Raw genomic sequence first — 230,686 nt, 5'->3', positions numbered from 1 at the left:
TAATGTGTCAGGCGCAGCCCCTCGTCCAGAAAGGCCTGCACATAGTCGCGCGGCGGGCGGTGCCAGTTCTGGATGCGAATGCCACGCCACTCGGTCCAGTAGACCTCTTCTTTCAGATAGCCGGTGATATGGACCTGCGCCCCCGTTTCGGCACGGGCCCATCCATCATGCCGGGCGGCGGTGAGGAAAGCTGCGAGATTGGCGACCAGAATGCGCCCGCCGGGCTTTAGAACGCGGGTGGCCTCGCGGATGGCTGCGCGGATATCGGGAATGTCGATCAGGCTCAGGTAGAAAACGGCGAGGTCAAAGCTGGCGTCGGCAAAGGGCAGGTCTTCGGCCCTGGCCTCAACATACCGCCCCTTTGGGTCGCAGGTGCGGGCATGCGAGATGAGTTCGGGCGTTGGGTCAATGCCTGTGGGTGGCACGCCCAAAGCGGCTATCATCCGGCAAAACCGGCCTTCGCCGCAGCCAATATCCACCATGTCCCGCGGGGTGGCCTGTTTCACCCGAGCCAGCATTGGCTTATCCAGCACATGCCCCCGTCCGTGATCGCCCTGATTGCCCATATCAGCAATCCAGGCTTTGGCGGAACTGACCCAGCCATTATCGTTTTGTCCGGTCATGCGCTCTATCTATGAGAGAACAGGGGCAGGGGCAACGCAAAAGGCCCCCCGAATGGGAGGCCTTTTGTTATCCGTCTGGGGCAATGCTTAGTTGACGATGGTCGCCTGCGTGGCGGCGCGCAGCTCGTCCTCAGACACGCCTTCGGCGGTTTCGACGATCTTCAACCCGCCCTCAACCACATCCAGCACACCCAAGTTGGTGATGATGCGGTCGACCACTTTCTGACCAGTCAGGGGCAGGGTGCATTCCTTGAGAACTTTGCTGTCGCCGTGTTTGTTGGTGTGATCCATCACCACCACCACGCGGCCAACGCCGGCGACCAGATCCATCGCGCCGCCCATGCCCTTGACCAGCTTGCCCGGGATCATCCAGTTGGCGAGGTCGCCGTTTTCCGCCACTTCCATCGCGCCAAGGATCGCCATGGCGATCTTGCCGCCGCGGATCATGCCAAACGACATCGAGCTGTCGAAATAGGCGGTTTGCGGCAGTTCGGTGATGGTCTGCTTGCCCGCATTGATCAGGTCGGCGTCAATCTCGTCTTCGGTCGGGAAGGGGCCCATGCCCAGCATGCCGTTTTCCGACTGCAGCGTCACCGTGACGCCTTCGGGAATATAGTTGGACACCAGCGTCGGGATGCCGATGCCGAGGTTCACATACCACCCGTCCTGCAGTTCCTGCGCGGCACGTGCGGCCATTTGATTGCGGTCCCAAGCCATGTTGTTTCCTTCCTTCGTTATCCGTTGCTCGTCCTGACCGGCAGGCCGAGCTGTTTGTTTGCAAATTCTGTCAATATCTCCAGCCCGAAGGCTGCGTTCATATGCCGGTGATCCACCGAAATCTCGTCCCCTGCCGCATCCGCAGCCCCGCGGCAGAAGCGGGCATCGGTGGCAAAAGGGGCGGCCCGGGTCTGCAGCGGTTGCTGCACAAGGCCAAAACCGTGGTCTGAGAGTTTTGCCGCCAGTTTCTGGTCGTAAATTGTCATCAGATCACCCAGGAAGGGGATCGCCTGAAACTGGGCAAATTGCTGTGCTTCGCGGCGGGTCTCCCCCTCGTCCAGCATGGACAGAGAGCGGTAAGGCGCGTCGGTGAAAGAGAACCCTTTCTGCGTGCCAAACAGCCGTGCCATCCGTTTCACCCAGGGATCTAGGATGTGATCCAGCCAGTCCTCGACCAACTCGCGCGACAGGAAATGCGGCGCCTCGATATCGAGATCCAACACCCCGAAACCACCCTCTTGACCGGCCAGGCCACAAAGGCCGAACAGATCCGGGCGGTGTCCGACCGCAAGGATGTGGTCATACCCGTTCAGGCTGATCTTGTCGCACCCGTTGATGGCCACAACCGTTGCGGCGTCGTCGTCGCCAAACAGCTTGGGAACGAAATTGTTCTCCTTGTCCGGTCGACCGCGTTTGAAACTGGTGCCGGGGGAGGCGAAGAAACTCAGCGAGACTTCGGGGTAGAGCGTTTCGAACTCCTCTTTCGCGCTGCGAAGCGCACCGGCATGGGAGTTTCCGATGATCAGCACCCTGTGCTGCGCGGTCTCTTGTGGCAGGGCAGAGGTCATTTGTTGAACGCCTCCAGCAATTCATCCTCACATACCACGTCGGCCTGCGATTTCTCCTGATCCCCTTTGCGGCGGGCGCGGCGGGCCTTGCGCAGGGCACGGACGCGGTCGCGTTTCTGGGCGTCATCGCCACCGTCTTCATCACTGTCAGCCGAGGCGACGCCGTGGCTCGCCAAAAACAGCTTCATCACACGCCCCACACCTTCGGGGGTGACCGAACGCAGGTTGTCTTCAAAGAAACTTTTGGGGGCAGGGTGGGAGGATATGATTTCAAATGACGGGAAATAGTCCACATCGTCGAAATCCATCGCAAGTTCCCCTGCCACGCTGCGCAGAACCGATTTGGAATAGACGGTTGCGGGCAGCACATGCTGGTCGCTGGCCGTGGCGGTCAGCGGCACCGGGGAAACGGTCAGCAGAAATTTCAGCCCCGGATTGATGGCCTTCAACGCATCGCGCAGGGCCTCAAAATCCGCCCGCACCTCATGGGCGCGGAAGTTTTTGAACCGGTAGAGCTCAGGGTCGAAATCACCCGCGATCGTGCCGGGGGCCGTGGGATAGATCGTGCCGGTTTCGATATGCTCCCAGGCTTCGGTCAGACCCAGGGTGAAGACCATGAGGTCCGCTGTCGCGAGCATGTTCAGAACGATATGAAGGTGTTGGTCGCGCGCCTTTTCCACTAGCTCTGGCGAGGCCAGCCCGCGTGGATCAACATTCGGGCGCTGGGCATCATAAAAGCGTCCGGCTTTTTCCCAAACCGGGGTCGCCGGGATGAATTCGCCCTGCGCTTCGGCCAGAAGCTGTCGCATCTGGCGCACGGTATAGACATTGCCATAGCGGCCCGAATAGATCCGGTAGCCATGTTTTTGCGCAAGCTCCAGCGGCATCCCTTCCGGGGCGGGTTCCCCATCAAGCACGTTGAAGCCGTTTTCGCGCAGAACCCGGCCCACATGCTGGGCAAAGCAACTCCCGGCGGTGAAGATTTTCATCTCGCGATCCACCGGGAATTTCGGCTCAAACAGGTCAGAAGGAGGATAGGCCCCGGCCTTCACCACCCCGCCACGCCAGAAGCTGCGCGATGGGCGTCCTTGGTAAGGAGAGTTTTGGGGGGTGTCGGCCATGGGATCCTCCGGTTACGACAATTGCCGTTAGGCCGCGCGCGTGGTGCGCTGTTCGATGCGCTTTTCATGCTCGCCCTGAATGATGCGATGCACGTAGATGCCGGGCAGGTGGATCGCGTCGGGATCCAGCGATCCGGTCGGCACGATCTCTTCGACTTCGACCACGCAGATCTTGCCGCACATGGCGGCGGGCGGGTTGAAGTTGCGGGCGGTTTTGCGGAACACGAGGTTGCCGGTTTCATCCGCTTTCCAGGCTTTCACGATGGAGAGATCGGCAAAAATGCCTTCTTCCATGATATAGGTCTCCATCTCGCCATTGGGGCCAGTGGGGAAATCCTTGTGTTCCTTGCCCTCGGCAATCACGGTGCCCACGCCGGTTTTGGTGTAGAAGCCGGGAATGCCGTGACCGGCGGCGCGCATCCGTTCGGCCAGGGTGCCCTGCGGGTTGAATTCCAGCTCCAGCTCACCCGACAGGTATTGGCGCATGAATTCCGCGTTTTCGCCCACATAGGACGAGATCATCTTTTTCACCTGTTTGGTCTGCAACAGGATGCCAATGCCGAAATCATCGACGCCAGCGTTGTTGGACGCAAAGGACAGATCCTTGACGCCGCTCTCTTTGATTGCTTCCAGCAGCAGTTCCGGGATGCCGCACAGGCCAAAGCCGCCAGCGGCAATCAGCATTCCGTCAGACAGAAGCCCGTCAAGAGCTTCGGACGCCGAGCCGTATACCTTTTTCATGAAAGTGTCCTCTCGTCAGTTCTGAGAAATGTTCTGGCGCGACGAGGGGGCACTGTCAACGAAGCTGGGGCGAAAATGATGGTTTCGCGTATTTCTACCCTGTCGAATTCGCAGTGTTTTACGCAATTTTATTGCGTCTGGCCGTTTTCTGCTCACAATTAGAAAACCACAATTGACGGAGGGGCAATGGAGCAACTGGTATTCACATTCGAGATGGGCGTGGTCTGCGCGATGTTGGGCTTCACCGTGTTTCTGTTTGTCTCAGAGGTTGTCCGGATTGATCTGGCGGCCATCCTCGTTCTCGTTATCCTGGGCATCCTCAGCTATCACCCGGCTCTTGCCGATCTGGCTGACGTCAATCAGCTGTTCAACGGGTTTGCCTCAAACGCCGTGATCTCGATCATCGCGGTGATGATCGTGGGGGCGGGGCTGGACAAGACCGGGATCATGAACAAGGTGGCGGCCACGATCATGCAACGCGGCGGGGCGTCAGAGACACGGATCCAGCCGATTGTCGCGGGCACCGTCGGGGTGATTTCCAGTTTCATGCAGAACGTGGGGGCGGCGGCGCTGTTTCTGCCGGTGATCAGCCGGATTTCGACCCGGTCGGGGATACCGATCAATCGGCTGGCGATGCCGATGGGATTTTGCGCGATCCTTGGCGGCACCATGACCATGGTTGGGTCGTCCCCGCTGATCTTGCTCAATGATTTGCTGCAAACCGCCAATGAGAGCCTGCCCGAGGGCCAGAAGATGGAGCTTTTCGGCCTGTTTTCCGTGGCCCCGGTGGGGGTGGTGCTGGTGCTCAGCGGGATCTTCTATTTCCTGATCCTGGGGCGCTGGGTGCTGCCGGAAAGCGGTGCGGTCAGTGACAGCTCGGTCGGGCAGGGCACCTCGGATTACCTCAAACGTGTCTATGGTCTGACCGCGTCGGTCTATGAGGTGGAAGTGCCGGGGGACAGCCCGCTGGTGGGGCAGATCCTGGCGGATGTGAATATGGAAAACCACCTTTACATCATCTCGACCTTCTATCGCGGCAAGACCTCGATGGTGCAGGTTCTGACCGCAGAGATTGCGGCGCCCTGTCGGTTGGCCATTATCGGCAAAAAGGAGGAGGTGGACTGCTTTGCCGAGAAATACGGGCTGACCGTGTGTCCGCAGCTGGATGTGTTCACCGAAGAATTTGCCGCCACCAATGCAGGCATCGCCGAACTGGTGATCCCGCCGGAAAGCGACCTGATCGGCAAATCCCCGCGCGAGTTGCTGCTGCGCAAAACCTATGGTCTGTCGCTGCTGGCGATCCACCGGCGCGAGGAAACGCTGAGCCATGTGGAAACCGATGATCATGCACCGACCCAGATCGGTCTTGAGAAGTTTGAACTGGGCGACATGCTGGTGGCGCACACCCGCTGGGACAACCTGACCCGGCTGCAGGGCAATCAGAACTTTGTCATCATGACCTCGGATTTCCCGCAAGAAGAGCTGCGCCCGCATAAGGTGGGCTGGGCGATGCTGTTCTTTGCCCTCTCGCTGTCGCTGATCCTGTTTACCGATGTGCGCCTGTCGCTGTGCCTGCTGACCGGGGCGGTGGGGATGCTGCTGTCGCGTGTCCTGTCGATTGACGAGGCTTACAACGCGGTGGGCTGGAATACGGTGTTCCTGCTTGCGTGCCTGATCCCGCTGGGGCAGGCGGTGCAGAATACGGGCACGGCGGAATGGATTGCGCAACAGATCCTGACCGCGCTGGACGGGTGGCCGATCTGGTCGCTTCAGGCGGGGATTGCGGTGCTGGCCACCGGGTTTTCTCTGGTGATGTCCAATGTGGGGGCCACGGTTTTGCTGGTGCCCCTGGCGGTGTCGATTGCGGTGGCGGCCGGGGCCAGCCCCGCGCTTTTTGCGCTGACCGTGGCAATCTCGACCTCGAACTCCTTCATCATCCCCACCCATCAGGTCAATGCGCTGATCATGGGGCCGGCCGGCTACAAGGTGAAAGACTTCGTCAAGGCCGGGGGGATCATGACGGTGCTGTTTTTGGTGATTTCACTGATCATGTTGAACGTCGTGTTCTGAACAGCCAGAGGGACCAGAGGGTCAAGACAAAAGCAAAAGCCCCGCCGAAAGATCGGCGGGGCTTTTTCGTTCATACGAACGGGATCACTTCTTGGCAGCGGCTTTTTTCTTTGGTGCAGCCTTTTTTGCGGCAGCCTTTTTCCTGGCAGGCTTCTTTTTCGCCGATTTCTCGGCAATCAGCGCCACGGCCATCTCCATTGTCACGTCTTCGGGTTTCACATCGTTTGGAATGGTCGCATTGACCTTTTCCCATTTCACGTAAGGCCCATAGCGCCCATCAAGGATGTTCACAGCCCCCCCGTCTTCCGGGTGCTCTCCCAGTTCCTTGAGCGGCTTGGCGGCTGCTCGTCCGCGGCCACGGCCCGGATTGGCGCGTTTTTCCGCGAGCATTTCGACCGCGCGGTTCATGCCGATTTCAAACACGTCCAGTGTTTCCTTGAGGTTCACGTAAACCGGTTTTTCCTCGTCGGGCAACTGGTGCGCAATGTAAGGCCCGAACCGGCCAAGGTTCGATTGGATCGCGCCCCCGTCCGGGTGCTGGCCAATGGTGCGCGGCAGGGTCAGAAGGGTCACGGCCTGTTCCAGCGTCAGCTCATTCGGACCCCAGCCGGGCAGGAATTCCTTGCCTTGTTTCGGCAGCGAGGAGCGTGGCGGTTTCTTGTTCTCGGGCGTGGCTTCGCCGCGTTGAACATAGGGACCGAAACGACCGGATTTCAGGTGGATCTCATCGCCATTATCTTCGCCCAGAACCCGTTCATACCCTTCTGCCCCTTCACCGGAAATCGGGCGGGTATAGTTGCATTCAGGGTAGTTCCCGCAGCCGACAAACCCGCCGGTGCGTGAGGTTTTCAGGTGCAGTTGACCAGTGCCGCATTTGGGGCAGCTGCGCGGGTCGGTGCCGTCTTCTCGCGGCGGGTAAAGCTGCGGGGCAAGGGCCGCGTCCAGTTTGTCGAGCACTTCGGAAATGCGCAGCTCGGATGTCTCTCCGATCGCGGCCGAGAAATCGCGCCAGAACCGGGTCAGCACATCCTTGTAATTGGCCTCACCCGCCGAGATTTCATCCAGCTCTTCTTCCAGGTTCGCGGTAAATTCATAGCCCACATATTTGCGGAAGAAATTGACCAGGAAGATGGTCACGATCCGGCCCTTGTCCTCGGGGAACAGGCGGTTCTTGTCCTTGCGCACATATTCGCGGTCCTGGATCGTGGTGATCACAGAGGCATAGGTGGACGGGCGGCCGATACCCAGCTCTTCCATCCGTTTGACCAGTGTCGCCTCGGTATAACGGGGCGGGGGCTGAGTGAAGTGCTGCTCAGGCGTGATCGTGCGTTTCGCAGCCGGTTCGCCCTGCATGATCTGCGGCAGGCGCTTGTCATCCTCATCGACAACAGCGTCGTCGCGGCCTTCTTCGTAGACCTTCAGGAAACCTTCAAAGACAACCACTTGCCCGGTGGCGCGCAGGCCAACCTGCCCATCGTCTGATCCGATCTCAACCGTGGTGCGTTCAAACCGGGCGCTTTCCATCTGGCTGGCGAGCGTGCGTTTCCAGATCAGGTCATAAAGCTTGCGCTGATCGGGTTCCAGCCGACCCAGATCCTCGGCCGAGACGTTCATATCGGTCGGGCGGATACATTCGTGCGCTTCCTGCGCATTCTTGGCCTTGTTCTTGTAAACGCGGGGTTTTTCCGGGGTGAATTCCTTGCCAAACCGCGCGGCAATTGCGTCACGCGCCGCAGCGACCGCTTCGGGTGCCATGTCGATCCCGTCGGTCCGCATATAGGTGATGTAACCCGCTTCATAAAGCCGCTGCGCGGTCGACATGGTCTGTCGCGCACCAAAGCCGAACTTGCGGCTGGCTTCCTGTTGCAGGGTTGAGGTCATGAAGGGCGGTGACGGGTTGCGATTGGCGGGTTTGGCTTCCACCGAGCGCACGGTCAGATCGCGCGAGGAAATTGCCTGAACGGCCATTTCAGCTGCGGTTTCATTCGCAAGACTGTGTTTGTCGAGCTTGTCGCCGCCCAGAACCGTCAGCTTGGCTTCAAATTCCTGACCGCGCGGGGTGGCGAGCGCGGCCTTGACCGACCAGTATTCGCGGGCGTTAAACGCTTCGATTTCCTGTTCGCGCTCGACGATCAGGCGCAGGCAGACCGATTGCACCCGACCAGCAGACCGCGCGCCCGGCAGTTTGCGCCACAGGACCGGCGACAGGTTGAAGCCCACAAGGTAATCCAGCGCCCGGCGGGCCAGATAGGCCTCGACCAGATCACTGTCCACCTGGCGCGGATTGGCCATCGCATCCAGCACCGCATCCTTGGTGATCGCGTTGAAGGTCACGCGGCTGACCGGCGTGTCTTTCTTGATCGAACGGCGCTTGCGCAGCGCTTCTTCCAGATGCCACGAAATCGCTTCCCCTTCGCGATCAGGGTCGGTTGCGAGGATCAGGGCGTTGTCTTCTTTCAGCGCATCGGCAATCGCGCGCACATGTTTTTTCGAGTCGTTCCCGACCTCCCACACCATGTCGAATCCATGGTCCGGGTCCACCGAGCCATTTTTGGCCGGCAGGTCACGCACATGGCCATAAGAGGCCAGCACCGTGTAATCCTTGCCGAGATATTTATTGATGGTTTTGGCCTTGGCCGGGCTTTCGACAACAACGACGGGCATGCAATCCTCATGTAAACAAATCACACCGCTTTCGGGATGCAAGCGGGTTGGTATCTGGGGACGCTAGATGTGGCCGGAAGGGGGGCGTTGTCAATGGCACTTCTCTCTATAATAAGGTCAGCGATGTCGCGCCCCCTTAAGGGGGCGGAAAAATACGTGGATTTCGAGATGGGGACAAAACCGGTTTTGCAGGGCTGGAACATTTGTGGAACGCCCCCTTTCCCTGCTGCGGCCAGATTGCTAAAGAGACGGTATGAGCGATATTGATGACGACGATCTGTTCGAAGAGTTCGAAGCGGGGGAACCCGCCCCGATGGCGCCTGCTGCGCCGAAAATCCCGCTGTCGCAGCGGGTGATGGGGATGGGTGCGTCATATCCGACCCCCTATCTTGACGGACTGAACCCGGCTCAGCGCGAAGCGGTTGAGGCATTGGACGGTCCGGTCCTGATGCTGGCAGGCGCGGGCACCGGCAAGACCAAGGCGCTGACCACGCGGATTGCGCATCTGCTGCACACCCGCACTGCCCAGCCCAATCAAATCCTCTCTGTGACCTTCACCAACAAGGCCGCGCGCGAGATGAAAAATCGGGTCGCCGCGCTGTTGGGACAGACCGTCGAAGGCATGCCCTGGATGGGCACGTTCCACTCGATCTGTGTGAAGCTCCTGCGCCGTCACGCTGAGCTGGTTGGGCTGAAATCGAACTTCACTATCCTCGATACAGATGACCAGAACCGCCTGCTGAAACAGTTGATCGTCGCGGCGGATATCGATGAAAAGCGTTGGCCCGCGCGGCTGTTGTCCGGGGTGATCGACAATTGGAAGAACCGGGCATGGACCCCTGCACAAGTTCCGACGGGGGATGCTTCGGCCTTTAACGGCAAAGGCGTGGATCTGTATTATCAGTATCAAGAACGGCTGAAGGCGCTCAATGCCTGCGATTTTGGTGATCTGTTGTTGCACATGGTCACGATCTTTCAGACTCACGAGGATATCCTCGCGCAGTATCAACGCTGGTTCAGATATATCCTCGTCGACGAGTATCAGGACACCAACGTCGCCCAATACCTGTGGCTGCGGTTGCTCGCACAGGGGCATAAGAACATCTGCTGCGTGGGCGATGATGACCAGTCGATCTATGGCTGGCGCGGGGCTGAGGTGGGCAATATCCTGCGGTTCGAGGCTGATTTCCCCGGCGCGAAAGTGGTGAAGCTGGAACAGAATTACCGCTCTACCGCGCATATTCTGGGGGCGGCGGCCGGGATCATTCGTGGCAATGAAAACCGGCTGGGCAAAGAGCTGTGGACCGAGGCCGAGGGCGGCGACAAGGTGCGCCTCATAGGCCATTGGGACGGCGACGAAGAGGCCCGTTGGGTCGGAGAAGAGATCGAGGCGATGCAGTCCGGCACACGGGGCCAGGATCCGCGCTCGCTTGACGATATCGCCATCCTCGTGCGCGCCTCGCACCAGATGCGCGCCTTTGAAGACCGGTTTCTGACCATCGGTCTGCCCTATCGCGTTGTTGGTGGCCCGCGCTTTTACGAACGGCTGGAGATCCGCGATGCCATGGCCTATTTCCGGCTGGCGGTCAGTCAGGACGATGATCTGGCGTTTGAGCGGATTGTGAACACGCCCCGGCGCGGATTGGGCGACAAGGCGGTGCAGACGATCCAGATCATGGCGCGCACAAATGGCGTGTCGCTGGTCGAGGGGGCGCGGCTTGCGGTGGAGCAGGGCGCGATCAAGGGCAAGGGGGCCAAGGGGCTCCGGGAACTGGTCGACGGGCTGGATCGCTGGCATGCCATTTTGCGGGTGCAGGGGCTGCCTCTTTCCGATGACGATGCGCTGATCGAACAGCCGGGGGAATTGGCGCTGGATCTGAGTGCGCTGCCCAAGGACCTTCCCAAGACGCATATCGAGCTGGCTGAAATGATCCTCGACGAATCCGGCTATACCGGCCATTGGCAGAATGACAAAACGCCTGAGGCACCGGGGCGGCTTGAAAACCTCAAGGAACTGGTGAAGGCGCTGGAAGCGTTTGAAAACCTGCAAGGCTTCCTCGAACATGTCAGCCTGATCATGGACAATGACAGTGACGACGCCGAGGAAAAGGTCACGATCATGACGCTGCATGCGGCGAAGGGGTTGGAATATCCCGCCGTGTTTTTGCCGGGCTGGGAAGACGGGCTGTTCCCGTCGCAACGGTCAATGGATGAAAGCGGCCTCAAGGGGCTCGAAGAAGAACGCCGCCTCGCCTATGTGGGCATCACCCGCGCGGAGGAGATCTGCACGATTTCCTTTGCCTCGAATCGTCGGGTCTATGGCCAGTGGCAATCGCAATTGCCGTCGCGTTTCGTTGATGAACTGCCCGAAGAGCATGTCGATGTGCTGACCCCGCCCGGCCTTTACGGGGGCGGGTATGGGGCTGCGGCGGGCGGTTTTGATATGGGGGTCGGGTCGCAGATCGAACAGCGCGCCAGACATGCTGATGCCTATAACTCGCCGGGATGGAAGCGGATGCAGGCCAATACCGGCGGGCGTTTGCGCGCCAAGTCCAGCCCGAATGAGGCAAAAGGGCTGGTGATCGATCTGGCGGCGGTCAGCTCCTTCACGCAGGGCAACCGCGTTTTCCATCAGAAATTCGGCTATGGCACGGTGATGGGGGTTGAGGGCGACAAGCTCGATATCGAATTTGACCGGGCGGGCGCCAAGAAGGTACTGGGCAAGTTTCTGGTTCCGGCGGAACAGGCTGGCGACGTGCCGTTCTGAGGGGGATCTGTCTGAAAAATGCAAAAGGCGTCCGAAGGGGCGCCTTTTTTGTTTTGCCCGGTTTGTTTTGCCCGGTTTGTTCTGACTGGGTCGCAAGTTCAAAAAAAACGGCGATGCCAGGGAGGAGGGGCATCGCCGTTCTTTCTGTGGCGCGGCTCTCAGGGAGGAGGAGAGAGCCGGCTCAGCTGCATCCGGGTCAGGGAGGAGGAGCGACCCGTCTGCAATTTTGGATGCCAAGGGAGGAGAGGCATCCGAAACTTTGGAGCGGCAGCCTCCAGGGAGGAGGAGGGGAGGCTGCCGCATCCCGGGGCCTGCATAAGGGAGGAGGCGCAGGCCCGGAAAAAGGATCGACTGGCGGGGGCAGGGAGGAGGAAGCCCCCGCCGTCAATCAAGGTGCTGCAGGGAGGAGGAGCAGCACCTAATGAAACATCATGCGCCGTAGGCGGCTTTGTGGGCGATCGCGTGGATCTCACCACGACCGATGCCAAGATCGTTCAGCTCGGCATTGGTCAGCTTGCTCAGCTCACGCACGGTTTCACGAAACAGCGCGTGGTTTGCATAGGCTTCTTTCCAGCCTTCCAGCATGGAAAAGAAACGATCAACGATGCCGGCGTGGGCGTTCAGAATTTCGGTGGCATGTGCCATGGTGCGTCTCGCTTTGCGTATGTCGGGTGCGGCGCCTTCGGGATGCCCGGGCAGTCGCGGAAATGTCGTTGGCGCCGTGCTGGCGTCGTTGGAGGGGTATTTGGCGATTGTGCTGCGAATGCACAATCCCCGACCGTCACAATGCCGCTATGCAGAAAATGCATACGTATCGCTGACCTAATTTCACGAAACCGTTACCAAAACCTGCTGTCCACCGCCCACGTGGCGGCGTGCCGCAGGGCGGATTGAGGGCTGATTGCCTGAGGCCCCTTGTATCTCGCCCGTGAAGCGGCCAAATGTGGGGCGCAGCTTTAGCAGGAGGTGGCCGTGGCCCAATCGCGCGATAAAATCATGTCTGTTCTCTCATCCATTGCCCTGCCCGATGGCGGGGACCTGGCGTCACGCGACATGGTGCGTGCGCTGAATGTTGACGGGGGCACGGTCAGCTTTGTGATCGAGGCGGCCACCCCAGAGCAGGCCGCCGGAATGGAGCCGCAGCGCCACGCGGCCGAAGCGGCCATTGCCGCATTGGATGGGGTCGAGAAAGTCACCGCCATTCTGACCGCCCATGGGGCCGCCCCCGCGAAACCCGCCCAGGCGCCGAACCTCAAGATCGGGGGGCATCCGAAGCCGCAGGCCGGACCGATGGCCGTGCCGGGGGTGAGAAACATCATCGCGATTGCGTCTGGCAAGGGCGGTGTCGGCAAATCCACCGTCAGCTCCAACCTCGCCGTGGCGCTGGCCAAACAAGGGCGCAAAGTGGGGCTTTTGGATGCGGACATCCTGGGGCCGTCGCAACCTCGCATGATGGGCACCAACGCGCGGCCCTCATCGCCCGATGGTGAAAAACTGGTGCCGGTCGAGGCGCATGGGGTCAAGCTCATGTCGATTGGGCTGATGCTGAAGTCGGACCGGGAATCGGTGGTCTGGCGTGGGCCGATGCTGATGGGCGCGCTGCAGCAGATGTTGTTTCAGGTCGACTGGGCACCGCTTGACGTGCTGATCATCGACCTGCCGCCGGGCACCGGGGATGTGCAGCTTACACTGGCACAGAAATCACAGCTTTCGGGCGCGGTGATCGTGTCGACGCCGCAGGATGTGGCGCTTCTGGATGCCCGCAAGGCAATTGACATGTTCGGCAAGGTGAACATCCCGATCCTTGGTCTGATTGAGAACATGTCATCTTACACCTGCCCGAATTGTGGGCATGAGGCGCATCTGTTTGGCCATGGCGGTGTGAAGGCCGAAGCCGAAGAGCTGGGGGCCCCTTTCCTGGGGGAGCTGCCCCTGTCACTGGATGTGCGCCTGGCGGGGGATGCCGGGTCCCCTGCGGTTCTGGAAGGGGGCTCGGTGGCGGAGGCCTATGCCCGCGTGGCGCAGAACCTCGTGGAACGTGGCCTGGCCTGACCCTCTCAAAATATCCCTCCAGCCAAACGCCCGCCGCAGAGCGGGCGTTTTCTTTTGGCGTAGGGGCAAGGGTCTGTCAGGGCGATTTTTCAGGGTCTGGGAAAAGATGGGACACAGGTTGAGGCGACGTGTGGGAAATCATGGGCGGCGTGGGAAAACATGGTTGGGAATGTCCGGACCCCATGGGAAACTCATCTGAACATGCGAGAATTTCTGGGATTTTGGGAAATTTTGCGGTGAAATTGGCCTCATGTGAAAAAAATACGGGAATTATTGGGAAAAAATACACGCAAATTTTTGCGCTATATATTGTGTTTGCTTTGGCCGCTTCCGCTAGGTTTGTGGAAAAAGCTTAGAATTTCCTTGAGTTTTTCACTTTGTTGGCGAGGAGTTGCGGTGCTCGGGGTGCAAAAATCCCATCATGGGGTATTGCATCCCATGAATTCCCAAGCTAATACTTGTATCCATGATGAGGACGGGACTAACGAGGCGCTAAGACCTCAGTGACACTCCCAAGTCAGGTTTCATACAGGCACCCGCTTCATCAGGTAAAGAGATCCGGCGCGTACGCGAGCAGACATCCCCCCAGGTGGCGCGCGCGACTGGACACCCGGAAACGGGCATGGCGGCGGATTGATCAGTGGCAGCTAGATCAATTCGCCGTTTTTCATTCAGGGCCCCCACGCAGATCACGTGGGCCCCGCGAGAGGACAGGAAAGGGACCGTAGCGTGGCACGCAGGTTCAGAGGTGAAAGCCACCACAAGGTGGATGCAAAGGGCAGGGTCTCGATCCCGGCCCTGTTTCGCCGTGTTCTTGAGGCGGGCGACCCGGACCACCGCGAGGGCGACAACCCCAATCTGGTCATTGTCTACGGCGATCACCGCCGCAACTATCTGGAATGCTATACCATCGAGGCGATTGACGAGGTGGACGAGCAGATCGCCAAACTTCCGCGTGGCTCCATCGAACGCCGGATGCTGGAGCGCCTGTTCAACGGGCAATCCTTCCCGACTTCGGTTGATGAAACAGGTCGCCTGGTGCTGCCTGCCAAGCTGCGCCAGAAGATCGACCTCGACAAAGAAGCGTTTTTCATTGCCACGGGGGATACGTTCCAGATCTGGAAGCCCGAGACCTTTGAAGAGGTTGAGATGGCCAGGACCGAAGCCTGGCTGGATGAGCAACCTGATGATTTCGATCCGCTGACATTGCTTGGCGGGGCAGGAGAGTAAGATGACACCGGCTGCCACCCCTGATCGTCCCCACATCCCCGTTCTGCTGAGGCCGCTCCTTGAGGCGGTCTCTTCTGACTCTGGCACCCTGTCCGGGGATTGGGCTGATGGCACCTTTGGGGCCGGGGGATATACCCGTGGCCTGCTGGAGGCGGGCGCCAATTGGGTGGCGGGCATTGACCGCGATCCCATGGTATTTGAAATGGCGCAGGGCTGGGCCGGGCAATATGGTGATCGCCTTGCGCTGTGCGAAGGCACGTTTTCCGAACTCGACACGCTGGCCGGGCGACCGCTTGATGGGGTTGTGCTGGATCTGGGCGTCAGCTCGATGCAGCTGGACATGGCGGAGCGCGGCTTTTCCTTCATGCGCGATGGGCCGCTTGATATGCGGATGAGCCAGTCCGGGCCGTCGGCTGCGGATTTTGTCAATGAGGCGGATGAGGCCGATATCGCTGATGTACTTTATCAATACGGCGAAGAACGGGCTTCGCGTCGGATTGCCAAGGCAATTGTAAAGGCGCGCACGGATCAGCCGTTTGAAACCACCTTGCAATTGGTAGACGTGATCGAGAAATGCCTGCCGCGCGCCAAGCCCGGTCAGAGCCACCCGGCCACGCGCAGTTTTCAGGCGATCCGCATCGCGGTGAATGATGAATTTGGTCAGTTGATCGAAGGGCTTGAAGCGGCAGAACGGGCGCTTAAGCCCGGTGGAAAGCTGGCGGTGGTGACCTTCCATTCGATGGAAGATCGGGTGGTGAAGCGGTATCTGCAGGCGCGCGCCTCGGTCGGTGGTGGCGGGTCGCGTTATGCACCCGAACGGGCCGAAGAGGTGCCGACCTTTCAGCTTACCCCCAAAAAGGCAATTGGGCCGGATGCCGAGGAGCTTGAGGAAAATCCCCGCGCCCGGTCTGCACGCCTTCGGGTGGCCACCCGCACCGATGCGCCCGCGGGTCCCGTGGACCGCTCAAAACTCGGTCTTCCGAAACTTGTTCTTAAAGGGTCTTGAGAATGCGTTCCTTTCTTTATCTCTGCTCGGCACTTGTGGTGATGGGACTGGCCTATTGGGCCTATTCAGAGAACTACAAGACCCAGGCGGCGCTGGATAAGGTCGAAGGATTGCAGCATGATATCGGCCGGATGCAGGAAGAGCTTGCGGTGCTGCGTGCCGAATGGGCCTATCTCAATCGCCCGGAACGGCTGCGGGATCTCGCGGAACTCAACTATGCCCGTCTGGGCCTGTTGCCGCTCGCACCGGAGCAGTTCAGCCGTGTGGACCAGATTGCCTATCCGTCAGAGGAGCCGCTTGCGGTGACGGAAACCATCGAGGTCCGTGGCGAGATTTCCGATCAGGAGGACCGCCCATGAGCCGGATCCCACTGCGCCCGCTGGCCCGTATTCTCGACGCCCGCGCGAAAGGTGAAAACCCCGATCAGATCGAACGTGAAAACCTGAATGACCGCCATGAGGTGATCCGCGACAGGGTGCGGCTGCGCACCGAAGGCCGGCTTCTGGTGCTGGCAGGTGTGTTCCTCAGTGCATTTGTCGTTGTGGGCGCGCGCATGTCGATCCTGTCCGCGTCCGAGCCGCAGGAGCCACGCGGACAGGTTGCCGGATCCGCGATTGCCACGGCGCGGGCCGATATTCTGGACCGCAATGGGCGGATCCTTGCCACCAATCTTGTGACCCATGCGCTTTACGCTCAGACCCGCGACATGGTGGACCCGCCACGCGCCGCGGCAGAGCTGGCCAAGATCTTTCCGGATCTTGATGAAAAAGAGCTGCTGGAGGATTTCACCGGCAAGCGCAAGTTCCTGTGGATCAAGAAAAAAATCAGTCCCGAACAGAAACAGGCCGTGTTTGATATCGGTGAGCCGGGCCTTCTGTTTGGACCCCGTGAAATGCGTCTTTTCCCAAATGGTCGACTGGCGGCCCATGTGCTGGGCGGGGCAAGTTTCGGCAAGGAAGGTGTGTCGGCTGCCGAGGTGATCGGTGTTGCCGGGGTTGAAAAGCAGTTTGATGAGTTTCTGCGTGACCCGGCAAATGGCGGGGCTCCGCTGGAACTGTCGCTGGATCTGACCGTGCAGACGGCCATCGAGCAGGTGCTGTATGGCGGTATGAAGCTGATGAACGCCAAGGGGGCGGCGTCGGTGCTGATGGATGTGCATACCGGCGAGGTGATCTCAGTGGTATCGCTGCCGGATTTCGATCCGAACAACCGCCCGCGCCCGCTGACCGTGGCAGATCGTGGCAAGGATCAGTCCGACAGCCCGCTGTTCAATCGCGCCGTGCAGGGGGTTTATGAACTGGGCTCGACCTTCAAGATCTTTACCGCCATTCAGGCGATGGATCTTGGTCTGGTCAATCCGAACACCGTGATCGACACGGGTGTGCCGATGAAAATCGGCAAATTCCGGATCAAGGAATTCAAAAACAAGAATTATGGCGAGCTATCCGTCAGCGACATCATTGTCAAATCCTCGAACCGGGGCACCGGGCGTATGGCGCTGGAAATCGGGCCGGAGCGTCAGCAGGAGTTCTTGAAATCACTGGGCTTTTTTGAACGCACCCCGTTTGAGATTGTCGAGGCGCAGGGCTCGACCCCGCTGCTTCCGCCAAAATGGGGCAAGCTGTCAACCGTGACCATTTCCTATGGCCACGGGCTGTCTTCCACCCCGATGCATCTGGCCTCGGCCTATGCGGCCATTGCCAATGGCGGCTATGCGGTGACGCCGACGGTGCTCAAGCAAACTCAGGCCAAACGTGGTCCACGGGTGATGAGCGAAGCTTCGGCTGTGGCCGCGCGTCAGATGTTGCGCAAAGTGGTGACCGAGGGCACCGCCTCTTTTGGTGAGGTTGAGGGCTATCAGGTGGCAGGCAAAACCGGCACCGCAGACAAACCCAAACCCGGTGGCGGCTATTACGACGATAAGGTGATCAACACTTTTGCCAGCATGTTCCCGGCAGACAATCCGCGATATGTGCTGATCGTGACACTGGATGAGCCGGTGGAAACCTCCGGCCCGAAACCGCGCCGCACCGCTGGCTGGACCGCGGTTCCCGTTGCGGCCGAGATCGTGCGCCGGGTTGCCCCGCTTTTGGGGATGAAGCCAAAGATTGAACCTTTGGACCCAACTGGGCTAACACTCACCTCAAACTGAATGTGCGAGGGGCGGCCCGGTCGGCTGTCCCCCAAGACTGAGGGGGCCCCATGGCCGACAAGACACTCACAAAAACGCTGGCGGATCTTGGTTTGACTGCCAATGGCAATGGCGGGGGCGATGTAAAGATCACCGGCCTGTCGGTGGACAGCCGTCAGGTCAGGCCCGGCCACCTGTTTGCAGCCCTCCCCGGTGCGCGTGTGCATGGGGGGGAGTTCATTCAATATGCGCTGCGTATGAAGGCAGGGGCCATTCTGACCGACCCGGAAGGCGCGCGCATTGCCGCCGCTGAGCTGGCATCGGCAGATGCAGCCCTTGTCGTGGTTGAGGATCCGCGCATGACGCTGGCCTATGCGGCGGCGCTCTGGTCCGGTGCCCAGCCCGAAAACATGGTTGCGGTTACCGGCACCAATGGCAAGACGTCCGTTGCCAGTTTTACCCGCCAGATCTGGGAACATATGGGGCTTCAGGCGGCCAATCTCGGCACCGCCGGGGTTGAGGGGGCCTTTACAGCCCCGATGACCCACACCACCCCGGAACCGATCACACTTCATGCCCTGCTGGCAGAGATGGCCGGGGCGGGGATCACCCATGCCTCGATGGAAGCGTCTTCGCACGGGCTTGCGCAGCGGCGCCTTGACGGGGTTCGCCTGACCGCCGCAGGGTTTACCAATTTCACCCAGGACCACCTCGATTATCACGAAACCTTCGAGGAGTATTTCCACGCCAAGTCCGGGCTGTTTCGCCGGGTCCTTCCCGATGAGGCCACCGCTGTCATCAATATGGATGACCCGAAAGGGCAGGAGATGTTTGATATCGCGCTTGGGCGCGGGCAGAACGTGATCCGGGTTGGCAGCCATGCCGATTGTGACCTGCGGCTCACCGCGCGGCGGTTTGATGCCACCGGGCAGGATCTGCGCTTTGACTGGCTGGGAGAGCCGCATATGGCGCGGCTCGACCTGATCGGCGGGTTCCAGGCGGAAAACGTGCTGCTTGCGGCCGGTCTGGCGATTGCCTGCGGGGCGGAACCGTCCGAGGTGTTCGCCACGTTCAAACATCTTGAAACCGTGCGGGGCCGGATGCAGCTTGCAGCGACCCGGGACAATGGGGCGTCGGTTTTTGTCGATTATGCCCATACGCCGGATGCGCTGAAAACCGCGCTCAGGGCCATCCGCCCCCATGTGCTGGGCAGGCTTGTGGTGGTGTTCGGCGCGGGCGGGGACCGCGATACCTCGAAACGCAAACTGATGGGCGAAGCTGCTGCGGCCAATGCCGACGTGGTCTTTGTCACCGATGACAATCCCCGCACCGAAGACCCCGATCTGATCCGTGCCATGGTGATGCAGGGCTGCCCGAATGCCAATAATGTGGGCGACCGGGCCGAGGCGATTTTGCGCGGCGTCGATGCGTTGGGGCCGGGGGATACGCTTTTGATCGCGGGCAAGGGGCATGAGACCGGGCAGACCATTGGCAATGATGTGTTCCCGTTTGATGATGTGGAGCAGGCCTCGGTTGCGGTCGCGGCACTGGATGGGAAACTGACATGAGCTTGTGGACAGCGCATGAGGCCGCAAAGGCCACCGGGGGCAAGGTTCTGGGCGGGGACTGGAGTGTCGAGGGGGTGTCGATTGACACCCGCACGATCCAGCCCGGCGATCTGTTCGTGGCGCTGAAAGCGGCGCGGGACGGGCATGATTTTGTGGCGCAGGCGCTTGCCGCCGGGGCCGGTGCGGCGCTGGTCAGTCACCTGCCTGAGGGGGTGGACAAAGAGGCGCCGCTTCTTCTTGTCGATGACGTGTTGGGTGCCCTTGAGGATCTGGGCCGGGCGGCGCGTGCGCGCACGCGCGCGCGTGTGGTGGCGGTGACGGGGTCCGTCGGCAAAACCTCAACCAAGGAGATGCTGCGCGCGGTGCTGAGCCCTCAGGGCAGGACCCATGCGGCTGAGGCCAGCTACAACAACCATTGGGGCGTGCCGCTGACCCTCGCTCGGATGCCTGCAGATACGGACTATGCCGTGATCGAGATCGGCATGAACCACCCCGGTGAAATTGCGCCGCTTTCGAAAATGGCCCGCCCGCATGTGGCCATGGTCACCACCGTGGCGGCGGCCCATCTCGAGGCGTTTGAGGATATCTCGGGCATTGCGCGCGAAAAAGGGGCGATCTTTCAGGGGTTGGAGCCGGGCGGCGTGGCGGTTGTGAATGGCGATCTGCCGACCACGGACATCTTGCTGGCAGTCGCGAAAGGCGCCCGGACTGAGACCTTTGGGGCAAAGGCCGGGAATTCCAACCGCCTGACCCATGTGTCGCTCACGGAAGAGGCGACGATTTGCAAAGGGATCGTGGCGGAGCAGGAATATTTATTTAAAATTGCAACTCCCGGCAGGCATTTTGCAAGCAATGCATTGGCCGTGCTGGTTGCGGCCCGCGCCCTTGGGGCAGAGGCCATGCTGGCGGCGCAGGATATGCCGCTTTGGCAACCGCCAGCCGGGCGGGGCACCCGTGAGGATGTGGTGCTGGATGTGCCAGAGGGGCTATCACTCACCCTGATCGACGATGCCTTCAACGCCAACCCGACCTCACTGGCGGCGGCGCTTGAGGTGCTGTCGATCATGCAGCCTGTGGACGGGGTGGGCGAGCTTCAGAAAGGCCGCCGGATTGCAATTCTGGGGGATATGCTGGAGCTGGGCCCTGAAGAGCAGAGCTTGCATGAGGCGATTGCGGATCTGCCCTATCTTGCGGATCTGGATGTGGTTCACTGTGTCGGACCCCGTATGAAGGCGCTCTGGGCGCGCCTGGCTGGGGAAAGGCAGGGGGTCTGGGTGGAAAGCGCGCCTGAAATCCTCTCGCAGCTTTCCGGTCTGGTGGATGCCGGCGATATTGTGCTGGTCAAGGGGTCCAAAGGGTCCAAGGTCAGCCTTGCAGTTGACGCACTGCGCAAATTGGGCCATCCGAAACGCTGATCAGTATGACGCGCTTTTCCCCGTGAAACGGGGCGGGTGGCAGGTAAAAGACGACAGGCGGCCCGGTTCGGCGGTCGCGTAATGAAGGGATGGTCCTGATGCTTTATTGGCTCACCGAGTTTTCGGATGGTGGCGACGTGTTCAACCTGTTTCGCTACATCACCTTTCGCTCGGGCGGGGCGTTCTTCACCGCACTTTTGTTTGGTTTCCTGTTCGGAAAGCCGCTGATCAATATCCTGCGTCGCAAACAGGGCAAGGGGCAGCCAATCCGCGATGATGGGCCGCAGAGCCATCTGGAAAAACAGGGGACGCCAACCATGGGGGGGCTTTTGATCCTCTCGGCGCTTCTGGTGGCGACGTTGCTCTGGGCGCGGCTGGACAATGCGTTTATCTGGATCACGCTGTTTGTCACCTACGGGTTCGGGCTGATCGGATTTGCGGATGATTATGCGAAAGTGTCCAAGAACAACACGGCCGGCGTGTCGGGCAAGATCCGGCTGGCACTGGGGCTGACCATTGCCGCCATTGCCGCCATCTGGGCCTCGGCTTACCACCCGGAGGCTTTGCAGTATCAGCTGGCATTCCCGTTCCTGAAGGATGCGCTGCTCAATATGAGTTTCCTGTTTGTCCCTTTCGTGATGATCGTGATCGTGGGGTCCGCCAATGCGGTGAACCTGACGGATGGTCTGGACGGGCTTGCGGTGATGCCGGTGATGATTGCGGCCGCCACGCTGGGCATCATTGCCTATGCGGTGGGGCGGGTCGACTTTACCGAATATCTCGAGGTGCATTATGTGCCGGGCACGGGCGAGCTTCTGATCTTCACCTCGGCCCTGATCGGCGGCGGTTTGGGCTTCTTGTGGTATAATGCCCCCCCGGCGGCGGTGTTCATGGGGGATACCGGGTCGCTGGCGCTTGGCGGGGCTTTGGGTGCCATCGCAGTTGCGACCAAACACGAGCTGGTTCTGGCCATTGTCGGGGGGCTTTTTGTGGTCGAGGCCCTCTCGGTCATCATTCAGGTTCTTTACTATAAGCGCACCGGAAAACGCGTCTTCCTGATGGCGCCGATCCATCACCATTTTGAGCACAAAGGCTGGAAAGAGCCGCAGATTGTGATCCGGTTCTGGATCATCTCTCTGATCCTTGCGCTGATTGGTCTGGCAACATTGAAGATCCGGTGATCGCAGAACATAAGCGCTGTGCTCCTGTCCCCGTCGGAGGCCTCCGACGGGGATATTTTTTGCAAGAGGAAAAGGGCGGGGCTTTTGTTTCGGTCGTTGCCGATTTAAAGCGTTTCGACGTTTCAGTTGGAATATGACAAAAGTCGAACCGCCTGGACGAAATGGGTTGTGAACATTTCCAAATGCAGTTTTGATCCACCCCAGTGTGGAAATGCTTTAGCGAAGAGACACAATGATGGAGGCAGGCGCATGATCCCGGTCAAAGGTTATGAAGGTCAGAAGGTTGCGGTCCTGGGGCTGGGACGTTCAGGTCTTGCGACGGCCCATGCGCTGGAAGCGGGTGGTGCGGTTGCGCTGTGCTGGGATGATGGGCAGGAGGCGCGCGACCGGGCCGAAGCGCAGGGGCTGAGCCTGCATGATCTTCACAAGGGCAATGCGTGGGAAGATGTTTCTGCGCTGATCGTCAGCCCCGGCATACCGCATCTCTATCCCGATCCCAACAAACTGATCGCGCGGGCGATGGAGGAGGGCGTGCCGGTGGACAATGACATCGGGCTTTTCTTCCGCAGTTTTGCCACTCAGGAGTGGGATAACTTTGAAAAGCTGCCAAAGGTGGTGGCGGTGACCGGGTCCAATGGCAAATCGACCACGTCGGCGCTGATCCATCATATGATCGAAGCGGCGGGTCGACCGGCGCAACTTGCGGGAAATATTGGTCGGGGGGTTCTTGATATTGATCCGGCTCATGATGGTGAGGTGGTGGTGCTGGAACTGTCGAGTTATCAGACAGATCTTGCGCGGGCGCTGACACCGGATGTGGCAGTGTTTACCAATCTGTCGCCTGACCATCTGGATCGCCATGGCGGGATGGGCGGGTATTTTGCCGCGAAACGGCGTCTGTTTGCCGAAGGGGGACCAGATCGTGCGGTGATCGGAGTGGATGAGAAAGAAGGTGTGTTCCTTGCTGGACAATTGTCCGAAGGGGCCGCGGATGACAGGGTGATCCGGGTGTCCGTGGCGCGCAAACTGTCTGGTCCCGGGTGGCAGGTCTTTGCCCGCAAGGGGTTCTTGTCTGAGTATCGCAAAGGCCGACAGGTGGCATCGATCGACCTGCGGGCGATCAAGGGGCTGCCGGGCAGTCACAACCACCAGAACGCCTGCTGTGCTTATGCGGTGGGGCGTGCATTGGGGCTGGCTCCGCGACAGATCGAAGCGGGGTTTGCCAGTTTTGCCGGCCTGCCACATCGCTCGCAATTGGTGGGCGAAAAAGATGGCGTGGCGTTTGTGAACGATTCGAAAGCCACCAATGTGGACAGCGCCCGCGCGGCCCTCGCGGCCTTCAAAAATATCCGTTGGATTGCGGGGGGGCTGGGCAAGGATGGCGGCATCGAAAGTCTGAAAGATCAGTTGGGCAATGTGACAAAAGCCTATCTGATCGGACATTCGGGGCGTGAATTTGCTTTGCAAATCGGGGATTTGCCCCATGAAATCTGCGACACGATGGAGGTCGCCGTGAGGGCTGCGGCCCGGGATGCGCAAGACGGTGATACCGTGCTTCTTGCCCCTGCTGCGGCATCTTTCGATCAGTATCCGGATTTTGAGAAGCGGGGGGAAGATTTCACCCGTCTTGTTCGGGCGCTGCTCTGACATTCCGCTTCGAGGTGGAGATGGGGAAAGGCTTTCCACGTTTGCGATAACGGTATTCAGAAGTATGCAAATCTCCAAAAAAATAACATGTTTATAAACACTTGCAATGTGTGCCGGCTCTGTTAACGCTTCGGTTCAGGAGGTTGCCCTGATGCGGATGTAACGACATCGCCGGGGCAGAAGGAGAAGCGTGCGATGTTTCCATTAGCAGATCACCCGGACCGCTATGGTCTGGCCAATGAACTACATGCCCGGCCTTTCCCGCCGGTTCAGGCCCCTGCCGTTGCGGCCTATCTTGCGGTGAAACCCGGTTCGGATGCGGCCAGCCGCGACCGGGATGCGGATCGTGCGCATCTGATCGAGCTTTTGGATCGCCACGGCGCCCCGCATCCGCAGCCCAATGCCAGCCATTATTACGGGCAGATTGGCCGTCATCACCTGAAATGGGAAAGCCATACCGAGTTCGTGACCTACACGGTTTTCATGGACGGGCTGGCAGATCGGCCCTTTGATCCCTCGAAATTTGACGTGTTTCCAGATGATTGGGTGGCGCGCGCGCCGGGTGTCCGGGTTACGTCTGCCCTGATCCAGATCCAGGAACAGCCTCCGAAGGAAGAGATGTGCAAGGCGATCTCCGAATGGTTTGTTGCGGAAAGCGTGGCGGTCAGCTGGGTGCTCGACCGGGCGGCGATCCTGATGGGGGATTTTCGCATCGACCCGGCGGGTCATATGCGGTTTTCCGTGTTTACGGCCCCCGGAACAGGACGTCGGCGCATCGGCCGTATCGTGCAGCGGATTTGCGAGATTGAGACCTATAAGTCGATGTCCATGTTTGGTCTGACGCGCGCGCGCAACCTGCATTCCCGCCTCGGCGCGCTGGATGGAGAGCTGTCCCGGCTGGTGCAGAAAATGGGTCAGGGGGGTGATGCGGCCTCGACCCTGGATGAGCTTTTGTCGATCTCGGCGGAGCTGGAAGATCTGATGGCCAGAACGTCGTTCCGGTTCGGTGCCACCCAGGCCTATCGCGCCATTGTTGATCAACGTATCGAAGTGTTGCGCGAAGAACGGTTTGAGGGGCGCCAGACCTGGCAGGAATTCATGATGCGCCGCTATGATCCTGCGATGCGCACGGTGGAAAGTGCGGAACGCCAGCTGACCGCCATGGCGCAGCGGGCCAAGCGGGCGGGGGACCTGTTGCGTACCCGTGTTGATGTCGAACGCTCTGCGCAGAACCAGGCGTTGCTGGAAAGCATGGACAAGCGGGCGCAATTGCAGCTGCGGCTGCAAGAAACGGTCGAGGGGCTGTCGGTGGTGGCGATCAGCTATTACGCGGTTTCGCTGGCCAGCTATTTTGCTTATCCGCTTGCCAGTTGGTTGGGGATTTCCAAGGGGATGCTGACCGCGGGGCTTACGCTGCCGGTTGTGGCGCTGGTTTGGGTGATGGTGCGCCGGATCCGCCACTCGATCGAGCATTGACGGCGCGCAGGACCACACGGTCCATGATCAGCGCGCCGGTGATGATCGCCGCCAAAGCGAACAGGGCCGTGGTCGACAGGATCGCGAGGCCCGACAGGCCTGCCCCCACGGTGCAGCCGCCTGCCAGCACGCCGCCAAACCCCATCAACGCCCCGCCAACCAGATACCGCCCCATCTGGGCGGGGTGTTCAAACCCCTGCCATTGAAAACGGCGGGTGATCAGCGACAGGACAAGCCCGCCAAGAATGACACCGCCAATCAGGCCGGTGCCAAACCCAGCAGTGATCGACGATGAGGCGACGGACCAGAACAGGCTGTCGGCCCAGGGACCGGTGAAAGACAGGCTATCGACGGCAATCGGGTCAAACTCGTCCTGAAGCAAAAGCCCCGTGCCGAGCCAGCCGAGCGGAACCAGCACACCAAGCAGGGCCGAAAGGACAAGTTGCGAGGCCGAAAGCCGGGTTCGGATAAGCAGGAAAAGCGTGATCAGCAGGGGCAGAAAGGTGAAAAGCTGCGGCAGGCGTGACACCTCGATCTCATATCCGGCCAGGGCCATTCGCAGCGGGGCAAGCACACCTTTCTGGGTCGCAAGTGCCACAAGGGCCGCCACGCCAAGCACCGTCAACGCCCGCAGATTGCCGCTGCCGGACAGCACCGTCAGCCGCGACAGGCACCCCCGCGTCAAAACCATCCCCGCGCCAAACAGCGCCCCCCCCAGCCCGGTTTGCAACAGGGGCAGCTGGGCCGAGAGCAGCCGATGTTTGGTGACCTCGATCACGCCGATCCAGCCAAGTGCCTGCGTGCCAATAAGGGCGATTGACAGGACCCAAAGCCATGTGGTCATCGCCGAGAGGCGCTCGGATGGGGCGCCCACCAGCCCGCGACGCAGGCAAAACCCGGTCGCAAAAGCAAGGGTGCCAAAGCCGACCCCGAGGGCCAGCCCAAACCAGACAGAAGCCGTGCGCGGGCTCAGCTCTTCAAGACCCAGCCCCTCAATGACAAGGGTTTCGAACATCTTCACATCTCCGCTTATTGGAATGTGTTTCCAATGAGGGGTTGGTTGACCCGGTGCAAGAAGAGATTGTTTTCGAACAGGTGCGGTTTGGGGGAAAATATTCTGCAAATGGGATTGGTTGAAGATTGCCCTCTCGCGACAGCCGCCGTCACATGGGCCGCTGTTTGGGAACCTGCCAATGTGTCGGTCAGATCTCCCTTTTTTGCATCCGGTTTGGTCGCTGCAACAAGCAGGATAGGGTGTCCCGGTAGTTCAGTTCTTTTCAGGACCGGATGTCGCGGTAAGAAATCTCAATGTTGTGAGTGTTTCGGAACAATCAGGTGTTTCAAGTTTATCCCGAAACGCTTTAGCGTGCCGATACAGGAACTCCGTTTGGCCAAAGTGATCAGAGAAGGGATGTTACATGAAGCCGTTCCCGATCGCCGACATCTCTCCTGTCGTGCATGAGAACCCGTTGCCGAAAGCCGCCGATCTGGTGGTCATCGGCGGCGGCGTGATCGGTATCACAACCGCGCTTTTTGCCGCCCGTGACGGGCTCAAGGTTGTTGTGCTTGAGAAAGGTCGTGTCGCGGGGGAACAAAGCGGGCGCAACTGGGGCTGGATCCGGGTTCAGGGCCGTGATCACGCCGAAGTTCCGATTGCCTGCCATGCGCAACAGCTCTGGCAGGAACTGGCCGCTCAGCTGGACACGGATATTGGCCTCAGGCAGTCCGGCGTGGCCTATCTTGCAGCCAATCCGCAGGAGGAGCAGGAGTTCCTGCCGTTTCTGGCCGTTGCAAAAGAACATGGCCTGTCCACGCGCCTTTTGAATGGGGATGCCACGGCTGACCTGATGCGAGGGGCCCGGACACGGTTTCATTCGGCCCTGTGGACCGAGACCGACATGCGCGCTGAACCTTTTCTCGCGGTGCCTGCTCTGGCGCGACTGGCAGCGCGGGAAGGGGTTTGTATCGTTGAGAATTGCGCGGTGCGCGGGCTTGATCGGTCAGGCGGAAAGGTCACGGGTGTCCTGACGGAACGGGGGCACATCATAAAGTCACGTCAGGTGGTGCTGGCGGCCGGGGCATGGTCCTCGTTGTTTCTGCGTCGCCATGGGGTGACGATCCCGCAACTGGCCGTGCGCGCAACTGTGGCCCAGACCAAACCCTTACCAGAGGTTGCCAGTTTTGCCGCCACGGGGGGCGGTCCGGTGTCGTTTCGCAGGCGTGCCGATGGGGGCTATACGCTTGCGCCGGGTGGGTTTCACGAATTCATGATTGGTCCTGATGCGGTCCGGGCCTGTCGCGCCTTCTGGCCCCTGGTAAAACAGGATCCCTTTGGCACCCGCTATCTGCCCGCAGCGCCAAACGGATACCCGGATGCCTGGACCACACCGCGGCGCTGGCGTGACGATGAGGTCAGTCCTTTTGAACGGGTGCGGGTTCTGAACCCCCGCCCACATCTTGGCAAGGTGGAGGCGCTGGCCCGTGGGTTTGCCACCCTGTTCCCGGATCTGGGAGAGGTCGGGCTGGAACGCGCCTGGGCGGGGATGATTGACGCCATGCCGGATGTGGTGCCGATCGTGGATGCGGTGCAGGATCTTCCGGGGGTGATCCTGGCCACAGGCATGAGTGGCCACGGGTTTGGCATCGGTCCCGGCTTTGGTCGGATCGTGGCGGATCTTGTGCAGGGGCGCGCGCCGGGGCATGATATCTCACGCTTCCGCTTTTCGCGGTTCTCGGAAGGGGCACCGTTAGAGCTTGGCCCCGCGTTATAATCAGTTTGCGCCCTGAGCGGGCCGGAAAGGACGGCGATATGCCCATCAAGAACAGATTTGCCGAGCTGCAGGGTGAAATCACCGCCTGGCGACGTGATTTTCACGCCCATCCCGAGATCCTGTTCGACACCCATCGCACGGCGCAGATCGTGGCGGATAAGCTGGCGGAGTTCGGCTGCGATGAAGTGGTCACGGGCATTGGGCGCACCGGTGTGGTCGGGGTCATCAAGGGGCGCAAGACAGCCTCCGGCAAGGTGATTGGTCTGCGCGCCGATATGGATGCGCTGCCCATTCACGAAGAGACCGGGCTGGATTATGCCTCGAAAACCCCCGGTGCAATGCATGCCTGCGGCCATGACGGCCATACGGCGATGCTGCTGGGGGCGGCGAAATACCTGGCGGAGACCCGGAACTTTGACGGGACGCTGGTGGTGATCTTTCAGCCCGCCGAAGAAGGCGGCGGTGGGGGCAAGGAAATGTGTGATGACGGGATGATGGCGCGTTTCGGCATTCAGGAAGTCTATGGCATGCATAATTGGCCCGGTGTGCCCACGGGCAGTTTCGCGATCCGCCCGGGGCCGTTTTTTGCGGCAACCGATGTGTGGAAAGTGACGTTCGAGGGCAAGGGCGGGCATGCTGCCAAGCCGCATACCACGGTGGATCCGACCGTGATGGCGGCGCAGGCTGTGGTGGCGCTGCAGACCATTGCGGCGCGCAATGCCAATCCTGTCGATCAGCTTGTGGTCTCTGTCACCTCGTTCGAGACGTCGTCGACCGCCTTCAATGTCATCCCGCAACAGGTTGTGATCAAGGGCACAACCCGGACCCTGTCAGAGGAGGTCCGGGATCTGGCGCAGGACCGGATCACAGCCATCTGCGAAGGAATAGCCACCACGTTCGGGGGATGTGCCCGGGTGGAATACGATCGCAATTACCCGGTGATGGTGAACCATGAAGCGCAGACTGAGTTTGCCGCAGACGTGGCCCGCAGCGTGTCGGGGAGCTGTGATGAGGCGCCGCTGGTCATGGGAGGAGAAGATTTCGCCTTCATGCTGGAAGAGCGCCCGGGCGCCTATATCCTTGTGGGCAATGGAGACACGGCCGCCGTGCACCATCCCGCCTATAATTTCAACGACGAGGTGATCCCGGCCGGGTGCAGCTGGTGGGCGGAGATAGCTGAGCAGCGCATGCCGATTGGGTGATGTCAGGGCAAAGGGCGCCCAAGTTTGCGCTTTGGACGCGCTGTTGGTGGCTCACGTTGTGAGCCTGTTTGGGGGCGTTGCCCCCGCCTTCGGCTCCCCCAGGATATTTGAAGCAAGGGGAAGGGGGCGGGCATCGGGCAACTGGCCGGGGAGGAACGTGTTCCTGGAGGGATCTGAGGGACGTATTTCTTTTGTCAGCCCCACGAGATTGAGGTCTTTTGCGGGGTTTCGGTTTTCCTCGTCCCCGGTTGTAAGCAAAGACGTTTTAGCCGCCGGTATGGCTCATGTGTCGCTGGGTCTGGCCGCTGACTTTCTGGCGTGAATAGTCGAAATCATGGCCTTTGGGTTTGCGGGCGATGGCAGCGTGGATCGCCTCGATCAGATGGGCGTCATCATTGTTTTCGCGTAGCGGGGCGCGCAGGTCGGTCATGCCGTCATGGCCAAGGCAGGTATAAAGCTGCCCGGTGCAGCTCATCCTGACCCGGTTGCAGCTTTCGCAGAAATTATGGCTGAGCGGTTGGATCAGGCCGATTTTCTGCCCGGTTTCTTCGACCCGCATATAGCGCGCCGGGCCGCCGGTGTTGTCACCCAGATCGGTGAGTGTGTAGCGGGTGGCCAATTCGTTGCGCAGATCGGTGAGGGACCAGAACTGGCCGAGGCGGGCGACCTCGTCCATGTCCCCCATTGGCATCACTTCAATAAAGGTCAGGTCCATATCGCGTTCGGCGCAGAAGCGGGTCAGGTCGAACAGTTCTTCCTGGTTGAAATCTTTCACTGCCACGGCGTTGATTTTCACGCGCAGCCCAGCCTTCTGGGCCGCTTCAATGCCGCGCAAGACCTGTGGCAGCCGACCCCACCGGGTGATTTTGGCGAATTTGTCTTCGTCCAGCGTATCGAGAGAAACATTCACGCGGCGCACACCGCAGGCGTAAAGCTCGTCCGCGAAACGGTGTAGTTGGGATCCGTTGGTGGTAAGGGTGAGTTCCTTCAGGGCGCCGCTGTCCAGGTGGCGTGACATGGCGCGGAAAAATTCCATGATGCCCCGGCGCACCAGGGGTTCGCCCCCGGTGATGCGCAGTTTTGTCACCCCCAGCCCGATGAAAGCGGTGCAGATCCGGTCCAGCTCTTCCAGGGTCAGCAGGTCCTTTTTCGGCAGGAACGTCATGTGTTCAGACATGCAGTAGGTGCAGCGGAAATCACAACGGTCGGTCACGGACAGGCGCAGATAGGTGACCGGTCGCTGAAAGGGATCAACCAGGCGCGGCGCATTGGCGGAAGACGAAGTGGTCATGTCGTTCGGCGTTTTCATGGCGTGACCCTATGCTTCGACCTTGGGGGATGCAAGGGTTGGACAGGCAAATCCCCATTGATCCACGATCAATTTTGCGTCACGCTTCGCAGTATGAAACAATTGATTTCCATACCCGCTTTTGTGTTGATTTTATCTGGTTGTGCTGAGTTTGAGGTGAAGAAAAACCCGCCCGCGCCCCCGGTTTCGGATGCAAATTCATCCGAGTCTGGTGCTGTTACGGATTTGCCGCCTCCACCTCAAGGGGCTGTGACTGTTGAACAATTTGACACGGCCAGCAATGAGGCCCGGCAAGAAGCCGTGGCCGCCGCCCCCGTGTCCAATGCCCGGTTGGGCAGCACAATCGCCACGCTGGGGGATGTTGCTCAGCCGGGTTTCTGGCTGGAAACCCCGCTGGTGAAATCGGTGCAGGAGGGGCGGGTGACGTCCAAGCAGACCGGGCGCACGGTCAAGGTGGAGTTGCGCCCGATCCCCGGGCCTGCGGGAGGCGGCAGTCGGCTTTCCCTGTCGGCGCTGCGCCTGCTGGACCTTCCTCTTGCGGGGCTACATGAGGTTGAGGTGTCAGACCTGTGATGGATCAGACGTGGCTGGCCGAAGGGCGGGCGCGGAAAACCGTGACCGGCTGGGGCCAATGGGACGAGATGCGTGCAGCGTTTCGCTGGGACATTCCCGACTATTTCAACATTGCCGAACGCTGTTGCGACAGTTGGGCGGACATTGATCCCAGCCGCGTGGCGCTGACCCATGTGGCACAGGATGGGCAGGTGGAGGACTGGACCTATGGCCAGTTGAGCGCGCTTTCTGATCGTTTCGCCAATGTGCTCAGGGCGTCCGGCGTGCAGAAAGGAGATCGGGTTGCGGTGCTTTTGGGGCAGGGGCCTGATGTGCTGATCAGCCATTTTGCCGCCTATAAAATCGGCGCGGTGATCTTGCCACTCTTTACGCTGTTCGGTGCGGATGCGCTGGCCTATCGCCTGTCGGATAGCGGTGCAAAGGTGGTGGTGACGGACCGTGCAAACCTTGCGAAAATCACGGAGATCCGCGCCGGGTTGCCGGGGTTGGAGCAGGTGTTCTTGGTGGATGGCGCGGGCGGTGACGTGCTGGATTTCCATGCTGAGATCACCAAGGCGTCCCCCTTGACGGAGCGGGAGCACACGCTGGCAGAAGATCCTGCGCTGATGATCTACACCTCGGGTACCACCGGCCCCCCCAAAGGGGTGCTGCATGCGCATCGCTTTTTGCTGGGGCATCTGCCCTGCGTCGAGACGTTCAATCCCGATTTCCCGCAACCGGGCGACAAGGGCTGGACCCCGGCCGACTGGGCCTGGATCGGTGGGCTGATGGATCTGGCCATTCCGTTTCTTTATTTCGGCGTGCCGATTGTCAGTCACAGGATGCGTAAATTCGATGCGGGTGTGGCCTATCGGATGATCGCTGATCATAAGATCCGCAACCTGTTCCTGCCGCCAACAGCATTGAAACTGATGCGCCAGTCCGAGGCCCCGCCTGACGGGGTGCATATCCGCTCGATCGGAACAGGAGGGGAGAGCCTCGGGGCGGAACTGCTTGGCTGGGCGCGTGATGTGCTGGGGGTCGAACTGAACGAGTTTTACGGCCAGACCGAATGCAACCTTGTGATTTCCTCCGTCGCGGGGGCGATGCAGGTCAAGCCGGGGGCGATGGGGCAGGCCATTCCGGGGCATGAGGTGACGGTTCTGGATGCCAGCGGGCGCGAATGTGCGCCGGGGGAAATGGGCGAAATTGCCGTGCGCGCACCGGACCCGGTCATGTTCCTGCGCTATTGGAACCTGCCGGAGAAGACGAAACAGAAATTCACCGGGGCCTGGATGCGCACGGGGGATCTGGCGACCCGGGATGGCGAGGGCTACTTCACCTTTGCCTCGCGCGATGATGACGTGATCACCTCGGCAGGCTATCGGATTGGCCCGTCCGAGATCGAAAACTGTCTGATGGCACATCCTGACGTGGTGATGGCGGCTGTGGTTGGGGTGCCGGATCCGCTGCGCACGGAGGTGGTCAAGGCGGTGGTTGTATTGCGTGACGGGGTGGACCCGGCTGGTAAGGATGACGAGCTGGTGGAACTGGTCAAGGCACGGATCAGCCCGCATGTGGCGCCGCGGCTGGTGGAATTTGTCACAAACCTGCCCATGACTGCCACCGGGAAGATCATGCGCCGAGAGCTGCGGTGAGAACCGCGCCGAGAACTGAATTGAGAACTGCGATGAAGGCCGGGGAACATTCCCCGGCTGTCCTTATTTTTTCACAGGGCTTTATTCCTGCGCGGGGCTTTCGTCTGAAAGGTCCGGCGTAATGGCGGGTTCCGGGGCAGGTTCCGGCAGGTCCGCAACCGTAAAGCCGATATGGCGCCCGGCTTCTTTCACCGCAAAGGGTTTCATGATCGGCCCGTGATCCATCAAAAACGTGCGCACGCGGGCGGCGTCATGTTTCGACAGGTCGCGCAGCCACCAGGCCACCGCCTTTTGCATGGCCCCGTGTTTCAGCGTGGCACATTCTGCGACCCATCCCAGGATGCGCTCACGGGCAGCCTCTTCTTCGGGTTTGGGGTGGTTCTGTTTGGTCCAGGGCAAGGTGATCACGAGGGCAGCACGCCGGATCCAGAGCGTATCGGGCCAAGGGGCTGCGCGCACCCACTCCTCGACCTCGTTCAGGCGGGACGGGTCCGCCACCAGGCGTTTTTGCCCCGCCATGCAGGCGTGATCGGCAATGGCCCAGCTGTCAAACTGTGGCACCCAGCTCTGGATCAGGTCCCATACGGCCTGATCAGGGCGGATACGCGCCTGTGTCAGCAGCTTGGCAGCAGCAATCCGGGCTTCGAAAATATTGCTGTTCCACAATGCGCCTGCAAGCGTCACGCGCTCCTCTACGCTCAGCGCCTGACGCCAGGTTTTGGTCAGATCGTTCAGCACAGGATTTGAAACACCCAGCACCTCGCGGGTCTGCTTGTGATAGGCCGCGCTTTCGACCGCCCGTTGCGGGTCGGCATGGGCGCGCATGGCATTCAGGGCATCCTCAAGGATCATTTGTCATCTCCCAGAATACCGGTGGGCATTCCGTCAATTGTGGTGGTGTTCTTCTCGGACCAATAGGGGGTCAGATCCTCCCCTTTGGCGTGAAGCGCGGTGATAAGCGTGTCGCGCTGGCGGGTCAACTCCATCTCGGGCACCGCATAGCCGCAGGAGGTCTGCACCATTTCGACATGCATGTCATAAATCTGGCGTGCGCCAAACGGGGTCCCAAACAGGGCCGCCTGCTCTGCCCAATCCGTGTCGCGCGGGTGGATGGCCCGCGCCGTGCCATAGGCGCGCAGGATCAGCGGGCGCGCTGCAAAACTGCACCACATCACGGTCATCCGGTTTGCGGCGCGCAGATGTCCGGCAGTTTCATTTCCCGACCCGGTGTAATTCAGCCAGAGGATCCGGTTTGGTCCCAGAACGCGCAGGCTGTCCATCCCCTTGGGCGAGACATTGACCCGCCCGTCCGGCGCGGCTGTGCCTGTGAAAAACATCGGCTGCGCTTCGATGAAGCTGCGGTGGCTGTCGTCGATCCGGTCAAACTGCTTGGCCATGGGGATCCTTTCGGGATTGATCGGCGGCGTTACTCCACCGTTACGGATTTGGCAAGATTGCGCGGCTGATCCACATCGGTGCCTTTGGCAATAGCGGTGTGATAGGCCAGCAGCTGCGCGGGGATCGCATAAAGGATCGGTTGCAGAAGTTCGGGCGCTTCGGGCATGGTGATTGCGTTCCAGACGCCATCGCCCGAGCTTTGGGCCGCGCGCGCGTCTGAGACCAGAAGCACCCGGCCACCACGGGCCATCACCTCTTGCATGTTCGACACGGTCTTGTCGAAAAGGCCGTCATGGGGGGCCATCACCACGATCGGCGTGTGCTGATCCACAAGCGCAATCGGGCCGTGTTTCAGCTCACCCGAGGCATAGCCTTCTGCGTGGATATAGCTGATTTCCTTGAGTTTCAGCGCGCCTTCCAGAGCCAGGGGGAACATCTGGCCGCGCCCCAGAAACAGCACGTCCCGCGCTTCGGCCAGTTTGGAGGAGATCCTGCGGGTCTCTTCATCAATCGACAGGGCGGCGGACATGAGGCCGGGCAATTGGCGCAGCTCGGCCAGCTTGGCGGAAAGCCCGTCCGCGCTCAGATGTCCACGCGCATGGGCCGCTTTCAGGGCCATCAGGGCAAAGCAGGTCAGCTGTGCGGTGAAGGCTTTTGTCGAGGCGACTGAGACTTCGACACCGGCATGGATTTCCACCGCCACGTCACTTTCGCGCGCAATCGAGCTTTCGGGCATATTGATCAGGCTGAGGATATGATCGGCCTTGCCCTTGGCATAGCGCAGGGCCGCCAGCGTATCGGCGGTTTCACCGGACTGGCTGACAAACAGCGCTGCCGTGCGTGGGCTGAACGGGGCTTCGCGGTAACGGAACTCGGACGCCACGTCGATGTCCACGGGCAGGCGGGCATAGTGCTCGAACCAGTATTTTGCGGTCAGACCAGCATAATAGGCCGTGCCGCAGGCGACAATTGACAGCCGGTCGATGGCGGCGAAATCCACCCCCTCAAGCTCCATGGTGATCTGGCCATTTTTCGCATAGGCCGAAATGACCTCACCAACCACGGTGGGCTGTTGGGCGATTTCCTTGGCCATATAGTGTTTGTAGCCGCCTTTTTCGGCCATGGTTGCATCCATCCGGACCTGTTTCATCGGGCGGTTGGTCTGGCGGTTTTCCGCGTCGAAGATCTCGGCGCCTGCGCGGGTGATCACGGCCCAGTCGCCTTCTTCCAGATAGGTGACCCGGTCGGTCATCGGGGCCAGCGCAATGGCATCTGATCCCACAAACATCTCGCCATCCCCATGGCCAATGGCCAGCGGGCTGCCCTTGCGCGCGGCGATCATCAGGTTGTCATGGCCCTCAAACAGGAAGCAGAGGGCAAAAGCGCCCTCCAGCCGGGCCAGCGTGGCGCGCACGGCGTCAACCGGGCTGGCCCCTTTGTCGATCCGGCTTTGGGTCATCAGGGCGACAGTTTCGGTGTCGGTCTCCGTGCAGAAATGGATCCCTTCAGCGGCGAGTTCCGCGCGCAGTTCGCGGAAGTTCTCGATGATCCCGTTATGGACCACCGCCACGGTGCCCGCGCGATGGGGGTGGGCATTGTCGGTGGTCGGGGCGCCATGGGTGGCCCAGCGGGTGTGGCCAATGCCGGATTTACCGGCCAGTGGATGATGCACCAGATGGTCCGACAGGTTCACCAGTTTGCCCACGGTGCGGCGACGGGCCAGAGCCCCCTCGTCGTTTACCGTTGCAATGCCCGCACTGTCATAGCCGCGATATTCCAGCCGCTTCAGCGCTTCGACCAGGATCGGGGCGGCTTCGTGATTGCCAAGAACTCCTACAATTCCGCACATGTCACTTGCCTTCCTGTTTGCGCGCCTTGAGCGCCTTGAGTTTCTTGAACAGTTTCACCGCAAGGCCCGGTTTGATCTGCTGATCCGCCCGCGCAATCGCCAGCGCCCCGTCGGGCACGTCCCGGGTGATGATCGAACCTGACGCTGTCATCGCCTCATCCCCCACACGAACCGGGGCCACCAGCATCGTGTCCGAGCCGATAAAGGCGCGTTTGCCGATATGGGTGTGGTGTTTCATCACGCCATCATAGTTGCAGGTGACGGTGCCCGCACCCAGGTTTGCCTCGTCCCCGACGGATGCGTCCCCCACGTAAGACAGGTGATTGACCTTGGCCCCTTCGCCGATCTGCGCATTCTTGATTTCCACGAAATTGCCGATCTTGGCGCCATTGGCAAGCTCGGCCCCCGGGCGCAGCCGCGCATAGGGTCCGACGATGGCGCCGGTGGAGACGTGGCAGCCTTCGAAATGGCTGAAGGCCCGCAGCCGTGCACCGCTTTCCACCGTCACCTCCGGGCCGAAATAGACATTCGGTTCGATGAAGGCATCGCGCCCCACCACGGTGTCGAGTGAGAAGAACACGGTTTCCGGGGCCTGAAGTGTCACCCCGTCCTCCAGCAGCTCTGCGCGGCGGCGGGTCTGAAACAGCTCTTCGGCGGCAGCCAGTTCCGCGCGGGAGTTGATGCCGAGCGTTTCCGCCTCGTCACAGGTGACGGCCACGGCCCGCAATCCCCGACTATTGGCGATTTCCACAATATCCGTCAGGTAATACTCGCCCGACGCATTGTCGTTGCCCACGCCGTCAATCAGCGAAAACAGGGTCTGGGCGTCCGCTGCAACCACACCGCTGTTGCAAAGCGTAATGGCGCGTTCCGCGTCATTGGCATCTTTGAATTCGACAATGCGGGTCAAGGTTTTGTTTTCCACAACCAGACGCCCATAGCGACCGGGATCAGCCGCCTCAAAGCCAAGCACCACCACATCCGCGCCGTTCTGGCGTGCGTCGGCCATGGCCTGAAGCGTCTCCGGGCGAATGAAAGGCGTATCACCATAGAGGACAATCGCGTCACCTTCAAAGCCAGCCAGTGCTTCGCGGGCCTGCAACACGGCATGGCCGGTGCCAAGCTGGTCTTCCTGAACGGCCAGCGTGATGTCGGGGTCGATCTCATGGGCGGCTTTCCTGACCAGATCGGCCCCATGGCCCACCACCATCACCGTGCGCTCTGCCGCCAGATCACGGCCCGAGGCCAGCGCATGGGCAAATAGCGGCGCATTGCCCACCTCGTGCAACACTTTGGGAAGGTCCGATTTCATCCGTGTGCCGCGTCCTGCGGCCAGCAGGATCAGGGCGGTGGGCAAGGGTGTGGTCATGGTGATCTGCTCTTTTAAATCCGTTGGTCCCGTTTTACCTCTTGGGTAAGCGCCCGCAAGAGGGCTAGGTTCACTTAACTTTACCATGGATTACACATCGGGCCATATCGACGCCGCAACTGGCGTGTTTTTGCCGAAACCCGATCACCGCAGAAAAGAGGGGCAGATGCAGACTGTTATCTTCGATCTTGATGGGACGCTGGCGGACACATCCGGCGATCTGATCGCCGCTGCCAATGCCTGCTTTCAGGCGCTGGGGCAGGGGCAGCCGCTTGATCCGGTGGCGGATGCCCTGACCGCCTTTCACGGAGGGCGCGCCATGCTGCATCTGGGCTTCGAGCGGTTGGGGCATGGGGATGTTTCGCAGCGCGACCCCCATGTGGAGCGCGAGTTTCCCAACCTGCTGGACCATTACCGTATCGGGATCGACCGGCATACCCGACTTTACCCCGGTGCGGTGGCGGCGGTGAAACGGTTGCGCGCGCAGGGCTATGCGGTGGGGATCTGCACCAACAAGCCTGAGGGGCTGGCCGATCTTCTGCTGGCGCGACTGGGGATCCGGGACCTGTTCACGTCGCTGATCGGTGCAGACACTCTGCCCACCCGCAAACCGGACCCCGCACCCTATGTGGCATCGGTCGAACAGGCTGGTGGCCGCGTTGAGGCGTCGCTGATCATCGGGGACACCATGACCGACCGGGAAACGGCGCGCGCAGCCGGCGTGCCCTGCATCCTGGTGGGGTTCGGTCCGGAGGGGCAGGGCGTGTCGCGGCTTGCCCCCGAAGCGATGCTGGACCATTTCGATCATCTGGACGACATTGTCGCCCGGCTGATTGGCCTGCCGGTCACGGTGTGACGGTAAGGGCCGGGTGGTTTGGGGAAAGGCACGCATATGACTGAACAAGAGATCTTTTCCGGAAATTTCACCCAGCAGGAACCGATCCCCGACGACGCGGTTGCCGCCGCGCTTGAGGTGCTGCGCCATGGGCGCCTGCATCGCTATAACGTCGCCGAGGGGGAATTGTCGCAAACCGCGCTTCTGGAGCAGGAATTTGCCGCCGCAATGGGCGCGAAATATGCGCTGGCCGTGTCGTCCGGCGGCTATGCCATCGCGACCGCTCTGCGCGCCGTGGGGGTGCAACCGGGGGAGGCGGTGCTGACCAACGCCTTTACCCTGGCTCCGGTCCCTGGGGCCATCGCGTCACTGGGGGCACGGCCCGTTTTTGTCGAGGTCACCGAGGCGCTGACGATTGATCTGGAGGATCTGGAGGCAAAATTGCCTCAGGCCAAAGTTCTGTTGCTCAGCCATATGCGCGGGCATATCTGCGACATGGACCGGCTGATGGCGCTTTGCAATGCGGCCGGGGTGGTGGTGATCGAGGATTGCGCCCACACGATGGGCGCGCGCTGGAACGGGGGGCCGTCCGGGCGGCATGGGGCGATGGCCGCCTATTCGACCCAGACCTACAAGCATCTGAATTCCGGGGAAGGCGGGCTGTTGATTTCGGATGATCCTGACCTGATGGCACGGGCCACGATCCTGTCGGGATCTTACATGCTTTATGAACGTCATCTGGCTGCCCCACCGCCCGAGGCCTTTGCCGAAATCAAATACCTCACCCCGAATATCTCCGGTCGGATGGATAATCTGCGCGCGGCGATCCTGCGGCCTCAGCTCGCTAGGCTGGAGGGCCAATGTGCAGGGTGGAATGCCCGGTATCGTGCGGTGGAGGCGGGGCTGGCGGACACGCCCGGACTGACGCTGATTGAACGCCCTGACGCGGAAGACTATGTCATGTCGTCCTTCCAGTTCCTGCTGTTGGATTGGGCGGCAGAAAAGGTGGAGGGCGTGGTAATGCGCTGTGCGGCGCGCGGTGTTGAACTGAAATGGTTCGGCGGCGAAGAGCCTACGGGCTTCACCAGCCGATATGACAGCTGGCGATATGCAGATCCGCCCCGCCTGCCGCGGACGGACCGGATCCTGAAGGCGGTCTTGGATCTGCGCCTGCCGCTGACTTTCAGCCTTGATGATTGCGCTCAGATCGTGCGGATCATCCGCGACGAAGTGGCCGCTGCGTCTCAGAACCGGGCGCCATAACCTCCTCTGTTGCCGATTGACGGCAGACCCGCCCAGCGTCTGGGGGCGCGTCGTTTCACCTTCTGATCTGCCTTGGCATGGGGATTTGCGACGCTGCGTCCCCATTGACCCGAATCTGCCTCCCGGTCTAGGAAATGAACAAGCGTTCAATAATGGGCGACACTTAATTCCGGCCGTCGCAACCGGCCCATCCCGGAGGACCACATTATGTTCACAAATTCCATGAATTTCGACCTCGGAGAAGACGTCAACGCCGTGCGTGAAATGGTGCACGCCTTTGCGCAGGAGCGGATTAAACCGCTGGCCGAGCAGGCGGACAAGACCAACGAGTTTCCGAACGAGCTGTGGACCGAATTTGGTGAGCTGGGCCTTTTGGGGGTCACGACGCCCGAGGAATTTGGCGGCTCGGACATGTCTTATCTGGCGCATGTGGTGATCGTCGAAGAGATCGCCCGTGCCTCGGCCTCGATTTCACTGTCCTACGGGGCGCATTCGAACCTCTGCGTCAACCAGATCCGCCGCAATGCGACCGATGAGCAAAAGGCGAAATACCTGCCGAAGCTGTGTTCGGGCGAACATGTGGGGGCGCTGGCCATGTCCGAAGCCGGGGCAGGCTCTGACGTGGTGGGCATGAAGCTGCGCGCCGAAAAGCGCAATGGCTATTACGTGCTGAACGGCACCAAGTTCTGGATCACCAATGGTCCGGACGCCGATACTCTGGTGGTTTACGCCAAGACCGACCCCGATGCGGGCCCCAAAGGCATCACCACCTTCCTGATTGAAAAAGATATGAAAGGCTTCTCGACCTCGCCGCATTTCGACAAGCTGGGGATGCGTGGCTCAAACACTGCTGAGCTGATCTTTGAAGACGTGGAAGTGCCGTTTGAAAACGTGCTGGGAGAAGAGGGCAAAGGCGTGAAGGTGCTCATGTCCGGGCTGGATTACGAACGTGTGGTCCTGTCGGGGATTGGCACCGGCATCATGGCCGCCTGCATGGATGAAATCATGCCCTATCTGAAAGAACGCAAACAGTTCGGCAAGCCAATCGGTGAGTTCCAGCTGATGCAGGCCAAGGTGGCGGATATGTACACTGCGATGAACTCGGCCCGCGCCTATATCTACGAAGTGGCCAAGGCCTGTGACCGTGGTCAGGTGACCCGTCAGGACGCCGCCGCCTGTGTGCTTTACGCCTCGGAACAGGCGATGGTGCAGGCGCACCAGGCCGTGCAGGCGATGGGGGGCACCGGTTTCATGAATGAAAGCACCGTCAGCCGCCTGTTCCGGGATGCCAAACTGATGGAAATCGGCGCCGGCACTTCGGAGATCCGCCGGATGCTGATCGGCCGTGAGCTGATGGCGAACCAGTAATGAAGCGCTGGGCGATCATATGCGCCTTGACCTGCGTGGGGGCTCCGGCCTTGGCGCAGGACATCACCTATTCTTTCGATGCCACGCTGAATTGTCTGGCGGAAAAAGGGGGGGAAGGCGAGGCGCATCAGTGTTTCGGGGCCTCGGCCAGCGCCTGTATGGAAAGCACTGAATACGGATGGAGCACCGCAAGTATGGTGCAATGCCTTGATGCAGAAGCGCATGATTGGGACCGCCGGTTGAACGCGGCGTATGGATTGCTGATGAAGCAAAGCAAAATCGTGGATGCCGAGATGGCAGAGCTGGGATCAAGTGTGCCCAGCCAGGCCGAGGCGCTGCGTGCGATGCAACGTGCTTGGATCCCCTTTCGTGATGCGTCTTGTGAATATGAACGCTCGACCTGGGGGGGTGGCACGGGCGGCGGTCCCGCCAGCCTGTCCTGCTATCTTGATTTGACTGCGCGGCAAGCCTGGTCTCTGGAACAAAACCTTGCGGCGGATCAGGCCGCGAACTGCAACCATGAAGGATGCACAGAATGAAACTGAACTCACAAGCAATGCCGGGATCAGAAGCCTACAAGGCCAATCGTGACGGCCATCTGGACGCGCTGAATGTGGTGGCGGAGGCCGCTGAAAAGGCGATGCAGGGCGGGGGCGAACGCTCGCGTGACCGTCACCTGTCGCGTGGCAAGATGCTGCCGCGTGACCGGGTGTCGAACCTGCTGGACCCGGGCAGCCCCTTCCTTGAAATCGGCGCCACCGCTGCCCATGGCATGTATGACGATGCGGCCCCTGCCGCAGGCGTGATTGCCGGGATCGGTCAGGTGCATGGCCAAGAGGTCATGATCGTCTGCAATGATGCCACCGTGAAAGGCGGCACCTACTACCCGATGACGGTGAAAAAACACCTGCGCGCGCAAGAGATTGCAGAGGAATGCAACCTGCCCTGCATTTACCTTGTGGACAGCGGCGGGGCCAACCTGCCCAACCAGGACGAAGTGTTCCCGGATCGCGACCATTTTGGCCGCATCTTCTACAATCAGGCGCGCATGTCCGCCAAAGGCATCCCGCAGATCGCCGTTGTGATGGGGTCCTGCACCGCAGGCGGCGCCTATGTGCCGGCCATGTCGGACGTGACCATCATTGTGAAAGAACAGGGCACCATCTTCTTGGCAGGCCCCCCGCTGGTAAAGGCCGCAACCGGCGAAGTTGTCTCGGCAGAGGACCTTGGCGGTGGCGACGTGCACACCCGCCTCTCTGGCGTGGCCGACTACCTGGCCGAAGATGATGCCCATGCGCTGGCACTGGCGCGCCGCGCCGTGGAAAGCCTGAACCGTGAAAAACCCTTCACCGTGAAATGGCAGGAACCGGAAGAGCCGCTTTATGACGCCGAGGAACTGCTGGGCGTGGTGCCCGCCGACCTCAAGACCCCCTATGACATCCGCGAAGTGATCGCGCGCATTGTCGACGGGTCGCGTTTTGACGAGTTCAAACCCCGTTTCGGCGAAACCATCGTGACTGGCTTTGCCCATCTGATGGGCTGCCCGATTGGCATCATCGCCAACAACGGTGTGATCTTCTCCGAGGCCGCCCAAAAGGCCGCGCATTTTGTCGAGCTTTGCTCGCAGCGGAAAATCCCGCTGGTGTTTTTGCAAAATATCACCGGCTTCATGGTCGGTCGCAAATATGAAAACGAAGGCATCGCGCGTCATGGCGCGAAAATGGTGACCGCGGTCGCCACCACCAATGTGCCGAAAGTGACCATGGTTGTGGGCGGCTCTTATGGCGCGGGCAACTATGGCATGGCCGGCCGCGCCTATCAGCCGCGCTTCATGTGGACCTGGCCCAATTCGCGCATCTCTGTGATGGGCGGGGAACAGGCCGCAGGCGTGCTCGCCACCGTGAAACGCGACGGGATTGAACGAAAAGGTGGGACCTGGTCGGCGGAAGAAGAAGCCGCCTTCAAACAGCCCACCATCGACATGTTCGAGGAACAGTCCCACCCGCTTTATGCCTCGGCACGGCTCTGGGATGACGGGGTGATCGACCCGCGTAAATCACGCGAAGTCCTCTACCTGTCGCTCCTGGCCGCCCTCAATGCCCCGATCGAAGACACCAAGTTCGGCGTTTTCAGAATGTAACGGTTTCGCCTTTCTTCTTGGCGAAAATACTCTCGGGGGTTTGGGGGCGGACAGCCCCCAATGCCTCCGCCCGATAAAAGGAACAATAAGATGTTCAAGAAAATTCTGATTGCCAACCGGGGCGAAATTGCCTGCCGGGTCATGGAAACCGCCCGTAAACTGGGGGTTGCCACCGTGGCTGTCTATTCGGATGCAGATGCCGGAGCGCGCCATGTGATGATGGCGGATGAGGCCGTGCATATCGGTCCGCCGCAACCGGCGGAAAGCTATCTTCTGGGTGATCGCATTATCCAGGCGGCCCTTGAAACCGGCGCCCAGGGGATCCACCCGGGATACGGCTTCCTGTCGGAAAACCCCGACTTCGTGGATGCGGTTGAGAAGGCAGGCCTGACCTTTATCGGCCCCTCGGCGGATGCGATCCGCAAGATGGGGCTGAAGGACGCCGCGAAAAAGCTGATGGTCGAGGCGGGTGTGCCCGTCGTGCCCGGCTATCATGGCGAAAACCAGGATCCCGCTTTCCTGGCCTCCGAAGCTGAGAAAATGGGCTATCCGGTGCTGATCAAGGCCGTGGCCGGCGGTGGCGGCAAAGGGATGCGCCGTGTGGATGATCCCAAGGATTTCGCCGATGCGCTGGCCTCGGCCCAGGGCGAGGCGCAGACCGCCTTTGGCAATCCTGATGTGCTGGTTGAGAAATACATCCTCTCCCCGCGCCATATCGAAGTGCAGGTCTTTGGCGATGGCACGTCAGCGGTGCACCTGTTTGAACGCGACTGCTCGCTGCAGCGCCGCCACCAGAAGGTGATCGAAGAAGCCCCCGCGCCGGGCATGACCGACGAGGTCCGCGAGGCGATGGGGATGGCCGGTGTGCGGGCTGCCGAGGCGATCGGCTATAAAGGCGCGGGCACGGTCGAGTTCATTGTGGATGGCTCAAACGGTCTGCGCACCGATGGGTTCTGGTTCATGGAGATGAACACCCGCCTGCAGGTGGAACATCCCGTGACCGAAGAAATCACCGGTGTTGACCTGGTGGAATGGCAGCTTCGCGTGGCGTCGGGGGAAGGATTGCCGAAGCAGCAGGAAGAGCTGTCGATCAACGGTCACGCCTTCGAGGCGCGCCTTTATGCAGAAGATGTGCCAAAGGGCTTCCTGCCCGCCACCGGCACGCTGACCCATCTGAAATTCCCCGCAGGGGCGCGATCGGATACCGGGGTCAGGGCGGGGGATACGATCAGCCCGTTTTACGACCCGATGATTGCCAAGATCACGGTGCATGCCGCGACCCGTGCAGCGGCTTTGCAAAAGATGAATGCGGCCCTGACCCAGACCGAAGTGGCCGGGTCGGTGACCAACCTCGCATTCCTCGGGGCACTGACACGGCATGACGGCTTTGCCGTCGGTGATGTGGATACCGGCCTGATTGACCGGGATCTTGAGGCACTGATTGCCGAACCCGGCCCGCGCCCGAGCGACATCGCCGCCGCCGCGCTTTCGGCGCTGGACCTGCTCAAGCCAAAAGGCACCGGATTCACCCTCTGGGGCGGTCTCAACCACTTTGTCACCCTGACCTATGCAGGTGAGGAATTTGCAGTTGTGGTGTGTTCTCACGGGGCGGATCATCACGTGGTCACCGTGGGGGAAGAGAAGGTTGTGGCCCGTCGTATCAACGGCCAGTGGGAACTGGGTGGTGATCATGGACCGCGCGTGGCCAAAGCGGGCAATGTGGTGACGGTCTTTGCCCAGTCCGGGCTGGAGTTCCACGTGGCGGATCCGCTGGATCGCGATGCTGGCGCGGGGGCCGGGGCAGGGGTCATCGAAGCCCCGATGCCGGGGCTTGTGAAGGCGGTCTTTGCTGAGGCGGGCCAGGACGTGAAGCAGGGCGATCGCCTTGCCATCCTCGAAGCGATGAAGATGGAACACTCGCTGGAAGCGGCGCGCGATGGCGTGGTGGCCGAGGTGCTGTGCGCCGCCGGTGATCAGGTCGAAGCGGGGGCGCCATTGGTGCGACTGGAGGAGGACGAGGATGAGTGATCATCCTTTCCGCCTGCACCATGTGCAATATGGCCGCTCGTTCCGGGTGCTGTGGCTGATCGAAGAGATCGGGCTTGCGGATCGGATCGGGCAGCCATGTGAGGTGGTGGCGTATCAGATCGGCTCGAAGGAAATGTTCCAGGGGGGGCTCAACGCCGTGTCCCCCGCCACCCGCATTCCCGCGCTTGAAATTGATGGCATCACGATGAGTGAAAGCGGGGCGATCACCGAATACCTGGTGGAACGCTATGCGCCGGAACTTGGGGTGGCACCGGGCGAGGCCGAGCGGCCGGATTACCTGCAATGGATCCATTATTCGGAAACCATGGCCAGCCTGATTGAGCAGTTGAACCTGCAGATGGTGTTTCTGCGCCCGCCCGCCAAGGCCAGCCCCGTTGTGCTGAAGCTGAACGTGGCACGGTTGCGCCACACGCTTGCCGGGCTTGACGCGCGGCTTGAGGGGCGGGAATGGCTGCTTGACCGTGGATTTTCAGCGGCGGACATCATGTTCGGCTTCAACCTGTTTGCCGCGCCTTACTACGTGAAACTGGACGCGTTCCCCAATATTCAGGCCTATCATGCGCGCATGCAGGCAATGCCCTCGCACCAGCGCACGGTGGCCCGCGAAGGGGAACAGAGATTTTATGCGCAGGATTTCTATCCTGTCCCGGAAATGTGAGAACAGCCATGTCGGATTATGTAGAAATCTTCGAAGTGGGCCCGCGCGACGGGTTGCAGAACGAGAAACGCCAGATTCCAACGGCGGAGAAAATTGCCCTGGTCGATCTGCTGTCGGGGGCGGGGTTCAAACGCATCGAGGTGGCCAGTTTCGTCAGTCCGAAATGGGTGCCGCAAATGGCGGATTCAGCGGATGTTTTGGCGGGCATCACCCGCGCTCCGGGGATCTCTTATGCGGCGCTGACGCCGAATATGCGCGGGTTCGAAGGGGCAATGGCGGCCAAGGCCGATGAAATTGCCATTTTCGGCTCTGCCTCGGAAGGGTTTTCAAAGGCCAATATCAATTGTTCGATTGAGGAAAGCCTTGAGCGATTTCTGCCGGTAGCTGAAGCCGCAAAAGCGGCAAATGTGAAAATGCGCGGCTATATTTCCTGCGTGACAGACTGTCCGTTCGACGGGCCGACGCCCGCCAGCAAGGTTGCCTGGGTGGCTGAAAAGCTGATCGAGATGGGCTGTTACGAAATCAGCCTGGGCGACACGATTGGACAGGCCACACCCGAAAGCATCTCGACCATGCTGGACGCGGTGCTGGATGTGGCCGGGCCAGAGATGTTTGCCGGTCACTATCACGACACGTCCGGCCGGGCCTGTGACAATATCGAGGCCTCGATTGCCAAAGGGCTGCGGGTCTTCGACGCGGCTGTGGGCGGGCTGGGCGGCTGTCCTTATGCGCCGGGTGCGCAGGGCAATGTCGCCAGCGAGGCGGTGCATGATCGCGTGGTCTCGCTGGGCATGACCACCGGGCTGGACCGCAACATTCTGGACAAGGCCGCAGATATGGCGCGGCAAATGCGCATCGAGGGGTAAAAGATGAGCTATCAGACAATTTCGATTTCGACGGATGAGCGTGGCGTGGCCAACCTGTTGCTGGATCGCGCGGACAAGCACAATGCCATGTCCGCGCAGATGATCGAGGAACTGACCGATGCGGCGCAGAAACTTGGCGCAGATGATCATGTGCGCGTGGTGATCCTGACAGGCGACGGCAAAAGCTTTTGTGCCGGGGGCGATCTGCGCTGGATGCAGGATCAGATGGCGGCTGATCCGGTCACGCGCGGGGTTGAGGCCAAGAAGCTGGCCATGATGCTCAACGCATTGAATATCATGCCAAAACCCCTCATTGCAAAGGTGCAGGGGCAGGCGTTCGGGGGCGGTGTCGGCATGGCGTCGGTCAGCGATATTTCGATTGGAATCAAAGGTGCCAAGTTCGGTCTGACCGAGACCCGGCTGGGTCTGATTCCGGCCACGATCGGGCCCTATGTGCTTGCCCGTCTGGGGGAAGCAATGGCGCGGCGCGTGTTCATGTCCGCGCGGATTTTCGACGCGGATGAGGCGGTGACACTTGGGCTGTTGGCCAAAGCGGTTGCCCCGGAAGATCTGGATGCGGCGGTTGAGGCAGAGGTCGCTCCTTACCTCAACTGTGCCCCTGGCGCGGTGGCGGATGCCAAGGCGCTGGCCCGTCGTCTGGGGCCGCCGATCACCGAGGAGATCATTGACGAGACCATTGCGGGGCTTGTCTCTCGTTGGGAAAGCGCCGAGGCACAGGAAGGTATTGCTGCCTTCTTTGCCAAGGAAAAGCCCAGCTGGCAGTCGTAATCTGCACGAGGGATGTCGTAAATCCGAGTATTTTTCCCCGTTTTGGGCTCGGGGGGATCGAAATCTAGGATTGGTGAGTCTCTTTTCAAGCCCCCAAATATCATGTTGTTGAAAAAAGGAGGTGTCTCGGGTGAGACATCTCCTAAAATTTTGGTTAACAGGTGATGAAATTCGCCCTGTTGTTTTATGGGGTTTTCAGTGGAAACCCCTTATAAACAACGAGATATTTCACAAGTGAGGCAAGCTCTTGCGGTAACATTCACAGACCCGAATATTTACCCCGCTTGGTTGACCCGACACCGGTGCGGCGGTAAACCGCACATAGCTAGCAGAATGCGGATTTGCCCGGAACAGGGCCGCATAAAAGGAGCCACACGTGGAAGACCTTCTCAGGGAATATCTCCCGATCATCATTTTCCTCGGACTTGCCATTGTCATCGGTCTTGTGCTGATCATCGCCGCCGTCGTCTTGGCTGTTCGCAATCCTGATCCCGAAAAACTCAGCGCCTACGAATGCGGTTTCAACGCATTTGATGACGCACGGATGAAGTTCGACGTCCGGTTCTACCTGGTGTCGATCCTGTTCATCATTTTCGACCTGGAAATTGCTTTCCTGTTCCCCTGGGCTGTGGCCTTCAAAGGGGTGGGGCTGGTTGGCTTCTGGTCGATGATGGTGTTCCTCGCCGTGCTGACCATCGGCTTTGCATATGAGTGGAAGAAAGGGGCGCTCGAATGGGAGTGATGACCGGAGCAAACACGGCGCAGGGCGACCGTGAACACGCCACCCGCCTGCTGAATGATCAGCTGGCTGACAAGGGCTTTTTGCTGACCACCACTGATGACATCATCAACTGGGCCCGCACCGGGTCGCTGCACTGGATGACCTTTGGTCTGGCCTGTTGCGCCGTGGAAATGATGCACGCCTCGATGCCGCGCTATGACCTTGAACGGTATGGCATCGCGCCGCGCGCCTCTCCGCGTCAGTCGGATGTCATGATCGTGGCAGGGACGCTCACCAACAAAATGGCCCCCGCGCTGCGCAAGGTTTACGACCAGATGCCCGATCCGCGTTACGTGATCTCGATGGGGTCCTGCGCAAATGGTGGCGGGTATTACCACTATTCCTATTCGGTTGTGCGCGGCTGTGACCGCATTGTGCCGGTTGACGTCTATGTGCCCGGCTGTCCGCCGACCGCTGAGGCGCTGGTTTACGGCATCCTGCAGCTGCAACGCAAAATCCGCCGCACCGGCACGATTGTGAGGTAAGCGATGAGTGAAGCCCCGAACACCGCCAACCTGAAAGAGCTTGGCGCAATGCTGGAAGCGAAGCGCCCGGATTGCGTACTGAGCTGGGAGGTTGCCTTTGGCGAGCTGAACGTCACCGTTCCGCTGTCGGCCATCCCCTCGTTCATCGAGTTCCTGAAGGCCGACAAGACCTGCAAATTCTCGACGCTCGTGGACCTGACAGCGGTGGATTACCCGTCGCGTGAGGAACGCTTCGACGTGGTTTACCACTTCCTGTCGATGTACACCAACCAGCGCATCCGCGTGAAAGTGGCCGTGCGGGAAGAGGAAATGGTGCCGTCGATCACCGAGGTGCACCCCTCGGCCGGCTGGTTCGAACGCGAAGTGTTCGACATGTTCGGTATCCTGTTCTCGGGTCACCCGGACCTGCGTCGCCTGCTGACGGATTACGGTTTCCGCGGCCATCCGCTGCGCAAGGATTTCCCGACCACCGGCTATACCGAAGTGCGCTATGACGAGGTTGAAAAACGCGTGGTTTATGAACCCGTGTCGCTGACCCAGGATTACCGCCAGTTCGATTTCATGTCGCCATGGGAAGGGGCCAACTATGTCCTGCCCGGTGATGAGAAATCTGACGAGGCCGGAAAGTAATCGGGCAGGATCAGGGCATGAGCGCGCAAAACATTCTTTACTGTGTGGGGGCACCGAAATCCGGCACCAGCTGGCTTTTCGACTATTTCTATTACCACCCCACAGCAAAGACGCGCGCGCTGAAGGAAGTGCATTACTGGGACAGTCTTGAAGGCGGTCGTGGCGGGTTCTGGCTGGACCAGCACCGCGCCCGACGTGCGGATCTGGCCCAGGCCAACAAAACCGAGAAGAAGGCAGAGGCCAAGGCGTTCCAGGACGCGGCCATCGCGGCCATTGATAACTGGGTCACTTGCTTTGATGGCCAGACCCGTGACGATGCGGCATATCTGGATTTCATCTCGGATCATGGCAAAGCCGGGCTGGCGGTGGATTTCACCCCGTCTTACGGATCTCTTTCGGCACAAAGCTTTCAAAAGATGGCGGATCTGTCCGAAAATGCCCGTTTCCTGTTTCTGATGCGCGACCCGGTGGAGCGGATCCTGTCGCATCTGCGCATGGACAGCCATGGGGATCTGGACAAGCTCAATCGCAAGATTGAAAAATTCCTCTCAGAGGAAGACAGCGATCTGCACATCCTGCGTTCGAATTACCGCCGCACGATCAACAACCTGCTGAAGGTTGTCCCGCGTGAGCGTGTGCATTTCGAATATTACGAGACCCTGTTCTCGGAGAATGCCATTCAACGCCTGTGCGCTTTTGCAGGCCTTGAACCGGCCAAGGCCCTTTTTGAGAAACGCGTCCATAAAGGGCTGCGTTACCCGAATTTCGCGGCGCCCGTCGAAAAACTGCGACAGGCCCTGAACCCGCAATACAATTTCGTCGAAAAGTTCATGGGTGAACTGCCGGCGGAATGGACCCAGAAGATGGTGAACGTATGATGGACGGAACCAAAGGCTTCAATGACGCCGAAACCGGCGAACAGAAGATCCGCAATTTCAATATTAACTTCGGCCCGCAACACCCGGCCGCGCACGGCGTGCTGCGGATGGTGCTGGAGCTGGATGGCGAGATCGTGGAACGCGCTGACCCGCATATCGGCCTGCTTCACCGCGGCACCGAAAAGCTGATGGAAAGCCGCACCTATCTGCAGAACCTCCCCTATTTTGACCGGCTCGACTATGTGGCGCCGATGAACCAGGAACATGCCTGGTGTCTGGCGATCGAAAAGCTCGCCGGGGTCGAAGTGCCGCGTCGCGGGCAGTTGATCCGGGTGCTGTATTCGGAAATCGGCCGGATCCTGAACCACCTGCTGAACATCACCACGCAGGCCATGGACGTGGGCGCGCTGACGCCGCCGCTCTGGGGCTTTGAAGAGCGTGAAAAGCTGATGATCTTTTACGAGCGCGCCTGCGGGGCCCGCCTGCACGCCAACTATTTCCGTCCCGGTGGTGTGCATCAGGACCTGCCGCCGGAACTGATTGATGATATCGAAACCTGGGCCAATGAGTTCCCGGAAAAGATCGACGATATCGACGGGCTGCTGACCGAAAACCGCATCTTCAAACAGCGTAACGCCGATATTGGCGTCGTGAATGAAGAGGACATTCTGAACTGGGGCTATTCGGGCGTGATGGTGCGCGGCTCGGGCCTCGCTTGGGATCTGCGTCGTGCGCAGCCCTATGAATGCTATGACGAGTTCGATTTCCAGATCCCGGTCGGCAAGAACGGCGACTGCTATGACCGTTACCTGGTCCGCATGGAAGAGATGCGCCAGTCGCTCAGCATCATGCATCAGGCGATTGCCAAACTGCGCGCACCCGATGGGCAGGGCGACGTTCTGGCCCGTGGCAAGCTGACCCCGCCGAAACGCGGCGACATGAAGCGCGACATGGAAAGCCTGATCCACCACTTCAAGCTCTACACCGAAGGGTTCAAGGTTCCGGCAGGCGAAGTGTACGCCGCCGTGGAAGCCCCGAAAGGTGAGTTTGGCGTCTACCTCGTCTCTGACGGGTCCAACAAACCCTACCGCGCCAAGATCCGCGCGCCGGGGTATCTGCACCTTCAGTCGATGGATTACGTGGCCGGTGGCCACCAGCTCGCCGACGTCGCCGCCATTATCGGCACCATGGATATCGTGTTTGGGGAGATCGACCGCTAATGCTCCGCCGTTTGCATCATGAACAGCCCGAAAGCTTTGCTTTCACACCCGCCAACCTTGCTTGGGCGGAAGGGCAGATTACGAAATATCCCGAAGGGCGTCAGGCCTCGGCGGTGATCCCGCTTCTGTGGCGTGCCCAGGAACAGGAAGGCTGGCTCTCCAAGCCCGCGATAGAAGCCGTGGCCGACATGCTCGGCATGGCCCATATCCGCGTGCTGGAAGTGGCGTCCTTCTACTTCATGTTCCAACTGCAACCGGTTGGATCCGTGGCGCATATCCAGATCTGCGGCACCACGTCCTGCATGATTTGTGGCGCGGAAGACCTGATTGCCGTGTGTCGTGAGAAGATTGCGGACAAGCCGCATACCCTGTCGGCGGATGGCAAGTTCAGCTGGGAAGAGGTCGAGTGCCTTGGCTCCTGCACCAACGCGCCGATGGCGCAGATCGGCAAAGATTACTTCGAGGATCTGACCGCCGAAGGTTTTGCCAAGATGATCGATGAGATGGCCGCGGGCACCGTGCCGGTGCCCGGTCCGCAAAACGGTCGTTACGGGTCGGAACCGCTGGCCGGTCTGACCTCGCTCACCGAATTTGAAAGCGGCAAGGCGCAGTATAACGCCTCGGTGCAGCTGGCAACGGATATTGGCGACAGCATCAAGCGGATCGACGGCACCGAAGTGCCGCTCTCGACCCCGTGGCTGGGCAAGAATGCCACCGGCGCCAAGACGGCCCCGCCGAAAGCGGCGGAGGCAGGCAAGCCTGCCAATCAGCAGAAGAAAGCAGCCAAACCTGCGGCAGCGACGGCTGAGAAAGCTGCGCCTGCCAAGAAAGCCAAAGCTGACAAGGCAGAGGCCCCTGCTGCCACCACTGGTGAGGCCAGGAAGCCGCGCGTCATGAAAGCGCCGCGCAAGGCCGGCGCCGATGATCTCAAACAGCTCAAAGGTGTTGGTCCCAAGCTGGAGCAGACCCTGAACGAACTGGGGTTCTGGCATTTCGACCAGATCGCAAAATGGACCGCGGACGAGATTGCCTGGGTGGATGACAATCTGAAATTCAAAGGCCGGATCGAACGGGATGGTTGGGTCGAACAGGCCAAGATCCTTGCCGAGGGCGGAGAGACCGCGTTTTCGAACAAGGTGAAAAAGGGCGACGTCTATTAAGGGCGGAATGAAAGTATGACGATGGCACAGGACCCATTGAACAGTATTGGCCGGGACGGGCGCGTGGCGGGGATCGTCATTGCCTTGACCGGTGCGCTGTGGGTCGGTGCTGCCTGGGTCGGGAAAAGCCTCGAATGGTCTAATCGGACCATGGCGCTGGTGGATCTGATGGCCCTGGCCGGGTTTGTGTTTGGCCTGGTCTTAACGTATCGGATCTGGCGCAAGAGCCGCCGGAATGATGAAGGATAAGAGCGAATGCTGCAGGATAAAGACCGGATCTTTACCAACCTTTATGGCATGCACGAGCGCACCCTTGCGGGCGCCAAGGCACGTGGCCACTGGGACGGCACAGCCGGGATCATCAAGAAGGGTCGCGACTGGATCATCGAACAGATGAAGGCCTCAGGGCTGCGCGGGCGCGGGGGCGCGGGCTTCCCGACCGGTCTGAAATGGTCGTTTATGCCCAAGGAAAGCGACGGTCGCCCGGCCTATCTGGTGATCAATGCGGATGAGTCCGAACCCGGCACCTGTAAAGACCGAGAAATCATGCGCCACGATCCGCACACGCTGATCGAAGGCGCGCTGATTGCGTCTTTTGCGATGAACGCCAACACGGCCTACATCTATATCCGCGGCGAATTCATCCGCGAGCGTGAGGCGCTGCAGGCCGCGATTGATGAAGCCTATGATGCGGGCATGATCGGCAAGAACGCCGCAGGGTCGGGCTGGGATTTTGACCTGTTCCTGCATCACGGCGCCGGCGCCTATATCTGCGGTGAGGAAACCGCGCTGATCGAAAGCCTTGAAGGCAAAAAAGGCATGCCGCGCATGAAGCCGCCCTTCCCGGCGGGGGCTGGCCTGTATGGCTGCCCGACCACGGTGAACAACGTGGAATCGATTGCCGTTGTGCCGACCATCCTGCGGCGCGGCCCGGAATGGTTTACCTCGTTTGGGCGTCCGAACAATGCGGGCACCAAGCTTTTCGGCATTTCGGGACATGTGAACAATCCCTGTGTGGTCGAAGAAGCGATGTCGATCTCGTTCGAAGAGCTGATCGAAAAGCATTGCGGCGGTATTCGCGGCGGTTGGGACAACCTCAAGGCGGTGATCCCCGGCGGTTCTTCGGTGCCCTGTGTGCGTGGCGAAAACATGCGCGACGCGATCATGGATTTCGACTATCTGCGCAATGATCTCGGTTCGGGCCTCGGCACTGCTGCCGTGATCGTGATGGATCAGCAGACCGACATCATCAAGGCCATCTGGCGCCTGTCGAAATTCTATAAACACGAAAGCTGTGGCCAGTGTACGCCGTGCCGCGAAGGCACCGGTTGGATGATGCGGGTGATGGATCGCCTGATGCGGGGCGAAGCGGATGTGGAAGAGATCGACATGCTGTGGGATGTCACCAAGCAGGTGGAAGGTCACACGATCTGCGCCCTTGGTGATGCAGCTGCCTGGCCGATCCAGGGTCTGATCCGCAATTTCCGCGACGAGATCGAAGATCGCATCCGGGTCAACAAACAGGGCAAAGCCAGCATCGCGGCTGAATAAGAGCAGGAAGAAACAAGGTCATGAAAACGTGCCCCCCCATGCGTAACATCTTGGAAGCAGGCGTTAATTTGCCTGCTGACGGGCGTTGTTATTGCATGTCACGGGGACGGGTTTCCACCTTTTGCACAGCAAAAGGAGTGATTTCATGACCAAGTTCAAAACCGTTCTCGCCAGTGTTCTTGCCGCAACTATCGCCACGTCCGCATTTGCGGTGGATTACGCGGTGATGCGCAAAGATACGCGGGTGCATAACGAACTGCTTTGGGCGGCGCTTGCCCATTTGATCGACGAAAACTGCGACACGCTGAGCCTGCGCAAGTTTCGACTGTTCAACAAGGCGATGGCCCTTCAGGCCTATGCGCATTCTCTGGGCTACTCGATCCGTGAGACCGTGGCCTATGTGGACAGCAAGGAAGAGCAGGAACGGTTTCGGGCCATTGCCGAACCGATGCTTGCGGATATGGGCGCCCGAAAGGGCGACGAGGAAAGTTACTGTGCGGTGGGCCGCGCAGAAATGGATAAAGGAACTTTTACGGGCAAGCTTCTGTCGGAATGACGGCAGGGCCTGCGGGTAAAGGCAAGGAAAGGGCAGGGGGCATGGGCCTCTTGCAGGATGAAAAGGGACCGTGATGAGCGACCTGAAAAAGATCGTCATTGACGATATGGAAGTCGAAGTGGATGGCGCGATGACGCTGATCCAGGCTTGTGAGGTAGCAGGCGTGGAAGTGCCGCGTTTCTGTTATCACGAGCGTCTGTCGATTGCCGGCAACTGCCGCATGTGCCTTGTCGAAGTTGTGGGCGGCCCGCCCAAACCCGCAGCCTCCTGCGCGATGCAGGTGCGTGATCTGCGCCCGGGGCCGGAAGGCCAGCCGCCGGTGGTGAAAACCAACTCGCCGATGGTCAAGAAGGCCCGCGAAGGTGTGATGGAATTTATGCTGATCAACCACCCGCTGGATTGCCCGATCTGCGATCAGGGTGGCGAATGTGACCTGCAGGACCAGGCGGTTGCCTATGGCCTGTCCGGCTCGCGGTTCAAGGAACAGAAACGTGCCGTGGACGATCTGGATCTTGGTCCGCTTGTGTCGACCACGATGACCCGCTGCATTTCCTGCACCCGCTGCGTGCGCTTCACGACCGAGGTCGCGGGCATCACCCAGATGGGGCAGACCGGTCGCGGTGAAGACGCGGAAATCACCAGCTATCTGAATCAGACTTTGGACAGCAACCTGCAGGGCAATATCATTGACCTCTGCCCGGTTGGCGCGCTGACCTCAAAACCTTATGCGTTCACCGCCCGTCCGTGGGAACTGACCAAGACCGAAACCATTGATGTGATGGACGCTCTGGGCTCGAACATTCGCGTCGACACCAAGGGCCGCGAAGTGAAACGGATCCTGCCGCGCAACCATGATGGCGTGAACGAGGAATGGATTTCCGACAAGACCCGCTTCATCTGGGACGGTCTGCGCCGTCAGCGCCTGGACACGCCTTATATCCGTGAAAATGGCAAGCTGCGCAAAGCAGGTTGGGGCGAAGCCCTGACCGCAGCGGCTGAGGCGATGAAGGGCAAGAAGGTTGCAGGTCTCATTGGGGATCTGGCCAATGTCGAAATGGCGTTCTCGCTCAAGACTCTGATCGAAGGGCTGGGCGGCAAGGTGGAATGCCGTGTCGATAACGCGCGCCTGCCCACCGACAACCGTTCGGGCTACGTGGGCACCGCGTCGATCGAAGACATCGACAATGCAAAGTTCATTCAGCTCATTGGCACCAACCCGCGTGTCGAAGCGCCGGTTCTGAACGCGCGGATCCGCAAGGCCTGGCTGAAAGGTGCCAATGTCGGTCTGGTGGGGGACGCCGTTGATCTGACTTATGAATATGCGCATGTTGGCAATGACCGCGCAGCGCTGGAAAGCCTGCTGAACAAAGACTACGGCGCCGTGAAAGACGCGCCTTCTGTTGTGATTGTCGGCATGGGCGCTCTGCGCGAAGCTGACGGTCTGGCGGTTCTGGCCGCGGCGATGAAACTGGCTGAAGATACCGGTTCCAAACTGATGGTTCTGCACACGGCCGCCGGTCGTGTGGGCGCGCTGGATGTGGGTGCGGTGACCGAAGGCGGCATCGAGGCGGCCACCCATGATGCAGAGGTGATCTTCAACATGGGCGCGGACGAGATCGACATCGATGCGGGCCCCACCGTGATTTACATGGGCAGCCACGGGGATCGCGGTGCCATGCGCGCCGATATCATCCTGCCGGGGGCGGCTTATACGGAAGAGGCTGGTCTTTTCGTCAACACCGAAGGCCGTCCGCAGCTTGCGCAACGCGCCGCTTTCCCGGTGGGTGAGGCCAAGGAAAACTGGGCCATTCTGCGCGCCCTGTCGGCCGAACTGGGTCAGACCCTTCCGTGGGACAGCCTCGCGGGTCTGCGTCAGGCAATGGTTGACGCGGTGCCGCATCTGGCTGCCATCGACCAGGTTGTTGAAAACAGCTGGCAACCGCTCACCACCGGGTCGCTTGGCAAAGCGAGCTTCCGCTATGTGATCGGCGATTTCTATCTGACCAACCCGATTGCGCGCGCCTCTGAGGTGATGGCAGAGCTGTCTGCCCAGGCACGGGCGCGTCAGTCTGAAAAGCTGGCAGCAGAGTAACACGAACAGGACGGGATCCGGACAATGCGTAAGATGGGAACACAGGCAATGATGACGGGGGGCGCTCTGGCCGCTCTCCTGTCTGCCTGTGTGCCGTCTGAGCCGCAGAAAACCGAGGAGCCGCAGCCCTTTAGCCCAGAATACCTTGGGGTGAAGACGCAGCTTCTGGATGGGGATCTGGTCAATTTTCACGTCACCATGTCTGGTGCGCGTGGCAACGAAGATGTGGCGGCCTATGCGGAATGCGCGGCCGCGCAATATGCGCTTATTCGCGGGTACGGATTTGCCCGCCATGTGCGCACAACAGTGAATGACAGGGGCAATACCTGGACAGGCAATGCGGCTTACGTGATTTCGGCCGCGCTTCCAAAGGGTCTGAAAACGATCGATGCGGAAGTGACTGTGCAGAATTGTCTTGAAAACGGAATACCGACGGTCTGAGGGCATGAAGAGATATGTATGAATTCTTCACGACAACCAACCTGGGCATCGCGCTTTTGATCATTGGTCAGTGTTTGCTGATCGTGGTCCCACTTCTGGTGGCGCTGGCCTTTCTGCTCTATTTTGACCGCAAGGTCTGGGCAGCTGTTCAAATGCGCAAAGGTCCCAACGTGGTGGGTGCCTTCGGGGTGCTGCAATCCTTTGCGGACTTCCTGAAATATGTGCTGAAGGAAATCGTGGTGCCCGCAGGGGCCGACCGTTTTGTCTTCTTCCTCGCCCCGATGATGAGCTTCGTGCTTGCCATGGTGGCCTGGGCGGTGATCCCGTTCAACGACGGCTGGGTGCTGGCGGATGTGAATGTGGCGATCCTGTTTGTCTTCGCGGTCTCCTCGCTTGAGGTTTACGGCGTGATCATGGGCGGCTGGGCGTCGAACTCGAAATACCCGTTCTTGGGCTCGCTGCGCTCGGCGGCACAGATGATTTCTTACGAAGTCTCGATCGGTCTGATCATCATCGGTGTGATCATCACCACCGGGTCGATGAACTTTGGTGACATCGTGCGCGCGCAGGACGGTGCTGGCCTCTTCAGCTGGTACTGGCTGCCGCATTTCCCGATGGTGTTCCTGTTCCTGATCTCGGCGCTCGCGGAAACCAACCGCCCGCCGTTCGACCTGCCAGAGGCGGAATCGGAACTGGTGGCTGGCTATCAGGTGGAATATTCCTCGACCCCGTTCCTTCTGTTCATGATCGGTGAATATGTAGCCATCGTGCTGATGTGTACGCTGATTTCGATCCTGTTCTTCGGTGGCTGGCTGTCGCCGGTTGAGGCACTGCCGGACGGGTTCTTCTGGCTGGCGATCAAGATCTTCTTCTTCTTCTTCGTCTTCTCGATGGTGAAGGCCATCACGCCGCGCTACCGCTATGACCAGCTGATGCGCATTGGTTGGAAAGTATTCCTGCCACTGTCGCTGGCCTGGGTTGTTCTGGTCGCATTCTTCGCCCAATACGGGGCATTCTGGGGCACGTATGCCCGCTGGGCAGTGGGGGGCTGATAGATGGCTTTTGATTACGCACGCGCAACAAAATACTTCCTGCTGGCGGATTTTGTGAAAGGGTTTCAGCTTGGCCTGAAATACTTCTTCGCACCGAAGGCAACGCTGAACTATCCGCATGAGAAGGGACCTCTGTCGCCCCGTTTCCGCGGTGAACACGCGCTGCGCCGCTATCCCAACGGGGAAGAGCGTTGCATTGCCTGTAAACTCTGCGAAGCGATTTGCCCGGCGCAGGCGATCACCATCGACGCGGAACCGCGCGAAGATGGCTCGCGCCGCACCACGCGCTATGACCTCGACATGACCAAATGCATCTATTGCGGTTTCTGCCAGGAAGCCTGCCCGGTGGATGCAATTGTTGAGGGGCCGAATTTTGAGTTTGCTACTGAGACCCGCGAGGAGCTGTTCTACGACAAGGAAAAACTGCTGGAGAACGGCGAACGTTGGGAAGCCGAAATCGCCCGCAATATCGAGCTGGACGCGCCGTATCGCTAAAGGGTGAGAAAGAACATGAACGACTTTTCCAAGAAATACGCCGAGATGCTGGAGCAGGGCACGCATATGCTGCGCGCCTTCAATCCGGCGTTGGAGAAGTTCGTGCCCGAAGGTCTTGATAAGCTGATGCCCACCATGCCGAAAGACATGATGGACCTGATGTTTGGCAATGCTTTCAACAAAGATGGTCTGGACACCAAGACGCGGATGCTGGTTGCACTCGCCGGTCTGGTGGCCGCGGGGGCGCAAGCTGGCCCGCAGATCAAAATCACCGTGCGCCACGCTCTTGAAGCGGGGGCATCCGAAAAAGAGATTGCGGAAGTGATCTATCAAATGTCCATGTTGGGCGGCCTGCCGGCGATGAACCGGGCGCTGGAAGAAGCGCAAGCTGTCTTTGACGAAAACGAGGAGGGGGACGCATGAGCGTTGCCGACTACGCTTTTTACCTCTTTGCCCTGACCACGGTCACGGGTGGATTTTTCACTGTTATGGCACGCAACCCCGTGCATTCGGTGCTTTGGCTGATCACCGCCTTTGTGGGCGCAACCGGTCTGTTTGTTCTGCTGGGGGCCGAGTTCGTGGCGATGCTCCTGATGATCGTCTATGTGGGCGCCGTCGCAGTGCTGTTCCTCTTCGTGGTGATGATGCTGGATGTGGATTTCGCCGAGTTGAAGGCCGAGATCGCCCAATCGCTGCCCTTGGCACTGTTGATCGGTGTGATCCTGCTGATGGAACTGGGCACCATCTTCGGCACCTGGCATTTCGCTGACGGGGCCGAGGCTGCACGCCAGTCGATCACCCCGGCGATCGCAGAGATCCACAACACCGAGGCGCTGGGTCTGGTGCTTTACACCGACTATATCCTCCTCTTCCAACTGGCGGGGCTGATCCTGCTGGTCGCGATGATCGGAGCGATTGTGCTGACGCTGCGCCACCGCACCCATGTGAAACGCCAAAACGTGATGGCACAGATGCACCGCGACCCGGCCAAGGCGATGGAAATCATCGACGTGAAACCGGGCCAGGGGTTGTGAGTGGGCTGACATCATGATCCGGACAGAAACATACGAAAAGAAGCGGGCCGCGATCTGCGTGGTCCAAGAAGGGAACAGGACATAATGGTAGGACTTGAGCATTATTTGGGCGTCGCGGCGGCTTTGTTCGTCATCGGCATTTTCGGGCTGTTCCTGAACCGCAAGAACGTGATCATCCTGCTGATGAGCATCGAATTGATGCTTCTGGCGGTGAACATCAACCTTGTGGCCTTCTCCAGCTATCTGGGGGATCTGACCGGTCAGGTCTTTACCCTCTTCGTGCTGACGGTTGCTGCGGCCGAGGCCGCAATTGGCCTGGCCATCCTCGTCAGCTTCTTCCGTAACCGCGGCTCGATTGCCGTGGAAGATGTCAACGTGATGAAAGGCTGAGGCAATGGCAGCTACGATCGTACTCTTTGCGCCGCTCATCGGCGCGCTGATCGCGGGCTTCGGCCATCGCGTGATCGGGGACAAGGGGGCGCAGGTTCTGACCACCGCGCTTCTGTTCCTCTCCGCCGCTCTGTCCTGGAGCATCTTTTTCGGGCTTGGGTCGGACACCCAGACCGTTCACCTGATGGACTGGGTGTCGTCGGGTTCGCTGAGCGTGGACTGGTCGATCCGTCTGGATCGTCTGACCGCGATCATGCTGATCGTCGTTACCTCGGTCTCGTCGCTGGTGCATCTCTATTCGATGGGCTACATGGCGCATGACGATCACTTTGGTGATGCCAGCTATCGTCCGCGTTTCTTTGCCTACCTGTCCTTCTTTACCTTCACCATGCTGATGCTGGTCACTTCTGACAACCTGCTGCAGATGTTCTTTGGCTGGGAAGGTGTGGGGGTGGCGTCCTACCTGCTGATCGGGTTCTATTACAAAAAACCCTCCGCAAACGCTGCGGCCATCAAGGCTTTTGTGGTGAACCGCGTGGGGGATTTCGGCTTCGCTCTGGGGATCTTCGGTCTGTTCTACCTGACGGACAGCATCCGTTTTGACGACGTGTTTGCCGCGGCACCACAACTGGCAGAAACGCAGATCCATTTCCTCTGGACCGAGTGGAACGCGGCCAACCTGCTGGCCTTCCTGCTGTTTGTCGGTGCAATGGGCAAATCGGCTCAGCTGATCCTGCACACCTGGCTGCCCGATGCGATGGAAGGCCCGACCCCGGTGTCGGCCCTGATCCACGCAGCCACCATGGTGACCGCGGGTGTGTTCCTGGTCTGCCGTATGTCGCCTTTGATGGAATACGCCCCGGCGGCCACAGATTTCATCGTTGTGCTGGGTGCCACCACCGCATTCTTCGCGGCCACCGTGGGTCTTGTGCAAAACGACATCAAACGCGTGATTGCCTATTCGACCTGTTCCCAGCTGGGCTACATGTTCGTGGCCGCAGGTGTCGGCGTCTATTCGGTTGCCATGTTCCACCTGTTCACCCACGCCTTCTTCAAGGCAATGCTGTTCCTTGGGGCCGGTTCGGTGATCCACGGGATGCATCACGAGCAGGACATGCGCAACTATGGCAACCTTCGTAAGAAGATGCCGATGACATTCTGGGCGATGATGATCGGGACGCTGGCCATCACGGGTGTTGGCATTCCGCTGACCCATATCGGCTTTGCGGGCTTCCTGTCGAAAGATGCGGTGATTGAAAGCGCCTATGCAGGCACCCAGGGGGGCTATGCCTTCTGGATGTTGGTCATCGCCGCGCTCTTCACCAGCTTTTATTCATGGCGCCTGATGTTCCTGACCTTCTTTGGCAAGGCGCGTGGCGACAAGCACACCCATGATCATGCTCATGAAAGCCCGATGGTGATGCTGGTGCCGCTTGGGGTTCTGGCCCTTGGCGCGATCTTCTCGGGGATGATCTGGTACGGGTCGTTCTTTGGCGATCATAACAAGGTCAACCAGTTCTTCGGCATCGAAGCCCATGCGACCGCTGATGCGGGGGATCATGGCGCTGCGGCGACGGATGATCATGCCCCGGCTGCGGACGCGGCTCATGGCGACGATCACGAGGCGACGGGCATGGCACACGGCGCACCTGTGGGCGCCATCTTCATGGCACCGGACAATCATGTGATGGATGAGGCGCACCATGCCCCGACCTGGGTCAAAGTCTCGCCCTTCATCGCCATGGCTCTGGGGTTTGTGGTTGCGTTCTGGTTCTACATCGTGAACCCGTCCTTGCCGAAACGCCTGGCCAACACTTTCCCGGCGATTTACCAGTTCCTGCTGAACAAATGGTATTTCGACGAACTTTACGATGCGATTTTCGTCAAGCCCGCCTTTGCCATCGGTCGTTTCCTGTGGAAACGCGGTGACGGGAATACCATCGACGGCTTCCTGAACGGTGTGGCCATGGGCTTTGTGCCCTGGGTCACCAAACAGGCCGGCCGGGCCCAGTCCGGTTATGTCTTCACCTATGCCTTTGCGATGATCCTCGGCATCGTTGCTCTGGTTTCGCTTATGCTTATCAACGGTGGGTCGCACTAATGAATAACCTGCTTTCCATCATTACCTTCCTGCCGCTGGTTGCGGCGGTCATCCTTGCGCTCTTTCTGCGCGGAGATGACAAGGCGGCTGCACGCAATGCCAAATGGCTGGCGCTGGCAGCAACCATTGCCACCTTCCTGTTCTCGCTTCTGGTTCTGACCGGATTTGATGCCGAGAACACCGGGTATCAGTTTGTCGAAGAGGCAAACTGGATCATGGGCCTGAAATACAAGATGGGTGTCGACGGGATTTCGGTCCTGTTTGTCATGCTGACCACGTTCATGATGCCGCTGACCATCTGGGCCAGCTGGGGTGTCGAAAAGCGTGTGAAGGAATACATGATTGCCTTCCTGCTTTTGGAAACCCTGATGCTGGGCGTGTTCATGGCGCTGGACCTGGTTCTGTTCTACCTGTTCTTCGAAGCAGGCCTGATCCCGATGTTCCTGATCATTGGGATCTGGGGGGGCGCGAACCGGATCTATGCCGCGTTCAAGTTCTTCCTCTACACGTTCATCGGTTCGGTCCTGATGCTGGTTGCCATGGTCTATATGGCGCTGGAAGTGGGCACGGATTTCGAGGTGCTGGCCGGTCACAAGTTTGACAGTGAGACCATCACCTTCATGGGGATTCATATCGTCGGCGGGATCCAGACCCTGCTGTTCCTGGCCTTCTTTGCCTCTTTCGCGGTGAAAATGCCGATGTGGCCGGTGCATACCTGGTTGCCGGATGCTCACGTGCAGGCGCCGACCGCCGGTTCGGTGGTTCTGGCTGCGATCCTTCTGAAGATGGGCGGCTATGGCTTCCTGCGGTTCTCATTGCCGATGTTCCCGGTCGGGGCAGACACGATGGCATGTTTCATCTTGTGGATCTCGGCCATCGCTATTGTCTACACCTCGCTTGTGGCGATGGTGCAGGAGGATATGAAAAAGCTGATCGCCTATTCGTCTGTTGCCCACATGGGGTATGTGACCGCCGGTATCTTTGCTGCGAACCAGCAAGGTGTGGATGGGGCGATTTTCCAGATGATCAGCCACGGCTTCATCTCGGGCGCACTCTTCCTGTGTGTCGGCGTGATCTATGACCGGATGCATACCCGTGACATCAGCGCCTATGGCGGGCTGGTGAACCGGATGCCGTCCTATGCGTTGATCTTCATGTTCTTCACCATGGCCAATGTCGGGCTTCCGGGCACCTCGGGCTTTGTGGGTGAATTCCTGACGCTGGTGGGGATGTTCCAGGCCAACACCTGGGTGGCCCTGGTGGCAACCTCCGGTGTGATCTTCTCGGCAGCTTACGCGCTTTACCTTTACCGTCGGGTGGTCTTTGGCGACCTGATCAAGGAAAGCCTGAAGGCGATCACCGACATGGACAAACGGGAAAAGATGATCTTTGCCCCGCTGGTTGCCATGACCCTGATCCTGGGTGTCTATCCGTCGCTGGTGACCGATATCATCGGACCGTCGGTTGAGGCGCTTCTCAACAACTACCACGCTGCACTCCCGGCCGACACGGCCGAGGTGATGCAAGCGGCAACCTCGCACTAAAGGGGGCGGATTATGAGCTCTGTCGACATTCAAACGGTTCTTCCCGAGATCCTGCTGTCGGTCTATGCCATGGCCGCCCTTCTGGGCGCGGTCTATACCGGCAAAGATACGATGGCCAAGCTGCTGACCTGGGTCACCGCTGGCGTCATGGTTGCCCTCGCGGTGATCATTGCAGGCGGTGAGGGGGCCAGTTCGGCCTTCAACGGCATGTTCATCGACGATGCCTATGCACGGTTTGGCAAAATTGCGATCCTGCTTGCTGCGGCAGCTGTTTTGGTGGTGGGCGAAGCGACCATGTCGCGCCGTGGATTGCTGAAATTCGAATACCCCATTCTGGTTGCCCTTTCGACCGTCGGCATGATGATGATGGTGTCAGCCGGCAACCTCATGTCGCTTTACATGGGGCTGGAGCTGCAATCGCTTGCCCTCTATGTGGTGGCCTCGCTGAACCGCGACAGCGCCAAATCGACCGAAGCCGGTATGAAGTATTTCGTGCTGGGTGCCCTGTCGTCTGGCCTGCTGCTTTACGGTTCCTCGCTGGCTTATGGCTATGCTGGCACCACTGATTTTGCGGGCATCATTACCGCCGCAAATGACGGTCATGTGGGGCTTGGCCTGCTGGTGGGCCTCGTGTTCATCGCAACCGGCCTTGCGTTCAAAGTCTCGGCAGTTCCGTTCCATATGTGGACCCCGGATGTTTACGAAGGGGCGCCGACACCTGTCACCGCCTTCTTTGCAACCGCACCGAAATTCGCCGCCATGGGCCTGTTTGCCCGCGTGATGTTCGACGCGTTCGGGTCGGCGATTGGCGATTGGCAGCAGATCATTGCCCTTCTGGCCGTGCTCTCCATGTTCCTCGGTGCCTTTGCCGCAATCGGGCAGCGCAATATCAAGCGCCTGATGGCCTATTCGTCGATCGCTCATATGGGGTTTGCCCTGTTGGGTCTGGCCTCGGGGAGCGAGTACGGGGTGCAGATGATGCTGCAATATATGGCCGTTTACGTGGCCATGAATGTCGGCACCTTCGCCTTCATCATGTCGATGGAGCGGGACGGTCAGCCGGTCACTGACATTGCCGCGCTGCACCAGTTCGCATCGGTCGACAAAGCCAAGGCGCTGGCCATGCTGATCCTGATGTTCAGCCTTGCAGGTGTGCCGCCGATGCTCGGCTTCTTTGCCAAGCTGGGTGTGCTGATTGCAGCGGTGAATGCAGGGATGACCTGGCTTGCCGTGGCTGCGGTGATCGCCTCTGTTATTGGTGCCTTCTATTACCTGCGGATCGTCTACTTCATGTATTTTGGCGATGAAAACGAAGGCGTGGAAGTGAACATGTCGCCCGCCGCCTGGACGGCCCTGATGGCCTCGGCTGTGATCGTGCTGGTGGGTTTTGTGAACTTCTTCGGCATCGAAGGGGCGGCACAGGCTGCCGCGGCGGCTCTTGTCAAATAAGTGGCCCGACGGCTTTGGTCGGCGGGTTCTGACCTCGGTCGACAGCACAAATGAAGAGGCCCGGCGCATTGCGCCGGGTCTTCTTGGTCCGACATGGATCCTTGCACTTGAACAGACCAAAGGCCGGGGCCGCCGTGGCCGGGCCTGGGTGGCGCCAAAGGGGCATTTTGCCGCTACGCTGGTGATGTGCCCTAACGAGCCCCCCAATCTGGTGGCACTGCGCAGTTTTGTGGCCTCGCTTGCGCTTTACGATGCGTTTGCACAGGCCACTGGGCGCACCTCCGGTCTGACGCTCAAATGGCCAAATGACGTGCTGCTGAATGGTGGCAAGGTGGCCGGGATCCTGCTGGAAAGCGGTGGCTATGGCACCGGGCAGGCTCATCTGGCCATCGGGATCGGTGTCAACCTGATCGACGCGCCGGGCAGTGCGATGGTCGAACCCGGCGCCGTTGCACCGGTCAGCCTTGCGGGGGAAACCGGTGTTCAACTTGATCCAGAGGCGTTCTTGGACCTTCTGGCACCCTCCTATGCCCATTACGAAACCCAGTTCAGCACCTACGGTTTTGAACCGATCCGCGAAGCCTGGCTGGCGCGGGCGGCCAAACTGGGGGAGGTGATCACCGCGCGCACGATGCAGCATGAATACCAGGGGCGATTTGACACGGTGGACGGAGAGGGCAACCTTGTTCTATCTACCGCGACAGGGCGCGAGGTGATCCCCGCAGCCGAGATTTTCTTTTGAGGGGGACAGAACATGCTTCTGGCCATTGATACCGGCAATACGAATACGGTGTTCTCGATTTGGGACGGCGAACAGTTTCTGTGCACGCTCAGGACCTCGACCCATCATTCGCGCACGGCGGATGCCTATTTTACCTGGTTTTCCACACTGATGAGCCATTACGGCATCAAGCCGGACATCACCGGGGTGGTGATCAGCTCAACCGTGCCGCGGGTTGTGTGGAACCTGCGTGTCTTTGCGGACCGTTTTTTCGGTTGCCGCCCGCTTGTGGTGGGCAAACCCGATTGCCTGCTTCCGATCCCGCCTCGGGTGGACGAAGGCGCGGTGCCCGGCCCGGATCGGCTCGCAAATGCCGTGGCTGCGTTTGACCGTCATGGTGGCAACTGCATGGTGGTGGATTTTGGCACCGCCACCAATATTGATGTGGTGGCCGAGGATGGGGCCTATATTGGCGGGGTGATTGCGCCGGGGGTGAACCTGTCACTTGAGGCCCTGCACCAGGGGGCGGCGGCACTTCCTCATGTGGATGTAACCCAGCCCGACAAGGTGATCGGCACCAATACGGTCGGCTGCATTCAGTCCGGGATCTTCTGGGGCTATGTGGGGCTTGTGCAGGGGTTGATCGGCCGGGTGAAAGTGGAATATGGCAAACCGATGAAGGTGATTGGCACCGGTGGGCTGTCGTCCCTCTTTGCCCAAGGGGCTGAGCTTTACGACTTTATCGAACATGACCTGACCCTGCACGGGTTGGTTAAAATCTATGACTACAACAAGGAACAGGGCAATATATGACCAGTGATCGCCTGATCTATCTCCCGCTCGGAGGCGCCGGCGAGATCGGCATGAATGCCTATGTCTATGGCTATGGCAAACCCGGTAAGGAACGTCTGATCCTTGTCGATCTGGGGGTGACCTTCCCGGATATGGACAGCACGCCGGGGGTGAACCTGATCATGCCGGATGTGAGCTGGCTTGAGGCCAATGCCGATCGGCTGGACGCGATTTTCATCACCCATGCCCATGAGGACCACGTGGGTGCGGTTGGGCGGCTCTACTCAAAACTCAAGGCGCCCATCCATGCCCGCCCCTTCACCCGTCATCACGCTCAGCGCAAGCTGGAAGAAGCGGGGCAGGTGCCAGAAGTGGTGATCGCGGCGGGTGTCTATCCGCAGGTGATCGAGGCCGGGCCGTTCAAAGTGTCGTTCCTGCCGCTTTCGCACTCGATCCCGGAAAGCTCGGGCCTGGTGATTGATACGCCTGCTGGCCGTGTCGTGCATACGGGGGATTTCAAACTGGATCCGACCCCGGTGCTGGGGGATCCGTTTGACGAAGAGCTGTGGCGCGAAGTTGCAAAGCCCGGCGTCAAGGCGCTTGTATGTGACTCCACCAATGTGTTTTCGCACCACGAAGGCCGCACCGAAGCCTCGGTCGGCGCGCCGTTGCGTGACCTCGTCAAAGACGCGCCGCATATGGTTGTGGCCACGACCTTCGCCTCAAATGTCGCGCGTGTGAAACAGCTGGCCGAAGCGGGCGCGGCCGCAGGTCGCTCGGTCTGCCTGCTTGGTCGTGCGATGCGCCGGATGATCCAGGCCGGGGTCGAAACCGGTGTGCTTGGCGATTTCCCGAAAACCGTGACCGCCGAGGATGCCCGCGATATCCCGCGTGAAAACCTGATGTTGATTGTCACCGGCAGTCAGGGCGAGCGCCGTGCGGCCTCGGCCCAGCTTTCACGGGGCAAATATCTGGGCATGTTGCTGAAGGAAGGGGACATGTTCCTGTTCTCTTCCAAGACCATTCCGGGCAATGAACGCGGCGTGGGTCGGATCATGAACGCCTTTTCGGAAATGGCCGTGGACGTGATCGCCGAAAGCGATCTCTATCACGTCTCGGGCCATGCCAACCGTCCGGACCTGCTGCGCACCCATGAGATTTTTGACCCGCAGATGGTGATCCCGATGCATGGCGAGCACCGTCATCTGCGCGAACATGCCAAGCTGGCGCAGGAAAATGGGCGTAGCGCGATGGTTGTCGTGAATGGCGCCGTTTGTGATCTGACCGGCGACGCGCCCCATGTGGTGGAACATGTCGAAGCAGATCGGATCTATCTGGATGGGGATATCCTGATCGGCGCGCTGGATGGGGTCGTCCGTGATCGGATCCGGCTTGCGCTGAATGGCCATGTGATCGTGAATGTGATTGTCGAGAATGATGAACCGCTGGGGGAACCCTGGGTTGAGATCATGGGCCTGCCCGAACTGGGCCATTCCCGCGCGCCACTGGTGGATGTTCTGGAAGAAGACCTTGGCCAGTTCCTGATGCGGGCTGGGGACAAGACCCTGCGCGATGACGACAAGCTGGGTGAAGAGCTCAAACGCATCGCCCGCAAAACCACCAATGATGAAATCGGCCGCAAGCCAGAGGTTACCGTTGTGGTCAGTCGTCTCGAAGGATAAGGCACGGCGTCAGAACGAAAAAAGGCGAGCCACCAGGCTCGCCTTTTTTGTTTTGTTCAGAGGGCTTTATCCTTCACGCCGCTCATCAAAGCTCTTGGCGATGAAGTCGGGGGTATGATCCCCCATTCCCATGATCCTGCCATTGTCACGACGGCTGGAATTGCTGCGCCCGCGCGAAGAGCTGCGGCTCTCACTTTGGTAACGCTCGCTTTGCTTGGGGGCAGGAGCCGACGGGGCGGTCGAAGCAGGGCTGTCTTTGCTGCTGCGTGCGGAGCTGCTGGCGGAAGGTTTTGATGATTTGCTTTCGCTTTTCGACGCGCTGTCCGTTTTCTTATCCGTGGCCTTGCGTGAGCGCGATTTACGCTCTTCCGGCGGCACCGGGTTCTCGATCCGTGGTATTTCCTTTTCGATCAGACGTTCCACCGCATCGAGGTTCTTTTCATCGCGGGGTTCGCAGATCATGATTGCCTTGCCGCTACGTCCGGCACGTCCGGTGCGCCCAATTCGGTGGACATAGTCCTCTGCATGGCCCGGTACGTCGTAATTGAACACATGGCTGACATTGGGAATGTCCAGCCCACGTGCCGCCACATCAGAGGCACAGAGGAAATTCAATGTGCCAGCGCGGAACCCGTCCAGAACTTCCATCCGTTTGGATTGTTCCAGATCCCCATGGATTGGAGCGGCGTTGTAGCCGTATTTCTTCAGCGACTTCGCGCAGATATCCACATCGGTCTTGCGGTTGCAGAAGATGATCGCGTTGGTGCAGGCCTCGCCCTCGCGATCAATCAGCGCCCGCAGCAGTTTGCGTTTCTGAGAGGCGGCGCGATCCTTGCGGGTCGCTTTGAACATGCAAAGCTCCTGCGTGATCGTTTCCGACGTGGTGGCCTGACGGGCCACTTCGATCCGCTCGGGATTTGACAGGAACGTATTGGTGATCCGCTCGATCTCAGGCGCCATTGTGGCCGAGAAGAACAGGGTCTGGCGGGTGAATGGGGTGAGGCCGAAGATGCGTTCGATATCGGGAATGAACCCCATGTCGAGCATCCGGTCGGCTTCGTCCACCACCATGATCTGCACGCCAGTGAGCAGCAGCTTGCCGCGTTCGAAATGGTCAAGCAGGCGGCCGGGCGTGGCAATCAGCACATCAACACCCCGGTCGATCAGGGCATCTTGTTCCTTGAAACTGACGCCGCCGATCAAAAGCGCCTTGGTCAGTTTCACGTTCTTGGCGTAAATGTCAAAGTTCTCCGCCACCTGTGCTGCCAGTTCGCGCGTGGGGCAAAGCACCAGCGAACGGGGCATCCTTGCCCGGGCCCGGCCACGCGCAAGGGCGGTGATCATGGGCAGGGTGAAGGAAGCGGTCTTGCCGGTGCCGGTCTGGGCAATGCCCAGCACATCGCGCCCTTCAAGAGCAGGGGGAATCGCGCCAGCCTGAATAGGGGTCGGGGTTTCATACCCAGCTTCATCAATGGCTTTCAAAACCTTGGGGCTGAGTTTCAGATCAGAAAATTTGGTCATATATGTCCATATTTCACGGACACTTCTGGCCCGTGCATCTAGGAAAGGAGGCCCGGATGGCCGTGACGCGCCTGGCATTTTTCAGCGCGCCCTCTCGGATGAGGAAGGGGTAAAGAAAAATCCGTCCATGGTCAACGCGTTCCCCGGAAATATGGACGATTCCCGCAATATCTTGCGATTGTTGCTACATTTCTAAGCCAAATGGCCGCTTTCATGTCGTTTCGGAGCATAGCCCAGGGCGAGGATCTGCAAGCTGGGGCGCGGTGTCAGCACCTGAACTTGGTGGTTGGGGCGGGGAACAGGTGGTCCGTATCCCGAAGGAGAGAAGGGAAGCAGCCATTTCCCGGACAGGAGGTGGGGCTGATCTCCAAATCTGACAAATGCGCCATCTGGCAGGTGGGAGAGGGAGGCCTCATGCCGGACCTGTTGCCGCCGGCGGGTGACACGCGCTGCGTGCAATGCCTTGTCTATCTTTGTGTGCGATGCGGTCCCAAATGCCGATTGCCAAAGGGATTTATACCGGCGATAGGCGGCCGGGCGGCAATAGGCACAAGGGCGATGCCCGGCAGACAATGCGACCGCCTCATCCAGGAAAAACAGCGGCGTCCATGCGTGGTCGGGCTGGGGGCCGTGATATTTTCCCCTGGGATGGGTCAGAGTGCAGATGATCCAATGGGGATGTTTCCAGCGCGAGGTGCCAAGTCGCCCCTTGTCAAACGGCAAAATACCCCGGTTACCGGTAAACATCCCACGGGCAGGATGAGCGACAATCTCTCCTGTGGGCAGGACACGGTTCTGCATGGGGGATGGGGGGAGGGGCGGACGGTTTTGCACCATCACAGCCCCCCGGTCAAAGCTTGACGATGCGCGCCCCGGTCAATTTGGCGGCTTGCCAGGTGTCGCTGTCTTCCACGCGGCTCAGCGTGCCTGAGACGGTGATCCGGGCCCCGTCATCAAATCCCATCAACGGAGTGTCCAGCGTCACCTGCAGCGTGGCATTGTGGCCAAATCCACCGCAAAGCGGGCAGTTTCCGGTGTCGGACGTCAGGATCAGATCATGAATTTCTCCACCCGGCAGCATGGCCACGGCGTAACCTGTGATTTCAACCCCTTCCAGATCCGCGTCCATGTCCTTCGGGAAGGTCTTGCGTACTTCATAGCTGGTTTCAGAAACGATTTCCTCAATCTGGATTTCTGACAAGACGCGCCAGATATCCAGATCCACCGATGTCTCTGCCTGAACAAAACCCGGTGCAACGGTGCCGAAAACAGCGGCAAAGGCGAGGGGACTGGTTTTCATAGGATACTCCCTTATCAGACACGAGAATTGCGTGCAGATTATCCCGGCGTCTCTTGCTTGTCACATACTCTTTTTGTCGTGGCGGATTGATGTCATTTCAACTTTTAATTGTGAGTAAAATCTCTTATTCGGAGGGCATCTCTGAATAAAGTAAATGTGAAAAATGTTCCTGTCCCGATCAAAGCAAATCCTTGTCTTTCTTATTGTTCTTTTGATCTGGGGCGCCGCTCCGATTGTTGTTTGGGTGGTTCATGGAGATTGGCCCGCGAGTGCGGGTGAATATGGTGACCTGTTCGGCGGAGTCGGTGCGTTGTTCTCTGGCCTGGCCTTTGCTGGGTTGATTGGCACCCTAGTAATGCAGCGTGAGGCGCTGGCCAAGCAGAGCGAGGAATTGGTCCTGACACGCGATAGTGTTGAGCAGCAGACCAAAGAGCTGTCCCTGTCCTCCGAGGCGCTTCAGCTTCAGGTCAATGAGATGATGGCTCAGCGGGCAGAGATGGAGGCCAGCCGGGAAACATTGGAGCAGCAACAAGCGGTGATGGCGAAGCAGGCCTTTGAGGGCACGTTTTTCCAGATGTTGAAGCTGTGGAATGATCGTGTGGGGGAGATTGCGTCTCAACTTCCTACGTCGATTGGTCGGCAAGGGCGAGCCAACTTTCATGAATTTCATGATGCAATTGGGGAATGGGGCCAACAATCGAATGGAAGTAGTGTGAGGATCGTCGCGCCCGACGCGGCGGAAGTGTATAATCGTTTCCCCGTAGAACTCCAAACCTACTTCATGCTGCTCTACAACCTGATTGCCTTTGTCGACAACGCCAACCTCGCTGACGCGGACAAGAAATCCTATGTCCGCCTGATCCGTGCTCATCTTGTGGACGATGAAATGGTGGTGCTGCTTTACAATTGCGTTGGTGCAAAAGGGAGAGGGCTGGGCATGTTGGCCTATAAATATCACCTCTTCCGCTATCTCTTGCCCGAAACGAAAAAGACCCACGTCAAGGCGTGGGATCTTTTCCGGTCTGAGTTCGGAAAGAAAGCAGTCTAAACCATCATTTCCTTGGTGGCGGTCAGTTTCACGCCTTCAAAATCACGTTCAACACGGTCGATATCCCATTGAAGACGTGTCAGAAAAACGGGATCTCCGTCATGATCATGCGCGATATGTTGCTTGTTGGTGTTGATCAGTCGCTCCACCACATCCTTCGCCCCAGACACCCAGCGGGCCGAGGTGAATTGCGATGGTTCAAAGCGCACCGGCAGCCCGTATTCCATCTCGATCCGCGAGGCGAGCACTTCGAATTGCAGCGCCCCCACAACACCCACGATAAAGCCCGAACCGATATGCGGTTTGAACACCTTGGCTGCGCCCTCTTCGGCGAATTGCATCAGGGCTTTTTCAAGGTGCTTGGCCTTCATCGGATCACCCGCGCGCACGCCTTGCAAAAGTTCCGGCGCAAAGCTTGGGATGCCGGTGGCGCGCAGCATTTCCCCTTCGGTCAGCGTGTCGCCAATGCGCAGCTGTCCGTGGTTGGGAATGCCGATGATATCCCCCGCCCAGGCCTCTTCCGCAAGCTCACGGTCCGAGGCCAGAAATAGCACCGGGTTCGAAATGGCCATCGGCTTTTTCGACCGCACATGGGTAAGCTTCATACCCCGTTTGAAATGCCCCGAGGCGAGCCGGACAAAGGCCACACGGTCGCGGTGTTTCGGGTCCATATTTGCCTGCACTTTGAAGACAAAGCCCGCGACTTTTTTCTCATCAGGGCAAATCTGGCGCGGTTCGGCCTGTTGCGGCTGCGGCTCGGGGCCGAAATCGGCAATGCCGTTCATCAGTTCCTGCACGCCGAAAGAGTTGATCGCGGAACCAAACCAAATCGGCGTCATATGCCCTTCCAGAACCGATTGCGGATCCAGCGCAGGCAAAAGCTCCTTCGCCATTTCCACCTCTTCAAGGAACTGTTCCAAAAGATGGGCTGGCACATGTTCCGCGAGCTTCGGATCGTCCAGACCTGAGATCTGGATCGTTTCCGCCACCACGTTTCGGTCGGCCCGGTCCATCAGTTCCAGCCGGTCATTCAGCAGATCGTAACAGCCCATGAAGTCACGGCCCATGCCGATCGGCCAGGAGGCAGGGGTGACGTCGATCGCCAGCATTTCCTGAATTTCGTCGATGATCTCAAACGTGTCGCGGCTTTCGCGGTCCATCTTGTTACAGAAGGTCAGGATCGGCAGGTCCCGCAGGCGGCAGACCTCAAACAGTTTCTGGGTCTGGCTTTCCACACCTTTCGCGCCATCGATCACCATGACGGCCGCATCCACCGCGGTCAGCGTGCGATAGGTATCTTCCGAGAAATCGGAGTGACCGGGCGTGTCCACCAGATTGAAACGGAAGTTTCTGAAATCAAAGGACATTGCCGAGGCCGAGACCGAGATGCCCCGGTCTTTTTCCATCTGCATGAAGTCTGAGCGCGTGCGCCGCGCTTCCCCCTTGGCGCGCACCTGCCCAGCCATCTGAATGGCGCCACCATAAAGGAGGAACTTTTCCGTCAGCGTGGTTTTGCCCGCATCCGGGTGCGAAATGATCGCAAAGGTCCGGCGGCGCGCAATTTCGGGCGGCAATTCGGGGCGGTTTGTGTGCGTATCCAACATGATGTCGCTATAGCCGTGCAAGGTCACGGGTGCAATGGGGCGCGCAACCTGTCATGGCGGGTGTCATGATCTGATTTGCCCAAACGGCAGGGGAAACCGGATCCCGTCAAAGCCTGCGGGGACCTGCGCCCTTGACCGCTCGTAATGTGCCAAGTGCGTTGTCAGGTTTTGCACATTGCACCAGCGCATCCTTACCCAGCTCTCGGGCATGGGTTCCCTGGGCGTGAGGGGCAAGACCCTCGGGCAGGGCCAGGCTGTTGATCTGGTCGACAAACAGGCTTTCGGCGGGGATCCCTTCGGCATAGATGATTTCGTGCTTATCGAAGAGCAGTTGGAAATAATCGACAAAGCCGCCTTCGCTGCGGGTCACATCCGGGCCGCCCACCAGATCACGCGCGCGCACCAGCACCTCTTTCTGTCCCGCTTTCAGGGCGTCAACGCGTTGGTAGATGAATAATCGGTGGCTCGGGCTGAGGGTCAGCTCTGCTTCGTTGTTCAACGCCCCTGCCGCGATGGTGATCGGTGCAAAGGCCCCGGTGGCGCGCACCGTCTGCTGACCGATCCAGCGAATGGGTTGCGGGCCACTGTCACGGGTAAGGATCCGGTCGCCAGGGGCGAGAGTTTCGATCGGTGCCTGCCGCCCGTCCGCCAGCGTGATCCGTGTGCCACGGGTGAACGAAACAGAAGCGGTCTGTGCCAGTCGGGCGCGGGGATTTTCGGTGTTGATCGTCACCAGCGTATATTGAACCCCGGAGCGCATTGGTGTCAGCGGGTAGAGATAAATGGCGGCGATGCGGGTCCTGTCCGGCGTGGTTTCGACCAGAACAATCGCTTCCAGGGTCTCTCCATGGGGGGGCATGAAGGTCAGCACGCAGTCCAGAAATACGGGCGCCCCCGGCGTGCCGATTTCTGATCCTTCAGCGATACATAGCGGCCCGTCATGGTCGGGAATGGTCATGGACAGAAGCGAGGTGCGAGGGGTGATCAGCGCATAATCATCTTCCAAGAGCAGCTCTGACGCATCGCCCAGAGCGTCCCCTTCATTCACCCCCTGCACGACACGAAAATCACCTGCGTCATGCACAGGGAGTGTCAATGACGGCAAGTCTGCGTGTTCGAGGGCGGCAAAGCTGGACATGTTTCAACCTGAAATAAATTCTGTAAGTCCCTGTCGCGGTTGTGTTGTTGCGGTTGGGTCGATCTGAAATTCTAGAATGAATGCAGGATTGGGTCAATTCTGTCCGGGCCCGGAATTGGGGCTAATTGGTCAACAAACTGTAAACACTCTGGCCGCGTCCTCTCTTTCCCAGATCGAACCGGAGTGTTAGGGCTGGGGCAAATAGGGAGAATTGATATGGATCTGGGAATTTCTGGCAAGAAAGCCCTCGTATGTGCCTCCTCCAAGGGATTGGGGTTCGGGTGCGCGCAGGCGCTGGCGCGCGAAGGCGTTGATGTGGTGATGAATGCGCGCTCATCCGAAGTGCTGGAAGCGGCCGCTGAGGCGCTGCGTGTCGAGACCGGCGTGACGATCACCACGGTTGCTGCTGATGTCACCACCGAAGAGGGGCGGGCGGCCGTTTTGGAGGCCGCGGATGCGGTCGACATTCTTGTTACCAATGCGGGGGGGCCGCCGCCGGGGATGTGGCAGGATTGGGGGCGGGAGGATTTTATCGCCGCCATTGATGCCAATATGCTCACCCCCGTGGCCCTGATGCAGGCGTTGGTTCCGGGCATGATGGAGCGGGGCTGGGGCCGGGTGGTGAACATCACGTCGCAATCGGTGAAGGCGCCGATCCCGGTGCTTGGTCTGTCCAATACCGCGCGCACCGGGTTGACCGGTTTTGTTGCGGGCACCGCCAGGCAGGTGGCGGCAAGTGGGGTGACGATCAACAATCTGCTTCCCGGCATTCATGATACCGACCGGGCGGTGGCGCTGGACGGTGGCGTCGTGGCCCAACAGGGGATCACGATGGAGGAAGCCCGCACCGCGCGTATGGCCACGATCCCCGCCAACCGCTATGGAACGGTTGAGGAATTTGGCGCGACCTGTGCCTTTCTCTGTTCTCAGCACGCAGGTTTCATCGTGGGGCAAAATGTGCTGCTGGATGGCGGCGGTGTGAATGCCACGATCTGACCCGAAAAGACAGCGCAACAGGAGAGAATTGTCATGAAGATGAACAGCCTTGCACGGGGCGCGTTGGAGGTCAGCACGCTCTGCCTCGGGTCAATGACATGGGGCAGCACCAATACAGAAGCTGAGGGGCATGACCAGATTGACATGTTCCTCGATCATGGTGGCAACTTCATCGATACGGCTGAAATGTATCCGGTAAACCCGATCCGGGCCGAAAACTGCGGCAAATCCGAGAGGGTGATCGGGTCCTGGCTGGCGCGGTCGAAGCGGCGTGAGCAGGTGGTGATTGCCACCAAAGTGTCCGGGGTAAACGGGGGCTTTATCCGCGAAGGGCGCGGATTTGACGGCGCGATCATTCCCGGCGCAATTGATGACAGCCTACGCAAGCTGGGCACGGATTATATCGACATCTACCAGTTGCACTGGCCGGACCGGGGCAGCTATGCGTTTCGCCAGAACTGGACCTATGATCCCACCGGACAGGATCCGGTTGCAACCGAGGCGCATATGCGCGAGGTGCTTGTGGCGATGACGGCGGCGGTCAAGGCTGGCAAGGTGCGCCATTTCGCCCTGTCGAATGAAAGCGCCTGGGGCACAATGCAATGGCTACGACTGGCGCGTGAGATGGGGGCGCCCGAGGTGGTGTCGATCCAGAACGAATACAGCCTGATGTATCGTCAGGCCGACACGGACCTTGCGGAACTGTGCCATAATGAAGACGTGCGGATCCTGTCCTATTCCCCCCTCGCCACCGGGCTGTTGACCGGGAAATACCAGCATGGCGCCATCCCGGAAGGGTCGCGTATGCAGGTCTATCCGGAACTGGGCGGGCGCAAGACCGCGCGCGCGTTCGAAGCAGTGGAGGCCTATCAGGCGGTGGCCAAAAAGCACGGGCTTGACGTTGTGCAGATGTCGCTGGCTTTTGTCATGTCACGCCCCTTCATCGGCTCCACCATCTTTGGCGCGTCGAACACGGATCAGCTGTCACGCATTCTGGCGGGCAAGGATCTGGTGCTGTCGGAGGAGGTGATGGCAGATATTGATCTGGCCCACCGGGCGCATCCGTTCCCGTTTTAATTCACGCTTCGCATGTGGCTGCGTCGGAGGCCTCCGGCGGGGATATTTTTAACAAGAAAAAGTCATCTGCGGCCCCGCAGGTGGCTTACGCTTTGGCCATGGGCCAATTTGAAGGCGCGTGCAAAACTGGCGGATGATCCGAACCCGGTTCGCAACGCAATCTCATTTACCGGCAGCGCCGTGTCGGTTGCCAGCCGGCGCGCTTCATCCAGGCGCAGGGTCAGGAAGTAAGCGCCGGGAGAGGTGCCAAGGGCAGATTTGAAACGGGTTTCCAAACTGCGGGGGCTGAGCCCAAGTTGACGTGCAAGCGCCCGTATCGGCAGAGGATCCTCCAGATGCTCCTCCATCAAACGGATCGCCTGCGCCACTTTCGGGGCCCGCGCGCTGAGACGCGCAGGGGAGGTGACGCTCTGTGGACGCGTATCTGAAGAGGCGGGTTCGTAGATCAACGCCCCTGCAACCCGCATGGCCAGGGCATCCCCGTGCCGGATGCGGATCAGGTGGAGCATCAGGTCAAGGGCTGCCCCGGCCCCGCCGGTTGTCAGGCGATCTCCGTCCACCACAAACCTGTCTTTTGCGACATCAATTTCGGGGAACTGCACTGTGAACTTTTCCAGATCTTCCCAATGAGTTGTGGCGCGATAGCTGTCAAGCAAACCGGCGCGCGCCAGGATCCATGGCCCGCCGTCCACCCCCCCCAATGTCATTCCTTTGCGGGCGAGTCCGCGTAGGGTGCGGCTGAGATGCGGGGTGGCTTGCTGCTCAAGCTCAAACCCGGCGATCACAAAGAGCGCATCCATCTCGATCTCTTGCGACAGCGGGGCACCGGGGACCGCGAGGCCGGATGTCAGTGTGGCGGCCTGTCCATCGACCGTAAACCAACCCCATTGAAAAAGCTCCCGTCCGGCACGCCTGTTCGCCGCACGCAGGGGATCAACAACGGCGGCCAGGGATAAGGTGTTCGCGGCATTGAGAATGAGCAGTCCGATGCGAAGGGGGGCGGCCGTAGTCTGGAAGATTTTTGCGCTTTTCATCATGTTTCCATCGTTAAATGTAAACTCGCTTCGGTCAAGCATCGCAATATGAAGGAAATGAACAGGGAGGCCCAAATGCCGCTTCAAATGAACCGTGAAGTTTTCATCACCGCTGCTGTGACCGGATCAGGCGGCACGCAGGACCGCAGCCCGCATGTTCCGCGCAGCCCTGCGCAGATTGCGGCGTCTGCAATTGATGCGGCAAAGGCCGGGGCGGCGATTGTGCATTGCCATGTGCGTGACCCGGACACGGGCGCCCCGTCGCGCGACCTCGCGCTTTACCGCGAAGTGACCGACCGCATTCGTGGCGCCGAGGTGGATGTGGTTCTGAACCTGACCGCCGGGATGGGGGGCGACATCGTGTTCGGCAATCCCGAAAGTCCGTTTCCGGTCAATCCCGAGGCCACCGACATGATCGGTGCCACCGAACGCATGGCCCATGTTGCCGAATGCCTGCCCGAGATCTGCACCCTTGATTGTGGCACAATGAATTTTGCCGAGGCCGATTACGTGATGACCAACACGCCCGGCATGTTGGAAGCCATGGGGCGGATGATGACCGATCTGGGGGTGAAACCCGAGATCGAAGCCTTTGATACTGGTCATCTGTGGCATGCAAAAACTCTTGTAGAACAAGGGGTTCTGGACAGTCCGGCACTGGTGCAGCTGTGCATGGGGGTGCCGTGGGGCGCGCCCAATGACATGAACACCTTCCTCGCGATGGTCAACAATGTTCCCTCTGACTGGACCTGGTCGGCCTTCTCGCTGGGGCGTGATCAGATGGCCTATGCGGCGGCGGCCACGCTGGCCGGGGGCAATGTGCGCGTCGGGCTCGAAGACAACCTCTGGCTGGAAAAAGGCGTGCTGGCCACCAATGCCCAACTGGTCGATCGCGCCGCCACCATCATCACCAACATGGGCGCCCGCGTCATCGGCCCTGAAGAGGTGCGCAAAAAGCTGGGGCTTGTGAAACGTCCCCCGGTTGCCGCATGAAGAAGCTGAACCACCGGGTGGTCCGGGGGATAGGCTATGACGAGGGTATAATGGTGGGAACGGTTGGACGGCTCCTTTTTTCTGTGTTGGCGATGGTAGGACTGTCCGCCTGTCTGGACAGTGTCGCGGTGGAATTCCACCGCGACACCAAAACCAGGATCAGCTCGACAACCCGTTTCGATGCAGAGCGTTTTGCCGGGAAGTGGCAGTTCCGCGGAGAATTCGTCCACCCGGGTGAAATGCCGGAAAACGGCGTGGTCGAATTTCGCGTGCATGCGGGGGAAGTCCGCCAGATCGCGCTTTACAACGCGCGAGGCCGGGTAAGTGACATTTATGATGTGGACCAGCCCCAGGCGGGGCGGTTCACGCTGGGCGAAAAGCCTTACCAGACCGAATATTGGGTGCTGTGGGTCGACGAAGGGTATCGCACCGCTGCAATCGGCACCCCTTCGGGCAGTTTTGGCTGGATCCTTGATCGTGCCCGGTCCGGGGGTGAGGATCGGGTCAAGGCTGCCCGAGAAGTATTTGATTTCAATGGCTACAATCTGGCGCGGCTCAAAATGAACTGATCCGGCCAGCAGGGAGAGAACATGACCAAAACAGCAGCGATCATTGGCGGGGGCGTGATAGGTGGCGGATGGGCCGCCCGGTTCCTTTTGATGGGATGGGATGTGCGGGTGTTTGACCCCGATCCCGAGGCCGAGCGCAAGATTGGCGAGGTGTTGGACAATGCCCGCCGCGCGCTGCCGGGCCTGTCTGATGTGATGATGCCCGACGAAGGGACGCTCAGCTTTCACGAGCATTTGGCAGATGCGGTGGATGGCGCGATTTGGGTTCAGGAAAGTGTGCCAGAGCAGCTTGAGTTGAAACAGAAGGTTTATGGCGCGTTGATGGATGCGATCGGTGAGGACACCATCGTAGGGTCGTCGACATCGGGTTTCAAGCCGTCGGAGCTGCAAGAGGGGCTTGCGCGCTCCGGGCAGGTTCTGGTCGCCCATCCGTTCAACCCGGTTTACCTTTTGCCGGTGGTGGAACTGGTGCCGACGGATGCGAACCCTCCTGAAGTCCGGGAAAGGGCAATGGGTATCCTGACCGAAATCGGTATGAAACCGGTTGAAATCAAAAAAGAAATCGACGCGCATGTTGCGGATCGTCTGCTTGAAGCGGTCTGGCGAGAGGCACTTTGGCTGGTGTCCGATGGCATCGCAACCACCGAAGAGATCGACGATATCATGCGGTTCGGCTTCGGTCTGCGCTGGGCGCAGATGGGGTTGTTTGAAACCTACCGTGTTGCCGGTGGCGAAGCGGGTATGAAGCATTTCATGGCGCAGTTCGGCCCGGCGCTGAAATGGCCCTGGACCAAGCTGATGGATGTGCCGGAATTCACCGACGAACTGGTGAACCTGATTGCGGACCAGTCAGATGCGCAATCCGGCCATATGTCGATCCGCGAGCTGGAACGCAGCCGTGACGACAACCTGGTGGCCATGATGCGGGCCCTCAAAGGGCGCGATTGGGGGGCAGGGCGCCTTCTGAATGACGTCGACAAATGTCTGGGACATGCTGAGGTCGACATATCCCGACCGATCACCACACTGGCCACCGCGATCCCCGTGGACTGGCTGGACTATAACGGCCACATGACCGAAAGCCGCTATCTGGATGCCTTTGCGCGTGGCACCGACCGGTTCATGGAAATTATCGGCTGTGATGCGGATTATATCGCCACCGGTGGCAGCTATTTCACCGCCGAAACCCATATCCGACATCTTGATGAGGCCCATCTGGGGCAACGCATCCGTGTGGAAACCCGGTGCCTCTATGGCAAAGGCAAAAAGATGCACCTGTTCCACAGCATGTATGAAGGTGAGCGCCTGCTTGCGACCGGGGAACATGTGCTCCTGCATGTCAGTCTCGATACCCGCCGTCCTGCGCCACCGGCAGACCATATCGAAGCGCGGCTGGTGGAAATCGCGATGGCCCATGCCAAGCTGCCCGCACCGGACGGGGTGGGGCGGTCCATCAAGGTAGGCTAGCTTTTTAAAGGCACCCATGGCAGATGGGGATCATGCAAGCCTGGATCCCCATCACCATTGCCGCAGCTTTCAGTCAGAATTTGCGCTTCATGCTGCAAAAGCGGCTGAAAGACACAAGGCTTTCCACCAAGGGGGCCACCTTTGCCCGCTTCGTCTATTCGGCGCCTTTGGTGGCGGGGCTGCTCTGGGCGTATCTTGCCGTTGTGGATATCCCGCTCCCGCCGCCGAATGCCCGGTTTTTCACCTTTGCCGCCGCAGGGGGGCTCGCCCAGATCCTCGCCACAATGTGTGTGGTTGCGTTATTTGCCGAACGCAATTTCGCGGTCGGGATTACGTTCAAGAAAACCGAAGTGGTGCTGACCGCCCTGGTTGGTCTGGTCGTGTTGGGCGAAGGGGTCGGTTTATGGGGCGTGTTTGCCATTGCGATCGGATTTGCAGGGCTGATTGCCCTATCCGACCCACCGGAAGGTGGCGTGGGCTGGAAGCGGTTTTTCAATAGGGCCGCGGGTCTGGGTCTGCTCTCTGGTCTGCTTTTTGCCGTCTCGGCAACCGGTTACCGGGGGGCGTCGCTTTCGCTCGGGATCGAGAATGTGATTGTGCGGGCCGGTTTCACACTCGCCTGCGTGACCGCATATCAATCCGTCATCATGGCCATCTGGATGCGCTTTTCCGAACCGGGAGAAATCTTGCGCGTGCTACACGCCTGGCGCGTTGGGGTGCTGGTGGGGCTCAGCTCAATGATCGGCAGTTTCTGCTGGTTCACCGCCTTTACCCTGCAAAATGCCGCGCTTGTGAAAGCGCTGGGGCAGGTGGAACTCCTGTTCAGCTATGCCGCTGCGATTTTTGTCTTCCGTGAAACCGTCACCAGACGAGAGATCACCGGCACGGCGCTGATCCTCTTGTCCGTGCTGGTGTTGGTGCTGTTTCTCTGATTTTTCTTGCCGAAAATACCTCGGGGGAGGCGCAGCCGGGGGCAGCGCCCCCTTCCGAGCACAGCGAGGTCAACAAACGCATTGCGCCCATTGCACCTCATCCCTGTGCGGAGAGTGGCCCCACCCCGCCCAGACGCTCAAACAGGCTTTCTTCATCAGTGTTGTTGAAAAATGGCACCTGTTCCGGCGCTCCGAGATTGGGAAGGTTCCCGGCAATCTCAGCCAGAACGACCTCCGTGATGAAAGGAAGGTCAAAGCGGCGCACCTTGTCCATCGGGATCCATTGCAGATGGCTCAGCTCATCTGAAGCGCGGGAAAAATCATCCGGATCCGTTTTCAGTTTCGACGCGTCTGCCACGAAAAACCTTGCATCAAATCGGCGCGGTCGTCCCTTGGGGGTGATCGCCCGAAACGCAAAGGCCAACCCATCGGCAGAGGGAACATACCCGGCCTCGGAAAAGCTCTTCCAGTCTGCGGGCACATCGCCGGGCCATGTCCCCGGTGCGCCAAGGATTTGACCGGTCTCTTCCCAAAGCTCACGAATGGCCGCCACCAGCAGGGCCTGGGCCAGGTTGGGGTCCGCGTCCTCTCCCAGCCGGGTCAGACAGGGTTCCGCCCCCCCTTGAGCAAGAGGCACCGCGCCGTCAGCGGTATCCACGGCGCCGCCGGGAAAAACAAACTTGTTTGGCATGAAGGCCGCTTTTGCCCCGCGCTGCCCCATCAGAACCTGGGGGGCCGTTTCCGCGTCGCGGATCAGGATCACCGTTGCGGCGTTGCGAATGATCTTGGATTTGTCCATTTCAGGCCCCTTATCGTCACTGCCCTGTCGTCATTTCCCTAACCCATGGTCAATTCAGCCAAAGGGTCAAGCGTAACCCTGCGTAGCTTCTCTGGTTGGTTTCCCATGCGCGGCCCCCATTTCGGGCAGGCACATTCAGGTGAGCGTAGAAAAGTGCGACGGAAACCCCGGGACCACACGTTCAATGCATATGACGCCGGACAAAAAGGCTCCGGCAGGGACAGGCCAACAGCATGGGTCGGACAAGGCGACCCGGAACAGATTGACCACTGGAGTATGACATGAAACGTGCAACAAAAATCGCGGCAATTGCCCTTCTGGCCGGATCGGCCGTGACCCTGACCTCGCTTGCGGCCAGCGCCCATGGGGGGAAAGCTGGTTTTGCTGGCAAGATGGGGGGAATGCGTTCGGTTCTGCAGGTGGAGTTTGCCGATCTCGACCTGGACAAAAATGGCCAGATCACCGTGGATGACCTGAAAGCTCAGGCTGAGGCGCGTTTTGCCGCGGCGGATAAAAACGGTGACGGGCAGTTGGATCTGGATGAAATCAAAGCGCAGGCTGAGGCCCGGATGGCTGACCGGATGGCGGATGGCAATGCCAAGCGTCAGGGTGGCCGGAACGGGCAGGACGGGCGAGGGTGGATGCCCAGCCCGGAGCAGCGCATGGCCTGGTTTGCCGAAAAGATGATCGACCGGCAGGACGCCGATAAAAGCGGCACTCTCTCTGCTGCAGAAATGATGCCCGATCAGGCCCGGCTGGAGCGGATGATCGACCGGTTTGACACCGATGATGACAATGCCCTCTCCGCCGCCGAATTTGACCAGGCGCAGAAAGAAATCTGGACCCGGACAAAAGGTCGGAAAAACCACGGGGGCAAATGGGAAGAGCATGGCAAAGGACGGGGCGGCTGTTAACAAGGTCCGGAAAGGTCGCGCCCCGTATGGGGCGTGATCCCCGCGAAACCGTTGTTTTGGAATTGGGACCGGGTTAGTCACACAATATGAATATGGCGCTTGACGCATATACTGACGGTTCGGATGAGGTCCTGTTGATCCTTTATGGCAACGGCGACCCGACGGCTGCGCAGGTCCTGACCGCACGCCTTGCCCCCCGGGTGATGGGCTATGCCGCGCGCCTGTTGGGGGGGGACCGGGCCGAGGCAGAGGATGTCACGCAAGAGGCCATGCTCCGGCTGTGGAAACAGGCCCCAAACTGGCGCCAAGGCGAAGCGAAAGTCACGACCTGGCTTTACAGGGTGGTGTCCAATCTTTGCACGGACCGGCTGCGCAAGCGGCGTTCGGTTGATATTGACGCCATCGAAGAACCAGCTGACGACATGCCCAGTGCGGTCGAAAGCATGATGGAGCAGGACCGGGCAAATGCTTTGCAGGCTGCCCTGATGGCCCTGCCGGAACGGCAACGTATCGCGGTGTCCCTGCGGCATCTCGAAGGGGCGTCCAACCCCGAGATTGCCGAAATATTGGAAATCAGCGTCGAAGCGGTGGAAAGTCTGACCGCTCGGGGCAAACGGGCGTTGGCGGCTGCATTGGCCGGGCGACGCGAGGAGTTGGGATATGGCGAAGATGGATAAAGACCCCGTTGATGATCTCGAATTGGAGACGTTCTTTCAGGCTGGCCGTGCGGCGACAATCGCGCCGTCTGACAGGTTGGTGGCTGCGATCTTGCAGGATGCACAGACCCATCAGCCCTCCTCCCCTGTTCTCACCCCGGCATCGCGGCCGAAGTCGTTCTGGCAGGAACTGCTTTCACAGATCGGGGGCTGGCCTGCCCTTGCCGGAATGGCAACCGCCACGGTGGCCGGGCTTTGGATCGGGTTTGCGGCCCCTGATGAGCTTGAAATGCTTTCCGGTGGGCTGGTGCTGGCAGGGGATTACACGACCACCGAAATTCTGTATGCCCCCGAAGACCTGAGCCCGAGCTATTTCTCCGAAGACCTGATGCTGGCAGAGGAAGGATGAGTATGACTGATCATCAAACGCCCCCACAGTCTGAACAGATCCCTGTGCGCAAGAGGCGCAAATGGGTGCGGGCGCTTTTTGTTGCCTCCCTGACCCTCAATCTTTTGGTGATTGGTCTGGTGGTCGGGGCCAAGATCTCCGACAAGGGGGGGCACGGATTTGATCCGCGGGGACCCGAGCGGGGGTTGATCCGCGATCTCGGGCTGGGGCCGATTGCGTCGTCTTTGTCGCGCGAAGATCGCCGGGCCATTGGTCGGGCGCTGAGAGAGCAGCAGGGCAGTTTCCGTGAAAAACGCACGGCCCTCAAACGCGACTTTGATCGCATGTTGGAGCTCTTGCGAGCCGATCCTTACGACCGTGAACAGCTTGAGAGCATCATGACAGCGCAACGAAATCGCGTGTTGGAATTTGGGGATGTGGCGCGTGGGCTGGTCCTGGATCGGATTGAGCAGATGAGCCATGAGGAACGGCAGGAGCTTGCAGAGGCGCTGTCGCAAAATGTGCGTTTTGATCGCCGGAAACATCCAATCAGAAATGACTATGATTGTGAAAAACGCTGATCCGTTCAGACCGGATCAAGCGAGCAGCAGCGTGTTCCAGCCTGTTGGGTGATTGATAGGGGGATCTGTAGGCTGCTTGTCTAAGTGCTTTTGATAAAAAGAAAATTTGCGCAACACCAAGGAGGTTTTGTTTTCTTTTTGTTCTTCCGTCTAGGCTGCGCTTTGGATAAAGGTCACCTGATTTCGACCTTCGGATTTTGCGGCATACAAAGCGCGATCAGCGCTTTGAAGCAGCCGTTGAACCTCACCGGGTGCAACCTTCCCGGCATGTGCCACCGCAACGCCGATTGACATGGTGACGGGCACATTGGCCCCGGAGCTGGCGGACAGGACGGGCTGATTGCCGACGATCGCCCGCAAACGCTCAGCCATCGCCATCGCCCCCTCAAACTCGGTATCTGGCATTGCGATCAGGAACTCTTCGCCACCGTAACGCGCCAGAAGATCCATATCCCTGATCCCGTCCCGGAGGCGCGCTGAAACCTCTACCAGAACGTCGTCACCAACAATGTGACCGTGGCGATCATTGATGGATTTGAACCTGTCCAGATCCATCAGCATCACCGCAAAACCTTTGCCGCTTTGTTGCGACTGGATTTCCAGCCGTTCAAGATAGCTGCTGGCATAGCGGCGGTTATAAAGCCCGGTCAACGGGTCCGTGACCGCCATGGACAGTCGCTGGTCAACAGTGTTGCGCAGCCGGTCAGAAATGAACTTTGCCGGGATAAGAAGCTCCAGCCTCGCGGCGATCTCTTCTGCATCGAAATGTCCTGGCATCACCGCATTTGCCCCAAGATCCAGAGCCATGGCCGCGGCAGGGCCGTTGCGGATTTCGTCAATGAAAATGATGACGGAGTGGCGGGTGGACAGGCGTGAACGCAGTTCGGACACCAGCCGCAGCCCATCGCCCTGTTCTGTCAGATTAGACGCAATAACAAACACATCCGGGACGGAATTCCCCTGTGCGCTGTCTTCAAGCGCCTTGCCTTTGCTGATGACATCAACCTTCTGGCCCAGCTCCTGCGTCAGGGCTTTGCGCCACATCAGGCCGGTTTCCACGGCCGGGGCCAGCAGGGCAATCCGGGCAAGGCGCTGGAAAGAGGAGGACGGTTCGGAAAAGCCCATTTCTTCGGCCAGTTTCTGACGCCGCTGCATCTCTTGTCGCGCGGCATGGGCACGCATGAGGTTGCGCACGATGGCCAGAAGGGTGGTTTCGTCGAGCGGTTTGCTCAGGAAATCTTCTGCCCCGGCACGAAGGGCCTCAAGCCGTGCGTTCCGGTCTGTTGTTGGAGAGATGATCACCACCGGAATGGCGCTCAGGTCCTTGATGGCTTTCAGGCGACGACAGGCCTCAATCCCGCCGCCCCCTTCGAGGGTCTGACCAAGAAGGATCAGATCCGGGCGCCGCTGGGAAGCCATCGCAATGACATCTGACACGTTCGCGGCCTGGGCGACATCGTAGCAGGCTGAGGTGAGTTTCACCTTCAGCACAATACGGTTTGTAGCCACGTCGTCCGCGATGAGGATGCGTCCTGACATTTTAGGTCCTTGCATGTCTGAGTTTTGCGTATGTTCAGCTTGCGGGAATTTGGTTAAGAAAACCTTTCCAAAGGAAGGAAAGATGAATGAAACCTGAAGATGCAGAGGTCATTGGGTTAACGGCTTTGACCTGGCTGGTGGGCAATGAGGAGCTGCTGCCGGTGTTCCTGGGCGCAAGCGGGGCGGGAATTGATGACTTGAAACAGGGGGCTGGCACCCCCGAATTTCTGGCTGCGGTCCTTGATTTCCTTATGATGGATGATGACTGGGTGGTCGAGTTCTGTCGTGCAAATACGCTGCCGTTTGATGCGCCAATGCGGGCCCGACATGCACTGCCCGGTGGGGGACAAATGAATTGGACTTGACCTGCACTGATTTCCAAGTTGTTGATTGCGGGCATGCGGTTAGGGAGGAAGCCAAATGACTGTGAAAGCCTTGCTGTTCGACAAGGACGGGACCCTGTTTCAATTCGCGGCGACCTGGGAAAGCTGGGCGCGCGCCGTTTTGAAACGCCTGACGGGTGAGGATATTGACCGTGCGCGCGAGGTTGGGAATGCTATCGGTTTCGACTATGATGCAGGGCAGTTTGAACGCGACAGTATCGTGATCGCGGGCACCCCGGAGGAAGTGGTTAACGCATTGTCTGGTTTTTTTGATCATTCCCCTGACGAGTTGGAAACCATCCTTAACGAGGAAGCTGCCACGGCCCCTCAGGCGCAGGCCGTCAACCTGCGGGATGTGCTTGGGCATTTGCGGTCCCTCGGACTTGGTCTGGGGGTGGCCACAAATGATGCAGAAATGCCTGCGCGGGCGCATCTGGAGGGGGCAGGGATCACTGATCTTTTCGATTTCGTGGTTGGCTATGACAGCGGATTTGGTGGAAAGCCTGCACCGGGGCAATGCCTTGCATTCGCCAAGCAACTGGGGGTGGCCCCGGAAGATGTGGTCATGGTGGGTGACAGCCTGCATGACCTTCATGCCGGGCGGGCCGCTGGGATGAAAACCGTTGGGGTGCTGACGGGTCTTGCCAGTGAAGAGGAACTGGCCCCATTTGCTGACGCGGTGATGCCGGATATCGGTCATCTGCCCAGTTGGTTGGCACGACTTTGATACATATTTGATGCACAGATCTGATCAAATATTTGTGTAATCGTTGAAAACAATGGGGAAAGAGGGAAACTTTCCCTCCTTCCCAAAGTCGCATTTCCTTTTTTTTAACTCCCCTCGTCTACGTTTTTTGTATGTTTGATGAGGATCAGAAGGCAATGCATGGTCTGATTAACCGATCATTTGAAGTTTTTTTGCGTGGGACCTACGGCAATGAGTTCTGGCGTGAAATTGTGGGGGAACTCGGGCTTGGATTTGAAAGCTTCGAGCCAATGTTTCATTACGAAACAAGCATGTCGCTGGAGATGGTGGAAACGGCGGCGCGAAAGCTGGGCAAGTCACATGAAACCCTGCTTGAAGATTACGGGACCTTCCTGATTGTCGATCCACGCTCCTCCCGCGTGCGCCGTTTGCTGCGCTTTGGTGGGGTGAATTATACCGAATTTCTCAATTCTCTTGAGGATCTGCCCGGGCGCGCACGCCTTGCTGTTGCCGAGCTTGATATGCCGGAAGTCGAGGTGGATGAGCTTTCGGAAGGATCTTATCAGGTGATGATCCGCCATCCTGTACCCGGGTTCGGACATGTCATTCTGGGGGCATTGCGCGCACTTGCTGATGATTATGGGGCCCTGGCCTTGCTGGATCACAATGGGCGCACAGGCGATACGGAGGAATTGATGGTCTATTTGCTTGATGTTGCCCATGCAGAGGGGCGCAAATTCGACTTGGCGGCAGGTGCGGAATGACAGTGCATCTGCCATTGACGGTTAGTTTCGAAGCCATCGACCACATGATGCCGATGGGGGTTGTGCTCAATTCAAAAGGCGGGGTGGTTCACGCTGGCCCGACACTGAAGAAGGTGTTTCCCGACAAGAAAATTCATGGCATGAGCATCTTTCGGCTGGTTGAGCTGCGCCGCCCGAAACGCATAAGCAACATGGAGCAGATCCGTCAATTCGATGGTGTAAAGCTTTACATGCGCATCCGCGACCAGTTCGGATTGCCGCTGATAGGGAATCTTACGTGCCTGCCAGGATCAGAGTTGATCTTGCTGAACCTGTCTTTTGGAATTGGCGTGGTGGATGCTGTCCGGGTCTATGATCTTGCGGGGTCCGATTTTGCTCCAACGGATCTGACCGTTGAACTCCTCTACCTGGTTGAGGCAAATTCCGCGGCGATGGAACTTTCGAACAAAATGGCGCTCCGGTTATATGGCGAAAAGAACGAAGCCGAAGCTGAGGCCCTGTCCGACGAACTAACCGGCCTTCACAACCGCCGCTCCTTTGAATCGGTTGTGAAGCGGTTGCTGGAACGTCAGGAAAGTTTCGCATTGATGCATCTGGATCTCGACTTTTTCAAAGCGGTCAACGACACCAAAGGTCATGCGGCCGGTGACTGTGTTTTGCAAAAGGTGGCCTCTGTTTTGACCGAGGAGACGCGGGAAGGGGATACTGTCGCCCGTGTGGGTGGTGATGAATTTGTCATTGTGCTTCCCAAATTGACAGATGATCGCAGGCTGTCCTCCATTGCGCAGAGGATGATCCAAAAGCTTGAAGAACCGATATCTTTTCGCGGAGACAGTTGCATGATTTCTGCCAGTGTCGGGATCGTTAAAAGCACTGATTATGAACAACCAGACGCGGCCCAGATGGTCGATGATGCGGATGTGGCGCTATATGCGTCCAAAAAGGCGGGGCGCGCGCAATATACGATCTACTCCAAGGTGCTCAGGGCGGATTGAACCAGATGTGGTTTCGCTGCCCGGCGCTTGACACATCTGCTGGGTTTGCGTACCGCTCTCTCTGGTGACAAAGGGTAGGGTTACGTTGGTGTTTTCATGATGAAAAACGTGCTTGCAGCAGGCGTGTTGGTTCTATTGTTGGGAAGTGCGGTCTGGGCCGAGTTTGCTGCATTCGACAGCGGGCAGACGGTTCAATCTATTCTCGGGCGAAAGCTTGAGAACGAACATGTGAAAAATGCCCATATCTACGCGGACGGCACCTTTGATGGGATTTACAACGGTATTTCCTACGCGGGTGACTGGAGCCTGGAGGATGGTAAATTCTGCCGCGAAATCAAACGGGGGCTGGACAGCGCAAGGGCGTGCCTCACTCTGGTTCCGGTTTTCGGGGAAGCTGGTGAGATCATTGCCGTCGACTTTCTTTCCTCAGGCTCTGCGACACGGTTTCATCTGCGCTGACGCCCTTTGAAAATGACGGATGATATCCCAAGTTACCTTTCTTCGCGATGGAAACAGCATCCCGGGCAAAGAGGTGCAGACAGGATTGTGCTTCGCAAAAAAAAAGGCCCGCAACGACATCAATCTATGCCGATTTGGCTGCATTATAGATTTCATGGAAGAAATGGCAGCCCGTAGGGGAATCGAACCCCTCTTTCCAGGTTGAAAACCTGGCGTCCTAACCGATAGACGAACGGGCCGCGCTTGGCGTGAGAAGGCTTTTAGGGGAAGCGCGGCGGGGACGCAACCCCTGTTTTTTGCAATATTGGAAGATTTCAAACACCGTTGCCGCGCCCGCTTGGTCAGGCCTGATCCGGGCGTGCATCCACCGCTCCGCTGATCAGGTTTTCACGATGCAACCGCTGTGCCAGCGTCCCTCTGGAGATGCTGATTTTTTCGAGATACTTCGCGGCAGTGGAGGCCTTTTCTCGTACGATTTCAACTGCCTCTTGGGCCGTAACTTGTTCAAAGTGCAGCCTGTCACCGGCGCGCAGCTGGGCCACATGATCCAGATCGGCTGATATGATCGTGGCAATTTTGGGATATCCGCCCGTTGTCTGGTGATCTGCCAGTAGAATTGTTGGCGTGCCATCCCCAGCGACCTGAATGGATCCGCGCGCAACCGGTTCGGACGGGATGGACAACGCATCCTTGGGTGACAGGGGAGGGCCGGAAAGGCGCACCCCCATTCGATCAAAGCTCGTCGTCAGAGCAAAGCTTTCCGTGGTAAAGGCATCAAGAGAGACCTGAGGGAAAAACCGGTCCTGCGGTCCCATTACGACACGGGCAACCCCCTGATTTTCCTTATAATCGGGGCGGGGAACGGGGCCGAGCCGGTCTTCGCGCAGCTCCGCCGACTGAACCGTGATGATGTGTCCCGTGTGAATGGCCCCGCCACCCAAATTTGAAATGGAGTGCGTGGCGCTGGCGCCAAGCCAGTTTGAAACCTGAAGGTCGCCGGAAAAGGCCAGATAGGCCCAGCTGCCAGAAGGGCCAGCCCGCAAGCTCAGAGTTTCGCGTGCAAAAAGGGAGAGAACCTGCCAATCCAGGCTTTTCCCGCGCGGATGATCGCAGAGAAATTCACCACCGGTCACCGCGAGAGTGACCGCCCCTTCCAGGCACTCAAGCACCAGCCCCCCCATCGACACTTCGATGCCCGTGGAATTCAGGTTGTTACCCAATGCGGCATTGGCCGCGTTGAAGGACAGTCGATCCATCGGACCCGAACGGGGCACCCCAAACCGCATATGTCCGGGGCGTCCCCCGTCTTGAAAGCTGACAAGGGGGCCTGCAAAGCGGACGGACAGTTTTGCGTCACCCATGTGAGGCCTCTCCTCGAAGGTGGGCTTCATATGTCGCGCGGTCGATGCGATTGAAGCGCACGTGATCCCCAACGTTGAACAGAAACGGGTGATCTTCCGAGTGGCGCAAAATCTGGGTGGGGGAGCGGCCGAGGATTGACCAGCCGGTGGGCATGGTCAGGGTGGTGACCAGGCATTGCGGCCCGGCAATGATCACGCTACCGGCAGGAACATCGCGCAGGGCGGTTGATTTGCGCGGCAGGTTGAGCATCGGATCCAGTCCGGTCAGATAGGCATATCCGGGCGCAAACCCATACATGCCAACACGAAATTTCGACCCAAGATGGGCATTGATCACCGTGTCGATACTGACATCTAAGGTCGACGCCACCGCGTTCAGGTCTGGTGAGAGGTCGCTATCATAACAGATATCGACCTGATGCGTGGTCACGGGAATGCGAATGTTGGCCACGGTTTGCAACAAGTCAACGAGGCTCGCTTGCAGCGCGTCATGATCGGTTACAAGCGGGTCAAATTCCACCAGAAGATTGACAAGAGCCGGGACCACTTCCTGCACCCCGAGGGGCGGGGTGGCCGCAATGGCGTGATCCAGTGCCAGCACCTGCTGGGACAGGCGCTCTGAAACCTCTTCCCCCAGTTCCACCAACAAGGCGTGGTCTGCGACCGGTACAAAATGTGGAAACCGGGGCGTCATCTGGTTGCAAAACCCGCAAGTGTAATGCCGGCACTTTCCAGGCGGCTACGGATTTCGCGCGCCATGGATACGGCTTCGGGGCCGTCCCCGTGCACGCAGATGGAATGGGCATCCAGCTTGATCGGGTCGCCATCAATCACTGGCATTAGACCGGTCTGAAGCATGGAAATCAGGCGGTCTGCTGCAACTTTGGCATCGTGGATCATCGCTTTGGGGTGTCCGCGAGGCACCAGATGACCCGTTGAAAGATAGCCGCGATCAGCAAAGATCTCGGAATATGTGTCCAATCCCACTGCCTTTGCGGCGTCTTCAAACGCGGTGCCTGAAATGGCCAGAACGGCCAGACCGGGGTCGATTTTGCGAATGGCTTTGGCGATGGCCGTGGCGACGCGATCGTCCGCTGCGGCCAGATTGGCCAGCGCCCCATGCGGTTTGACATAGGACACTTTGACTGGGACCAAAGCAGCCACCCCGATCAGCGCGCCAATCTGGGCTGCAACCATATGGGCGATTTCTTCGGGCGTCATGGGGATCACACGGCGGCCAAACCCTTCGCGATCATTATAACCGGGATGCGCCCCCACTATCACACCATGCTTTGCTGCCAGAGCGAGGGTTTTGAACATGGTGTCCGGATCGCTGGCATGTCCACCGCAGGCAATATTGGCGCTGGTGACAATCGACAGCATGGTGGCGTCATCTCCCATGGGCCAGGGGCCAAACCCTTCCCCCAGATCAGAATTCAGGTCGATTTTCACGCGTCCCTCCCTGGGTCATTTCGGGTGCTATGCCTGCCGCTTTACACCGACAATACGCACAGAGCAGTGGTGTGTGAATGCGGAAATCGGGGAAATTACACGGGCATCGCGCGGAAATGACATCACCGCTGTGGTCATCGGAAGACCGAAGTCAGGAGGATCTGTGCTGATTGTCGCTGAAAAGGGAGAAGTGGCAGCCCGTAGGGGAATCGAACCCCTCTTTCCAGGTTGAAAACCTGGCGTCCTAACCGATAGACGAACGGGCCACTCTGTCGTGTGAGGCGGGTTTTAGGGGAAGCGGACTGGGCGCGCAAGGGGGAAAATCGGCTTTTTGTAAAAAACTTGAAAACTGTTTAGGATCAGGCAGTTGAGGCGTCATCAAGGCGCAGCTGCGGGCTTGATCTGCCCTGCCAGTGATTCACCTCCAGCTTGCCGGCCAGATGAAAGCGGCGACCGGCATGGTTTTCCAGAAGAGGGCCGAGTGGCCCATCAAAAGCCCCAAAAGAAATGGCATCAATCCGCGTGCCCATCCCGTCGCCGAAGCTGAGTTTCAGATGGTTTTGCCCAACCCGTTTTGCGAACAGGATTTGCACATCCGGAAAGGCAAAGCGCGGGGCAGGGGCAGAGGCCCCAAACGGTCCGGCCTGCTCCAGTTCTTCGATCAGGTCCACGGTAACGGCTGAGGGCATCAGCACTCCGTCAAGGCGCAGGTCCGCGGCCCCCTGCAATCCGGCCCCCTGTTTTGCCAGAAGGTCGCTCAGGCGGTTCATGGCCGGTTCCAGCTGGTCACGCGACAGGCTCAGCCCTGCGGCCATCTTGTGCCCGCCACCTTTCTGGATGACACCGTCCGAGGCCAGTCGCTGAATGGATGCCCCAAGATCGACCCCCGCAATTGAGCGCCCCGATCCTTTGCCGTCATCGCCATCAAACCCGATCACCACGGCTGGGCGGTTGGTGGCCTCTTTCAGGCGGGAGGCCACGATGCCAACCACACCGGGATGCCAGCCCTCACCTGCGGCCCAGACCAGAGGGGCGTCCAGTCCGCGGGCTTCGGCCTGTTCCAGCGCAAGCGCCTGCACATTGGCTTCGATTTCGCGCCGCTCTGCATTCAGGTCATTCAGCCGTGCCGCAATGGCCTGCGCCTCGTGCATATCGGTGGTCGACAGCAGGCGCGCGCCGAGATCGGCCCGGCCAACACGCCCCCCGGCATTCACCCGTGGCCCCATCATATAGCCAAGGTGATAGGCGCGGGGCGCTTCGTTCATGCCGGATACATCCGCCAGCGCCACCATGCCGGGGCGGGCGCGGCGGGCCATGATCTTCAGGCCCTGACGCACCAATGCCCGGTTCGCCTCAATCAGTGGTGCCACATCCGCAACCGTTCCAAGGGCCACAAGGTCGAGCATGGAAATCAGGTCAGGTCCGGTGCGCCCTGCTTCGCGCAACATCCGGCCCAGCTCGACCAGCATCAGAAACACCACTCCCGCCGCGCAGAGATAGCCCGGCGCGTCCAGTTCATCCTGACGGTTCGGGTTCACCACCGCCACGGCAGGCGGCAGGGTTTCGCCACCCAGGTGGTGATCGACCACCACCACATCCGCACCTTTGGCTCTGGCCGCCGCAATCGGCTCATGGCTCAGTGTGCCGCAGTCAACGCAGATGATCAGGCTATGATCCGCTGCCAGCAGCTCCATCGCGGGGACATTGGGGCCATAGCCTTCGTCGATCCGGTCAGGGATATAAAGCGTGACATCGCGCCCCATCTGGCGAAACCAGTCGATAAGCAGCGCGGCCGAGGTTGCCCCATCCACGTCGTAATCGGCAAATATGGCGACTTTTTCCCGCTGATCAAAGGCCTGCAAGGTGCGGGATGCGGCGATCTCCATATCCTTCAAACCACGCGGATCAGGCAGCAGCGCCTTGAGTGTGGGATCGAGGAATTCCGCAGCCCCCTCGGCACCTATGCCGCGCTGCGCAAGGATTTTGCACAGGGGCAGGGGCAATTGGGTCAGTTGGTGCAGGTGTTCGCCCTGGCGTTCTGCTTCGATCCCCGGTCCGACCCAGCGTCGGCCCGTGGCAGAGCTGTCTACCCCGAGAAAGCTCATTCCCGGTGCTGTCATGCCAGCACCTCGGCCACAGATTTAACAGTGACAAATTCACCTGAAATATGGTCGATTGCGCTTTGATGGATCTGTTCAGGATCCACCGGGCCGCCTTCGCGCCAGGCCGTATTGGCCCCTTCTGCAAAGGCCGCGGTCGCGTCATGCACCAGCGTCACGTTGAAGCCGAGATTGGCCGCCATACGGCAGGTGGTGGATACGCAATGCGGTGTGGTGATCCCCGCGACAACCAGATCTGTAGTGCCGAAGGTGCGCAGGCGCTCTTCCAGATTGGTGCCGATAAAGGCGGAATTGGCGGATTTCTGAATGACCGCCTCGCCCTTGGGGGCAATCGCCGGGTGGAGCTCGACGCCGGGTTTTCCGGGGAAAAGCGTGCTGTCGGGATTGGTTGACAGGTGCTGTATCAGAAAAACGGGCCAGCCCTGTGCGCGCCAATGCGCCAGAAGCTGACCCGCTTTTTGTTCCGCATCTGGATTGTTGCGCGCGCCCCAATAGGGATCGTCAAACCCCTGCTGAATATCCACCAGGATCAGCGCACACACCATCCGGTTCAGCCTGCCTTGATCGGATTGCGATAGATCATGCGACGGACCGAGCCGGTTTTCGACCGCATCAGCAGGGTTTCAGTGGTCAGGAAGCCGGGTTCACGCTTGATGCCCGACACGATTGACCCATCGGTCACACCGGTGGCCGCAAAGATCACGTCAGCGGTGACCATCTCGTCGCGGGTGTAGATTCGATCAAGATCGGTGATGCCTGCCTTTGCGGCGCGGCCACGTTCGTCATCATTGCGGAAGGTCAGCTGACCCCACATCTGCCCGCCCATACATTTCAGCGCAGAGGCTGCCAGCACCCCTTCGGGAGCGCCGCCACGACCCATATACATGTCGATACCGGTGATGTCTGCCTCGGCACAATGGATCACGCCGGCCACATCGCCATCGGTGATCAGGCGGATTGCGGCGCCGGTCGAACGGATGCCCTCGATCATCTCTTCGTGGCGCGGACGTTCCAAGACACAGACGGTGATGTCCGAGGTAGCGCAACCTTTGGCTGCGGCCAAGGCCTTTACGCGCTCAGCCGGGCTCATTTCAAGGCTGACAACATCGGTTGGATACCCCGGCCCAATCGCCAGTTTCTCCATGTATACATCCGGCGCGTGCAAAAGCGTGCCGCGCGGAGCCATGGCAATCACAGTCAGTGCATTGGGCATGTCTTTCGCGGTCAGGGTGGTGCCTTCCAGCGGGTCCAGCGCGATGTCCACGGCAGGGCCTTCGCCGGTGCCGACCTCCTCACCGATGTAAAGCATCGGGGCTTCGTCGCGCTCGCCTTCGCCAATCACAACTGTGCCGGCAATTTCCAGCAGGTTCAGCTGATCCCGCATCGCATTCACGGCGGCCTGGTCGGCCGCCTTCTCGTCACCGCGCCCCACCAGCGTGGCGGATGCCATCGCGGCAGCTTCGGAAACACGGGCGAGACCCAGCGACAACATACGGTCAGCGAAAACGACTTTATCAGCCATGAGAGCAATCCTCGAATAATCCAGTTGGCACGGGTTTAGTGATGGGGCGCTATCGGGGCAAGGGGAATGGCCCCTTTTCGCGCCATCAATCCCGGAATAAGCCGCCTGCACCCCGTTTTCCTTGTTTCAAATATCCCGGGGTGAGGGCAAAGCCCGAGGGGCAGCGCCCCTCGCAGGGGGGGCAAAGACAAAAGGCGCCCCGGTCAGGGCGCCTTTTTCTGAGATCATCAGGTGATTCACTCCCGGCCATCACACCTTTTCGATGCGGATCGCAACCGGCTCTCCATCCACCACGCCGGTTTTGGCAAGACCCGACAGGGCCGTGTCCAGCGCGTCACGGGTGCATTTATGTGTCACGATCAACACCGGGGCGCGCTCTTTTTCATGGCTGATCTGCCGCATCCGGTCGATTGAAACGGCCGCATCGCCGAGCACAGCCGCCACCTTGGCCAAAGCGCCGGGTTTGTCGAGCAGCGTCAGCCGGATGTAATACGGGGCAGGCTTGGCGGCCTTGGCGCCATTCACAGGGCGCAGGGTGCGGGCGGGCTGGCCAAATGTGGGCAGGGAAAATCCGCGCGCAATATCCATGACATCGCCCATCACCGCGCTGGCGGTCGGGCCTTCACCGGCGCCGGGGCCACGCAGTACGACCTGCTCAATCGCGTCCCCTTCGATCACCACCATATTGGTGCCACCTTCCAGTTGCCCCAGAGGAGAGGCTTCGGGCACGAGGCAGGGGGACATGCGCTGCTCCAGTCCCCGACCAGTCATCTGCGCAACCCCGAGAAGCTTGATGCGGAAACCCATTTCCGCTGCGTGTTCAATATCTTCCAGTTGGATACGCTGGATGCCTTCCAGTTCAACCGCATCAAAGTTGACCTGGGTGCCAAAAGCAATCGACGACAGGATCGCCAGTTTGTGACCGGCGTCAATGCCGCCCACGTCAAGGTTCGGATCCGCTTCCAGATACCCCAGCTCGGCACATTCCTCAAACAGGGCATTATATCCGCGCCCGGTGGCCTGCATCTGGGTCAGGATATAGTTGCAGGTGCCGTTCATCACCCCCATGACGCGGATGATGTCATTCCCGGCAAGCCCTTCGGTCAGGGCTTTGATCACGGGAATACCCCCTGCGACCGCCGCCTCATAGCGCAGTCGAACACCAGCTTCTTCCGCTGCCAGGGCGAGCTCCTGTCCGTGATGGGCCAAAAGCGCTTTGTTGGCCGTCACAATGTCCTTACCCGCTGCAATTGCGGCCTCGACCGAAGCTTTGGCGGGGCCATCATGGCCCCCCATCAATTCGATAAAAACGTCCACATCGTCCCGTTTTGCGAGATCAACGGCGTCGTCTTCCCAGGCATAACCCGACAGGTCGATCCCGCGATCCTTGTCTTTGGACCGGGCGGAAACAGCGGTAATTACCACGGGGCGACCGGCCCGCGCTTCCAAAAGCTGTGCCTGACGACGGATAATTTTCACCACACCAATGCCAACAGTGCCAAGCCCTGCAATGCCTAGACGAAGCGGCGCGCCGGAGGCGGATTTGTCACTCATGTTGTTCTCCATCAGATGCGGTGATGTTTTGCGTCCCGCGAGGTCTAGCGAATGGCGGTCAAGGACGCAATGCGATCGTTGGAGGAATGCGGTCAGACTGGAAAGAATTCCTCAACAGGACGCCAGCAGACGGTATGCGCCCGCGTCAGTGCCGACGCAAGGCGCCCATCATGCGCGCCCGTGTGGCCTGATCCACAATTGGCCCCCGCAGCCGGGCCGCACGGGCCCGCAGCGCACTGGCCCGGCTGGCCAGGGGGGCGGCAAAGTCGGTGGCGGTGCGAACATCCGTGCGCTGGGCCAGCAGCAGGTCAAGAGATTGGATGCGCGGATAATCTGCGCGCTGTGCCGCTGGTGACATGGGGATGTCGATCCCTGAGGGAGCGGAGCAACCGATCAGGGCCGCCACAATCAGGATCACAGCTGGAAATTGGAAAAAGGAAGGCATCTGACTCGCAAACTGAAGGTGGCGAAAGGGCGTGGGGCAAACCATAGCTCTGCCCTGATCAGGGGGCAAGTGGAAGGGTTCAGGCAGGTGTGGGGGAGGTGGCAGGTTGGGCTTTTATTTGAACGACTGTTCAGTTACCATGTTCCCATGGCACGTAAAACCGGATCCCACAGTGATATCACAGGCCCCAGGGTGCGAGAGGCAGCGCTTCGCCTCTTTGCGCGCCACGGATACGCCGCTGTCTCCATGCGCCAGATTGCGCGTGAGGTCGGGGTGCAGGCCGGGGCGCTATACCTCTATACCAAGGATAAGCAAAGCCTGTTGTTTGACCTGATGCGCGCCCATATGGACGAATTGCTGGCCGCTTGGGAAGAGGTGCCAAAGGGGACCACTCCGCTTGAGCAGTTGGAAGTTTTCTCGCGTTTTCACATCCATTTCCACCTGGAACGTCCCGATGCGGTGTTCATCGCTTATATGGAGCTGCGCAATCTGAGCGAGGAAAATTTCGCCACGCTCGAAGCGTTGCGGCGTCAGTATGAACGCGGGTTGGAGCGTATTCTGGATGCGGGGCGTGAGGCTGGCGTGATCAATGTGCCTGACACGCGGCTTGCCACCATGGCGGTGATCGCGATGCTGACAGGGGTCAATACCTGGTATCGTGAGGGTGGACGCCTGAGCCAGGAAGCCGTGGCCGATATCTATTGGGATATGGTGCGCGGCGCGGTTGGGGCCTGACTACCCGCTGGACTCGGTTCGCAATTCGGCGGATAAAGAACCATGTCTCTGCCACCCGGTTTCCTTGATGAATTGCGCACGCGCCTGACCCTCTCGGATGTGGTCGGTCGCAAGGTCATGTGGGATAAGCGAAAATCGCAACCCGGCAAGGGCGACATGTGGGCGCCATGCCCGTTCCACCACGAAAAAACCGCGTCTTTTCATGTGGATGACCGAAAAGGCTTTTACTACTGCTTTGGCTGTCATGCCAAGGGGGACGCGATTTCCTTCGTGAAGGACACGGAGAATGTCGGCTTCATGGAAGCGGTGGAAATCCTGGCCGGAGAGGCCGGGTTGCAGATGCCCGCCCGTGATCCGCGCGCGCAGGAAAAGGCCGACCGCCGCACCCAGCTGGCCGAGGTGATGGAGATGGCAGTGGCCCATTTCCGCCTGATGCTGAAGACAGCCGCCGGGGCGGCTGCGCGTGATTATCTGGCCGGGCGGGGACTTGATGACGCCGCGCAGGAGCGTTGGGGGATCGGCTTTGCCCCGGATCTGTGGCAAGGGCTGTGGGATCACCTGAAGGGCAAGGGGGTTGCGGATGACCTGATCCTTGGCGCCGGGCTGGCCAAACCCAGCCAGAAGGGCGGCAATCCCTATGACACATTTCGGGGCCGGATCATGTTCCCGATCCGCGACGCGCGCGGGCGCTGCATTGCCTTTGGTGGGCGCGCAATGGACCCGAATGACAATGCGAAATATCTGAACAGCCCGGAAACCGAGCTTTTTGACAAGGGGCGCAACCTTTACAATGTCGGCCCTGCGCGGGCAGCGTCAGGCAAAGGCCAGCCGCTGATCGTGGCCGAAGGCTATATGGATGTGATTGCCCTGTCCGAGGCCGGGTTTGCCTCAACGGTCGCCCCGCTGGGCACTGCGATCACGGAACAGCAGCTGCATCTGATGTGGCGGATCCACCCGGAACCGGTGATTGCGCTGGACGGAGATACGGCCGGGCTGCGTGCTGCGATGCGGGTGATTGATCTGGCGCTGCCGCTTCTGGAGGCGGGCAAGGGGCTGCGTTTTGCCATCATGCCAGAGGGGCAGGACCCCGATGACCTGATCAAGGCACAGGGGCCGCAGGCCATGCAGGCGGCGCTGAATGTGGCCGTGCCCATGGTCGATCTTCTGTGGCGACGAGAGACCGAAGGCCGGGTTTTCGACAGCCCGGAACGCAAGGCCGCTCTGGACAAGGATCTGCGCGAGGTGATCTCCCGCATTTCCGACCCTTCGATCCGCGCACATTATGCGCAGGCCATCAAGGATAGGCGGTGGGATCTGTTTCGGGCCCGTCCGAAATCCGGGAAAACCGATTGGAACAACAAAGGCGACTGGAAGGCCCGTCGCGGTTCGGGAAAGGCCCAGAACCCGGTTTTGCCCACGACAAAAAGCTCTTTGCTGGCCGGGGGAAGCAAAGAGGCGGAGCTTTTGTTGAGCGAGGCGGTTGTTCTTGCGGTTTTGGTGCTGCGTCCAGACCTGCTGGAAGGTGTGGAAAGCCGGCTTGAGCGCATTGAGATGCGGGATCGGGAACATGCAGAGATCCAGCGTATCCTTCTGAGCCATGCCTTGGACGGCGAGCAGATCCTTCGGGATGAAATATGCAACCGTCTTGGGGCGGCCTGCCTTGAAAAACTGTTTGCGCTCAACCATGTAAAAATATCGGCAGGCGTTCGTCAGCCGGAAGATACGGAAATTGCCGAAGCAACGGTCATGTCCGCTCTGCGACGTCTTGAGGCGCTGCCGAGTGTTCAAAGCGAGGTGGGGGATGCTGCGCGGGATCTGGATGGGGTTGCGGATGAGGGGGTGACCTGGCGTCTTGCGCAGGCCGCTGAGGCGCGCAACCGGGCGACCGTCAACCAGACGGAAGACAAGACAACGTTTGAACGGGCGGCAAATGGTTTGCTGATCAGCCGTGAGGAGAAGGATGTATTTGACCGGATGCTCGCCGGGCTGTCCCTGACCAAGGGGAAAGACGGCGGCAGCTAGGGAAAATCGGGAAGCCCTTTGGAGGTTTCCGCGTGAATCACACGCAAAAACACATTACATGGGTTGGCGAATCAACGATTCGAATGTTTTGATTCGACAACCCGAATCAATCGCCTCCGATTCGCCCCTTGCCGGATGGGACCCGGCAGAGGCCAACAGATCGGACCGCAGTGCAAGGAGTGCCCATGGCCGCCAAAGACACCGCATCGGACCGCAAGGACGATCAGGACGCCGAACCGATCGGCGATATGAGCCAAGCCGCCGTCAAGAAGATGATCGCGGAAGCTCGGGAAAAAGGCTACATCACCTACGATCAGCTCAACCAGGTTCTGCCGCCCGATCAGGTCAGCTCGGAACAGATCGAGGACGTGATGTCGATGCTGTCCGAGATGGGCATCAACATCATCGAAGATGAAGAGGCGGAAGAAGAAGAGAAAAACGCCGGCGAACTGGTCGTGAAAAACGCGGGCGGCGAGGTGGCAGTGGCCACCGCCGAGACCGAAAAGCTCGACCGCACCGACGATCCTGTGCGCATGTATCTGCGTGAAATGGGCTCGGTTGAGCTGTTGTCGCGTGAAGGCGAGATCGCGATTGCCAAGCGGATCGAAGCAGGGCGCAACACGATGATCGCGGGGCTTTGCGAAAGCCCGCTGACCTTCCAGGCGATCACGATCTGGCGCGACGAACTTCTGTCCGAAGACATTCTTCTGCGCGATGTGATCGACCTTGATGCCACCTTTGGCAACCAGCTGGATGATGACGAGGAAGAGGAAACCGTGCTGGGGGGCACGGGGTCTGAAGCGCCGAAGACTGAAAAAAAGGAAAAAGAACAAGAGCTTGACGCGGATGGCAATCCGCTGAACAACGATGACGATGATGACGAGGACGAAGCCGCCAACATGTCGCTTGCCGCGATGGAGGCCGCTCTCAAACCTCGCGTTCTGGAAACGCTTGAGCTGATCGCCCGTGATTACGCGGAGCTGAGTGAAATGCAGGACCTGCGCATGAGCGCAACCCTGAACGAAGATGACAGTTTCACCGATAAGGAAGAGAGCGCCTATCAGAAGCTGCGCTCGGAAATTGTTCTGCTGGTGAATGAGCTGCACCTGCACAACAACCGGATCGAGGCGCTGATCGACCAGCTTTACGGCATCAACCGCCGGATCATGTCGATCGACTCCTCCATGGTGAAGCTGGCCGATCAGGCGCGGATCAACCGCCGCGAATTCATCGATGCCTATCGCGGCCGTGAACTCGACCCGACCTGGTTTGACGACATGACCCAGAAATCCGGGCGTGGCTGGCAGATGTTCATCGAGAAATCCGCCGACAAGGTGGAAAAACTGCGCGGTGACATGGCGCAGGTCGGCCAATATGTCGGCGTCGACATCCCGGAATTCCGCCGCATCGTGCAGCAGGTTCAGAAGGGTGAAAAAGAGGCCCGTCAGGCCAAGAAGGAAATGGTTGAAGCCAACCTTCGCCTGGTGATCTCGATCGCGAAAAAATACACCAACCGCGGGCTGCAATTCCTTGATCTTATTCAGGAAGGTAATATTGGCCTGATGAAGGCGGTGGACAAGTTCGAATATCGTCGCGGCTACAAATTCTCGACCTATGCGACCTGGTGGATCCGTCAGGCGATCACGCGCTCGATCGCGGATCAGGCCCGCACCATCCGTATCCCGGTGCATATGATCGAGACGATCAACAAGCTGGTGCGCACCGGTCGCCAGATGCTGCACGAAATTGGCCGCGAGCCGACCCCGGAAGAACTGGCCGAAAAGCTGCAGATGCCGCTTGAGAAGGTCCGCAAGGTGATGAAGATCGCCAAGGAGCCGATCTCTCTTGAGACGCCAATCGGCGATGAGGAAGACAGCCAGCTGGGGGATTTCATCGAGGACAAGAATGCCGTGCTGCCCTTGGACAGCGCCATTCAGGAGAACCTCAAGGAAACCACAACCCGCGTTCTGGCCTCGCTCACTCCGCGCGAAGAACGTGTGCTGCGGATGCGGTTTGGTATCGGCATGAACACCGACCATACACTCGAAGAGGTGGGTCAACAGTTCAGCGTGACCCGTGAACGGATCCGTCAGATCGAGGCAAAGGCGCTCAGAAAACTGAAGCACCCCAGCCGCTCGCGCAAACTGCGCAGCTTCCTGGACCAGTGATCAAAGCGCCCCCGCAAGGGGGCGTTTTTACTTGAACGAGAGAATGATTGTTAAAACGAGAGCACCCCAGGTGAACGCAATGCACCAAGGTAGGGTGTGGTCTAGTTTTTTTCTGGTTATGCCCGGTTTTCCCGCCAGTGCCTGATAAGAGGAGCGTGCGCAGAATTCTTTTTGAAACGCCTTTGCTTCGGCACTGTTCCCCTGAAAAAGTTTCATGTTTGAATATGCAGAGTAGACCTCGATCCCAGCTTCTGCATCTATCAGTAGGGATTGCCAATAGTACACAAACTTGCCTCTGCTGGAGATGACCGGAAGCAGGATGAGTGCAAAAGCAATGGCGAGCAGCAGTAAGCCAAAAAAAGGCACATATGACACAATGGAAGTGCTGCCTTCGATTTGTGTAATGACGAATGTCGCAACGGTAACAAGTGCAATTTCTATTGACAGAAAAATACTGCGATAGGTCTGCAATAGACTTTCTTGGATAGAGGCATGTGCAATAATGTCACTTATTTCAATCTTTGGTAATATGTTGGGTGGGTTTTGGGACATTTCGGAATCCTGATGAAGTCAATGCTAATGAAATAATGTCAGGCTGAGATGAAACGCTCAAGCTGGATGGGAGGTATGGACCACACCATATGTTCCGGTACATAGATTACTTTGACCTATGTTTGCCTTGAACTGAATAGTTGGGGTGCAGAGTCCGTCTTGGCTGTAATTGGAAAAGCCTGACCTCACCCCCTCAAATGCTCCTCAAAAAACGCCACCGTGCGCGACCAGGCAAGTTCGGCTGCGGCCTCGTCATAGCGAGGAGTGCTGTCGTTATGGAACCCGTGGTTCACGCCCGGGTAGATATGCGCCGTGTAGGTTTTGCCATGTTCCGTCAGCGCCGCCTCGTAATCGGGCCAGCCTGCGTTGATCCGTTCGTCCAGTTCGGCGTAATGCAAAAGCAGCGGGGCCTGAATTTTCGGCACGTCCCCTGCCTTGGCCTGCCGGCCATAAAACGGCACCGAGGCCGCCAGTTCCGGATAGGCCACCGCCAGTGCATTGCAGACCCCACCCCCATAACAGAACCCAACGCAACCAACCTTGCCGGTGCTGTCGGGCCGGGTCATGAGATGTTCGGCTGCGGCGAAGAAATCATTCATCAACAGGGTGCCATCCACGCTGCGTTGCAACTCGCGCCCATCAGTGTCATTGCCGGGATAGCCGCCAACCGAGCTTAGCCCATCAGGCGCCAGCGCCATGAAACCCGCCTTGGCCACGCGGCGGGCCACGTCCTCGATATAGGGGTTTAGCCCGCGATTTTCATGCACCACCAGAACGGCCGGCAACGGGGCCTCTGTCCCTGCGGGGCGCACCAGATATCCGCGCACCTCGCCATGCCCCTGCGGGGAGGGATAGGTGATATACTCGGCTGAAATATCCGGGTCATTGAACGACACCTGTTCTGCCAGCGCATAATTCGGGCTGAGTTGATCCAGAAGCATGGCCGCCGTCACACTGCCAACGGCGAACTTCGCCGCTCGGTCAAGAAACTCCCGTTTGGTGATGATCCCGTGGGCATAGAAATCATACAGTTCCAGAAGGTCCTGATCGAAGTCCTTGGCGGTCATCCGGGGCATGGGGGTGCTCCTTTTTTTCAGCTGTGACAAAGGGAGTATATCACAGGCTGGGCTGGAACGCGGTGCCAATCTTGTGATGACAACTGGTTGGGCCTTTCTGTAGTGTCGAGCCCAAGATGCCCCCGGCGGATGGCGGTGACGCCCAACCTTACCGCCGCAAATTAAGGATCCCCCAATGTCCCTCTTATCCAAACTCTTCGGGGCACGTTCCGCGGCCAATGATGCCGGGCCAGATCCGCAGATCTATGACGGTTTCACGATTTTTCCTGAACCGATCAAAGAGCCTGGCGGTTTTCGCATTGCGGCCCGGATTGAAAAAGAGATCGGGGGCGAATTGAAATCCCACATGATGATCCGGGCGGATGTGATCGGGTCGAAGGAGGCCGCCACAGCGGAAAGTCTGCGTAAGGCGAAGATTTTCATCGACCAGATGGGGGACCGGCTGTTCCGGTCGGTCTGATGCGGATGCGGTTCACAGTTTCGACCCAAGGGCAGGGGCTTTATGAGTTCACCCGCGACGTGACGCGATTTGTCACGGAGGAATGTGGCGGGCAGGGCGTGCGGGACGGAGTGCTCACCCTTTTTGTGCGCCATACCTCTTGTTCTCTGCTCATTCAGGAGAACGCCGACCCCGAGGTGCAGACGGATCTGCGCAATTTTTTCCACCGGCTGGTGCCGCCGACCACCGATCCGTCCATGTCTTACCTGACCCACACCTATGAGGGCCCCGATGATATGCCTGCGCATATCAAGGCGGCGATGCTGCCGGTCAGTCTGAATATCCCGGTCCTGGATGGTCGGCTATCGCTTGGGACCTGGCAGGGCATCTACCTGTTCGAACATCGGGATGCCCCGCATCACCGGCAGGTGGTCGGGATGTTGATCCCGGCAGGATGAGGGGGATGCTTTGTGCGTTTTTCCCACTGGACAGGGGCAATTCTTCATCTAGCGCAGGCAATTACCCCCTACACAAACCCTAGTGTGCCCCATATAGTGACTGTGGATAACTGGGTTGCCACCCACGCTATGAGGCGGTTTTCCCGGCTCTTTGCAGTCACAAACAGGAAAGGGACGCCTCCATGCGCTGCCCGTTTTGCGGTAATATCGACACTCAAGTGAAAGACAGCCGCCCGGCTGAAGATCACGTGGCCATCCGTCGTCGGCGGTTTTGCCCGGCCTGCGGCGGACGCTTCACCACCTATGAACGGGTGCAACTGCGCGATCTCGTGGTGATCAAGTCCAACGGGCGACGCGAAGATTTCGACCGTGAGAAGCTGGAACGCTCCATCCGTATCTCAATGCAGAAACGCCCGGTGGAACCTGAACGGATCGACCAGATGATTTCCGGCATCGTGCGGCGTCTGGAAAGTATGGGAGAGACGGATATCCCCTCCAAGACAATCGGCGAGATCGTTATGGAAAGCCTCGCGCGGATCGACACCGTAGCCTATGTGCGCTTTGCCTCGGTCTATAAAAACTTCCAGGCGGCGGATGATTTTGACAAATTTGTCAGTGAGTTGCGCCCGAACTATCCCGCCGAAGAAGAGTGAACGACCTCAGATATATGAAACTCGCGCTGGCCCTCGGTCGGCGCGGCATGGGGTTGTGTGCCCCAAACCCGGCCGTGGGCTGTGTGCTGGTGCAACCAGATCAAAATGGCGGGCGGATCATTGGCCGTGGCTGGACCCAGAAGGGCGGTCGCCCCCATGCCGAAGTGGTCGCCCTGACCCAGGCCGGAAATGCCAAAGGGGCAACCGCCTATGTCACCCTTGAACCCTGCGCCCATCATGGCAAAACCCCGCCCTGTGCGCAGGCCCTGATCGAGGCCGGCGTGGCGCGGGTTGTGGTGGCGCTTGGTGATCCGGATCCGCGTGTTGACGGAGGTGGATTTGCCATGCTGCGCGCGGCTGGGATTGAGGTGGAGACCGGGCTTTGTGCTGATGAGGCGCGCCGTGACCTTGCCGGGTTCCTGCTCAAAGTGACCAAGACTCGCCCCTGGGTGACGCTCAAGCTGGCAAACAGCTTTGATGGCCGGATTGCAACTGCCTCAGGCGAAAGCCAATGGATCACCGGTCCCGATGCCCGCCGCTATGTGCATGCTCTGCGCGCCCGTCACGATGCCGTCATGGTAGGGGGCGGCACGGCGCGTGATGACGATCCCGGCCTGACCATCCGCGGCCTCGGCGTCGCGCATCAGCCCACCCGCATTGTTCTATCGCGCCATCTGAGCCTGCCGAAGGACAGTCAGTTGTCGCGCACCGCGAGGGAGGTCCCCGTGATCCTCTGCCACGGTGCAAAATCCCCGCCCGAGCGCATCAAGTTCTGGCAAGACTGTGGGGCAACCTGTCTCGCTGTCGAAGAAGCTGAGGGCGCTCTGGATCCGCGTTCGGTGCTCCATTCACTGGCGGGGCAGGGGCTCACGCGGGTGTTTTGTGAAGGTGGGGGCGCACTGGCAGCATCGCTCCTGCGCGCGGATCTGGTGGATGAACTCATTGGAATGACCGCAGGCGTCGCCCTGGGCGCCGAAGGCCGCCCCGCACTGGCGGGAATGGGCATCACGCACCTGGCTGACGCCCCAAGGTTCACACTCATTGAAACCCGCGCCCTTGGCGGGGATGTGCTCCACCGCTGGTCGCGCGCCCGCGCAAAAGCTCCCTGAGAGGTTTCCACCTTCCGCCGCCGCGTTTTCCGGTCTCAGGGTGCAGCTGAAACGCCCTCATTTTCTGGTCTCAAATATCCCGGGGTGAGGGCGCAGCTCGAGGGGCAGAGCCCCTGAGCGTCATCGCCACAGATACGCGTAGCTTGCAAACACGCCCTGCAGTTTTGCCAAAAGACGGTTGGCCCGCCCTCTGGCAGGCATATCCCCGCTGGCAAGACGCTCCACAACCACCTCCACCGGACAGGCCGACCCGGTGATCGGGTCAAAATAGCGCGGGTAATCAATCAGCGCGGCATGGGCCAGACCGAAAAGTTCCGGGCGGGCCTGACGGCGGGCGGGCACGTCTCCAAGATCCCGGGTCAGTCCCCAGCCTGCATAAAATGGTGCCCCAAGGCAGGTGACGGGCACGCCCCGCAATAGGGCCTCGAACCCCAGGGTCGAGGTCATGGTCCAGACCGCATCCACCTGATCCAGAAGCGCCATCGGGCTGGCCTCTTGCGCCACGAAATCCGAAAGCCGCGCCATCTCTGCCTCCGGGATGATCCCGTCGCGCAACCCCGCCTCCACATCCGGGTGGGGTTTGTAGAGGATGACAGCCTGCGGGTTTTCGCGTCGCACATGTTCCAGCAGCGCAAGATTGGTGCAGACCGCACCTGTGCCCAGACGGATCGAGGCATCATCTTCGACCTGGCCGGGGACAAGAATGCGCGGCCCGGGCGGCAGGGCGCTCAGGTCAGGGGCCGGGCGGCTGAGATTATATTTGTCGATCTGTGCGTGGCGTAAGGCACTCAGCAGCTGCTCAACCCGGGTGCGCGCGTGTTCCGGCAGGGATGCCCTTGCCGCAATCATCCGCTCCAGCCGGCTTTCACGGGTGGGGTCATAGTAGATACCCAGATCGTCGCGCACGAGAGACAGCGGCGGGACCAGCTCCGCGCCAAGGCCGCAAGAGCGCAGAAAGCCATCTTCAATACGCAAAAGAGGAGAGTCGCCGTTGTGTTCCGGCTCTTCCTTGCCAGCCCAGACCATCAGTGGACGCTGGACCAGCGCGGCCCCTTCCGCCGCGCGCGCCGCACGGTTGTCAAAGATCATCGAGGGGGCCGTGCCCTGTGCCGAGAAGAACCGCGACAGGGGCGCGCGTTTCCACAACCGCATCCCGGAGGCGACATAGCCGCGATGATCTTCTCGCCAGGCCCGCGTGCGGGCTTCCAGATTGTCGATAACGGTTTCGATCTGACAAAGCTGGTCACGAAACGGATCATACCAGGTGGGGTAAAGGATCATTGCCCCGGCAAAGATCTGTGCGCGGGTGAGGGGGCGGCTTCGACGGTTCGGTGGCCGCTCATCCTGGGTAAGCCCCCATCCGGCGTAAAAGGGCTGGCCGAACACGCGCGGCTTGTGTCCGGCCAGAATAGCTTCGAATCCCATGCCGGAACTGACTGTGTAAACGGCGGTGGCGCCGGAAAGCAGCTCCCATGGGCTGACGGGATCGGTGATCAGGCGGACCTGATCGTTTTCATCTTCTTGCCCATAATGCCCTTGCCGGTGACCGCGTTGCGTTTCCGGGTGGGTCTTGATCAGGATGCGTTCATGGGGATGGGCCAGACGGGCCTCGACCAGCATGTCGCGAAATGTGCCTTCAGATGCGCCTGCATGGGCAATCGACGCATCGCCCATCGTCTGGTCGATCACCAGCACATAAGGTGCATCAGGTGCGGGGGTGGCCGGGTCGAATGCGTTGTATTTCGACAGATGGGCGCCTTGCAGGCGGGCCATCGCATCGCGGGCCCGGTTCAGAAGATGGGTGTCATCCAGCGGGTGTTCGGACAGGATCTGCTCCAGTCGGGACGGGGCTGAACTGTCAAAATGCACCCCCATATCGTCGAGCAGGAGCCCCATCGGGGGCTCGCCTTCGCGTCCGGGCAGGACAGAGCGGAGAAAGGCATCCTCGACCCGCAGAACCGGGCTGTTTTTCCAGTCCGAGATCCGTTCGCCCCGGCCGGAGGTGGGGCTTTTGCCCCAGGTGCCAACCCAGTCCCCTTCGCCCGGCAGGCCAACGTCCACCCGCCAGCCTGCCAGCGACAGGATCCGGCGGATGCGTGACTGGGTGAGAAAGCCGCCATTGTAAACGCAAAGCCGCCGGGAAAGAGGATCCCCGGCGGCGTTTTGATCTGTCTGTGGTCGGGCCACGGCAGCGGCCTTATTGCAGCGAGTTGCCAAGCGAGGTGATCGACCCGGCGCTGGACAGCGTGCCTGTGATGGTCGACAGCAGTTTGGTCCACTGCACATAGGGTGCTTCGGTAACATAAAGCGTGTCGCCATCGCGGATCACGAAATCACGCGCCATGAACATGCCATTGGGTTCGGTCAGGTTTAGGACATAGACCAGTCGCTGCGGCCCGATCAGGTCATCGCGGCCCAGCACCTGGTTGGCGATATCAGCGGGTTCGTTGCGGAAGACAAACACGCCGGTCGGATCGGCCACGGCACTTTGCAGGCCACCGACCTGTGCGAGGGCTTCGATGGCAGACAGGGTCTTGGTTTCAAACTTCACGCGGGCCTGACCGCCGGTCGCCCCCAGTGCGGTATAGGCGCGGGTGTCCGCCTCAACCAGGATACGGTCCCCGCCGCGCAGGGCGATATCCAGCTGAGGATTGTCGAACAGGTCCTGGAACCAGATTTCGCCGGTCTGGGTGCCACGGCTGACTTTGACCTTGGCAATCTCGGGCGGCACGGCCACGCCGCCAGCCTTGGCCAGCATGGCAGACAGGGTGCGGGTCGGGCGTTCGATCGGATAGACACCCTGGCCGGATACGGCCCCTGTCATGGTGACGGTGGAGCCGTCACCCGCCAGACGACGCACGACAACCTGCGGATCGGGGGTCTGGCTTGCCAGTTTCTCGGTCACGATCCGGCGAATGGTTTCGGGGCTGTTGCCCGACGCCTTGATGCGGCCCGCGTAGGGAATGAAGATATAGCCCGCGCCATCCACCTGGATTTCATCCAGCGTGGCAGGGGCGCCCGCGGTGGTCAGGATCCCGTCCTCGACGTTTTCCCAAATCGCGATCCCCAGCACGTCACCGGCGCTGATCGTATCGGAGCCGACAATTGAGGCGTTTTGGAATTTCTCATCAAACCCAAGCGCGGGCACAACCGCCGTCGCACGGGTCACGCGGTCATTGACCGCGACGATAAAGGCGTCGCCCTGCCGTTCCACGCTGCCTGCGTAAATCTCGGATTTATTAGGGCCAACACGGGGCAGACCGCAGGCGGCAACAGTGCCTGCCAACACCAAAAGCGCCGCACGGCGCGCAATTACTTTGCCCATTTTCGTCACTGCTCGGGCTCCTTTGTTGGAGGATGGCCTCGGTTTTCGTTGTTATTAAGAGGTAGATTATGCAGGAAATGCAGAAAAATCCAGCACTTCCTTGCTGTGGTCAATGGACGATATGCAACTGTTGCCGCGGCGCCGCTGTGCCCGTGGAGAGCGCATCGTAAGGGTCGCGCGGGGCAAGCATCATGTCCACCACCAGCCGCAAAAGCTGTCGCCTGCCGCGTGCGGAATAAAACCCGCCGGGCACCTGGCTGGTTTCCAGAAGATACTGGCGATAATCGCGATAGGCGCTTCGATCCGGCCGGGTTGGCTGTTCTAGAAACTCCGGCAGGCCCTGGGTTGAGACAAATTCGGGCTTGGCATAGACCGCCGCCCCAAAGACCTTGATCGGCAGGCCGCGCCACAGGGCCTGCTGGGCGGCAGTTGAATTGACGGTGATCACCGAGCGGGTGTGGTTGAGCAGTTGGGCGAGTTTGCCGCCGCGCACGTAATGCACCCGATCCTCGAGATTGTGTTTTTGGGACAGGCGTTTGATTTCACGTCGAATGGGCGCGCGGCCATCTTCCAGCGGGTGGGCCTTGAAGACGAGGTGATGGTGTGGCGCAGCCCCTTTGGCAAACCCGTCCATCACCAGCTCCAGAAATGCGGTCATGTTTTCAAACGGGCTATGCATCTGAAAACTGGAATCATGTTCCAGTTGCAGCAGCACGAGATGATAGGGAAACCCCCCATATTTCACCCGGATCGTGGCCAGCCTGCGTTCGATGGACTGGGCAGGCATCAACAGGAGGCGACGCAGGTAAAGGCGAAATTCCTGTGTGACCGAATGGGCGCGGTGGGGTTTGAAATTCGCATAGCGGCGATTTCGAAACATCACGAACCAATGGTAAAGCGCGCCGTAAAAGATATGGTGCCGCATATCCCCCCAGACCGAGGGCGCTTCGGGCTGGTCAAGATCCACCCCTTCGAGGGCCTGCTGCATCTGTGGGATCGACATCTCCATCAGGCGGGAATTGCCGTTGGATCCGCCCCTTTCATAGGTCACCCAATAGGGGCGCAGATACCCTTCCTCGAACACATGCACGGTGATCCCCTGGGCCTTGGCGATCCGCACGGCTTCGGCATGGATCGGGCGGGTGTCGCCGTAAAGCACGATGTCGGTGATGGATTTTTCATCCAGCAAGGCCGTGAAATAGCTGGCCCAGTTTTCCTGTGGTTCGGTGAAGGCGATATAGCTGTCGTGATCGCGCCAGAAAGCCTGGTCCCCGCAATTGAACCCGACCCGCCAGACCGTGGCCCCCGCCCGGCGCAGCATCTGACCCAGACGCCAGAAGAAAGGCCCGTGCGGGCCTTGCAGGAACAGGAAATTGTGGTTGTCACCGGTGATCACATCGAAACTCATTTCTTCGGGTATTTCAGCCCATTGGCCAGACTATAAGGTCAGCGCATCGCTGCGCAAACCCGCAAATAGCCTAAGGGCCCTGTGCGGCCAAAATATGTCTCATCTGGTTCATTTTTGGTGAAGAGGAGGGGGCGGCGCTGCGCCTTGCTGGGTATTTTTGCAAGACGGAGTGAGCAGGGATTGGCAAATCCCATGCCGCGCGCTAGGTGTTTGGCTGAGTTGAAACGGGCCATCTTGAAAGGGAGAGGCGGATGTTTACCGGGATTATCACCGATGTGGGGCGCATTGTAACGCTGGAGCAGAAAGGCGACCTGCGCGCGCGGATCGAGACTGCCTATGACACGGCGACGATTGATCTTGGCGCCTCGATCGCATCGGACGGGGTCTGCCTGACCGTGGTGGCGATGGGCGACAACTGGTATGACGTGGATATCTCGGCGGAAACCGTTTCGAAAACCAATCTGGGCGACTGGCAGGTCGGGCGTCAGGTTAACCTTGAACGTGCGCTGAAGGTCGGGGATGAGCTGGGCGGCCATATCGTATCGGGCCATGTGGATGGTGTGGCGGACATCATTTCGATGAAGACCGAAGGGGACAGCACCCGTGTGCGGTTCCGTGCCCCGTCTGATCTGGCCAAATTCATCGCTCCCAAAGGGTCGGTGGCGCTGAATGGCACCTCGCTTACCGTGAATGAGGTCGAAGGGGACGTGTTTGGCGTGAACCTGATTTCACACACGAAAGAGGTGACCAATTGGGGGAATGCCAGGGTCGGTGACCGGATCAACCTCGAGATCGACACGCTGGCACGTTACGTGGCGCGGCTGGCGGAATACGGGGGCTGAGCCCAATCCGCCCTGCCGTCTGAGCAGTGTGGACACTCTGCTGGCCACACCGGGTGGATTTCACTGGTTGGCCTCATTGGGGCAACACCCCTGTTGCTAAATTCACAAATTCGCATATGACTTAACGGGTGAACCATCCAAGGGAGCCCGTGATGAGCCTGATCAAACCCACTCGCCCCAATTTCAACAGACGCGACCTGTTGCGCATGGCCGCGCTGGCCCCTGCCTTTGCCATGCCTGCCACGGCAAGGGCAATGCTTGGCGCACCTGCGGAAGGCAATCCTGCCCATTTCAGCTTCACGCTCGGGCAGGCAAGGATCACCATTGTGTCGGATGGGTTTTTCACCCTCCCATTCGGGGGGCAGGCGATGAATGCACCGCAGGAGGAGCGGCGTGCTTTTCTGGCTGAACATCTGATTGATCCTGACGTGGGGTATTCTCACACCAATCACATGTATATCGAACTGGGGGAGGCTAAAGTTCTGGTTGATGTGGGATCCGGCAACCGCTGGTTTGACACGACAGGGCGACTGATGGGCAACCTCGAAGCTGCCGGGATCGACCCGTTTGCGATCACCCATGTGGCGATCACCCATGCCCACCCGGATCACATCTGGGGCATTCGCGATGATTTCGACGAACCGATCCTTCCCGACGCCGAATACGTGATCGGAGAGGCCGAGCGGGCCCATTGGTTGCAGGATGGGCTGGTGAACCGCGTGGCCCCGGAGGACCAGCAATTCGTGCTGGGGGCGGTCAACTCAATCAATGCCGAAGGTCTGGAATGGACGCTTGCGCGCCATGATCAGGAGATCGCGCCGGGCATCCGCATGATCGACAGTCCCGGCCACACGCCGGGCCATATGTCGGTGATGGTGGAAAGCGAGGGGCAGCAACTTCTGGCGCTGGGCGATTGCATGACCCATGCGGTGCTGAATTTCGCCCATCCTGAATGGTTCAGTGGCCGTGATGCGGATGGGGCGCAAACGGGCGCCACCCGTAAGCGGCTTCTGGATATGGCCGCAACCGACCGGATTGCGGTTCTGGGCTATCACTTCCCGTTCCCCGGTGTGGGCCATGTGGCGCGCGATGGCGACGCCTATCGCTTTGTGCCGGCCCTGTGGCAATTCTGATTTCGTAGAACAGGCCGGGCGGTGTCCGATGCGGGGCCGCCCGATTGAAAGTCCCAGACGATCCTCCGTCAGATGCCATGATCCCCGCAGTCCACACGCCGCCAAGGTCCCCGACCCCAATCCTTTGATCTACTCGCATTTGGGATCCGCTCGCGTATCTTTCCTCTAATGATTGAATTTATTGAGGAGGTTAATTTATGGCGAAGGACGATCTCTCTCCGGTGATCAGGCAGGTGGCCCTGTTGATTGACGGAGAGAATATATCCAGTGCGCTGGCTGGGAAAATCATTATCGAGGCAAGACGAGCAGGGGAGCTGACCATTCGCCGGGTTTATGGCAATGCCAAACGCATTCCCGGTTGGGATGAGGCGCCGGGCATCAAGCTGGTGCATTCCGGGACTGGTAAGAACGCGGCCGATATCCTTCTGGCTCTGGAGGCGATGGAGCTTTGCCTGGACCGTCGTGTGACCTGCGTGGTCCTCGCCAGTTCGGACGGCGACTTCTCACACGCGGCAACGCTGTTGCGCGAGCGGGGCGTTTGGGTGGTCGGGGTCGGAGAGAGCAAAGCGCCCGAGCATTTCCGCAAATCCTGTAGCGATTGGGTGACCATTGCCTCACCGCCGGGGGAAAATGACCGGCGGGTCGAAGAGGTGTTCGCGGCAAATCCCGCAGGGTTGTTGATTGCGCAGGTCAACCCGAATGTGGTGTCCCAGGCCAGGGTGACGCTTGCGGATTTCGATGAGAAAACCTGGCGAAAATATTTCGAAGCCCGTCCCGAGAAATACCTGATTGAGGGCAGCGGACAGCAAACACGGATCAGGCTCAGAACCTGAAAAAGGCACCCGCCACGCACAATTGCCATGACCCCGCGCGCGTGTGCGGGTCAAACTGTCGCCTTTTGGCTTTCCTTGCCCTCTGGGCTAAGGTATTGCGGGCCAAAGAACTGGAACTGCCATCTGGGGACCCCTGACATGAGCGACAGCACCACCTATGAAACGCCGGGCCCGGTCGAGGCCAGCCTTGCCGACGCCATTTCCCCCGCCGAGGAGATCATCGAAGAGGCCCGCAAGGGGCGGATGATCATTCTCGTGGATCATGAAGACCGCGAAAACGAAGGGGATTTTGTGATCCCGGCAGATGCCTGTAATGCAGAGGTTGTGAATTTCATGGCCACCCACGGGCGTGGCCTGATCTGCCTGCCGATGGAAGCACGCCGGATCGAAGAGCTGGGACTGCCGATGATGGCGATGCACAACTCGTCCCGTCATGAAACAGCCTTCACCACCTCAATCGAAGCCCGCGAAGGCGTGTCGACCGGCATTTCCGCCGCTGACCGTGCGCTGACCGTGGCCGCTGCGATCAACCCGGCCAATGGTCCGGCCGAAATTGCCACCCCCGGCCATATTTTCCCGCTGCGTGCTCGCAATGGCGGGGTGCTGGTGCGGGCCGGCCATACAGAGGCCGCCGTGGACATTGCCCGGCTGGCTGGTCGCAACCCCTCTGGTGTGATCTGTGAGATCATGAATGAGGACGGCACCATGGCCCGTCTTCCGGAACTGGTTGAAATTGCGAAGAAACACGGGATGAAGATCGGCACGATCTCGGACCTGATCGCCTATCGCCGCCGCCACGACAACCTTGTGCGCGAAACCGGCTGCGAGAAGATCACCTCCGAATATGGAGGGGAGTGGGAAATGCGCATTTTCACCGACCTGACCCACGAGATCGAACATGTGGTGCTGATCAAGGGCGACATCTCCACCGCGGATCCCGTTCTGGTGCGCACCCATGCGCTGAATGAAGCGCAGGACGTGTTGGGGATGGGGCCGAAACCGGCTGATGAGCTGCCGCGCGCCATGCAGATCATTGCCAAGGAAGGGCGCGGCGTGGTCTGCCTGTTCCGTGAGCCGCGCAAGACGCTTTATGCCCGCGACGAAGAAGAACCCGGCACCGTGCGCAATATCGGGCTTGGCTCGCAGATCCTGTCGGCGCTGGGCCTCAGCGACCTTGTGCTGCTGACCGACAGCCCCGATACCCGCTATATCGGTGTCGACGCCTATGGGCTGAACATCACCGCCACCCGCCCCATTCAGGAGGATTGATCATGGCCGCTGCTGAACAACACTACATCCTGCCGCGCCCGGAATTTGACAAACCGGTCAAGCTGCTGATCGTGGTGGCGCCGTATTACAAGGATATCGCTGATAATCTTGTGGCCGGGGCCAAGGCGGAAATTGAGGCCGTTGGGGGCAGCTGGGACTTGGTGGAAGTGCCGGGCGCATTGGAAGTGCCCACCGCGATTTCCATCGCCGAACGGATGTCCAACTTCGACGGCTATGTGGCGCTGGGCTGTGTTATCCGTGGTGAAACAACACATTATGAGACGGTCTGCAATGACAGCTCGCGGGCGATCCAGCTGATGGGCCTGAACGGTCTGTGCATCGGAAACGGCATCCTGACCGTGGAAAACCGTCCTCAGGCAGAGGTGCGGGCCGAGGTTGAGGGGCAAAATAAAGGCGGCGGGGCTGCTGCTGCGGCCTTGCATCTGATCGCGCTTTCGCGCAAATGGGGCGACACCAGCAAGGGGATCGGCTTCAAGCCCATGGGGGAAAGCTATCGCCTGGCTGGGAATACACAAGAAACCTCGCAGGATACCCCCTCGGCATGACCCTTTCCGGCAACCAGAAACGTCAGATGAAATCCGCAGCCCGCCTGTTTGCGGTGCAGGCCCTCTTTCAGATGGAAGCGGCCGGTCAGACCGTGGACAAGGTGCGGGTGGAGTTCGAAGATTTCCGCTTTGGCGAAGAATTTGATGGCTACACCATGGCGGAAGGCGACACCAAGCTCTTTCGTAAACTGATCGAAGATGCGGTGAACCATCAGGCGAAGATCGACCAGATGACGGATCGCGCGCTGGTGGCGAAATGGCCGATTGCGCGCATTGACCCGACTTTGCGGGCCACATTCCGTGCGGCGGGCGCCGAACTGGTCGAAAGCAACACGCCGCCGAAAGTCGTGATCACCGAATTCGTGGATGTAGTGAAGGCGTTTTTCCCGGAGGGGGACGAGGCGAAATTCACAAATGCGGTTCTGGATCACATGGCCCGTGAGGCCAAGCCCGAAGCGTTCTGACCTCGGGTTTGCTGCCCATTTACAAACAAGGAAAGGCCAGACGCATTGTCTGGCCTTTTTCTGTTCTGATCCGTGTAACAGTCTGAAACGGATGTATTATTCTTTTGGTTGCAACTGGGCCGCATAGGATTTGCCCTTGCCAAAATCACGGGTGATCCGGATGTCGTTGCCCTGCGCTTCGATGATCAGACAATCATCGCCTTTCTTGTCGATCTCATAAAAATCGATCTTGCGGCAATACATCTCGTCGCGCCATTCCCAGGTGCCGCGAAAATTGCCGTAACCCGGCACGTGGCCGGTCAATGTTCCGTCATCGAACGCCTCTTGCGTGCCTGAGGAAAAGTGCCAGACTGGCCCCACCGCCAAGCCCTTGAATGCCTCTTCGGTCTGAATGCGGCTCCAGTCTTCTGCCGCGGCGGCCCCCGTCATCAGGGCGAAGGTGGCCGTTGCGGCACAAAATCCGGTAAGTTTATGAAACATAAGGATATCCTTTTGAGGTCTTGAGGCCAGTTTGGGGGCCAGTCTAGGGGATAGTTACGGCGTGAACCTTGTCTTGAATCAAATCGAACCGGAGCGGGTGGGGGGATGAAATGCGCCGATCTGGCGGGATGCGACCCTGTGCCCCTTTCCGTTCCCTGGTAAGCTGCTAGACTGATGGATGAAACAACTCCGGGGAATCTCATGCCCAAACTTGTCCGCCTTTATATCACCCATGTTCTGATTGGCTTTGGACTGTCCGCGATCTTTGTTGGCGCGCTGCTCTATCTGAATGTGGCGAACCTCTGGCACCTGATTTCAAACTCCGACATGGGGTGGGTCGCGCTTACCATGCTGGTCATGTTCAATGGGATCGTGTTTTCCGGCGTGCAGTTTGCCATCGTGATTATGCGAATGGGGAACGAAGACAAAGGGCCGGGCAAAGGAAAGCGTATTCCTGTCGCCACCCAGATCCCGGTGCCGGTCGAAGCACGGGCTGATCGTCAGCCCCGGAGCACCGACCCGCGGGGCAAAGTTTAAACTTCTTTCTGGCCCGAAAGGACAAAGTTTAAACTTGTCCACGTGCCAGAGGCTAAAGTTGTAAGTTTCAGGCCCGCCACTTGGCGGGCTTTCTTTGTCTGAGGAACAGCGAAGCAAAGGTCGGAATAAAGGTGGCGGAACCGCACGCAGTCGTCGGGGTCTGAATTCCTGAGGACCTGTATGTACAGGTGGGCGCCAGGTAACAAAGCCACGGCTATGCCAGAGCCAGCTCCCTCAGAATTGCTTAAGGCCACCGGAATATTACCCGCATGTGACGAAAAGGGCAGAAACCGCCTCCGCCTAGATAGGGGCAGGGGGGGCGTGATGCAAGAGGCATCCTGAGTAGGATCACCGATCTCCCGCTCCCTTACCCCTCTCTCCATTGACAATATGTTCATGAATTGTTCACATAGCATATGACCCAGCCAAATGACATGCAGCCCGAAAGGAAACCCGGACAGATCCTCGCCCGTGGCGTCTGTCGCCACATGATCTCTCATGGATTTGTTACGGTGGAAGAGCTGGTCCCCACACGTGGCCTGCGGGTTGACGTGATGGCGCTGGGACCAAAAGGTGAGATTTGGGTGATCGAATGCAAATCAAGCCGTGAGGACTTTACCTCCGATCGGAAATGGCAAGGCTATCTCGAATGGTGTGATCGCTATTTCTGGGCGGTTGACGCGGATTTCCCGACCGCGCTTTTGCCCGATGACACCGGGCTGATCATTGCGGATGGCTATGACGCCGAAATTCTGCGCATGGGACCCGAGGATCGGCTGGCTGGCGCAAGGCGCAAAGCTTTGATCCAGAAATTTGCCACCCATGCCGCGCGCCGCCTACACGCTTTTCGGGATCCCGGCGTGGCGGCGCTTGTCTCGAACTGAGGCCCGGAGCAAAAAAGGCCCGGAAATCCGCGCCTCTTCCTCTTGCCAGAAATATCCCGGGGTGAGCCTTGCAAAGGCGAGGGGCAGCGCCCCTCTGTTCACCCATGGAAACTCTGGCCACCATGAAAACAATGGGATCAGCGTTTCTTTTTGCCGCCCTTGTCCGATTTATCCGCAGCGGATTGCAAGATCGCACGCGCCTGTGCCGCCGCTGCCTGCAATTCCTCGGCAATCTCTTCGGCTTCTTCCGGGTCGAAATCCATCGGGATCTCGATCCCGCCCCCCTCCACGAACAACCGCACCATCCCGTCGGTGGTTGGCCCGATCTGCAGATTGGCTTCGATATCTCTTTCGTCGTTGATACCCATCAGGTGCTCCTGTCCGGCCCGCCATCGGGGCCTCGTAAAAATCTTCCCCCGAGTTACGGATCTTTTCAAAATTTTTCAAGCATCACCTCTTGCGCAAGATGAAGGCTCGGTTTAAGACGCAGCTCACGTGCCGACATAGCTCAGTAGGTTAGAGCGCTTGATTGTGGATCAAGAGGTCCCCCGTTCGAGCCGGGGTGTCGGTACCACCCTCCCACCGCCGCCAAATGGTGAAGGTGAGAGAGGACAGAGAGGCACCAACTGGTTTGATCCGGTGGTGCCTTTTTTATGTCTGATACAAGGACGGCGAAGGCGTATCTGCCGAGCCGAGAGGGCTGCGCACCCCCTAGAGCGCACGTCCTAAAGCGACCCGCCTTATACCTGAAGCAGGGATAAGTTGGGGCGTGGCGGAATATATGTGTGTATCAAGTTTGTCCCGAAACAGTTTACATGCAGCGCCTGCGAACACAGCGCCATGAAAGCAGCTCGATATCAACGGGTTGCGGGCGTCACTTCGCCTTTGAAATCGCCACCTCGCGGCGGATGGTCCGTCCGTCCGGTTCGAGAATCAAGATCCGCTCATCTTCCGTTACAACCGCAAACCAGCCCGGACCGCGTGTCACCGCAATCGCCACAGCCCCCTGCGGCAGAACCAGCTCTTGTGGCAACGGCACCACGCTTTCTTGCTGGAAGCGCATGACAATCACCGTGATCAGCACTATGAGACCAATAATCGTGGTTGCGGTCAGCGTGGTCACAAGAATTTTCAGAAAGCGCACGGTGCCGTCGATCGGGGTCTCCGTGTTGATTTCGTCCTGAGGAGTGTTGTCCATGTCGGCCCCTGTGCACCTGATTGAGGTTGTGATTGCGGAAAACCCGCCCAAGCGTCTTGATAAGGCGATTGCCCGTGATGTGCCAGAAGAAGCTGCGTTGTCACGCTCGCGTCTGGCAAAACTGCTGGCCGAGGGGGCGATCACCCGCGCCGGTGAGGTCGTCACCGATCCCCGCGCCAGGGTGGCCGAGGGCGATGTGCTGATGATTGCCGTGCCGCAGGCCGTGGAAAGCCATATCGGGCCTGAGGATATCGCGCTGAATATCGTGCATGAGGATGATGACCTGATTGTGGTCAACAAACCTGCGGGCATGGTGGTGCACCCCGCGCCGGGCTCGCCGGGGGGGACGCTGGTCAATGCGCTGCTGCATCATTTCGGAGGCGAACTGTCCGGTGTGGGCGGCGTGGCGCGCCCGGGGATTGTGCACCGGATCGACAAGGACACGTCAGGTCTTCTGGTGGTGGCGAAATCGGATGCGGCGCATCACGGGCTGGCCGAACAGTTTGCCGCCCACACGGCCGAACGTCATTACCGCGCCGTGGTGCATGGGGCGCCGGATCAGGCTGACCCGCGTCTGGGGGGCGTGAAAGGGGCAAGCTTTGAGCCGGGCAATATCCTCAAGATCACCACGCAGCTTGCCCGCCACAAGACAGACCGGCAGAAACAGGCGGTGCTGTTTTCCGGCGGGCGCCATGCGGTGACACGCGCGCGCATTATCGAAGCTTTCGGCACGCCCGCCCAGGCTGCGCTGGTGGATTGCTGGCTGGAAACCGGGCGCACCCACCAGATCCGGGTGCATATGGCCCATGCGGGCCACGGACTGATCGGCGATCCGACCTATGGAGGCCGGCGCAAACTGAATGCCAAGGCGATCGGGGAAGGGGCGATTGAGGCCGCGCGTGTCTTTCCCCGTCAGGCGCTTCATGCGGCCACTTTGGGGTTCAAACATCCTGTGAGTGGTGAAAAACTCAGCTTTGAAGCACCGCTGCCGGACGATATGCTGGCCCTGATAGAGGCTCTTCGAAACGGATAAGCTCATGGACTGGGCAACGGATTTTCTGACCGACTGGCCGTCCGACTGGGCATCCGGCTGGACGTTGTTCGTCTTTCTGTTGCACCTGTCGGTGATGGGGCGGGCCCTGACCCGCGACCATCGCTCGCCCGCATCGCGGCTGGCTTGGGTGGCTGTGATCATGGCGCTGCCCGGGCTGGGCATCATCGCCTATTTCTTTTTTGGTGACCCGAGTGCGAGCTGGCGCATGGATCGCAAGCTGACCACGCTGCGCAAGGCGCTGGCCCGTCATCCGCAGGGGGATGTCCCATCCACGGAAATCCCGTCGCCTTACCGGCCAAGCTTTGCCCGTGCGGCTGCGGTGAACGGATTTGCCCCGGTTGGCGGGAACCGGGCGGAACTCACCGCTGACAGCAATGAGAGCATCGACTGGTTGGTGGCCGATATCGAGGCCGCGCAGGATCATGCCCATCTGTTGTTTTATATCTGGCTGCCGGATGAAAACGGCACCCGGGTGGCACGCGCGATGATGGCGGCAGCAGGGCGGGGGATCTCTGCGCGGGTGATTGTTGACGGGCTGGGCGCGCGCAGGCTGTTGTCCCACCCGCTATGGCGCGAGATGCAACAGGCAGGCGTTCAGACGGTTGTGGCCTTTGACATCTCCTATCCGCTGATTGCCGCGCTTTACCAGCGGCTGGATATTCGCAACCACCGCAAGATTGTGGTGATTGATCATGGTGTGACCTATCTGGGCAGCCAGAACTGCGCCGATCCCGAATTTCGCATCAAGGCCAAATATGCCCCCTGGGTTGACACGATGCTGCGGATCGAAGGACCGGTTGCGTGGCAGGCACAGCGGCTGTTTATCGGCGACTGGATGGCCCATGGGGGGGAGGATATCTCGGCCCTGCTGGAACGTCCCGCCCCTGATCCCCGTCACGAAGGGGAGGCGGCGGGATTTGTCGGGGTGATGGCTGGCACCGGGGCGGTGCAGACGCGCGAAGGCGTGTCGGACATGATCCAGACCCTTCTGGCCTCTGCCCAGCATGAGGTGATGATCACCACGCCATATTACGTGCCGTCCGAGGCGCTGCATCAGGCGATCTGTTCGGCGGCGAAACGGGGGGTGCGGGTGCAGATCACCCTGCCGGCCCGCAATGACAGCTGGGTGGTGAACCTTGCCTCGAAAAGCTATTACGCCAGCTTCCTGCGTGCCGGGGTCGAGATCAACGAGTTCAAACCGGGCCTTTTGCATGCCAAGCTGATCACCGTGGATGGGGAGGTGGCGTTTGTTGGCTCTGCCAATCTGGACCGGCGCAGCATTGATTTGAACTTCGAAAATACGATGCTGCTCTACGACCCCGCGCTCACCCACGAAATCCGCCTTCAGCAAGAGGCGTTTCGGGAAGACGCATACGAGATCGATGCAGAGGATGTGGCGCAATGGTCGCGCCTGCGCCGGCTGGTCATGAACGCGGTGGGGACCATGGCACCGCTGCTGTAGGGGGATCAGATGGGCCCGCCAGTTATCTGGTGATGGCGTCTGGCTCGCCGTGCAGAAAAACAGCTCTGATCACCAGTTTTTGGTTGTCTGCGGGCCGCGTTCAGGAAATGGTTGAACCGCACGTTCTTTATTCAACCAGTAAAAGGTTCATATTGTTTTGAAAAAATTTGTCCTTTCAGCTTGTCTGGCAAGCTTGCTCACCGCCTGTGTCTCGACCGTTTCGGATTATCAGTCACCCACGACAGGTGTGAATTTGCAGCTCACACCGCAACTTGGCGGGGCGCTGCTCGCGGTGCGTCGTGCCAATGTCTATATCGCCGAAGAGGTGACATCCTGCGGGTTTGAGACCCAGGGCGTGGTTCGAAATGCGGATCTGCCGCGTTCGATTGCCGTCGCGCCGGGCAAGACCTACAACCTGCGAACGGTGTTTGAAACGGTTGGCAGGCAGATCGATGGCACTGTTGTTGTCGACCATCTGTTTGAGCCGAAACCGGGCGCGCGTTATGAGTTGAGAATGACGTCCAACCGAGATGGGCAGATTGTTCATCTTCTGGAAAACGGGCGCGTTCTGCCGTTGCGGCGGCCCTGTCTCACGAATACGACCTCGTCTTACGGGCGCGAACAATCCGTGAAGTGATCTGAACCAGAGGTGATCTGGCCATGGGCAGGTGCATTTCTGCGCGCTCACGGCCAGACCGGGACCAGATCTGAGCCGGATCGGGAGCAGGGCTGTGGCGCCTGTTCCCGGCATCTGCCTTAGGGCAGTTTCGGGCAAACGATGCTCTCTCCACGGGCGGCAGCGACCAGGGTCTTCACATAGCTGGACAGCCCCACGGTCGCTGCGATCGTCAATTTGGTGGAGGAGGCATTCACCGGTTCAATCCGCGTCGACACCGCCGCATTGAACCCTTTGCCACCTTTGCCCAAGACGAGGGTGGAATGCCCGCCGATTTTGCGAAACAGGACATGGCGGGTGGTGCCATCTTCATTGGTAAAGATCGGGACGTAATCAATCTGCGCCGCGGCATCCCCCGGGAAGCGCCCGTATTTGACACTGACAGACAGACATCTGCTTGAGAAATCTTCGAGCGCCGACATGATCTGCGCCTTGGATCTTTGGACAAGATGCTGTTCGGATTTTACGACAAATGACCCGGACGCCGCGAACCGTTCCAGCGCCGTGCCTGACCGCAGACCATCCTTCATGGCTTGCTGCGTTTCGGCGTTACAACCTGCCAGTCCCAGGACCAGGGCCGAGATAAGAGATAGCTTTTTGAAATTCATGAACAAACTCCTTAATCATTCACACTTGCAAAGAGCGCCCGATCTGACAGCCAAATCTGCCATTCCAAATCTGACAGGCCAAAACAGGGCGCAACACCAATGTCCTTGCCGGGTCACAGGCCTGATGAGGCTCATAAAACCCGGCTTCGGAAACATAATTGCTTGTTACAATGTCAGGTGGTTCCAAGTCCACCATTTCTCTTATCGAGGGTATTTCATTTCAAGGTCTGCTTCGAAAGACGGGGCGGGATGTTGGCCCGGGGGACATGCCCGAAACCTGCGGGAAAGGTGTGGTGCCGACATCTGCTGGATACGGCGTCAGGTGCTCAGATTACTGCTGGCGTCCCCCCGGAATGAGCCCGAAATGTAACCTCAAGCACGAAGCCGTGAGGTCGCTTCACAAGGGCTGCTCCTGAGGGCATATAGCGATAAACTGATTTTAACGGTTTTTCATCTTGCCTCGATTATGAGGACTTGAAACCTGCAAGAGAGATCCTATCTGGATGTTAAGCCTTGATACATTCAAGAAGCACACAGGATAAGTTTGGCCCGATTTCGGGCCTGAGACTATGGCCGGGAGGGCCTGAGAGACGATGAGCAACTACAAGAATCTGCCGGCGCCGACCCCGGAAGGGGGCTTGAACCGCTATCTACAGGACATCCGCAAGTTTCCGATGCTGGAACCGGAAGAGGAATACATGCTGGCCAAACGCTGGGTGGACCATCAGGATCGGGATGCGGCCCACCAGATGGTGAACTCGCACCTGCGACTGGCGGCCAAGATTGCCATGGGTTACCGCGGCTATGGATTGCCGCAGGCTGAGGTGATTTCCGAGGCAAATGTCGGCCTGATGCAGGCGGTGAAACGCTTTGACCCGGAAAAAGGGTTCCGTCTGGCGACCTATGCCATGTGGTGGATCCGCGCCAGTATTCAGGAATATATCCTGCGCAGCTGGTCGCTGGTGAAACTGGGAACGACCTCCGCGCAGAAAAAACTCTTCTTCAACCTGCGCAAGGCCAAGGCGCGGATTGGCGCGCTGGAAGATGGCGACCTGCGCCCGGAAAACGTGGCCCGGATTGCCAATGATCTGAATGTGACGGAAGAAGAGGTCATCTCGATGAACCGTCGCCTGTCAGGGGGGGATGCCTCGCTCAACGCGCAGGTGTCTGCCGATGGCGAAGGGGCGATGGAATGGCAGGAATGGCTGGAAGATGAAGATGCCGATCAGGCCGCCGATTATGCGGAAACAAACGAGCTTGAGGTGCGGCGCGAGCTGCTGACACAGGCGATGGATGTGCTGAATGACCGCGAGAAAGATATCCTGACCCAGCGTCGCCTGAAAGATAAACCGGTGACGTTGGAGGATCTGTCGAGCGTCTATGATGTCAGCCGTGAACGGATCCGCCAGATCGAGGTGCGGGCGTTTGAGAAGCTGCAGAAACGGATGCAGGAGCTGGCGATGGAAAAGGGCCTGTTGGAGCACAACTGATCCGTGCCGTGATGGGACACCCCGGAACCCGCGCTTTCAAGCGCGGGTTTTTCATTTGTGGCCAGGATCAGGGCCAGGATCAGGGGCGGAGGCGCGCCCGCAAAACGCGGAGCATGTTTTCCCCGGACACTTTGCGGATCTGACGCTCGCTCAGCCCGGCATCCAGCATTGCCTGTGTCAAGGCCGCAAGGTCCGACGTGTCAAACCCCACGCGCACGGTGCCATCGTAATCCGACCCGTAGGATACCGCGTCCTCTCCCACCGCAGCGATTGCCGCCCTGATTGCCGCGGCCACTCCCGCCGGGCTGTCATCACAGGTCACATCTGCCCAATATCCAATGCCGATCACACCGCCGGTGGCCGCCACCTGCCGCATCAGGTCATCAGGAATATTGCGTTTGGTCTGGCAATGAGAATGCAGACCGGTATGGCTGATCACCAGCGGCATGTCGGTCATGGCCAGCACATCGCGCACCACCTCTGTGCTGGAATGCGCCAGATCCAGCACCATCCCGCGCGCGGCGACCTCAGCCACCACCTGACGGCCAAAATCGGTCAACCCGTTATTGCCCTGCCCATGCAGCGACCCACCCAGTTCATTGTCAAAGAAATGCTGAAGGCCGATCAGGCGATATCCGGCGCGTTCCAGCCGGTCGAGGTTTTCCATTTTGCCTTCAAGGGGATGTGCCCCTTCGACGCCAAGAATACCGGCCACCATATCGGCGCCCTCGGCGCGTGCCGCCAGCACCGCCTCCAAATCGCCAAGGGTTCGGACCACCCGCAGATCGGACGGGGCCTGTGCTGCAAACCCATGCAGCCGCTCAGCCTGATAAATCGCGCGCTCAAGGATCGAACTCCAGGTCCGCAGCGGCCAGAGCTGCCCCACGGCCAGGAGCGTGATGTCATCGCGGGCATCTGCTGCGTTCTCGTCATAATTCAGACCAGACGGGCTTTTGGTCACCGCCGTGAACACCTGCACCGCCACATTGCCTTCCTGCAGGCGCGGCAGATCCACATGGCCATAGTCATGACGCTCCAGCAGCGAACGTTTCCACAGCAGGCTGTCGGCGTGCCAGTCCCCGATGGTAAGGCTTTGATGCAATGCCCGAGCCGCGTCTGAGATGGGGTAGGGGGCGTGGTCATTCACCGGGTTCATCGCCTGATCTGCCATCCGCGGGGCAAAGATCAGAAATCCGGCCCCCGCCAGAACCATAAATCCGAGAACCACCGCCAGCCCGCGCTTGACCCATTTCATACCGCTTACTCCCTGTTTTTTCGATTGAACCGCAAAGGGGCGCCGTTTGCCAATGATAACCCGGCGGAAACCGGCTTGAATGCCGGCGGTTGTGGGGTAGATTTGAAAGGGAAAGGAGATCCTCATGGCTGGTGGATGGGCGCGCGATGGCGCAGTCAGTGAACAGATTGAAGCGTCGGTGTCGGATGAACTGGCCCGGATGCGGGCAAAGGCGTCCCCGGTGGGGGAGAGCTTTACCCATTGTGCGGAATGCGAAGAGGAAATTCCCCAGGCCCGACGCGAGGCCATCCCCGGTGTGAAGCTCTGCATCGACTGCGTACGTGACCGCGACGCGGCGTTCAAGCAGCGTCCGGGTATCAACCGGCGGGGGTCAAAAGACAGCCAGTTGAAGTAAGTGCACTATTTTCAATCATTAGAAGTTACCGAGTCGCCAGTGACAAACGATATTTCAGCATTGTTCCAACAGCTTTCCGCCCAGGTTCGAGAAACGCTTGACCCATTGGGGTATAGAGAGACCGAGCGTGGCGCATTCCATACCGGCCACGTTCCACATGTGGCACCTTATGCCTATCTTGCCAAGTTTTACCCAGGGTTGGATGAGAACGGGTTAGAGGCGGCAGAAGCCGAATGCGATCGCTTTATCCCCGCTCCCTACCGAGAGTTTTTGCAGAACTCGAATGGCCTTTGGCTTGGAAAGCTTAGCCTGCACGGAGCAACTTTCGGGTCCGTTGACAGGACCGACTTTCTTGTCGGAAAACCGATCAGTCTGTCCTATCAGAATATCCATGAGCGTCCTGACTATATTCCTAACGGGCATTTGGGCATTGGGGCGATGGATGGTGAGTGGTATTCGCAGGGCCGTCTCTACCTTTCCTCCATGGGGGAAGTGGAGATGTACCATCGAGAAGCGAACCTTTTGGGTGCACGGTGGGTGTCGTTTGCAGACTTCCTTCGAAGTGAGATCCCACGTCAGCTGTCCCTTTATGATGCCGAGGGGAACCTCAAGCCCGAAACAAAGAAGCTTCCGGGGGATACGGATGATTGGGAAGCCGTGGGGAAGGTGGCAGGTGAGCAACGACGGCGCGCCTCTGGAGTTCGTGGGAAACTCGCCGCTTTGTTCCGGCGCTAAGTTTTGTGTTTTCGGGAAGAGAAACAAGGCCCGTATACTTCCATATCAGAACGCGTGCTGCTAAATTGACGTGAAGGTACATGGCGATGGCGTCGCCGCGGGGGTTGGCCCCGGTTCCTTTTTTACGCTCCTGTACGCCGGGACTTTCAATCGGGAGATTGAGGGCCCCGCCTGTGTCTCCCCGCCTATAGTCGTTTGAGGGAGGCATACATGGCCTGGTCGCCGGAAAAAACTGAAGTCAAAAGCTGGAATGAATGGGATACGTTGCGCCATGTGATCGTGGGGCGCGCCGATGATTGCCATATTCCGCCGGAAGAGCCCGCTCTGGACGCGAAAGTGCCCGAGGATAGCGACATGCGTGGACAGTGGGGCCGTCGTCCGCAGGAAACCATTGACCGCGCCAATGAGCTTTTGGACAATTTCGCCAACCAACTGCGCGCGCGTGGCATTCGCGTGGATCGCCCGGTGTCGATTGACCACTCGCAACCCGTGACCACCCCGGATTTCCACACCGACAGCCAGTTTGGCTGTATGCCGCCGCGCGATGTGCTCTTGACCGTGGGCCATGAGATGCTTGAGGCAACCATGTCCTATCGCTGCCGCTGGTTTGAATATCTGAACTATCGCCCGCTGCTCAAGAAATACTGGGAAGAGGACCCCAATTTCCGCCATGAAGCCGCGCCAAAGCCGCGCCTGACCGATGCCGATTACCACCCGGATTACCTGTCGGACAAAATCGGCGTGGAAAAGCGGCTGGAATGGGCGGCGGAAAAGTTCTTTGTCACCACCGAGGAAGAGCCGCTGTTTGACGCGGCGGACGTGTTGCGCTTTGGCCGTGATCTGGTGGTGCAGCACGGGTTCACCACCAATCTGAAGGGCATCGAATGGCTGCGCCGTCACTTCCCCGATCATCGCGTGCACACGGTGAACTTCCCCGGGGATCCCTATCCGATCCATATCGACGCGACCTTCACCCCGCTGCGACCGGGGCTGATTGTGAACAACCCGCAACGCCGCCTGCCGGACGAGCAGCGCGGGATGTTTGAGAAGAACGGATGGGAGATCGTGGACGCGGCCCAACCGGCCCACAACACCCCGCCGCCGCTCTGTTATTCCTCCACATGGCTCAGTATGAACGTGCTGGTGCTGGACCCGAAAACGGTTTGTGTCGAGAAGTCCGAAGTCTATCAGGCGGAGCAGATGGACAAGCTGGGTATGGAAGTGGTCGAGGTTGAGCTGCGCGACGCCTATGCCTTCGGAGGTGGCCTGCACTGCTGCACTGCGGATGTCTATCGTGATGGGGAATGTGAGGATTATTTCCCAAATCTTTAAGGTTTTGCGCCAGAAAACGCCTGTTGGATGGGGGGCGTGCGCGTCCCTCATTGCCCGGATTGTGTGGCCGGGACCGGATCTGTCAGGGCGGCAGGCGGGTGATAACGCAGAAAAGGCAACGCCTTTCGCAGCAGGCTGAGCGCCCCGTGCTGTTCCACCCACAGCGCATATTCCACATAGACCGGATCTTGTGACAGGTGGGCCTCCTCCGCCTTGGCGCGCAGGTAATAGATCAGGTTGATCCCCATCAGCAGCAGGGAATTGCGCAGCGCCTCTTGCGGGCTTTCCAGCGAAAAGAACGGCACCGCCAGCAGCCACCACGAAATGTTCTTGAAGAAATAGGATGGGTGGCGGAACCAGCGAAACGGCCCGTTGGTGATGATGCCGCGATGGGTCAGGTTGGAAAACCGGATCCCAAAGGACATGTTGGACCAGGCCCAGAGCAGCTTGCTGAGCACAATTGCCAAGCCCCAGAGCAGGACCCAGCCCTGTTGATCGGGACCGAACATGTCAAGCCAGCCAATGCCGTCATTATATTCCAGATATTTGCGCCCGATCACCGAAAAGAACGGCACATACATGGCCAACGTGACCACCCAGCCCCAAAACAGCGGGTTGGGCGAGCGGATATGGCTGTCGGTCAGGCGCAGGGTCAGCACATAGCCGATGCTGACAAAAGCAAGGTCAATCCCAAGGCTGAGCCGAGAGATATAATTGACCCCCGCCCGGATGCTGTCGGTGGCGGAAAAGGGATCCATCGTGACCAGTGAGGTTGCGTTGGCACTGAAGTAGACAAACATCAGCGGCAGGAAAAACGCTTTGATCAGCCACCCAAGCGCATGATCTCGCAAGGCCGCGCGATCCACCCTGCCCAGGCGGAAAAGAAAGAGCAGACCCGCGTGATAATACCCGTCTTTCGGCGACTGCATCCGCGCATCAATCACCGCGAAATAGGGCAGCGCCAAGGCCAGAAGGATCGGCAGATAGCTGCGGCAGGCGGTCCAGAAGGGCTGATAAAAATCCCGGTGGTATTCGGGAAACAACCAATAAAAGAGTGCAATCAGGGATAATGTGCCAGCAAGGCCGATCAGTTTGACGCCAACACGTGCCCAGACGATTTCTGTCCGGGAGAGGGCGGCAAAGCCTGTCAATCCGGACGAGCTGCGCCGATAGCTGCGTTCAATAAACACTTCATGCAACAGCATTGGCAGCGCGGTGGCCACCATGGCCGCAGCCCCCAGTTCAACCCGGCTCAGCTGAGATCCCCGCAGCAGGTAAAGTGCCCCGAAATAGCCGCACAGCCCCAGCAGCACGGTCCATTGGCTGGTGGCGGATCTCGGCGGGGCTGTCTTATGTGATAGGGTCATGGGGTCCAACCTTTGCCGCTCCTCCAGGGTATCTTAGCAAAGGTTGGACATTTGGCACGTTTTTTAAAAGGTGCCTCACTCCATCGCTTCAAGTTCGTCGATGAACCCTTCGATCATGGCAAGGCCCTTGTCCCAGAATTTGGGGTCGGACGCATCCAGCCCGAAGGGGGCGAGCAGCTCTTTGTGGTGCTTGGCGCCCCCCGCTTTCAGCATCTCGAAATACTTGTCCTGAAAGTCCGCATCCCCTTCTTCATAGACCGCATAAAGCGCGTTTACGAGGCCATCGCCAAACGCGTAGGCGTAGACATAGAAGGGCGAATGCACGAAGTGGGGAATATAGGACCAGAAGGTCTCATAGCCCTCCATGAAGTCAAACGCGTCGCCCAGGCTTTGCGCCTGCACCGACATCCACAGCGCGTTGATATCATCGGGGGTGAGTTCGCCGCCCGCGCGCGCCTCATGCAGTTTGCATTCGAAATCGTAAAACGCGATCTGGCGCACCACGGTGTTGATCATGTCCTCGACCTTGCCGGCCAGCAGCACCTTTTTCTCGGCCGGGGTTTTCGCCTCGGACAGGAGTTTGCGGAAGGTCAGCATTTCGCCAAAGACGGATGCCGTTTCCGCCAGTGTCAGCGGGGTGGAGGACAGAAGTTCCCCCTGATCCGCCGCCAGAACCTGATGCACGCCATGGCCAAGCTCATGCGCCAAGGTCATGACATCACGGGGTTTTCCGAGATAGTTCAGCATCACGTAAGGGTGGGCGTCGGTCACGGTGGGGTGGGCAAAAGCGCCCGGCGCCTTGCCCGGTGTGACGCCTGCATCAATCCAGCCATCGGTGAAAAACGGCTTGGCGATCTCGGCCATACGGGGATCAAAATCACCATAGGCCTCCATCACGATTTTCTCTGCCGTGGGCCAATCGACCAGCTTGTCATCTTCCATCGGCAAGGGCGCGTTGCGGTCCCAGACCTGCATCACGTCCAGGCCCAGCCATTTGCGTTTGAGCTCGTAGTAACGGTGCGACAGGCGCGGATAGGCGGCGACCACGGCATTGCGCAGCGCCTCGACCACCTCCGGCTCCACATGGTTGGACAGGTGGCGGCCCATCTGCGGGCTGGGCATGTTGCGCCAGCGATCTTCGATTTCCTTTTCCTTGGCCAGCGTGTTGTGCACGCGGGCGAAGATCTTGATGTTTTCGCCCAGCACGCGGGCGATTTCACGCGCGGCGGCTTCTCGGGTCGGGCGGTCGTGTTCGGTGAGCAGGTTGGCGGTGGCTTCAAGGTTGCGCTCTTCCCCGTTCACGGTGAACATCAGCCCGGCGACGGTTTCATCAAACAGCGTGTTCCAGGCCCCGGCGCCAACCGATGATTTGTCATGCAGGAACTGCTCCAGCTCATCCGAGAGCTGGTGCGGGCGCAGCGCGCGCATCCGGTCAAAGATCGGCTTGTAGCGGGCAAGCTCGGCGTTTTCGGCAAACCATGCTTCAAGAAGGTCATCATCCAGTCGGTTGATTTCCAATGAGAAAAACACCAGTGGGGCGGTGCCGACAGTGATGCGTTCCTGACAGTTCTGGAAAAACTGCGCGCGCTCCGCATCCGTGGTTTCCTGATAATACCGCAGGCCAGCGAAGGACATGATGCGCCCGGCGATCATGGTGATCTTTTCGTCTGCCAGAATGCATTCCAGCATTCCCGCCGCATCGAGATCTGCCAGCTTGCCCTGATATGTCTCGGCAAACTCGGCGCAGGCGCTGTCGATCCAGTCCAGGTCGCGGGCAAGTTCAGGGGCGTCTTCTGACGCATAGAGATCGGTCAGATCCCAGCTTGGCAACTCGCCAAAACTGTCGGTGCCGGACCCGGCATTGGCATCAAGAACGGGAAAGGGAAGGGGGTGGAACATGGGGCCTCCGGTAAATCAGTTCCCCAAGACATAGGCGCGAGGAGAGGGGGATGCAAATGGCGATGCGGTGAAGATGTGGCAGCTGAGAATATCCCGGGAGAAATCCGGGCGGAAATCGGGGCGGAGATCAGGGGCGAGATCAGGGGCGCTGCCCCTCGCGCTTTGCGCTCACCCCGAGGTATTTGGAGAAGGAAAAGAGCGAAAGCGCGCGCGGGCACCGCAACCGGGGCGCAAACGGGCGTGTTTTGGCCGATTTTTCCCCGCGCTTGGGTTTTGACCCCCGCCTGCGCGCCCTTTATAGGAAGATGGACAAAACCCGGAGGCGCGCGTGGTCCGATTCATACTTGGCATTTTTGGCTCGATTTTCACCTTCCTTACCATAGGGGTCTTTATGGGCGCCTTGGTGGTTGGTGGCGTGTTCTGGATGTATTCGCAGGACTTGCCCAGTCACGAGCAGTTGGCGAATTACACGCCCGCGACGATCAGTCGGGTCTATTCAGGCGAAGGCGACCTGATGGATGAGTTCGCCCGCGAGCGCCGTCTTTACACCCCCGCGGATGAGATCCCGGAGATGGTGAAGCAGGCCTTCATCTCGGCCGAAGACAAGAATTTTTATAACCACAAGGGGTTTGACCTGCGTGGGATTGTGGCGGCGGCGATCGAAGCTGCGCGCGGGGGGCGCCTGCGGGGGGCCTCGACAATTTCCCAGCAGGTGGTCAAGAACTTCCTACTGTCGTCGGAGCGGTCTGCCGAACGCAAGATCAAGGAGCTGATCCTGTCGGTGCGGCTGGAACACTCTCTCGACAAGGACCAGATCCTTGCGCTTTATCTGAACGAGATCTTTCTTGGGCAGAATTCCTATGGTGTGACCGCGGCTGCGCAGACCTATTTCAACAAGACACTGGATCAGCTTGCCCCGCATGAGGCGGCCTATCTGGCGACCTTGCCGAAAAAACCTGCCAGGTTGCATCCGGTGCGCAATCGTAAAGAGGCGCTGGAACGGCGCAATTATGTGCTGCGTGAGATGTATCAGAACGGCTATCTGGATCAGGCCACCTATGCGGCTGAGCTGGAAATGCCTCTGCGCTCGGTGCAGGCGGGGGATTTCCCGGCCTTCCGTCAGGATCTGCCGCCGCGCGACTATTTCACGGATGAAATCCGCCGTCAGCTGTCGCGCGATTTCGGTGAAGAAGAGTTTTTCACCGGCGGCATGACCGTGCGGGCCACGGTGGATCCTCATCTACAGGATGTGGCGGCCAAAAGCCTGCGGGACGGGCTTGAGAAATATGATCGTCGTCAGGGTGTCTGGCGCCCGACCGGTGTGACCATCCCGGTTGATAAATTGCAGGCGCAAGCCAGCTGGCGCGCGGCGCTTGCCGAGGCAAAGATGCCACGTGACATTGAGGGCTGGCTGCCCGCTGTGGTGCTGGAACTGGGCAAAAACGATGCGCGGATTGGCATCGAAGGTGTCGAGGACGATGAGGATGGTCACTGGATTGCGGCCAAGGACGTGCAATGGGCGCGTCGCCGTAACCCGGAAACGGGCAAGCTCGGGCGCAGTGCCCGCGTGGCCAGCGATCTGCTGAAACAGGGTGAGGTGGTGCTGGTGCGCCGCCTGGTTGACGACAATGGCGCATTCCTGCGCTGGAGCTTGCGCCAGGTTCCCCAAGTGCAGGGCGGGTTCATGGCGATGGATGTGAACACAGGGCGCGTGATTGCGATGCAGGGGGGCTTTTCCTATCAGGACAGCGTCTTTAACCGCGCCACCCAGGCCACCCGACAGCCGGGGTCGAGTTTCAAACCCTTTGTTTATGCCTCGGCGCTGGACAGTGGGTTTTCGCCCGCAACCATCGTGATCGACGCGCCGATTGAGGTGCAGGTGGGCGGCGGCAAGGTCTGGCGCCCCAAAAATGCGTCGAACAAATTCTACGGGCCCACCCCGCTGCGCACGGGGATCGAACAGTCGCGCAACCTGATGACCGTGCGCCTTGCGCAGGAAATCGGGATGGACACCGTGGCGGCCTATGCCGAACGGTTTGGCGTCTATGAGGAGATGAACCCCTTCCTAGCGAACTCACTGGGGTCGGAAGAGACCACCTTGTTCAAGATGGTGGCGGCCTATGCGATGTTTGCCAATGGCGGCGAACGGGTCGAGCCGACGCTGGTTGACCGGGTGCAGGACCGTTGGGGCAAGACGATCTATCGTCATGACCGGCGCGACTGTGTGGATTGCGCCAATCCGCAACTTGCCGATGGGGCGGAACTCAGGATCGTGTCAAATCGCGAGCGGGTCATGGATCCGATCACGGCTTATCAGCTGACCTCGATGATGCGGGGAGTGGTCGAGCGCGGCACGGCCTCGCGCACGGTGAACCTGCCGGTGCCGACGGCCGGCAAGACCGGCACAACCAATGACGCGCGCGACGTGTGGTTCGTGGGCTTTACCTCGAATATCGTGGCGGGTTGTTATATCGGCTATGATCGTCCCCGCACCATGCCCGGCGCGTCGGGCGGGGGCATGTGCGGCCCGGTTTTCAACAGCTTCATGAAAGAGGCGATCAAGGAATATGGCGGCGGCGCATTCAAAGTGCCTGAAGGGGGGCATTTCATCAAGATCGACCGCTTCACCGGCGCGCGTCTTCCCAATGATGCGTCGGGGGAGCATGTGGTGGCGGAATATTTCCGCGATGGTGAAGAGCCGTTGTTTGGTGTGATGTTTGACGGTGGCTTTGCCATGGGGTCAAACCTGCCGCTGTTCGCCCCGAGCGAAAACGATGGGAACTCGGTGGTGACCACATCCACCGGTGAGAAGGTGGTGGTGCCCAGCAAAGCCGATTTCGGCTCGCTCTCTTCCGGTGGCCAGTATTGAGGCGTTCAGCCTCTCGGCCACTTTTTTAGGAGGCTCTGCGGCGGGGACCCGTGCAAAGGTTGCCGAATAAGGGCTGCCGCCGAAAAGGGTCGCCAATCATGAGGGAGAGCGGGGGAATACCCCCTCTTTCATGGTGATTTCACACGTATTTCGGTGTTTTGATTGTGCCCTCACGCCTTTGGCGCGAACCTGTTTTCCAGAGGGTGTGGCCTCGTTCCGTGCGACCGTGACCGGGGTTAAATCGGGTTTTGCGTTGCTGCGTTGCATTTTGCCCATTGTCATTCCCCCCCCTTGCCACCTATGTTGCATATTACGGAGAGCCGCCAAGAGTGCGCTTTTCCCGAGAATTTTTCCGGTTTCTCCGGGGCGCGGGGGTAAATTGCCCAAGCCTGAGAAACGGACTGAGAGCGTCGCGCTAGGTAGGTTCGCCAGATATGTGGCTGAATACCCCCTCGGACGACAGGAATTGAAGATCGGAACCCTACACGGCACAGCGACCGTGATCTGATCGGATACATCGCCGCACCCCGGTCAACTGGGGGCGGCACATAATTGGGGCCGGGCGGGCCACCGGGCAGGGAACTGCCTTTGAACAAAGCGCGGGAAACCGCCTTTATGAGAGGTGCGGGGAACCGCACCGGGATGGCCGCCGGCACCGGAGAAGAAACGCGATGATGCGTGTGAGGACAGAGCAGAGACTTGATCAGGGGCCGACGCCCCTGACGGTATTGCTGTCCCCCTCGCAACTTTTCGCCCAGACAAGCCACCCTTCCAGAAACACGCGCCCGCCAGATCGGCCGGGACGTGCGCCTGATGACGGGTGCAGAAAGACAATATGGCTAAAAAGATGCTTATCGACGCCACCCACGCGGAGGAAACCCGCGTTGTTGTGGTCGACGGCAACAAGGTCGAGGAATTTGACTTTGAATCGGAAAACAAACGTCAGCTAGCTGGCAATATCTATCTGGCCAAGGTGACGCGGGTTGAACCCTCGTTGCAGGCGGCCTTTGTGGATTATGGCGGAAACCGTCATGGTTTCCTGGCGTTTTCGGAAATTCACCCGGATTATTACCAGATCCCGGTTGCGGATCGTCAGGCGCTGTTGGAAGAAGAACGCGCCTATGCCGAGGCGCAGGCTGCGGAAGACGAAAAGCCCAAATCGCGCCGCCGCCGCCGCTCCAAATCCAAACCCAAAGCGGAAGAGACCAAATCGGCAGATGCGGTGGCAACCAAAGAGGTGGAAACACCTTCTGAGACGCCGGTGGAAAGCTCGGCGTCCGGCATGGACGTGATCGACCTGGATCAAGGTGGCGCGGACACGCTTGAAGGTCACTCGCCGATGGATCTGGTCGATGAGACCCCGGTTGCGGAACCGGCAGAGGATGCAACGGACGCGCCGGCGGCAGAGACCCCGGTGGAGACATCTGCTCAAGAGGGGGCGGATGCTGGTGATGTGGCTGAAAAAGCTGCCGAAAATCAGGCCGCTGACCTTGCCAATGATGCGCAAGACGCCGACCATGCTGATGATGGCAATGGCGACGATGACGGCGACGAAGACGATCCGCTCGAAGCCGACGAAAAAGACGATCAGATCGAACGTGTTGCGGATGATGACAGTTCAGAAGACATCCGTCCGCGCCGCAAACCGCGCCAGAAACGTTACAAGATCCAGGAAGTGGTCAAGGTGCGCCAGATCATGCTGGTGCAGGTTGTGAAAGAGGAACGTGGCAACAAGGGGGCCGCGCTCACCACCTATCTGTCTCTGGCAGGTCGTTACTGCGTCTTGATGCCCAATACCGCGCGCGGTGGGGGCATTTCGCGCAAGATCACCAACGCCACCGACCGCAAGAAACTCAAGGAAATCGCCACTGAGATCGACGTGCCGCAGGGCGCGGGCCTGATCATCCGCACCGCGGGCGCCAAGCGCACCAAGACCGAGATCAAGCGCGATTATGAATATCTGCAACGCCTGTGGGAGCAGATCCGCACCCACACGCTGGAAAGCGTTGCCCCGGCCAAGATCTATGAAGAAGGCAACCTGATCAAACGCACGATCCGCGACCTTTATTCGCGTGAGATCGACGAGGTGTTTGTTGAAGGCGCCGCTGGCTATCGCACCGCGAAGGACTTCATGAAAATGATCATGCCGTCCCACGCGAAAAACGTGAAACACTACCAGGATCAGATGCCGCTCTTTGCGCGGTATCAGGTGGAAAGCTACCTCTCGGGCATGTTCAACCCGACGGTGCAGCTGAAATCCGGTGGCTATATCGTGATCGGTGTGACCGAAGCTCTGGTGGCGATTGATGTGAACTCTGGTCGGGCCACCAAGGAAGGCTCGATCGAGGAAACCGCGCTCAAGACCAACCTGGAAGCCGCCGAAGAGGTGGCGCGCCAGCTGCGTCTGCGCGACCTTGCCGGGCTGATTGTGATCGACTTCATCGACATGGATGAACGTCGCAACAACACGGCCGTCGAAAAGCGGATGAAAGACAAGCTCAAGACCGATCGCGCGCGCATTCAGGTGGGCCGTATCTCGGGCTTTGGTCTGATGGAAATGTCGCGCCAGCGTCTGCGCCCCGGCATGATCGAGGCCACGACCCAGCCGTGTAACCATTGCCACGGCACCGGTCTGATCCGGTCCGACGACAATCTGGCCCTCAATATCCTGCGTCAGCTGGAAGAAGAAGGCGTGCGTCGTCGCTCACGTGAGGTGCTGGTGAAAGCACCGGTTGGTATCGTCAATTTCCTGATGAACAACAAGCGTGAACATATCGCCCAGATCGAAGCGCGCTATGGCATGGCGGTGCGGATCGAAGCCGATCCGTTCCTGATTTCGCCCGATTTCGCCATCGAGAAGTTCAAGACCGCCACCCGCGTGGTGCCGGAAGCGGCTGCGCTGGTATCGGCGGATGCCTCACTGATGAGTGAGATTGACGAGGTGGAAGAGGCCGAGGTGATTTCCGAGGACGCGCCGGCAGAGGCTTCGACCCCCTCAGGGGATGAGGAGCAAAAGCCCAAGAAGCGTCGTCGTCGTCGTCGTCGCCGTCGCAGCTCCAGTTCCGAAAATGGCGAGAACGGTGAGAACGGCGAAAACGGAGAGTCCACCGACGGTTCGGATGAGAACGCTGACGGGGCAGACGTGGCTGAGGCAGCAAAGGCATCGGACGGCGAAGCGCCAGGTGACGCGGCCAGTGAGGGTGCGGATACCGGCGGGGATGCATCCCCTGCTGAGGCGGCTGACGAGGCAGAAAAAGACGCTGCCAAGCCGCAGAAAACCAGCAGCAAATCCACCAGCAAGACGACCAGGAAAAGCTCAACCACCAAGAAAAGCTCGACCAGCAAGAAGAAAGCTGCTGCGCCCGAGACAGGGGGGGAGACTGTGGAAGAAGCTGGGGAAGAGCGCGCGGAAAACGCCTCTGACGCTGTGTCGCCTGCGGAAGACAAGCCCAAGAAAGTCACGCGAAAAAGCAGCTCAACCCGGAAAAAGTCGAGCAGCTCCAAGGCAAAGAAAGAGGCCGAGGTCGCCTCTTCTGAGCAGGGTGCTGATGCGGTGACAGGCGAGGCCATTGAGGCGGCGAGCGATGCACCTGCCGAAGGTGACGTGAAGCCGAAGAAGACCACGCGCAAACGCTCGACTTCGACCAGCAAGAAAAAAGCGGCAGAAGTCGTGGAACCTGCGCCTGAAAGTGCCGAGCAAGAAACCTCGGCAGAGGCGGTGGTTGCAGCAGAGCCGGTGAGCGACACCGTGGAGCCCACACCCGCACCCGCGGACGAGGCGGTCGCAGAAACGCCGTCTGAAGAGGCGAGCGTAGCCCCCTCAGAGCCCGTGGCAGATCCTGTGACGGAAGAGGTGTCAACGACCGCTGTAAAAGAGGACACGCCCCCCAAGCCCAAACGCAAAGGCTGGTGGTCGCTGGGCCAGTAAGGTCGCAAATGGCGAAGATACGAAAAAGCCGGGCATCTGCCCGGCTTTTTTCTTTTTGGGGTGCCGCCTGTGCGAGTTGCGATCCGTAGACTGCTTCGCGTCAGCCTTTGCGAATGAAATAATGGGTAACGTCCTGATCACCAAGTTTTGCAGGGGCCTCTCCCAGAAACTCATGCCCCTGTTCCGCGCAGAAATGCGGCACGTCAATCACCGCGGCGGGGTCGGTGGCCTCAAGACGAAGCACTTGGCCGTTTTGCATGGATTTCAACCGCTTGCGGGCTTTCAGAACCGGAAGCGGGCAGAGCAGCCCAATGGCGTCGAGGGTTTCATCATAGGTCATGGGGGAGACATAAAAGGCCAGGCGCTGCCTGTCCAGCATCTGTCGCGGATCTCTCTCGCGCGGATGTGACCATCTGGCAGGTGACAGCGCCTGCGCATTGGCCTATGTGAGGATCATGTTTGGAATTGACCTCATAGATGCAGCCCTTCTGCCTGCAATGATCGTGGCCCTCGTGGCCGGTGTCCTGTCGTTTCTCAGCCCCTGTGTGCTGCCGATCGTGCCGCCCTATCTGGCCTATATGTCGGGTGTGTCGATGGGGGAGATGACCGAAGGCAAATCGGGGCAGGGTAAGGTTCTGCTGACGGCCGGTTTTTTTGTGCTGGGCCTGTCGACAGTGTTTCTGTTCCTGGGGTTCACCACATCGGTCTTTGGCTCGTTCTTTTTGCAAAATCAGAGCTATTTCAACACCTTTGCCGGTGTTCTGGTGATGATCTTCGGGGCGCATTTCCTGGGTGTGATCAACATTCCCTTCCTCAATCGTGAGGCGCGGATGGATGCGGGGGACCAGGGGGGCAGCGCCTTTGGGGCCTACCTGCTTGGGCTGGCCTTTGCCTTTGGCTGGACGCCCTGCATCGGCCCGCAACTGGGAATGATCCTGTCCTTGGCCGCGACAGAAGGATCCGTTTCTCATGGGACGCTCCTGCTGGCGGTGTATGCGGCGGGGCTGGGCATTCCATTTCTTCTGGTTGCAGCTTTCTTCCCGCGCATGGGGCCGGTGATTTCCTTTATGAAGCGGCATATGGAGCGGATTGAGCGGGTGATGGGGCTGTTGCTGTGGACCATCGGGCTGCTGATTCTCACGGGTGGGTTCTCGGCCTTTTCCTATTGGCTTTTGGAAACCTTCCCGGCGCTGGCAAGTTTGGGTTAGGCCGGAAGGGGCGCTGCCCCTCGCGCTTTGCGCTCACCCCGAGGTATTTAAAGCAAGAAAAAGCCAAGGGGGCGTGGGGAAAGCGGCGTCCGGGGCTTACTTTGGCCCAAATCCGCCGCTATCTTCTGGGCAAAGCAGGGGTGCGGGAGATGGTCGCAGAGTTTTCAAACACTCAGGATGTGTGCAGGCGGCGGGTGTTTTATATTCCCGGCTACGATCCTATTCATCCCCGTCGGTATCGTGAGCTCTATCGTAAGGAAAGTGCCCGTCAGGGGGCGGTGTCCGGCTATGAGGTGGATCTGATCGGCCGTCAGGGCGGCGACACTTATGGCTGGCAGGTCACGTCGCGTATGGACGGAGCGGAGACCGAGGCCGAGTTTGATGTTCTGGTCTGGTCCGACATTGTCCGCAACAGCATGGATCTGAATATTCCCCGCACCTATCTGATGATGGCCCGCACGGCTTGGGTTTATATCAGCTCAGGCGCGCTTGGGCGGTTGATGCGATTGCGCAAGGGGCCGGTGATAGCGGCGCTTTACCCGGTGGGCATGTTGCTTTTGCAATTGATCCTGGCGCTTCTGCTGGCCTGGGTGCTTGCGGGGCTGATCACACTGGGTCTGCGCGGAGTGATTGGCGGTGTTGCAGCGATCAGTGTGGGGGCGGTTATGGGGAGCGCGGCTGTCCTCGCGGTTCTTGTCTGGTTTCGCAGGATCGACAGCAAGTTATACGTCTATTACCTGATGCATGATTACAGTTACTCAGCGGCGACCAAAGGGGCCAATCCACCGGATCTTGAGGCGCGGATTGCGGCGTTTGCGGGGCAGGTCGGTGCTGCGTTGGAAAGTGATGTGGACGAGGTTCTGGTGGTTGGTCATTCTTCTGGCGCACATCTGGGCGTGTCGATCCTGGCGGATCTGCTGCGCGATGGGCGCGTGGCTGAAGGGGGGCCGAAGCTGGGTTTTCTGACGCTTGGGCAAGTGGTGCCGATGGTGTCGTTTCTGCCCGAGGCCTGGCGCCTGCGCCGCGATCTTCATGCATTGAGCCAATCAGACCAGATCACCTGGATCGACGTGACGGCGCCGGGGGATGGCTGTGCCTTTGCTTTGTGCGATCCGGTGTCGGTTTCGGGCGTGGCGCCCAAAACGGGCAAACGCTGGCCGATCGTGTTCTCCGCGGCGTTCACACAGACCCTGTCTCCGGCGCGTTGGAAGGCGTTGAGATGGCGGTTTTTCCGACTGCATTTCCAATATCTCTGCGCCTTTGACAGACCACGGGATTACGACTATTTTCGCATCACGGCCGGCCCGATAAGCCTTTCTGAACGTTATAAAAACCGAAAGCCATCGGGCAGCCGTATCGACCGTTCCATATCGAAATATACCAGTATGGAACCGTGATGAGCTGTCCGCATCTTCCCCCCAAACCCCCCGCCCGATCCGGGCGCGTATCGCTGCGCCGTTATGCCAAGCTGTTTCGGCAAGATATTCTGTCCGCCCAGCCAGCGCGGCTGTATCGCGCCTGGATGGCTGAGTTTCGCACGCCGTTTTTCCGCAGCTTCATGTGCAATGACCCGGAGCTGATTGATCTGGTCCTGAAAGGGCGGCCGGATGATTTCCCGAAATCTGACCGAATCCGTGAAGGTCTTGCGCCGCTATTGGGCAACTCGGTTTTCATCACCAATGGCGAGACGTGGAAGCGGCAACGTCGCATCATTGATCCGGCGTTTGAAGGCGGGCGGGTGCGCGAAGTGTTTCCTGCCATGTGGGATGCGGGCGTTGCAGCGGTGACGCGGCTTGCCCCGCTTGCCAATGGGCAACCTGTTGAAATTGAACTGCAAACCAGCCATGCCGCGGCAGATGTGATTTTTCGCACCTTGTTTTCGATCCCGATCGAACATGAGGTGGCCGGTGCGGTCTTTGACCGGTTCAAGGACCACCAGCGCGCGCAGCCCGTGGTCAATCTCGGGGCCATTCTGCCCTTGCCCAAATGGTTCCCACGCTTTCATTCGCGCCAGACCCGTGAAACCGCGCGCGACATTCGCGCTCTGATCACCCGGCTGACAGAAGAGCGTATGATGCGCATTGAGGCGGGGACCGCGCCCGATGACCTTGCCACAAAAATCATGACCACGCAGGACCCGGAAACGGGCCAGCGGTTCGACACGGATGAAATGGTGGATCAGGTGGCGATCTTCTTCCTCGCGGGGCATGAAACCAGCGCCTCGGCGCTCGCCTGGTCCCTTTATCTGCTGGCACTTTACCCTGAGTGGCAGGAGCGGGTGGCCCGGGAAGCCTTGACGGCAATTGATCCGGAGAAGATCTATTTCTCGGTCATGTCGAAACTGAAACTGTCCCGAGATGTGTTTCGGGAAGCGATGCGGCTATATCCTCCGGTGCCGATGATGGTGCGAGAGGCGGCCTGTCCCGAGCAGTTCAGAGGGCGCAACGTGCCCCGTGGGAGCCAGATTGTGCTCAGCCCCTGGCATGCCCATCGCCACGAGCGGATCTGGGATCGGCCGGATGAGTTTGACCCCGCGCGGTTCTCTACCCCCGACGGCAAAGAGAGCATGCGGGCGGCTTATTATCCCTTCTCGGCGGGGCAGAGGGTCTGTCCGGGATCCGCTTTCGCGATGATAGAAGGGCCGTTGATCCTATCGCTGTTGGTGCGGGCTTATCATTTTGAAATCGTGAAGGAAAAACCGGCCATGCCGGTGGCCCACCTGACCGTTCGGGGCAAAGATGGGATTTGGTTGAAACTGGTCCCCCGCGCCATATCCTGACGCGTATCGGGTGTTTTTGGTTGTCAGGTTAAAATCCATGCTCTTGGCTGTTTCTGACCCGGCAGGGGGAGTGTGGCCGGAATTTCCCCGAGATTTGCATGGATCCACCTCTTAATCTTGACCTGTATTTGGTCCAATATCCAATGAGGAGGGTCTGGGATGTGGAGAAACATGTCGAGAGAGGGATCTTCTGAACGGGGATCCGGATGGGAGGTTTGGGGAGCCATGAAGGACCGGCGCAAGAAGAATTGTTCTGATGGGGAACCGGGCAGCTCTGTGTCCCGCGATGAGCTGGAAGAGATGTTCGGAGATGTTCTCAAACCGGATGGGGAGGATAATACCCTCAGCGAAGAAGAGCGTCTGCAACGGCTGCGGGCTGAGAAGCTGAGAAACGCACTTTATCCGAAGGACAGGTGACGGGGCAGAAGACGGGGCAGAACCGGCTGGCCTTTAACGGGCGGCCTTGTTTTGCAGATGGGTCAGCACATAGACACGGATCGCCGAGGCAAGCCCGCGATCCATACCGCGGGTTTCATCCACCTCCGCCGCAAGAGCGTTGAGCGCAAGGCCGCGTTCTTTGGCAATACCTTGAAACGCTTTCCAAAACTCTGGCTCCAGAGACACGGATGTGCGGTGGCCATGTAAGGTGAGGGAATGTTTTTGCGGGCGGGTGGTCATGTGTCATCCTCCCGTTTGTGGCCGTCAAATAGGCGGATCACCCGGTCTTTGTCGGCCTTCTCCACCGCTTTTTGAGCTTTGGTGCGGCCAAATTTCACGGCGTTTTCGTCTGCGCGGGCCTTTTGTTGGGCCCGCGCTTTTTCTTTTCGATACCGGTTCAGGTTGACCGGTTTCATGGATCAGGCCTTCGGGCCGATCATCTGTTCCGGGCGGACCACGGCGTCGAAGGTTTCTTCATCAACAAAGCCGAGGGCGATGGCTTCTTCCTTCAGGGTGGTGCCGTTCTTATGCGCGGTCTTGGCCACTTTGGTGGCATTGTCATAGCCGATGGTCGGAGCCAGTGCTGTGACCAGCATCAGGCTTTCCTTCATCAGCTTGTCGATGCGCGGCTCATTGGCCTTGATGCCATTCAACATCCGCTCGGTGAAGCTGTCGGTTGCGTCGCCCAGAAGCTGGATCGACTGAAGCAGGTTGTAGCTCATCATCGGGTTGTAGACGTTGAGTTCAAAATGCCCTTGCGAACCGGCAAAGGTCATCGCGGCGTTGTTGCCCATGACATGGGCGGCCACCTGGGTCAGCGCCTCGGCCTGGGTCGGGTTCACCTTGCCCGGCATGATCGACGAACCGGGTTCGTTTTCCGGCAGGATCAGCTCACCCAGACCCGAGCGCGGGCCGGATCCCAGGAAGCGGATATCATTGGCGATCTTGTAGCAGGAGCCGGCCACGGTGGCCAAGGCGCCCGACATGAACACCATGGCGTCATGGGCGGCCAGCGCTTCGAACTTGTTCGGCGCGGTCACGAAGGGCAGGTCGGTGATGCGCGCCATATTGGCGGCCACTTCTTCGCCCCAGCCTTGCTTGGTGTTGAGCCCGGTGCCGACGGCGGTGCCGCCTTGAGCGAGTTCGTAAATGCCGGGAAGCGCAGCTTTCACACGCGCGATGCCCTGACGGATCATGTGGGCATAGCCCGAAAACTCCTGGCCCAGGGTCAGCGGGGTCGCGTCCTGGGTGTGGGTGCGGCCGATCTTGATGATGTCCTTGAACTCTTCTTGCTTTGCCTCAAGCCCGGCCAGCAGTTTCTCAAGCCCCGGCAGCAGCACGTCACGCACCGACATGGCGGTGGCGATATGCATTGCAGTGGGGAAGGTGTCGTTCGAGGACTGACCCATGTTGCAGTGATCGTTCGGGTGCACCGGATCTTTCGATCCGATCACGCCGCCCATGATTTCGATGGCGCGGTTGGCGATCACTTCGTTGGCGTTCATGTTCGACTGGGTGCCGGACCCGGTCTGCCAGACGACCAGCGGGAAGTTGTCATCAAACTTGCCGGCCACAACTTCGCTTGCAGCCTGGATAACGGCGTCTGCGATGGCCGGGTCCATGTTGCCGGATGCCTTGTTGGCTTCGGCACAGGCCTGTTTGATCACGCCAAGAGCGCGCACGATGGCGACGGGCTGCTTTTCCCAGCCGATCGGGAAGTTCATCAGCGAGCGTTGGGTCTGAGCCCCCCAATATTTGTCTGTGGGAACTTCGAGCGGGCCAAAGCTGTCGGATTCAGTGCGGGTCTCGGTCATGTCATGCGCCTTTTTTCAAAAGAAACCGACGCTTTTCTACCCGAATACGCACCAAATTCAATGGGGCAGAGGTGGGAAAGGGGAGAGGTAGCGCCAACATTGCATGCAATTGTGCACAATTATCCGCTGGCGACCCGACCTGTCAGCTGAAATGGGGGCCCAAATTGCGGGCCATGGCTGCTGGTTGACGGTGCGAGGGCGGCGTGACGCCGGGCGCCATGTTATTTGCGGAAACTGTCGAGGCTGACCACTTCAGCGTCCTTATGGGCCGCATCATCATCGGCCTCGTCCTCCGCATCGGTTGGATTGGCCTTGCCACATGCAGGTGACAGATCAGCCTCATCCACACCGGACACATCATCATCCTCACCTGCCAGATGCAGATTGGCGTGATGCTCTTCGCTGTCCTGTGTTTCGAACCGCAATCCGAACTCCACCGAGGGATCCACGAATGTGTTGATCGCATCAAACGGCACATATAGCGGCTCGGGTGAGTCGCCAAAATTCAGGGTCACGTTGAACCCGTCTTCGCCCACTTCCAGATCCGCAAACCAGTGCTGCAGGACGATGGTCATATCTTCTGGAAACCGGTCATACATCCAGTCCGCCAGCTCGGTTTCCGGGTGGCGGGTGTTGAAATTGATAAAGAAATGGTGCTGCCCGGGCAGGCCGTTGCGTGCCACATCCTCCAGCACGGTCCGGATCAGACTGCGCATGGCGTTATGCATGAGGTTTCCATAGTCAATTGAACCGGACATTTCTCACCCTTGTCTCACCCTTGGTTGGCCCATCGTATCAGGGATGTTTCGTGGTTCGAGCATAAGCGAATTTTCGGTGAAATAAAGCGTTGAACGAAAAATCTTTGTGAAGTCACAACGGTTGGTTTTGTGCTGAACCGCGGGCCTGTGACAGTTTGGCGAAACGCAATAATCCCTTTGATTATAAACCGTTTATGGGTATGGCTAAGGCGCATTTTTATACCGTTATAACCAGATTACTGATCTCTCCTGCCGCGGTTTGATCCCCTTTGTCATCGGATGCAGTTGAACCGCTTCAGGTCAGGGTTTCACCCGCCAGGAGAAGCGCCAGCGTATGTTTGGGCAACAGGCAGGGAAAAGTGCAGGTTTCTGTTGCCAGGTACCTGCGAACCCCGCCTTACGCGGCTAGGCATAAGGACTTAAGTTTCGGCGACCCGAACTGCTTACGCAGCCAGAGCCATTGCCGGAGCTTTGTTGTCGTTTGCAACTAGCTTAAGTGAACCGATAACGGTGGTATCTCACCGAAACAAAGCTAACCCCTTTAGACGTCCGTCGATCCTATTTCGCCCCCACGATATCAAGGTGTTCCCCAAACGAAGGATGCCCCTGAGTGTGTTATGGTGGAGGCGCCGGGTACCGCCCCCGGGTCCGATCCGCTTATTACGAGCGCGTTTATGTCCATAGTCCCCGAGGGGACAGATCATATGTAAGGGGTGCAGACGGAATTGAAAAGGGGTCAGGTGCCGGGATTAAGGCGATAATGTCCGGTGATTGGGAAGGAAAACAGGATATTGTCTTCCTGCGTGCCGGCTCCGATATTGTGAATGACCAGCGGGTGCTGGCCTGTAGGATCCATTTTATCTGACAGGATGCCAATATGTGGAAGGGAGCCGCTGACCGTCCAGGTCACGATGTCACCCGGCCGATAGGCTTGTGCTGTGTCGGAGATGGGCAATGAATACCCTTGCCGCGCCAGATAGGTCTGAATGTTCGGGACGCGCCGGTGATCAATATTTCGGTCAGTCCGGGACAGCCCCCAGTTCTTCGGATAGCTGGAAAAAGCCCGTTTCATGTCCTCATGAATAGCAACTTGAAGGTCGATGTTATGGGCATCGCGCAATGCGCGTATGACAACATCCGTGCAGACCCCTGTTTTGCGGTCAATATCACCACCGGGATAGCCAATCGCGGCATAACGGCCATCATAGTATCTTGTCACACCGACCTGAGACCTCGCGGAGTGCAGCAATTGCTGCGTCCAGACCGGGATCTCATATTGCGTGTGTTGGGGGACCGTATCCGAGGCCGTCTGCTGGGCCTCTGTGTCAAAGCGTTGCGCTGGGAAAGAAATGCCCAGCATATTGCGAAGATATCCATTCACGATGAGACGGGTTTGAAACGGGGTGACGGTCCAAACACTCCACGCGAATAGGCCAACAGCAAACAGACTTAAGAACTTTTTCATTCCAATATGCTAGGCGGTAGCAACAGGTCTTTGCCAATCGATTGGGCATAAAGTGGAGGTGTTGGCTGCTTTTTGCCATCCGCAGGCAGAGCGACAGGAGCGTAAAGTGATGACTTCTTTCGGGTTGCGTCAGGCCGAAAGGCGATTCCGCCCCAACTCGACCGTATATTGCGAAAGCTTGCCCAGAGCAGAATCGGCTTCGGTTTGATCCCTTCCCTCAATGGCATCAGCGATCTGCGTGTGCAGGGCAATGATCCGATCCCGATCCCGCTGCGTATAGGTGATCATGTTCATGAGCGGCTGCATCGCCTCAACCGCGCCGGCCAGTTGGTAAGACAGAACCGGGTTGCCCGCGCCATCCACCAGCGCCCGGTGAAAGGCCACGTCCGAGGCGCAGAAGGCTTCGTCCGTGAGGCCCGGTTGGGACTGGCGCATGATCTCGGCGCGCATGGTGGCAAGGTGATCGGCCGTGCGGCGCTCTGCCGAAAGCGGCGCACAGGCGCGTTCCAGCGCAAAGCGCGCCTCACAGGCGGTCTCGAAACTCACCTCGTTCATCGACAAGAGCAGCGTTGAGGTGGTGATCTGTTGGCCATACGCATCCTCAAACGACATGCGGTTTACAAAGGCCCCGCCGGTGGCTCCGCGCTGGGTGCGGATGAGGTTCTGGGCCGCCAGCCGTTTCAGAGCTTCGCGCACGGTCGGGCGCGAGACGGAGAACTGCTCAGACAGCTCTGCCTCGGACGGCAGGCGCTGATCCACAATCAGCTCCCCCGCGATGATTGCATCGCGAATGTCATTGGCAATCTGCGCCGAAAGGTCTTGCGGGGTGGGTTTGCTCGCACTCATGTAAACTGTTTAGGGGGCAATGCCGGTCCGGGTCAACTGGACGCTACGTCACTTTTTGGGGCGGTAAAATTCATTTGTCAGACAATTGAATGATGGGCATAGTTTTAAATGTAAGACAATTCGAGTCAGAAGAGGTCCCGATGCAGATCGCCGAAAGGATACGACAGATGGCAGCGCCCCATTGGCTGGCGCTGTTCGGGCTGGTCGCCTTGGGTTGGATGGTGCTTTACGCAATGGCGGTGCCGTCTGACCAGATGGAGATGGCCCAGATCTATGGGGCCGAGTTCTGGCGCTCGCTTTGTATCGTGTCGCCGGATCAGGCCGGGTTCTGGGGGCTTGCGCTGATGTGGATGATCATGTCCGCGGCGATGATGGCGCCGACCGCACTGCCTGCGCTGGCCACCTATGATGACATGATTGCGTCTGGTGCGGCCAGTCGGCAGGGGTTTGGTGAGCTGATTGCGGGCTATCTCGCGATCTGGCTCGGCTTTTCGCTGCTGGCGGCGGGCGCGCAGCTGGTGCTGTTTCAGGCGGGGCTTTTGTCACCGCTGGGGCGAAGCCTGTCGGCCTGGCTGTCCGGTGGGTTGCTTGTGGGGGCGGGGCTTTACCAGTTCTCATCCCTGAAAGAGAGCTGCCTGTCGAAATGCCGCCATCCGATGAGTTTTTACATGCAGTATTGGCGCGAAAGCCGCTGGAACGCGGTCTCGCTTGGCCTGCGCCTTGGGGCGGTCTGCCTTGGCTGTTGCTGGGCGCTGATGCTGCTTGGCTTTGTGGGCGGGGTGATGAACATCGCCTTCATGGGGCTCGCCACCCTGATCATGATTTTCGAAAAGCTGCCAGAGATTGGCCGCTACATCACCAAACCGCTGGGCTGGGGACTGACGATCCTGGGGCTTGCGGTGATCACCAATGGCGCATTGACCCTGATCTAGGGCGCGCAAGAAAGGGAGAGAGAAATGGACGGGACGCAAATCGGCCAAGTTGAATGGGCCATCAAGGGAGAGCTGATCCTCAACTGTAACTGCACGGTGTTCTGCCCCTGTGTGGTCAGCCTGGGGGATCACCCGCCGACAGAAGGCTATTGCATGGGCTGGGCGGGCATCCGCATCGACAGCGGCAATTATGGCGGCGTGGACCTGTCGGGGCTGAATGTGGGGCTATTGCTGGAGATCCCCGGGCGCATGGCGCGTGGCAACTGGAAAGCCGCCGCCTATATCGACGAGCGCGCGGATGATGATGCGTTTGAGGCGCTCTGCCACATTTTCACCGGGGCGGCCAAAGGCACCACCGGGCTCTTTAAAATGCTGGTCAGCGAGTTTCTGGGCGCCGAACGCGCACCGGTGTCGTTTGAGACCGAAGGCAACACCCGTCGCCTGATTGTCGGCAAAGCCATTCGCGGGTCCGTGACCCCGGTTCCGGGCAAGGGCGGGGCTGATCAGGTGATCACCAATACCAATTACTGGATGGGGCCGGATATCACCGTGGCCAAAGCCGATGAGGCCCGCGTGCGTGCCTTTGGACGGGTCTGGGACTTCGACGGGAAATCCGCCGAAATCTGCCAGATTGATTGGAAAGGCCCCGGTCGCTAAGGCGGCTGGGTTCACGTCAAGGGAGCGCGACCCATGGCACAGAATGCCCCGCTGATCTCTCCGTCCCGCCGTTTGCGGCGCACGCCTTTTTCCCCCGGTGTCGAAGCCGCCGGGGTCAAAGGGTATACGGTTTACAACCACATGCTGCTGCCGACCGTGTTTCGGTCGGTGGAGGAAGACTATCGCCACCTGAAAGAGGCCGTTCAGGTCTGGGATGTCTCTTGTGAGCGTCAGGTTGAGGTGAGGGGCCCCGATGCCGCCCGCCTGATCCAGATGCTCACCCCGCGCGACCTGTCCAAGATGCAGGACGGGCAATGTTTCTATGTGCCGATGGTGGATGAGACCGGCGGGATGCTGAACGATCCGGTGGCGGTGAAGCTGGACGAGGACCGGTTCTGGATTTCCATTGCCGACAGTGATCTGCTGTTTTGGGTCAAGGGGCTGGCCTATGGGTTCCGGCTGGATGTGCTGGTGGATGAACCGGATGTGTCACCGCTCGCCATTCAGGGGCCGAAATCGGACGATCTGGCTGCGGCGGTCTTTGGCGACGCGGTGCGCGATATCCGGTTCTTCCGCTACAAACGGCTGGCGTTCCAGGGGCGTGAGCTGGTGGTGGCCCGGTCGGGCTATTCCAAGCAGGGTGGGTTTGAGATCTATGTGGACGGCTCTGACATCGCCATGCCGCTGTGGAATGCGCTGATGGAGGCGGGCAAGAGCATGGACGTGCATGCAGGCTGCCCCAATGGTATTGAGCGCGTTGAAGGCGGGCTTTTGTCTTACGGCAACGACATGACCCGTGAAAACACCCCGCATGAGGCCGGTCTCGGGCGGTTTTGCGCGACCCAAAGCGCGCTGGGCTGTGTGGGGCGTGATGCGCTGTTGCGTGTGGCCAAGGAAGGCCCGGTGCAGCAGGTGCGCGCGATTGAGATCCACACCGGGGGCGGGGGCAGCACGCCCATTCCGCCCTGTGACCGGGCCTGGCCGCTGATGGATGGGGACAGGCAGGTGGGGCAGGTGAGCTCGGCTGCCAACTCCCCTGATTTCAACACCGGTGTCGCCATCGGTATGGTGCGCATGACCCATTGGGAGAGCGGGACAGAGCTGGATGTGATCACCCCGGATGGCCCCCGCGCGGCCACGGTATACGATACTTTTTGGATATAAGGTGATGCCTCTGACATGAGGCCACGAGATGAGGAGATGAGGATGTTTAAAGCACTGGTAATGGAACAGGACGGCGAAGGGCTGGCGGCTGCACAGATCAAGCAGATCGGTGAGGATGCCCTGCCTGAGGGCAATGTGACCGTGGCCGTCGAGTATTCCACCGTGAACTACAAGGACGGGCTGTGCCTGTCTGCAAAAGGCGGTGGGCTTGTGCGCAACTATCCGCATGTGCCGGGCATTGATTACGCAGGGACGGTCGAGGCGTCGGGCGATGCGCGCTATAAACCCGGCGACAAGGTGGTGCTGACCGGTTGGCGTGTGGGCGAAGTGACCTGGGGTGGCTACTCCCAGAAGGCGCGCATTGACGCGGACAAGCTGGTGCCGCTGCCCGAAGGTCTGACCACCCGTCAGGCGATGGCCGTGGGGACCGCCGGGTTCACCGCAATGCTGGCTGTGATGGCGCTGGAAGATCACGGGTTGAAGCCGGGCAATGGCCCGGTGCTGGTCACCGGTGCTGCCGGGGGGGTAGGCTCGGTTGCCACCGCGATCCTTGCAAATCTGGGATATGAAGTTGCCGCCGTGACCGGTCGCCCGGATCAGGCAGATTACCTCAAATCTCTGGGGGCCACGACCATCGTGCCGCGGGAAGAACTGAATGAGACCACCAAACGTCCGCTGGAGCGTGAAACCTGGGCCGGGTGCGTGGATGCCGTGGGCGGTGACATGCTGGCCCGTGTGCTGGGGCAGATGAAATACGGTGCCTCCGTCTCTGCCGTGGGGCTTGCCGGCGGTGCCGGATTGCCTGCCACGGTGATCCCGTTCCTTCTGCGCGGTGTGAACCTGCTGGGCATCGACTCGGTCATGCAGCCCTATGACAATCGCCTGCGCGCCTGGGAACGGATCGCCAAAGACCTGCCGATGGAGAAGCTTGAGGCGATGATCCACCCGGCCAAACTGGACGATCTGCCTGCGCTGGGCGCAGATATCCTGAAAGGGCAGGTCAAGGGGCGTGTTGTTGTGGATGTGAACGGCTGACACGGCGCGGGGCGGGCTTGACCCGCCCCGACATATGCGGCATGAGGGCCGCATGATCAGACACATGCACAGTTTTGCCTATTATCCCCTGTTCTCATAGAACGGGCGGCAAGCATGTGCAAAAAACGATCAATGTGACAACGATCAAACCGACATCGACCGCCCCGAGGGCGGTCTTTTTCTTTTCAACCCCGTCCTCGGGGTCAGAAAGGAAAAGAGACATGGATAATCTGATAATTCGGGCTGTGGAGGCGCGGGATCTGCGCGCGCTGGGCGATCTGGTAAGCAGTCTTGCGCGTCATCATGGGGATACGGCGCGGGTCACGCAATCGGGGCTGGCGCGTGACTGTCTTGGCCAGGCGCCATGGCTTCGCATTCTGGTGGCCGAACATCATGGCGGATTGGTGGGCTATGCTGCCTTGTGTCCGCAGGCGCGGCTGCAATTTGGGGCGCGCGGGATGGAGCTTCATCACCTGTTTGTGCATCGCCCGTTGCGGGGACAGGGCGTGGGGCGGGCGTTGCTGACGGCGGCCCGGGAGCTGTCCCAGCAGATGGAGGCCGATTTTCTCACCGTGGCGGCAGAGGCGGGAAATGCGGCGGCGCAGTCCTTCTACGAAGCCGCCGGGTTCACGGCGCTGCCGGATGATGCGGCCCGTTATCAGATGGTGGTGTGACATTATCTGCACGTCGGTCTGGTGTGGGCGGAAATGGGGCAGGGGAAAATGTCGCATCCGCCCAACCGTGGCCCGTTCCTATATGTGTTGGGAGCGCCCGGAATGTCACATCGGAATATCACTCCGGAACATCACCCTGGAAAACACAATGAGGACAGGCTCATGGCGGTAAAAAGCACCTCCCCCGACAGGATCCCCCGCGACCTGTCCCTTGAACAGATTGACGGGCAGCGCTGGCCGGTGCCCTGCTGTGCCTCCTACCTCGTTGCCACCACAACTGCGCTGCGGCAAAAACCGATCGGCCAGTTCACGGTGGAAGATCTGCGCATCATGATCGCACAGGATATCGGGGCTGAGATCCTGAGACCGATTGCGCTGGAGACCTTGCGGGACAACCCGATGGCCGAGGGGGATTATTACCCCGGTGATTTGCTGGAAGCCGCCTTGAAACGCTGGCCGGAAGATCAGGAATTGCGGGACATTGCCGCGCGGCAGACGCGCGTGGGCGGCTGATTTCTGGCCCCGGACCGAACGTTTCGTTCGGACAATTCAGCGGCCAGTCCACCTGCCTGTCCGGAAGCCTGCCCAACAACCGGTCCAGATCACCACAGTTCCGTTTTGTGAAACCGGCGCCCCGGCCGAAGCCATTGCCCATATGCGACATGTATGTCGGTTTCGGTTGAAAAAAGGGCGCTTGAACCCATATTTAAATCCCCCCACCCGACAGGTTCGCAGCATCAAGCAAGTAGGGAGGGGATATATGTCCCAAGAAACAGAAACTGACTATGAGGTCGGTCAGGACAACGTCCAGATCTTCGGTCTCGATTTTCACAACCCGGTCTTTGCCATTTCCGCAGCTGTCATTCTCGCTTTCGTGTTTTTCACGCTGGTGTTTCAGGACAGTGCAGAAGGGTTCTTTGGCTGGCTGCGCCCCGCGCTGACCAGCTCGTTTGACTGGGTGTTCATGCTCGCAGGGAACATTTTTGTAATTTTCTCGCTGGTGCTGATCGTAAGCCCCTATGGCAAGGTGCGCCTGGGTGGCGCGGATGCCAAGCCGGATTACAGCTATATGGGATGGTTCTCGATGCTGTTTGCCGCTGGCATGGGGATTGGCCTTGTGTTCTGGGGGGTCGCTGAACCGATTTCGCATTACGGCAGCTCTCTGGGCGGCACCGCTGCCGAAGCAGGGGCGCGCACTGACTGGGCTCCGCTGGGGGCCGCTGCTGACAACCCGGAAGCGGCGCGTGATCTGGCAATGGCAGCCACCATTTTCCACTGGGGTCTGCACCCTTGGGCGGTTTATGCGGTTGTGGCTTTGGCTCTTGCATTCTTCAGCTTTAACAAAGGCTTGCCGCTGACCATGCGCTCGGTCTTCTACCCGATTTTCGGAGAAGCCACCTGGGGCCTTGCAGGCAACGTGATCGACGTTCTGGCCGTGTTTGCCACCATCTTTGGCCTGGCCACGTCGCTGGGTCTGGGCGCCACACAGGCGCTGGCCGGTCTGAACTATCTGTTTGGCGTGCCGGTTTCTGATGGCATGAAAGTGCTCCTGATTGTCGTGATCACCATCTTTGCGCTGGTCTCGGTTGTGGCGGGGCTCGACAAAGGGGTGAAACGCCTGTCCGAGTTGAACATGGTGCTGGCAGCCATCCTGTTGCTGCTGGTGATCATCGTGGGGCCCACCGTGGCAATCCTGACCGGGTTCTTCGACAACCTCTGGGCTTACGCGGTGAACCTGCCGGCCCTGTCGGGGGTCATCGGGCGCGAAGACACCAACTTCATGCAGGGCTGGACCGCCTTCTACTGGGCCTGGTGGATCAGCTGGTCACCTTTCGTTGGCATGTTCATCGCCCGCATCTCGCGTGGTCGCACCGTGCGTGAATTCATCACCTGCGTGTTGATCATTCCCACCGTTGTGGGCGCGATCTGGATGAGCGTCTTTGGTGGCGCCGCTCTGGATCAGGTCATGTCGGGTGCAGGCGAAGCTTTGTCCAATGCCGGGCTTGAGCTGAAGATGTTCACCATGTTCGAAGCGTTCCCGATGACCGGCCTGCTGAGCTTTATCGGCATCATCCTGGTGATCGTGTTCTTCGTAACCTCGTCCGACTCCGGTTCGCTGGTGATCGACCAGATTACCGCCGGTGGCAAAACCGATGCGCCGACCGCTCAGCGCGTGTTCTGGTGTATCCTCGAAGGTGCCATCGCCATTGCCCTGCTGTTGGGCGGCGGACTGGCAGCCCTTCAGGCGGCAGCGATTGCAACGGGGTTCCCCTTTGCCATCGTTCTCGTGCTGATGTGCGTTTCGATCTTCTTGGGTCTGCGCGGTGAGCGTACAAAATAACGCGGCCTGTCCAGTATGGACATGTCACGTCAAAGGGCTCCCATCCGGGGGCCCTTTTTCATCTCACCTCTTGACCCGTGTCGCCGCTCTGGCTAGCACTTCTTCTGAATTCGTCATGTGCCCTCAGCGCATGGCTGCCCGCGGAGAGACATCCCGCGTGGCTGGCTGGAGGACCTGCCGGAACGGGAGCCCCCGGACCGCTGTCCCACGCTCCCTGAAATCAACAGTGGCATGGTGCCGCGATAGGGGAGCGAGAGATGAAAGATCTTGAAACCACTGGGAAAAATAATGGGCTGAACATCGACTGGGTGCGGGCGCAATTCCCCGCCTTTTCGGAACCCAGCCTGCAGGGACAGGCGTTTTTCGAAAATGCAGGCGGGTCCTATACCTGCCAACAGGTGATCAACCGGCTGACCCGCTATTACACCCAACGTAAAGTGCAACCCTACGCCCCTTACGAGGCCTCAACCCTGGCGGGGGCGGAAATGGATGAGGCGCGGGGGCGTCTTGCGGCGATGATGGGGGTGGACAGCGATGAGCTTTCGTTCGGGCCATCGACCACGCAGAACACCTATGTTCTGGCCAATGCGTTTCGCAGGTTCCTGAAACCGGGGGATGCAATTGTCGTCACCAATCAGGATCACGAGGCCAATACCGGCCCATGGCGCCGCTTGGCAGAGGAAGGGTATGAGCTGCGCGAATGGCAGGTTGATCCCGAAACCGGTCATCTCGACCCGAGGCAGCTGGATGACCTTCTGGACGAGAAGGTCAAACTGGTCTGTTTTCCCCATTGCTCAAATGTGGTGGGAGAGATCAATGACGTGAAAGCGATCTGCGCAAAGGCGCGTGCCAATGGCTCTTACACCTGTGTCGATGGGGTCAGCTATGCGCCGCATGGCTTTGTGGATGTGGCGGTTCTGGGCGCGGATATCTACCTGTTCTCGGCTTACAAGACCTATGGCCCGCATCAGGGCATCATGGTGATCCGCCGCGCCCTGGGTGAGGCGCTTCCCAATCAGGCGCATTACTTCAACGCAGATTGCCTTTACAAACGCCTGACCCCCGCCGGGCCAGACCACGCGCAGGTTGCCGCCTCGGCCGGCATGGCAGATTATATGGATGCCCTGGCCGCAGAGCATGGCGTTCGCGAAGGCGGGGCATTGGCCGCCCGGGCCGCCCATGGCCTGATGCGTGCGCATGAGGTGAAACTGCTGCAACCGCTTCTGGATTATGCCAAGGCCAAGAACTCGGTGCGGCTGCTGGGGCCTGATCAGGCAGAGGCGCGCGCACCCACCGTGGCGCTGGCGTCGCAAATCGCAGGGGAAGATCTGGCACGGCGGCTTGCTCCTCTTGGCATCATGGCCGGAGGAGGGGATTTCTACGCGGTGCGCGCGCTTGCAGGCCAGGGCGTGGACCCGTCCCACGGGGTGCTGCGGGTGAGTTTCACCCATTACACCTCCGAGGAAGAGGTGACTAAACTGATCGAGGCGCTTGATCAGGTGCTGTGATGGCTGGTGCATTGGGGCAGTTCCTTGATAGAATTGCCCCATGTCGCTGCTGGTATTGATATTCGCGCTGACTTTCGTCGTGGCCTTTTTGATCCTGCGCCACCTGCTGGGCTGGCGTGCGGGGGCTGGAACGGGAGCCCGCCGCGTGTTTCGGTCCGGATCATGTCGCTGGGTGCAGGTTGGGCAGTCCACGCCAAACCTGATGCAATTCAGATGCTCCACCTGCGGCGTCACGGCCTATTCCTCACAGAAAAGCGGACCAGAGCAGTGCAAACGAGATCTGGCAAAAGGCCAGTCATTGTAGCTCTTGCTGCATGCGCAAAACCACCCTCTTGTCCGTTCCCCCCTGAACCGCCTAAAATGTTTCGACTTATTATTGAGACACAATAATGAGGCGAAACGCTCGAAACCTACTGATGTTGCGGGTGTTTCAAAATCAGCTTGTGACTCAAGTTAATCTCGAAACGCTTTAGCCTTGTGGTGTTCACGACATTGGATTTCACATTGGGTTTTGGGGGGAGCCATGATCCTGACGGAGACCAAGGGGCAGCCTGATCTGCCGCGTTATTTTGCCCGTGTGTTTGACCGCGCGGGCCGGATGAACACCGGACAGCTTGATTTCGTCTTGCCGGATGGGCGCCGGTTTCGCGCTTTTGGCGCGCGGCCGGGGCAGGTGGCGGAGCTGAGGATACACGAAGCTGACGTTTTTGCCCGGTTGATCCGCGAAGGGCATCTGGGCTTTTGCGATGCCTATATCGAGGGCGGCTGGTCGACCCCGGATCTGCAGGCTTTTCTTGATTTGTTACAAGATGATAACGAGATCATCTATGACGGTTTTCCGGGCATGATCTTTGTTCGGTCCTACGAGCGGATGCGCCACCTTATGAATGGCAATTCCAAACGTCAGGCGAAAAGAAATATCAGCTATCACTATGATCTGGGCAATGCGTTCTACGCATTGTGGCTGGACAAGACGATGACCTATTCCTCCGCCCTGTTTCGCTCGGGGCAGGAAAGCCTGGAATGTGCGCAGGAACAGAAATATGCCTCTCTTTTGGAACAAATGGGGGTGGGGCCCGGTGATCACGTGCTGGAGATCGGATGCGGCTGGGGCGGCTTTGCCGAGTTTGCCGCAAAGCGGGGCGTGCGCGTCACCGGGCTGACCATTTCGCAAGAGCAGCATGATTTCGCCGTGGACCGGATCGCACGGGCGGGCCTGTCGGACCTGGTTGAGATCCGGCTTCAGGATTACCGCGATGAGACCGGCAAATATGACGGGATCGCCTCGATCGAGATGTTTGAGGCGGTGGGGGAGAAATACTGGCCAACCTATTTTGAAACCGTGCGCAACTGCCTGCGACCGGGGGGGCAGGCCGTGTTGCAGATCATTACCATCACCGAACGGCGCTTTGACCAATATCGCAAGGGCGTCGATTTCATTCAGAAATACATTTTTCCGGGGGGGATGCTCCCGTCGAAAACCCGTCTGCGCGAAGAGGTCGGCCGGGCGGGCCTTGCCTTTCGGGACCAGATCACATTTGGCGAAAGCTATTCTGAAACGCTGCGCCGCTGGCACGATGTGTTCAATGCAAAATGGACCCGCGTGGCCGAGCTGGGGTTTGACAACCGGTTCCGGCGCATGTGGAATTTCTATCTGACCTCCTGTGCTGCATCTTTTCATTCGGGAAATTGCGATGTGGTGCAGGTGACCTTGCAAAAGCCGGGCTGAACGGGTGATATAGATCCATGCCCCGCAAGAGGGCAGGGAGATCAGAGGAGAGAGCGTATGCCCACCGCAGCAAAACTTGTGGCCGCCGGTTTTTTCGCGGCCCTTGCCTTTATGGTCGGCAACCTGATCATTCCCTATCTGGCCGAAGGGCGGGATTATACCCTGTTTCCCGTGGGGCTTGCGGGTCTCGGGCTGGCGATTGGCTGGCGTTTTACCGGCTACCGGATCGGGCGCGGACTGGGCGAGCCGGTCGGGATTGGCCTGTCCTCGGGGGCGTTGCTGGTCTTTTGGGGATTTCTGGTGTTCTCGATCTACGAGATGCTGCGCAAAACCCTGCGAAACGCCTATGATGGCCCGGTCGAAGCCCTGCGGGCTGCAGTCAAAATCGCGGTTGATTACGGCTATGATATTGCCCAGATGGACGTGATTGCCACGCTGGTGCTGGGCAGTGTCTTCGGGGGCTGGCTGACCGGTGTGGTCGCCCGCCGCTGGTCCTGATCGAGGAAAGTCAATGAAAACCCTGTTTTTCTACGGCACGCTTTGTTTTCGGCCGTTGTTGGAGCTTGTGCTCGAGGGCGAGACCTATCGTGCTGAGCAGGCGTCTTTGCCGGATCATGCGGTTTACTGGGCAAAGGATCAGATCTTTCCGATGATCCAGGCCGAACCGGGCGCGCGTGCTGAGGGAATGCTGGTCAGCGGCCTGTCTGACGGGGCCATCGCCCGGCTTGATCATTACGAAGGGGGCTTTGCCTACAAGCTGGTTGAGATGGCGGTGCAGGCATCTGGGGGGACTGCTTCTGCCGAGGTTTATTTCCCCGAAGAGGGACAGTGGACCCCTGGCCCGGTCTGGTCGCTGGATGACTGGGCCCGTGACTGGGGAGAGATCACGCTGTTTGCCGCGGAAGAAGTGATGTCCTATATGGGGCAGTTCTCACCCGACGAGGTTGCGGCGCGCTTTGCCATGATCCGCCTGCGGGCGGCGTCGAAACAGCGCGCCGCCTCCCTCTCCACCCCAACGGACCTGCGCAGCAAGCGAACCGCATCCGATCTGGATGTGCGCAGAAAATCAAGGCCTTACAGTAATTACTTCACCCTTGAAGAGCAGGACCTTTCCTTTCCGCGTTTCGATGGCACGATGAGCCCGCTGGTGAACCGCGCGGGGTTTGTTGGTGGGGATGCGGTCACCGTTCTGCCGTATGACCCGGTGCGTGATAGCGTTCTGGTGATCGAACAGTTTCGGGTTGGGCCTTATCTGCGCGGTGATCAGCACCCATGGGTGCTCGAACCGATTGCCGGGCGGATTGATCCGGGGGAAACGCCTCAGCACACGGCGCGGCGCGAAGCTCTGGAAGAGGCCAGCCTGACCATCGGTGCGCTCGAACATGTGGGCAATTACTATCCCAGTCCCGGGGCGGTTACGGAATATCTCTATTCCTACGTGGCGCTGTGTGACCTGCCTGACAGTGCCGCCGGGATTGGTGGCGTTCTGGGGGAGGCGGAGGATATTCGCAGCCACGTCATCCCGTTTGCCCGGCTGATGGAGCTGGTCGGGACGGGCGAAGTGGACAATGCACCGCTGCTCCTGTCTGCCATGTGGCTGTCGCAAAACCGTGATCGGTTGCGCAGGGCTGCTTGAAACCCGCGCAGTGCGCACTTACACATGAGAAGAGTTTTGCGGATCCGTTCCGCGCGCGACAACCCAAATACATCCGGCAGGGGGCATAATGGATATCAAACAGGATCTGGCACAAACGGTTGGCAACACCCCTTTGATCCGTCTGAAAGCGGCAAGCGAGGCCACCGGCTGTGACATTTACGGCAAGGCCGAGTTCATGAACCCGGGCCAGTCGGTCAAGGACCGCGCAGCCCTTTACATCATTCGTGATGCGATTGCGCGCGGTGACCTGAAACCGGGCGGCACGATTGTCGAAGGCACCGCGGGCAATACCGGCATCGGCCTTGCGCTTGTGGGGGCATCCATGGGGTTCAAGACCGTGATCGTGATCCCGGAAACCCAGTCCGAGGAAAAGAAAGATATGCTGCGTCTGGCCGGGGCCGAACTGGTTCAGGTGCCCGCCGCCCCCTATCGCAATCCCAACAACTACGTGCGCTATTCCGGGCGTCTGGCCGCCAAACTGGCCGAGACGGAACCCAATGGCGCGATCTGGGCCAATCAATTTGACAATGTGGCCAATCGTCAGGCGCATGTGGAAACCACCGGGCCTGAAATCTGGGCCCAGACCGATGGCAAGGTGGACGGGTTCACCTGTGCGGTTGGGTCAGGTGGCACGCTTGCAGGGGTGGCCGAGGTGCTGCAGCCCAAGGGTGTGAAAATCGGCCTGGCAGACCCGGAAGGGGCAGCCCTTTACAGTTTCTACACCTCAGGCGAATTTGCCGCGACCGGTGGGTCGATCACCGAAGGGATCGGGCAGGGGCGGGTGACCGCCAACCTCGAAGGGTTCACCCCCGACATGTGTTTCCAGATCCCGGATGCCGAAGCGCTGCCTTTCGTGTTTGATCTGGTCGAGCAGGAGGGCCTGTGCCTGGGCGGATCTTCAGCGATCAATATCGCTGGCGCCGTGCGCATGGCCCGCGAGATGGGACCGGGCCACACGATCGTGACCATGCTCTGTGACTATGGCTCGCGCTATCAGTCCAAATTGTTCAATCCGTCTTTCCTGAAAGAAAAAGGGTTGCCGGTGCCCGCGTGGCTTGATCGCGAGCCTGCTCTGCTGCCCGAGGTCTTCGAGGACATCTGATGATGCGCATTTTTCTCCTCCTCTTTGTCCTTGTGCTGGGTCTTCTGGCTGGGACGCCGGAAGGGGTGGCACAACAGGGCGCGGCCAGTTCGGCAGCGCCCTTTCCTGTGCCTGCCACACCGGTGGAGAATGGCGACGAAGGCCAGAAGCTTTATGTGTTGCGAAGCGATGGCAGCCCTGATTACACCGCCTGGGGCAAGCTCGCAGACCGGGTTGAACAGGCGCTTCAGGTGGGGCGGGCCTCTGACGGGGTGATGCGGGACCTGCGGGCCGAACTGGTCGATTGGCGTGGATTGTTTTCTACGGCCAAGAGCGAAAATGATATTCGAATCAATACGCTAAAGACGCAAATTGCCACGCTCGGCCCCAAGCCGGAAGGTGAGGGGACGGAACCAGCGATCCTTACCCAGCGACGTGAGGAGCTGTCCCGGGAACTGAGCGCAGCCCAGGCCCCGGTGCAAGCCGCCGAAGAGGCCCGTTCACGCGCCAATGTGCTGATCGGTGAGATTGACAGCCTCTTGAGGGCGCGGCAGGCCGACCAGTTGCTGAGGTTGGGGCCGACCCCGGTCAATCCGGTGCTCTGGCCCGCCGCGGTTGAGGATCTGGGGGCCTCGCTGCATCTGGTTGCCAGCGAGGTGAAATCCAATTTCGGCAGCGATGCCCAACGGGCGGATCTGCTTGAGGATCTGCCGTTGACCGTCATGTTGCTGGTGATTGGCGCGGTGTTGCTTTTGCGCGGGCGTATCTGGGTCATGCGCATGGGGGATGCGCTGCGGGCCCGACGCAGGGGAAGCTCGCGCGGGGTTGTTGGGTTTGTCGTTTCGATCGGGCAGGTTCTGGCCCCTCTGTTGGGTATGGTTCTGCTGGTCGAGGCGCTTCATCTTGTGGGTATTTTGGGGTTGCGGGGACAGGTTCTGGCCGACACGCTTCCGTCGGTCGCCGTGCTTGTGTTCGGAAGCCTCTGGCTGGGCAACCGGGTGTTCGGTGTCGAAGGGGCGGACTGGCCTGTTCTGGAAATGCCCTCAACCGTGGCGCGGGCAGAAGCCCGGTTTGATGTGGCATTTCTGGGGGGCTTGCTGGCCCTGAAACTGGCGCTGCAGACCCTTGCGGATCACGAGGGATATTCAGAGGCGACCTATGCGGTTCTGATTTTCCCGATCTATCTTGGGCTTGGGGTGCTTCTGGTGCGGCTTGGCCGTCTTCTGCGCCTTCATGCAAAGCTGCGTGCGCGCGATGAAGAGAGTGCCAGTTTCCGGTCCTCTGTGCTGGGGCTTGTCAGCTCCGTCACCACATTGGTCGGCTTCTCCGGCCCGACAGTTGCCGCGGTCGGGTATCAATCTCTGGCGGACGAGGTGCTGATCCCCTGGGTTCTGACCCTTGGCCTGCTGGCCCTGCTCGAAGTGCTGCACCGGTTTGTTGTCAGCCTTTACGGGGTGATCCTGCGCAAGGATGAAGAGGAGGCGGGGGAGGCGCTCTGGCCCGTTCTCATCTCCTTTGCGGTGGTGATCGCCACCTTGCCGCTTCTGGCGCTGATCTGGGGCGCGCGCGTCACCGATCTGACCGAACTGTGGACCGTTGTCATGAACGGTATCCAGTTGGGGGATGCCCGCCTGACACCGCGCAGTTTCCTGATCTTCGCGGCCGTGTTCCTTGTTGGTTACATGCTGACCCGCCTGTTGCAATCCATGCTGAAGTCGTCGGTCCTGCCCAAAACCAAGCTGGATATCGGCGGGCAGAATGCCATTTCGGCGGGGGTGGGCTATCTGGGCATTTTCCTCGCGGCGCTGATCGCAATCACCTCTGCCGGGCTGGATCTCAGCTCGGTGGCGATTGTTGCCGGGGCGCTGTCCGTGGGGATCGGGTTCGGCCTTCAGAACATCGTCTCGAACTTTATTTCCGGTATTATTTTGCTGGTGGAGCGTCCGATTTCCGAAGGGGACTGGATCGAAGTGGGCGGGCAGATGGGCTATGTGCGCGATATCTCCGTGCGCTCAACCCGGATCGAGACCTTTGACCGCTCGGATGTGATCCTGCCCAACTCCGACCTGATTTCCGGCGTGGTAACGAACTATACCCGTGGCAATGCAATCGGGCGGATCATCCTGCCAGTTGGGGTTGGATATGGAACCGATACCAAACGGGTCGAACAGGTGCTGCGCGAGATTGCCGAGGCGCATCCGCTGGTGACGGTGAACCCGCCCCCCTCAGTGCTGTTCACCAATTTCGGGGCGGATGCGCTGGAGTTCGAGGTGCGGGCGATCCTGAGTGATGTCAACTTCTCGCTTTCGGTGAAAAGTGAATTGAATCATGAAATTGCCCGCCGTTTTGCCGAAGAGGGATTCGAAATCCCGTTCGCGCAGCGCGACCTGTGGATCCGCAATCCGGAGGCATTGCGTCCGGCCCCCCCGCGTGAGGAAACGGCGCCCGCCCCGGTCCGGCCTGTTCCGGATGAGTTTACCATTGACGATATGCAGGACGGCGCAAGCGAAGCTGTGGAAGGAGAGGGTGATGAGTGAACCGCTTTACATGCAGGATGCCTATCTGAGGGAGGCCACGGCACGGGTTGTGGCCCATACCGACCAGGGTGGACTTGTTCTGGACCGCTGCCTGTTCTACCCGACAGGCGGCGGTCAGCCCGGAGATGCGGGGCATCTGCGGTGGGGCGGAGAACAGGTGGCGATTGCCACTGCGGTGAAGTCGCCCGAAGGACCGGTTCTGGTGCCCGAGGCGGGGCAGGTGCTGCCTGCGATTGGCAGCGAGGTCACCCAATATCTCAACTGGGATCTCAGATTGCGTCACATGCGGATGCACACTGCGCTGCACCTGCTGTCCGTGGTGATTCCCCTGCCGGTGACGGGCGGCCAGATCGGGGCAGAGAAATCGCGTCTGGATTTCGCCATGGAAACCCCGCCCGAAGACAAGCTGGCGCTGGAACAGGCGCTGAACGCGCTGATTGCCCGTGATCTGTGCGTGTCCGAGCGATGGATCACGGATGAGGAACTTGCCGCCAATCCCGGTCTGGTGAAAACCATGTCGGTTCAGCCCCCGAAAGGGGCAGGACGGGTGCGCCTGGTGCGGATCGGTTCAGATGATGACACGCAGGTGGATTTGCAACCCTGTGGGGGCACCCATGTGCGGCGCACCGGGGAAATCGGCCGGGTTCGCATTGGCAAGATTGAGAAAAAAGGGCGGATCAATCGCCGCGTGGCCCTGCATCTGGAGGCGTAAATCCCACTTTGGGCGGGCGCACAGGGCGAGGGGTTTTCGCGCAAGAACAGTTTTTCGGCAATTTTACGAAAGGTGCTTGAAACCCTTGGTCTTTCGCTATAGCAACACCGGCGGAGCGGTGGCCGAGTGGTCGAAGGCGCACGCCTGGAAAGTGTGTAGGCGGGGAACCGTCTCGAGGGTTCGAATCCCTTCCGCTCCGCCACTATCTCACGGAAAAGATGATGAAACTCTCCTCTGGATTGGATTTTCCAAGTCCAGTTTGTCGCGAAATGCCCACGCTCACGATCGCTCCGACCGCGCTTTTTTCTTTTCTCGGCCTTTGGTCACAGCCAAGAGAATTTAAAGGCAGCGAGCGTTATCAAGGCATTGGCCGTTTTGAGGGGGACCACAGTCAGATCTTCGGAACAGATCTCGACAAAATCCGTATTTTCTGATACAATGCATGACTTATGAAGATATTTATCCGAATGCGGAAACAATGACGGGCGCATAAAAAGCGCCCTGTCTTTCAAGCGCGATTAAGGCTGTTTTATTACATATTTCCGGTTCGGCCGAGGCCAGAGCAGTGCAGGAGCACTGTCGTTTTATACAAGCTCTCAACGAAAACACCAAACAGGTGCGACATACCTCCGGCAATTGTTGTGTGGGGCAACATGCCGGTTGAACAGAGCGAGGGGTGGCCCCGGATATTTACCAAACGCATTGAAAAACGCGTTTCCAACCGCTGTCATCACTGATTTTACAAGACCGGGATCCCGCAACATCCGTTCCGGCTAATGTGACGTGGACATGATATGTGCAGTCGAAGCCATATTGTAATTGACCAATTCGTTTCGGGGGGAACGCGGCAACGCTGTGCGATCGCGCGCGGCTGACACTCCTGTACAGATGCAGTCCGACGTCATTCGACACTTGGAAAGGAAGTCGAAATGGCACTTATTGATATTAATGGCGATCTGATTATTGATGAAACACAATCCCTTCAGGCAGACCCTCTTGTGGAAGATGATGGGACCGAGACACCAACGGACGGTTCCTTCTCCGGTCTGAGTGCTGATTTCATTGCGGCCCTGGCAGGGCTTGGCATTGTCGGGTCGGCCTATGCGGATGACATGGAAATCGGCAATTCCGCCAGCAATTACCACGAAAATGATGGGGACCTCATCAATGGCGAGGCTTTTGTCACGGTTGATCCGGAAGGATCCAGCATTACCAACCTGTATTTCTCCGACACGAACGGAGATCCTCTTGACGGGGATCAGGTTGTTGGGCTGACGACAATTGACGGGGAAGATGTCTTTCTCTGGTCCATTTCGGACAACATGGTCATCGCAACAACGGGGGATGTGAATGCCACTGTCGTGGCGGCCTTCTATCTCAATACGTCCGGCGACAACCTTTCGGCCGAGATCGAGATGGTCACGTTTGAACCCTTCACCCATACCAATGACGGGGACCCGGATGACCGGTTCGATTTCACGGATGTTTTGAATGTTTCCGTGGACGGATCGCTGAGTTTTGATTTCAGCAACCTTGATTCCGGGAACTTCCTGCATGTCTCTGTCGGCGATAGTGATGCCGCCGTGATGGTGAGCGGGCGCAATGTTGTGGTGGACCCTGATGGCTCCATGGACAGCACGTCGGACAGCTATAACACCAGCCAGGGGGGGCAGGGCGCCACGGGCGGCATCAACAACCAGATGTATTCCACCCCGTCCGGCAATAAGACCATCGAAAACACCGGGGTCTATACATTTGTGGTCGGACAAAGCTTCCCGGCGGGGGAGGATAACGGCACCTATACCGATATCGACGACATGGATTATACCGGGTTCCTTGATGTGAAGGACGCGCAGGTTTTCGTGTCGCAGACACAGGGGAACGCAACCCTGTCGATGCAGATTGATGTCTGGACCGCAGGCACTGCGGGGGCTGGCGATGACGCGGCCGGGATCAGTTATGTGGACAATACCGGCGATGATGGGGTGATTGGTGACTATTCCGATGACTATCAGGGCGACCCGGACCCGGCGATCCTCAACGCCAATGATGCGCTCGAAGATGACGTGCCGACCGATGTGCAATATATGGAAGTGATCCGCGATGGCGTGGTGATCTATCGGGATTACCGGCTGAGCGACGGGAATGATTTTGATGACACGGGGGGTGCGATTTCCGTCACCTGGGATGATGGCAATACCTTCACCGTGACCGGGTTTGAAGAACTCGACTCGATCAAATGGTATACGGACGACCCCAACACGTTGGCGGACGAGACCTTCAACCGGTTCTGGATCACCGCAAAAGGCGGTAAATTCGACATTGGCCAGATTGATGTGTCCGAAGGCATCACCGAAACCACCCCGGTGGGCGATCACCTGTTTGTCGATGATGACGGCCCGATGGCGGTGATTACGGATGCGGGGCTTGAGGTCATTCATGACGAGACCCCGGGCGTGGATGGCCCGAACGATCAGGGTGGCGGGGTTCCCGGCGCCTTTGCCGCGATCACCGACACCGCGATCGGCTGGGCGCAAAGCACCGGTCCGGTGGTCACGTCAACCGGCACGGATTATGGCGCGGATGGCCCGGCGGCCGCTCCGGATGACGAGGTCTGGTCGCTTGACGTGGCCTCGGCCGGGGTGGACAGCGGTCTGGATGCCACCGGCGGCGGAGATATCCTGCTTTACAAGGAAGGTGACCTGGTCGTGGGCCGGGTCGGCGGCGAGACCGGCGATATCGCCTTTGCCATCTCGATGGATGCGGGGGCGGTGCTGTCGGTTGTGCAATATCTGGCGATTGATCACCCGAATGACGCGGATCCTGATGACAGCGTGACCATGAATGACGCCGCCCTGCTGGCCGTTCTTGATATCGAGGATGGCGATGGCGACGGCGATCAGACCACGCTTGCCATCGGTGACATGGTGCATTTCGAGGATGACGGGCCAACTGCGCAGATCAATGATGCGGGGCTTGAGGTCATTCATGACGAAACGCCGGGCGTGGATGGTCCGAACGATCAGGGTGGCGGGGTTCCCGGCGCCTTTGCCGCGATCACCGACACCGCGATCGGCTGGGCGCAAAGCACCGGTCCGGTGGTCACGTCAACCGGCACGGATTATGGCGCGGATGGCCCGGCGGCCGCTCCGGATGACGAGGTCTGGTCGCTTGACGTGGCCTCGGCCGGGGTGGACAGCGGTCTGGATGCCACCGGCGGCGGAGATATCCTGCTTTACAAGGAAGGTGACCTGGTCGTGGGCCGGGTCGGCGGCGAGACCGGCGATATCGCCTTTGCCATCTCGATGGATGCGGGGGCGGTGCTGTCGGTTGTGCAATATCTGGCGATTGATCACCCGAATGACGCGGATCCTGATGACAGCGTGACCATGAATGACGCCGCCCTGCTGGCCGTTCTTGACATCGAGGATGGCGATGGCGACGGCGATCAGACCACGCTTGCCATCGGTGATATGGTGAAATTCGAGGATGACGGACCCAGTGCCAATGTCACCATAACCGGTGTGACCGTGACCCATGACGAAAGTCTGGGCATTCAGAATGGCGGGATCCCGACGCCTTCCGAGGACAATGATGATGATGATCAGGCGGGGGCAGCCCCGACCGTATTCACCGATCTTGCCACTCAGGAAAGTGCGACCCTGCGGGGATGGGCAATGAGCGCGGCGGCTGTGGTGAACAGCACCGGTTCGGAGTTTGGAACCGATGGGGCCGGAGCGTCTGACCCGGCGGTCTGGTCCCTTGCGGTTGGCGCGACCAATGACACCGGGCTGACCGATCTTGCCGGGAATGCGATCTTGCTGAGTGCAGAGACCATCAATGGCGAAGAGGTGATTGTTGGCTGGGCTGATGTGGAGGGGGATGGACTGGACGGGGACGATGATGTTCTGGCCCTCGCCATCACCATCAATCCGGATGGATCGCTGAACCTGGCGCAATATATCCCGATCAAGCATCCCGATCAGGACGACCCGGACGATGCGGTGGCGCTGGCGACCAATTCCCTGTCGGCGGTTCTGACGATCTCGGACGGCGATGATGACAGCCATCAGGCCTCGGCCTATATCGGTGACAAGGTGATCATCGAGGATGACGGCCCCGACAGTGGCCAGCTGGATCCAGAGCATCTGGAGGAGGACGACCTTGATACTGCCCTGTCGGTGGGGATCAACGAAGATGGATCGGTGGATGCCCATACGGCCACCTCTTCCATTGACGCCACCACCTTTATCAGCGGCTTTGATGGGCCGGGGACGTTCAACCTCTTTGAGGATACAGAGGTCGACCCGAATGATGTGCTGCCGGTTCTGTTCTCAAACGGGGAACAGGTGACCTATACCACAACGCTTGATATTGACGCGTCCGGCACGGACAGGGTCGAAGCCTGGGCCGGGGGGCGGTTGATCTTTACCTTCACCCTGACCCAGACTGGCCCGACCACGGCAGACGCAACATTGACGCTGAATGACCAGCTGGATCATGTGGCAGGGAATGGTGAGAACCTGGCCCTTGTTGTGGACACAACGGGGGACGGTATCCCGGATGATTTCGTGACGCTGATTGATTTCACCGAGCTGATGGACTGGCGTGATGCGGATGGGGATGCGGTCAACCTGCCGAACGACTATGTGTCCTTTGACGTTGAGGATGACATTCCGGCCCTGACCGATCAGACGGTTTCCAACAGCGTGGACGAAGATGACCTGCCTGCAGGCACCGACACCACGAAAGAAGCCCTGACCGTGAATGGCGATCTGGGTGCGCTGGTGGATCCAGGCACGGATGAAGATCTGGTCTGGACGCTTCTGGCTGATACTTCTGCGCTGACGGCGCTGGGGCTGACCTCTCAGGGGCAGGCGCTGAGCTATGTGGTGTCAGGTGATACGCTGACAGCATCAACAGCTGCGGGAACCGTGTTCACACTGACGCTGAATGGTGACGGGACCTACAGCTTTACCCTGGCGGCCCAACTGGATCATGCAGCAGGGGCAGGGGAGAACAGCATTGTTCTGGACCTGTCTTCGGTGGTGCAGGCAACGGATTTCGATGATGACAGCATAGGCCTTGCCGCCAATGACTTCACCATTTCCGTTGTAGATGATGTGCCGGCGATCGGTCCGATCAGCAATTCGCTGATCGACTATTTCGATGGGTCCACAACCGGGCCAGTGACGCTGAATGGCGTGGTTGGCGCTGACGAGAACCTGTCAGATGCTGCATCGGATGGCACGATGACCTACACGTTCTCGAGCTTCACGGTCGACACGAGTGTGGTGGGCGACCTGCAAGGGCAGCTTGTCGATGATGATACGCGCGTGGTCTATTACGTGGATGGCGCCGGTGGCAGCGACAATGTCTATGATGCGGCGTTTGATACGCTTTATTACGACGTCACGCTGGATCAGACCAATGGCACCTACGAGTTCGAGGTCTATCAGGATCCGGTTCCGCCACTGCTGGAATTCAGCTTTGATGGCTTCCCATCCGGCAAGCAGATCTATGGCGTGTTCTCCTCGGTAAGTGGTGGCCCGGACGGGTTCTCGCTTCTGGTCTTTGCGACCGGTGTGAATGTTGTCAACAGCGGCAACAAGCTGGGGGAAGCGGTCAACGGGAAAGACGCGGGCAATTTCGTGAACTCGTCGAACGCGCAAAGCTCGGGCACCGCACTTGCGGTCAACAACCAGGAGATCGGAGAGGGGCAGGCGCTGAGCTTTGCTTATCTTGATGATCCCTACAGCCTGATCACCAGCCCAACCTTCGATATCAATGATATCGTGGTGGGTCAGGGCACATCGTCTGAGCTGAACACAGCCTATGCCGATGCTGGTTATCTGGGCTTCAACGGCATGATCGAGGTCTCGACCGCCGAAGTTCAGATCGCGCAGGTGACGCCCAGCGGCAATCTCGTTGACATGCGGATATCGGCCTATGATGTGGATGATGGGGACGAGACGTCAACCAGCGAAGCGGATGCGATCAACTTCCTTGAGGAAGGATATAGCGCCGTGCAGCGCGATATCATTTCGGTCAGCGTGAAAGATGCCTCTGGCACCGTGATCTACACGCGCACGCAGGCTGAAGGGAATGATGATGACGGCATCGGAATTGATGTGCTGTTTGACGGGCTCAGCGTTGATGTCCAGAACCTTGCCGACGACTACTCGGTCGAGTTCACGACCGATGGCGATCATGATCTGGCGACAATTGAAAATGTCGATATGGATGGTGACCGGTTCGACATTGGCGGCTACTTCATCTCGGAAGCGCAGCCAACACCTGATCAGCTGTTCGAGTTCGGTGTGGATGTGTTCGATTACGATCTGGACAGTGACAACAGCACGTTCAGTGTCGCGATTGACGGCACCGGTATCTTTGATGACGGGGTGTATGACCTGAACCCGGTTTGATCTGACCCCTATGTGACTATGAGACACTGGGCCGGGCAGGGGAAACCTTGCCCGGCCCTGTTGTGTTCAGGCGTAAAGCAGGTCGGTCAACTCGATCCCTTGCGTGTCCAGCAGGGTGAGGCTGTTCAGCCCGTCCGAGATCACCGTGTCGGTGCCAACCAGCTCGACGCTCAGATCAGACGCGGTCAGCCCGCTGCCCGAGAAGTCGAGAGTATCTACGGCTTGGTCGAAATCGCTGATCGTGTCCTGCCCCCAGCCGGCATGGAACACGAACTGATCCGCGCCCTCGCCGCCACTCAGCAGGTTGTCCGCCGCATTGCCGGTGATCCGGTCGTCGCCCGCGCCCCCATGAGCGTCTTCGATGACCGTGCCATAAGCGATCGAGATATTGTTCGCGCCACTGGTCGCAATGGTGCTGTAAGCGCCTTCCCGAAGGTCGAGAACCACCCCGTATTGTGCGGCAGACATGTCCAGACTGTCCTGCCCCGCGCCATCCCAGATCGCTTCGAACCTGTTTTCCAGCGCCGCGAAATCATAAACGTCATCTCCGCCTGTTGTGCTGGTGTCTGCACCATAGAGGAACTGCAACGCGGCAATGTCATAGATCTGATAGCCGGTTGGCGACCCGTCATAATCGGCATGGGCCGGCCCCACCATGACCGTATATTGCTGGGTGGTTTCAGCCGCGGGAAGGTCCGCGTGAACCAGGCCAAGCGCGTGGCCCAGCTCGTGGATCAGAACACGATAGCCGTCGCTTCCTTCAAGGAGCCCGCCCCCCATCAGCGCCGTGTCAAGCCAGACATCGCCTGCATAATCCCCAACCGGTGTGCCCACCGGGGTTGTGGCAGATCCATCTGTGTCACCGGAAATATCATAGCTCCCAAAGGTAATTGTGGCCTGATCTTCATCTGATACTTCAACAAAATCCAGCCCGGTCATGGCTTCAATTTCAGCCAGCAACGCCCGCACCACCTCGCGCTCGGCGTCGCTGAAGGCCAGGAAGCTGTCATGGACCGTGCTGTCCGCATAGGCGGGCGCATCATTCAGGAAAGTATAGGTGACGGTGACGGCCGTGCCATTGCTGTCGGGATAGTTCAGACGCTTGGAATTGTCCTCCCACAGCAGCCCTTCGATATAGTAGGTGAGTGCGCTCGGGGGGGCGATGTTCAGGGTGACGGTGGCCGTCTCGCTGCCGCCTTGCCCATCGGAAATGGTGTAGGTGAAGCTGTCGACCCCGGAATAGCCGAGGGCGCTTTGCACCAGAATTTGCCCGGAAGCGGTCAGGTAGACCGAATTGCCATCCGCGGTGACCCGGTCACTGTCGAGGATCTGCAATGTTGTTCCGTCCGGGGCGGTATCATTTGAAAGCACGGAGTCCGACAGGAACACGGTGCCGGAGGACAGGCTGTAGAAATCACTTTGCGCCAGAGACCCATCTGCCGGGCTGGGGGTCACACTGATCGAGACCTGGGCCTGATCGGTCAACGCCCCATCGCTGACCTGATAGGAGAAGCTGTCGAGCCCGGTGAACCCCTCAGGAGCGACATAGGTGAAACTGCCATCGGCATTCATCGTGATGCTGCCGCCCTGTGCAGTGGTGCTGTCATAGGTCGCTATCGTCAGGGTGTCGCCTTCGGGATCGCTGTCATTGCTCAGGACGCTGCCCGCCAGAAGCAGGGCGCCTTCTGCCACGCTATAAACGTCGTCCGCCGCAGAGGGGGCGCTGTTTTCCGGCGGGCGGGCCGTTACGTCAATGGTGACCGATGCGGAAGCAGTGCCCCCGTTCCCATCGGACACCCAATAGGTGAAATTGTCTGTTCCCGAGAAGCCATCGGCAGCTTGATACGAGAACTGCCCGTCACTGGTCATGGTGATGACCCCGCCATGGGCGCTTTGGCTGTCATAGTCCGAGATGCGCAGCGTATCCCCGTCCGGATCGCTGTCATTGGCCAGAACGCTGGCGATGCTGTTGAGGGTCAGCCCTTCTTCGGCGCTGACCCGGTCGGCCAGGGCAATCGGCGCATCGTTTTGCGGCAGAACATTGACCGTGACCTCGGCGCTCGCCACCCGCCCCTGAGCGTCTTCGATCCAATAGGTCAGCGTATCGACCCCGTTCCAGTTGGCATCGGGCCGATAGGTCAATGTGCCATCAGCGTTGAGGCTGATCTGACCCAACCCCGCCCCGCTGACGGACTGAACGGTCAATCCCTCGCCGTGGTCATTGCCCAGAACGTCAATTACGGTTGTCCCATCTTCCATAACCGTCGCGCTATCATCCTCGGCCTGTGGCGGAGGGGGGGTGACAGAGATGTCGCTGGTGGCGACAGACTGATCAGAGAAGAACAAAAACTCGATATCGCTCAGCAAATCGGCTGACCCATCGGGGGCGGTGATCAACAGGTCTTCCCCAATCCAGCTGAAATCATACTCTGCCATGCTGCCTTGGTAGATCGCGCTGTCCGTCCCCGCGCCGCCTAGAAGGGTGTCGTTTCCGGCGCTGCCGACAAAACTGTCGTCCCCATTCAGCCCGGACAGAAGGTTGTTCCCTTCATTCCCGGTCAACTGGTTGTCCAGATCGTTTCCGGTGCCGGTCAGGTCGTCCGTTCCCGTAAGCTCCAGCTGTTCCAGATGGGCGCCAAGCGTATAATCGATCGAGGTCCGCACCGTGTCGGTCCCGGACCCGCGCCGTTCTTCGATCACATCCAGTGCATCATCGATGATATAGATGTCGTTGCCTTTGCCCCCCTTGAGGGTAAAGACACCGCCCAGTGCCGAGAGGATGTCATCCCCGTTGGTGCCAGAGATCACATTGCTGTCGCCGCCGCCCTTCGGGCCGCCCTTACCGTTCTTTGCCATCGGTCCTTGCCTGTATTGCCTCAATCACGCCAATTCGGCGCAACACGGGATCCGGATGGGGACCCGTTTACTTGTGCGAAATGATTTCACTGATACGACACTGCGTGATCAACTTTGCTCGAAGGTGATCAACGTTGGGCAGAAGCATACCCAATCGCGACGATCCGCAAAGGCGCTCGAAATGTGCCAATGGGTTTGGCAAGCGAATATCTGCCACCGCCGGGTGAAAGCTATGGAAACAGGCTTTTCCCGGGGCTGGAAAAGGGGTTTCGTTTCATTGTTTTGAGGGGTGTGGCAGGAACCGCAGGGCAGAAGGAGGGGGTGTGTTTTTTGCGCAACAGTCAAGCCATGCCAGTGCCAGTCGCGAAAGCGTATAATTTAATTACTCAAGGAAAGCATCAACTTGCAGGAAGAATCGAATGCTTTTCGCAAGTGGATTTTCGGTTGCGAAATCCGCAGGGCGCCAGCAGCTTCATGATGGCATTCCGGTGGCGAGGGGGGGGCGATCGAAACCCGGTTTCCTATGTTCAGAGGTCAGCTTTCCCGGAACGCGCGGCGGAAATAATCCGTCAGGGGTTTCAGAAGATAGCTCAACGGTGTGCGATCCTCGGTCTTGAGGAAGACTTCAACCGGCATGCCCGGAAGGATCTCCAGCTTGTCCAGACCCGGTGCGCTCATGTCATCGGGGGTCACGATCGCCTCGTAATAGGTCAGCCCACTATGCTCATCCAGCATCGTATCGGGCGAGATGCGCTGCACCGTGCCGGAAATTTCCGGGGTCTTGCGCTGGTCGAAAGATGAAAAATGCAAAGAGGCGACCTGGCCGGAATGGACCTCGTCGATATGGACGGGATCCACACGGGCAGACACGTGAACAGGCCGGTCGCGCGGGACGATGAACATCATCGGATCAGCAGGGCGGATGACCGCTTTTTCTGTTCTGACGGATGAGCCGAAGATGACCCCATCGGCGGGGGCGCGCACCTCCATGCGGCTTAGCCTTTCGCGCAGGCTCAGTTGGCGTTCCACCAGCTCGATCTCACTGTAGCGTAAATCGCGCAGGCGCCCGATGGCCGCTTCCCGCCGCTGGTTGCCCAGCTTCAGGATCTCGATGCGGATGGTCGAGATCTGCGCCTGAGCTTCGCCGGATTGTGCTTCAAGCTGGCCGATTTCACCCCCAAGCCGGGCGCGGCTTTTTTTCAACTCGTTCACCCGCTTGACCGAAACCAGCTGCTTTTCCAGCAGTGCGGTCTGATCCACCAGCTCAGCGTTCACCAGCTCAAGCTCTTCGTTTAATGCCGCAAGCTGGGCGGTCAGACCCGAGATCTGGATGTTGATCTGTCCGATCTGTTCGTTCAACTGATCGGTTTCCTGCCGCAGCGAGGTCAGGCGCGCGGTGAAAAGATTGGTTTGACCATCCAGCTGGCTGGCGATCCAGTCCGGGTCCAGATGGGCAAACCCGTCCGGGGGCTGCAGGTCCAGCACCTCCAGCCCATCGCGCTCTGCCTCAAGCCGGGTGCGGCGGGCAAAGATCTCCAGCAACTGCCGGTCCACGATTTCCAACTCAGAGCGCAGGAATGTGTCGTCAAAGCGGACCAGAACATCCCCGGTTTGCACCACATCCCCATCCTGGGCGAGGATCTGTCCCACCACGCCCCCGTCCGGGTGTTGCACCACCTGCCGGTCGGTCACGACCTGAACGGTCCCTGTCGCCACCACCGCGCCCGCGATCTGAGTGCCCACAGCCCAGCTTCCCATGCCGCCGAACAGGGTGAGAACCGCCAGCATCCCGATCACGGTCGGCCAGGTGGCGCTCCATTTGTGGGTCTGGTCGGGCGGGGGCATGATGTCACCTTTGTTTTATCGCTTTATGCACATTGTCAGCGTTTTTGATCATCGACTGGATGACCTCGTCTCGGGGGCCGTAGCGTGCGACCTGGCCTTTCTCCAACACCACCAGCTGATCACATTGGGCGATGGCGCGGGGGCGGTGGGTCATGACGACAATGGCTTTCTCGTTGGCTTTCATGTCGGCAATGGCGGCGTTCAGGGCTTCGGATCCTTCTGCATCCAGGGCAGAGTTCGGTTCATCCAGCACCAGAATGATTGGGTTGCCATAAAGGGCCCGTGCCAGGGCAAGGCGCTGTTTCTGCCCCCCGGACAGTTTCGTGTCCATGGGGCCGATACGTGTGTCATATCCGTTGGGAAGTTCGAGGATCACATCATGCACCCGCGCCTTTTGGGCCGCGTCCACCACCAGTTCTGCAACGGGATCCAGCGACATGCGCGCGATATTCTCGGTTATGGTGCCTTCGAAGAACTGGATTTCCTGTGGCAGGTATCCGATCAGCTCTCCCAGCCGGTCGGGGCCATATTGCGGCAAGGTGGCCCCGCCGATGCGCACCTCTCCGGCGGTCGGGACAACCAGGCCCAGAAGCACGCGGGCAAGGGTGGTTTTGCCAGACCCGCTTTTGCCGATGATGCCAAGGGCTTCTCCCGGGGCGACATAGAAGGTGATATTGCGCAAGACAGGCTTTTCGCGGCCCTGCACCATCAGCCCGATATCGCGCGCATTCAGAGAGGCGGACGGGGGGGGCAGGCGGGTTGGCTCCGCGTGTCTGGGCAGGGAGTGCAGAAGGGCGGAAAGATTGCGCCAGCTGCTGCGGGCACGCTGGACGACAGGCCATTGTGGCAGGCCCTGTTCGATCGGGGCCAGCGCGCGTCCCAGCAGGATCGACCCGGCAATCATGGCGCCCGCTGTCAACTCGTTTTGCAACACCAAAAGCGCACCAAGCCCCAGCATTGCGGATTGCAGGAAGAAGCGAAATGCCTTGGTAAAAGAGGTCAGCGACCCGGTCAGATCGTTCACGCGAATGGTTTTGCCAAGTGCTTCATCCTGTTTCTGACGCCAGCGTTGGCCCAGAACCCGCCCCATTCCCTGTGCCCAGGCAAATTGAGCACTGTTGAGCGCCTGTGCGGCGAAACTGTTGGCGCTGGAGGATCTGGTCTGGGCCTCCTGCACTTTTCCGTGGGTCAGGAGCTGGTTGAGCAGTGCTGTGACCACCAGAATGGCGCCGCCCGTTGTGGCCAGCCACCCCAGGAGCGGGTGAAAGATGAAAATTGCTGCCAGAAAGACCGGGGTCCAGGGAAGATCAAACAGCGCCAGAAGGACCGGTGAGGTGTATAGCGTCCGGATCGCGTCCACATCCTGCAGGGATGCCTTTGGGTGGGCATCTGCCGGTTTGAACGCATGTGTTTCAAGCAGCGCATCAAAGGCCCTTGGGCCGATCAGCGCCTGAAACCGCGCGCCCACACGGGCCATCAGGCGGCCCCGCGCAAAATCCAAAAGCCCGTAAAGGGCAAACAGCAATGTCACAAGGGTGACCAGGGCCACAAGGGTTTCCTCGGACCGTGATCCGAGCACCCGGTCATAGACCTGCAACATGAACAGCGGGCCTGTCAGCATCAGAAGATTGGTGAAAATACTGAAGAAAAACGCCAAACGTATCAGCCCGCGGCTTTTGGCCAGCGCCAGAGAGAGCTGTTTCGGTTGGTCTGCAGACATAATCAGTTTCGCAAAAATTAAAATGTGGAACCGTTCCATTAAAGCAGATTTTCGCATTTTCAGCAAATTGGCGCCTTATGTGGCAGGTGGTTTGAGGGGGCGTTTAAGGGCCGGTTTCGGGTTTGGAGACATGTGAATTCGGTTCCCTCTGAACAGGTTTCACAGGGTTGTCCGTGTGGAGATAGGTGCGTAAATATCTGTGGGCAAAGGGAAAAAATGAGTGTCTTGACAATCGGATTGGTGAAACCCTTTCATATGAGAGAGAGGGACCCGATGGGAAAGTCTATTTTTGCAAAGTTTTTTCGAGCCATTTGCCTGATCCTGTTCTGGGGGATGAGCTTTCTGGTCGTGTTTCCTTTTCTCGCCTACAGTCTTGGTCTGTTCTCATTGCTGCCTCGTAATGCCATGGCCGTTCTGGGCGTGCTCATCGTGGTTGCCATACTCGGCGTGGCAGGATGGTCCTTCCGCCAGGCATTGTGGTTTCGCCGCCCGAAAATCCTGCCCCTCGCGCTTCTGATCATTGGGTTCTTGTTGTTGCAGCCCTTTGCATTTGTCCGGGAAGCCTTTGGGGAATGGCAAATGGGCAGCCTTCTTCTGACCATTCAGGAAAACCAGGCCAGCACCATGCTGAATGTGGGTATCCATGACTTCACGCCCCAGCTGATCAAGCAGATCACCTACCTGCTGCTCGCGACTGGTGCGGCCCTGTTCCTGCTGAGCAGTTCACGCACAGCGGCACGGCAGATCAGCCTTGTGGGGGTGGTGGCCATTCTGTCCAGCCCGGTCAGCGAATACGCGCTGCGTCTGATCCTGCCCGTGCCGGCGCACGCGCTGGCGGTGGAGCGTTTTCTGGAGGGCCACCAGGTCACCCAAGCCCCTGAGAGGCAGAAAAACCTGGTCATTGTGTATCTGGAAAGCCTTGAACGCACATATAGCGAGATCGAAGAGACCCGCGCGGCCTATGCCCCCTTTGCCGAGTTTGAGCGGCAGGGGCTGGCCTTCAACAATATTGTGCAAGTGGCCGGAACACAGTTCACCGCCGCCGGGTTGGTCGCAACACAATGCGGCGTGCCGCTCCTGGCACGTGGGGTGTTTCATGTCGGGCGCAAGATGAAGGCCAATGAGGATGTGATCCCGGATTTCACCGAGTTCCTGCCCGGTGTGACCTGTCTTGGCGATATCCTGACGCGGGACGGATACAACGCCTCTTACGTGAACGGGTCGCGCCTGACGGTCTTTTCCAAAGGGGCGTTGTTTCGCAGCCACGGCTATCAGCGGGTGTTCGGGCTGAGAAGCTATGACGGCTGGGAGGAAGAGTCGCGCACAAATCTGTGGGGCATGAATGATGATCTGCTGTTTGAGCGGGTGAAACGCGAGTTGGGTCATCTGGCCGCACAGGATGCCCCCTTCCTTCTGTCGACATTGACGCTTAGCACCCATGGGCCGGATGCCCTTCTGGATGGGACCTGCCCGGCTGATGAGACAGCCCTGTCGAAACTGCCTGCTGCCATTGCCTGCAGCGGGGCGCATGTGGCGGATCTGATAAATGAGATCAAGCGGCTTGGCATCTGGGACGATACGATAGTGCTGTTGGCCAGCGATCACCTGGCCGCGCGCAATACGCTTTACGACCAACTGAGTGCCCGCAAGGAGGCGCGGCGCAATCAGGTCACGTTCCTGAATGCAGGATCCGTTCGGCAGGTGGACCGGCTTGGCAGCATGGTGGATGTCTACCCGACGATCCTCGAACTGTTGGGGTATCAGTTGCAAAACGGAACCGCGAATATGGGCACGTCCCTGCTGAGTGATCAGTCCAATTTTGTGGAAACCCATGGGGTCGAGGGGTTCAACGAAAGTATCCGGGGAAATTCTGATATGCAGGAATTGTTATGGTTGGCACAGGGAACGCGGGCTGCTAGCATTACCCTCGATTGAGTTTACCAATCGTAAACAATGGATTGAGACAGACGCTCAGCGAGCGAGACATTTGAGGGACAGACAAGCTGACGCATATGTATATTCACACCCGGTAAAAAGTGTTGCGTTCTTGCCGCTACGGAAGGGGCGGGCGAGTAAAATCTGTGGTTTTGATGTGTGAAATGTGGCATTCATGTTCCAAGGGGATGGGGTTTATGAGGCATTTTGGCATGAAAAATGTAGTTTTGATGGGCGTCCTGCTGGCTGGCCTTGCCGCCTGTAGTGATGTCAACTTTGGCGAGTTTTCTTCGACCGGTGACAGCGCGGCGTCCGTAAAAGACAGTTCCAATGTGGATTATCATCCGAATGATCAGCATATTGTCTCGGGCCGCATGCAGTTCAAAGAGGGCAATTACGGCAAAGCCTACAGACATTTCAAAAAAGCGATTGATGTCGCACCTCAGGATCCGCAGGCCTGGCTTGGATTTGCGGCCTCGGCTGACATGTTGCGCCGTTTCGACAAGGCGGATTTCGCGTATCGGAAGTTGCAGCCGGTTATCGGTAACCGCATCGAATTTCTGAATAACTACGGCTATTCTCACCTGCTGCGCGGCAATCTGACCACGGCGCGGAAGTATTTCCTGAAGGCCTATGAAATTGACCCCTCGAATGAGTTTGCCGCAAACAATCTCGAATTGCTGCGCAACTCGGTCGCGTATCAGCGCCGGGCCCCCGGTGATCTGAAAGGTATCTGACCTCGGGACCTGTGAGCGGGACCTGTGAGCAGGTGACCATGGGCGAAACCGGTTTTGACATAATGCGGATCGCGGCGTCTTTGCTGATGATCGCCTGGCTGTTGCGGATCGGGATTGGTGATTTCCTGACCCATCGCATTCGCAACGCCGATGTTCTGGTCCTGGTGAGCCTGTTCCTTTTGTGGTCGGCGACAGGCATGTTTCACGGGCTTGCGATGCATCTGATGTCTGGTGCCGTGCTTTTTGTGATTGGGTATGCGTTCTGGTTCCTGCGCTTGATGGGAGGAGGGGACGCCAAATTGTTTTTTCCGGCCGGACTGCTTGTGGGCTGGCAAGGTCTGGGGCTTTTTGCGCTGGCACTGCTTGGTTTTTCGGTTCTGGCACTTCTTGTGGTGAAAAGCGGTATTGGGGCGTCGGGAACCGGGCGGATCGGGCAACGCCTGCGGGTGATCCGCGACAGTGGCAAGGTTCCCTACGGCGTGCCAATCGTTTTGGCAGTTATCGTAGCAACCGATTTTTGGTAAACTGCACCTTATTTTACACCGCAGTCCGTGCGGACAATCCCTATCCCATGGCGCTTTTGAACAATTCGGGATGACGTGAAGAGGGGCGAAGATGAGATTTCTTAAAGATACAGATGGATATGTTCTTGTCCTGACCTTGCTGTTTTTGCCGGTCTTTCTGGGCATGGCGGTTTTGGTCATCGACATCAGCCGGGGCAACAATGCCCATTCCGATCTTCAGGCCGCGGCCGATGCGTTGGCGCTTGCGGGAGCGGTTGAACTGGATGGCGGATCTGATGCGATCACCCGGGCCAAGGCGGCGATGGAAAACGTGGATAACACAGTCCATTTCCTGGGCAATGATGCGAACAACATGCAAACAGTCTTGGAATATGAAGACGTTGCAGACAATGAATTTACCGTTATTTTTCTGCGGGATATTCCGCCTAATGATCATGATCCAATTGATCAGGCCTGGGTGGATGCAAATTTCACCACCGATGGGACGGATGCCGAATATGTCTATGTTTCCGCCCGTTCCGAGGATCTGTATTCGATCTTTTCCTCGGTATTGAAGCCGCTGATCCGGACCGTTCCGGTGCGGGCAAATGCGGTGGCGATGTCACAAAGCGCCGTCTGTGATGTGCCCCCTCTGTTCATCTGCAACCCGTTTGAGGGAGAGGGCATAACCGACCTTCAGACCGCGTTTTCCAACGGGCTTTTGCATGGGCGGATCCTGAAACTTCACGCCAAGCAGAACCAGAATGACCCGGCGGGTCCGGGCAATTTCGGGTTTCTGCAAACCAATGGGACCTCCAGCGCGGCAGATATCCGGGATTTCTTTGCGGGCGCGCGCAATCCGACCTGTTATGAGTCAGATACGGTTGACACAAAGCCCGGTTATGCCACCTCAATTGCGACCGGGTTCAACATCCGTTTTGACCTCTATGATGCGCCTTATAAGAACGCACAGGATGTCTATGGCCCTGCCTATAACGTGCGGAAGGGGTATGAGCCCGGAACCGGAAATTTCTGCCGAAAACAGGAACTGGTTGACCCGTCCACCGCTGATTTCATGGGCTTTCCCGACAATGGTACCATGGGGTCGCCGACCAATGGTGCTGGTGGTGTGTTGGTGGGGAGCCCGAATGATTACGGAACCTTTACCACCCCCGCCGGGCCCGGCACCTGGGATGAATGGGACATTTCGACCTATTGGTCGGTCAACCACCCCTCAAATCCAACAGGGCACACGGTTGTCGAAAGCACCTTTGACCATCTTGGGCTGCAACCGTCGCGCTATGATGTCTATCGTCATGAGATTGAGACCGAGCTTGCCAGCGCCAACAATCTGGTGGCGGAAAACTCGACCGGAGGGGAGACCGGCTATCCGAAATGTTCAGACCCCGACAACAATCTGGACCATGTTCCAGCCTATGATCCGGCGGACCCGTCTGCCCCGACCGGCACCAAGGACCGCCGCGTGATCATTGCGGCGATCGTGAACTGCCTGGCCAATCCGTTTAACGGGCAGGCAACCCTGCCGGTGAACAGCTATGCCAGCATCTTCATGGTGCGCCCGATCGAGAAGTCGTCGAACAATGGCAAGGGCAACCAGGATGAGGATGCGACCCTGCGCGAAGGCGGGACCATTGATGTGGAGTTTGTCGATATCACGGGGTTTGGCGGGAACGGCACCTTGGACACGTTTATCCGCGCCGAATCGATTCTCGTCAGGTAAATCGAAAGGTTTAATCCGTCTTTACAGTCACTTAAATCGCACGGTTTATGCGCTCAAAATTTAGGCAAAAAAACATCACTCGTTAACCACTTTGAGATTGGCAAAAATGCGACAATCTCCCTTTTTTCCCGGCTTTGTTTCAAAAAATGTCCAGAACGTGCTGAAATTATGTCATTTTTTTGACGGAAACTTCGAAAACTGTTATCGTGTTTATATTGAAATGTCCGTTTTTTACGATGGTTGCCTGTTTTTAAAAGTTAACTGGACGGCATTTCGTTTTTTGGGGAACAGGGGCCCACTTCTTTTTTTTCGCCCCTACGAATTGGGAGTAATTTTAAATGAGTAAACTGATCGAAAAACTGGTTCTGCGTTTTCGTAAAGACGAAGACGGGATTGCGTTGACAGAATATCTCATCCTGCTGGGACTTCTCACCGCAGCTGTGATTGCGGCGGTGTTGCTATTTGGCGAACAGCTGGGGCTGCGTTGGGATACCTGGGCTCAGTGGATGTCCAGCACTCAGCTGAATGCACCTGCGGTTGGATCTGGCGGCTGATAGGTTCCACGCCTGAGGCAGGGGATCTGTCCATTGGGGGAACGCCTTCCTTTGACGGCAACCTGACCTAACCAGCTTTGCTGGCGAACAAGTACACATACATATCAGCAATGACCGCCTTCCTGTGGTCATTGCTATCGCGACGGTAGGAGGCAGTCATGCGTGCGACAACGGTCGTCAGTTTATTGCTGGCGTTGGTTTTGGCTGGGCTGGCAACATTTACAGCTCAGATTTGGTTGAACACAGAGAGGGCCCAGATCCTGTCTGAAGTCCTTCCCGCATCAGAAGAAGAGCAGGAGCCACAGCAGAAAATCGTCGTGGCCCGGACCGTGCTGCAATTCGGTCAACGTCTGACGCGTGACAAGTTGCAGGAAATTGACTGGGCGGCAAAAGACCTGCCCAACGGGGCGTTTACCTCCATTGATCAACTGGTGTCCGATTCAGAGGAACACGCGAGGTTTGTCGTCTCCTCCATGGAGGTCGGGGAACCTGTTTTTGCCAGCAAAATCACCGAACCGGGGCAGCGTGCGAAGCTGTCTACGGCACTGACACCGGGGATGAAAGCGATTTCGATCCGGGTGAATGATGTGCTGGGTGTGGCGGGATTTGTTCTGCCGGGGGACCGGGTGGATATCATGCTGACCCGCAGCCAGGGCAGCGGCTCCTATGTGGATGTGTTGCTGCAGGGGGTAAAGGTTCTGGCGATCGACCAGATTGCAGATGACCGCAAGGACAAGCCCAGCGTGGTGCGCACCGTGACCTTTGAGGTCAGCACCGAAGAGGCCCAGAAACTGGCCCTTGCGGCCAATGTCGGGACCATGTCCCTGGCGCTGCGCAATATCGGCTCTTCCGAGACCGAGACCCTGCAGCGCGTGACCACGCTCGACCTTGTTGATCCGCAGGTGGCCGAGGAGCTGCGCTTGCAAAAAGAAAAGGCAGCCGCGGAAGAAGCCGCACTGGCTGCGGCTGAAATGCTGGAAACCGGCCCCACCGACACCGAACTGATGCGACAGGAGGTCGAAACGTTGCTGAAAGGCTTCATGAGCGACATTTCCGGGCGCCTGAATGAAGTCGAAACAAGTATTGATCAGGCAAATACAGTAGACTCGGAGCCGGTGAGAACTGTCGTGGCTTCCTCTCCGCCGCCCAAGCCTCTGAAGGCAAATGTTGGTGTTATCCGGGCTGGCAAGCGTAGCAATTATCTTGTGCCACGGGTTGACCCAGCGGCACCGACGACCGCAGAGTAGATTATCGTCGGGTTCGGGATGGAATGAACAGAGGCGTGAATTGATCGAAATGGGACGGGCAAAAGGTAAATTTCCTATGAGCAGGATCTTGAGAAATCTGGTTGCGGCAGGATTGGTCGGCGTGTCGACGCTGATGATTGCCGCGCCAACAGTCGCGCAGGAAACGATGCGTGAAATCACGCTGGGCGATGGTGTGGTGGACAAGTTCATCATCGCGCCGGGCCATGTGGTGACCGTGACGACCGACAAACCTGTGGCTGATCTGGTGGTTGGCAATCCGGCCGTGGCGGACGTGTTCCCCCTGTCGGATACCTCGGTCTATATCCAGGCGAAAGGCAGCGGGTTCACCAATATCGCCATGTATGACGACAACAAGCAGTTGCTTGGGGTCATGAACGTGCGGGTGCGCCGCGACTTTACCGAATTGCAAAATGTGATCGACCGATCGGTGCCCGGTGCGACCGTCAGCGTGTCGAATGTCAACAACCGCATTCGTCTGACCGGTGATGTGCGTGACAATGTGGCGCTGGAGCGGGTGCTGCAACTTGCCTCCCAATATTCCGAAGAACCGGTCATCAACGGTATTCGCGTGCGCAGCGGGCAGCAGGTTGAGCTGGATGTGCGCATTCTGGAAGTGCAGCGCAATGCCGGCCGTCAGCTTGGGGTCAACCTCGCAGCGACCCGGTCTGACGGTCTGAACGTCTTCAACTCGGGTCAGCAGGTTCTGGGGCAGGGGGCCGCTTCGGCCGTTGCAACCCAGGGGACACCTTTTGGCACGATCGTCGGCAATATCCTGACCGGTGCGGGCACCCAGATCGATGTTGTGATCGATGCCTTGGAAGCCCGAGGTCTGGCGCGCCGTCTGGCCAACCCAAAACTGACCACCACAAGTGGGGTTCAAGCCAATTTCGTGGTTGGTGGCGAAGTGCCGATCACCCGCGCCGTGACCGGCGAAAATGGCAACACGGCGGAAGAAACCGCTTATCGTGAATATGGGGTGCGTCTGAATTTCCGCCCGGTGGTTCTGGATGATGGCCTGATCCAGCTGCGGATCCGCCCGGAAGTCAGTGACATTGATGAGACCCCGCGCAACGGGATCGGGTTTATCAGCCGCAAGGCCGACACCACCGTGTCTTTGCGCGATGGGCAGAGCTTTGCCATTGCCGGTCTTCTGGATGTCAGCAACACCCGTGGAGTTGAGCAATTCCCCTGGTTGGGACAGATTCCGATCCTTGGTGCATTGTTCCGTTCGACCGAATTCCAGAAACGTGAAACCGATCTGGTCATTCTCGTAACCCCGCGCCTGGTGCGTCCTGCTGCCCCGAACGAACCTCTGGCCACGCCATTTGACACCAGCCGGTCGTCCAATGATGTCGAGCTGTTCCTGTTGGGAATGCTGGAGGTGGACAAACGCATGATCCGCTCCTTCCGCGAAGGGGACGGCGTGGTTGGCCCTTATGGACATATGGTAGATCTGGAGTTTGAAGATGGCTTGCTTGTCAAATAAGCGGGCGCTTGTCGCCCTTGTGGTCGCCGGTCTGCTGACGGGCTGCGCAGACTATCTGAACAACCGGGATACTGTCTCGGCTGCGACCGGGAACGCCATGGATGCCAATACGGCCATCCATGTCGTGTCTCCCTGGCCGCCCTATGTAGGGGATACAAACCTGACGGACGATAATTAAACCGCAGGTCACGCCGCAGATAGGCATGAAACGATTGTTGAGAGGTCAGGCGCGTTTTTGCGTCAACGGGTGAGGTGTACCTTTTTTTAATTTGAATGTGGATTACTCCAATGTCGAAACAAAGGAAAAATCTACGGGATTGCGATCAGGGGTCAATCTTTGTTGAAGCCCTGCTGGTCTTGCCGGTGATCACGCTGCTGAGCGTGGGGGTGCTGGAGTTCGGGAACGTGCTCTGGCAGCGCCATCAGGTTCAGACCGGTGTGCGGGATGCCGCGCGGTATTGGGCGCGGTGCAAGGCGGATACAATTGCCTATGTCTCAAACTGCAGTGAAACAAAGGCGCGCAATATTGCTTTTTATGGCACGCCCAATCCTCCTACCCCGGCGGTGCTGAGGGTTCCCGGATGGGATGACGCAAGCGAGCTGATTATCCTGCCGGCCAAGGCGGATCTGCCTAGCGTTCCGGATAATGGGGATGTTGTCTATGTGGAAGCTGAGGTGACTTATCAGGATTCCCCCCTGTTCAACCTGTTGCAGATTGACGGGATTACGCTCTCATACGCGCATAACCAACGGTATATCGGATGGTAAGGCTCTGGACATATCGCCGGGGGGGGGCTGCCTGTCGGTTCTGGCGTGACCAGAGCGGGATCTCCTTTGTGGAGGGGCTTATTGTCCTGCCTGTCGTGCTATTGGTGTTTTCGGTGATGATCGAACTGGGGTTCGCGGTGTTCCAGTGGAACCAGACTGTGAAGGCGCTGCAGCTTGGGGCGCGTCTGGCCGTGGTTTCAGACCCGTTGCTCAGCACCAGCAGCAGCCAGTGGACCACCCTGACAAATTACGGCACCACTCCGGCGGGCGATCCTGTGCCGGACAGCAACGTGTCGGCCAGTTGTGGGGCTGGCAAAAGCGAAGCCTGTCTGACCGACCCGATGAGGCGCCTGATTTTCGGAATTAACAGCAGCGGCGGCATAGATGATCGGTGCGCGCCCGGTGAGGGGCTGATGCCCGGAATGTGTGATTTCAACACCGGGATCCGCCCGGAGCATGTCTGGATATCCTATCAGCGCTCCGGTCTTGGTTATGTCGGACGCCCGCTAGGTCCAGTATTGACGGTTACGGTCGGAACCAGCGGGTTGAGTCTGGACTTGCCGTTCCTGGGCGCCCTGATCGGGTTGGACAACATGGCCATCCCGGCCCATCCGGTTTCAATCACAAGCGAAGATCTTTCCAGTATTTCCCCCTGAGGTCACATGAGCACAGAAGACAAAAAATTTAATCTTTTCAGAGTTCTCGTCGTGAGTTCTGAAGCGGAGCTGTCAGACGGGATCGAACATGTCATCGAAACGGTTCCGCAGTTTCGGGTGGTTCGCTCAAATGCCAACGCGCTTGATAAAGTGGATAAATCCACGCGGATTGATGCCGTAGTTCTGAGCGGCCATGAGCTTAATTCCGACATGTTGGAGCTGCTCAACCAGGTCCGGTTCCAGTTCTCCGGGCAACCTGTGATCATTGTTTCGGACAAGCTGGACGAGGATCAGACCCGGCAGTTGATCAAGCTGCAGGTGCATGACTGGCTGACCCATCCGGTCAAACCGGAAAGCCTGATCAAATCGGTTGAAACGGGGATCCGGGGTGCGCGGATCGACACCAACCGGGTGCATGCGGTTGTGTCTGGCAGTGGCGGGGCAGGCGCGACCACCCTGGCGATTTCACTGGCCGATCTGATGGTTTCACATGTGATCAAGAAGGGGGAGAGTGTCGCCCTGTTTGATCTGGATTTCGCGACGGGAAACTGTGGCTACAGCCTTGATATGGTGAACAGCTACCAGCTTGATAAAATCATTGCCACGCCGCAGCGTATTGACGCGGAGTTTGCCAACCTTATCCAGGAAAAACAACGCACTGGCTATCATATCTATTCGTTCAAACGTCCTGAGCTTCTGACCGATGCAAATGGGTATGAGTTGGTCCTGCGGATGCTGGATGCGGTCAATCTGCAGCACGAATACACGATCCTCGATATTCCCTATTACGAAACTGAATGGCGCGACGATGTGCTGGGGGCGGTCAATTCCTGCACGCTGGTGACCGAGGCAAACCTGCCGGCCTTGAAGCACACGCTGGATACGCTTGAGAAGATCAAGTCGCTTAGGGACGGAGAGATCCCGGTGCAGATTGTGATCAACAAAAGCAAGTCCCGCCTGTTTGGCAGCAAACTGTCCGCCGCGCGCCTGAAAGAACTGTTCGGGGATGTGCCCTGTTATTTCATGCCCCGTGATGATGACCTGATCGAAGAGGCGCTCGATAGAGGGGTGCTTCCCAGTGAAATTTCGCAACGCTCGCGCTTCCTGCGTGGGTTGAAGAAATACCTTACCACATCGCTGACCCCGTCGCTGGAGGCCCAATAATCATGCTGCGTCCTGTCTGGAAACTACTGATCGTGTCTGCCGTCTTCCTCACTGGATTTGTGACCGCGGGGATGGGGCAGAGCAGTAAGAAAGTCCCGCGTGATCACGGGCCGGTCTCGGCCCAGATCGTACCGTTCGACAGCGCGGAGAAGGCGGGGACAATCATTATTTTCAACAAGGATCGCCTGCTTTACCGGGTGTTGGGGAATGGCACGGCCGAGCGATACAAGATCAGTGTCGGGCGAGATGGGTTCACATGGACCGGGACAACCTATGTCGGTGGGAAAAAGGAATGGCCCGCCTGGCGCCCGCCATCGGCGATGCGTGCCCGTCAGCCTGATCTGCCCGGTTACGTGCCTCCGGGACCATATAATCCGCTCGGCGCGCGCGCGCTGTACCTTTACGTCAATGGCCGGGACACGCTTTATCGAATTCACGGCACAAATGATGCCGGATCGCTTGGGGGCTTTCAGACATCGGGCTGTTTCCGGCTGTCGAATGCAGATGTGATGCAACTGTATTCGAAGGTCTCGAACGGCACCAAGGTGATTGTGAAATAGGGGAGGTTTCGGGGATCATGGCAGGACGATTTTTCAGAAAAGCGGAGCAGAAATCCGATGGCGTCGCAGCACCGGTTGAAACTGACCTTGTGCTGCGCGAACGGGATCTGACAGGGGCAAAAGGCGGATCCACAGCGGCGCAGGCCAAGGCGGCGGAATTGCCTGATTTCGTGTCTGAACGCGTTGATCTGCATCGGTTCCTGCTCGACAAGATCAATCTCGCGGTGCTCGATACGCTTGAGAAGGAAGAATTGCATGATGAGCTGCGCCCGCTGGTGCGGGATTATGCGCGGATCAATGATTTTCCGCTCAGCACCAAGGAACTTGAGAATTTCATTTCCGATATTGCCGATGAGATGCTTGGCCTTGGCCCACTGGAGCCACTGATTGGCGATGACACAATTTCCGATATCCTCGTTGTGGGGCCAAACCGGGTCTACGTGGAACGGTTCGGGCGGCTGGAACAGACACAGGTGCGGTTCAAGGACGAAAACCACCTGATGCGGATTGTGCAAAAGATCGTGGCCTCGGTCGGGCGGCGTGTCGATGAAAGCTCGCCGCTTGTGGATGCGCGCCTTCAGGATGGGTCGCGGGTGAATGTGGCGATCCGGCCTGTGGCGGTGGACGGCCCGCAGGTGTCGATCCGCAAATTCTCACGCTCGCCCTTCAGCCTGGAAAGGCTGGTCGCCAATGGCGCCCTGCCGGGGCAGATGGCCAAGTTGCTGGCCGCTGCGGTCGAGGGCAAGGTTTCGCTGATCATTTCCGGCGGCACAGGCTCGGGTAAGACCACGCTTCTGAACGCGCTGTCGGCGTTCATTCCGCATGAAGAGCGTCTGGTGACGATTGAGGATGCGGCGGAGCTTCAGCTGCAGCAACCCCATGTGGTCCGGCTGGAAACGCGCCCGCCTTCGGTGGATGGGCGCAATGAAATCCTGCAGCGGGATCTGGTGAAAAACGCGCTCAGGATGCGCCCGGACCGGATTGTGATCGGCGAGGTGCGCGGCAGCGAAGCCTTTGACATGTTGCAGGCGATGAATACGGGGCATGAAGGGTCGATGACCACCATTCACGCCAACAACCCGCGTGATGCGCTGTCGCGGGTTGAGCAGATGGTGGGCATGGCTGGGATGCCGATGAGCCAGAATGCGATCCGCTCTCAGATCTCATCAGCCATCCATCTGATTGTGCAGGTGGACCGGCAGCGAGATGGCTCTCGCCGGTTGATGTCGATTTCCGAACTGACGGGCATGGAAGGGGACGTGATCCAATTGCAGGAAGTCATGAAATTCGTGCGCACGGGGATCTCTGAGGACGGGATTATCGAAGGTGAGTTTCGGGCAACGGGCATTCGCCCGCGGTTTCTGGATGAGTTGGAAACCCTTGGGTTGGTTCTGGACAAGAGCATGTTTGACCCCGCAAAAAAGGTGGAATGATCCGTGTTGCAGGCCCTGATATACGCATCCGTTTTTGTCGCAGCCCTGCTGCTGACCGACACACTTGCCCGTGCGCTGCTGCGGTCGCGGCGGGCAACGCGGGAAGTTAACAGCCGCCTTCGCCATCTGGCGCATTCGGACAATCAGAATTCCGCTTATGACACGCTGATCCTCAAGCGGGGGATCCGGTCTGATCTGGGGGCGCGGGTGATCCTGGATCGGCTGGTGCGCCTTTACAATCAGTCGGGTCTGGAAATGAGCCGCCCTCGCCGGATCAGTTACGTGCTGTTTCTGTTTTTAATCGGCTGGCTGATCGCCAGTGTCTTTGTCTCTGGAAAACTGCCCGTTCAACTGGTTTTTGCATTCTGTTTCACAGGGCTGAACACGCTTTTGGCGCTTGCTGTCCTGCGCCATCGTCGCATGAAAAAGTTTGTCACCCAATTGCCGGGCACCATTGATGTGATCGTGCGGTCGCTGCAGGCGGGGCACCCGCTGAATGCGGCGATTGCGATGGTGTCAAAGGAGATGCCGGATCCGATCGGGTCTGAATTTGGCCTGCTCAGTGACCAGTTGACCTTTGGCTTTGATATCGAAAGCGCGCTTGTGAACATGCAAGAGCGCGTCGGCGTGGATGAGCTGAAGTTGCTGACCGTGACGATCACGGTGCAGTCGGGAACGGGTGGGAACCTGGCGGAAATTCTTGAAAACCTGGCAGGTATGATCCGGGATCGCCTGATGCTGAGGGCAAAGATCAGGGCAATTTCGGCTGAGGGGCGTCTGACGGCCGTGATCATGGCGGTGTTCCCGTTTGGTCTTTATTTCGTGATCAAGCTGCTTGCACCCGACTATTTTGATCCCCTGATCGACACTGGATACGCCACCACGGTGGTCACGATCTGCCTTATCATGATGGGGTTTGGGATGATTATTCTGAACCGCATGGTCAATTTCGATTTCTAGGCTGGAAGGAGCAGAGATGACACAACTACCTGTTCTTGCTGCGATTTTTCTGGCGGTTCTGCTGTTGGCTTTCAGTGTGGTGAACTATGTTTCCAGTAAGCGGGAGGTTCGCCGCAATATAGCGCGCATCAAATCAACGACGTCCGGGCGCAAGCAATATCAGCAACGCCAGTTGGACGAACTCCTCAGTGAAGAAAATGAAACGGCGCGGTATTTCTTTGAGGTTCTGCGCAATGATGCACCGGACAGTCTGAGACCCCGGCTGATCCGCGCAGGCTTCTTTTCGCGCCGGGCACCGATGGTTTTCAACCTGATCCGGTCCCTGGTCGCGGTGGCTGTGTTTGTGCTGATCTGGGTGGGAACCTACCTTTTGTCGTCTTCTGTGCGACCGATGGTGGTGCTCATGTTCGCCGTTGCCTTTTCGGGGGCGGTTTTCATCCTCGCCAATGTCGTATTGGACAATTTAGGCAAGCGGCGTGAGAGGGAGTATCGCAAACTCTTTCCCGATTTCATGGACCTGTTGATTGTCTGCGTGGATGCAGGACTTGGGATTGACGCAGCCCTCGATCGGGTCTCGCGGGAGTTTCTGGTGACCAACCCTGATTTCGGCACCCATCTCAGCATTATCGTGCTGGAATTGCGGGCGGGGCGCCCCATTCATGAAGCTCTGAGCAATTTTGCAACTCAGGTAAATCTGGAGGAAGCCCGTTCTCTGGCCACATTGTTCCGCCAGTCGATCGAACTCGGCTCCAGCGTTGGCAAGACGTTGCGGGTGTTCAGTGCAGAGATGCGCACGCTGCGTATTGTGCGTGCTGAGGAAAAAGCAAATGCGCTGCCGGTCAAGATGTTGTTTCCGCTTGCGGTTTTCATGTTCCCCGTCAATCTGGTGATCGTGCTTGTGCCGGTATTGATCGGGATCTTGAAAATGTTCATGACCCTGAGCCCTCCGGGTTAAGACCCTGTCAGCGCGCCGGTTTCAGATCAAAAAAGGCCCCGTTCAGGGGCCTTTTCTGTGTTTGATGGCTGTGCTTAAAGCGTTTCGGAATAAACTTGAAACACAGGTTTATTCCGAAACGCCCACAACATTGTTATCTTTGACAGTGTGCCGACTTTTCCCTGTCTCAGGTGAACGTCGAAACACTTTAGGGACGGCAAGTGCCTTTACAGGGACAGATCCGTAATTTTGCGTTTGCGCCGCGCCACGGCCACGTTTTTCCAGGCCACGTCGAGGAAATCCTCGCTAAGCTCTGCGGGTTGCCCAAGGAAGGCTGCAAGCGCCTTGACGTGATCAATCAGGAACCCCGGATGCGCCCCGGATGGCACCACATTGCGCTTTTTATAGTGGCTGTCAAAGAACCGCCCCAGAACCGCCCCGTCGAAATCCAGTCCGCGCACTTTGGCAAGGTTGCTGAAAATATGCAGGTAATCCTCGCGGGTTGGACTGGGCACGAAGATCTTGAAATGGATCCGCCGCAGCGAGGCATCATCAGCGAGATCTTCGGGCAGGGTGTTGGTTGAGAACATCACCAATTGGTCAAACGGCACGCGGAATTTCTGCCCGGTATGCAGAGACATGATGTCGAAATGACTTTCCAAAGGGACAATCCAGCGGTTCAGGATCTCGGTGGGCGAGGACCTCTGTCGCCCGAAATCGTCGATCACAAACACGCCGCCCAATGCCTTGAGATGCATCGGTGCTTCATAGAGGCGGGAATGTTCGTCAAATTGCAGATCCAGCATATCGAGTGTCAACTCGCCCCCGGTGACGACAACCGGGCGTTCGATTTTGACCCACCGCTGGTCGCGGGCGCGTTTTTCCGCCTCGTCCTCGTCTACCTCGTCGTGCAGTGTTTCGTCAAAGAAGCGGATAACCTGACTGCCGACGATAAAGGCGTGGGGAATAAAGATCTGTTGGGAAAACACCTTTCCCAAGGCTTCCGCGATCGAGGTTTTCCCGTTCCCCGCTTCGCCATAAAGCAGAACTGATCGCCCTGAATTCACCGCCGGGCCCAATTGGTTGATCATCCCGTCGGGCAACACAAGATGGGAAAGGCCGCGTTCCAGCTCTTCTCGGTGAATGACCTCATGTTTGATGGTCTGGTCCTTGATCTGCGCCCAGAATGCCTCAAGCGTGACGGGGGCCGGGCCGACATATTTCGACATGAGAAGCGCTTCATAGGCCTCTTTCTTGCCCCGATCGGTGAGCGCGTAGCGGATGTCTGATTTAATATCCTGACTTTCCAATCCGCGGGCTTCAATCAGGTGCAGCTCCTGCATCTTGTTCAGGATCTGTCGCACGAGTATGGGCGAGAGCTTTACAATGCCGGCAATCTGCGCGGCCACCATTGTGCCGCCTTCGTTCATGATCTTGGCAATCAGTCCAATCAGAAAATGTGTATCAAGGCCGGTTTCGGAAATTTCTTTCGGTGCGGTGTTGGTTTGAAAATCCTTCATAATCAATTCCTTTCCCCTGCAAGAAGCGTAGCGGAATACAGCGGCTCAGGCAACAAAACTCCCTTATTTGCCACGCATTTGCGAGGGATCTTGCAGGGGGAGGGATCTCCATTGGCCGTCAAAAGTTGAGCTTTCTACAGGCCCTGATCGCCCGCGGGTAGAGCAGTGCCTGTCTTGGGGATCAGACCCTGCTGCTTTTTCGCGGGGGCTGACCAAGGGGAAGGAGGCCAAATTGACCTAAATCAAGGACTTGACGGGTGGTTTGTCTAATAGCTTACAAAAATTGTCTGATTAATCGCGCGCGGCGAGGCCCGGAATGGACATCAAACTAAAAGATCTTGCGGTCGGAGACAGTGCCAGCGTGGTGGGGTTCTGCCCCGGCGGATTGCCGTATCGCCGCAAGCTTTTGTCAATGGGACTGACCCTTGGCACCCAGTTCAGCGTAACCCGCGTTGCCCCGCTGGGGGATCCGGTGGAAATCAGGGTCCGGGGATATGCACTCAGCCTGCGCAAGGATGAAGCCGAGGTGCTGATCGTGAAAAAGGTCTTGTCATGAGCGGTTTGACCATTGCCATTGCCGGCAACCCGAATTGCGGAAAAACCACGCTTTTCAACGCATTGACCGGAACCCATCAACATGTGGGCAACTGGCCGGGAGTGACGGTGGAGAAAAAGGTCGGGTCCTTTTCCCATCAGGACACTCGGATAGATCTGGTCGACCTGCCAGGGGTCTATTCACTGAGCATCGTCGGCGGGGAAGCCTCGCTGGATGAGCGGATTGCACGTGAGTTTATCCTGACGGAACAGCCCGATCTTGTGGTCAATGTGGTGGATGCATCGAACCTTGAACGCAATCTCTATCTGACCGTGCAACTTCTGGAAATGGGCGCGCCCCTTCTGGTGGCGCTGAACATGATGGATATCGCCAGAACACGGCGCATCCATATTGATCTCGATGCGTTGTCGCGAAAGCTGGGCTGTCCGGTGGTGTCGACCTGTGCCGCCAGCAAGACCGGGCTGGAGGGGCTGGTGGAGCAGATGGTGGCGGCCGCGCGCCATCCAGAGCCCCCTCGTGCCACCACACGGTTTTCCGATCAGATTGAACAGGCGATCGACAGGCTGGATGCGGAAACCGGGTTCCATGTCGGTGCGGGCAGCCGCCGATGGCTGGCGATCAAACATCTGGAAGGGGATGAGCTTTGCCCCACCTTGGTTGATCCGGGCACCGCGGAGGCCGCAAAAACCTTGCGGGCAGAAATCGAGGCGGAAAGCGGGATTGACGCGGACACGTTGATTGCCTGCGGGCGATATGACTTTGTCGCGGAGATCACCAACGCCACGGTGCAGCGCAGTTCGGAACTCGGCCGTTCGCTGTCTGAAAAACTGGATGGGCTGGTGTTGAACCGGGTGCTGGGCATTCCGATTTTCCTGCTGATCATGTATCTGATGTTCATGTTCACCATCAATATCGGTGGTGCGTTCATTGATTTCTTCGACATTTTGGCAGGCACCCTTTTTGTTGATGGGCTGGCTGCGCTTCTGGACCAGCTTGGTGCGCCGGGCTGGTTGGAAACCTTGCTGGCCACCGGGGTGGGCGGCGGCATCCAGACGGTTGCAACCTTCATTCCCATCGTGGCCTGCCTGTTTCTGTTCCTCTCGGTGCTGGAAGACAGCGGATATATGGCGCGCGCCGCCTTCGTGATGGATCGTTTCATGCGGATGATCGGCCTGCCGGGCAAAAGCTTTGTCCCGTTGATCGTCGGGTTCGGCTGCAACGTGCCGGCAATCATGGCAACCCGCACGCTGGACAGCCAGCGCGACCGGACACTGACCGTGATGATGGCACCGTTCATGTCCTGCGGGGCACGCCTGCCGGTTTATGCATTATTTGCAGCGGCCTTCTTTCCGACCGGCGGACAGAACTTGGTATTTTTGTTGTATTTTCTGGGGCTTCTGGCTGCTGTTGGCACCGGATTGATGCTAAAGGCCACCCTTTTGCCGGGGAAACCCACCCCGTTTATCATGGAGCTTCCCGCCTATCACTGGCCCTCTGCGCGCGGCATTTTCCAACGCAGCTGGCATCGTTTGCGTGATTTTCTGACCGAAGCGGGACAGGTGATTGTGGTCATGGTGACCGTGCTGGCCTTTCTGAACTCCTGGGGCACGGACGGATCCTTTGGGAATGAAGACAGCGAGGCCTCTGTCCTCTCGGCTGTGGGGCGCAACCTGACCCCGATTTTTGCCCCTATCGGTATCAGCGAAGAGAACTGGCCCGCCACCGTCGGGATTTTTACCGGGATACTGGCCAAGGAGGCCGTGGTTGGCACTCTGAACACCTTATATACCGATCTGGCCGAGGATGGGGCAGGGGAGCCCGCCTCCTTCTCGCTTGTGCAAGGGGTGGGGGACGCTGTGTCGACCATCGTGCCGAACCTGAAAGCGGGGCTGGGCATGGCAAGCGACCCGCTGGGCTTGAAGATCGGCGATGTCAGCTCTCCTGAAATTGCTGCGGCGGAGCAAGAGGTGTCCGGGACTGTTTTCGGCACAATGGCCACGCTGTTTGATGGTCAGGCCGGCGCATTTGCCTATCTTCTCCTGATCCTTCTCTACATGCCTTGCGTGGCGGCGCTTGGCGCAATCTGGCGTGAGACCAGCCCGGGATGGGCAATGTTTGCCGGGGGATGGACCATGGCGATGGCCTATGGATCGGCCGTTCTGTTTTACCAGATTGCGACCTTTGCCCGCCATCCGCTGGCAACAGGAATGTGGTTGGCCGGGATTTTGGGGGCACTGCTGGTCCTGTTTTTGCTTTTGAAACGGGCCGGGCGCCGCATTGGGGCGCTTGATATGCCGGGCCGTGGTCCGACGGCCGGATCCGTTTGATGAAGGAGAGGTGCCTTGCTCTTAGATCTCAGATCCTATGTGAAATCGCGGCAATCCGTCAGCCTGCTTGAGATTTCAAACCATTTCAGGCGCCCGCCCGATGCGGTCAGGGGAATGCTGGCACATTGGGTCGCAAAGGGTGTGATCCGCCGGCAGAACCTGAGGGCCACTTGCGGCAGTTGCGCGAGCTCTCGTGATTGTGGGGGGTGTGACGTCACAGACAGTCTGGAGATCTATGACTGGGTCGGTTGAGAAAATCTTCCCGGTTATGCTTAAGAAGTTGTTTTCCTTTTGTCCTTAAGGTTGACCCTGATCGCCCTGCCACAGGACCTTTTTGGTCACGTGGCACCGGGGCTTATTGGAGGGTCGCGTGATGCAAGAAGACAACTGTAACCACCTCACCGGTCGGGTTCGAACCCTGGTAAATACCTGGGCTCAACGCTCTGCTGACGGTCTTGCGGCCTTTGCTCTTGTGCTCCTTTTCAGCCTTGTTCCCGGTCAGTCACGGGCCGATATCACACTCGTTTTTGGCACCTATGCCGCGGACAAACCCACGGCAACCGTCAAGAAATACAAACCTTTCTTGACGTTCCTCGCGTCGCGGATGTCGGAACGTCTGGGGGAACCCGTCGATATCAGGATGAAAATCTCCAAAACCTATGAAGATGGCATTGCACAGCTTGCCAATGGCGACGTGGATTTTGCACGTTTCGGTCCCGCCTCTTACGTCGCGGTGACCGAGATGAACCCCGAGGTCAAGATTGTCGCGATGGAATCCAAGAAGGGTAAAAAGCGTTTCAAGGGGGTGATCGCCGTTCATGAAAACAGTGAATTCGATAGCCTTGCAGATCTCAAAGGGCATTCCTTTGCCTTCGGTGATGAGCTGTCAACCATTGGTCGGTACTTGGCGCAGTCCCACCTGCTGAACGCGGGCGTTTCAGCTGCGAACCTGTCTGGTTTCAGCTTCCTTGGCCGTCATGATCTGGTTGGAGAGGCCGTGGGCGCAGGTAAATTCGATGCCGGTGCGCTCAAGGAAAGCACGTATAAGAAGCTGGTTCAAAAAGGGGTGCCTTTGCGTGTCTTGTTTGACTTTGACAATGTTACCAAGCCTTGGCTGGCCCACCCGAAAGTGCCAGATCGGGTTATGCAGGCAATGCAAGATGTGATGCTGGCAGAAAAGAACGATGAGCGGGTTCGGGAAATCTCGAAAAACGGTTTCCTGGCGGGCACTGACGAGGATTACCAACTCGTTCGCGATGCCATGCAACACAGCGCGTCGTTTTGATTGATGGGTTTGGTGTGAAGATGAAGCTCAACGGTGTCTATACGCAGATTGTTCTGTCCATGCTGCTTGCTGCAGGTGGGGTTGCTCTTTTGCTGGGAGAGCTTGAGCGGAGCACGCGTGTGGTAGAGCTGAACAAACGGTTGAGTGAGCAGGCGGAACTGGCGGTCTCACTGCTGAGCGGGGCCATGATCGAGGATATCATCGTCGAAGATGTTCCGGTTCTGGAAACGGCGATGCGACAGGCCATCAATCGCTACCCGCAGATGGTTTCGATCCGCTTGATCAATGACCAAGGACGACCGATTGCGTCAGCGAGTTCCGCCGAGGAACGAGCTGAGCATGAACTTGTTGATTTCAATAGTGATATTGTCTTTGAAGGAGAGAGCTTTGGGCAGATGCAGGTGGCGTGGTCCACCCGCGAAGGGGCGCAGCTGATTGAACAGCAAGTGCGCCACACCCGTTTGAACACGCTGTTGACCGTGTCTTCTCTTTCAGCCTTGTTCCTGCTTCTGGCCCATTTGTTTGCATTGCGCCCATTGCGCAAAACCCATGCGAGGATGTCCAGCGTTCTGTCCGGGCAGTTCGTCCAGAAACAGTCCATGCCATGGTTTGTGGGGAGAGAGTTAAAAGCACTGGACGCCTCTGTTGAAGTTCTGCAGGCCAACTTGCGAAGCCGTGATGCACGCGAAAAAGAGCTGGAGAAGGCACGGAATGCAGCTGACGATGCCAACAGAAGCAAATCAGAGTTCCTCGCCAACATGAGCCACGAAATCCGAACACCCATGAACGGGATTATTGGAATGGCGGATCTGCTGCAGAATACCGAGTTAGATACGGATCAGAAGCTCTACTCCGACACGATCCTCAGCTCCGCTGCGTCGCTTCTGTCCATTATCAACGACATCCTGGACTTCTCAAAAGCGGAGGCCGGGAAGTTTTCTCTTGATCCGACCCCGTTCAACTTGCGGCGCACCTGCGAAGAAGTGATGAGCATGCTGTCTGTCAGCGCGGGTATGAAAGGTGTCGAAGTCGTGTTGAGATATCATACAGATGTCCCAGACGGAATTTTTGCCGACAGCGTACGCTTGCGACAGATCTTAACAAATATTGCGGGTAACGCGGTTAAGTTCACGTCTGAGGGACATGTTTGCGTGGATGTTTCAACGGCCGACCACAATGGTGATTTGAAGCTGGTTTTTGCCATCACCGATACTGGCATAGGTATCCCAGAGGATCAGATCCAAAAAATCTTCCGCGCGTTTGAGCAGGTCGATGGTTCTAATACCCGAAAATACGAAGGAACCGGTCTCGGACTTGCAATTTCCAGCCACCTCGTCGAGCTGATGGGCGGAGAGATTGAGGTGCGGTCAACATTCGGCAAAGGCACCACTTTTACAGTAACCTTACCACTTCAGCCCGTGCAGCGCCCAACTGAATATATGAAAGTCGAGAGCAGAGATCTAAAAAATTACAAACTGTTGGTCGTCGACGATCTCCCCCTCAATTTGCATATCCTTCGAGAGCAACTGGGTAACTGGCATGCTGATGTGACTTTGGCGCAATCGGGACAAGAGGCTTTGGAAATACTTCAACAATCTGCCGAACAGGGGGCCGGGTTTGATGTCATTGTCCTAGATTATCAGATGCCAGAAATGACAGGCATAGAAATGGTTCAACGGTTGCGAACGAGTGGTTGGCATGAAGACACACCGGTTATTGTTCTATCTTCGGCCGATCAAAGTATTTCGGCTGATGTTCGAAATGCCTTGGGTATTGCAGCGGTGGTTCAGAAACCCCTGCGTATGGCAGCATTGAATCAGACTATTTGGTCAGCAATACATCCCGCCACTGCTGAAAATCCGGATCAACAGGCCGGGGGCGGCTTTGATGAAAGCATACCGGCCTTCCGTGTTCTGGTGGCGGACGACAATAAAACAAACCGCTTGGTTGTCCGGAGTATGTTGAAGGGGACGCCGATTTCTACTGAGTTTGTGGAAAATGGAAGGCAGGCAGTTGACAGTTACAAAGCGTGTCCTCCGGACGTAATTTTGATGGATATGTCCATGCCAGTCTTGAGCGGGATTGAGGCAACCAAAGAAATACGTCTTTGGGAGCAAGAAACCGAACAAACGCGGTGTCCCATTGTGGCTTTGACGGCCAATGCAAGAAAGGATGATCGAACAAAATGCTTGTCTGCGGGTATGGATGATTTTTTGACCAAACCAATAAATAAATCTGCTTTGCTGGATATGTGCCTTATGTGGGTTGGGGATGGAGAAAGCCCGGTCTGAACAATGGGAGAACTGGTGCTTTCAGTGTATGAAGTCCGAAACGCGTTGCGAAATACTTAACAGGGCGCTTTGTAATGATATTGCGTGTAATGCGGCATTAAGGCCAGTTTCTGTGTGTTTAGGTAGAACTTATTCAAGATCGCAATGTAGTGCCCCCCTTTTGGGGGGATACTCTGCCCTGCAATTTCGGCAGAAGGTCGACATGGGGGAAAAGAAATTACAGAGATGTGCCTTGGCGGGAAACGGCAGGTAAGTGCTACTAGGCTGCCCAATTTGGGTGGTTTCCTAGTGTCAGGGCGCAGCACGTGTTCTCATTACAATTGGGAAAAGCGGATTGGCGGGCCCTAACCGAGACGGTGCCGTTGCCGGCCATTAGGAACAATGGTTGGGGCACCCCGCTGTTTTGTCAGGGTAGGGGAGAAATGCCGATGATGAACTCATGTGCCCAAACTGTTGCGGCAAAAAGCACAATGCCCAGAGCGAAACGGATACTCCCGTTTATACTTGGTTTGAAACCAAGGCGAGTTTTGCGCAATGCCTCCCAGGTCTCAGTTCCCAATTCTCGACGTGTTCGCTTGTTGATGATTGTCCGGCCAAGCAGGGAAAACAATCCAAACAGTCCGAACATGATCACATGTGCCAGATCGCCATTTGCCACCAGATGTGCACTTGACCAAAGCAGAAGTGCGACAAGTAGCGGATGATGGAACCAACCGACAATGCCCGGATTATTCGGATCAAAAAGTGCGTTGTCACTGCCCCCGAAAGATAGGGGATTGGGGCGCCCGACCGATAGCACGACAAGGATAATTGCGAGAAACATTAAGGTCAGGGCCAGATGGTTCTGCCAGCTTTCCCAATGCCAGATTGGAATATGGGGGGCCGTTCGGGCAGCCAGGATCAATACGGTCAGTGCTGCAATGGATAGGATGCTATAGGCCAGTGTGAAGCCCCGCTTGCCGAGGACATTTACCAGGCGGTGTTTGACCTTGGGCCGGGTGGGGATCGAGTGGCTGACGAAGAAAAAGAGTATACCAAGTAAGAAACTGCTCCAGTCCTGCATCTGCTCGTCCCCTTTGCAAACAATCCTCGCCTTGCTGTGTAGCGGAGCAGGATCTGAAACGAAATGCGGAATTGAAGTCATGTTCTGCCAACAGCATGAGATAGATAATCCCAAACGTCCACTAATGTGGAATTTGTCAGTGCACAGGTGATGAATTGTCAATCAAAATATGATTGAAAACAATCGCTTAAGTCAAAATCAGTCTCGCGTTTCTTACTGGTTGCTTTTAACCCCATTTCAACACTCCACACCTTAGTCTGGCGAAAGACCAATTCACGAGGTTGCACGGCAAAAGGAATGGGACCAAATATGACCACCGATGCTCATGGAAAATTTTCACCCAAGAAACTGAACTCCGTGTTTGTCAAACTGACAGCGACGATCGTTGCATCCATAGGCGTCGCAGCTCTGTCTATGGTTTTTCTTTCTTTGAAGGGGAGTGACGAGGTCGTTGATAAACTTACCTCGGCGAAAAATCAGGAAATCACCCGTTTGCTGGGACAAAGTTTGCTGGGGTCTTTTCAGGTGATGAGTGCCAATGGGATACAGAACCGGCTGATGACAGTTGTTGATCCTGAAGACCCTTATTCCCCTACAGTCATTGCCGTCGCGAAGAATGGCCGTGTCCTGGCCCAGATGGGGCCAGAGCTGAATGACATGCCGCTTTTGGAAGGTCTGGTTGAGGAGGCCGTGCAAACGCAACGCGCACAAGAGGCGAGTGACGGCCTTTACTACGCTTATCCGATATATTCTGCAGATGGAAAAAAGTTCTATGGTGTTCTGGCATTCGCTTGGAATGCAAAAAAAACCCGAGAACTCGTGCGCGTTGAACAAGTTCGTACGACAGCGATTTCGGCGGCGGTTTTTCTTGTAGCGCTAGTTCTGATCATGTTCGGAGTTCAGAAGGTTGTCGTCGGGCCGCTCAAACAAATTGGGACAGCGGTCCGACAAATCTCCAAAGGGCACTATGATGTGGAAATCAAAGCTGCTGCCCATGGTGATGAGATGGGGAATTTGGCCGGAGCGTTATGTGACTTTGCGGGCGAACTTGCTACAGGTGCCGAGCTCGAAAAGCAAAACCAGTTCCGAAGTACAGCATTCCGGGATGTCTCTACCAATCTCATGATGACGGATGACACCTTGACCATTCAAGAGGTCAACCCAGCTATGAAGGCACTTTTTGCCGAAAAAAAAGAGGAATTTCTGAGTTGTATTAAGGGGTTCCCAATGGGCGGTGCTGAAGGGGAAAGCCTGGAAACGTTTCTGCAGGCCGCAACAGATCCGACCGCTCTGGACAGAATTGCAGCCGCTGAAAATCTCCCTTGTATGGTTGATCTTGTCGTTGGTGAAAGTCGCTATCGCGTGATGATTAACGATGTCCGTGATGCGGAAGAAGATGTCATTGGATATGTGGCGGAGTGGTCGGATATTTCGGACAGTTTTGTAAACCAAGCGCTGATGAAGGCGATTGACGAAAACCAGATTAAGGTTGATCTCAATTTGGATGGAGAGATCATGAGCTGCAATGCTCACTTTTCTGATCTGTTGGGAAGAGAGATTGAAAGCCTGTCTGGGTTGGCTTTCGAGGAGCTTTATTCCGGCTCTGATGGAAATAGTGAGCAATTTCAACAGGTGATCCAACATGTTTCCCAAGGCGCATCTCTGTATGACCACTTTGTTTTGACAGGAAGTGATGGTTCGCCATTGGTTGTTGACGGCGGGTTTGTTCCGGTTCGTGACCTTGATGGTCGGTTGATGCGTATCGTTTTGATAGCGACGGATGTTACGGAGACGCGGCGGGAGATAGAGGCATCGGAGGTTCGTCGGGCTGAGATGGAGGCGGCCCAGAACCGTGTAGTTGATGCGCTGCGCGAGGGGTTGAGCCGTTTGTCGGACGGGGATCTGACCACCGAGATCTCGGATGCGTTCTCCGAGAATTACGAACAGCTTCGCCACGATTTCAACCGGGCTGTTGACAACCTTCTTACAGCGATGCGCGGGGTGGTTGAGAATGCCGAGATGATCCAGGGGGAAGCGTCCGAGATTTCGAATGCAGCGGATGATCTGTCACAGCGAACCGAAAGGCAGGCAGCCACGCTGGAGGAGACAGCCGCGGCGCTGGATGAGCTGACATCATCGGTGCGTTCCGCAGCAGATGGTGCAGCGCATGCCAATGAAGTGGTTGAAAGCGCACGGAAAAATGCAGAAGTTTCTGGCGAGGTTGTGCGGGAGGCCGTAGAGGCCATGGGCGAGATTGAAACCTCGTCCCTGCAAATCTCGAAAATTACCGGCGTGATTGACGATATTGCGTTCCAGACCAACCTGTTGGCGTTGAATGCCGGGGTTGAAGCGGCACGCGCGGGTGAGGCGGGGCGGGGCTTTGCGGTGGTCGCCTCGGAAGTGCGGGCCCTGGCGCAACGTTCTTCTGACGCTGCACGAGAGATCAATGAACTGATTTCCGCTTCAGGCAGCCAGGTGAAACGTGGCGTGCATCTGGTGGACCAAGCGGGAGAAGCCCTGGTCGGGATTGTGGAAAGTGTCAGTGAAATCAGCCGGAATGTCGGAGAAATAGCCATATCTGCACGAGAGCAGAGCGCAGGTCTCGCGGAAATCAATGAGGCGGTAAACCAGTTGGATCAGGTGACGCAGCAAAATGCGGCCATGTTTGAACAAACAACCGCAGCCAGCCATTCGTTGACATGTGAGGCCAAAACGCTGACCAGTACCATGTCCCGTTTCAAAACCGGTCAGGCGGAACGGCCTGCAGCACAAATCATTGAAGCTGATGTTTTTGTCGAACCCATTTCACAAACCGAAGAGAGTGCCATCCATCCCCACCCCCTCCCGGGCCCCCAAGGCTCGGTAGCAATCGCACAGCAGGTCGAAGCGGACCATACCTATGAGGATTGGGATGAGTTTTGATCTAAAAGGATCATGGAGTGTCTCCGCAAAGAAACTGCCTACACGCGTTCTTATTGTGGATGATAGTCCGACAATGCGAAGCCTGATACGCTTTTGCCTTCAAAAAGACCCTCGCTTAGAGGTTGTGGGAGAAGCAGCGTCGGCGTTAGAAGCTCGGGAACTGGTGAAAACCAAATCTCCAGATGTAATGACGCTTGACGTTGAAATGCCAGGGATGAGCGGGTTGGAGTTCTTGCGTAGATTGATGCGGGCAAAACCAATGCCAGTTATTATGTTCTCATCATTGACCTCTGAAGGCAGTGAAGCTGCTATCACAGCATTATCGCTAGGTGCTTTTGAATGCATATTGAAACCCGGTCCCGGTGCTGGGCAAAGTTCACTTGAGAGCCTTCCGCGAACGATCCACGCCGCAGCGCAAGCACGAATAGGCCCTGTTGGGCGCGCAATGGGAAAAAATCTGTCACCGCATCAGGGGTTTAGTAACTGGAACGGAAAAACCGTTTTAATTGGAGCATCTACGGGTGGAGTGGAGGCGTTGGAGCTCCTGGTTCAAAAAATGCCAGTGAACTGCCCACCCATTCTGATTACCCAACATATGCCAGCACAGTTCTTAGCCAAATTTGCCAATCGGCTAAACAGAATTGCAAAGCCACAAGTTCGTTTGGCAAAAGAAGGAGACCGACCGCTTCCTGGAGAGATTTTGATAGCGCCAGGAGGCGAAACGCATTTGGTATTGGTCAATCCTCCGGATCCGAAAATTCACCTTCTTAAAGCGCCTAAACGAACGGGGCACCGCCCGTCTGTAGACGAAATGATGCTGTCTGCCCAAGCTATAGCAAATCGGGTCGTTGGGGTCATTTTGACGGGTATGGGAAATGATGGTGCGGAAGGTATGGCTCGGCTAAAAGCCCAAGGCGCGACTTGCCTTGCTCAGGATGAAGAAAGCTCTGTAGTTTTCGGAATGCCAAGGGTTGCGATCGAAAAAGGAGGTGTCGACGTCGTTTTACCTCTCGCTCAACTCCCAAACGCCATTCTTGATATGTGTTCCGGTTTGAAGAGGACGAGTTGAAATGACGCCGTTCTCTCTACCAAACAATAAAGTTGTGCGAACCTACATATCTCAAGGTGAATTCGCGATAGAAAAGGGACCAGATGCGGTTATCTCCACGCTGTTGGGATCATGTGTATCTGCCTGTTTGTGGGATGATTTGTCAGAAATTGGCGGCATGAATCATGTGCTTTTTTGTGATGACACTCAGAATGCCGAAGAGGTTTTTGGGCATGGTGTGAATGGGATGGAACTACTGATAAACGGTATGATTCATATGGGCGCGCGCAGAAATAACATGAAGGCAAAAGTTTTTGGAGGCGCTCAAATGATTGCAGGGCTTTCAGATGCCGGCGTAAGGAATGGTGAATTTGTCATAAATTTTCTCAAGAAAGAGAATATCCCGTATGTGGGGGGGGACCTGGGGGGAAACAAAGCGCGTCGTCTTGATTTTTGGCCAGGAACCGGCTGTGTCCGTCAAAAAATGGTCGCAAGGGATCTCCCGCTGATCAAACATGGTATGGTAAAACGCAACGACGTTGAATTGTTCTGAAATTCATGATGAGCGGTATTTCTGATCCCTAACTTGACCAACTCTATCTGAATGGTGTGGGTTGATTTGTGAACTTTGCGACCCGATCTGATGGGGTGCCAGCCCGCGCCGCTAAGAATGGGGTTGGACTATCCGACGCGTCACATGCGTTAATCGCCGCCTCGAAAGAAATGTGTTTCGTTTGTCTCAGGATCAAACTGATGGTTGCAGGCTGAACTGGCCCCCATTTCGACCGAACACCTTGGCTTGGCCTGGGAGGCTTAAGGATAGCCTTAAGCGCACGCTTATGTCTGGAGAGTGCAGTCATCACCGACAGTGGCCGTCGTCGTCGATGGTCCGCGGCTGACAGGTTGCGGATTGTTGAAGAGACCACGTTTGCGAGGGAGAGCATCTCTGCTGTTGCGAGTCGCAATGGCGTGGCCCCCAATACTTTTGTATCGTTGGCGCAAGCTTACACACGATACATCTTGGACACGCTACAACTTTACCTGAAAAGTTGGGTCCGTTTCACGGTTAATCAATGAGGCGAACGGTTTATAACCAGGTTATCTCGCCATCCGATGGCTCAAAAGCGGCGTTTTTCTCTACGAATAGCCTTGCCTTCAAACTTTCAAGTTGAACAGTTTGCATCAACGTTTCCCTATCCATTGAATCGAATGCGGAGTTAGCGCTCAAAACGCGCATTATATTTCCAAGATCAACCAGGGTTTGCTGCAGTCGATCAATGTCTTGTAATATCTGGAGCTCGACAGAAAGATCGGGGTGTTGGGCTTTTTCCAACAGTGACGAGATGGCCCACTGAATTTCTTTGCTTAATGCAGCCAGCGTACAGAGCTCTGTAGATGCGGCAGACAAAGTCTCTCGTATTACAAGCTTGTTCGGGTGATGAGGTGGTGTGTCTATTCCCATAGCTTAAACCTTCACAGCCTGCCAACAATGGCTTCAATTGCGATGCGAAGCTGATCTGGCTGGAAAGGCTTTTTTACGAAGTTGTTCATACCGAGTTTTTTACCATACTCAATTATTTCCCGATCTGCCTTGCCAGTAATCAACAAGAAACCCACCCCCCTTGTCTGAGGTGTCGAGCGAAGTGCATGAAGCAATTGCAAACCGTTCATCCCTGGCATGTTCATGTCTGAGATTACCAGATGGACCGGCCATGTAGAAATTTTCTGCAAAGCATCTTGGCCGTCGCTTGCAGTCTCAATCTGTCTCACACCAAATGCTTCCAGAGCTTGGGTAATGATACCGCGACTTGTGGACATGTCATCCACAACAATTATTCGCAGTTGATCTCTAAGTGCCATTTAATTCTGCCTTTTCGAAGGATACATTTCGTTTTGCAAACGATATGCTGTGGTGCCAAATGTGCTGAATTTGTTTTGGTAGCTGTCCGAAATCCGTTCGGAGTGCCCAAGAAATAGCCACCCGCCCGGCCGAAGGGCGTTGGCGAATTTTTCCCACAGGATATCCTGAGTTTTCTGGTCGAAATAGATAACGACGTTTCGACAAAATATGACGTCAAACTTTCCTTTCATGGGCCAGCGTTCCAGCAGGTTTAGTCGGCGATAAGAAATCAGGTCCAAAATTGTACTTTTACTTTTCCAGACCAAATCGTGATTCATGTTTTGACTGACCTGGGAAAAGTATTTTTCGGCAAGATAATGAGGCACCCCTTCCATCATTCTCTCCGAATATTCTGATGCTTGGGCAAAGCGGATGACGCGGGGGTCAATATCAGTTGCCAAGATTTTCAGATCTTGTGCCCAGCTGGCCAATCCACTTTCTCGAAGTGTGATTGCCAAAGAAAGAGGCTCCTGTCCGTTCGAACAGCCCGCTGACCAAAACCGAATAGGTTTTTGCGAGCAGTCTGATTGCGTGAGGGAAGGGATCACCTCACGAGAAAGGATATCAAAGTGATGTTGTTCGCGGAAAAAGTGCGACACGTTGGTGGTGAGCGCTGAGATCAGTTCCGATCTTTCGTGCGTTCCTCCAGGGCTTAAAAAGTAGTCGCAGTAATCACAAAAGCTATTGAAGTTGAGATCCCTGAGGCGTCGGGCCAATCTTGTACGGACCATGGCCGTCTTGCTTGAGGAAATTGACAACCCGGCAGTTTCGTACGCAAATTTGACGATGCGTTGAAAGGAATGCTCGTCCAGTGCCGGCCCCGAGATATTCTGTGTGCTATGATGATGCTCAACAGTCACGCGGCTTCCTCGTTGGTTTCTGGAAGCACCGCGTTGAGATCAAGGATGCGGATCATGCGATCTTCCACAATTGTAAGCGCGGAAACAAAGTTGCGCTTCTGGTCTGCACGCATCTCAGGGGGGGGCTGCATGTCCTGTTCGGAAATTGCGAGGATGTCTGATACAGCATCGACCACCAAGCCAACGGTGCGTTCACCGATTGCTACGACAATGATAACATTACGCTCTGTGTCTTTGTCTTCATGCATGCCAAGCCGCTTTGCCAAATCCACAATTGGCAGCACCGTCCCTCGAAGATTGATTACCCCTTTCACATAGCTTGGTGCATGGGGTAGGGAAGTTGCCTGTGCGCCGCCGCGAATTTCGCGAACACTCATGATATCGACTGAATAGTCTTGTCCGCCCACCAGAAATGACAGGAGTTCAATTTCATCGCCATCGCTATGGGTGTCGAGGTTTTTTGTAGCTTCAGTCATGGGGTCATCCTGCGATTGTGGCATGGGGGGAGGCTGGGCGTGTGCGTCCACTGGCTTTGGAAACTAGGTCGACCGGATCGAGGATCAGAGCAATTTTGCCGTCGCCGAGGATCGTCGCGGCCGCAATTCCTGGAACTCGTCCATAGCTGTCTTGCAACCCCTTGATGACTACCTGACGCTGGTCATCAATTGCATCGACCACTAGGGCTGCACGCGAGCCATCCTCTTGGGTGATGAGCAACGCTACGGTGCCCGTATAGCTGTCCAATGGTTCGCGATAACCAAGTTCTGCGCCCAGATCGAGTAGTGGGACGAATGTGTTTCGGATGTTCACCACTTGCGTTTCCGGGCCAAACTCTTTCAGATCAGGACCCGTAAGAGTGAGTGTTTCCAAGATGGAATTTAGAGGGACAACCAGAGTTTCTTTCGCCACGGTGACGATCATGCCGTCCAAAACTGCAAGAGTTAGGGGGAGCGAAATGGAGAAGGTTGTTCCTTTACCTTGTTCGGAGGAAATCGAGATCCTCCCCCCCAGTGCCTGGATGGCGCTGCGAACAACGTCCATTCCCACACCGCGCCCGGAAAGGTTGGAAACCTCGGAGGCCGTCGAAAAGCCTGGCAAAAACAGAAGGTTATCAACTTCGCTTTCCGTTAGCTGCAGATCTGCGGGAACCAAGCCTTTCTCTATCGCGAGTTTATGAACCTTTTCGCGGTTGATGCCGGCCCCGTCATCTGAGACTTCTATGACGACACGGCCAGACCGATGGGTCGCAGACAGTGAAACTTGTCCTTGTGAGGGTTTCCCACGGGCTTCGCGGTCGCTGTTCTCTTCCAGGCCATGATCGACCGCGTTTCGGATCATGTGAGTCAAAGGATCAGCCAGCCGCTCGATGACGGTCTTATCAACCTCTGTATTCTCGCCTTCCGTGTTGAGGCGCACATCCTTGCCAATTGCGGCTGATGCTTCACGGACAATGCGCCCCATGCGTTGAAAGAGAGATTTGACGGGCTGTGCCCTAATCATCATCACACTTTCCTGAATGTCGCGGGTCAATTGCAGGAACTCTTCAAGACCAGTACGCACGGTTGAATTTGGCGGCAGTCCAGCTTCTTCGACACTTTGTGTCAACATAGCCTGATTGATCACAATTTCTCCAACCAGATTGACCAGCCGGTCAATGCGTTCGAGATCGACCCGCACCGTTGCCCGCGGAGTTGTGCTGCCTGACGCGGGTTTTGTGGTGTCCTTCGGAAGGGTAGCCGGGGAGGGGCGCTCAGGTTCGGCTATTGGAGGAGAAACCGGTGAAGTCTGGTCGCCGTCTGAGGCGGACTTTTGCTCCTCTGGGGGCTCCTGGGGCATTGTGAAACTTTCGGATGTTGAAAGTGCTGCGGGCAGTGGAGGGAGGTCTGGAAAGGGGGGGACGCCACCAGGGGTCAGGTTTTCTAATGGCGGCAGGTCATCGTAGAGAGACGACAGGGGAGCATCCAAGGTTGAGACTTCCAGGATGCAGATGCCTTCGACGAACTCGAAAACTTCGGTGACGGCTGTTTCGGCCTCTGATGTTTCAAGTTTGATCTTCCAGGTCATGTGCCCTGTTTCAGGATCGAGATCTTCAAGGTTCGGGAGCCCCTCACTCTCACACGACACCTCAATGTCGCCCAGGTCGCGTAGGGCCCGGAGCAGGAAAAGGGGTTCATTTCCAAGAGCGTAAAGCTCGTTTTCTGGTTTGAAAGTTATTTGATAGCCGGGTGTGGGAGACGCTGGGGCAGCTGTTTCAAACGAAGACAGATCCAGGGACAGCGCCATGGGCTGGAAATCAACGTCTTCTTCCTGTTGCGACGCTGTGTCCCCCGCCAGCTTGGAAAGGTTGGCGACTGCGGGTGCGGTTCGACTTTCCTCATGGGGGTCGCCATCGCGCGCTTCACGGACAAGGTCAGCCAAAATATCGCTGCATTGGAAAAAGAGCTTGAGCACTTCCTGGTCGGCGATGAGTTTTCCTGCGCGAACCTCGTCCAACGCTGTTTCGAAATGGTGGGCGAAATCCACGAGGTTGTCCAAGCCAAAGGCGCCGGCGCCGCCTTTGATCGAATGAACTGCACGGAAAACGACATTGACCGTCTCGCTGTCTGACTGCCCGTCATCCATTTCCTGCAAACCATCCTGCAGACCTTCCAAGAGTTCTTCACATTCGATGAAAAAGGAAGCCTTGATTTCAGCCATAGGATCCGACATGTGCCTTACCCCGCTACCATTTTGAGAGCTTTGACAAGCTTGTCAGGATCAAAGGGTTTGACGATCCAGCCGGTGGCTCCGGCGGCGCGTGCGCGTGATTTCATGTCTTCTGCGCTTTCGGTGGTCAGTACAAGAATGGGGATTGCCTTGAACCTGTCCTGCGCACGCACGGCATCAATGAAGCCAAATCCGTCAAGGCGGGGCATATTGATATCGGTGATGATCGCATCGGGCGGGGCAATATCCTCAAGCACCTCAAGCCCATGCATTCCATCTTCCGCAAGATGGGCGTCTATCCCCTGGCTTTTCAGGGTCAGCCTGACCATATCCCGCATTGTGCGACTGTCATCCACTGCCAGAACCTGCATGTTACACGGCCTCCCATTGGCAAATCGTCTTTGAAGAAAAGCCCAGCAGGGTCATCTGGTCTTCGCACTCGTTTGATGCGTTGATCAGATCCAGAGATTTTCCGTCAGCAGCCCATGTTTTGGCTGCGGCACGAATGATCTGCAGGCCAAGCGCGCCCAGATGGGTAACCCCAGCTGCGTCCAAGGTCAGGTCCTGTCCGCGCAGCTCTAATATGGCGTCCTTTAGCGGGGCTGCGGCGCGCAAGTCGAGCTTTGGGTCGAGGAGAAGTGTCGTGTCGCTCATGTCGGCGCCCCCGCAGCATGGGTGCAAATCTGTGTCACAATTCGCCCTTTCCTGTTCCAGTTGAAACAGGTGTAAAACAGCGGGGGTTAAAAATTGGCTTACGACAACAGCAATTTCCCGCGAAGCGCGGTCCCCGGCCGTATCGCGGTCAGGTCCCATTCGCCTATTGCGCAACGTGGCCATGTCCTGCGCAGGGGGATCAGGGCCGGGACGGTGGAGCAGGAAATGTATTCGTGCTGGTTGTAAAACTTGCGCGCAATACATTGACAAGGCGAGTGAGACGCGCGAGTTTTTGATCACTGGTCGGCACTGGCGGGCCAAGTTTCATCCGGGGCCAATCTCGGGCAAATTTGCGCCATTTGATGGGCTTGGAGGGGTATATGAGGCAGGTTCTTGTTGCTGGGGCTGTTGCGTCGATCTGTTTGGGGGGCGGGGCCGCCCACGCTGAAGAGGCGTTGATCTTTCCGCCGGGCAGTGGGGCCTTTTCCTGGGACAGTTATCATGCATTGGGCGACCTAGATCTGTCGGGTGACGTTCTGACCATTTCAGGCGGCTGGCTTGGCCCGGATCAGGCGATGCTGGAGAATGTGATTGCCTATTTCGAACAGGCAACCGGGGCGGATGTGCGCTATGCGGGGTCCGACAGCATCGAACAGCAGATCGTGATCGACATTGAAGCGGGAAGCCCCCCCAACATCGCCATGTTGTTTCAGCCGGGTCTGGTTGAGCAGTTTGCCGCGCGGGGAAAGCTGACCCCATTGTCCGAGGACACGGTCACATGGACGCTTGAAAACTATGCGGCCGGTCAAAGCTGGGTGGATCTTGGCACCTTTCAAGGACCGCAGGGAGAACCGGCACTTTACGGGTTTGTCTATAAGGTCGATGTGAAATCCCTGGTCTGGTATGTGCCGGAAAACTTTGAAGAGGCAGGCTATTCCGTACCGGGGTCGATGGAAGAGCTGATCGCCCTCACGGATCAGATTGTGGCGGATGGGGGCACCCCATGGTGTATCGGTCTCGGGTCCGCCGGGGCCACTGGTTGGCCAGCAACCGATTGGGTTGAAGATTTCATGCTGCGCAGTTTTTCACCCGAGGACTATGACGCCTGGGTGCGCAACGATATGCGCTTTGACGATCCGAAAGTGGTAAGTGCGATCGAGGCATTTGGCCGTATCGCGCGCAATGATGCCTATGTTGCCGGGGGCGCGCAGGCGGTGGCCACCACGGACTTTCGCGACAGTCCCCAAGGCTTGTTTGCCGCGCCACCCCAATGCTACCTGCATCGTCAGGCCAGCTTTATCCCGAGTTTTTTCCCTGACAGTGTCGACGTCGGGCTGGACGCTGATTTCTTTTACTTCCCGGCTTTTGCGGACAAAGATCTGGGCAAGCCAGTGCTTGGGTCCGGTTCTTTATGGGTGATCACGAAAGACAGCCCCGCGGCGCAGGCCTTTATGGAGTTTCTGAAAACGCCAATCGCGCATGAGGTCTGGATGGCGCAGAAAAGCTTTCTGACCCCGCATAAAGGCGTGAATACAGGAGTTTACACCGATCCCACCCTGGCCAAGATGAACGATATTTTGCTTCATGCGGATACGTTTCGCTTTGACGGTTCTGACCTGATGCCCGCCGCGATCGGGGCGGGGGCGTTCTGGACCGGCATGATCGATTATGCCAGCGGGAAGGAGGCCGCATTTGTGGCGCGCGACATTCAGAAGACCTGGGATTCACTCAAGTAATCCGCCCGTCCCCCTGGGGCGTCCCGGGCAGCTCCGGCATGTGGAAAGGAAGATATGGCGCAGATCTTTGCCGCAACTGGTCTGATCATGATCGGCCTGTCTGTCTGTGCAGGGTATTTCCTCCTGTCGAACTTTGTTCTGGACAGCTGTCTGCCCGGCAGGGGTAAAAACGCGCGCCGCAACTTGCGCTGGGTCGGTCTGATCCGGCCTTGGTTATTTCTGCTGCCCGCGCTGGTGTTGCTGTTGATCTACCTTGTCTACCCCGTATTCCAGACATTGCGCCTGTCCGTGATGGATGTAGGCGGCAATTGGGTGGGGTTTGACAATTATGTCTGGCTTGCGCGGGACGACAAGTTTCGTGAAAGCCTCGGCAACAACATTCTGTGGCTGATGGTTGTCCCCGCAGTTTCGACCGCGCTTGGCCTTGTGTTGGCAGGGGTGACAAACCGGATCCGTTGGGGAGGTGTCGTTCAGAGCCTGATTTTCATGCCCATGGTGATCAGCTTCGTCAGCGCGGCGGTGATCTGGAAATTTGTTTATGCCTATCGAGGGGCAGGGCAGGGCGACCAGATCGGCCTGTTGAATGCCATCGTCACGGGCGCCGGTGGCACGCCGCAGGCCTGGATTGCCACGCCCATCTGGAACACATTTTTTCTGATGGCCATTCTGATCTGGATCCAGACCGGATTTGCGATGGTGGTCCTGTCTGCCGCGCTGAAAACGCTTCCCTCGGATACGCAGGAGGCCGCCCGTCTTGACGGTGCAGGGACGTTTCGGATCTTTGTGCAGATCCAGCTGCCACAGATCCGGGGAATGATTGCAGTGGTCTGGACCACCATCACGGTGACGGTGTTGAAGGTCTTCGATATTGTCTTTGCAATGACCAATGGGCAATGGGGCACACAGGTTCTGGCCAATCTCATGTATGACTGGATGTTTCGGGCGGCCGATCCGGGGCGGGCGTCTGCGGTTGCCGTGGTGATCATGCTTCTGGTGACACCTGTGATGGTCTGGATGATCCGATCCACGGGCCGCGCGTCGCGCTGATGAGAGGTGTGTCGCATCATACTCCCCTGCGTTGGGTCGCAAATTCTGTCGCGGTTCTGCTGGTCCTTTTGTGGATCATGCCGACACTCGGGCTGCTGGTCAGCTCATTTCGGGATCGGGATGCGGTATCAGCAAGCGGGTGGTGGACGGCGCTGCAGCCTTCTGAGCAGGTCCTGAAATTGCGCGCGCCTGCGCCAGAAGGGGCGATCCGACAGGGGGAGGATTGGGTGCTGACGGGTAATCTCCTCGATGGAAAGCAGGGCAGGGTGCTGCGGTTCGGCCTGACCGCTGCGGCCCCGTCGGCCATGCGCGCCGGGCAGGTGGCTTTCCATCGCTCCGGGTATCAGGTCCGGGTTGAGGAGAGCGGTGATTTTGTCATCACCTACCCGGAACGGCCGGAGGGATTGAAGCCGCAGCGGATCTTTGTCGTGGTCGTAACCCCGCCGCAATTCACGGCACAAAACTATCTCAAGGTGCTGCGCGCCGAAGGCATGGGGCAAAGTTTTGTCAATACGCTCACCGTCACGCTGCCATCCACCATTTTGCCCGTGCTGATTGCCGCATTTGCCGCCTATGCGCTGACCTGGATGGACGTGCCCGGTCGGCCATTGCTCCTGGCCAGCATTGTTGGGCTGCTTGTCGTGCCGCTTCAGGTCGCGTTCATCCCGCTCCTGTCTCTTTACAATCAATCGGGTCTTGGAAAATCCTATCCGGGGATCTGGCTGGCCCATACCGGGTTTGGCCTGCCCTTCGCCATCTTTCTGCTGCGCGCCGCGATGGCACGGCTGCCGGCCGAGCTGATCGAAGCCGCGCGCCTTGATGGGGCGGGGGAATTGCGGATTTTTCACACGATAGTCCTGCCGCTGATATTCCCCGCGCTGGCAGGCCTGTCGATCTTTCAATTCCTCTGGGTCTGGAACGATCTGTTGGTGGCCCGCGTGTTTTTGGGTGTGGGAGAGGAGCATCTTGTGATGACGGGCCGGATCGTGGAGATGATGGGGACACATGGCGGCGAATGGGAATTGCTGGCCGCCTCCGCTTTCGTCTCGATGATCGTGCCGCTTTTGGTCTTTTTCGTCTTGCAACGTTGTTTCATTCACGGCCTTCTGAGCGGGGCGGCGGCAAGAGAATGACCAACATGCAGGGCAGGGAACATGAACAGATCGGGCTGAAAATTTCGGGCCTTTCAAAATCCTTCGGATCCGTCAGCGTGCTGCGCAATCTGGATCTTGAGCTGCGCCGGGGGGAACTGCTTGTGGTGGTCGGCCCGTCGGGCTGCGGTAAGTCCACGCTTTTGCGCCTCATTGCCGGTCTGGAAAAACCCACCCATGGTGACATTCGCATAGCAGGCAAGGATGTGGGCTCCGTTGCGCCCAACGCCCGCAGCGTGGCCATGGTGTTTCAGAACTATGCGCTTTATCCGCATATGAGCGTGTTTGACAACATGGCCTATGCGCTCAAAATCGCCAGGCACCCAAAGCCCGAAATCAAGGCCAAGGTCTACGGGGTCGCCGAGCGGCTGCGCCTGTCGCCATATCTGGATCGCTTGCCCAGAACATTGTCCGGCGGTCAACAGCAGCGGGTTGCAATTGGCCGTGCAATGGTGCGCGATCCAAAACTTTACCTGTTTGACGAACCACTTTCCAATCTCGATGCATCGCTTCGGGTCTCCATGCGGAGTGAGATTGCCCGGCTCAAGGCCGAGATGCCCGAGAGCACGATGATTTATGTCACCCATGACCAGATCGAAGCCATGACACTGGCGGACCGGGTGGCGGTGCTCTCGGATCAGGGGATTGTTCAGATCGGGACACCGATGGAGCTTTATGACCAGCCGCAAACCGAGTTTGTGGCGCGGTTCATCGGAAGTCCCGAGATGAACATGCTGCCCGCGCAGATCAGCCGGACAGGGGCAGACACCGAGGTCACACTTGCCGGGGGCGGGGTGGTGCGCGCGCCTATGCCCTCCAGCCCGGATCTGGAAGGCGCCTTCGTGACACTTGGCGTGCGTCCTGAACATATCGCCCTGTCTCCCGAACCCGACCTTCTGAGCGCCTCGGTGGAGCGGGTCGAAGCTCTTGGGGATGTCAGCCATGTCCATCTCGCCATAGAAAACGCCGATACGCCCAAGATCGTCGCCAAACTGCCCGGTGATCACACAGGGCTGCGCTCTCGGCGGGTGTCGCTTTCAATCCAGCCGCAAAAGCTGCATCTCTTTCACAATGGCCGCGCGCTGCCTGTGCCTTCTCATTTTCTGGACAGAAATATCCCGGGGTGAGCACGCAGTGCGAGGGGCAGAGCCCCTGTCGCGCCCGCGCCGCCGCTAAACCGGCTAAAATTTCCATCCTTCCCCCAACCCTTCCCCGGATCACAACTTGCCCAACGCCCCGCTGATTGCTATTGCGGGGAACGGAATTGAAACAGAGGATGAACCCATGCGGGCAGAAGCTCAGAAAAACGTAGATGCCATCGAGAAATCTCTGGCCCTCCTGCGCGAGCGGATCGGCTGGGAAACAGCAGAGCACCGGCTGGAAGAGTTCAATGCGATGACCGAAGATCCCGACCTGTGGAACGATCCGGAGCGGGCGCAGAAACTGATGCGGGACCGTCAGACGCTTCTGGATGCGGTGAACGGCTATAAAGCCATGGCGCAGGACATGCAGGACAATATTGACCTGATTGAACTGGGCGAAATGGAAGAGGATGACGAGGTTGTCTCAGAGGCAGAAGCCGGTCTGAGGGCGCTGGTCGAAAAGGCTGCCGCGGCTGAGCTTGAGGCGCTTCTGGACGGTGAAGCTGACGGTAACGATACGTTTCTTGAAATCAATGCCGGCGCAGGCGGCACGGAAAGCTGCGACTGGGCATCGATGCTGGCACGTATGTATGTCCGCTGGGCCGAAGCGCATGGTTACAAGGTCGAATTGCAGTCGGAAAGTGCGGGGGATGAAGCCGGGATCAAGTCCGCCGCCTACAAGATTTCCGGCCACAATGCCTATGGCTGGCTGAAATCGGAAAGCGGTGTGCACCGCCTGGTTCGGATTTCGCCCTACGATTCAGCCGCGAAGCGTCATACGTCCTTCAGTTCGGTCTGGGTCTATCCCGTGGTGGATGACAATATCGAGATCGAGGTCAATCCTTCTGACATTCGCATCGACACCTACCGGTCATCCGGTGCGGGTGGTCAGCACGTGAACACCACGGATTCGGCGGTGCGGATCACCCACATCCCGACGGGGATCGTGACCACCAGCTCGGAAAAATCCCAGCACCAGAACCGGGACATCGCCATGAAGGCGCTGAAATCGCGCCTTTATCAGATGGAACTGGACCGGCGGAACGCTGCCATCAACGAAGCGCATGAAAACAAAGGGGACGCGGGATGGGGCAATCAGATCCGTTCCTATGTCCTGCAGCCCTATCAGATGGTCAAAGACCTGCGCACCGGCCACGAGACCTCGGACACGAAAGGGGTTCTGGATGGGGATCTGGATGCCTTCATGGCTGCTGTTCTAGCCCAGGACGTTGCGGGCAAATCTCGTGCCGAAGCGAACGCCACCGACTGATCTGGTTGGCGGATCTGTGCAAAGGGGGCCCTCGCGGCCCCTTTTTTATATCCATTGCAACAAATTCACATGTTCAGGAACTTGACGGAACGCCATTCCCTCGTAACACTCGTAACCACGCGCGAGAAAAAGAAAAAACGCAGGGAGAAAGAATGACGGACGCAACGGAACTGGAGGCTTCTGCGCCCCCAACGATTAACCAGATCACCATCTCTGACGTGATGGCGGCGCTCAGGAATGGGTGGACCGATTTCAGGCGTGCCCCGGCCTTTGGTCTTTTCTTTGCGCTATTTTATGTGCTGGGTGGAATTGTTCTTTATCTTGAGTTCGAGGTAATGGGGCAAAGCTACTGGATCATCCCGGTTGCGTTCGGATTTCCCTTCCTCGCGCCGTTTCTCGCGGTTGGGCTTTACGAGGTCAGCCGCCGATTGGAGCAGGGGGGCGAGCTGGATTGGGCCCAGATCCTCGGGTCCGTCGTCAATCAGAAAGACAGGCAATTTCCGTCGATTGCCATGGTGCTGATCATGGGGTTCCTGTTCTGGATTTTTGTCGCGCATATCGTGTTCATGCTGTTCATGGGGTTGCAGCCCATGACCAATATCACCTCGAACTGGCAGGACGCGCTGCTGAACCGAAACGGGATTTCCATGCTGGCGGTGGGAACGCTGGTGGGGGGCGCCATGGCCTTCGTGGCGTTCTCGATCACCGTGTGCAGCCTGCCGATGTTGCTGGACCGTGAAATGGATTTTATCTCGGCGATGATCCACTCTTTTCAGGCGGTCATGCAAAACCTTGTGCCGATGGTTTTTTGGGGAGGGATTGTGACGGTGGTCACACTGCTGGGGATGCTTCCCCTGTTTTTCGGCCTCTTCATCGCGTTGCCGGTTCTGGGCCATGCCACCTGGCATCTTTACCGTCGCACCATGAGTTTTGAGGGCTGAAGGGGCGTTTCCAGTTCTTTGTTGGATCACAGCAATCCCTGAGCGCTTTCATAAGGCCTCTGCCCGCAACGCCAAAGGCCGCCCCGGGGCGGCCTTTCTGCATCTGTCAAAGCGCTTATTCTTTGGGAGCTGCCGGGGCCGCAGGGGCCGATGGGATCGGCTTGGCGCCTTTGGACAGCGGATCATCCTGACGCTGCACAGATCCTTCGAAATGCGCGCCGCTTTCGATGGCGATGGTCTTGTGAATAATGTCGCCTTCGACACGTGCGGTCGAGGTCAGGCGCACTTTCAACCCGCGCAGGCGGCCGATGATCCGGCCATTGATGACCACATCGTCACCAACCACTTCACCCTTGACCGTGGCGCCTTCGCCAACCGTCAACTGATGGGCGCGAATATCCCCTTCGACGGTGCCTTCGACGATGATATCGCCGGTCGAGCGAACGTCACCCTTGATGACGATGTCCGAGGACAGGGTGGATGCAGGCGGTTTTGCCTTGGGGGCTGCGGCCGGGGGGGCTGCAGGGGTCGGAATGGCGGGCTTTTCGGGGGCGGCTGCTTTTGCGTCGGTGTCGCCGGCCTTGGGGCCCGGTTCATTGATCCTGGATTTAGAAAACATCTCGTCCTGCCTTGATGTAGATCATCGGGTTGATGGGCTTGCCGCCGACTCGCACTTCGTAGTGCAGATGTGGTCCGGTGGACCGCCCAGAGTTTCCAATATCACCGATTCTGTCGCCGCGCGATACCCTTTGGCCCTTTTTCACCCGAATGGCAGATTGATGCGCATATCTGGTTTCAATTCCGAACTCATGCTGGATCTTGACCAGACGGCCATATCCCGAGCTCCAGCCGGCAAAGGTAACGACCCCATCGGCCGGTGCGTAGATCGGTGTGCCGATCGGCGCTGCAAAATCGGTGCCATTATGCATGCGCCCCCAGCGCCGCCCAAACCCGGAGGTGAAGCGGAAACCGGATTTCACCGGCATGTCAAAGGGCATTTTCTGTGCCGCAATGCGGTAAAGGTTCATCTGATCCAGCCGGCTCAGGATCTCGTTGGCGCGCGTGGCATCGGCATCGGGTTCGCCGCCACGGGTCGAGAGGATCAGCGGCGTCATTGGCCCCCCCTGACCGGAATAGCCGCGTTTGATCTGGCTCAGGATGTGATCCACCGACATACCGGATTGGCGGAACATCTTGTCCATCGGTTCCATCGAGACCGAGACCGCATCTTCAAGCTGGCGGAAAATCTGGTCGTTGCGCTCGTCGCGCAGACGGCTTTCATAGAACATTTCCTGAGCGTATTGCTGCGCTTCAAGGGATTGTTCGGCCAGAAGATCCCGTTCGACCGCAGTATTTTCAAGGGCTGCCGTCAGGAATGTCAGGGTGTCACGCGCCTGTTTCGGAAGCGGAGAGGCCTTTTGCTCTTCGCCGGCTTTCTCTGCAATCATTGCTTCGAGGCTGTCGCGCGCATCATCCCGTTCGCTCAGAGTGCGGCGCAGGGTGCCCTGGATGACGCCAATACCGGTTTCCAGTTCGCGCAGGCGTTCTTCCGAGGCCAGAAGCTCGCTTTGCATGTCCGAGATTTCTGTGAGCGCCTTGTTGAAACGTGCCTGGGCTGCCGCCGCCTCTTCTGCCCGGGTGTCACGTTCGGCCGACAGGCTTTGCAGGCGCTTTTCATAAAGCTGCTTATCGCGTTCGGCCTGATCGCGCAGATTGCCCGAACCGATACTGTCCATCAGGAACACGGCAGTGGCGATAATGGACCATGCGACAAACAGCGTTGAACCGGTCCAGCCGATCAGCTGTGTCATGGGGGACAGGCGAATAAACCGGGTGCCATCATCCGATCGCAGGAACAGACGCTGCTCCGGAAAGAAACGCTCCAGCCCGTGATTCATTTTGTCGATCAGACGTGTCTTCAAGACAGACCTCGCTTTTCGCCCCGGTTGAGGCTTCCCATTCCCCGGCATTTTCGGACCTTTTTCGCGTGGCCCGTTAAATGTTCGGAAACGGATTACCGTGCGACCGGCGTTGGTGCAAGAAATTTTGCCCCCCAAGGCAGTTATGTCGCATTCCGGGCAGGATGCCGCCGATCCGATCTTGGGTGGGTCTGTGGTTACGTGGGCGTGCCCCCTGCGCGTTTCGGTGTCTCTTCGGCAAGTGGCCAGTAGAAATCCGGGGGCAAGCCGGCTTCGGCCCGCTTCTCTTCGTTGAAGGGTGGTTTGAGCGCGCCATGGAAGTAGCGGCGGACCAACCCGTGAAACGTGTCTTTGGGATCAAGATCATGGCGGCCACAGAGGAAATGAAACCATTTGGATCCATAGGCCACATGGCCAACTTCCTCGGCATAGATCACCTCAAGTGCTGCCACGGTGTCCAAATCGCCTGCGGACCGGAAGATGTTGATCATGCCGGGGGTCACATCCAGCCCGCGCGCTTCAAGAACCATCGGCACCACCGCGAGGCGCCCCATGATGTCATCTTTTGTGTCTTCGGCGGCGCGCCACATGCCCGCATGGGCCGCCAATGCGCCGTAATGGCTGCCAAGGGCTTCCAGTCGGTCGCAGACAAGATTGAAATGATTGCTTTCTTCATCAGCGGCCTTGACCCAGTCGTCAAAGAAGCCGGGGGGCATCTTGATATGGGAAAACCGGGCTATGATGTCCCAGTGCAGGTCCACGGCGTTCAGTTCGATATGCGCCACGGCATGCAGAAGCGCGATGCGTCCTTCTGGGCTGCCGGGTTTGCGCTTGGGCACGTCACGCGGATCTTTCAGTTCGGGATGGTCCGGTCGGGCGGGAAAATCCGGTGGAGCGGCGGTTCCGATCTCCGGCAGATCTCCACCGTCGCGTGCGGCAAACCATTCTGCGGCGTAACGGCGTGACAGGGCACATTTTTCGCGACCATCAGCGGTGCGCAGCACCTCTTCGGCCATCTGGGCCAGCGGTTTGGAAAGCTGGGTCCGGGTCATTGTTCAACCAGTTCGCGCGCGGCCTCGAGCACGGCCTGGGCGTGATCCTTGACCTTGACCTTGGTCCATGCTTTGGCGACTTTACCTTCTGCATCAATCAGATAGGTGGTGCGGGTGATACCAAGATAAACCCGGCCATAGTTCTTTTTCTCGCCCCATGTTCCATATGCCTCGCAGACCTGCGCGTCCGCATCAGACAGAAGAGGCACAGTCAGCGCCTGCTTGGCGCGGAAGTTTTCGTGGCGTTTCAGGCTGTCCTTCGAGATCCCGAAGACCTGCACGCCCAGCGACTGGAAATCGGGCAGAAGGGATGAGAAATCCTGTGCCTCGGTGGTGCAGCCGGGGGTGCTGTCCTTGGGATAGAAAAACAAGACAACGGGTGTGCGCGCACCGTCCGTTTCGACCCGTGACAAGGTGACCGGATCCCCCCCGTCCTGGGGCAATGTGAAATCTGGCGCAATTGCGCCTGTTTCCAAAGGGGTTGCGTCCATTGCTTGGCTTCCTTCCCGATGCGGTTTAGCTATTCACAGGCTTTTGTTTTACGGCCAAAAAGCGCAATATGAAAGGGCGCGGTCAATCGGGGCAAGGTCTGGTGAAAAAGACCAAACCGAGGGGCGGTTTTCGGAGCAGTTGGTGAAAGGCACGCTCGGCACATATGGGCACATCAGACAACCATATTCCCCACGCGCCCCTGACGGGCAGCGAGGATGGCGGCAAGGATGGTGGCGCGACGGTCGATATTGTGCCGAAGATCGAGCGTGGCCAGGGTCTGCCCGACAATACCGCGCCGATCTCAGGCCGCCATGGCCCGGTTGTGGACGGCCCCGATGGCCCGATGTGTCCGATTGCAGCGCGAAAAGCCCGCAGACGCCGCCGCTTGAAATGGCATCTGAGCATCTGGACCGTGCTTCTGGCCGTGGGGGCTGTGCTTTTCGCGATCATGCTGTCCATGTCCCTGACGGGGCGGGTTGTGACCTTGCCGGACTGGCTGACCCGGCAGGTCGAAACGGTGATCAATCAACAGACAGACAAGGCGGACCTGTCCCTGCACCGGCTGGAGTTCGGTTTCAGTCCCAAGGGGATCCCCCGTCTGCGCATGGTGGATGTGGGCATCAAGGATCAGACCGGTCTGGAAGTGGCGCGATTGAATGCGGTTGAAGGGGGCATGCATTTTCGCGATGTGGTGCGCGGTGAGATCAAACCCGCCTGGCTGCGCCTGCATGGCGCGCAGGTGACCCTTCGCAGACGCGCCAATGGTGAGTTCGATCTGAGTTTCGGGGCCGGTGGCGGGGCAACCGGGGATCTTGCCACCATTCTCGACGTGATCGACAGCGAATTTTCATCCGGCAAGCTGTCCGGGCTTGAGGATATCACGACAGAAGCCCTGACAATTACGCTTGAAGATGCTCGCTCGGGCCGGTTGTGGCAGGTGACCGATGGGCGGCTCAAGGTTACCCATAACGAGGAAGCGGTGGATATCAGCGTCGCCTTTGACGTGTTCAACCAGACCGAGGAACTGGCCGAGACCATCTTGGGGTTCCGCGCGTTCAAGGGGCGCACCGGGGCCACGATGACCGCGACCTTCAAGAACGCACTTGCCCAGGATATCGCGGCCCAATCCCCGGTGATGGCGTTCCTGTCTGTGGTGGACGCCCCGATTTCCGGCGCTTTGCATACGGTCATCAATGATGCAGGCGGGATCGAAGATCTGGCGGGCACATTGGAATTTGGCGAAGGGGCCATCACGCCGGGCGAGGGGGTCGCGCCGATCCGATTTGACGGTGGCAAGGTCTATATGGATTATGACCCGGAACGGGAGCGTATTGATTTTGCTGAGATTTCCGTTCTTTCTGATTGGGGGGAGGCGAAAATAGACGGTCATGCCTACCTGCGTGGCTGGGATCGGGGCTGGCCTGCTGAACTGATCGGCCAACTGGCGCTGTCATCTGCTCGGATTTCTCCGCCAGACCTGTTTGAGGGGCCGGTTGATCTTGCTGGTGGGCAGGCGGATTTTCGTCTGCGTCTCGATCCTTTTGAACTCGATCTGGGGGCGTTATCCGTCAGCTATGACGATGGGATGAACCCGGTGACAGCCACCGGTCGCGGGCGCGCTGCGGTGCGCAATCAAAGCTGGGATCTGGCGCTGGATCTGACTGCGAAGAAAGTGACGCCAGAGCAGGTGGTGACCTTCTGGCCGATCCGCGAGAAAAGCCTCAAATCCCGCACCTGGACCAAAAAAAATGTCCATTCCGGTTATCTTGAGGATGTGAGTGCCTCGGTTCGGGTGAAGCCGGGGCAGAAGCCGGTTGTGGCGGTCAGTTCGGATTTCAAGGACCTCAAAGCAACCGTCGTGCGTGACATGGTGCCGGTCGAGGAGGCGTCGGGCCGGCTCTATATTGAAAACAACCAATTGATTGTGGCCGCTGACAAAGGGGTGGTGCGTCCCGAGGGGCATGAGGCGATTGACATTGCCGGAACGCGTTTTGTTGTTCTTGACATGAAGACCAAACCGGCGCCTGCGCGGGTGGATCTGAACCTGCGTGGTGCGGTGCCGGCCGCGCTTGATGTGCTGTCCAGACCGCCGTTTCGGATCTTCAAGCACAGCAAGACACTTGGACCGGATGTGGTGTCCGGCGGAAGGTTCGCGCTTACCGGGCCTATCCATCTGGTGTTGAAGCGTAAACTGCGCCCGCAAGAGGCGGAATATGACCTGAATGCAACCCTGCGCAATGTGGTCAGCGATAGCCTGATCCCTGAAGAGGTTTTACGACTGAAAAGCGGTGAGCTTTCGGCCCGCAATGACGCCATCATCCTGACCGGGCAGGGGCGTTTGGGCAAGGCGCCGCTCAGCACAAAATGGGTCATGCCGCTGGATCCGGAAACCGGGCGCGGGCAGGCGTCACGTGTCACCGGTGACCTGCCGCTGGACCAGCGCCTGCTGGATGAACTTCAGATCGAACTCCCAAAGGGAACGCTGAGCGGACGCGGGACGCTGTCCTATGAGATCACGCTTGCCCCAGATACGCCGCCACGCCTGACGGCCCGATCTGACCTGAGGGGCGTGGGCCTCGCGATCAGCGCGCTTGGCTGGTCCAAACCCAGAGCATCCAAAGGGGATTTGCTGCTGGAGGCAGTGTTGAGCAAACCGGCGGCCATTCCGTCCTTCGAAATCAAGGCGCCCGGGTTTTCCGCAGTTGGGCAGATGCGGTTTAATGCCCAAAAAGAGCTGGAAGCTGCCGAGTTTTCCGAGGTCAGTCTGGGAGGGTGGCTTAAAGCTCCGGTCACGTTGGTTGGTCGCGGCAAGGGCGTGCCCCCTGCGATTTCGGTCAGGGGGGGCACGTTGGATATGCGCAAGGCTACCCTGGGCGGTGGCAAAGGAGGGGGCAGCGTTCAAGGGGCTGTGCCCATTGATCTGCAGCTGGATCGCCTGATCGTGTCGAACGGAATTGTCCTGACCGGGTTTGCCGGGGATTTCACACAGCATAACGGCACCACCGGCACCTTTAAGGCCCGCGTCGCCAATGGCCCGGCCATTTCGGGGGTGGTGGCCCCGCAGGCCAAAGGAACGGCCATTCGCATCACCTCTGCCAATGCCGGGGGGGTGATGAAAGCGGCAGGGGTGTTCAAATCCGCCGTCGGCGGCAAGATGAACCTTGTTCTGGCGCCTGGCGGTGCAAAAGGCACTTATGATGGCGAAGTCAAGATTTCGGATATCTCGGTCAGGGAGGCCCCGGCCATGGCGGAGCTGCTCTCGGCCATCTCTGTCGTCGGGCTGTTGCAGCAGTTGGGCGGGCAGGGAATTCAGTTCAATGAGGTCGAGGGCCGCTTCCGCCTCGATCCCGAAAAGGTCTCGGTTTATCGCAGTTCGGCAGTCGGGCCGTCCATGGGGATTTCAATGGATGGGTATTATCATCTGGGCAGCAGCAGGATGGAGATGCAGGGGGTGGTGTCCCCCTTCTATTTCGTGAATTCCGTCGGTCGGGTCATGGCGCGCAAAGGCGAGGGGCTGGTCGGGTTCAATTACAGCCTTGAGGGCACGCCGGATCTGCCGAATGTAAACGTAAATCTGCTCTCGCTTTTTACGCCGGGGATCTTTAGAGACATCTTCCGTCGCAAACCGCCGCCCAAACCGTCTCAACCGAACTGATCCCGGACAAGAATACCAGATGAAACTGAGTGATTTCGATTTCGACCTGCCTGAAGAGCTGATCGCAACCCGTCCTGTGCGCCCGCGTCCGGCCAGCCGGATGCTTGTGGCGACCCCGGAGGGGCAGGTGGATGCCCATGTGCGTGACCTGTGTGACTGGCTGCGTCCCGGTGACCGGCTGGTGCTGAACAATACCAAGGTCATTCCCGGCCGCCTGTTTGGGACCCGCAGCCGCGCGGGGCAGGCGCCTGGGGAAGGACAGGCAAAAATCGAAGTGACGCTCTTGTCTCCCACCGCGGACGGGTATTGGCGTGCGATGATCAAACCCCTGCGCAAGGTGCGTGAGGGGGAGGTGATCGCGTTTGCCGCGGGGCTGAGTGCAACCCTCTTGAACAAGGAAGACGGGCAGGGGGTATTGGCCTTCAACATGTCCGGCGTGGATTTTGACGCAGCCCTGCAAGAGGCCGGGGAAATGCCGCTTCCCCCTTATATCGCGGCCAAGCGCGCGGCTGACGCGCAGGATGTCGTGGATTATCAGACCGTCTTTGCCAAGAAGACCGGCGCGGTCGCTGCCCCGACAGCCTCGCTTCATTTCGACGAGGCGCTTTTGGCCCGTGTGGCCGAGATGGGCGTCGGGATCACCGAGGTGACGCTTCATGTCGGGGCGGGGACGTTTCTGCCGGTCAAGGTGGATGATGTGCGGGATCATAAAATGCATGCGGAATGGGGGCATGTTTCCGAAAATGCGGCGGAGGAGATCAATGCGACCAAGGCGGCGGGCGGTCGGGTGATCTCGGTGGGCACCACCGCATTGCGACTGATTGAAAGCGCAGCCACCTCGCAGGGGCAGATTGCCGCCTGGGCGGGGGAGACGGATATTTTCATCATGCCCGGATATGGGTTTAAAATCGCCGATGGGCTGATGACCAATTTCCACCTGCCGAAATCAACCCTGATGATGCTGGTGTCGGCCCTGATGGGGCAGGACCGGATGCGCGCGGTTTACCAGCACGCAATCACCCATCGGTACCGCTTCTTCTCTTATGGCGATTCCTCTTTGCTGCTTCCCGGAGGGGTCGGGTGACGAAACGCGACTTTAACAGGTCGTGATTGTCAGATATTTGATACAGATCCTCTCTATTTTGAGAGATCGGTTTGTCTCTGCCGAGGACCAAAGCCTTTCAGGATGAACCTGACACAGGGCAAAGCTGAGATGTGGTAAGAGATATCAGAAATGTGGGCGTTTTGGGGTAAACATGTGCCTCAAGTTTATCCCGATACGCTTTAGGAGGCGGATATGTTTCAGGTGTTGAAAAGCTCATGGGCGCTGCTCTTGGGAATGATGCTGTTGATGGTTGGGAACGGCGTCCAGGGCACGCTGCTTGGGATTCGCGGGGGGATCGAAGGGTTTTCCACGTTTCACATGTCCATTGTCATGTCGGGCTATTTTGCGGGTTTTCTGTTCGGGTCACGTCTGACGCCGCTGATGATCCGGCGCGTTGGTCATGTGCGGGTCTTTGCGGCCCTCGGATCGTTCATCTCGGCTGTGCTGATCCTATATCCCGCGATGACCCACCCCATCGCCTGGACCGCCCTGCGTGTGGTCATCGGGTTCTGTTTTTCTGGCGTGTATGTGACGGCTGAAAGCTGGCTCAACAATGCCGCTGACAACGAAAACCGCGGCAAGGCATTGTCGCTGTATCTCATTGTTCAGATGGTGGGGATCATCACTGCGCAATATCTTCTGGTGCTGGGGGATCCCGGTGGCTTTATGCTGTTCATTCTGCCTTCGGTGCTTGTGTCGATCGCCTTTGCCCCGATCCTTCTGTCAATCAGCCCCACCCCCGCTTTTGAAAACACCAAGGGGATGAGCCTGCGTGAGCTATTTTTACTGTCTCCCCTGGGCTTTGTCGGCATCATGGTGGTCGGCGGCGTTTATGCAGCCATGTTTGGTATGTCGGCGGTGTTTGGCAGTGAAATCGGCATGTCGGTGGGGGAAATCTCGTTTTTCGTGTCGATGTTCTATATCGGCGGTTTGGTGTTGCAATACCCGATTGGCTGGATCTCTGACCGGGCAGATCGTCGACGGCTGATCCTGGTTGTTGCCGGCATCGCGGGGGTGGCGTCGTTTGTCCCCCTGTTTGCGGGCTCCAGTTATTACGCATTCCTGGTGGCCGCATTTTTTGTCGGCGGTATGACCAACCCGCTTTATGCGCTGCTGCTGGCTTATGTGAACGACTATCTGGACGTTGATGACATGGCCGCCGCATCTGCGGGTCTGATTTTCGTCAATGGTATCGGCGCAATCATGGGGCCGGTTGTGACCGGCTGGATCATGAGTGTGCTGGGTCCGCTGGGCTTCTTTGTCTATATGGGGGCCCTTCTTCTGCTGCTTTTGGGATATGGCCTGTGGCGGTCCACCCGGCGCGCGGCGCCTGCCATGGATGATACCAGCAGCTACATGACCATGTCGCCTGCGGCCTCCCCCGTGGCTGTTGATATGGCACAGGAAGTATGGGCCGAAGAGGCAAATGAAGGAGACATGGCGCAGGGCTGACTGTCCCGCGACCACTGCATCTGCCTGCTCGCTCCACTGATGGTTTTGTCGGTGGAGCGGCCACCCCGATCCGCTCCGTTCACCAGAATGGCGGGAATGTTACATTTTTTCGGGAAGAATATTTCAAGATGTTACCTGGTTAAGGAAAGATATTGCGCATGCGTGGTGGGATTTGTAACGATTCCATGAACGAGCAGGCGTAGAGGAGGGCACAATGTGTGCGCCGAGTGAAATTATTGACTTCTGGGTGAACGACGTTGGACCGGACGGGTGGTATCAGGGATCAGAAGAGCTTGATGCCCGTATTCGGGACCGGTTTGAAAAAGAATGGGAGGCTGCGCAGGGCGGAGCGTATAGCGATTGGATGAGGGATGCGGAGTGCGCGCTGGCCTATATCATCCTTATGGACCAGTTGCCGCGAAATATGTTCCGCGGCAGTGGCAAGGCATTTGCGACCGATCATCTGGCGCGCTCTGCGGCCAAGCGAGCGATCTCAAAAGGGTGGGACAAGCGCGTTCCCGAACCGCAGCGTCAGTTCTTTTATCTTCCCCTGATGCATAGTGAAAACCTCCCGGATCAGGAGCGTTGTGTGCGCCTGATGCTGACAAGGATGGAAGGGGGCGCTTCGGGCAGCAATGTCCTGCATGCCCGGGTGCATCGCGAAGTGATCCGCCGTTTCGGTCGGTTTCCCTATCGTAACGATGTCTTGGCGCGACCTTCGACCGGGCCCGAAATGGCGTTTCAGGCAGAGGGGGGCTATGCCGCGATCCTGAACCAGTTTACCGCCTGAATACGGGCTGTCGAACCGGCGAGATCTGATAAGGCTGCACTTTTGGTGCAGCCTTTTTTATTGGCCTAAGGTGAAAAAAGCAGCACACTGATCATGGAGCGATGGAATTCGACTTTTTTTCAAGGGGATGCCTAGATTTCGACTTTTCCGTCAAATTCATTGATCCGTTGAACAAAATAGTTTAATGCCAAACTATATTTGCAGACCGGTATCTAAACCAGGAGGAAACCATGGCCGCGAAATCCTTTGATACAATTGTTGTTGGTGCTGGCCCGGGGGGCTATGTCGCTGCGATCCGCGCGGCCCAGCTGGGTCAGAATGTGGCCATCATCGAGCGTGAAAACCTGGGCGGGATCTGCCTGAACTGGGGGTGCATCCCGACAAAGGCGCTGCTGCGCTCGGCTGAAGTGTTTCATCTGATGCATCGCGCCAAAGAGTTTGGCCTGTCGGCGGACAAGATTGATTATGATTTGCCAGCCATTGTGAAACGCTCTCGTGGTGTGGCAAAGCAGCTGTCTTCCGGGATCGGTCATCTGATGAAGAAGAACAAGATCACCGTGGTGATGGGGGATGCGACCCTTCCTGCAAAGGGCAAGGTTTCGGTCAAAACGGACAAAGGCGTCGAAGAGCTGTCGGCTCCGAACATCATCCTTGCCACGGGCGCGCGTGCGCGGGAATTGCCGGGGCTCGAGGCCGATGGTGATCTGGTCTGGACCTATCGCCACGCGTTGAACCCGCCGCGTATGCCCAAGAAACTCCTCGTGATCGGCTCCGGGGCGATTGGTATCGAATTTGCAAGCTTCTTCAACACATTGGGGGCGGACACCACTGTGGTTGAGGTGATGGATCGGGTGCTTCCGGTGGAAGATGCGGAGATCTCGGGTTTTGCCAAGAAATCTTTCGTGAAGCAGGGGCTGAAGATCATGGAAAAAGCCATGGTTAAGCAGCTCGACCGTGCCAAGGGCAAGGTGACTGCCCATATCGAAGTGGGTGGC

General features: G+C 58.6%; 206 protein-coding genes, 4 tRNA genes, 1 other RNA gene and 1 pseudogene (2 of these 212 cut by a window edge). 145 read left to right on the top strand and 67 right to left on the bottom strand.

The window, feature by feature from the left end; genetic code table 11:
• The 5 genes from K3J57_RS08660 to K3J57_RS08640 all read right to left on the bottom strand — a co-directional run.
• Nucleotides 1-623 carry the 5' portion of a class I SAM-dependent methyltransferase gene (locus K3J57_RS08660; protein WP_259795435.1) on the bottom strand. It extends 106 nt beyond the left edge of the window, so 623 of the gene's 729 nt are visible here — the first part of the coding sequence; the start codon lies at nt 621-623; the stop codon falls past the left edge of the window.
• An 87-nt stretch (nt 624-710) separates the two neighbouring features.
• Nucleotides 711-1,340, bottom strand: a complete 630-nt coding sequence (locus K3J57_RS08655; RefSeq protein ID WP_259775438.1) for a 3-oxoacid CoA-transferase subunit B — start codon at nt 1,338-1,340, stop codon at nt 711-713.
• A gap of 17 nt (nt 1,341-1,357) precedes the next feature.
• Nucleotides 1,358-2,188: a hypothetical protein gene (locus K3J57_RS08650; RefSeq protein WP_259790784.1), complete on the bottom strand. Its 831-nt coding sequence runs from the start codon at nt 2,186-2,188 to the stop codon at nt 1,358-1,360.
• A complete protein-coding gene (locus K3J57_RS08645; protein WP_259795432.1) occupies nt 2,185-3,309 on the bottom strand; it encodes a GSCFA domain-containing protein in 1,125 nt (374 codons plus the stop codon). Before K3J57_RS08645 ends, K3J57_RS08650 begins: the two co-directional genes overlap by 4 nt.
• A 27-nt stretch (nt 3,310-3,336) precedes the next feature.
• Nucleotides 3,337-4,050, bottom strand: coding sequence for a CoA transferase subunit A (locus K3J57_RS08640; RefSeq protein WP_259775435.1), 714 nt, complete (start codon nt 4,048-4,050; stop codon nt 3,337-3,339).
• A 186-nt stretch (nt 4,051-4,236) separates the two neighbouring features.
• Between K3J57_RS08640 and K3J57_RS08635 the strand changes: the two genes are divergently transcribed.
• Entirely contained in the window at nt 4,237-6,120 is a 1,884-nt protein-coding gene (locus K3J57_RS08635) for an SLC13 family permease (protein WP_259795430.1), read from the top strand.
• 84 nt (nt 6,121-6,204) lie between these two features.
• Here the strand turns inward: K3J57_RS08635 and topA are convergent, their stop codons facing one another.
• Nucleotides 6,205-8,784, bottom strand: coding sequence for a type I DNA topoisomerase (gene topA, locus K3J57_RS08630; protein WP_259795428.1), 2,580 nt, complete (start codon nt 8,782-8,784; stop codon nt 6,205-6,207).
• Between the two features lie 253 nt (nt 8,785-9,037).
• On the opposite strand from topA, the gene K3J57_RS08625 reads away from it, so the two are divergent.
• A complete protein-coding gene (locus tag K3J57_RS08625; RefSeq protein ID WP_259795426.1) occupies nt 9,038-11,551 on the top strand; it encodes an ATP-dependent helicase in 2,514 nt (837 codons plus the stop codon).
• A 429-nt stretch (nt 11,552-11,980) separates the two neighbouring features.
• Here the strand turns inward: K3J57_RS08625 and K3J57_RS08620 are convergent, their stop codons facing one another.
• Nucleotides 11,981-12,196 (bottom strand): DUF1127 domain-containing protein, encoded by a 216-nt coding sequence (locus K3J57_RS08620; RefSeq protein ID WP_259783622.1) that lies wholly within the window; start codon nt 12,194-12,196, stop codon nt 11,981-11,983.
• 327 nt (nt 12,197-12,523) lie between these two features.
• On the opposite strand from K3J57_RS08620, the gene K3J57_RS08615 reads away from it, so the two are divergent.
• From K3J57_RS08615 to K3J57_RS08570, 10 genes are all read left to right on the top strand, one after another.
• Nucleotides 12,524-13,603: an Mrp/NBP35 family ATP-binding protein gene (locus K3J57_RS08615; RefSeq protein WP_259795425.1), complete on the top strand. Its 1,080-nt coding sequence runs from the start codon at nt 12,524-12,526 to the stop codon at nt 13,601-13,603.
• Nucleotides 13,604-14,332: 729 nt separating this feature from the next.
• The gene (mraZ, locus tag K3J57_RS08610) at nt 14,333-14,833 is read left to right on the top strand and encodes a division/cell wall cluster transcriptional repressor MraZ (protein WP_074963811.1); all 501 of its coding nucleotides are present in this window, start codon (nt 14,333-14,335) and stop codon (nt 14,831-14,833) included.
• Nucleotide 14,834: 1 nt separating this feature from the next.
• Nucleotides 14,835-15,839, top strand: a complete 1,005-nt coding sequence (gene rsmH / locus K3J57_RS08605; protein ID WP_259795424.1) for a 16S rRNA (cytosine(1402)-N(4))-methyltransferase RsmH — start codon at nt 14,835-14,837, stop codon at nt 15,837-15,839.
• 2 nt (nt 15,840-15,841) lie between these two features.
• Nucleotides 15,842-16,198, top strand: coding sequence for a cell division protein FtsL (gene ftsL / locus K3J57_RS08600; RefSeq protein WP_259790771.1), 357 nt, complete (start codon nt 15,842-15,844; stop codon nt 16,196-16,198).
• Nucleotides 16,195-17,991: a peptidoglycan D,D-transpeptidase FtsI family protein gene (locus tag K3J57_RS08595; protein WP_259790768.1), complete on the top strand. Its 1,797-nt coding sequence runs from the start codon at nt 16,195-16,197 to the stop codon at nt 17,989-17,991. The genes ftsL and K3J57_RS08595 overlap by 4 nt, the downstream gene beginning before the upstream one ends.
• Before the next feature lie 50 nt (nt 17,992-18,041).
• Nucleotides 18,042-19,538, top strand: a complete 1,497-nt coding sequence (locus tag K3J57_RS08590) for a UDP-N-acetylmuramoyl-L-alanyl-D-glutamate--2,6-diaminopimelate ligase (RefSeq protein WP_259790765.1) — start codon at nt 18,042-18,044, stop codon at nt 19,536-19,538.
• The gene (locus K3J57_RS08585; protein ID WP_259795423.1) at nt 19,535-20,953 is read left to right on the top strand and encodes a UDP-N-acetylmuramoyl-tripeptide--D-alanyl-D-alanine ligase; all 1,419 of its coding nucleotides are present in this window, start codon (nt 19,535-19,537) and stop codon (nt 20,951-20,953) included. The genes K3J57_RS08590 and K3J57_RS08585 overlap by 4 nt, the downstream gene beginning before the upstream one ends.
• Nucleotides 20,954-21,051: 98 nt before the next feature.
• Nucleotides 21,052-22,134: a phospho-N-acetylmuramoyl-pentapeptide-transferase gene (gene mraY, locus K3J57_RS08580; protein WP_259775426.1), complete on the top strand. Its 1,083-nt coding sequence runs from the start codon at nt 21,052-21,054 to the stop codon at nt 22,132-22,134.
• A 249-nt stretch (nt 22,135-22,383) separates the two neighbouring features.
• On the top strand, nt 22,384-23,781 hold the full coding sequence (gene murD / locus K3J57_RS08575) for a UDP-N-acetylmuramoyl-L-alanine--D-glutamate ligase (protein ID WP_259775425.1): 1,398 nt from the start codon (nt 22,384-22,386) through the stop codon (nt 23,779-23,781).
• A gap of 195 nt (nt 23,782-23,976) precedes the next feature.
• On the top strand, nt 23,977-25,257 hold the full coding sequence (locus K3J57_RS08570; RefSeq protein WP_259795421.1) for a DUF3422 family protein: 1,281 nt from the start codon (nt 23,977-23,979) through the stop codon (nt 25,255-25,257).
• On the opposite strand, the gene K3J57_RS08565 is transcribed toward K3J57_RS08570, so the two are convergent.
• Nucleotides 25,190-26,272 (bottom strand): YeeE/YedE thiosulfate transporter family protein, encoded by a 1,083-nt coding sequence (locus K3J57_RS08565; protein ID WP_259795419.1) that lies wholly within the window; start codon nt 26,270-26,272, stop codon nt 25,190-25,192. The two genes, K3J57_RS08570 and K3J57_RS08565, sit on opposite strands and share 68 nt — an antisense overlap.
• A 403-nt stretch (nt 26,273-26,675) precedes the next feature.
• On the opposite strand from K3J57_RS08565, the gene K3J57_RS08560 reads away from it, so the two are divergent.
• Together K3J57_RS08560 and K3J57_RS08555 are read left to right on the top strand one after the other, a co-directional pair.
• Complete coding sequence (locus tag K3J57_RS08560) at nt 26,676-28,028, top strand: NAD(P)/FAD-dependent oxidoreductase (protein ID WP_259795417.1); 1,353 nt, start codon at nt 26,676-26,678, stop codon at nt 28,026-28,028.
• A 38-nt stretch (nt 28,029-28,066) separates the two neighbouring features.
• Entirely contained in the window at nt 28,067-29,230 is a 1,164-nt protein-coding gene (locus K3J57_RS08555; RefSeq protein WP_259790751.1) for a M20 aminoacylase family protein, read from the top strand.
• Between the two features lie 265 nt (nt 29,231-29,495).
• Here the strand turns inward: K3J57_RS08555 and moaA are convergent, their stop codons facing one another.
• Nucleotides 29,496-30,539 carry a GTP 3',8-cyclase MoaA gene (gene moaA / locus K3J57_RS08550; RefSeq protein ID WP_259790750.1) on the bottom strand — a complete coding sequence of 348 codons (1,044 nt, stop codon included), beginning with the start codon at nt 30,537-30,539 and terminating at the stop codon, nt 29,496-29,498.
• Nucleotides 30,540-30,788: 249 nt separating this feature from the next.
• Between moaA and K3J57_RS08545 the strand changes: the two genes are divergently transcribed.
• Together K3J57_RS08545 and K3J57_RS08540 are read left to right on the top strand one after the other, a co-directional pair.
• On the top strand, nt 30,789-31,112 hold the full coding sequence (locus K3J57_RS08545; RefSeq protein ID WP_259783586.1) for a D-galactarate dehydratase: 324 nt from the start codon (nt 30,789-30,791) through the stop codon (nt 31,110-31,112).
• A complete protein-coding gene (locus K3J57_RS08540) occupies nt 31,112-32,749 on the top strand; it encodes an AMP-binding protein (protein WP_259795413.1) in 1,638 nt (545 codons plus the stop codon). Before K3J57_RS08545 ends, K3J57_RS08540 begins: the two co-directional genes overlap by 1 nt.
• An 81-nt stretch (nt 32,750-32,830) precedes the next feature.
• On the opposite strand, the gene K3J57_RS08535 is transcribed toward K3J57_RS08540, so the two are convergent.
• The 4 genes from K3J57_RS08535 to glmU are packed head-to-tail and all read right to left on the bottom strand — an operon-like array spanning nt 32,831 to nt 37,353.
• The gene (locus tag K3J57_RS08535; RefSeq protein ID WP_259795411.1) at nt 32,831-33,601 is read right to left on the bottom strand and encodes a DNA alkylation repair protein; all 771 of its coding nucleotides are present in this window, start codon (nt 33,599-33,601) and stop codon (nt 32,831-32,833) included.
• The gene (locus K3J57_RS08530) at nt 33,598-34,146 is read right to left on the bottom strand and encodes a pyridoxamine 5'-phosphate oxidase family protein (RefSeq protein WP_259795410.1); all 549 of its coding nucleotides are present in this window, start codon (nt 34,144-34,146) and stop codon (nt 33,598-33,600) included. The genes K3J57_RS08535 and K3J57_RS08530 overlap by 4 nt, the downstream gene beginning before the upstream one ends.
• A gap of 29 nt (nt 34,147-34,175) precedes the next feature.
• Nucleotides 34,176-35,996 (bottom strand): glutamine--fructose-6-phosphate transaminase (isomerizing), encoded by a 1,821-nt coding sequence (gene glmS / locus K3J57_RS08525; RefSeq protein WP_259795408.1) that lies wholly within the window; start codon nt 35,994-35,996, stop codon nt 34,176-34,178.
• 1 nt (nt 35,997) lies between these two features.
• Entirely contained in the window at nt 35,998-37,353 is a 1,356-nt protein-coding gene (gene glmU / locus K3J57_RS08520) for a bifunctional UDP-N-acetylglucosamine diphosphorylase/glucosamine-1-phosphate N-acetyltransferase GlmU (RefSeq protein WP_259779174.1), read from the bottom strand.
• Nucleotides 37,354-37,531: 178 nt separating this feature from the next.
• Between glmU and K3J57_RS08515 the strand changes: the two genes are divergently transcribed.
• The 31 genes from K3J57_RS08515 (at nt 37,532) to K3J57_RS08365 (ending at nt 68,387) form a co-directional block, all read left to right on the top strand.
• Entirely contained in the window at nt 37,532-38,221 is a 690-nt protein-coding gene (locus K3J57_RS08515) for an HAD-IA family hydrolase (protein ID WP_259795406.1), read from the top strand.
• 36 nt (nt 38,222-38,257) lie between these two features.
• On the top strand, nt 38,258-39,463 hold the full coding sequence (locus K3J57_RS08510) for a DegT/DnrJ/EryC1/StrS family aminotransferase (protein WP_259795404.1): 1,206 nt from the start codon (nt 38,258-38,260) through the stop codon (nt 39,461-39,463).
• Between the two features lie 207 nt (nt 39,464-39,670).
• Nucleotides 39,671-40,831, top strand: coding sequence for an isovaleryl-CoA dehydrogenase (locus K3J57_RS08505; protein WP_055191550.1), 1,161 nt, complete (start codon nt 39,671-39,673; stop codon nt 40,829-40,831).
• A complete protein-coding gene (locus tag K3J57_RS08500; RefSeq protein ID WP_259795401.1) occupies nt 40,831-41,370 on the top strand; it encodes a lysozyme inhibitor LprI family protein in 540 nt (179 codons plus the stop codon). Before K3J57_RS08505 ends, K3J57_RS08500 begins: the two co-directional genes overlap by 1 nt.
• Nucleotides 41,367-42,971, top strand: coding sequence for a carboxyl transferase domain-containing protein (locus tag K3J57_RS08495; RefSeq protein WP_259790737.1), 1,605 nt, complete (start codon nt 41,367-41,369; stop codon nt 42,969-42,971). The genes K3J57_RS08500 and K3J57_RS08495 overlap by 4 nt, the downstream gene beginning before the upstream one ends.
• A gap of 90 nt (nt 42,972-43,061) precedes the next feature.
• Nucleotides 43,062-44,999, top strand: a complete 1,938-nt coding sequence (locus tag K3J57_RS08490; RefSeq protein WP_259795399.1) for an acetyl/propionyl/methylcrotonyl-CoA carboxylase subunit alpha — start codon at nt 43,062-43,064, stop codon at nt 44,997-44,999.
• Entirely contained in the window at nt 44,992-45,678 is a 687-nt protein-coding gene (locus K3J57_RS08485; protein ID WP_259795397.1) for a glutathione S-transferase family protein, read from the top strand. Before K3J57_RS08490 ends, K3J57_RS08485 begins: the two co-directional genes overlap by 8 nt.
• Nucleotides 45,679-45,686: 8 nt before the next feature.
• Nucleotides 45,687-46,544 (top strand): hydroxymethylglutaryl-CoA lyase, encoded by an 858-nt coding sequence (locus tag K3J57_RS08480; protein WP_259795395.1) that lies wholly within the window; start codon nt 45,687-45,689, stop codon nt 46,542-46,544.
• Nucleotides 46,545-46,547: 3 nt separating this feature from the next.
• Nucleotides 46,548-47,333, top strand: coding sequence for a crotonase/enoyl-CoA hydratase family protein (locus tag K3J57_RS08475; protein ID WP_259795393.1), 786 nt, complete (start codon nt 46,548-46,550; stop codon nt 47,331-47,333).
• Between the two features lie 376 nt (nt 47,334-47,709).
• Nucleotides 47,710-48,075: an NADH-quinone oxidoreductase subunit A gene (locus K3J57_RS08470; protein WP_055191563.1), complete on the top strand. Its 366-nt coding sequence runs from the start codon at nt 47,710-47,712 to the stop codon at nt 48,073-48,075.
• The gene (locus tag K3J57_RS08465) at nt 48,066-48,599 is read left to right on the top strand and encodes a NuoB/complex I 20 kDa subunit family protein (RefSeq protein WP_055191565.1); all 534 of its coding nucleotides are present in this window, start codon (nt 48,066-48,068) and stop codon (nt 48,597-48,599) included. The genes K3J57_RS08470 and K3J57_RS08465 overlap by 10 nt, the downstream gene beginning before the upstream one ends.
• 3 nt (nt 48,600-48,602) lie before the next feature.
• Nucleotides 48,603-49,229 (top strand): NADH-quinone oxidoreductase subunit C, encoded by a 627-nt coding sequence (locus tag K3J57_RS08460; RefSeq protein ID WP_259783559.1) that lies wholly within the window; start codon nt 48,603-48,605, stop codon nt 49,227-49,229.
• Between the two features lie 17 nt (nt 49,230-49,246).
• Nucleotides 49,247-50,107 (top strand): sulfotransferase, encoded by an 861-nt coding sequence (locus K3J57_RS08455; RefSeq protein WP_259790731.1) that lies wholly within the window; start codon nt 49,247-49,249, stop codon nt 50,105-50,107.
• Nucleotides 50,107-51,327, top strand: coding sequence for an NADH-quinone oxidoreductase subunit D (locus K3J57_RS08450; protein ID WP_259797753.1), 1,221 nt, complete (start codon nt 50,107-50,109; stop codon nt 51,325-51,327). Before K3J57_RS08455 ends, K3J57_RS08450 begins: the two co-directional genes overlap by 1 nt.
• Nucleotides 51,327-52,487 carry an NADH-quinone oxidoreductase subunit E gene (locus K3J57_RS08445; protein WP_259795390.1) on the top strand — a complete coding sequence of 387 codons (1,161 nt, stop codon included), beginning with the start codon at nt 51,327-51,329 and terminating at the stop codon, nt 52,485-52,487. Before K3J57_RS08450 ends, K3J57_RS08445 begins: the two co-directional genes overlap by 1 nt.
• A gap of 15 nt (nt 52,488-52,502) precedes the next feature.
• Nucleotides 52,503-52,736, top strand: a complete 234-nt coding sequence (locus tag K3J57_RS08440) for a DUF5337 domain-containing protein (protein WP_259783553.1) — start codon at nt 52,503-52,505, stop codon at nt 52,734-52,736.
• Nucleotides 52,737-52,742: 6 nt separating this feature from the next.
• Complete coding sequence (gene nuoF, locus K3J57_RS08435) at nt 52,743-54,038, top strand: NADH-quinone oxidoreductase subunit NuoF (protein ID WP_259774302.1); 1,296 nt, start codon at nt 52,743-52,745, stop codon at nt 54,036-54,038.
• A 145-nt stretch (nt 54,039-54,183) separates the two neighbouring features.
• Nucleotides 54,184-54,594 (top strand): DUF5333 domain-containing protein, encoded by a 411-nt coding sequence (locus K3J57_RS08430; RefSeq protein WP_259795387.1) that lies wholly within the window; start codon nt 54,184-54,186, stop codon nt 54,592-54,594.
• A 73-nt stretch (nt 54,595-54,667) separates the two neighbouring features.
• Nucleotides 54,668-56,686 (top strand): NADH-quinone oxidoreductase subunit NuoG, encoded by a 2,019-nt coding sequence (gene nuoG, locus K3J57_RS08425; RefSeq protein WP_259795384.1) that lies wholly within the window; start codon nt 54,668-54,670, stop codon nt 56,684-56,686.
• Between the two features lie 33 nt (nt 56,687-56,719).
• A complete protein-coding gene (locus tag K3J57_RS08420; RefSeq protein ID WP_259794890.1) occupies nt 56,720-57,127 on the top strand; it encodes a YNQ4 family lipoprotein in 408 nt (135 codons plus the stop codon).
• A 14-nt stretch (nt 57,128-57,141) separates the two neighbouring features.
• Nucleotides 57,142-58,179 (top strand): NADH-quinone oxidoreductase subunit NuoH, encoded by a 1,038-nt coding sequence (gene nuoH, locus K3J57_RS08415; protein WP_173486487.1) that lies wholly within the window; start codon nt 57,142-57,144, stop codon nt 58,177-58,179.
• A gap of 3 nt (nt 58,180-58,182) precedes the next feature.
• Entirely contained in the window at nt 58,183-58,674 is a 492-nt protein-coding gene (nuoI, locus tag K3J57_RS08410; protein ID WP_055191584.1) for an NADH-quinone oxidoreductase subunit NuoI, read from the top strand.
• Nucleotides 58,675-58,689: 15 nt separating this feature from the next.
• Nucleotides 58,690-59,097 carry a carboxymuconolactone decarboxylase family protein gene (locus tag K3J57_RS08405; protein WP_055191586.1) on the top strand — a complete coding sequence of 136 codons (408 nt, stop codon included), beginning with the start codon at nt 58,690-58,692 and terminating at the stop codon, nt 59,095-59,097.
• The gene (locus tag K3J57_RS08400; RefSeq protein WP_173486486.1) at nt 59,094-59,708 is read left to right on the top strand and encodes an NADH-quinone oxidoreductase subunit J; all 615 of its coding nucleotides are present in this window, start codon (nt 59,094-59,096) and stop codon (nt 59,706-59,708) included. The genes K3J57_RS08405 and K3J57_RS08400 overlap by 4 nt, the downstream gene beginning before the upstream one ends.
• Nucleotides 59,709-59,792: 84 nt before the next feature.
• The gene (gene nuoK, locus K3J57_RS08395) at nt 59,793-60,098 is read left to right on the top strand and encodes an NADH-quinone oxidoreductase subunit NuoK (RefSeq protein WP_055191590.1); all 306 of its coding nucleotides are present in this window, start codon (nt 59,793-59,795) and stop codon (nt 60,096-60,098) included.
• A 4-nt stretch (nt 60,099-60,102) separates the two neighbouring features.
• A complete protein-coding gene (gene nuoL / locus K3J57_RS08390) occupies nt 60,103-62,199 on the top strand; it encodes an NADH-quinone oxidoreductase subunit L (RefSeq protein WP_259795383.1) in 2,097 nt (698 codons plus the stop codon).
• A complete protein-coding gene (locus tag K3J57_RS08385; protein WP_173486484.1) occupies nt 62,199-63,743 on the top strand; it encodes an NADH-quinone oxidoreductase subunit M in 1,545 nt (514 codons plus the stop codon). The genes nuoL and K3J57_RS08385 overlap by 1 nt, the downstream gene beginning before the upstream one ends.
• A 12-nt stretch (nt 63,744-63,755) precedes the next feature.
• The gene (gene nuoN, locus K3J57_RS08380) at nt 63,756-65,192 is read left to right on the top strand and encodes an NADH-quinone oxidoreductase subunit NuoN (RefSeq protein WP_259783536.1); all 1,437 of its coding nucleotides are present in this window, start codon (nt 63,756-63,758) and stop codon (nt 65,190-65,192) included.
• The gene (locus K3J57_RS08375; RefSeq protein ID WP_259790696.1) at nt 65,182-65,934 is read left to right on the top strand and encodes a biotin--[acetyl-CoA-carboxylase] ligase; all 753 of its coding nucleotides are present in this window, start codon (nt 65,182-65,184) and stop codon (nt 65,932-65,934) included. The genes nuoN and K3J57_RS08375 overlap by 11 nt, the downstream gene beginning before the upstream one ends.
• A gap of 12 nt (nt 65,935-65,946) precedes the next feature.
• Nucleotides 65,947-66,726, top strand: coding sequence for a type III pantothenate kinase (locus K3J57_RS08370; protein ID WP_173486481.1), 780 nt, complete (start codon nt 65,947-65,949; stop codon nt 66,724-66,726).
• Entirely contained in the window at nt 66,723-68,387 is a 1,665-nt protein-coding gene (locus tag K3J57_RS08365) for a ribonuclease J (RefSeq protein WP_259790690.1), read from the top strand. Before K3J57_RS08370 ends, K3J57_RS08365 begins: the two co-directional genes overlap by 4 nt.
• A gap of 66 nt (nt 68,388-68,453) precedes the next feature.
• Here K3J57_RS08365 and K3J57_RS08360 read toward each other — a convergent pair whose 3' ends face one another.
• The 3 genes from K3J57_RS08360 to K3J57_RS08350 all read right to left on the bottom strand — a co-directional run bounded on the left by K3J57_RS08360 (nt 68,454) and on the right by K3J57_RS08350 (nt 71,208).
• On the bottom strand, nt 68,454-69,908 hold the full coding sequence (locus K3J57_RS08360; protein ID WP_259790687.1) for a DEAD/DEAH box helicase: 1,455 nt from the start codon (nt 69,906-69,908) through the stop codon (nt 68,454-68,456).
• 192 nt (nt 69,909-70,100) lie between these two features.
• Complete coding sequence (locus K3J57_RS08355) at nt 70,101-70,709, bottom strand: hypothetical protein (RefSeq protein WP_259790685.1); 609 nt, start codon at nt 70,707-70,709, stop codon at nt 70,101-70,103.
• Nucleotides 70,710-70,758: 49 nt separating this feature from the next.
• The gene (locus K3J57_RS08350; RefSeq protein ID WP_259790682.1) at nt 70,759-71,208 is read right to left on the bottom strand and encodes a hypothetical protein; all 450 of its coding nucleotides are present in this window, start codon (nt 71,206-71,208) and stop codon (nt 70,759-70,761) included.
• Nucleotides 71,209-71,371: 163 nt separating this feature from the next.
• Between K3J57_RS08350 and K3J57_RS08345 the strand changes: the two genes are divergently transcribed.
• Complete coding sequence (locus tag K3J57_RS08345) at nt 71,372-72,256, top strand: putative phage abortive infection protein (protein ID WP_259795382.1); 885 nt, start codon at nt 71,372-71,374, stop codon at nt 72,254-72,256.
• On the opposite strand, the gene K3J57_RS08340 is transcribed toward K3J57_RS08345, so the two are convergent.
• Together K3J57_RS08340 and K3J57_RS08335 are read right to left on the bottom strand one after the other, a co-directional pair.
• Nucleotides 72,253-73,860 carry a peptide chain release factor 3 gene (locus tag K3J57_RS08340; protein WP_173486475.1) on the bottom strand — a complete coding sequence of 536 codons (1,608 nt, stop codon included), beginning with the start codon at nt 73,858-73,860 and terminating at the stop codon, nt 72,253-72,255. The two genes, K3J57_RS08345 and K3J57_RS08340, sit on opposite strands and share 4 nt — an antisense overlap.
• 106 nt (nt 73,861-73,966) lie before the next feature.
• Nucleotides 73,967-74,998, bottom strand: a complete 1,032-nt coding sequence (locus K3J57_RS08335; RefSeq protein ID WP_259790678.1) for a Hint domain-containing protein — start codon at nt 74,996-74,998, stop codon at nt 73,967-73,969.
• Between the two features lie 216 nt (nt 74,999-75,214).
• Here K3J57_RS08335 and K3J57_RS08330 point away from each other — a divergent pair, with 216 nt between their 5' ends.
• Together K3J57_RS08330 and K3J57_RS08325 are read left to right on the top strand one after the other, a co-directional pair.
• Complete coding sequence (locus tag K3J57_RS08330) at nt 75,215-75,994, top strand: SDR family oxidoreductase (RefSeq protein ID WP_259795381.1); 780 nt, start codon at nt 75,215-75,217, stop codon at nt 75,992-75,994.
• 33 nt (nt 75,995-76,027) lie between these two features.
• Nucleotides 76,028-77,071: an aldo/keto reductase gene (locus K3J57_RS08325; RefSeq protein WP_259783517.1), complete on the top strand. Its 1,044-nt coding sequence runs from the start codon at nt 76,028-76,030 to the stop codon at nt 77,069-77,071.
• 62 nt (nt 77,072-77,133) lie between these two features.
• On the opposite strand, the gene K3J57_RS08320 is transcribed toward K3J57_RS08325, so the two are convergent.
• Entirely contained in the window at nt 77,134-78,108 is a 975-nt protein-coding gene (locus tag K3J57_RS08320; RefSeq protein WP_259790663.1) for a GlxA family transcriptional regulator, read from the bottom strand.
• 72 nt (nt 78,109-78,180) lie between these two features.
• Between K3J57_RS08320 and bcoG the strand changes: the two genes are divergently transcribed.
• The 4 genes from bcoG to K3J57_RS08300 all read left to right on the top strand — a co-directional run bounded on the left by bcoG (nt 78,181) and on the right by K3J57_RS08300 (nt 82,066).
• Nucleotides 78,181-79,098, top strand: a complete 918-nt coding sequence (gene bcoG, locus K3J57_RS08315) for a 3-dehydrocarnitine:acetyl-CoA trimethylamine transferase BcoG (RefSeq protein ID WP_259790660.1) — start codon at nt 78,181-78,183, stop codon at nt 79,096-79,098.
• Between the two features lie 92 nt (nt 79,099-79,190).
• Nucleotides 79,191-79,667: a lipocalin family protein gene (locus tag K3J57_RS08310; RefSeq protein WP_259795380.1), complete on the top strand. Its 477-nt coding sequence runs from the start codon at nt 79,191-79,193 to the stop codon at nt 79,665-79,667.
• A gap of 21 nt (nt 79,668-79,688) precedes the next feature.
• Nucleotides 79,689-81,134 carry a carnitine 3-dehydrogenase gene (locus K3J57_RS08305; protein WP_259795379.1) on the top strand — a complete coding sequence of 482 codons (1,446 nt, stop codon included), beginning with the start codon at nt 79,689-79,691 and terminating at the stop codon, nt 81,132-81,134.
• A gap of 32 nt (nt 81,135-81,166) precedes the next feature.
• Nucleotides 81,167-82,066, top strand: coding sequence for a DMT family transporter (locus tag K3J57_RS08300; protein ID WP_259795377.1), 900 nt, complete (start codon nt 81,167-81,169; stop codon nt 82,064-82,066).
• 97 nt (nt 82,067-82,163) lie between these two features.
• Here K3J57_RS08300 and K3J57_RS08295 read toward each other — a convergent pair whose 3' ends face one another.
• Nucleotides 82,164-82,865, bottom strand: a complete 702-nt coding sequence (locus K3J57_RS08295; RefSeq protein WP_173486467.1) for an NUDIX hydrolase — start codon at nt 82,863-82,865, stop codon at nt 82,164-82,166.
• Between the two features lie 281 nt (nt 82,866-83,146).
• Here K3J57_RS08295 and K3J57_RS08290 point away from each other — a divergent pair, with 281 nt between their 5' ends.
• The 4 genes from K3J57_RS08290 to K3J57_RS08275 all read left to right on the top strand — a co-directional run bounded on the left by K3J57_RS08290 (nt 83,147) and on the right by K3J57_RS08275 (nt 85,404).
• Entirely contained in the window at nt 83,147-83,779 is a 633-nt protein-coding gene (locus K3J57_RS08290) for an EF-hand domain-containing protein (RefSeq protein WP_259795376.1), read from the top strand.
• Between the two features lie 86 nt (nt 83,780-83,865).
• Complete coding sequence (locus K3J57_RS08285; protein WP_259783506.1) at nt 83,866-84,456, top strand: RNA polymerase sigma factor; 591 nt, start codon at nt 83,866-83,868, stop codon at nt 84,454-84,456.
• On the top strand, nt 84,440-84,844 hold the full coding sequence (locus K3J57_RS08280; protein ID WP_259790650.1) for a hypothetical protein: 405 nt from the start codon (nt 84,440-84,442) through the stop codon (nt 84,842-84,844). Before K3J57_RS08285 ends, K3J57_RS08280 begins: the two co-directional genes overlap by 17 nt.
• A 2-nt stretch (nt 84,845-84,846) precedes the next feature.
• Nucleotides 84,847-85,404 carry a periplasmic heavy metal sensor gene (locus tag K3J57_RS08275; RefSeq protein ID WP_259790646.1) on the top strand — a complete coding sequence of 186 codons (558 nt, stop codon included), beginning with the start codon at nt 84,847-84,849 and terminating at the stop codon, nt 85,402-85,404.
• Between the two features lie 150 nt (nt 85,405-85,554).
• Here K3J57_RS08275 and K3J57_RS08270 read toward each other — a convergent pair whose 3' ends face one another.
• A complete protein-coding gene (locus K3J57_RS08270) occupies nt 85,555-86,943 on the bottom strand; it encodes a diguanylate cyclase (RefSeq protein ID WP_259795374.1) in 1,389 nt (462 codons plus the stop codon).
• 86 nt (nt 86,944-87,029) lie between these two features.
• Here K3J57_RS08270 and K3J57_RS08265 point away from each other — a divergent pair, with 86 nt between their 5' ends.
• The 5 genes from K3J57_RS08265 to K3J57_RS08245 all read left to right on the top strand — a co-directional run bounded on the left by K3J57_RS08265 (nt 87,030) and on the right by K3J57_RS08245 (nt 90,250).
• A complete protein-coding gene (locus K3J57_RS08265) occupies nt 87,030-87,308 on the top strand; it encodes a DUF3572 domain-containing protein (RefSeq protein ID WP_259790640.1) in 279 nt (92 codons plus the stop codon).
• 55 nt (nt 87,309-87,363) lie between these two features.
• On the top strand, nt 87,364-88,053 hold the full coding sequence (locus K3J57_RS08260; protein WP_259774330.1) for an HAD family hydrolase: 690 nt from the start codon (nt 87,364-87,366) through the stop codon (nt 88,051-88,053).
• Nucleotides 88,054-88,244: 191 nt separating this feature from the next.
• Nucleotides 88,245-88,796 (top strand): heme NO-binding domain-containing protein, encoded by a 552-nt coding sequence (locus K3J57_RS08255; protein ID WP_259790637.1) that lies wholly within the window; start codon nt 88,245-88,247, stop codon nt 88,794-88,796.
• Nucleotides 88,793-89,791 (top strand): GGDEF domain-containing protein, encoded by a 999-nt coding sequence (locus K3J57_RS08250; RefSeq protein WP_259790636.1) that lies wholly within the window; start codon nt 88,793-88,795, stop codon nt 89,789-89,791. Before K3J57_RS08255 ends, K3J57_RS08250 begins: the two co-directional genes overlap by 4 nt.
• 96 nt (nt 89,792-89,887) lie before the next feature.
• Nucleotides 89,888-90,250: a hypothetical protein gene (locus tag K3J57_RS08245; RefSeq protein WP_259783492.1), complete on the top strand. Its 363-nt coding sequence runs from the start codon at nt 89,888-89,890 to the stop codon at nt 90,248-90,250.
• 164 nt (nt 90,251-90,414) lie between these two features.
• Here the strand turns inward: K3J57_RS08245 and K3J57_RS08240 are convergent.
• The 10 genes from K3J57_RS08240 to K3J57_RS08195 form a co-directional block, all read right to left on the bottom strand.
• A tRNA-Glu gene (locus K3J57_RS08240) sits at nt 90,415-90,489 on the bottom strand.
• A 102-nt stretch (nt 90,490-90,591) separates the two neighbouring features.
• A complete protein-coding gene (locus K3J57_RS08235) occupies nt 90,592-91,611 on the bottom strand; it encodes a 5-oxoprolinase subunit C family protein (protein WP_259795373.1) in 1,020 nt (339 codons plus the stop codon).
• Nucleotides 91,604-92,305 carry a 5-oxoprolinase subunit B family protein gene (locus K3J57_RS08230; protein WP_259790631.1) on the bottom strand — a complete coding sequence of 234 codons (702 nt, stop codon included), beginning with the start codon at nt 92,303-92,305 and terminating at the stop codon, nt 91,604-91,606. Before K3J57_RS08230 ends, K3J57_RS08235 begins: the two co-directional genes overlap by 8 nt.
• Entirely contained in the window at nt 92,302-93,063 is a 762-nt protein-coding gene (locus tag K3J57_RS08225; RefSeq protein WP_259790629.1) for a LamB/YcsF family protein, read from the bottom strand. Before K3J57_RS08225 ends, K3J57_RS08230 begins: the two co-directional genes overlap by 4 nt.
• A 191-nt stretch (nt 93,064-93,254) precedes the next feature.
• A tRNA-Glu gene (locus K3J57_RS08220) sits at nt 93,255-93,329 on the bottom strand.
• A 93-nt stretch (nt 93,330-93,422) separates the two neighbouring features.
• Nucleotides 93,423-95,168 carry a single-stranded-DNA-specific exonuclease RecJ gene (recJ, locus tag K3J57_RS08215; protein ID WP_259797751.1) on the bottom strand — a complete coding sequence of 582 codons (1,746 nt, stop codon included), beginning with the start codon at nt 95,166-95,168 and terminating at the stop codon, nt 93,423-93,425.
• 11 nt (nt 95,169-95,179) lie between these two features.
• Entirely contained in the window at nt 95,180-95,728 is a 549-nt protein-coding gene (locus tag K3J57_RS08210; RefSeq protein WP_259795372.1) for a cysteine hydrolase family protein, read from the bottom strand.
• A 5-nt stretch (nt 95,729-95,733) separates the two neighbouring features.
• Nucleotides 95,734-96,705 (bottom strand): class II fructose-bisphosphatase, encoded by a 972-nt coding sequence (glpX, locus tag K3J57_RS08205; protein ID WP_173486453.1) that lies wholly within the window; start codon nt 96,703-96,705, stop codon nt 95,734-95,736.
• Between the two features lie 249 nt (nt 96,706-96,954).
• Nucleotides 96,955-98,259 carry a homoserine dehydrogenase gene (locus tag K3J57_RS08200; protein ID WP_259795371.1) on the bottom strand — a complete coding sequence of 435 codons (1,305 nt, stop codon included), beginning with the start codon at nt 98,257-98,259 and terminating at the stop codon, nt 96,955-96,957.
• Nucleotides 98,260-98,404: 145 nt separating this feature from the next.
• The gene (locus tag K3J57_RS08195; protein ID WP_259795370.1) at nt 98,405-98,677 is read right to left on the bottom strand and encodes a hypothetical protein; all 273 of its coding nucleotides are present in this window, start codon (nt 98,675-98,677) and stop codon (nt 98,405-98,407) included.
• A 174-nt stretch (nt 98,678-98,851) separates the two neighbouring features.
• Between K3J57_RS08195 and K3J57_RS08190 the strand changes: the two genes are divergently transcribed.
• The 3 genes from K3J57_RS08190 (at nt 98,852) to rpoD (ending at nt 103,629) form a co-directional block, all read left to right on the top strand.
• A complete protein-coding gene (locus tag K3J57_RS08190) occupies nt 98,852-99,439 on the top strand; it encodes a TetR/AcrR family transcriptional regulator (RefSeq protein WP_055191671.1) in 588 nt (195 codons plus the stop codon).
• 42 nt (nt 99,440-99,481) lie between these two features.
• Complete coding sequence (dnaG, locus tag K3J57_RS08185; RefSeq protein WP_259795369.1) at nt 99,482-101,461, top strand: DNA primase; 1,980 nt, start codon at nt 99,482-99,484, stop codon at nt 101,459-101,461.
• Between the two features lie 185 nt (nt 101,462-101,646).
• Nucleotides 101,647-103,629, top strand: coding sequence for an RNA polymerase sigma factor RpoD (rpoD, locus tag K3J57_RS08180; protein ID WP_259783480.1), 1,983 nt, complete (start codon nt 101,647-101,649; stop codon nt 103,627-103,629).
• A 27-nt stretch (nt 103,630-103,656) separates the two neighbouring features.
• Here the strand turns inward: rpoD and K3J57_RS08175 are convergent, their stop codons facing one another.
• Together K3J57_RS08175 and yghX are read right to left on the bottom strand one after the other, a co-directional pair.
• Complete coding sequence (locus tag K3J57_RS08175; RefSeq protein WP_259783478.1) at nt 103,657-104,181, bottom strand: hypothetical protein; 525 nt, start codon at nt 104,179-104,181, stop codon at nt 103,657-103,659.
• A 185-nt stretch (nt 104,182-104,366) separates the two neighbouring features.
• Entirely contained in the window at nt 104,367-105,257 is an 891-nt protein-coding gene (gene yghX, locus K3J57_RS08170; RefSeq protein ID WP_259790619.1) for a YghX family hydrolase, read from the bottom strand.
• A gap of 175 nt (nt 105,258-105,432) precedes the next feature.
• On the opposite strand from yghX, the gene K3J57_RS08165 reads away from it, so the two are divergent.
• The 4 genes from K3J57_RS08165 to ribD all read left to right on the top strand — a co-directional run bounded on the left by K3J57_RS08165 (nt 105,433) and on the right by ribD (nt 107,916).
• Nucleotides 105,433-105,717 carry an HlyU family transcriptional regulator gene (locus tag K3J57_RS08165; protein ID WP_259775365.1) on the top strand — a complete coding sequence of 95 codons (285 nt, stop codon included), beginning with the start codon at nt 105,433-105,435 and terminating at the stop codon, nt 105,715-105,717.
• Nucleotides 105,717-106,154, top strand: coding sequence for a secondary thiamine-phosphate synthase enzyme YjbQ (locus K3J57_RS08160; protein WP_259790617.1), 438 nt, complete (start codon nt 105,717-105,719; stop codon nt 106,152-106,154). Before K3J57_RS08165 ends, K3J57_RS08160 begins: the two co-directional genes overlap by 1 nt.
• A gap of 182 nt (nt 106,155-106,336) precedes the next feature.
• A complete protein-coding gene (gene nrdR / locus K3J57_RS08155; RefSeq protein WP_173486443.1) occupies nt 106,337-106,807 on the top strand; it encodes a transcriptional regulator NrdR in 471 nt (156 codons plus the stop codon).
• Nucleotides 106,808-106,821: 14 nt separating this feature from the next.
• Nucleotides 106,822-107,916 carry a bifunctional diaminohydroxyphosphoribosylaminopyrimidine deaminase/5-amino-6-(5-phosphoribosylamino)uracil reductase RibD gene (ribD, locus tag K3J57_RS08150; protein WP_259797749.1) on the top strand — a complete coding sequence of 365 codons (1,095 nt, stop codon included), beginning with the start codon at nt 106,822-106,824 and terminating at the stop codon, nt 107,914-107,916.
• 120 nt (nt 107,917-108,036) lie between these two features.
• Here ribD and K3J57_RS08145 read toward each other — a convergent pair whose 3' ends face one another.
• The 3 genes from K3J57_RS08145 to K3J57_RS08135 all read right to left on the bottom strand — a co-directional run bounded on the left by K3J57_RS08145 (nt 108,037) and on the right by K3J57_RS08135 (nt 112,649).
• Entirely contained in the window at nt 108,037-110,103 is a 2,067-nt protein-coding gene (locus tag K3J57_RS08145) for a capsule polysaccharide biogenesis protein (RefSeq protein ID WP_259795368.1), read from the bottom strand.
• A gap of 10 nt (nt 110,104-110,113) precedes the next feature.
• The gene (locus tag K3J57_RS08140) at nt 110,114-111,241 is read right to left on the bottom strand and encodes a polysaccharide biosynthesis/export family protein (protein WP_259787041.1); all 1,128 of its coding nucleotides are present in this window, start codon (nt 111,239-111,241) and stop codon (nt 110,114-110,116) included.
• Between the two features lie 109 nt (nt 111,242-111,350).
• A complete protein-coding gene (locus K3J57_RS08135; RefSeq protein WP_259775363.1) occupies nt 111,351-112,649 on the bottom strand; it encodes a capsule polysaccharide biogenesis protein in 1,299 nt (432 codons plus the stop codon).
• 251 nt (nt 112,650-112,900) lie between these two features.
• On the opposite strand from K3J57_RS08135, the gene K3J57_RS08130 reads away from it, so the two are divergent.
• The 6 genes from K3J57_RS08130 (at nt 112,901) to nusB (ending at nt 117,756) form a co-directional block, all read left to right on the top strand.
• Nucleotides 112,901-113,491 (top strand): riboflavin synthase, encoded by a 591-nt coding sequence (locus tag K3J57_RS08130; RefSeq protein WP_259790613.1) that lies wholly within the window; start codon nt 112,901-112,903, stop codon nt 113,489-113,491.
• A gap of 152 nt (nt 113,492-113,643) precedes the next feature.
• A complete protein-coding gene (locus tag K3J57_RS08125; RefSeq protein ID WP_259790611.1) occupies nt 113,644-114,624 on the top strand; it encodes an MBL fold metallo-hydrolase in 981 nt (326 codons plus the stop codon).
• Between the two features lie 197 nt (nt 114,625-114,821).
• The gene (locus K3J57_RS08120; RefSeq protein ID WP_055191696.1) at nt 114,822-115,457 is read left to right on the top strand and encodes an NYN domain-containing protein; all 636 of its coding nucleotides are present in this window, start codon (nt 114,822-114,824) and stop codon (nt 115,455-115,457) included.
• Between the two features lie 138 nt (nt 115,458-115,595).
• A complete protein-coding gene (gene ribB, locus K3J57_RS08115; RefSeq protein WP_259777854.1) occupies nt 115,596-116,726 on the top strand; it encodes a 3,4-dihydroxy-2-butanone-4-phosphate synthase in 1,131 nt (376 codons plus the stop codon).
• A gap of 2 nt (nt 116,727-116,728) precedes the next feature.
• The gene (locus tag K3J57_RS08110) at nt 116,729-117,292 is read left to right on the top strand and encodes a 6,7-dimethyl-8-ribityllumazine synthase (protein ID WP_259795367.1); all 564 of its coding nucleotides are present in this window, start codon (nt 116,729-116,731) and stop codon (nt 117,290-117,292) included.
• The gene (gene nusB / locus K3J57_RS08105; protein ID WP_055191702.1) at nt 117,289-117,756 is read left to right on the top strand and encodes a transcription antitermination factor NusB; all 468 of its coding nucleotides are present in this window, start codon (nt 117,289-117,291) and stop codon (nt 117,754-117,756) included. The genes K3J57_RS08110 and nusB overlap by 4 nt, the downstream gene beginning before the upstream one ends.
• A 96-nt stretch (nt 117,757-117,852) precedes the next feature.
• On the opposite strand, the gene K3J57_RS08100 is transcribed toward nusB, so the two are convergent.
• Nucleotides 117,853-118,236 (bottom strand): hypothetical protein, encoded by a 384-nt coding sequence (locus tag K3J57_RS08100; RefSeq protein WP_259795366.1) that lies wholly within the window; start codon nt 118,234-118,236, stop codon nt 117,853-117,855.
• 201 nt (nt 118,237-118,437) lie between these two features.
• Here K3J57_RS08100 and K3J57_RS08095 point away from each other — a divergent pair, with 201 nt between their 5' ends.
• Together K3J57_RS08095 and K3J57_RS08090 are read left to right on the top strand one after the other, a co-directional pair.
• Nucleotides 118,438-118,773, top strand: coding sequence for a hypothetical protein (locus tag K3J57_RS08095; RefSeq protein ID WP_259790603.1), 336 nt, complete (start codon nt 118,438-118,440; stop codon nt 118,771-118,773).
• Nucleotides 118,774-119,189: 416 nt separating this feature from the next.
• A complete protein-coding gene (locus K3J57_RS08090) occupies nt 119,190-119,657 on the top strand; it encodes an MmcB family DNA repair protein (protein WP_259790600.1) in 468 nt (155 codons plus the stop codon).
• Between the two features lie 137 nt (nt 119,658-119,794).
• On the opposite strand, the gene K3J57_RS08085 is transcribed toward K3J57_RS08090, so the two are convergent.
• The gene (locus tag K3J57_RS08085) at nt 119,795-120,025 is read right to left on the bottom strand and encodes a DUF6324 family protein (protein WP_259795363.1); all 231 of its coding nucleotides are present in this window, start codon (nt 120,023-120,025) and stop codon (nt 119,795-119,797) included.
• A gap of 129 nt (nt 120,026-120,154) precedes the next feature.
• Here K3J57_RS08085 and K3J57_RS08080 point away from each other — a divergent pair.
• Nucleotides 120,155-120,231 (top strand) — tRNA-His (locus tag K3J57_RS08080).
• A gap of 300 nt (nt 120,232-120,531) precedes the next feature.
• Here the strand turns inward: K3J57_RS08080 and K3J57_RS08075 are convergent.
• Nucleotides 120,532-120,855 (bottom strand): DUF6476 family protein, encoded by a 324-nt coding sequence (locus K3J57_RS08075; protein ID WP_259795361.1) that lies wholly within the window; start codon nt 120,853-120,855, stop codon nt 120,532-120,534.
• On the opposite strand from K3J57_RS08075, the gene K3J57_RS08070 reads away from it, so the two are divergent.
• From K3J57_RS08070 to K3J57_RS08060, 3 genes are all read left to right on the top strand, one after another.
• Nucleotides 120,854-121,888 carry an RluA family pseudouridine synthase gene (locus K3J57_RS08070; RefSeq protein ID WP_259783450.1) on the top strand — a complete coding sequence of 345 codons (1,035 nt, stop codon included), beginning with the start codon at nt 120,854-120,856 and terminating at the stop codon, nt 121,886-121,888. The two genes, K3J57_RS08075 and K3J57_RS08070, sit on opposite strands and share 2 nt — an antisense overlap.
• 4 nt (nt 121,889-121,892) lie before the next feature.
• The gene (gene cls / locus K3J57_RS08065; protein ID WP_259795360.1) at nt 121,893-123,371 is read left to right on the top strand and encodes a cardiolipin synthase; all 1,479 of its coding nucleotides are present in this window, start codon (nt 121,893-121,895) and stop codon (nt 123,369-123,371) included.
• A 193-nt stretch (nt 123,372-123,564) separates the two neighbouring features.
• Nucleotides 123,565-124,008, top strand: coding sequence for a hypothetical protein (locus K3J57_RS08060; RefSeq protein WP_259795359.1), 444 nt, complete (start codon nt 123,565-123,567; stop codon nt 124,006-124,008).
• Nucleotides 124,009-124,127: 119 nt separating this feature from the next.
• Here the strand turns inward: K3J57_RS08060 and K3J57_RS08055 are convergent, their stop codons facing one another.
• A complete protein-coding gene (locus K3J57_RS08055) occupies nt 124,128-124,655 on the bottom strand; it encodes a hypothetical protein (RefSeq protein WP_259795358.1) in 528 nt (175 codons plus the stop codon).
• A gap of 593 nt (nt 124,656-125,248) precedes the next feature.
• Between K3J57_RS08055 and rpoH the strand changes: the two genes are divergently transcribed.
• A complete protein-coding gene (gene rpoH / locus K3J57_RS08050; RefSeq protein WP_055191723.1) occupies nt 125,249-126,145 on the top strand; it encodes an RNA polymerase sigma factor RpoH in 897 nt (298 codons plus the stop codon).
• A gap of 79 nt (nt 126,146-126,224) precedes the next feature.
• On the opposite strand, the gene K3J57_RS08045 is transcribed toward rpoH, so the two are convergent.
• On the bottom strand, nt 126,225-127,400 hold the full coding sequence (locus tag K3J57_RS08045) for a dipeptidase (RefSeq protein WP_259795357.1): 1,176 nt from the start codon (nt 127,398-127,400) through the stop codon (nt 126,225-126,227).
• A gap of 124 nt (nt 127,401-127,524) precedes the next feature.
• On the opposite strand from K3J57_RS08045, the gene K3J57_RS08040 reads away from it, so the two are divergent.
• The 3 genes from K3J57_RS08040 to K3J57_RS08030 all read left to right on the top strand — a co-directional run bounded on the left by K3J57_RS08040 (nt 127,525) and on the right by K3J57_RS08030 (nt 129,861).
• Nucleotides 127,525-127,794, top strand: a complete 270-nt coding sequence (locus K3J57_RS08040; RefSeq protein ID WP_055191724.1) for a DksA/TraR family C4-type zinc finger protein — start codon at nt 127,525-127,527, stop codon at nt 127,792-127,794.
• Between the two features lie 39 nt (nt 127,795-127,833).
• On the top strand, nt 127,834-128,529 hold the full coding sequence (locus tag K3J57_RS08035; RefSeq protein WP_259795356.1) for an SMI1/KNR4 family protein: 696 nt from the start codon (nt 127,834-127,836) through the stop codon (nt 128,527-128,529).
• Between the two features lie 210 nt (nt 128,530-128,739).
• Nucleotides 128,740-129,861 (top strand): serine/threonine protein kinase, encoded by a 1,122-nt coding sequence (locus tag K3J57_RS08030; RefSeq protein ID WP_259795355.1) that lies wholly within the window; start codon nt 128,740-128,742, stop codon nt 129,859-129,861.
• Between the two features lie 47 nt (nt 129,862-129,908).
• Here K3J57_RS08030 and K3J57_RS08025 read toward each other — a convergent pair whose 3' ends face one another.
• Both K3J57_RS08025 and K3J57_RS08020 read right to left on the bottom strand, forming a co-directional pair.
• Nucleotides 129,909-131,228: an isoprenylcysteine carboxylmethyltransferase family protein gene (locus tag K3J57_RS08025; protein WP_259795354.1), complete on the bottom strand. Its 1,320-nt coding sequence runs from the start codon at nt 131,226-131,228 to the stop codon at nt 129,909-129,911.
• A 75-nt stretch (nt 131,229-131,303) separates the two neighbouring features.
• Entirely contained in the window at nt 131,304-133,127 is a 1,824-nt protein-coding gene (locus K3J57_RS08020; protein WP_259795353.1) for a M3 family oligoendopeptidase, read from the bottom strand.
• A 328-nt stretch (nt 133,128-133,455) separates the two neighbouring features.
• Here K3J57_RS08020 and K3J57_RS08015 point away from each other — a divergent pair, with 328 nt between their 5' ends.
• Nucleotides 133,456-135,996, top strand: coding sequence for a penicillin-binding protein 1A (locus K3J57_RS08015; RefSeq protein ID WP_259795352.1), 2,541 nt, complete (start codon nt 133,456-133,458; stop codon nt 135,994-135,996).
• Between the two features lie 835 nt (nt 135,997-136,831).
• Nucleotides 136,832-139,924: a ribonuclease E/G gene (locus K3J57_RS08010; protein WP_259795351.1), complete on the top strand. Its 3,093-nt coding sequence runs from the start codon at nt 136,832-136,834 to the stop codon at nt 139,922-139,924.
• Between the two features lie 100 nt (nt 139,925-140,024).
• Here K3J57_RS08010 and K3J57_RS08005 read toward each other — a convergent pair whose 3' ends face one another.
• Complete coding sequence (locus K3J57_RS08005) at nt 140,025-140,264, bottom strand: sulfurtransferase TusA family protein (protein ID WP_055192471.1); 240 nt, start codon at nt 140,262-140,264, stop codon at nt 140,025-140,027.
• 115 nt (nt 140,265-140,379) lie between these two features.
• On the opposite strand from K3J57_RS08005, the gene K3J57_RS08000 reads away from it, so the two are divergent.
• From K3J57_RS08000 to K3J57_RS07985, 4 genes are all read left to right on the top strand, one after another.
• On the top strand, nt 140,380-141,132 hold the full coding sequence (locus tag K3J57_RS08000; protein ID WP_259775343.1) for a cytochrome c biogenesis CcdA family protein: 753 nt from the start codon (nt 140,380-140,382) through the stop codon (nt 141,130-141,132).
• Between the two features lie 149 nt (nt 141,133-141,281).
• Nucleotides 141,282-142,529, top strand: a complete 1,248-nt coding sequence (locus tag K3J57_RS07995; RefSeq protein ID WP_259794884.1) for a hypothetical protein — start codon at nt 141,282-141,284, stop codon at nt 142,527-142,529.
• A complete protein-coding gene (locus K3J57_RS07990; RefSeq protein ID WP_259790569.1) occupies nt 142,529-143,911 on the top strand; it encodes a cytochrome P450 in 1,383 nt (460 codons plus the stop codon). Before K3J57_RS07995 ends, K3J57_RS07990 begins: the two co-directional genes overlap by 1 nt.
• Nucleotides 143,912-144,136: 225 nt before the next feature.
• Entirely contained in the window at nt 144,137-144,328 is a 192-nt protein-coding gene (locus tag K3J57_RS07985) for a hypothetical protein (RefSeq protein ID WP_259777840.1), read from the top strand.
• Between the two features lie 33 nt (nt 144,329-144,361).
• On the opposite strand, the gene K3J57_RS07980 is transcribed toward K3J57_RS07985, so the two are convergent.
• The 7 genes from K3J57_RS07980 to K3J57_RS07950 all read right to left on the bottom strand — a co-directional run bounded on the left by K3J57_RS07980 (nt 144,362) and on the right by K3J57_RS07950 (nt 149,232).
• The gene (locus tag K3J57_RS07980; protein ID WP_055191742.1) at nt 144,362-144,589 is read right to left on the bottom strand and encodes a ribbon-helix-helix domain-containing protein; all 228 of its coding nucleotides are present in this window, start codon (nt 144,587-144,589) and stop codon (nt 144,362-144,364) included.
• On the bottom strand, nt 144,586-144,765 hold the full coding sequence (locus K3J57_RS07975) for a DUF4169 family protein (protein WP_259790567.1): 180 nt from the start codon (nt 144,763-144,765) through the stop codon (nt 144,586-144,588). Before K3J57_RS07975 ends, K3J57_RS07980 begins: the two co-directional genes overlap by 4 nt.
• Before the next feature lie 3 nt (nt 144,766-144,768).
• Entirely contained in the window at nt 144,769-146,163 is a 1,395-nt protein-coding gene (fumC, locus tag K3J57_RS07970; protein ID WP_055191746.1) for a class II fumarate hydratase, read from the bottom strand.
• 221 nt (nt 146,164-146,384) lie between these two features.
• A complete protein-coding gene (locus K3J57_RS07965; RefSeq protein WP_259783424.1) occupies nt 146,385-146,921 on the bottom strand; it encodes an SspB family protein in 537 nt (178 codons plus the stop codon).
• 358 nt (nt 146,922-147,279) lie between these two features.
• Nucleotides 147,280-147,657, bottom strand: a transfer-messenger RNA (tmRNA) gene (gene ssrA / locus K3J57_RS07960).
• Nucleotides 147,658-148,302 carry a DUF1287 domain-containing protein gene (locus tag K3J57_RS07955; RefSeq protein WP_259795350.1) on the bottom strand — a complete coding sequence of 215 codons (645 nt, stop codon included), beginning with the start codon at nt 148,300-148,302 and terminating at the stop codon, nt 147,658-147,660. It abuts the tmRNA gene before it with no gap.
• 213 nt (nt 148,303-148,515) lie between these two features.
• A complete protein-coding gene (locus K3J57_RS07950; protein ID WP_259795348.1) occupies nt 148,516-149,232 on the bottom strand; it encodes a FadR/GntR family transcriptional regulator in 717 nt (238 codons plus the stop codon).
• A gap of 167 nt (nt 149,233-149,399) precedes the next feature.
• Between K3J57_RS07950 and K3J57_RS07945 the strand changes: the two genes are divergently transcribed.
• From K3J57_RS07945 to K3J57_RS07860, 18 genes are all read left to right on the top strand, one after another.
• Nucleotides 149,400-150,164 carry a DUF2182 domain-containing protein gene (locus K3J57_RS07945; RefSeq protein ID WP_259795347.1) on the top strand — a complete coding sequence of 255 codons (765 nt, stop codon included), beginning with the start codon at nt 149,400-149,402 and terminating at the stop codon, nt 150,162-150,164.
• Between the two features lie 24 nt (nt 150,165-150,188).
• Nucleotides 150,189-150,821, top strand: coding sequence for a DUF1326 domain-containing protein (locus tag K3J57_RS07940; RefSeq protein ID WP_055191758.1), 633 nt, complete (start codon nt 150,189-150,191; stop codon nt 150,819-150,821).
• 33 nt (nt 150,822-150,854) lie between these two features.
• Nucleotides 150,855-151,985 (top strand): dimethylsulfoniopropionate demethylase, encoded by a 1,131-nt coding sequence (locus K3J57_RS07935; RefSeq protein ID WP_259795346.1) that lies wholly within the window; start codon nt 150,855-150,857, stop codon nt 151,983-151,985.
• A gap of 42 nt (nt 151,986-152,027) precedes the next feature.
• Nucleotides 152,028-153,020 carry an acryloyl-CoA reductase gene (acuI, locus tag K3J57_RS07930; RefSeq protein ID WP_259790547.1) on the top strand — a complete coding sequence of 331 codons (993 nt, stop codon included), beginning with the start codon at nt 152,028-152,030 and terminating at the stop codon, nt 153,018-153,020.
• Between the two features lie 221 nt (nt 153,021-153,241).
• The gene (locus tag K3J57_RS07925) at nt 153,242-153,694 is read left to right on the top strand and encodes a GNAT family N-acetyltransferase (protein WP_259795345.1); all 453 of its coding nucleotides are present in this window, start codon (nt 153,242-153,244) and stop codon (nt 153,692-153,694) included.
• A gap of 162 nt (nt 153,695-153,856) precedes the next feature.
• The gene (locus K3J57_RS07920) at nt 153,857-154,207 is read left to right on the top strand and encodes a contact-dependent growth inhibition system immunity protein (protein WP_259783403.1); all 351 of its coding nucleotides are present in this window, start codon (nt 153,857-153,859) and stop codon (nt 154,205-154,207) included.
• 247 nt (nt 154,208-154,454) lie between these two features.
• Nucleotides 154,455-156,035: a BCCT family transporter gene (locus tag K3J57_RS07915; protein WP_259795344.1), complete on the top strand. Its 1,581-nt coding sequence runs from the start codon at nt 154,455-154,457 to the stop codon at nt 156,033-156,035.
• Nucleotides 156,036-156,292: 257 nt separating this feature from the next.
• A complete protein-coding gene (locus K3J57_RS07910) occupies nt 156,293-157,543 on the top strand; it encodes an aminotransferase class V-fold PLP-dependent enzyme (RefSeq protein ID WP_259795343.1) in 1,251 nt (416 codons plus the stop codon).
• Between the two features lie 40 nt (nt 157,544-157,583).
• A complete protein-coding gene (locus K3J57_RS07905; protein ID WP_259795342.1) occupies nt 157,584-157,847 on the top strand; it encodes a hypothetical protein in 264 nt (87 codons plus the stop codon).
• A 219-nt stretch (nt 157,848-158,066) separates the two neighbouring features.
• A complete protein-coding gene (locus K3J57_RS07900; protein WP_259783388.1) occupies nt 158,067-159,272 on the top strand; it encodes an SAM-dependent methyltransferase in 1,206 nt (401 codons plus the stop codon).
• Nucleotides 159,273-159,329: 57 nt separating this feature from the next.
• Entirely contained in the window at nt 159,330-159,770 is a 441-nt protein-coding gene (locus K3J57_RS07895; protein WP_259775328.1) for a TrgA family protein, read from the top strand.
• Between the two features lie 13 nt (nt 159,771-159,783).
• Nucleotides 159,784-160,908, top strand: coding sequence for a gamma-glutamylcyclotransferase (locus tag K3J57_RS07890; RefSeq protein ID WP_259795341.1), 1,125 nt, complete (start codon nt 159,784-159,786; stop codon nt 160,906-160,908).
• 88 nt (nt 160,909-160,996) lie between these two features.
• The gene (locus K3J57_RS07885) at nt 160,997-162,031 is read left to right on the top strand and encodes a cysteine synthase A (protein ID WP_055191776.1); all 1,035 of its coding nucleotides are present in this window, start codon (nt 160,997-160,999) and stop codon (nt 162,029-162,031) included.
• On the top strand, nt 162,031-164,547 hold the full coding sequence (locus K3J57_RS07880; protein ID WP_259795340.1) for a DUF3772 domain-containing protein: 2,517 nt from the start codon (nt 162,031-162,033) through the stop codon (nt 164,545-164,547). Before K3J57_RS07885 ends, K3J57_RS07880 begins: the two co-directional genes overlap by 1 nt.
• Nucleotides 164,540-165,259: an alanyl-tRNA editing protein gene (locus tag K3J57_RS07875; RefSeq protein WP_259790515.1), complete on the top strand. Its 720-nt coding sequence runs from the start codon at nt 164,540-164,542 to the stop codon at nt 165,257-165,259. The genes K3J57_RS07880 and K3J57_RS07875 overlap by 8 nt, the downstream gene beginning before the upstream one ends.
• 112 nt (nt 165,260-165,371) lie before the next feature.
• A tRNA-Ser gene (locus K3J57_RS07870) sits at nt 165,372-165,461 on the top strand.
• 16 nt (nt 165,462-165,477) lie between these two features.
• Entirely contained in the window at nt 165,478-165,693 is a 216-nt protein-coding gene (locus K3J57_RS07865; protein WP_259790498.1) for a hypothetical protein, read from the top strand.
• A 495-nt stretch (nt 165,694-166,188) separates the two neighbouring features.
• Nucleotides 166,189-171,687, top strand: a complete 5,499-nt coding sequence (locus tag K3J57_RS07860; RefSeq protein WP_259795339.1) for a DUF5801 repeats-in-toxin domain-containing protein — start codon at nt 166,189-166,191, stop codon at nt 171,685-171,687.
• A 66-nt stretch (nt 171,688-171,753) separates the two neighbouring features.
• On the opposite strand, the gene K3J57_RS07855 is transcribed toward K3J57_RS07860, so the two are convergent.
• From K3J57_RS07855 to K3J57_RS07845, 3 genes are all read right to left on the bottom strand, one after another.
• On the bottom strand, nt 171,754-174,543 hold the full coding sequence (locus K3J57_RS07855; RefSeq protein ID WP_259795338.1) for an Ig-like domain-containing protein: 2,790 nt from the start codon (nt 174,541-174,543) through the stop codon (nt 171,754-171,756).
• Between the two features lie 534 nt (nt 174,544-175,077).
• Nucleotides 175,078-176,388 carry an HlyD family type I secretion periplasmic adaptor subunit gene (locus K3J57_RS07850; protein WP_259790491.1) on the bottom strand — a complete coding sequence of 437 codons (1,311 nt, stop codon included), beginning with the start codon at nt 176,386-176,388 and terminating at the stop codon, nt 175,078-175,080.
• A gap of 4 nt (nt 176,389-176,392) precedes the next feature.
• A complete protein-coding gene (locus K3J57_RS07845) occupies nt 176,393-178,108 on the bottom strand; it encodes a type I secretion system permease/ATPase (RefSeq protein ID WP_259795337.1) in 1,716 nt (571 codons plus the stop codon).
• A 273-nt stretch (nt 178,109-178,381) separates the two neighbouring features.
• Between K3J57_RS07845 and K3J57_RS07840 the strand changes: the two genes are divergently transcribed.
• The 15 genes from K3J57_RS07840 (at nt 178,382) to K3J57_RS07770 (ending at nt 192,828) form a co-directional block, all read left to right on the top strand.
• Complete coding sequence (locus K3J57_RS07840; protein WP_259790486.1) at nt 178,382-180,043, top strand: sulfatase-like hydrolase/transferase; 1,662 nt, start codon at nt 178,382-178,384, stop codon at nt 180,041-180,043.
• 212 nt (nt 180,044-180,255) lie between these two features.
• Complete coding sequence (locus K3J57_RS07835) at nt 180,256-180,780, top strand: tetratricopeptide repeat protein (protein ID WP_259775318.1); 525 nt, start codon at nt 180,256-180,258, stop codon at nt 180,778-180,780.
• 11 nt (nt 180,781-180,791) lie between these two features.
• Nucleotides 180,792-181,304 carry a prepilin peptidase gene (locus K3J57_RS07830; RefSeq protein ID WP_259795336.1) on the top strand — a complete coding sequence of 171 codons (513 nt, stop codon included), beginning with the start codon at nt 180,792-180,794 and terminating at the stop codon, nt 181,302-181,304.
• Nucleotides 181,305-181,395: 91 nt separating this feature from the next.
• The gene (locus K3J57_RS07825) at nt 181,396-183,024 is read left to right on the top strand and encodes a pilus assembly protein TadG-related protein (RefSeq protein ID WP_259790480.1); all 1,629 of its coding nucleotides are present in this window, start codon (nt 181,396-181,398) and stop codon (nt 183,022-183,024) included.
• Nucleotides 183,025-183,362: 338 nt separating this feature from the next.
• Entirely contained in the window at nt 183,363-183,578 is a 216-nt protein-coding gene (locus K3J57_RS07820; protein WP_259790477.1) for a Flp family type IVb pilin, read from the top strand.
• A 236-nt stretch (nt 183,579-183,814) separates the two neighbouring features.
• A complete protein-coding gene (gene cpaB / locus K3J57_RS07815; protein WP_259783371.1) occupies nt 183,815-184,825 on the top strand; it encodes a Flp pilus assembly protein CpaB in 1,011 nt (336 codons plus the stop codon).
• Between the two features lie 76 nt (nt 184,826-184,901).
• Nucleotides 184,902-186,332 carry a type II and III secretion system protein family protein gene (locus tag K3J57_RS07810; RefSeq protein ID WP_259790476.1) on the top strand — a complete coding sequence of 477 codons (1,431 nt, stop codon included), beginning with the start codon at nt 184,902-184,904 and terminating at the stop codon, nt 186,330-186,332.
• On the top strand, nt 186,313-186,510 hold the full coding sequence (locus K3J57_RS07805; protein WP_139231478.1) for a hypothetical protein: 198 nt from the start codon (nt 186,313-186,315) through the stop codon (nt 186,508-186,510). Before K3J57_RS07810 ends, K3J57_RS07805 begins: the two co-directional genes overlap by 20 nt.
• A 110-nt stretch (nt 186,511-186,620) precedes the next feature.
• Nucleotides 186,621-187,100, top strand: coding sequence for a TadE/TadG family type IV pilus assembly protein (locus K3J57_RS07800; protein WP_259795335.1), 480 nt, complete (start codon nt 186,621-186,623; stop codon nt 187,098-187,100).
• On the top strand, nt 187,094-187,756 hold the full coding sequence (locus K3J57_RS07795; protein ID WP_259795334.1) for a TadE/TadG family type IV pilus assembly protein: 663 nt from the start codon (nt 187,094-187,096) through the stop codon (nt 187,754-187,756). Before K3J57_RS07800 ends, K3J57_RS07795 begins: the two co-directional genes overlap by 7 nt.
• A gap of 51 nt (nt 187,757-187,807) precedes the next feature.
• Entirely contained in the window at nt 187,808-188,920 is a 1,113-nt protein-coding gene (locus K3J57_RS07790) for a nucleotide-binding protein (RefSeq protein WP_259783367.1), read from the top strand.
• Between the two features lie 2 nt (nt 188,921-188,922).
• Nucleotides 188,923-189,480 carry a L,D-transpeptidase gene (locus tag K3J57_RS07785; protein WP_259783366.1) on the top strand — a complete coding sequence of 186 codons (558 nt, stop codon included), beginning with the start codon at nt 188,923-188,925 and terminating at the stop codon, nt 189,478-189,480.
• Nucleotides 189,481-189,497: 17 nt separating this feature from the next.
• On the top strand, nt 189,498-190,913 hold the full coding sequence (locus tag K3J57_RS07780; protein ID WP_259783365.1) for a TadA family conjugal transfer-associated ATPase: 1,416 nt from the start codon (nt 189,498-189,500) through the stop codon (nt 190,911-190,913).
• 6 nt (nt 190,914-190,919) lie between these two features.
• Nucleotides 190,920-191,873, top strand: a complete 954-nt coding sequence (locus tag K3J57_RS07775; RefSeq protein WP_259790465.1) for a type II secretion system F family protein — start codon at nt 190,920-190,922, stop codon at nt 191,871-191,873.
• A 16-nt stretch (nt 191,874-191,889) separates the two neighbouring features.
• Nucleotides 191,890-192,828 (top strand): type II secretion system F family protein, encoded by a 939-nt coding sequence (locus K3J57_RS07770; RefSeq protein ID WP_259783363.1) that lies wholly within the window; start codon nt 191,890-191,892, stop codon nt 192,826-192,828.
• Between the two features lie 206 nt (nt 192,829-193,034).
• Here the strand turns inward: K3J57_RS07770 and K3J57_RS07765 are convergent, their stop codons facing one another.
• Nucleotides 193,035-194,327 carry a DUF8689 domain-containing protein gene (locus tag K3J57_RS07765; protein ID WP_259795333.1) on the bottom strand — a complete coding sequence of 431 codons (1,293 nt, stop codon included), beginning with the start codon at nt 194,325-194,327 and terminating at the stop codon, nt 193,035-193,037.
• Nucleotides 194,328-194,643: 316 nt separating this feature from the next.
• Here K3J57_RS07765 and K3J57_RS07760 point away from each other — a divergent pair, with 316 nt between their 5' ends.
• From K3J57_RS07760 to K3J57_RS07740, 5 genes are all read left to right on the top strand, one after another.
• Nucleotides 194,644-194,883, top strand: coding sequence for a FeoA family protein (locus K3J57_RS07760; RefSeq protein WP_175502307.1), 240 nt, complete (start codon nt 194,644-194,646; stop codon nt 194,881-194,883).
• On the top strand, nt 194,880-197,210 hold the full coding sequence (feoB, locus tag K3J57_RS07755; protein WP_259795331.1) for a Fe(2+) transporter permease subunit FeoB: 2,331 nt from the start codon (nt 194,880-194,882) through the stop codon (nt 197,208-197,210). Before K3J57_RS07760 ends, feoB begins: the two co-directional genes overlap by 4 nt.
• A gap of 39 nt (nt 197,211-197,249) precedes the next feature.
• Nucleotides 197,250-197,462 (top strand): FeoC-like transcriptional regulator, encoded by a 213-nt coding sequence (locus K3J57_RS07750; protein ID WP_259794882.1) that lies wholly within the window; start codon nt 197,250-197,252, stop codon nt 197,460-197,462.
• A gap of 121 nt (nt 197,463-197,583) precedes the next feature.
• Complete coding sequence (locus tag K3J57_RS07745; RefSeq protein ID WP_259795329.1) at nt 197,584-198,495, top strand: PhnD/SsuA/transferrin family substrate-binding protein; 912 nt, start codon at nt 197,584-197,586, stop codon at nt 198,493-198,495.
• A 20-nt stretch (nt 198,496-198,515) separates the two neighbouring features.
• Complete coding sequence (locus K3J57_RS07740) at nt 198,516-200,786, top strand: response regulator (RefSeq protein WP_259797746.1); 2,271 nt, start codon at nt 198,516-198,518, stop codon at nt 200,784-200,786.
• 406 nt (nt 200,787-201,192) lie between these two features.
• Here K3J57_RS07740 and K3J57_RS07735 read toward each other — a convergent pair whose 3' ends face one another.
• Nucleotides 201,193-201,849: an NnrU family protein gene (locus tag K3J57_RS07735; RefSeq protein ID WP_259783359.1), complete on the bottom strand. Its 657-nt coding sequence runs from the start codon at nt 201,847-201,849 to the stop codon at nt 201,193-201,195.
• Between the two features lie 309 nt (nt 201,850-202,158).
• On the opposite strand from K3J57_RS07735, the gene K3J57_RS07730 reads away from it, so the two are divergent.
• The 4 genes and pseudogenes from K3J57_RS07730 to K3J57_RS07715 form a co-directional block, all read left to right on the top strand.
• Nucleotides 202,159-204,771, top strand: coding sequence for a methyl-accepting chemotaxis protein (locus K3J57_RS07730; RefSeq protein WP_259795328.1), 2,613 nt, complete (start codon nt 202,159-202,161; stop codon nt 204,769-204,771).
• Nucleotides 204,761-205,840: a protein-glutamate methylesterase/protein-glutamine glutaminase gene (locus K3J57_RS07725; protein WP_259790442.1), complete on the top strand. Its 1,080-nt coding sequence runs from the start codon at nt 204,761-204,763 to the stop codon at nt 205,838-205,840. Before K3J57_RS07730 ends, K3J57_RS07725 begins: the two co-directional genes overlap by 11 nt.
• Before the next feature lies 1 nt (nt 205,841).
• Complete coding sequence (locus K3J57_RS07720) at nt 205,842-206,372, top strand: chemotaxis protein CheD (RefSeq protein WP_259783356.1); 531 nt, start codon at nt 205,842-205,844, stop codon at nt 206,370-206,372.
• A 290-nt stretch (nt 206,373-206,662) separates the two neighbouring features.
• Nucleotides 206,663-206,825, top strand: a pseudogene (locus K3J57_RS07715) (transposase); the annotation flags it as partial.
• 81 nt (nt 206,826-206,906) lie between these two features.
• Here K3J57_RS07715 and K3J57_RS07710 read toward each other — a convergent pair.
• From K3J57_RS07710 to K3J57_RS07680, 7 genes are read right to left on the bottom strand one after another with little or no spacing between them, the layout of a single operon-like run.
• A complete protein-coding gene (locus K3J57_RS07710) occupies nt 206,907-207,281 on the bottom strand; it encodes a DUF8776 family protein (protein WP_259790441.1) in 375 nt (124 codons plus the stop codon).
• Between the two features lie 11 nt (nt 207,282-207,292).
• The gene (locus tag K3J57_RS07705) at nt 207,293-207,679 is read right to left on the bottom strand and encodes a response regulator (RefSeq protein ID WP_173486949.1); all 387 of its coding nucleotides are present in this window, start codon (nt 207,677-207,679) and stop codon (nt 207,293-207,295) included.
• The gene (locus K3J57_RS07700; protein ID WP_259790439.1) at nt 207,680-208,579 is read right to left on the bottom strand and encodes a CheR family methyltransferase; all 900 of its coding nucleotides are present in this window, start codon (nt 208,577-208,579) and stop codon (nt 207,680-207,682) included.
• Complete coding sequence (locus K3J57_RS07695; protein ID WP_259790436.1) at nt 208,576-209,055, bottom strand: chemotaxis protein CheW; 480 nt, start codon at nt 209,053-209,055, stop codon at nt 208,576-208,578. Before K3J57_RS07695 ends, K3J57_RS07700 begins: the two co-directional genes overlap by 4 nt.
• 4 nt (nt 209,056-209,059) lie before the next feature.
• On the bottom strand, nt 209,060-211,288 hold the full coding sequence (locus tag K3J57_RS07690) for a chemotaxis protein CheA (protein ID WP_259795326.1): 2,229 nt from the start codon (nt 211,286-211,288) through the stop codon (nt 209,060-209,062).
• A 5-nt stretch (nt 211,289-211,293) separates the two neighbouring features.
• Entirely contained in the window at nt 211,294-211,656 is a 363-nt protein-coding gene (locus K3J57_RS07685) for a response regulator (protein ID WP_173486952.1), read from the bottom strand.
• Between the two features lies 1 nt (nt 211,657).
• Nucleotides 211,658-211,939 carry an STAS domain-containing protein gene (locus tag K3J57_RS07680; protein WP_259775294.1) on the bottom strand — a complete coding sequence of 94 codons (282 nt, stop codon included), beginning with the start codon at nt 211,937-211,939 and terminating at the stop codon, nt 211,658-211,660.
• A 380-nt stretch (nt 211,940-212,319) separates the two neighbouring features.
• Here K3J57_RS07680 and K3J57_RS07675 point away from each other — a divergent pair, with 380 nt between their 5' ends.
• From K3J57_RS07675 to K3J57_RS07650, 6 genes are all read left to right on the top strand, one after another.
• Nucleotides 212,320-213,675, top strand: a complete 1,356-nt coding sequence (locus K3J57_RS07675) for an ABC transporter substrate-binding protein (RefSeq protein WP_259795324.1) — start codon at nt 212,320-212,322, stop codon at nt 213,673-213,675.
• 54 nt (nt 213,676-213,729) lie between these two features.
• Nucleotides 213,730-214,722 carry a carbohydrate ABC transporter permease gene (locus tag K3J57_RS07670; protein WP_259795322.1) on the top strand — a complete coding sequence of 331 codons (993 nt, stop codon included), beginning with the start codon at nt 213,730-213,732 and terminating at the stop codon, nt 214,720-214,722.
• Nucleotides 214,722-215,855 carry an ABC transporter permease subunit gene (locus tag K3J57_RS07665; protein WP_259795320.1) on the top strand — a complete coding sequence of 378 codons (1,134 nt, stop codon included), beginning with the start codon at nt 214,722-214,724 and terminating at the stop codon, nt 215,853-215,855. The genes K3J57_RS07670 and K3J57_RS07665 overlap by 1 nt, the downstream gene beginning before the upstream one ends.
• Entirely contained in the window at nt 215,852-217,000 is a 1,149-nt protein-coding gene (locus tag K3J57_RS07660; RefSeq protein ID WP_259795318.1) for an ABC transporter ATP-binding protein, read from the top strand. Before K3J57_RS07665 ends, K3J57_RS07660 begins: the two co-directional genes overlap by 4 nt.
• Nucleotides 217,001-217,157: 157 nt before the next feature.
• Nucleotides 217,158-218,285 (top strand): peptide chain release factor 2, encoded by a 1,128-nt coding sequence (prfB, locus tag K3J57_RS07655; RefSeq protein WP_259775289.1) that lies wholly within the window; start codon nt 217,158-217,160, stop codon nt 218,283-218,285.
• A gap of 152 nt (nt 218,286-218,437) precedes the next feature.
• Nucleotides 218,438-219,226: a DUF2189 domain-containing protein gene (locus K3J57_RS07650; protein ID WP_259795316.1), complete on the top strand. Its 789-nt coding sequence runs from the start codon at nt 218,438-218,440 to the stop codon at nt 219,224-219,226.
• Between the two features lie 115 nt (nt 219,227-219,341).
• Here K3J57_RS07650 and K3J57_RS07645 read toward each other — a convergent pair whose 3' ends face one another.
• The 4 genes from K3J57_RS07645 to bcp form a co-directional block, all read right to left on the bottom strand.
• On the bottom strand, nt 219,342-219,845 hold the full coding sequence (locus tag K3J57_RS07645) for a bactofilin family protein (RefSeq protein WP_259790419.1): 504 nt from the start codon (nt 219,843-219,845) through the stop codon (nt 219,342-219,344).
• Nucleotides 219,835-221,148, bottom strand: coding sequence for a M23 family metallopeptidase (locus K3J57_RS07640; RefSeq protein ID WP_259783344.1), 1,314 nt, complete (start codon nt 221,146-221,148; stop codon nt 219,835-219,837). Before K3J57_RS07640 ends, K3J57_RS07645 begins: the two co-directional genes overlap by 11 nt.
• A gap of 194 nt (nt 221,149-221,342) precedes the next feature.
• Nucleotides 221,343-222,197, bottom strand: a complete 855-nt coding sequence (locus K3J57_RS07635; RefSeq protein WP_259783343.1) for a ferritin-like domain-containing protein — start codon at nt 222,195-222,197, stop codon at nt 221,343-221,345.
• Complete coding sequence (gene bcp, locus K3J57_RS07630) at nt 222,194-222,688, bottom strand: thioredoxin-dependent thiol peroxidase (protein ID WP_259790416.1); 495 nt, start codon at nt 222,686-222,688, stop codon at nt 222,194-222,196. The genes K3J57_RS07635 and bcp overlap by 4 nt, the downstream gene beginning before the upstream one ends.
• Nucleotides 222,689-222,852: 164 nt before the next feature.
• Between bcp and K3J57_RS07625 the strand changes: the two genes are divergently transcribed.
• The 5 genes from K3J57_RS07625 to lpdA form a co-directional block, all read left to right on the top strand.
• Complete coding sequence (locus tag K3J57_RS07625) at nt 222,853-226,344, top strand: DUF3971 domain-containing protein (protein ID WP_259790413.1); 3,492 nt, start codon at nt 222,853-222,855, stop codon at nt 226,342-226,344.
• A gap of 19 nt (nt 226,345-226,363) precedes the next feature.
• Complete coding sequence (gene queA, locus K3J57_RS07620; protein ID WP_259795315.1) at nt 226,364-227,428, top strand: tRNA preQ1(34) S-adenosylmethionine ribosyltransferase-isomerase QueA; 1,065 nt, start codon at nt 226,364-226,366, stop codon at nt 227,426-227,428.
• 213 nt (nt 227,429-227,641) lie between these two features.
• Nucleotides 227,642-228,901, top strand: a complete 1,260-nt coding sequence (locus K3J57_RS07615) for an MFS transporter (RefSeq protein ID WP_259775282.1) — start codon at nt 227,642-227,644, stop codon at nt 228,899-228,901.
• A 214-nt stretch (nt 228,902-229,115) separates the two neighbouring features.
• Nucleotides 229,116-229,691, top strand: coding sequence for a DUF924 family protein (locus K3J57_RS07610; protein WP_173488019.1), 576 nt, complete (start codon nt 229,116-229,118; stop codon nt 229,689-229,691).
• A gap of 230 nt (nt 229,692-229,921) precedes the next feature.
• On the top strand, nt 229,922-230,686 hold the 5' portion of the coding sequence (gene lpdA / locus K3J57_RS07605; protein WP_259790392.1) for a dihydrolipoyl dehydrogenase. It continues 630 nt past the right edge of the window; only the first 765 of its 1,395 coding nucleotides appear in the window; it begins with the start codon at nt 229,922-229,924; its stop codon lies off the right edge, out of view.

Source organism: Aliiroseovarius crassostreae (assembly GCF_025137635.1).
GTDB lineage: Bacteria > Pseudomonadota > Alphaproteobacteria > Rhodobacterales > Rhodobacteraceae > Aliiroseovarius > Aliiroseovarius crassostreae.
This window is presented reverse-complemented; position numbering and strand designations above follow the sequence as displayed.

Excerpts from the sequence above, each read along its gene's own strand:
- K3J57_RS08655 (WP_259775438.1), bottom strand. The coding sequence starts at position 1,340 with ATGGCTTGGGACCGCAATCAAATGGCCGCACGTGCCGCGCAGGAACTG.
- K3J57_RS08650 (WP_259790784.1), bottom strand. The coding sequence starts at position 2,188 with ATGACCTCTGCCCTGCCACAAGAGACCGCGCAGCACAGGGTGCTGATC.
- K3J57_RS08645 (WP_259795432.1), bottom strand. The coding sequence starts at position 3,309 with ATGGCCGACACCCCCCAAAACTCTCCTTACCAAGGACGCCCATCGCGC.
- K3J57_RS08640 (WP_259775435.1), bottom strand. The coding sequence starts at position 4,050 with ATGAAAAAGGTATACGGCTCGGCGTCCGAAGCTCTTGACGGGCTTCTG.
- K3J57_RS08635 (WP_259795430.1), top strand. The coding sequence starts at position 4,237 with ATGGAGCAACTGGTATTCACATTCGAGATGGGCGTGGTCTGCGCGATG.
- topA (WP_259795428.1), bottom strand. The coding sequence starts at position 8,784 with ATGCCCGTCGTTGTTGTCGAAAGCCCGGCCAAGGCCAAAACCATCAAT.
- K3J57_RS08625 (WP_259795426.1), top strand. The coding sequence starts at position 9,038 with ATGAGCGATATTGATGACGACGATCTGTTCGAAGAGTTCGAAGCGGGG.
- K3J57_RS08620 (WP_259783622.1), bottom strand. The coding sequence starts at position 12,196 with ATGGCACATGCCACCGAAATTCTGAACGCCCACGCCGGCATCGTTGAT.
- rsmH (WP_259795424.1), top strand. The coding sequence starts at position 14,835 with ATGACACCGGCTGCCACCCCTGATCGTCCCCACATCCCCGTTCTGCTG.
- ftsL (WP_259790771.1), top strand. The coding sequence starts at position 15,842 with ATGCGTTCCTTTCTTTATCTCTGCTCGGCACTTGTGGTGATGGGACTG.
- K3J57_RS08595 (WP_259790768.1), top strand. The coding sequence starts at position 16,195 with ATGAGCCGGATCCCACTGCGCCCGCTGGCCCGTATTCTCGACGCCCGC.
- K3J57_RS08590 (WP_259790765.1), top strand. The coding sequence starts at position 18,042 with ATGGCCGACAAGACACTCACAAAAACGCTGGCGGATCTTGGTTTGACT.
- K3J57_RS08585 (WP_259795423.1), top strand. The coding sequence starts at position 19,535 with ATGAGCTTGTGGACAGCGCATGAGGCCGCAAAGGCCACCGGGGGCAAG.
- mraY (WP_259775426.1), top strand. The coding sequence starts at position 21,052 with ATGCTTTATTGGCTCACCGAGTTTTCGGATGGTGGCGACGTGTTCAAC.
- murD (WP_259775425.1), top strand. The coding sequence starts at position 22,384 with ATGATCCCGGTCAAAGGTTATGAAGGTCAGAAGGTTGCGGTCCTGGGG.
- K3J57_RS08570 (WP_259795421.1), top strand. The coding sequence starts at position 23,977 with ATGTTTCCATTAGCAGATCACCCGGACCGCTATGGTCTGGCCAATGAA.
- K3J57_RS08565 (WP_259795419.1), bottom strand. The coding sequence starts at position 26,272 with ATGTTCGAAACCCTTGTCATTGAGGGGCTGGGTCTTGAAGAGCTGAGC.
- K3J57_RS08560 (WP_259795417.1), top strand. The coding sequence starts at position 26,676 with ATGAAGCCGTTCCCGATCGCCGACATCTCTCCTGTCGTGCATGAGAAC.
- K3J57_RS08555 (WP_259790751.1), top strand. The coding sequence starts at position 28,067 with ATGCCCATCAAGAACAGATTTGCCGAGCTGCAGGGTGAAATCACCGCC.
- moaA (WP_259790750.1), bottom strand. The coding sequence starts at position 30,539 with ATGAAAACGCCGAACGACATGACCACTTCGTCTTCCGCCAATGCGCCG.
- K3J57_RS08540 (WP_259795413.1), top strand. The coding sequence starts at position 31,112 with ATGGATCAGACGTGGCTGGCCGAAGGGCGGGCGCGGAAAACCGTGACC.
- K3J57_RS08535 (WP_259795411.1), bottom strand. The coding sequence starts at position 33,601 with ATGATCCTTGAGGATGCCCTGAATGCCATGCGCGCCCATGCCGACCCG.
- K3J57_RS08530 (WP_259795410.1), bottom strand. The coding sequence starts at position 34,146 with ATGGCCAAGCAGTTTGACCGGATCGACGACAGCCACCGCAGCTTCATC.
- glmS (WP_259795408.1), bottom strand. The coding sequence starts at position 35,996 with ATGTGCGGAATTGTAGGAGTTCTTGGCAATCACGAAGCCGCCCCGATC.
- K3J57_RS08515 (WP_259795406.1), top strand. The coding sequence starts at position 37,532 with ATGCAGACTGTTATCTTCGATCTTGATGGGACGCTGGCGGACACATCC.
- K3J57_RS08510 (WP_259795404.1), top strand. The coding sequence starts at position 38,258 with ATGACTGAACAAGAGATCTTTTCCGGAAATTTCACCCAGCAGGAACCG.
- K3J57_RS08505 (WP_055191550.1), top strand. The coding sequence starts at position 39,671 with ATGTTCACAAATTCCATGAATTTCGACCTCGGAGAAGACGTCAACGCC.
- K3J57_RS08500 (WP_259795401.1), top strand. The coding sequence starts at position 40,831 with ATGAAGCGCTGGGCGATCATATGCGCCTTGACCTGCGTGGGGGCTCCG.
- K3J57_RS08495 (WP_259790737.1), top strand. The coding sequence starts at position 41,367 with ATGAAACTGAACTCACAAGCAATGCCGGGATCAGAAGCCTACAAGGCC.
- K3J57_RS08490 (WP_259795399.1), top strand. The coding sequence starts at position 43,062 with ATGTTCAAGAAAATTCTGATTGCCAACCGGGGCGAAATTGCCTGCCGG.
- K3J57_RS08485 (WP_259795397.1), top strand. The coding sequence starts at position 44,992 with ATGAGTGATCATCCTTTCCGCCTGCACCATGTGCAATATGGCCGCTCG.
- K3J57_RS08480 (WP_259795395.1), top strand. The coding sequence starts at position 45,687 with ATGTCGGATTATGTAGAAATCTTCGAAGTGGGCCCGCGCGACGGGTTG.
- K3J57_RS08475 (WP_259795393.1), top strand. The coding sequence starts at position 46,548 with ATGAGCTATCAGACAATTTCGATTTCGACGGATGAGCGTGGCGTGGCC.
- K3J57_RS08465 (WP_055191565.1), top strand. The coding sequence starts at position 48,066 with ATGGGAGTGATGACCGGAGCAAACACGGCGCAGGGCGACCGTGAACAC.
- K3J57_RS08460 (WP_259783559.1), top strand. The coding sequence starts at position 48,603 with ATGAGTGAAGCCCCGAACACCGCCAACCTGAAAGAGCTTGGCGCAATG.
- K3J57_RS08455 (WP_259790731.1), top strand. The coding sequence starts at position 49,247 with ATGAGCGCGCAAAACATTCTTTACTGTGTGGGGGCACCGAAATCCGGC.
- K3J57_RS08450 (WP_259797753.1), top strand. The coding sequence starts at position 50,107 with ATGGACGGAACCAAAGGCTTCAATGACGCCGAAACCGGCGAACAGAAG.
- K3J57_RS08445 (WP_259795390.1), top strand. The coding sequence starts at position 51,327 with ATGCTCCGCCGTTTGCATCATGAACAGCCCGAAAGCTTTGCTTTCACA.
- K3J57_RS08440 (WP_259783553.1), top strand. The coding sequence starts at position 52,503 with ATGACGATGGCACAGGACCCATTGAACAGTATTGGCCGGGACGGGCGC.
- nuoF (WP_259774302.1), top strand. The coding sequence starts at position 52,743 with ATGCTGCAGGATAAAGACCGGATCTTTACCAACCTTTATGGCATGCAC.
- K3J57_RS08430 (WP_259795387.1), top strand. The coding sequence starts at position 54,184 with ATGACCAAGTTCAAAACCGTTCTCGCCAGTGTTCTTGCCGCAACTATC.
- nuoG (WP_259795384.1), top strand. The coding sequence starts at position 54,668 with ATGAGCGACCTGAAAAAGATCGTCATTGACGATATGGAAGTCGAAGTG.
- K3J57_RS08420 (WP_259794890.1), top strand. The coding sequence starts at position 56,720 with ATGGGAACACAGGCAATGATGACGGGGGGCGCTCTGGCCGCTCTCCTG.
- nuoH (WP_173486487.1), top strand. The coding sequence starts at position 57,142 with ATGTATGAATTCTTCACGACAACCAACCTGGGCATCGCGCTTTTGATC.
- nuoI (WP_055191584.1), top strand. The coding sequence starts at position 58,183 with ATGGCTTTTGATTACGCACGCGCAACAAAATACTTCCTGCTGGCGGAT.
- K3J57_RS08405 (WP_055191586.1), top strand. The coding sequence starts at position 58,690 with ATGAACGACTTTTCCAAGAAATACGCCGAGATGCTGGAGCAGGGCACG.
- K3J57_RS08400 (WP_173486486.1), top strand. The coding sequence starts at position 59,094 with ATGAGCGTTGCCGACTACGCTTTTTACCTCTTTGCCCTGACCACGGTC.
- nuoK (WP_055191590.1), top strand. The coding sequence starts at position 59,793 with ATGGTAGGACTTGAGCATTATTTGGGCGTCGCGGCGGCTTTGTTCGTC.
- nuoL (WP_259795383.1), top strand. The coding sequence starts at position 60,103 with ATGGCAGCTACGATCGTACTCTTTGCGCCGCTCATCGGCGCGCTGATC.
- K3J57_RS08385 (WP_173486484.1), top strand. The coding sequence starts at position 62,199 with ATGAATAACCTGCTTTCCATCATTACCTTCCTGCCGCTGGTTGCGGCG.
- nuoN (WP_259783536.1), top strand. The coding sequence starts at position 63,756 with ATGAGCTCTGTCGACATTCAAACGGTTCTTCCCGAGATCCTGCTGTCG.
- K3J57_RS08370 (WP_173486481.1), top strand. The coding sequence starts at position 65,947 with ATGCTTCTGGCCATTGATACCGGCAATACGAATACGGTGTTCTCGATT.
- K3J57_RS08365 (WP_259790690.1), top strand. The coding sequence starts at position 66,723 with ATGACCAGTGATCGCCTGATCTATCTCCCGCTCGGAGGCGCCGGCGAG.
- K3J57_RS08360 (WP_259790687.1), bottom strand. The coding sequence starts at position 69,908 with ATGACCAAATTTTCTGATCTGAAACTCAGCCCCAAGGTTTTGAAAGCC.
- K3J57_RS08355 (WP_259790685.1), bottom strand. The coding sequence starts at position 70,709 with ATGCAGAACCGTGTCCTGCCCACAGGAGAGATTGTCGCTCATCCTGCC.
- K3J57_RS08350 (WP_259790682.1), bottom strand. The coding sequence starts at position 71,208 with ATGAAAACCAGTCCCCTCGCCTTTGCCGCTGTTTTCGGCACCGTTGCA.
- K3J57_RS08345 (WP_259795382.1), top strand. The coding sequence starts at position 71,372 with ATGTTCCTGTCCCGATCAAAGCAAATCCTTGTCTTTCTTATTGTTCTT.
- K3J57_RS08340 (WP_173486475.1), bottom strand. The coding sequence starts at position 73,860 with ATGTTGGATACGCACACAAACCGCCCCGAATTGCCGCCCGAAATTGCG.
- K3J57_RS08335 (WP_259790678.1), bottom strand. The coding sequence starts at position 74,998 with ATGTCCAGCTTTGCCGCCCTCGAACACGCAGACTTGCCGTCATTGACA.
- K3J57_RS08330 (WP_259795381.1), top strand. The coding sequence starts at position 75,215 with ATGGATCTGGGAATTTCTGGCAAGAAAGCCCTCGTATGTGCCTCCTCC.
- K3J57_RS08325 (WP_259783517.1), top strand. The coding sequence starts at position 76,028 with ATGAAGATGAACAGCCTTGCACGGGGCGCGTTGGAGGTCAGCACGCTC.
- K3J57_RS08320 (WP_259790663.1), bottom strand. The coding sequence starts at position 78,108 with ATGATGAAAAGCGCAAAAATCTTCCAGACTACGGCCGCCCCCCTTCGC.
- bcoG (WP_259790660.1), top strand. The coding sequence starts at position 78,181 with ATGCCGCTTCAAATGAACCGTGAAGTTTTCATCACCGCTGCTGTGACC.
- K3J57_RS08310 (WP_259795380.1), top strand. The coding sequence starts at position 79,191 with ATGGTAGGACTGTCCGCCTGTCTGGACAGTGTCGCGGTGGAATTCCAC.
- K3J57_RS08305 (WP_259795379.1), top strand. The coding sequence starts at position 79,689 with ATGACCAAAACAGCAGCGATCATTGGCGGGGGCGTGATAGGTGGCGGA.
- K3J57_RS08300 (WP_259795377.1), top strand. The coding sequence starts at position 81,167 with ATGCAAGCCTGGATCCCCATCACCATTGCCGCAGCTTTCAGTCAGAAT.
- K3J57_RS08295 (WP_173486467.1), bottom strand. The coding sequence starts at position 82,865 with ATGGACAAATCCAAGATCATTCGCAACGCCGCAACGGTGATCCTGATC.
- K3J57_RS08290 (WP_259795376.1), top strand. The coding sequence starts at position 83,147 with ATGAAACGTGCAACAAAAATCGCGGCAATTGCCCTTCTGGCCGGATCG.
- K3J57_RS08285 (WP_259783506.1), top strand. The coding sequence starts at position 83,866 with ATGAATATGGCGCTTGACGCATATACTGACGGTTCGGATGAGGTCCTG.
- K3J57_RS08280 (WP_259790650.1), top strand. The coding sequence starts at position 84,440 with ATGGCGAAGATGGATAAAGACCCCGTTGATGATCTCGAATTGGAGACG.
- K3J57_RS08275 (WP_259790646.1), top strand. The coding sequence starts at position 84,847 with ATGACTGATCATCAAACGCCCCCACAGTCTGAACAGATCCCTGTGCGC.
- K3J57_RS08270 (WP_259795374.1), bottom strand. The coding sequence starts at position 86,943 with ATGTCAGGACGCATCCTCATCGCGGACGACGTGGCTACAAACCGTATT.
- K3J57_RS08265 (WP_259790640.1), top strand. The coding sequence starts at position 87,030 with ATGAAACCTGAAGATGCAGAGGTCATTGGGTTAACGGCTTTGACCTGG.
- K3J57_RS08260 (WP_259774330.1), top strand. The coding sequence starts at position 87,364 with ATGACTGTGAAAGCCTTGCTGTTCGACAAGGACGGGACCCTGTTTCAA.
- K3J57_RS08250 (WP_259790636.1), top strand. The coding sequence starts at position 88,793 with ATGACAGTGCATCTGCCATTGACGGTTAGTTTCGAAGCCATCGACCAC.
- K3J57_RS08245 (WP_259783492.1), top strand. The coding sequence starts at position 89,888 with ATGATGAAAAACGTGCTTGCAGCAGGCGTGTTGGTTCTATTGTTGGGA.
- K3J57_RS08235 (WP_259795373.1), bottom strand. The coding sequence starts at position 91,611 with ATGGGTGACGCAAAACTGTCCGTCCGCTTTGCAGGCCCCCTTGTCAGC.
- K3J57_RS08230 (WP_259790631.1), bottom strand. The coding sequence starts at position 92,305 with ATGACGCCCCGGTTTCCACATTTTGTACCGGTCGCAGACCACGCCTTG.
- recJ (WP_259797751.1), bottom strand. The coding sequence starts at position 95,168 with ATGAGCTTTCTCGGGGTAGACAGCTCTGCCACGGGCCGACGCTGGGTC.
- K3J57_RS08210 (WP_259795372.1), bottom strand. The coding sequence starts at position 95,728 with ATGGTGTGTGCGCTGATCCTGGTGGATATTCAGCAGGGGTTTGACGAT.
- glpX (WP_173486453.1), bottom strand. The coding sequence starts at position 96,705 with ATGGCTGATAAAGTCGTTTTCGCTGACCGTATGTTGTCGCTGGGTCTC.
- K3J57_RS08200 (WP_259795371.1), bottom strand. The coding sequence starts at position 98,259 with ATGAGTGACAAATCCGCCTCCGGCGCGCCGCTTCGTCTAGGCATTGCA.
- K3J57_RS08190 (WP_055191671.1), top strand. The coding sequence starts at position 98,852 with ATGGCACGTAAAACCGGATCCCACAGTGATATCACAGGCCCCAGGGTG.
- dnaG (WP_259795369.1), top strand. The coding sequence starts at position 99,482 with ATGTCTCTGCCACCCGGTTTCCTTGATGAATTGCGCACGCGCCTGACC.
- rpoD (WP_259783480.1), top strand. The coding sequence starts at position 101,647 with ATGGCCGCCAAAGACACCGCATCGGACCGCAAGGACGATCAGGACGCC.
- K3J57_RS08175 (WP_259783478.1), bottom strand. The coding sequence starts at position 104,181 with ATGTCCCAAAACCCACCCAACATATTACCAAAGATTGAAATAAGTGAC.
- yghX (WP_259790619.1), bottom strand. The coding sequence starts at position 105,257 with ATGCCCCGGATGACCGCCAAGGACTTCGATCAGGACCTTCTGGAACTG.
- K3J57_RS08165 (WP_259775365.1), top strand. The coding sequence starts at position 105,433 with ATGTCCCTCTTATCCAAACTCTTCGGGGCACGTTCCGCGGCCAATGAT.
- K3J57_RS08160 (WP_259790617.1), top strand. The coding sequence starts at position 105,717 with ATGCGGATGCGGTTCACAGTTTCGACCCAAGGGCAGGGGCTTTATGAG.
- nrdR (WP_173486443.1), top strand. The coding sequence starts at position 106,337 with ATGCGCTGCCCGTTTTGCGGTAATATCGACACTCAAGTGAAAGACAGC.
- ribD (WP_259797749.1), top strand. The coding sequence starts at position 106,822 with ATGAAACTCGCGCTGGCCCTCGGTCGGCGCGGCATGGGGTTGTGTGCC.
- K3J57_RS08140 (WP_259787041.1), bottom strand. The coding sequence starts at position 111,241 with ATGGGCAAAGTAATTGCGCGCCGTGCGGCGCTTTTGGTGTTGGCAGGC.
- K3J57_RS08135 (WP_259775363.1), bottom strand. The coding sequence starts at position 112,649 with ATGAGTTTCGATGTGATCACCGGTGACAACCACAATTTCCTGTTCCTG.
- K3J57_RS08130 (WP_259790613.1), top strand. The coding sequence starts at position 112,901 with ATGTTTACCGGGATTATCACCGATGTGGGGCGCATTGTAACGCTGGAG.
- K3J57_RS08125 (WP_259790611.1), top strand. The coding sequence starts at position 113,644 with ATGAGCCTGATCAAACCCACTCGCCCCAATTTCAACAGACGCGACCTG.
- K3J57_RS08120 (WP_055191696.1), top strand. The coding sequence starts at position 114,822 with ATGGCGAAGGACGATCTCTCTCCGGTGATCAGGCAGGTGGCCCTGTTG.
- ribB (WP_259777854.1), top strand. The coding sequence starts at position 115,596 with ATGAGCGACAGCACCACCTATGAAACGCCGGGCCCGGTCGAGGCCAGC.
- K3J57_RS08110 (WP_259795367.1), top strand. The coding sequence starts at position 116,729 with ATGGCCGCTGCTGAACAACACTACATCCTGCCGCGCCCGGAATTTGAC.
- nusB (WP_055191702.1), top strand. The coding sequence starts at position 117,289 with ATGACCCTTTCCGGCAACCAGAAACGTCAGATGAAATCCGCAGCCCGC.
- K3J57_RS08100 (WP_259795366.1), bottom strand. The coding sequence starts at position 118,236 with ATGTTTCATAAACTTACCGGATTTTGTGCCGCAACGGCCACCTTCGCC.
- K3J57_RS08095 (WP_259790603.1), top strand. The coding sequence starts at position 118,438 with ATGCCCAAACTTGTCCGCCTTTATATCACCCATGTTCTGATTGGCTTT.
- K3J57_RS08090 (WP_259790600.1), top strand. The coding sequence starts at position 119,190 with ATGACCCAGCCAAATGACATGCAGCCCGAAAGGAAACCCGGACAGATC.
- K3J57_RS08085 (WP_259795363.1), bottom strand. The coding sequence starts at position 120,025 with ATGGGTATCAACGACGAAAGAGATATCGAAGCCAATCTGCAGATCGGG.
- K3J57_RS08070 (WP_259783450.1), top strand. The coding sequence starts at position 120,854 with ATGTCGGCCCCTGTGCACCTGATTGAGGTTGTGATTGCGGAAAACCCG.
- K3J57_RS08075 (WP_259795361.1), bottom strand. The coding sequence starts at position 120,855 with ATGGACAACACTCCTCAGGACGAAATCAACACGGAGACCCCGATCGAC.
- cls (WP_259795360.1), top strand. The coding sequence starts at position 121,893 with ATGGACTGGGCAACGGATTTTCTGACCGACTGGCCGTCCGACTGGGCA.
- K3J57_RS08055 (WP_259795358.1), bottom strand. The coding sequence starts at position 124,655 with ATGAATTTCAAAAAGCTATCTCTTATCTCGGCCCTGGTCCTGGGACTG.
- rpoH (WP_055191723.1), top strand. The coding sequence starts at position 125,249 with ATGAGCAACTACAAGAATCTGCCGGCGCCGACCCCGGAAGGGGGCTTG.
- K3J57_RS08045 (WP_259795357.1), bottom strand. The coding sequence starts at position 127,400 with ATGAAATGGGTCAAGCGCGGGCTGGCGGTGGTTCTCGGATTTATGGTT.
- K3J57_RS08040 (WP_055191724.1), top strand. The coding sequence starts at position 127,525 with ATGGCTGGTGGATGGGCGCGCGATGGCGCAGTCAGTGAACAGATTGAA.
- K3J57_RS08030 (WP_259795355.1), top strand. The coding sequence starts at position 128,740 with ATGGCCTGGTCGCCGGAAAAAACTGAAGTCAAAAGCTGGAATGAATGG.
- K3J57_RS08025 (WP_259795354.1), bottom strand. The coding sequence starts at position 131,228 with ATGACCCTATCACATAAGACAGCCCCGCCGAGATCCGCCACCAGCCAA.
- K3J57_RS08020 (WP_259795353.1), bottom strand. The coding sequence starts at position 133,127 with ATGTTCCACCCCCTTCCCTTTCCCGTTCTTGATGCCAATGCCGGGTCC.
- K3J57_RS08010 (WP_259795351.1), top strand. The coding sequence starts at position 136,832 with ATGGCTAAAAAGATGCTTATCGACGCCACCCACGCGGAGGAAACCCGC.
- K3J57_RS08005 (WP_055192471.1), bottom strand. The coding sequence starts at position 140,264 with ATGACCTATGATGAAACCCTCGACGCCATTGGGCTGCTCTGCCCGCTT.
- K3J57_RS08000 (WP_259775343.1), top strand. The coding sequence starts at position 140,380 with ATGTTTGGAATTGACCTCATAGATGCAGCCCTTCTGCCTGCAATGATC.
- K3J57_RS07995 (WP_259794884.1), top strand. The coding sequence starts at position 141,282 with ATGGTCGCAGAGTTTTCAAACACTCAGGATGTGTGCAGGCGGCGGGTG.
- K3J57_RS07990 (WP_259790569.1), top strand. The coding sequence starts at position 142,529 with ATGAGCTGTCCGCATCTTCCCCCCAAACCCCCCGCCCGATCCGGGCGC.
- K3J57_RS07985 (WP_259777840.1), top strand. The coding sequence starts at position 144,137 with ATGAAGGACCGGCGCAAGAAGAATTGTTCTGATGGGGAACCGGGCAGC.
- K3J57_RS07980 (WP_055191742.1), bottom strand. The coding sequence starts at position 144,589 with ATGACCACCCGCCCGCAAAAACATTCCCTCACCTTACATGGCCACCGC.
- K3J57_RS07975 (WP_259790567.1), bottom strand. The coding sequence starts at position 144,765 with ATGAAACCGGTCAACCTGAACCGGTATCGAAAAGAAAAAGCGCGGGCC.
- fumC (WP_055191746.1), bottom strand. The coding sequence starts at position 146,163 with ATGACCGAGACCCGCACTGAATCCGACAGCTTTGGCCCGCTCGAAGTT.
- K3J57_RS07965 (WP_259783424.1), bottom strand. The coding sequence starts at position 146,921 with ATGTCCGGTTCAATTGACTATGGAAACCTCATGCATAACGCCATGCGC.
- K3J57_RS07950 (WP_259795348.1), bottom strand. The coding sequence starts at position 149,232 with ATGAGTGCGAGCAAACCCACCCCGCAAGACCTTTCGGCGCAGATTGCC.
- K3J57_RS07945 (WP_259795347.1), top strand. The coding sequence starts at position 149,400 with ATGGCAGCGCCCCATTGGCTGGCGCTGTTCGGGCTGGTCGCCTTGGGT.
- K3J57_RS07940 (WP_055191758.1), top strand. The coding sequence starts at position 150,189 with ATGGACGGGACGCAAATCGGCCAAGTTGAATGGGCCATCAAGGGAGAG.
- K3J57_RS07935 (WP_259795346.1), top strand. The coding sequence starts at position 150,855 with ATGGCACAGAATGCCCCGCTGATCTCTCCGTCCCGCCGTTTGCGGCGC.
- acuI (WP_259790547.1), top strand. The coding sequence starts at position 152,028 with ATGTTTAAAGCACTGGTAATGGAACAGGACGGCGAAGGGCTGGCGGCT.
- K3J57_RS07925 (WP_259795345.1), top strand. The coding sequence starts at position 153,242 with ATGGATAATCTGATAATTCGGGCTGTGGAGGCGCGGGATCTGCGCGCG.
- K3J57_RS07920 (WP_259783403.1), top strand. The coding sequence starts at position 153,857 with ATGGCGGTAAAAAGCACCTCCCCCGACAGGATCCCCCGCGACCTGTCC.
- K3J57_RS07915 (WP_259795344.1), top strand. The coding sequence starts at position 154,455 with ATGTCCCAAGAAACAGAAACTGACTATGAGGTCGGTCAGGACAACGTC.
- K3J57_RS07910 (WP_259795343.1), top strand. The coding sequence starts at position 156,293 with ATGAAAGATCTTGAAACCACTGGGAAAAATAATGGGCTGAACATCGAC.
- K3J57_RS07905 (WP_259795342.1), top strand. The coding sequence starts at position 157,584 with ATGTCGCTGCTGGTATTGATATTCGCGCTGACTTTCGTCGTGGCCTTT.
- K3J57_RS07900 (WP_259783388.1), top strand. The coding sequence starts at position 158,067 with ATGATCCTGACGGAGACCAAGGGGCAGCCTGATCTGCCGCGTTATTTT.
- K3J57_RS07895 (WP_259775328.1), top strand. The coding sequence starts at position 159,330 with ATGCCCACCGCAGCAAAACTTGTGGCCGCCGGTTTTTTCGCGGCCCTT.
- K3J57_RS07890 (WP_259795341.1), top strand. The coding sequence starts at position 159,784 with ATGAAAACCCTGTTTTTCTACGGCACGCTTTGTTTTCGGCCGTTGTTG.
- K3J57_RS07885 (WP_055191776.1), top strand. The coding sequence starts at position 160,997 with ATGGATATCAAACAGGATCTGGCACAAACGGTTGGCAACACCCCTTTG.
- K3J57_RS07880 (WP_259795340.1), top strand. The coding sequence starts at position 162,031 with ATGATGCGCATTTTTCTCCTCCTCTTTGTCCTTGTGCTGGGTCTTCTG.
- K3J57_RS07875 (WP_259790515.1), top strand. The coding sequence starts at position 164,540 with ATGAGTGAACCGCTTTACATGCAGGATGCCTATCTGAGGGAGGCCACG.
- K3J57_RS07865 (WP_259790498.1), top strand. The coding sequence starts at position 165,478 with ATGATGAAACTCTCCTCTGGATTGGATTTTCCAAGTCCAGTTTGTCGC.
- K3J57_RS07860 (WP_259795339.1), top strand. The coding sequence starts at position 166,189 with ATGGCACTTATTGATATTAATGGCGATCTGATTATTGATGAAACACAA.
- K3J57_RS07855 (WP_259795338.1), bottom strand. The coding sequence starts at position 174,543 with ATGGCAAAGAACGGTAAGGGCGGCCCGAAGGGCGGCGGCGACAGCAAT.
- K3J57_RS07850 (WP_259790491.1), bottom strand. The coding sequence starts at position 176,388 with ATGCCCCCGCCCGACCAGACCCACAAATGGAGCGCCACCTGGCCGACC.
- K3J57_RS07845 (WP_259795337.1), bottom strand. The coding sequence starts at position 178,108 with ATGTCTGCAGACCAACCGAAACAGCTCTCTCTGGCGCTGGCCAAAAGC.
- K3J57_RS07840 (WP_259790486.1), top strand. The coding sequence starts at position 178,382 with ATGGGAAAGTCTATTTTTGCAAAGTTTTTTCGAGCCATTTGCCTGATC.
- K3J57_RS07835 (WP_259775318.1), top strand. The coding sequence starts at position 180,256 with ATGAAAAATGTAGTTTTGATGGGCGTCCTGCTGGCTGGCCTTGCCGCC.
- K3J57_RS07825 (WP_259790480.1), top strand. The coding sequence starts at position 181,396 with ATGAGATTTCTTAAAGATACAGATGGATATGTTCTTGTCCTGACCTTG.
- K3J57_RS07820 (WP_259790477.1), top strand. The coding sequence starts at position 183,363 with ATGAGTAAACTGATCGAAAAACTGGTTCTGCGTTTTCGTAAAGACGAA.
- K3J57_RS07810 (WP_259790476.1), top strand. The coding sequence starts at position 184,902 with ATGAGCAGGATCTTGAGAAATCTGGTTGCGGCAGGATTGGTCGGCGTG.
- K3J57_RS07805 (WP_139231478.1), top strand. The coding sequence starts at position 186,313 with ATGGCTTGCTTGTCAAATAAGCGGGCGCTTGTCGCCCTTGTGGTCGCC.
- K3J57_RS07800 (WP_259795335.1), top strand. The coding sequence starts at position 186,621 with ATGTCGAAACAAAGGAAAAATCTACGGGATTGCGATCAGGGGTCAATC.
- K3J57_RS07795 (WP_259795334.1), top strand. The coding sequence starts at position 187,094 with ATGGTAAGGCTCTGGACATATCGCCGGGGGGGGGCTGCCTGTCGGTTC.
- K3J57_RS07785 (WP_259783366.1), top strand. The coding sequence starts at position 188,923 with ATGCTGCGTCCTGTCTGGAAACTACTGATCGTGTCTGCCGTCTTCCTC.
- K3J57_RS07780 (WP_259783365.1), top strand. The coding sequence starts at position 189,498 with ATGGCAGGACGATTTTTCAGAAAAGCGGAGCAGAAATCCGATGGCGTC.
- K3J57_RS07770 (WP_259783363.1), top strand. The coding sequence starts at position 191,890 with ATGACACAACTACCTGTTCTTGCTGCGATTTTTCTGGCGGTTCTGCTG.
- K3J57_RS07765 (WP_259795333.1), bottom strand. The coding sequence starts at position 194,327 with ATGAAGGATTTTCAAACCAACACCGCACCGAAAGAAATTTCCGAAACC.
- K3J57_RS07760 (WP_175502307.1), top strand. The coding sequence starts at position 194,644 with ATGGACATCAAACTAAAAGATCTTGCGGTCGGAGACAGTGCCAGCGTG.
- feoB (WP_259795331.1), top strand. The coding sequence starts at position 194,880 with ATGAGCGGTTTGACCATTGCCATTGCCGGCAACCCGAATTGCGGAAAA.
- K3J57_RS07745 (WP_259795329.1), top strand. The coding sequence starts at position 197,584 with ATGCAAGAAGACAACTGTAACCACCTCACCGGTCGGGTTCGAACCCTG.
- K3J57_RS07740 (WP_259797746.1), top strand. The coding sequence starts at position 198,516 with ATGAAGCTCAACGGTGTCTATACGCAGATTGTTCTGTCCATGCTGCTT.
- K3J57_RS07735 (WP_259783359.1), bottom strand. The coding sequence starts at position 201,849 with ATGCAGGACTGGAGCAGTTTCTTACTTGGTATACTCTTTTTCTTCGTC.
- K3J57_RS07730 (WP_259795328.1), top strand. The coding sequence starts at position 202,159 with ATGACCACCGATGCTCATGGAAAATTTTCACCCAAGAAACTGAACTCC.
- K3J57_RS07725 (WP_259790442.1), top strand. The coding sequence starts at position 204,761 with ATGAGTTTTGATCTAAAAGGATCATGGAGTGTCTCCGCAAAGAAACTG.
- K3J57_RS07720 (WP_259783356.1), top strand. The coding sequence starts at position 205,842 with ATGACGCCGTTCTCTCTACCAAACAATAAAGTTGTGCGAACCTACATA.
- K3J57_RS07710 (WP_259790441.1), bottom strand. The coding sequence starts at position 207,281 with ATGGGAATAGACACACCACCTCATCACCCGAACAAGCTTGTAATACGA.
- K3J57_RS07705 (WP_173486949.1), bottom strand. The coding sequence starts at position 207,679 with ATGGCACTTAGAGATCAACTGCGAATAATTGTTGTGGATGACATGTCC.
- K3J57_RS07695 (WP_259790436.1), bottom strand. The coding sequence starts at position 209,055 with ATGACTGAAGCTACAAAAAACCTCGACACCCATAGCGATGGCGATGAA.
- K3J57_RS07690 (WP_259795326.1), bottom strand. The coding sequence starts at position 211,288 with ATGTCGGATCCTATGGCTGAAATCAAGGCTTCCTTTTTCATCGAATGT.
- K3J57_RS07685 (WP_173486952.1), bottom strand. The coding sequence starts at position 211,656 with ATGCAGGTTCTGGCAGTGGATGACAGTCGCACAATGCGGGATATGGTC.
- K3J57_RS07680 (WP_259775294.1), bottom strand. The coding sequence starts at position 211,939 with ATGAGCGACACGACACTTCTCCTCGACCCAAAGCTCGACTTGCGCGCC.
- K3J57_RS07675 (WP_259795324.1), top strand. The coding sequence starts at position 212,320 with ATGAGGCAGGTTCTTGTTGCTGGGGCTGTTGCGTCGATCTGTTTGGGG.
- K3J57_RS07670 (WP_259795322.1), top strand. The coding sequence starts at position 213,730 with ATGGCGCAGATCTTTGCCGCAACTGGTCTGATCATGATCGGCCTGTCT.
- K3J57_RS07665 (WP_259795320.1), top strand. The coding sequence starts at position 214,722 with ATGAGAGGTGTGTCGCATCATACTCCCCTGCGTTGGGTCGCAAATTCT.
- K3J57_RS07660 (WP_259795318.1), top strand. The coding sequence starts at position 215,852 with ATGACCAACATGCAGGGCAGGGAACATGAACAGATCGGGCTGAAAATT.
- prfB (WP_259775289.1), top strand. The coding sequence starts at position 217,158 with ATGCGGGCAGAAGCTCAGAAAAACGTAGATGCCATCGAGAAATCTCTG.
- K3J57_RS07650 (WP_259795316.1), top strand. The coding sequence starts at position 218,438 with ATGACGGACGCAACGGAACTGGAGGCTTCTGCGCCCCCAACGATTAAC.
- K3J57_RS07645 (WP_259790419.1), bottom strand. The coding sequence starts at position 219,845 with ATGTTTTCTAAATCCAGGATCAATGAACCGGGCCCCAAGGCCGGCGAC.
- K3J57_RS07635 (WP_259783343.1), bottom strand. The coding sequence starts at position 222,197 with ATGACCCGGACCCAGCTTTCCAAACCGCTGGCCCAGATGGCCGAAGAG.
- bcp (WP_259790416.1), bottom strand. The coding sequence starts at position 222,688 with ATGGACGCAACCCCTTTGGAAACAGGCGCAATTGCGCCAGATTTCACA.
- K3J57_RS07625 (WP_259790413.1), top strand. The coding sequence starts at position 222,853 with ATGGGCACATCAGACAACCATATTCCCCACGCGCCCCTGACGGGCAGC.
- queA (WP_259795315.1), top strand. The coding sequence starts at position 226,364 with ATGAAACTGAGTGATTTCGATTTCGACCTGCCTGAAGAGCTGATCGCA.
- K3J57_RS07615 (WP_259775282.1), top strand. The coding sequence starts at position 227,642 with ATGTTTCAGGTGTTGAAAAGCTCATGGGCGCTGCTCTTGGGAATGATG.
- K3J57_RS07610 (WP_173488019.1), top strand. The coding sequence starts at position 229,116 with ATGTGTGCGCCGAGTGAAATTATTGACTTCTGGGTGAACGACGTTGGA.